Here is a 230,686-nt window from a genome sequence, read left to right as displayed (position 1 = left end):
GAAGTACAGGCTGGGCGGCGCGCCCTGCCACTGCACCGACACCCTCATGCTCGTCCACCTCTCGGCCGACAAACAGCGCGCCAGCGTCGTCAGCCTCCCGCGCGACAGCTACGCCGAGCTCCCCGCGCACACCGACGGGACCACCGGCAAGCAGCACTCGGCACACCCGGTGAAGCTCAACGCGGCCTACGCCGAGGGCGGGCCGCACCTCACCGTGCGGACGGTCGAGGAGATGACCGGGGTCAAGATCGACCACTACCTGGAGGTCGACTTCACCAGCTTCATGAAGACCGTCGACACCCTGGGCGGCGTGGAGGTCTGCACCGCCAAGCCCCTCAAGGACGCGTACACCGGGCTGGACCTGACCGCCGGCACCCACCGTCTGGACGGCGGCCGGGCGCTGCAGTACGTGCGCTCCCGGCACCTGGACGGCGCCGCCGACCTGGGCCGGATGCAGCGCCAGCAGAAGTTCATGGCCGCGCTGATCAAGCAGACGACCAGCAGCGGTGTGCTGATGAACCCGGTGAAATTCCAGCAGGTCGCCTCGTCGATGCTCGAATCGGTACGCGCCGACAAGGGCTTCGGGACGGAACAGATGCTGCAGCTCGGCAAGGCCATGCGCGGCTTCACCCCGGCCTCGTCCGAATTCGCCTCGGTCCCCCTCCAGGAGAAGGGGTACCAGGTCAAGGGCATCGGCTCCACCGTGAGGTGGGACGCGCAGAAGTCGAAGAAGCTGTTCCGGGCCCTGCGTGAGGACCGGCCGCTCGCGCCTCAGCTGCCGAAGCAGCCCAGGGCGACGGTCGTCGATGTCGCCCCGGAGCAGATCCGGGTGCAGGTCTACAACGGCACGCGCAAGGACGGGCTCGGCCAGGACGTCGACGCGGCCCTGCGCGGCACCGGCTTCAACACCACCCGGGCACCGCTGGGCGGCAGCACCAGCGATCTGGCGCGGACCATCGTCAGTTACGACCCGCGGTGGGACCGGTCGGCCAAGTCCCTGGCCACCGCCCTGCCCGGATGCGAGCTGAGGGCGGTGAACGGGCAGGGCGGGACCATGAAGGTCATCGCCGGTTCGGACTTCACGAAGGTGCACCGGGTCAAGGCCGAGGACCCCCAGCGAGGCGAGTTCGGCACGGTCACGGGCGACCAGGTGGTCTGTCCGTGACCGGCGGCCGAGTGGCCTGTCCGTGACGGTCCTGCCCGTCGGGAGCACCTGAGGTCGGCCCTCGCGGTGCCGGGTGCCCCGGTCACCGCGCGGGTCCGGCGCCGGGCGGCCGCCGGGCCCTCGGCGTCCGCACACGACCGTCCCAGGAGAAGGACGGAACGCGGGCGTCCTCAGTCGTCGATGCCCTCGGCGGCGCGCTGCTCCCGCAGCTCCATGATCGCGCGCCTCCTGGCGAGACGGTGCGTACGCCGGATCTGCGCCTCCTGGTAGCGCCGTTTGTCCCGCTCCGTCTCCGGCACCACCGGAGGCACCGGCCGCGGCTTGCCGTCCTCGTCGACCGCGGCGAACACCAGGTACGCGCTGCCGACCTGCTGGGCCGGGGTGGACTCGTTCCACCGCTCGGCCATGACCCGGACGCCGACCTCCATGGAGGAGCGCCCCGTCCAGTTCACCTGGGCGCGGACATGAACAAGGTCACCCACCCGGACCGGCTCCAGGAACACCATCTCGTCCATGGACGCCGTCACCGCCGGACCCCCGGAGTGCCGGCCGGCGACCGCACCGGCCGCGTCGTCGACCAGTTTCATGATCACGCCACCGTGCACCGTGCCCAGGAGATTGGTGTCACTGCCGGTCATGATGTGGCTGAGGGTGGTCCGGGAGGCCGCGGTCGGCTTGGCCGGAACCGCACCCTCCGATGGCTGGGGCTGATCTGTCATGCCGTCCACCTTATGCGGGGGCTTGCACCCGGTTGCATTGCATCAGCTTGGCAACAGCCGTGACCCGATCCCACGTACACCCTGTAAGAGCCACAGGTCGAGGCGGCACACTTGTCCGCATGAACGATTGGCCCGAAGGACGTAACGGCGGACCCGGCGATGGCTACGGGCGGGGCAGTGGCAGCCCGCAGCCCGAGGGCGCCCGCGCCATGCCGCACGTCCGGCGGCGCCCCGCGCCTCCGCAGTCCCCGCCCCGCATCCCGCCGCAGCAGGGGCAGGGGTACGACGACGGCCCCGGCTACGACAGCGGCTACAACACGGGCCAGGTCTACGGCGGCGGTCACGGTGCCGGCGGCCACGGCGGGGGTCACGGCGGCGGTGGCGGCTACGGCGGCGACAGTGGTTACGTCCAGCCCCGCCCCGCCCCGAACTGGGGCCGGCGCATCAAGGTCGGCGTGCTCACGCTCGTCGTCGTGGTCCTCGCCGTCTCCGTCGGCACGTACTTCTGGGCCGACGGCAAGCTCAAGCGCGACGTCGACCTCTCCAAGGTCATCGACCGCCCCTCCGAGGGCGACGGCACGAACTACCTGATCGTGGGCTCCGACAGCCGCGAGGGCCTGACCGCCGAGGACAAGAAGAAGCTCCACACCGGCTCCGCGGAGGGCAAGCGGACCGACTCGATGATGATCCTCCACGACGGTTCCAACGGGCCGACGCTGATCTCCCTGCCCCGCGACTCCAACGTCGAGATCCCCAGCTTCGTGGGATCGGAGTCCGGTAAGACCTTCAAGGGCACCGGCCGCCAGGTCAAGCTGAACGCCGCCTACGCGGAGGACGGCCCGGAGCTGCTGGTCCGCACGGTCGAGTTCAACACCGGGCTGCGCATCGACCACTACGTCGAGATCGGCTTCGGCGGCTTCGCCAAGATCGTGGACGCGATCGACGGCGTCGAGCTGGACATCCCCAAGGCCTTCAAGGACAAGAACTCCGGCGCCGACTTCCAGGCCGGCAAGCAGACGCTGAACGGCGAGCAGTCCCTCGCCTTCGTCCGCACCCGGTACGCCTTCGCGGGCAGTGACCTGGACCGCACGAAGAACCAGCAGAAGTTCCTCGCGGCCCTGGCCTCCCAGACGGCGACGCCGTCCACGATCCTCAACCCGTTCAAGCTGTACCCGACGATGGGCGCGGGCCTGGACACCCTGGTCGTGGACAAGGACATGTCGCTCTGGTCGCTCGGCAAGATGTTCTTCGCGATGAAGGGCGTCACGGGCGGCGAGGGCACGTCGATGAACATGCCGATCTCGGGCAGCGTGGGCGGCAACCTGGTGTGGGACAAGGCCAAGGTCAAGCAGCTCGTGGAGCAGCTGAAGAACGACGAGAAGGTCACGGTCAAGGGCAACTGACCGGCGGTGCCCAGAAGATCCGGGCGGTTATCCGTCCGGATCTTTCTGTTCCCGGCCTGCCCGGCCTTCCTGTCCTCTCTGCCTTCCCGGCTCGAGGCCGCGGTCAGATCGCGCACGGCTCCGGGCGGCGCGTCCGAGGCCCAGAACAGGCGGCTGGCTGGATCCGGTAGAGCAACTCTTAACAGCTCAAGCAGACGCATGACCCAACTTCACCGTACCAAATAACGTACACTTGTGGTACTGTTTTGAGTACTCTCTTGGAGAGGGCTGGCGACATGCGCGGGAGGAACCCATGACCATCAACGCGAGCGAAGCACGGAAAGACTTCTTCGGCCTGATCCGCCGCGTCACCGAAGACCACGCGCCTGAGCGCGTCACATCGAAGGCGGGCACCGTCGTAATCATGTCCGAGGAGGACTACAACGCCTGGGAGGAGACGATGTACCTGATGCGCTCCCCCCGCAACGCCGCCCGCCTCATGCGCTCCATCGAGCAGATGGACGCCGGACGCGGCACCGTGCGAGACCTGATCGACACGGAGGACGCGTGAAGACGTCGTTCTCGGACGACGGGTGGGAGGACTACACCCACTGGGCCGACACCGACCGCAAGACGCTCCGCAGGGTCAATGACCTCATCAAGGAGATCAAACGGACCCCCTTCGAGGGAAGGGGCAAGCCCGAGCCGCTGAAAGGGAACCTGTCCGGCTGGTGGTCCCGCCGCATCACGCATGAACACCGACTGGTCTACCGCGTCACCGACTCCGACGGCCTGGAGATCATCCAGGCGCGCGACCACTACTGACCGGCCTGGGCAGGAAGAAGCTCAGCAAGCCCACCACCAGGAACATCCGGGGGCCTCCCTCCGAGTGGCGCATGGCCGGCTTCCCGCTCGCCCCCAGCACTTCGTCCGCCCGGTCCCGGAACTCCGGCCGGGGGATGCGCCGCCCTCCCTCCACCTTGTAGACCAGGTCCTGGCCGTTCCGATCGCCGCCCCGAACTCGCCGGCCCGCATCCCGCCACGCCCTGGTCTGGCGGCCTACCGCAGCGACCACCGCCACCCCCGACTCGTCGTCGGGGTCGACGCCCCAGCCGGGCTCGTCCGCCGCACCGTGCACACCCTGCTGAGCGCGGGACAATCACCTTCGCGCGACCGACACCAAGGGTGAGCGTGACCACGGGCACCGGGTCGCGGAACACCCGCGGCCCGGTGCTCCACGACTTCACGGCCTCCGGATCTATCCTGATCTCATCCACCACCACACATCACGTTGATGTGACGGCGCGTCGGTCCGAGCGGAGCGGCTGGTTTCACAACGTCGTTTCCGGGCCACACGCACAGGTCAGGCCACGCCGAGCGGCTCGATCGGCCTGCCGAACGGGTCGTAAGATACATGGCGGACGATGGCCGAAATGCTGGTGTGGCCGTCCCCTCAAGCACGTTGACCCTCTGGTTCCGCAGGGTGGCCGTGTTCTCCGGTCCCCGGCCGGCGTCATCGCTCACCAGCCGGGTTCTCCTGCCGCTTCTGATCCTGGAAGGACCCCATGACGGCCACCTCTGACGACCCGACGGCCGCAACGGACGATTCGCAGCCGGCGCGGTCTGCCGACGCAACCCCGCTTCCTCGCCGGACGAGAAGAACGACCGCAATCGCCGAGGCCGCTGCCGGCACCAGCGCGTCATCCACGCCCCTCCCCGGGGGAGAGTCGGTGACGGGGCGCGCCAAGCCCACCGTCACTGTCACCGAGGAGCCCGGTGGCACCTCCGTGGAACCCGTTTCCGCGTACGCGGACGGCTTCGCGGCGGGTACAGCCTTCGCGCTGGGCGCGGCGACCGCGCCGAACGACGGCACGCCCGCGGCGACCGACGCGCAGGACACAGCCTTCGGCACCCGCCCACGGCGGCCCCGCAAGCGACTGCTGCTGACCGGCACCATTCTTGTGGTCGGCATACTCGCTTGCATACCCTTCCTCGTCCCCGGGGCGAAGGACGACCAGGGCGCGGACTCCACCCCGATCCACAGCACTGCCTTGAGTGGTGAGGGCGACGGAGCCTACGCGGGAACAGCGAGCCCGTCGAACGTCTCATCACCCTCTGCCGGAAGCACTCCGAAGCAGTCGCCCACAAGCAGTTCGCAGGACGGTAGCCCCTCTCCGGAGAAGTCCGGAAAGAAGAACGATCCCAAGGATCAGGAGACATCGAAGCATCCCGCGTCGACAGCCTCGCTGCCCGTCAAAGCCCCGGGTGAGAGCGTTGCGGGTGAGGCCGTGGTGGGTATGGCGATCCGAAGCCACGACTCCGGCCGCTGCATCGACGCCGGAACTTCGCCCGGCACCCCCCTGCAGATCTGGGACTGCAGAGGGACTGCCCAGCAGGCCTGGCAGCTCAAGTCGGACGGAAGCGTTCGGTCCATGGGTATGTGCATGGAAGTGGCCGGCGGCTCACAGAGCGACGGTGCGGCCATCCGACTGGCTGACTGCAACGGCAGCGGTGCACAACGGTTCCGGCTCAACTCCGCGCACGATTTGGTCAATATCCCGGCCGACTCATGCGTGGATGTCAAGGACGCGGTGGAGGACAATGGCACCCAGCTCCAACTGTGGTCCTGCAACGGTGCGGACAATCAGAAGTGGAGCAGCGGCTGACAGCGATCCGGACCCTCGCACCGCACTGCGAGCACCGCCTCGTCGCCGTTCACGGTACGCAGGCGCGGGCACGCCTGCCGATGTGCGCCGAGATCACCCGAAGCGAACATTCCGGCCCTGCCCGGCATTTCATGCAGCGCCTGTCAATCTCCCCGTGACGCCCGTCCCGCCCATTTCCCCGAACCGGACTCGGCCCCGCACCGGGACCGTCGCCACCGGGTCGCGGAAACCCGCGACCCGGTGAGCCGCGCGATAATCTGCTGGGCACGGCCGGGCCGCCATCGCAACGATGTTGACGCCGGAGCCGACGACCCGACGGAGGCATCAGAGGTCGCCTGATCCGCGTACGACAACAGCCCCCGGCGTCGCGCCGGGGGCTGTGTTGTTTGTGCAGGTCAGCGGCTATTTTCGGCCCTGCATTTGCCCAGGATTCCCCGCCTGACGCCCAGTAACGGCCCCGATCGGGCCGCAACAGGCAGAGAGCCGAGGGTGCCTCTCCGGCAAAAAAACTCCGCTAGGGAAGGTTCCTTGCCATGACGATCCGCTGAACCTGATTCGTGCCCTCATAAATTTGCGTGATCTTGGCGTCGCGCATCATGCGCTCGACCGGGTAGTCGCGGGTGTAGCCGTAGCCGCCGAGCAGCTGGACGGCGTCGGTGGTGACCTCCATCGCGACGTCGGAGGCGAAGCACTTGGCGGCGGCCCCGAAGAAGGTCAGGTCGCCGTCGAGGCGTTCGGACTTGGCGGCCGCGGCGTAGGTGAGCTGGCGTGCGGCCTCCAGCTTCATCGCCATGTCGGCGAGCATGAACTGGATGCCCTGGAAGTCGGCGATCGGCTTGCCGAACTGCTTGCGCTCCTGGACGTAGCCCTTGGCGTAGTCGAGGGCGCCCTGGGCGATGCCGAGGGCCTGCGCCGCGATCGTGATGCGGGTGTGGTCAAGGGTCTTCATCGCGGTGGCGAATCCGGTGCCCTCCTCGCCGATCATGCGGTCGGCGGGGATGCGGACGTTGTCGAGGTAGACCTCGCGCGTCGGGGAGCCCTTGATGCCGAGCTTCTTCTCCGGGGCGCCGAAGGAGACGCCCTCGTCGGACTTCTCGACGACGAACGCCGAGATGCCCTTGGAGCGCTTCGTCGGGTCGGTGACGGCCATCACCGTGTAGTACTCGGACTCACCCGCGTTGGTGATCCAGCGCTTCACGCCGTTGAGGATCCAGAAGTCGCCGTCGCGCACGGCCTTGGTCTTCATGCCGGCGGCGTCGGAGCCCGCGTCCGGCTCGGACAGGGCGTACGAGAACATCGCGTCCCCCTTCGCCAGCGGGCCGAGGTACTTCTTCTTGAGCGCCTCGGAGCCGGAGAGGATCACCGGGAGCGAACCCAGCTTGTTCACGGCCGGGATCAGGGAGGAGGACGCGCAGACGCGGGCGACCTCCTCGATCACGATGACCGTGGCGAGCGCGTCGGCGCCCGCACCGCCGTACTCCTCCGGGACGTGGACCGCGTGCAGGTCGGACGCGACCAGGGCGTCCAGTGCCTCCCTGGGGAAGCGCCCCTCCTCGTCCACCTCGGCGGCGAACGGGCCGATCTTCGCCTCGGCGAGCGAACGGATCGTCTCGCGGAGCATGTCGTGCTCCTCGGCCGGACGGTACAGGTCGAAGTCGGTCGAACCCGCCAAGACGTTCACTCCCCAAGGATGCTAACTACCGTTAAGTAACCCGATTTTAGTGGCCCTGCCCGGCGGAGGCATACGGGCGGGACACGTGAGCTTGCCGACAACCCGGGAGGCCCTCTCGGAACGGCCCTGCACGGGCCCCGGATATGCTCGGTCCGCACGTCTGTCCGCATCGTTCAGGAGCACCCATGGCCCTCAGGATCACCGTGATCGGCACCGGCTACCTCGGCGCCACCCATGCCGCGGCCATGGCGGAACTGGGCTTCGAAGTCCTCGGGCTCGACGTCGTCCCCGAGAAGATCGAGATGCTCTCGGCGGGCAGGGTGCCGATGTACGAACCGGGGCTCGAGGAGATCCTGCAGAAGCACGTCGCGGGTATCGAGGGCTCGACCGGACGGCTGAGGTTCACCACCTCCTGGGAGGAGATCGGCGCCTTCGGCGATGTCCACTTCGTCTGTGTGAACACCCCGCAGAAGCACGGTGAGTACGCCTGCGACATGAGCTACGTGGACAGCGCCTTCGAATCGCTCGCCCCGCAGCTGACCCGCCCCGCCCTGGTCGTCGGCAAGTCCACCGTGCCGGTGGGCTCCGCCGCCCGGCTGGCGGGACGGCTGGCCGAACTGGCCCCGGTGGGCACCGACGCCGAGCTGGCCTGGAACCCCGAGTTCCTTCGCGAGGGCTTCGCCGTCAAGGACACGCTGCACCCGGACCGGGTCGTCGTCGGTGTGCAGAGCGAGCGGGCCGAGAAGCTGCTGCGCGAGGTGTACGCGGTTCCCGTCGCGGAGGGCTCACCCTTCGTGGTGACGGACTTCCCGACCGCCGAGCTGGTGAAGACCTCGGCCAACTCCTTCCTGGCGACCAAGATCTCGTTCATCAACGCCATGGCAGAGGTCTGCGAGGCCGCCGACGGTGACGTGGTGAAGCTCGCCGAGGCCATCGGCCACGACGAGCGGATCGGGAAGAAGTTCCTGCGGGCCGGCATCGGATTCGGCGGGGGCTGCCTGCCCAAGGACATCCGCGCCTTCATGGCCCGCGCCGGCGAGCTGGGCGCGGACCAGGCGCTGACCTTCCTGCGGGAGGTCGACTCCATCAACATGCGCCGCCGCGGTCACATGGTCGAGCTGGCCCGCGAAGCCGTGGGCGGCGGGTCGTTCCTCGGGACCCGGGTCGCGGTGCTGGGCGCCACGTTCAAGCCGGACTCCGACGACGTACGCGACTCGCCGGCTCTCAACGTCGCCGGGCAGATCCACCTGCAGGGCGGCCAGGTCACCGTCTTCGACCCGAAGGGCATGGACAACGCCCGCCGGCTCTTCCCGACGCTGGGCTACGCCGACACGGCGCTGGACGCGGTGCGCGGCGCGGACGTGGTGCTGCACCTGACGGAGTGGCGCGAGTTCCGGGAGCTGGACGCGGTGGCGCTGGGCGAGGCCGCCGGACGGCGGATCATCCTGGACGGCCGCAACGCGCTGGACCCGTCCGTGTGGCGCGACGCCGGATGGACCTACCGGGCGATGGGACGCCCGAAGGCATGAGACGCGGGAGGGGGCGGCCTGCGCGGCCGCCCCCTCCTCGTCCACCTCGTCGCCGCGTACGGGTCAGTACGAGTGCCTCTGCCCGTCGAGCGCGTCGATCGTCGCGTGGGACGGGCCGACCCGCGCGCCGAGTTCGCCCGCGACCGTTTCCGCGTCGCGCAGCACCCGGACCGCGTTCTGCCAGGTCAGCTTGGCCACGTCCGTGTCCGACCAGCCGCGCGTGAGCAGCTCCGCGATCAGGTGCGGGTAGCCCGACACGTCCTCCAGCTCCAGCGGCAGGAAGGCCGTTCCGTCGTAGTCACCACCGATGCCGACGTGATCGATACCGGCGATCTCGCGCATGTGGTCGAGGTGGTCGGCGATCGTGGCGACGGTGGCCATGGGACGCGGGTTGACCGCTTCGAAGTCCGCGTGGATCCGCATGGCGGCCGGAGTGGTGTCCAGGTGGTGCAGGCCGTGCTCCCGCATGTTGCGGTCGGCGGCGAGGGTCCACTCCACGGCCGCCGGCAGGACGAACTTCGGCACGAAGGTCGCCATGGCCACACCACCGTTGGCCGCGAGCATCCGCAGGACGTCGTCGGGGATGTTCCTCGGGTGGTCGCAGACCGCGCGGGCGGAGGAGTGCGAGAAGATCACCGGCGCCACGGAGGTGGCGAGCGCGTCCCGCATCGTGGTGGCCGCCACGTGAGAGAGGTCGACCAGCATGCCGATGCGGTTCATCTCGCGCACGACCTCGCGGCCGAACTCCGACAGGCCGCCGACGCGCGGGGAGTCCGTCGCCGAGTCCGCCCAGTCGGTGTTGTCGTTGTGCGTGAGCGTCATGTAGCGGACGCCGAGCGTGTGCAGGGCGCGCAGGGTGCCCAGCGAGTTGTTGATGGAGTGGCCGCCCTCGGCACCCATCAGGGAGGCGATGCGGCCCTCGGCACGGGCCTTCTCCATGTCGTCGGCCGTCAGGGCCCGCCGCAGGTCGGCCGGGTAGCGCGCGAGCATCTCCGCGACGACGTCGATCTGCTCCAGCGTGGCACTGACCGCGTCGTCACCGGCCAGGCTCGGCGCGACGTAGACGGACCAGAACTGGGCGCCGACGCCGCCGGCCCGCAGCCGCGGGATGTCGGTGTGCAGGGTGCCGGTCTGGTCGGAGGCGATGTCGCGGGCGTCCAGGTCGTAGCCGACCTGCTCACGCAGGGCCCACGGCAGGTCGTTGTGACCGTCGACCACGGGGTGGTCGGCGAGCAGCAGTCGGGCGCGTTCGAGGGTGCCGGGGATGCTCATGGCCCGCCTACTTCCCGAAACCGAAGGAGTCCGCGCTCTGGGTCTTGGCCCGCAGCCGCTTGCCCTTCTCCGTCGCCTGTTCCTTGAGGTCCTGCTGGAAGTCCTTCATCCGCGCGAGCAGCTCGCCGTCGTGGGCGGCGAGGATGCGGGCGGCGAGCAGGCCCGCGTTGCGCGCACCGCCGACGGAGACCGTGGCGACGGGGACGCCCGCGGGCATCTGGACGATGGACAGCAGGCTGTCCATGCCGTCGAGGTACTTGAGCGGGACCGGCACACCGATCACGGGCAGCGGGGTGACCGAGGCGAGCATGCCGGGGAGGTGGGCCGCTCCGCCCGCCCCCGCGATGATCGCCTTGAGACCGCGGTCCGCCGCCTCCTCGCCGTACGCGATCATCTCGTGCGGCATGCGGTGGGCCGAGACGACGTCGACCTCGTAGGGGATCTGGAACTCGTCGAGGGCCTTGGCGGCCGCTTCCATCACGGGCCAGTCGGAGTCCGAGCCCATGACGATCCCGACGACGGGTCCGGAGGCGGTGGCGCTCATTCGGTGATCGTTCCTCGCAGGTAGTCGGCCGCGTGCCGGGCGCGCTCCCGCACGTCCGCCAGGTCGTCGCCATAGGTGTTGACGTGGCCGACCTTGCGGCCCGGCTTCACGTCCTTGCCGTACATGTGGATCTTGAGCTGCGGGTCGCGGGCCATGCAGTGCAGGTAGGCCTGGTACATGTCCGGGTAGTCGCCGCCGAGGACGTTGCACATGACCGTCCAGGTGGCACGCGGGCGCGGGTCACCGAGCGGGAGGTCGAGGACGGCCCGCACGTGGTTGGCGAACTGCGAGGTGACCGCGCCGTCCTGCGTCCAGTGGCCGGAGTTGTGCGGGCGCATCGCCAGTTCGTTGACGAGGATCCTGGGGGTCCCGTCCTCGTCGCGCGTCTCGAACAGCTCGACCGCGAGGTGACCCACCACGCCCAGCTCGGCGGCGATCCGGAGAGCGAGCTGCTGCGCCTCGCCGGCGAGGCGCTCGTCCAGGTCCGGCGCCGGGGCGATGACGGTGTCGCAGACCCCGTCGACCTGCACGGACTCGACGACGGGGTAGGCGACGGCCTGGCCGTGCGGCGAGCGGACGATGTTGGCCGCCAGCTCCCGGACGAAGTCGACCTTCTCCTCGGCGAGGACAGGGACACCGGCCCGGAAGGGCTCGGCGGCGTCCGCCTCGGAGCGGACCACCCACACGCCCTTGCCGTCGTACCCGCCGCGGACCGTCTTCAGGATGACCGGGAAGCCGCCCACCTCTTCGGCGAACGCGGCGGCGTCGGCCGCGTCCTCGACGATGCGGTGGCGGGGGCAGGGCGCGCCGATCTCCATGAGCTTCGCACGCATCACCCCCTTGTCCTGGGCGTGCACCAGGGCGTCGGGGCCGGGGCGCACGGGGATGCCGTCCGCCTCCAGGGCCCGCAGGTGCTCGGTCGGCACGTGCTCGTGATCGAAGGTGATCACGTCACAGCCGCGCGCGAAGGCGCGCAGCGTCTCCAGGTCGCGGTAGTCGCCGACGACGACCTCGCTCACCACCTGGGCCGCAGAGTCCTGGGGGGTGTCGCTGAGAAGCTTGAACTTGAGGCCGAGGGGGATACCCGCCTCGTGGGTCATACGGGCGAGCTGACCGCCGCCGACCATGCCGACTACAGGGAACGTCACGCCTCCAGGGTATCGGGCGTGCGGGACGTCCCCTCACCCTGACCGGGGGATCCCCGCCCGGACCGTGTTCCACGTGTCTGGCGGGCTGCCTCGGCCGGGCGGGACCACGGGCTCGCGGGCATCACACGGGAGGGCTGGTTAGCATGGCCGGGTTGACGAAACCGACCGGACGGGGCTGAGCCATCACCATGAGCGAACGGGGCGCACTGCGGACCCGGCTTGAGCTGCTGGCCCGGGAGGTCGCCAAGTTCGGCGCGGTCGGCGCACTCGGGCTGGTCGTCAACATCGCCGTGTCCAACCTGATCTGGCGCACCACCGACATCCCCGTGGTGCGCGCCGGGCTGATGGGGACGATCGTCGCCATCCTCTTCAACTACGTGGGCTTCCGCTACTGGACGTACCGGGAGCGGGACAAGACGGGCCGGACCCGGGAACTGATGCTGTTCCTGTTGTTCAGTGCCGTCGGCGCGGTGATCGAGACGGGGCTGCTCTACACGGCGACGTACGGCTTCGGGTGGAACAGCCCGGTCCAGAGCAACGTCTTCAAGATCCTCGGCATCGGGATCGCCACCCTGTTCCGCTTCTGGTCCTACCGCACCTGGGTCTTCAAGGCGCTGCCCGCAGAGGAGGCCGTGCTCGACGCGGACCGGTTTCTGGAGCAGCGGCGGCCCACCGACGAGGTAGCGCCGGGGCCCGTGGCGCACTGAACCGCGCGCCGGTCGTGCGGTCGCGGCCGGGTGCGGCGGTCCGGTCAGCGCACCGGTCGCACGGTTTCCCCGCGGCTCGGCGCGACCCGGCTGAGGAAGAGGGCGAAGACCGGGGGCTGCTGCTGGAGCAGTTCGAGCCGCCCCCCGTCGGCCTCGGCGAGGTCACGGGCCACCGCGAGGCCGATCCCGGTGGAGTTGCGGCCGCTGATGGTGCGTTCGAAGATCCGCGCGCCGAGGTCGGCGGGGACACCGGGACCCTCGTCGGTCACCTCGACGACGACCTGGTTGCCGGCCACCCGTGTGCGCAGGGCGACCGTTCCGCCCCCGTGCATGAGCGAGTTCTCGATCAGCGCGGCGAGCACCTGGGCCACCGCACCGGGGGTGCCGACCGCGGTCAGTCCGTGCTTGCCCGAGCAGACGACGGCTCGGCCCGCGCTCCGGTATGCGGGGCGCCACTCCTCGATCTGCTGCTTGACGACCTCGTCGAGGTCGAAGACGACGGCGGAGCCGGTACGCGGGTCACGCGAGTTGGTCAGCAGCCGCTGCACGACGTCCGTGAGGCGCTCGACCTGGGTGAGCGCGATGTTCGCCTCCTCCTTCACCGTGTCCGGATCGTCGGTGACCGAGATCTCCTCGATCCGCATGGACAGGGCCGTCAGAGGTGTCCGGAGCTGGTGGGACGCGTCCGCGGCGAGGCGCCGCTCCGCCGTCAGCATCCGGGCGATGCGTTCCGCGGAGGAGTCGAGGACGTCGGCGACCCGGTCCAGCTCCGTCACCCCGTACCGCTTGTGCCGGGGGCGCGGGTCGCCCGAACCGAGCCGCTCGGCCGTCTCGGCGAGGTCGATGAGCGGCGAGGTCAGCCGGTTCGCCTGACGTACGGCGAGGAGCACCGCGGAGACGATGGCGAGCAGGGCCACCGCCCCGATGATCAGCAGGGTCCTGCCCACCTCGCGGGTCACGGCGGAGCGGGACTCCTCGACGGTGACCTTCTCGCCCTGCTCCCCCGTCTCGGTACTGCGGATGACGCCGCCGCTGGGCCGCTCGCCGACCTCGATCGGGGAACGGCCCGGGATCTCGACACGGGCGTACCGGCTGGGGTCCACCTGCTCGGACAGCACTCCGGGGGTGATGCGCTCGGCCCCCAGCAGACGGCTCTCGACGACGCTGATCAGCCGGAAGGCCTCGGAATCGACGCTCTCCTGCGCGCTGTTGCTGATGGTGCGGGTCTCGACGATGACGAGGGAGACGCCGAAGACGGCGATCACGACGAGTACCACGGCGAGCGTGGAGTTGATCAGTCGGCGGCGCATGACTGTCTCTGTACGTCAGCTCTTCTCGAACCGGAAGCCGACGCCCCGAACGGTGGCGATATAGCGCGGGTTGGCCGCGTCGTCGCCGAGCTTCTTGCGCAGCCAGGAGATGTGCATGTCGAGGGTCTTGGTCGACGACCACCAGGTGGTGTCCCAGACCTCACGCATCAGCTGGTCACGGGTGACGACCCGGCCGGCGTCCCTGACGAGGACCCGCAACAGGTCGAACTCCTTGGCGGTGAGCTGGAGTTCCTCGTCGCCCATCCATGCGCGGTGGGACTCGACGTCGATCCTGACACCGTGGGTGGCGGGCTGCGGGGCGGGCTCGGTGGCACCGCGGCGCAGCAGGGCACGGACCCTGGCGAGCAGCTCGGCGAGCCGGAAGGGCTTGGTGACGTAGTCGTCGGCCCCCGCGTCCAGGCCGACCACCGTGTCGACCTCGTCGGCCCGGGCGGTCAGCACCAGGATCGGTACGGCGTGACCGTCGGCCCGCAGCCGCCTCGCGACCTCCAGGCCGTCCATGCCGGGCAGCCCCAGGTCGAGGACGACCAGGTCGACGCCTCCCTGGAGTCCGGCGTCGAGTGCGGTCGGACCGTCCTCGCGGACCTCGACCTCGTAACCCTCCCGGCGCAGGGCACGGGCCAGTGGCTCCGAGATGGATGCGTCGTCCTCGGCGAGCAGTACACGGGTCATGCAGTGATGGTAGTCCGCGCGGCACCGCCGAGGTGAAGCACTCAGGAGCCCCTGCGGGTTAGTGCCACGAATCGGTCAGAGACCTTTGAATGTGGGACCTTGGTTCCATCAGAACCTGTGATCCATGTCTCAAGTCCTTTCATATCGCCGCGTGTCATGTCGTATGGTGGCTCGACGCCTGTTGCACCACTGAAGGACCCTTGAGCAGCTTTTCGTGCCAAGAGTGACTTTTGTGTACGGGCCGGTCCCCTCACCGGCCCCCCTCAGTGAATGACCTGTGGGCCGGGCCCGGAGCGCGACGACGCGCGCCGGGCGTGGATCCCGGAGCGGTCTGTCCCCCACGACTCCGCCCCCGAACTCCTCCACGGAGCGGGCGACCGGATCGGATCCCCTCGAGGCGTCAGGGGCGGGGCACGTCCGCGACGGTGCCGGCTACCCCCCACCGGGCGCGCATCGCTTTCGAGGCGGCGCGTCCCGACCAGCAAGGATCGACCATGGCGTCAAGCCTGACGAAGGCCTCGGCCAGTACGACTGGTTCGCAGAAGACCTTCTTCGGCCACCCCCGCGGCCTGGCCACTCTCTTCATGACGGAGATGTGGGAGCGTTTCAGCTACTACGGCATGCGCGCCCTCCTCCCGCTCTACCTGATCGCTCCCAACGGGCTTCACATGAACCCCGCCACGGCCACGGCGATCTACTCGGTCTACCTGTCGCTGGTGTACCTGCTCGCCATGCCCGGCGGCTGGTTCGGTGACCGTGTCTGGGGTCCCCGCAAGACCGTCGCCATCGCCGGCGGCGTCATCATGCTCGGCCACGTGACGCTGGCCCTGCCGACCCAGGGAACGTTCTTCGCCGGGCTCGGCCTGGTGGCGATCGGCTCCGGTCTGCTGAAGTCCAACATCTCCACGATGGTCGGCCACCTCTACGACGGCCCGGACGACCCGCGCCGCGACGGTGGCTTCACGATCTTCTACATGGGCATCAACATGGGTGCCTTCGCCGCACCGCTGATCATCGGCACCGTCGGCGAGGACGTGAACTGGCACCTCGGGTTCGCGCTCGCGGCCGTCGGCATGGGACTCGGCGTCGCCCAGTTCCTGCTCGGCACCCGGCACCTGGACCAGCGCAGCCTGGTCGTGCCCAAGCCGCTGTCCGCCGACGAGCGTGCCTCCACGCTGCGCAAGTCGATGATCTGGCTCGGCGTCGCGGCCGTCTTCTACATCGGCACGGTCGTCACCGGCGTCTACACGCTCAACTGGCTGCTGGTCCCGATCACCGTCGCCGGTCTCGTCATCCCGGTCGTGGTCCTGGCGCGCATCAAGCGCGACAAGGACCTCAGCGACACCGAGCAGAAGAAGATGTCCGGATACATCTGGTTCTTCGTGGCCGCCGCCATCTTCTGGATGATCTACGACCAGGGCGGTTCGACCCTCGCGATCTTCGCCGACTCCTCGGCGGAGAACTCGGTCCTGGGCTGGGGCTTCCCCGTCTCCTGGTACCAGTCGGTCAACCCGGTCCTGATCATGGCTCTGGCCCCGGTCTTCGCCGCCTTCTGGATCGCGCTGAACCGGCGGGGCAAGGAACCCAGCACCATCGTGAAGTTCAGCTCCGGTCTGGTGCTCGTCGGTGCGTCGTTCTTCCTCTTCCTGGCGCCGCTGACCATCGCGGGCGACGGCCACAAGGCCGCCGCGTTGTGGCTCGTCGCGATCTACTTCGTGCAGACGGTCGCGGAGCTGACGCTCTCCCCGGTCGGCCTCTCGGTCACCACGAAGATGGCCCCGGCCAAGTACGCCAGCCAGATGATGGGTATCTGGTTCCTGGCCGTCACCGCGGGTGACTGCACCACGGGCCTGCTGTCCATCGCGGGAGTCGACCTGAACGGCAACGGCATCGTGGCGCTCCAGGCCGCGCTGGCGGTCGTCGCCGGTGTCGCGATCTTCATGTACCGCGGCAAGGTCAAGGCCCTCATGGGCAACGTCCGCTGACACCCCCCGTCCGGACACACGACAGGGCCGCCGCACCGATCGGGTGCGGCGGCCCTGATTCGTCTGCGTGGGACGTCCGTTCGCCCGTGACGCGGGGAGGACGGCCGGGACTACGCGGGTGGTGCGGCGAGCTCCGCCCAGACGGTCTTGCCCGGGGTGTCCGGCGTGCGCGTCACGCCCCAGTCCAGGCACAGCCGCTGCACGATGAACATGCCGTGCCCGCCCGGGCGCCCGGCGCGGTGCGGCGTACGCGGCGCGGGCTGGCCCGCACCGGCGTCGACTACCTCGACCCTGAGCGCTTTGGGCGAGTGGCCGAGGCGGATCTCCTCGGGACCGCCCGCGTGCAGGCAGGCGTTCGTCACGAGCTCGGAGACGACCAGCAGGACGTCCTCGGCGGCGGCACGCCTGTCCGCGCCCGTCGCCGGCAGCCAGCCCCAGTCGTGGAGCGCCTGCCGGGCGAAGTCGCGGGCCGTGGGCACGATGCCGCTGGCGTCCCTCAGCGAGAGCGTGCGCCACTGCCGGTCGGCCGGGGCGGCAGAGGCAGTGCCCGTACCGTCCGGCTCGCGGCCGAGGCCGCCCGGCGGATGCTGCCGGGTGGTGCTCATCAGCGCTTCACCTCACCGATTCACCGTGTTGCCACGAACAGATATTGATCAGATACAGAGTGTGCGGGCTTCTTGACCCCGACGGGGTCTCTCCTGCCCTGCCGAATGGTGACAACACCCACTTCGGCTACGCCAACAGCGTGACTCGGGCGACAGCCGGGGCCACAGAGACCCGGAAGGGACATGAGGGGCGGCCGTCTCAGCTGTTCAGAGCGTCTTCGAGCGAAGCGTGCACGGTGAATACCGCTTCCGCTCCCGTGATCTCGAAGACGCGGGCCACCACGGGCTGCATTCCGGCCAGGTGGACCCCGCCGCCGGCGGCTTCGGCCTTGAGGCGCGCGCCGAGCAGCACGTTCAGTCCCGTGGAATCGCAGAAGTCGAGCCGCGTGCAGTCGACCACGAGGCGCGTGCGACCTTGCTCGATCGCGTTCTCCAGGGGCTCCCTGAGCAGATCGGCGGTGTGGTGATCGAGCTCACCCGCCGGCGTCACGACTTCGCTGCGCCCTTCGCTCCGGACCTCGACATTCAGCCGACCCCGGTTCGCGCTCCCGACCGTCCCGCGGTCCATCGCTGTCCCTCTTCGCCGTCCGTCACTACCCGCGGCACCCTGTGTGCGCGGCTTCATCGTGGCTACCCCCGACGTGCGTGGAACATTACGCGTTTCCCTCGCCACACGGTAGTCGAAGAACTCCACAAACCGGACATACGCGTGCATTTGGAGCTTGTCACTCACGGGTTGGACCGGGTAAGGGTAGAGGGACATCACCACCTGGAAACCCGATCGGCTTCGGAGGCGCCGCTTCACCGCACGAACACGTATGGGCATCGGCAGCCATATGCCGAGAACGATGGAGGAGAAGCATGTCACCCCGGCTCGACGTATCGCGTACCCGCACCGCGACGTCGGCATGTCCTCAGGGACCGACCGATTCCGACTCCGCTGCAGCGGGCGCCGTACCCGGCCCGCGCATCAGCACCACAGACACCGTCCGGACAACGGACGGCCGTGCCACCGAAGACGACCGCCCGGGCGAAGGGCTCGACGACCTCCCCGAGATCCCGCACTACGCCGGGATCGGCGCGGTCGACGCCAGGGCATTGTCCAAGACGCTCTTCGCACGGCTCGAAGCCCTCGAAGAGGGCACGCACGAGCACGCGTACGTCCGCAACACCCTCGTCGAACTCAACCTCGCGCTGGTCAAGTTCGCCGCCGCCCGGTTCCGCTCCCGCAGCGAGCCGATGGAGGACATCGTCCAGGTCGGCACGATCGGCCTGATCAAGGCGATCGACCGCTTCGAGCTCAGCCGGGGCGTGGAGTTCCCGACGTTCGCGATGCCCACCATCGTCGGCGAGATCAAGCGCTTCTTCCGCGACACCAGTTGGTCCGTGCGCGTCCCGCGCCGGCTCCAGGAACTGCGGCTCGACCTCGCCAAGGCCGGCGACGAACTGGCCCAGAAGCTGGACCGCGCGCCCACGGTCGCCGAACTCGCCGAGCGCCTCGGCATCGGCCGGGACGAGGTCGTCGAGGGCATGGCCGCGAGCAACGCGTACACCGCGAGCTCGCTGGACGCCAAGCACGACGACCACGACGACGGCAACGACGGCGCCCTCGCGGACCGCATCGGCTACGAGGACAACGGTCTCGAAGGCATCGTGTACGTCGAGTCCCTCAAGCCGCTCATCGCCTCGCTGCCGTCCCGCGACCGCACGATCCTGTCGCTGCGCTTCGTCGCCAACATGACGCAGTCCGAGATCGGTGAGGAGCTGGGCATCTCCCAGATGCACGTCTCCCGGCTGCTCTCCCGGACGCTCGTCAAGCTCAGGAAGGGCCTGACCCTCGACGAGTGACCGGTGCTCCGATCACTGCGGAACAGCCTTGCGGAAGGACCCGACCCGGTCGACGGGCGGGTCCTTCCGCATGTCCTGCCCGGCGCGCCCGCCCTCGGGGCGTGCCTGCGATCGCGGACCTGCGGGCCCGACCGGTCAGAGGACCCGCCTGCCGCTTCGCCACACCGCGTGGACCAGGGGGACCCCCGGCCGGTAGGCGAGGTGGACATGGCTCGGCGCGTCGAGGAGCACGAGGTCGGCGCGGGCACCCGGCGTGACGCGGCCGACATCGGTGCGGCGCAGCGCGGCCGCGCCTCCGGCGGTGGCGGACCACAGCGCCTCGTCGGGCGTCATCCCCATGTCGCGCACGGCGAGGGCGATGCAGAACGGCATGGACGAGGTGAAGGAGGAGCCCGGGTTGCAGTCCGTGGACAGCGCCACTGTGGCGCCCGCGCCGAGGATGCGGCGGGCGTCCGGCCAGGCGGCACGGGTCGAGAACTCCGCACCGGGCAGCAGGGTGGCGACCGTGTCGCCCTGCCCGAGCGCCTCGAGGTCGGCGTCGGTGAGGTGCGTGCAGTGGTCGGCCGACGCGGCACCGAGTTCGACCGCCAGCCGGACGCCGGGGCCGTGGCCGAGCTGGTTGGCGTGAATCCGGGCCTGCAGTCCCCTGGCCAGGCCCGCGGTGAGGATCGTGCGCGCCTGGTCCTCGTCGAAGGCGCCCCGCTCGCAGAAGACGTCGATCCATCGGGCGTGCGGGGCGCAGGCGTCCAGCATCGGGCCGGTGACCAGGTCCACGTAACCGGCATGGTCGTCGGCGTAGTCGGGGGAGACGATGTGGGCGCCGAGGTAGGTGACCTCGTCGGTGTGCCGGGCGGCGATGCGCAGGGCGCGTGCCTCGTCCTCGACGGTGAGGCCGTAACCGGACTTGGTCTCGAAGGTGGTGGTGCCCTGGCGGAGCGCCTCGGCCAGATAGCGGGCGACGTTGGCGGACAGCTCCTCGTCGGACGCTGCGCGCGTGGCGGCCACGGTGGTGCGGATGCCTCCGGCGGAGTAGGCGCGGCCGGACATACGGGCGTTGAACTCGGCGGTGCGGTCCCCGGCGAAGACCAGGTGGGAGTGCGAGTCGACGAAGCCGGGGATCACGGCCCGGCCGCCGGCGTCGACGGCGTTGTCAGTGGCAGGTGTTCTGCTGGACTCACCGGTCCACACGATGCGGTCGCCCTCGATGACGACGGCCGCGTCCTGGATCAGGCCCAGGGGGGTCCCGTCGCCGAGGGAGGGGTCGTTGGTGACCAGGTTCGCGATGTGGGTGATGGCGGTCGTCGTGCTCGTCGTCATCCGGAGGCAGCTTTCGTCGTGTTCGCCCGGCGGGGCCGCCGGGGGGTCTCGGCCGGGGCGGGTGGTCAGCCGTGCAGGGCCGCGATGGCTGAGGCGAGCGCTCCCGGCACGTCGTCGACCAAGGCGTGCCGGCCGTCCCGGACGATGTGCCGTCCCGCCACCACGGTGTGCCGTACGTCCGCTGCGGAGGCGGCGAATACGGCTGTCTCCGCGGCCAGTCGGGGCACCGGTCCCGCCGTCCTGACGGAGTCCAGCGCCACCGTGCAGAGGTCGGCGTGAGCCCCCGGTTCGAGCGCGCCCGCCTCCGGGCGGCCCAGCGCGGCGTGACCGTCCGCGGACGCCGCCCTGAGCAGGGCGGCCGCCGTCCAGTGGCCGCGCACGTGTGTGCGCAGGCGCTCGTCGAGTTCCATCGCCCTGGCCTCCTCGAACAGGTCGATCACAGCGTGGCTGTCGCTGCCCAGCGAGAGGGGGGAGCCCGCCTTCTGGAGGGCTGCGGCGGGTCCGATGCCGTCGGCGAGGTCGCGTTCGGTGGTGGGGCACATGCACGTGCCCGTCCGCGAGGCGCCGAGCAGCACGATGTCCTCGGCGGTCAGGTGCGTGTTGTGGATGCCTGTGGTCCGCGGGCCGAGGACGCCGTGGTCGGCGAGGAGCCGGGTGGGCGTCCGGCCGTGGGCCGCGAGGCAGGCGTCGTTCTCCGCCGTCTGCTCGGAGAGGTGGACGTGGAGCGGGACGCCCCGGTCCTGGGCCCACTGCGCGACGGTGGCGAGCTGCCCGGCGGGGACCGCGCGTACGGAGTGGATCGCCGCGCCGATCAGCGCGTGCTCGTCGCCCTTGAGGAGGGAGGCCCGCTCGGCCCACGCGTCGGCCGTCGTGTCGGAGAAGCGGAGCTGGTGACGGCTGGGCTTCTCACCGAATCCGGCGGCGAGATAGGCGGTGTCCAGCAGGGTGATGCGGATGCCCGCCTCGGCCGCCGCCGCGATCAGGGCCTCGCCCATCGCGTTCGGGTTGTCGTAGGGCGTGCCCCCCGGGGCGTGGTGCAGGTAGTGGAACTCGCCGACGGCGGTGACGCCGGCCAGCGCCATCTCGGCGTACGTCGCTCGCGCCAGGTCGTAATAGGTGTCGGGGGTCAGCCGGGCCGCGGCCCGGTACATCATCTCGCGCCAGGTCCAGAAGGTGCCGGAGCCCACCTGGACCGTGGAGCGCAGGGCGCGGTGGAAGGCGTGCGAGTGCGTGTTGGCCAGCCCCGGGAGGGTCAGCCCGCGCAGCACGGTGGCACCCCGCGGCGGGGTCGCGATGCCCGTACGCACACCGGCGATGCGCCCGTGGGCGACGTCCAGGAGGACGTCAGGCTCGACGTGGGTGCCGAGCCAGGCGTGCGACAGCCAGTACGTCGCGGTGACCGGTGTGCCCGTCGTCGGTTGCGTCGTCAACTGCACGCGAGGCCCTCCAGTACGTCGGCGAGTGCCCTCACCCCGGCCACGCAGTCGTCCTCCGCGGCGTGCTCGGCGGGCGAGTGCGAGACCCCGGTGGGGTTCCGTACGAACAGCATGGCGGTCGGCACGGAGGCGGACAAAATACCCGCGTCGTGTCCCGCGCCGGTTCCCAGGACGGGCACGGCGCGGCCCGGGCCCTCCGGGTCACGCGTCCCGAGGATCCGGCCGATCTCGTCGCGCAGCACGTGCTGGAACTCCACGACCGGGGTGAACGACTCGCGTACGACGTCGAGATCGATACCGGCCCGCTCGGCGTGCTCCCTCGCGGCCCGCTCGACGCCGGCGACCACGGCGTCGAGGGTCGCCTGGTCGGCGGCCCGCGAATCGAGCCAGCCCCGCACGAGGGACGGGATCGCGTTGACCCCGTTGGGCTCGACGGCGACCTTGCCGAAGGTCGCGAGACCACCGGCGAGTTCCGCCTCGCGCCGTGCCGCCAGGACGGTCTCGGCGTAGGTGAGCATCGGGTCGCGCCGGTCGGCGAGCCGCGTGGTGCCCGCGTGGTTGGCCTCGCCCCGGAAGTCGAACCGCCAACGGCCGTGCGGCCAGATGGCCGAGGCGACGCCGACCGGGTCCCCGCTCAGGTCGAGGGCGCGGCCCTGCTCCACGTGGAGCTCGACGAAAGCGCCGATGCGGGCGAGGCGTTCCGGATCGGCTCCGATGGCGTCGGGGTCGTATCCGGCGGCCTCCATGGCCTGCGGGAGGAGGACGCCGTCACCGTCGCGAAGCCGGTGCGCGTCCTCGCGGGTCAGCTGCCCTGCGGCGAGCCGGGACCCGACACAGGCGAGCCCGAAGCGGGCCCCCTCCTCGTCACCGAAGTTGGTCACGGCGAGGGGCCTGGTGAACTCCGCTCCCCTGCGGCGGAGTTCATCCAGGGCCGCGAACGCGGACACCACGCCGAGCGGCCCGTCGAAGGCACCGCCGTCGGGCACGGAGTCCAGGTGGGACCCGGTGACGACGGCATCCCCGGCGAGCGGATCGCCGAGCCATGCCCACTGGTTGCCGTTGCGGTCGGTCTCGTGGACCAGCCCGCGCGACTCCGCCTGGGCGCGGAACCATGCCCGGCATTCCAGGTCGGCGCCGGTCCAGGCGTAGCGCCGGTAGCCGCCGCTCCCGGGGTCCCGCCCGAGGGGCGCGAGGCCGCGCCACATCGCCTGGAACGACTCGGGCTCGCCGTCCCGGGGCCGCGCATCCGCCCCCGGGCCGTTCGAGGAGACCCCCGGCGCGACCGGGCCGTCGCCCACCGTCCCGGTCACCGGCGGTCGTCCTCCGTCATCGGGACCCGCACGCCCTTGTCCGAGGCGACGGACTCCGCGATGTCGTACCCGGCGTCCACGTGCCGGATGACGCCCATTCCGGGGTCGTTGGTGAGTACGCGCCGGATCTTCTCGCCCGCGAGTTGCGTGCCGTCGGCGACCGTGACCTGTCCCGCGTGGATCGAGCGGCCCATGCCGACGCCGCCCCCATGGTGCAGGGAGACCCAGGACGCGCCCGAGGCCACATTGACCATGGCGTTCAGCAGCGGCCAGTCCGCGATCGCGTCCGAGCCGTCCAGCATGGCCTCGGTCTCCCGGTAGGGGGAGGCGACCGAGCCGCAGTCCAGGTGGTCGCGTCCGATGGCGAGCGGCGCGGCGAGTTCGCCGCTCGCCACCATGTCGTTGAACCGCTCCCCGGCCTTGTCGCGTTCGCCGTAGCCGAGCCAGCAGATCCGGGCGGGCAGCCCCTGGAAGTGGACCCGCTCACCGGCCATCTTGATCCAGCGGTGCAGCGACTCGTTCTCCGGGAAGAGTTCGAGCAGCGCCTTGTCCGTCTTGTGGATGTCCGATGCCTCGCCCGACAGCGCCGCCCACCGGAAGGGGCCCTTGCCCTCGCAGAAGAGGGGCCGGATGTAGGCGGGGACGAAGCCGGGGAAGTCGAACGCCCGGGCGTATCCGGCGAGCTGGGCCTCTCCGCGGATCGAGTTGCCGTAGTCGAAGACCTCGGCCCCCGCGTCCATGAAGCCGACCATCGCCTCGACGTGCGCGGCCATCGACTCCCTGGCGCGCCGGGTGAAGTCGGCGGGCTTCTCGGCCGCGTACGAGGCCATGTCGTCGAAGTCCACGCCGACGGGCAGGTAGGCGAGCGGGTCGTGCGCACTGGTCTGGTCGGTGACGATGTCGACGGGGGCGCCCTCGGCGAGCATGCGGGGCAGCAGTTCCGCGGCGTTGCCGAGCAGGCCGATGGAGAGCGGGCGCCGCGCGTCGCGTGCCTCGACGGCCAGCTGGAGCGCGTGGTCGAGCGAATCGGCCCGGACGTCCAGGAAGCGGTGCTCGATCCGGCGCTCGATGGCGCGCGGGTCGCAGTCGATGACGAGGGCGACGCCGTCGTTCATCGTGACGGCCAGCGGCTGGGCGCCGCCCATGCCGCCGAGTCCGGCGGTCAGCGTGATGGTCCCGGCGAGCGTTCCGCCGAACCGCTTGGCGGCGACCGCGGCGAACGTCTCGTACGTGCCCTGGAGGATGCCCTGGGTCCCGATGTAGATCCAGGAGCCGGCGGTCATCTGCCCGTACATGGTGAGCCCGAGGGCCTCCAGGCGGCGGAACTCCTCCCAGTTGGCCCAGTCGCCCACCAGGTTGGAGTTGGCGATCAGGACGCGCGGCGCCCACTCGTGGGTCTGCATGACACCCACCGGCCGCCCGGACTGGACGAGCATCGTCTCGTCCTGCTTGAGGGTGCGCAGTGTGCGGACCATGGCGTCGAAGGACCGCCAGTCGCGGGCCGCCTTGCCGGTGCCGCCGTAGACGACGAGCTTGTCGGGGTGTTCGGCGACCTCGGGGTCGAGGTTGTTCTGCAGCATGCGGAGGGCGGCTTCCTGCTGCCATCCCAGGGCGCTCAGTTCCGTACCGCGCGGCGCCCGTACGGGGCGGGGTCCTGACATGGCAATGCCTCCTCGCGAATGTGACTCACCTATTCACATCCTGGACGCCTGAATAGACCTAGTCAACAAGGCGGGTGCGCACCGTGGCCGGACCGCCGCCCGGCCATGGGTCCGCCTCGATGTCCGGCCAGGACTCCCCCCTCGATCGGAATCGGTTCCGGAGGGACCGGAAAGCGGTCGACGAAGCGGTCATGTCGCACCCGGAAGAGGTCCTTCAGCCGGCGCCGGCCGACCGGATCCGCCCGGAAAGGGCAGGCCACCGGACCGTTCCGACCGAGCGCCGCGCCCCCATCTCCCCTCCTTTACACCGGCGTTCGCATGTACCGGTGGAAAATGCCAGAACACCCACCAGGAGCAAGCACGTTGCGTAGCCTCTCCATTACACCCGTACGCCGCGTCGGGAGGGGAGTCCGCGTTGCCCGGAATCGACGAGTGCCTGCTCGAAGTCATGAGGCTGCCCGGTGCCCGGGGCGCCGCAGTGGTCGACTGGACGAGCGGACTCGCGCTCGGCACCATCGGGGAGTCGCCCAACGGCGACCACGAGGCCACCGCCGCCGAGACGGCCGAGGTCGCGCGGATGGCGGCCGAACAACCGGTCTTCGCGGAGGCGGGCGCGTTCGCAGGCGCCCAGGGACCGCAGGCCTCCGCGGTCGAGGACGTCATCGTCACCACGGCGCCCGGCTACCACATCCTCCGCTTCGTCGAGACGGCCTTCGACAGCAGCGTCTTCCTCCACCTGTGGCTGGACCGCTCCGAGGGGAACCTCGCCATGGCCCGCATACGGCTGGGCGAGATAGCGGAGCGGCTGGTCCTGGCATGAGACCCACCGCCTCAGCGACGCCCGGCCTCCTGGAGCGGGCCACGCCCTCCCCCATGCTCCAGCGGCTCGCGGACGAGCGCGCGACCGGCGCGCTGATGCGCGACCGGGGCACCCTCTACCTCGCCGACGGCCAGGTGGTCCACGCCGAGAGCCCCGCCACCCCGGGCATCGACGTCCTGCTGACCACCGGCGGGGCACTCCGCACGGAGGGCTGGTGGGACGCCGTCGAGCAGGCGGGCGCCGGACAGCGGGTCGGCCGCTACCTCGTGGACAGCGGTTCGGTGCCGGGCGGCGCCCTGGAGCTGTGCCACCTGGGCGCCCTGTACGACGCCGCCTTCTTCGCCCTGGCCCCCACGAACACCCCGGCCCGCTTCCGCTACGGCGTGTCCCACTGGATAGGCCCGGTACGACCCGTACCCGTGGACGCCGTGCAGCGCGAGACGCTCCGGCGCCGGGAACTGCTCGACCGGATCTGGCCCGACGCACTCACCGACAGCGCCCCGCTGGTCCCCACGACCCACCCGGTCGACGCGCCGGTCCCCCCGCGCCAGCGGCGCGTCCTGGATCTGGTGAACGGCGAACGCACGGCCACGGACATCGCCCGGGAACTGGGCCGCTCGGCCTTCCACATCCTGGTCGACCTGCGCCGGCTCGCCGCCGCCGGGCTGGTCGAAGCGGTCCGCACGGCCGCGAACGCGCCGACAGCCGAACGGATCACGCTGCCGGAGGTCACGAACGACCCCGACGTCGCCCTGTTGCGCCGGCTCAGAGACGCATTGGAGGCCCTGTGATTCGCGCGCTCAGACAGCGTGCCGGGAGGAGACAGCTGATGGTGCCCGAGGCCGAAGTGCAGGATGTCCTCGACGAACTCCAGCGGTTACGCGCCCGGGTCCCGCTCCTGACCGGCGCACTCGCCGCCAGCACCGACGGTCTCGTCGTCGCCCAGGACACCCCGGGCATGGAGGCCGAGGGCGTCGCGGCGCTGACCGCCGCCGCACTCGGCGTATCGATCCGGATGACCGACGCCACCGGGCGCGGGGGCTTCCGCGAACTCCTGATCCGCGGCGAGTCCGGCTACATCGCCACCTACGCCGCGGGCGCCTCCGCCGTCCTCACCCTGCTGGCCGAGGACCGCATCAACGTCGGCCGCCTCCACCTGGAAGGCCGGAGGGCCGGCGCGCGCATCGGCGAGATGGTCGACGCCACGCAGGAGCGCATCGAGCGCCCCGTGCCTCCGCCACGGCCCCCGCAGTCCCGGGCCCTCCCCCGACGCCCCACCCCACCAGATGCCACGTGACACCCGAAGTACGTCAGTAACGGACCGGCCAAAGGGCCGGCCACGGAAAGGAACCAGCGCTATGGCCAACACCGAAGCGTCACTGAAGGAAGCAATGGCGTCGATCGAGGGGACCCTCGGTGTCGCCCTCGTCGACTACACCAGTGGCATGGCCCTCGGCACCCTCGGGGGTGGCAAGGACTTCAACCTGGACGTCGCCGCGGCGGGCAACACGGACGTCGTGCGGGCGAAACTGCGGACCATGGAGCACCTGGGCATCAAGGAGGAGATCGAGGACATCCTGATCACCCTGAGCGGCCAGTACCACCTGATCCGCCTGCTCAAGACCCGTGGCAGCAACGGCTTGTTCCTCTACCTCGTGCTGGACTCCAACCGCGCCAACCTCGCGATGGCCCGGCACCAGCTGAAGAAGATCGAAGCCGACCTGGAGGTCTGAGCCCCCGTGCTCAGTGGTGGGGGCGCCGCGCCCGTCCGGCGCGGCGCCCCCCACTGCCACCCCGACCGGGCCCCGCCCGGCCGGAGGGGGCCCGGTGCCGCCCCGGCGGACGCGGCTACTCGACGAACAGTCCCCGTGCCGCCGCCCGCGCGTCGAACTCCTCCAGCCGGGCCTGCGCCTCGGGCAGCCCGTCGCACATGGCCTCCAGCAGCACACGCCCCAGCAGCATCGGCGCGCACGCGGTGTCGAAAGCGAGTCCGGTGCCCACGGCGGCCGGGATGAGCAGGTCGCTGTGCGCGGCCACCGGGGCGAAGGCGGAGTCGGCGACGGTGACGACGGTCAGCCCCTGCTCCCGGGCGTACGCCAGCGCGTCCACGCCCTCGCGGGGGTGGCGCGGCAGCGCGAAACACATCAGGGCGCTCGCGCCCGCCCGCCGGGCCGCGTCGATCCGGTCGTGCAGCATGCTGCCGCCCTCGTCGAGCACCCGCACGTCCGGATGGACCTTGGCGGCGAAGTAGCCGAACCCCCGGGCCTGCGAGGACGCGGCCCGCATCCCGAGGACCAGCAGGGGCCTGGACCCGGCGAGCAGCCGGCCCGCCCGCTCGACCGGCGCGGGGTCGGCGAGCAGCTCGGACAGCTGCCGCAGATTGTCGATCTCGGCGAGGACGGCCTGCTGGTACTCGTTGAAGCGCTCCTCCGCCCCGTCCGCCCCGTCCGCCCCGGAAGGCGTGACGTCCCTCAGGTGCTTGCGCAGGGCGGGGTATCCGTCGAAGCCGAGTGCGACGGCGAAGCGGGTGACGGACGGCTGGCTGACGCCGGCCAGCTCGGCCAGCTCCACACTGGAGAGGAACGGGGCGTCGGCGGCCCGCCGCACCATGGAGTGCGCGATACGCCGCTGGGTGGGCGTGAGCCGCTGCCCCTCGAAGAGCCGCTGCAACCGCGCAGCCGGGCTGCTCCCGCTCATGCTGTCCCCTTCGGAGTTCCGCCGTGCCGGTCCGGCACCGGGGAATCCATTCAGCCAGCAAGCGCTCTGCATGTCCATATACAGGACGCGGCAGCGGACGGGTGCCCCTCGCATTGCGGGACGACCCCCGACTGCGGACCCTTGGACCATGATCCCAGCGAACACGACGGGTCCCGGCGGCGTCATCGTCCGCTACGGCGACACCGATGCCGCGCACGTGCTGAGCGTCTACGCCGACCTGCGCTGTCCGTTCTGCAAACGCATGGAGCTCGGCCTCGGCGCCGTCATGGAGCGGGCCGCCGACGAGGGCGCCTTCGCGATCGACCACCACTTCGGGACCTTCCTCGACGACTCCGCGGGAGGCAGCGGATCCCTGGAAGCGCTGGCCGCCCTGGGCGCCGCAGTGGACGAGGGACAGAAGCCGTTCATGCAGTACCTGCGTGCCCTGTACGCCGATCAGCCCAGCGAGGACGTCGACGCCTTCGCCGACCGGGACTTCCTGCTGCGGCTGGCCGGTGAGGTCGAGGCCCTGCACACCGAGGCCTTCCGCCAGAAGGTCATGGAGCACACCTACCTGCCCTGGGCGGCGCAGGTGTCGGCGGCCTTCGAGACGAGCGGCGTCACCGCCACCCCCACGGTGCTGATCGACGGCGCACCGGTCGCCGTCATCAACTCGCTGGGATACGCGGTCACCCCCGAGACGTTCCTGGCGGAGGTGACACCCCGCTGAGGCCGGTGCGCCGGAACGTCACGGCGCGCAGTGCCTCCGGCAACGGCGGGGGCAGGGCTCAGAACACGACACGCGCCGCCATCAGCACCGACCGTGCTCCGGGATCGCCCTCCACCTCCAGGGTGCCGCGCACGCGCCGCCCCGAAAGGTGCCGGGCGAGGTCGACGGCGTCGGCACGGACGACGGCCGCCGGGGCCCCGCTGCCCAGCAGGTGATTCCCTCCGGCGGGCCCGTGGAGATCGAGCTCCGCGGCGGGTCCGGTCCAGGTGAGGGCCAGGTCGAGGACCACCTGGTCCATGACCTCCCGGTCGTGCCCGCCCAGCACGGGAGCCGCCCCGGTGGCATCGCCGAGGTCCATCCGGTGCATCCAGGTGTCCCGGACCATGAGGACGCGGTAGAGGTAGTCCATCGAGTCCTCGGGCAGCGCCTTCGCCTCCGGGTACAGCACACTCGGCCGGACCCTGCGTCGTACGGCTGCGGGCAGGCGGCGCATGGCGATGATGGCCTGGGGGGCGTAGCGGGCGAGCGCGCCGATGAGTTCGCGGCCCGGGACGCCCTGCCGGTCCTCGATCTGGATCTCGTTGTGCCCGTCGAGCGGGCCGAGGGCGGGGTGGGTCCGCCGGGCCCACCGGATCCGCCGCACCGCCACCCAGGGGCGCGGAAGTTCCTCGTACTGGCCGACGGTGTGCGCGAGCATGTCCCGGACCGTCCAGCCGGCGCACGGGCTCGGCCGCCGCCAGTCCTCGTCGGACAGCTCACGGTACGTGGACAGGGTCGCCCGGAGCTCCGCCTCGTTGACCTCACGGGCCCTGGCCCCCGACGTACGCCGGATCGCGCGGGCGATCGGTGCGGTGACGGACATGGCACGCCTCCCAGGTCCCGGAGACCACGCTACGCCGACCACGCACGGCCCGCCTCGCGCACGAGCCGGAACAGGGGGGCTAACCCCACTGACCCGGGCGGGCCCGCTTCGTACGGTAGGGCGTATGGAAGCCCGTGACCCCGAGCTGAGACGAGAGCTCGACGCGACCCTGCAGGCCCGCGGTGAGCTGGGGCCGGAGTACGAGTCCGCGCTCGTCGACTCGTTCCTCGGGAAGGTCGAGCAGCGGCTCGACGAGACGCTCGACCGGCGGGTGCGGCGGCACCTCGCCGAACAGCGGACGACGGTGGCACGGAGCGGTCCGCCGCCCGCCCGGCCGGGCGGGACCTTCGGGGAGCGGTTCGGCTTCGGGGTCGTCTCGCTGGTGCTGGCCGTCCCCCTGTCCGCGATCGGCGTCGTGAACGCCGGGATCGACGGGCTCGTGGTGGCCTGGCTGGGAATCGTCGCGGTCAACGCCGTCCACGCCGCCCGCACATGGCCGTGGTTCCGGGGGGAGCGGCGGGCCGCGTCGGACTGGGACGACTGAGGGGCCCGCGGGGCGGCAGACGGCACGAGGGCCCGCCGGGTCCGCGCAGGGGTATGTCGCGGGGACCGCCGCACCCCCGGTTGCCCGGAGGGCGGGACGACGGCGGTCCCCGCGAGGGACGCGGTCCCGGGTCAGGGCCGGGTGTCGCGTCCTGGCGACGGTGGAGGTCCGGGAGCCGCTCCGTAGTCCGTGTCGCCGTATGTGGTGCCGGCGGGTTTCCCTGCCGACACCCATGACTCTGCCGGAGCCGTGTTAAGCCGGTGCTGCGCCGACGTGTCGCGCTCGTACCGTTTTCACGAACCCGGAGAAGCGGCTGTTACGGCTTCGGGGTCGCGCCCTTGGCGAGGAAGGCCAGCACGTCCTGCCTGCTCACCACGCCCTTCGGCTTGCCCTCGACGAGGACGATCGCCGCATCCGCACCGTCCGTACCGCTGAGCACGGCCATCAGGTCCTCGACCGGCTCGCCGGAGCCGACCTGGGGCAGCGGGGCCGACATGTGCTTCTCCAGCGGGTCGGACAGCGTCGCCCGCTGGGTGAACAGGGCGTCCAGCAGTTGCCGCTCCACCACGGAGCCGATGACCTCGGCGGCCATCACGTCCGGGTGACCCGCGCCGGGCTTCACGATCGGCATCTGCGAGACGCCGTACTCCCGGAGTACGTCGATGGCCTCGCCGACCGTCTCCTCCGGGTGCATGTGGACGAGCGAGGGGAGCGGCCCCTCCTTGAAGTCGAGCACCGCGCCGACCCGGGCGGACGGGCCGGCGTCCTCCAGGAAGCCGTAGTCGGCCATCCACTCGTCGTTGAAGATCTTGCTCATGTAACCGCGGCCGCTGTCCGGGAGCAGGACGACCACCACGTCGTCGGGACCGAGGCGCGCGGCCACCTCCAGTGCCGCGACGACGGCCATGCCGCAGGAACCGCCGACGAGGAGGCCCTCCTCCTTGGCGAGGCGGCGCGTCATCTGGAAGGAGTCCTTGTCCGAGACCGCGACGATCTCGTCGGTGACCGTGCGGTCGTAGGCGCTCGGCCAGAAGTCCTCGCCGACCCCCTCCACGAGGTACGGGCGCCCGGAGCCGCCGGAGTAGACCGAGCCCTCCGGGTCGGCGCCGACGACCTTCACACCGTTGTCGCTGATCTCCTTGAGATAGCGGCCCGTGCCGGAGATCGTGCCGCCGGTGCCGACGCCCGCGACGAAGTGGGTGATCCTCCCCTCCGTCTGCTCCCAGAGCTCGGGACCCGTGGTCTCGTAGTGCGAGCGCGGGTTGTTGGGGTTGGAGTACTGGTCGGGCTTCCAGGCCCCCGGCGTCTCACGGACCAGCCGGTCGGACACGTTGTAGTACGAGTCCGGGTGCTCCGGGTCGACGGCGGTGGGGCAGACGACGACCTCGGCACCGTACGCGCGCAGCACGTTGATCTTGTCCGTGGACACCTTGTCCGGGCAGACGAAGATGCACTTGTAGCCCTTCTGCTGGGCGACGATCGCGAGGCCCACACCGGTGTTGCCACTGGTGGGCTCGACGATCGTGCCGCCGGGCTTCAGCTCACCGCTCTGCTCGGCGGCCTCGATCATGCGCAGCGCGATGCGGTCCTTCACCGACCCGCCGGGGTTGAAGTACTCGACCTTGGCCAGGACCGTCGCCTGAATGCCTGCCGTCACATTGCGCAGCCTGACCAGCGGGGTGTTGCCGACAAGACTGATCATCGAATCGTGGAATTGCACCGTGTACTCCGGGATCTCCGAGATGGTCAAGCAAGACTATGCGTACGTGCGGGAGATTGGACCAGGCGATTGGGCCGGGCCCCCTGCGGGGCAGTTAGTCCTGTGTACGGCTGTGCGGCATGGAGGAGGTGGACCGGACTGTGTCAAGAGCGAGGGTGGCACGGCGGATCGCAGCGGGTGCGGCCTACGGCGGCGGGAGCGTCGGGCTGATCGGTGCGGCGACAGTGGGTCTGGTGCTGGCCGAGGTGCAACTGGCGAAACGGCGGGTGGGCGGGGGAAGCGCGCCCGTCCCGCCGAGTGCGGACGGGCGGTACGGGGTGGCGTTCGCCGGCCCCGCGGATCCGCTGCGGTTCGTCATGCTCGGCGACTCGACGGCGGCCGGGCAGGGGGTGCGCCGAGCGGGCCAGACACCTGGCGCACTGCTGGCGTCGGGACTCGCGGCGGTCGCCGAACGGCCGGTGGACCTGCGGAACGCGGCCCTTCCGGGTGCGCGGTCCGACGACCTGGAGCGTCAGGTGTCGCTCGTGCTCGCGGATCCGTCCGGTGTACCGGACGTGTGCGCGATCATGATCGGCGCGAACGACGTGACCCATCGGATGCCCGCGACACAGTCGGTGCGCTTTCTGAGCACCGCCGTACGCAGACTGCGCACGGCGGGCGCGGAAGTCGTCGTGGGAACCTGCCCCGACCTGGGCACGATCGAGCCCGTCTACCAGCCGCTGCGCTGGCTGGCCCGGCGGGTCAGCCGGCAGCTCGCGGCCGCCCAGACGATCGGCGCGGTGGAACAGGGTGGCCGGACGGTCTCACTGGGAGACCTGCTCGGTCCCGAGTTCGAGGCGAACCCCCGGGAACTCTTCGGCCCCGACAACTACCACCCCTCCGCCGAGGGCTATGCGACCGCGGCGATGGCGATGCTGCCCACCCTGTGCGCGGCGCTCGGGCTGTGGCCCGAGTCCGACCACCTCGACGGCTCGCGCCGGGAGGGCATGCTGCCGGTGGCGAAGGCGGCTTCACGGGCGGCTCGGGAGGCCGGTACCGAGGTGACGGGGGCGCGCGCGCCCTGGGCCCTCCTCAAGCACCGCAGGCGCCGACGCCTCCCCGCACACACCGAGCCGGTGCCGCACGAGGGTGCGGGCAAGGCGTCCGACGCCCTCGGGAAGTGGATGCCGGGGCACGGATCCGGTGCCACGTGGCGCCGGGCCTGAACGCGCGCCCCTGAGGTGTACGGAGACCGGGGCCGGTGCCGGTGTCGCGAACAGCGGCACCGGCGCGGTCGCCGGCCCGCCCTGAGCCCTGCGGCTGCTGACCGGCCGGGAACCTTGCGAGCGACTGAGCGGTTGCTTAGAAAAGAGGCCCGCATCACATCGCCTGTCGGGTGACCTCAGCTATACGTCCGGGTAACTTCCAAGGCAGCCCAGCCTTTCCTGCCTTCCAGCCCTCATGGAGCCGCGTGATGCCCGAAGCCGTGATCGTCTCTGCTGCCCGTTCGCCCATCGGCCGGGCCTTCAAGGGGTCCCTGAAGGATCTGCGCGCGGACGACCTGACCGCGACCATCATCCAGACCGCGCTGGCCAAGGTCCCGGAGCTGGACCCGAGGGACATCGACGACCTGATGCTCGGCTGCGGCCTCCCCGGCGGCGAGCAGGGCAACAACCTGGGCCGCATCATCGCCGTACAGATGGGGATGGACCACCTCCCCGGCTGTACGGTCACCCGCTACTGCTCCTCCTCGCTGCAGACGAGCCGGATGGCGCTGCACGCCATCAAGGCAGGCGAGGGCGACGTCTTCATCTCCGCCGGTGTCGAGATGGTGTCCCGCTTCGTGAAGGGCAACTCGGACAGCCTCCCGGACACGCACAACCCGCTGTTCGCCGACGCCGAGGCCCGCACGGCGGCCCGTGCAGAGGAGTCGGGTGCGAGCTGGACCGACCCGCGCGAGGAGGGCCTGGTCCCGGACGCGTACATCTCGATGGGGCAGACCGCCGAGAACCTGGCCAGGACCAAGGGCGTCACCCGCCAGGACATGGACGAGTTCGGCGTGCGGTCGCAGAACCTCGCCGAAGAAGCCATCAAGAACGGCTTCTGGGAGCGCGAGATCACCCCCGTGACGACGCCGGACGGCACGGTCGTCTCCAAGGACGACGGCCCGCGCGCCGGGGTGTCCCTGGAGGGCGTACAGGGCCTCAAGCCGGTGTTCCGTCCCGACGGTCTCGTCACCGCGGGGAACTGCTGCCCCCTCAACGACGGCGCCGCCGCCCTCGTGATCATGTCCGACACCAAGGCGCGCGAGCTGGGCCTGACCCCGCTGGCCCGCATCGTCTCGACCGGCGTCTCGGGCCTGTCCCCCGAGATCATGGGCTACGGCCCGGTCGAGGCCAGCAAGCAGGCACTCAAGCGCGCCGGCCTGACCATCGACGACATCGACCTGGCCGAGATCAACGAGGCGTTCGCGGCCCAGGTCATCCCGTCCTACCGGGACCTCGGCCTGCCGCTGGACAAGGTCAACGTCAACGGCGGCGCGATCGCGGTGGGCCACCCCTTCGGCATGACCGGCGCCCGGATCACGGGCACGCTGATCAACAGCCTGCAGTTCCACGACAAGCAGTTGGGCCTGGAGACGATGTGCGTGGGCGGCGGCCAGGGCATGGCCATGGTCATCGAGCGGCTGAGCTGAGGCGTAGCGGAGGGTCGGGGTCGCCCGAGGTACGAGGGCGGCACCTGCCCGCAGCGCAGGCGAAGCTTCAGCGCGACCACGCACACCGAGCGGCTGAGCTGAGGCGTAGCGCGGGAAACGGGGCCCCGTCGCGGGCCCTGTGTCCCGCGTCGAGGTACTCCTGAACCGGGGCGAGCCCCGATCGTGACCGAATCTCCCCCAGGATGTGATCTGCGTCCCGGGGGAGAGTCGTTTACCCAGGTCACACCAGCCACAGACCTAAGCCTCGGGCCCAAAGACCTGTCCATTTCGTGACGTAATGCACTGACAGCAGGCACAGGTGCAGGACAAGCTGATGTAGGAAGTCGGGGGTGTCGATTGAAACCGGGAGTATGTCAGTGAGCGCCATGCCGTTTGCCCTGTTGCTGACCACCGCCGCTGCCACGGCCGTCGGCGCCGCCGCTCTGCACGCTGCTCACGGGCTGCGCAAGCAGGTGACGGCCCTGCGCACCGAGCTCGCGGAGGGGCGGGCACTCCACGCCTCCCTGCCCGGGCAGCAGGACCGCAGCAGCGGCACACCCGCCGAGGAGATACGCACCGCCGTCGCGGAGGCGCTCGCCGAGGAGCGGGAGCGTGAGCTCGCCGAGGCCCGCGCCTTCTGGGCCGCACAGGAGGCCCGCGACGCGGCCGACGCCCCCTCTCTGCTGGGCGGGCTCGGCGACGACGTCCCGTTCTTCATGCCGCGGCAGACCGACTTCGTGGGCCTGGAGGCGATGGACCTCGACGCCGACGACGCCTTGGACGAGCTGGCGGGGCTGGCCGGTCTCACCGACCTGCCCGAGACCGCCGGTGTCGCCGAGTACGCGGAGTTCGCCGAGGACTCACCCGAGCTGGCCGCGGCCCGTCGCCGCCACCCCTCGCACCCGGATTTCGTGCCCGTCCAGGCACCCGTCGTAACCGACCATGAGCGTACCGTGAACCGTCTGGAGCGGCTCGCCGATACCGGCACGGAGCTCACCGACGTGCGGCCCGGCCCCCTCGGGACCCTCGACGTGTACGTCTTCGCCGACGGCACGACGCTGTGCATGACCCCCGGCCACCGGGAGACCGCGGAACGGCTCGCCGACTCACTGCGTTCCGGTGAGCAGCCGGTGCTGCTCGGCGGTTCCGGCGTCTCCGGCGCCTACGCGCTGACCTTCTCGTGCGGCGAGGAGAACGTCTACATCCTGGCCGACCGCGTCATCGCCTCGTTCTAGCGGGGCCCGGGTGAGAAGGCCCGCACCGACGCCTCCTCGACACGGCTCACGGCCTCGTCCAGCTCCTGGGACGGGGCCGTTTCCAGTGCCACCGCCAGATCCCGGCCGGCGACCGCGAGCTGGTCCCCCACGGCGAATATCCCGGCGTCGGGCATGACCCGGGCCTCCAGGTCCGGCGCCTCGGTGCGTTGCGCCCACGTGGACAGCTCCCTGGCCGTGGCCAGGGCTTCTGCGGCCACACCCTGCTGCAGCCGGCTCTGCGGAGTGCTCCGCAGACGGTCGGCGAAGCGGTCCACGGCAGTGATCAGAGGAGTCGTATCGAGCACGCCGTGACCCTACGCGCCCCCACCGGATGGTTGCCAACACGGCGTCGCTCGGGCACGGTGTCGGGCAAGGACCAGCTACGCGCACTGCGTCGGAGGCGCCGATGTCTCAAGTCTTCTCCGAAGAAACCCACCGCAACCTGCTCTCCCGGATCCCTCGCTGCACCGGTCGTGACATCGCCGACTGGCTCCGCACCGTCGAAGAAGGGCCCTCCCTGGTCCGCTTCGAGGAGAAGGTCAGCTGGCTGCGGAGCGAACACGACCTCACGTACGGCCACGCCAAGGCGATCATCCATGAGTACGACCTGAGACGAGCGGCCAGGAACCTCCGCTGAGCTCCCGCACCTCCCCGTGACGACGGACGGCCCGCAGGCATGTCGCCTGCGGGCCGTCCGTCGTCGCGCGCCTACGGGTCAGTCGTTCCCGTTGAGGATGGAGAGCAGGCGCAGCATCTCCAGATAGATCCACACCAGGGTCAGCGTGAGGCCGAAGGCCGCCAGCCAGGACTCCTCGCGCGGTGCGCCGTAGGCGATGCCGTCCTCGACCTGCTTGAAGTCGAGGGCCAGGAAGCACGCACCGAGGATGATGCCGACGACGCCGAAGAGGATGCCGAGGCCGCCGCTGCGGAAGCCCAGGCCGTCACCGCCGCCGAACACGCTGAACAGCAGGTTGACCACCAGCAGGAGCACGAAGCCCATGGCCGCGGCCATCACGAAGCCGTAGAAGCGGCGGGTGACCCGGATCCAGCGCATCTTGTAGGCGATCAGGACGCCGGCGAAGACACACATGGTGCCGATCACCGCCTGGATCACCGTGCCGGGGCTGATGTAGGTGCTGACCGCGCTGGAGATCACTCCGAGGAAGACACCCTCGAAGGCCGCGTAGGCCAGGATCAGCGCCGGGGACGCCTTGCGCTTGAAGGACTGGATCATCGCGAAGACGAACGCCACCAGGGCGGCGCCGATCGCGATGCCGTACGACTTGCCGAGATTGGCCTCGTCGACGGGCAGCAGGGCCCAGGAGAGCGCGGCGGTGAGCACGACCGTGCCCAGCGACATCGCGGTGCGGGTGACGACGTCGTCGATCGTCATCACGCCGGGGCTCGGCGGCGCCTGCGGCGTGCCGAGCTGGGCGTCCTGCTGGGCGTAGGGGTTCGTGGCGTACGGATTGGCGGCCGTGCCCTGCGCATACGGGTTGGCACCCGCTGCGGGGGCCCCGGCCTGCGGTGCCGCGTTGAAGCCCGCGTAACCGTTGTCGCGGCTGAAGCCCCGTCGCGAGAAGACCGGGTTGCTGCTCCTCATCTCACTCCTCCATGGCCACCCTGCGTGGCCTTCCCACAAGAGTAATGGGTAGGCAAAACAAAGGCCCTAGTGCCAGAGGAGGATCTTTCAAGAAAGTTTAGGAGTGAAGTATCACGCGGTCACCCGGGTCCCGCCGGCTATGCCGTGGTGCCCGGAGCCGGACTCGAACCGGCACGCCCCCGAGGAGGCAGCGAGGTTTAAGCTCGCCGTGTCTGCATTCCACCACCCGGGCGTGGGTGCGCGGCTTCGCGTTGGCACAAGACCCTAGCCGGGGGTGTCCCTCGAACAGCGGAACATCCGCTCGATGTTGTCTTATTTTATTGATCGTTTGAGGGTCCGTCAGACACCGTTCACCGCATCAGTACACGCCTGGACCGGGCGAGCGGCGCGAACCCCCGCCAAACGGGAATGACGGAAACTCGCCGCACTCGTACGGCCCACGCGCCACGGGCCCGCGCCACCGTTCGCCAGGGCCCGCCACCTCACCCCCGCGCGACGCCCGCGACGCACCGCACAACCGGCGGCCGCGCCAGCGTTTCCGGTCCCCCCGACACCGCACCACGTCGTGGATCCTGTCGCTCCCGTCGGGCAGCGGAGTGACGAGCCCGTCGCCCCCTCGGCCGCCGGGACCGGCCGGCCGGGGACGAGCGGCAGGACCGGGAGCACGGGCCACGTCCTCCCCGTGACACGGTGAGCGAGACCCGGTCCGTCACCCTGCGTGACCGAGATGACCGAGGGGCCGGCCCCTGTCGAGGGCGCTGCGGCCCACCCCCTTCCGCGCCGGCGACCCCCTCTCCCCGCCGTGAGGGCGACGCCGGTCAGGGTCCGTCTCCTACCTCAGGAGTACGCCGCCGGACGGCGGATGCGACTCAAGAGGGCCCCGGGAACGGGCACGGGGACTGACGACCCGGCCCGATCCGGCGGTGAGGATGGGGAGGTCCCCCGCGAACAATCAAGCCGCTCGAACATGGAGTACCCCTGTGACCACCACCAGCGTTCACCGCACCACCGCGGTAGCCGCCCGCGCCACGGAGCTGTCGAAGGTCTACGGCGAGGGTGAGACCCAGGTGGTCGCCCTGGACCGAGTGACCGTGGACTTCCCGCAGGGCGAGTTCACGGCGATCATGGGCCCCTCGGGTTCGGGGAAGTCGACGCTGATGCACTGCGTGGCCGGCCTCGACAGCTTCAGCAGCGGATCCGTGCGCATCGGCGAGACCGAGCTCGGCACCCTGAAGGACAAGCAGCTCACCCAGCTGCGCCGGGACAAGATCGGCTTCATCTTCCAGGCGTTCAACCTGCTGCCCACGCTGACCGCGCTGGAGAACATCACCCTCCCGATGGACATCGCGGGCCGTAAGCCCGACGCGGTCTGGCTTCAGAAGGTCATCGACATGGTGGGCCTCTCCGACCGGCTCAAGCACCGCCCCACGGAGCTCTCCGGCGGTCAGCAGCAGCGCGTCGCGGTGGCCCGCGCCCTGGCCTCCCAGCCGGAGATCATCTTCGGTGACGAGCCGACCGGCAACCTCGACTCCCGCTCCGGCGCCGAGGTGCTCGGCTTCCTGCGCAACTCGGTGCGCGAACTCGGCCAGACCGTCGTGATGGTGACCCACGACCCGGTCGCCGCCTCCTACGCGGACCGGGTGGTCTTCCTCGCGGACGGCGCCGTCGTCGACCAGATGCTGAGCCCCACGGCCGACGGCGTCCTCGACCGGATGAAGGCGTTCGACGCGAAGGGCCGGACCAGCTGAGGCGGGCGGCAGCCGCCACCCGGCCGCCGCTCCCCCGCCCCGACCCCCTTCCGGCACCCATCCCAGGACACCCAGACATGTTCCGTACCGCCCTGCGCAATGTGCTCGCGCACAAGGCCAGGCTGCTGATGACCGTGCTCGCCGTCATGCTCGGCGTAGCCTTCGTCTCCGGCACCCTCGTCTTCACCGACACCCTCGGCAACGCCTTCCGCAAGCAGTCGGCCAAGAGTTACGACGACGTCGCCGTCGCGATCTCCACCTACGCCGACGGGCGCGACGACGACACCCCCGGCATCGACGGCGCGACCCTGGAGAAGATCCGGTCGCTGGACGGCGTCGCCTCCGCGACCGGGCGGGTCTCCGGCTTCGCCGGCGTCGCCGACCCGGACGGCAAGCTCATCGGCAACGGCTGGTCCAACACCGGCGCCAACTTCTCCCCCGCCAAGAACGGCAAGGACGGCGCGTACACCTTCACCGACGGCGCGGGCCCGGTGAAGAACGGCCAGATCGCACTGGACGAGGAGACCGCGAACAAGGGCGCGTACCGCGTCGGCGACCCCGTGCGGGTGGCCACGAACGGCCCCGTGAAGCAGTACACCCTCTCCGGTGTCTTCACGACCGAGGACGGCGCGGTCAACGCGGGCGGCAGCCTGGTGCTGTTCGACACCACGACGGCCCAGACGCTCTACCTCAAGCCCGGCGTCTTCAAGGACGCCACCGTGACCGCCGCCGCCGGCAGCTCGGACAAGGCGATCCTGGACGCGATCGAGCCGCTGCTCCCCAAGGACGCGACCGCGCAGACCGGCCAGGCCCTCGCCGACGAGCAGGCCCAGCAGATCGAGGAAGGGCTCGCCGGCCTCAACGCCATGCTGCTGGCCTTCGCGGGCATCGCACTGTTCGTCGGCGTCTTCCTCATCGCCAACACCTTCACCATGCTGGTCGCCCAGCGGACCCGTGAACTCGCCCTGATGCGTGCCATCGGCGCCTCCCGCCGCCAGATCAAGCGCTCAGTGCTGATCGAGGCGGCCGTCGTCGGCACCCTCGCCTCCGTCATCGGATTCGTCCTCGGCATCGGGCTCGCCACCGGGCTGCGCTCCGCGACGAGCCTCATCGGAGGCAAGATCCCGGCCGGTCCGCTCATCATCTCGCCCGTCGCGGTCGGTGCCGCCTTCGGCGTCGGCATCCTGATCACCGTGCTGGCGGCCTGGCTGCCCGCCCGCCGGGCCGCGAAGATCGCCCCCGTCGCGGCGATGAGCAGTGTGCACGCCGTCGCCACCACGAAGTCGCTGATCGTACGGAACTCGATCGGCGCGTTCATCGCCCTGATCGGTGCGGCCGGGATCGTCGGCGGCGCCGCAACCGGCGGCGAGGACGGCCGCTATCTCGTCGCGGCCGGTGCCTTCCTGGCCCTCATCGGCATCATCGTGCTGATCCCGCTCCTCTCGCGCCCGGCCGTCGCCGCCGTACGGCCCCTGCTGAAGAAGCTGTTCGGCGTGTCCGGGAAGCTGGCCGCGCAGAACGCGGTCCGCAACCCCCGCCGTACCGGGGCCACCGCCTCCGCGCTCGCCATCGGCCTGACTCTGGTCACCGGCATCTCGGTGCTCGGCGTCACGCTCGGCCAGGCGATCGACAAGATGACGACGGACAACATCAGGGCCGACTACATGGTCTCCATGGCCAGTGGTGACTCGCTCGACGAGTCTGCGCTCACGGCCCTGTCGAAGGCGGACGGCGTCACCGCCCTCTCGCCGCAGCAGTCGGTGTACTTCCGGATCGACGGGGAGTTCCACTCCGCATCGGGCGTCACCCCGGGTGATGTGGAGAAGGTCTTCTCGCTGAAGACGGTGTCCGGTTCGCTGAGCTCGCTGAAGGACGGCGAGGTCGCGGTCGGGTCGAAGACCGCCAGGTCGAACGGGTGGAAGACCGGCGACACCCTGCCGGTGACCTTCGACGACGAGAAGAAGGGCACCGTCAAGGTCGGCGCCCTCTACGAGGAGAACGAGTTCCTCTCGCCCTTCGTGGTCCCGAAGGCGTTCGCCGACGAGCACAGCTCCGCCTCCCGCCCCGACATCCGCGAGATCTGGATCAAGACGGACGGCGGCGCGAGCAAGGCCAACGAGCAGGCCGTCGTGAACGCGCTCGGCGACAACCCGGCGATGAGCGTCATGGACCAGCAGGACATCCGTGACACCTTCGGTGGTTTCGTGAACACCGCGCTGAACATCATGTACGGGCTGCTCGCCATGGCGCTGCTGATCGCGGTCCTCGGGGTCGTCAACACCCTCGCGATGTCGGTCTTCGAGCGGCAGCAGGAGATCGGAATGCTCCGCGCCATCGGCCTCGACCGGGGACGCGTGAAGCGGATGATCCGCCTGGAGGCCGTCGTCATCTCGGTCTTCGGCGCGGTGATCGGCGTCGGACTCGGCGTCTTCCTCGGCTGGGCCATCGGCCGAACCCTGTCCGAGGAGATCCCGGGCTACGCCCTGGTCGTCCCGTGGGACCGCATCGCCCTCTTCCTGGTGCTCGCCGGGCTCGTGGGTGTGCTGGCCTCCCTGTGGCCGGCCCGGAGCGGCGCGAAGCTCAACATGCTGACGGCGATCAAGACGGAGTAGGCGGGACGTGAGGAGGGCCGGTACCCGCAGCTGCGGGTACCGGCCCTCCTCACGTCGCGGGGTCAGCCGTTGGCGGACGCCGTCCAGTCGCGGGCCCGCAGCGGCATGGCGGCCCCGCCGCCCTCCCGCGGACGTACCGCGAGGATCTGGTTGACGCCGATCTTGTTGCGCTCGAAGGACAGTGCGGAAGCGGCCATGTAGAGGCGCCACACCCTGGCCCGCCCGGGCGAGGTGACACGGACGGCCTCCTTCCAGTGCTTCTCCAGATTGGCCACCCACTGGCGCAGGGTCAGTGCGTAGTGCTCACGGATCGCCTCGACGTCACGGGCCTCGAAGCCGGCCTGCTCCAGGGTGTCGACCGTGCGGCCCACCGGGGCGAGTTCGCCGTCGGGGAAGACGTAGGCGTCGATGAACTCGTCGATGTGGTACGCCGACTCGTCCTTCTCCGGGCGGCGGGCGATCTGGTGGTTGAGCAGCCGGCCGCCGGGCTTGAGGAGTCCGTAGAGGTCGTCGGCGTACTCCCGGAACCGGACCGAGCCCACATGCTCGGCCATGCCGATCGAGGAGATGGCGTCGTACGGGCCGTCCCTGACGTCCCGGTAGTCCTGGACCCGGATCTCGATCAGGTCGGCGAGGCCCTCCTCCGCGATGCGCTTGCGGGCGAAGGCGGCCTGCTCGGTGGAGAGCGTCACGCCCGTGACCCGGGCGCCGTACTCGCGGGCGGCGTGAATGGCCATCGATCCCCAGCCGCAGCCGACGTCGAGGAGCCGGTCGCCCTCTTTCAGGGCCAGCTTGCGGCAGACGAGGTCGAGCTTGTCGCGCTGGGCCTCCTCCAGCGAGGCGCCGTCCTGCCAGTAGGCGCAGGAGTACACCATGGAGGGGCCGAGGACCATCGCGTAGAAGTCGTTGCCCACGTCGTAGTGGTGGCTGATGGCCTCCTTGTCGCGGCGTCTGGTGTGCAGCGCGCCGGCGCGGCGGCGGACCTCCTCCGCGGGCGGGGGCGGCGGCGGCCAGGGGCCGGCCAGTTGGACGAGTCCCCGCGCGAAGGCCCGCACCCTGGCGTCCCGGACGGGGTGGACACTGTCCTTCGCGTCCGCCCCGCGCTCCCAGAGCAGTGCGGCCACGGCGCCCAGGACGGCGTACAGGTCACCGTCGACGTCGATCTCGCCGGCCACCCAGGCGCGGGCCAGGCCCAGTTCGCCCGGCTTCCAGAGAAGCCTGCGCAGGGCGCGGCGGTGGCGCAGGACGAGTACGGGCGCCCCCGGCGGCCCGGATTCGCTGCCGTCCCAGGCCCGGATCCGGACGGGCAGGGGTTCTCCCAGCAACTCTTCGGCGAGAGCGGTCAGCCGCGACGCGGCATCGGCCATGGCGCACACCTCCGTGGTGGTGTTTCCGAACGTGCCTAAATTCGCATATACGCACCCGAACCGGGCCGCGACACCTCGGGGCCGCGGCGAGGTACACCGGCGTCAACGCCGTGCGGCCCCCACGCCATCCCTCCCCCGTACAACGGAACGGCAAAATACCTGCATCCGCCATCTACTTGGCGGTGTCCAGGCACGCCGAAGGGGCCGTCCGCACCACGGATGGCGGACGGCCCCTTCGGTTTCGTGCAGGCGTCAGGAGGCCTTGGCCTTCTCGCCCTCCGACTTGCTCTTCTCGCCGTCGGCCTTGGCGGCGACGGGCGCGGGGCTCGGCTTGGCGGCCTCGTAGAACTCCTCGCGGGGAGTCTCCATGGCGCCGAGCGAGACGACCTCGCGCTTCAGGAACATCGCCAGCGTCCAGTCGGCGAAGATCCGGATCTTGCGGTTCCAGGTCGGCATGGCCATGCCGTGGTAGCCGCGGTGCATGTACCAGGCGAGACGGCCCTTGACCTTGATCTTCACCTTGCCCATGACGATCATCGCGACGCCCTTGTGCAGGCCGAGTCCGGCGACCGCACCCTTGTTGGCGTGGCTGTACTCCTTCTGCGGGAAGCCCCGCATGCCGGAGATGACGTTGTCACCGAGGACCTTCGCCTGACGCAGCGCGTGCTGGGCGTTCGGCGGGCACCAGGCGTTCGGGTTGCCGGCGCGGCGGCCGACCATGTCCGGCACCTGGGCGTTGTCGCCCGCGGCCCAGATGTAGTCGGTGCCCTGCACCTGGAGCTTCTCGGAGGTGTCCACGTGACCACGCGGGCCGAGCGGCAGGCCGAAACGGGCCAGCGCCGGGTTCGGCTTCACGCCGGCCGTCCACACGATCGTGCTGGAGTCGACCTCGAGGCCGTTCTTCAGGACGACGTGACCGTCGACGCAGGAGTCCATCGAGGTCGAGAGGTAGACCTCGACACCGCGGCTCTCCAGGTGCTCCTTGCCGTACGCGCCCAGCTTCGGGCCGACCTCGGGAAGGATCTTGTCGGCGGCGTCGACCAGGATGAAGCGCATGTCCTCGCGCTTCACGCTGGAGTAGTACTTCGCCGCGTCCCGGGCCATGTCCTCGACCTCGCCGATGGTCTCCGCACCGGCGAAGCCACCGCCCACGAAGACGAACGTCAGCGCCTTGCGGCGGACGTCCTCGTCGGTCGTCGAGTCGGCCTTGTCCAGCTGCTCGAGGACGTGGTTGCGCAGCCCGATGGACTCCTCGATGCCCTTCATGCCGATGCCCTGCTCGGCGAGGCCGGGGATCGGGAAGGTACGGGAGACCGCGCCCATCGCGATGACCAGGTAGTCGAAGGGCAGCTCGTAGGCCTCGCCGACGAGCGGCGCGACCGTGGCGACCTTGCGGTCCTGATCGATGGTCGTGACTCGGCCGGTGAGGACCTCGGCCTTGGGCAGCACGCGTCGCAGCGGGACGACGACATGCCGAGGCGAGATGCTGCCGGCAGCAGCTTCGGGGAGGAAGGGCTGGTACGTCATGTACGAGCGAGGGTCGACGACCGTGACGGTCGCCTCTCCATACCGCATCTTCTTCAGAATGCGACGAGCTGCGTACAGGCCTACGTACCCACCGCCTACAACGAGGATCCTGGGACGCTCCGTGGTGCTCATGCCATCGAGTATCCACCCCCCTCGGGAGGCATGCTCGTGAGCCCCTTCACAAGGTATGCGCGACCCTCTGCTACACTTCGCCGCCCACGTGACCCAGGTCATGGTCCGCCGGGGGAACCAGGGGATCCGGGCGAACGTTGTTCACCGCTTGTGAGCTGGCCTTGAGCCGCCGGGTACGAGCGGACACCTGCCCCGGACACACCCCGGCCACACCCTCGCAACACCCCCGCCCCGCGCGCCGGCGCCCCTCGGAGCGGCCCGTACGGCCCCCCGGACGAAGAACTTCGCCCAGTGGAGCCGAATTCCTTGTGAAGAAGTTCACGAACTTCGTCGTGGCGCTGCGCGAAAGGCCTCTCCGGACGGGTCCGGGGAGGCCTTTCGCAGGCTCAAAGGTGCAGGCGGGAATGCGCATGAGCAGCATCTCACCGCGCCCGCGGCGGCTCTGTCATCACGCCGCCGACCAGGCGATCCCGTCCAGGATGTCGTGTTCGCTGACGACGACCTCGGTGGCACCGCTGCGTTCCATCACCGCGAGCAGCGCGAGCGCACCCGAGGCGATCACGTCGACCCGGCCGGGATGCATCGCGGGGATGGCCGCGCGCTCCTCGTGCGTCGAGGCGAGCAGCCGCGCCGTGATCTCCCGGACCTGCCGGGCCGAGACACGGGAGTGGTGGATGGCCCCGGAGTCGTACTCCTCCAGACCGAGCGCGATCGCCGCCACCGTGGTCACCGTCCCGGCCAGGCCCACGAGCGTCGCGGCCGAGGCGATCGGCACCGTCTCCTCGACCAGGTCCAGGGCGGCATCCAGGTCCGCCCGGATCGCGGCGACGCGGTCCGGCGTGGGCGGGTCCACGACGGCCCCGTCCACGACGAGATGACGCTCGGTCATACGCACGCAGCCGATGTCCACGGACCGGGCCGCATGAACGTCGTCGTCACCGACCACGAACTCCGTGGAGCCGCCGCCGATGTCCACCACGAGGTACGGCTTCTCCAGGTGGTCGCTGCCCGTCAGTTCCTTCGTGGCGCCGTCGAAGGAGAGCTGCGCCTCCTGGTCACCGCTGATGACCTCGGGCTCGATGCCCAGGATGTCCAGGACGCCCCGGACGAACGTGTCGCTGTTCTCCGCGTCGCGGGACGCGGACGTGGCGACGAAACGGGTGCGCTCGGCGCCGAGTTCCTTGATCACGGCCGCGTACTCACGGCACGCGTCGAAGGTGCGCTCCAGGGCTTCGGGAGCCAGCCGCCCGGTGCGGTCGACGCCCTGCCCGAGGCGGACGATCCGCATGCGCCGGTCGAGCTCGGTGAACTGCCCGGTGGACGGCTCCACATCGGCGACGAGCAGACGGATGGAGTTGGTACCGCAGTCGATGGCGGCAACGCGGGTCATGGGGCTCCTGTGGTTGGACGGATACCGCGCGGGGTCACGACGCGTCGGTGTCGCCGCACGGCGTGACGCAGGGGCCCTTCGCCCACCACTCCGGCAGCATCGCGATCGCCTCGTCGCCCAGCGGGTTGACCCCGGGGCCGGCCGCCAGCGAGTGGCCGACCAGGACGTGCAGGCACTTCACGCGGTCCGGCATGCCGCCCGCGCTCGGGAAACCCTCCAGGACCTCGATGGCGTCACGCCGGGCGAGGTAGTCCTCGTGGGCCGCGCGGTAGGCGGCGGCCAGCTCGGGGTCCTCCGCCAGGCGCGCGGTCATCTCCTTCATGACCCCGTTGGCCTCCAGCGTGCCGATCGCGGAGGCGGCACGCGGGCACGACAGGTAGTACGTCGTCGGGAACGGCGTGCCGTCCTCCAGACGGGGCTGGGTCTCGACCACGTCCGGGTTGCCGCAGGGGCAGCGGTGCGCGATGGCGCGCAGCCCGCGCGGCGGGCGGCCGAGCTGGAGCTCGAACGCGGCGATGTCCGCAGGGGTGGGCGTGGTGGATTCGGTCTGCGGAGGGGGCGTGTCCATGCCTGCCTTGAATGTCATCGGTCGGTCTGTATGTGTCGGCGCGGGAGCGGGGCACGGTGTGTGCACCCGGACCAGAGCCGCTGCGGGGGCGGGGTCATTCGCGGTCGGCGCTGTCGACGCCGTCCCAGAGGTTGGAGTGCCAGGGCCGCCCGGTCGCCCCCGGATCACCGCGGCGCACCTCGGCCGTGTCGGGGTCGATCACCGTGAAGGCGGTCTCCCCCGGCACCACGTAGTGGAGGTGCTCGCGGGCCAGACGGCGGATGTACGCGTCGTCCTTGAGCCGCGCCTTCTCGTCGCGCAGCTCCTCGGTCCGCTGGCGCGCCTCCCTCGACAGCCTCTCCTGATCGGCGATCTGGTCGCGCTGGGAGATGTACTGCCGCATGGGGTACGCCAGGGCAACCACCAAGGAGCAGACGATCAGCGCCAGGAACGCCGCCCGCCCGGTGAGCCTGGAGCGGCGGGCCTGGCGGCGGTTCTGGGACCGGTAGACGCGGGCCGCCGTCTGCTCACCGAGCAGTCGCAGCCTGGTCGCGGTGGAGAACCGGTCGCGGTCCTTCCCGGCCATGTCTCACGCCTCCCCGTTACGCACGTACGTCCCCGCACACGGTACGGGACCGGATGCGGGGACGGACGGAGGCTGGTGCTCCGGACTCGGGCCGTCAGCTCTCGAAGCGGAACCGCGGGAACGCCGAACGGCCCGCGTACACCGCGGCGTCGTCGAGGATCTCCTCGATGCGCAGCAGCTGGTTGTACTTGGCGACACGGTCCGAGCGGGCCGGGGCGCCGGTCTTGATCTGGCCGCAGTTCACCGCGACCGCGAGGTCGGCGATGGTGACGTCCTCGGTCTCACCGGATCGGTGGGACATCATGCACTTGAAACCGTTGCGCTGGGCGAGCTCGACGGCGTCCAGGGTCTCGGTCAGCGAACCGATCTGGTTGACCTTGACGAGCAGGGCGTTGGCCGAGCCCTCCTCGATGCCGCGGGCGAGGCGCTCCGGGTTGGTCACGAACAGGTCGTCGCCGACGATCTGCACCTTGGAGCCCAGCTTGTCGGTGATGACCTTCCAGCCGGCCCAGTCGTCCTCGTACAGCGGGTCCTCGATGGAGACCAGCGGGTACGCGGAGACGAGCTCCTCGTAGTACTCGGTCATCTCGGCGGCCGAGCGGGACTTGCCCTCGAACTCGTAGACGCCGTCCTTGTAGAACTCGGACGCGGCGACGTCGAGCGCGAGCGCGATGTCGCGGCCCGGGACGTAACCGGCCTCCTTGACGGCCTCGAGGATGAGGTCGAGGGCGGCGCGGTTGGACTCGAGGTTGGGGGCGAAGCCGCCCTCGTCGCCGAGACCGGTGGAGAGGCCCTTGGTCTTCAGGACCTTCTTCAGCGTGTGGTAGATCTCCGCGCCCCAGCGAAGGGCCTCGGAGAAGGACTCGGCGCCGATCGGCGCGATCATGAACTCCTGGATGTCCACGTTGGAGTCGGCGTGGGAGCCGCCGTTCAGGATGTTCATCATCGGAACGGGCAGCAGGTGCGCGTTCGGGCCGCCGAGGTAGCGGAACAGCGGGAGGTCGGAGGCCTCGGACGCGGCGTGCGCCACGGCCAGCGAGACACCGAGGATGGCGTTGGCGCCGAGGGAGCCCTTGTTCTCGGTGGCGTCCAGGTCGAACATCGCCTGGTCGATGAGGCGCTGCTCGGTGGCGTCGTAACCGACGAGCTCCGGGCCGATCTGCTCGATCACGGCGAGGACGGCCTTCTCGACGCCCTTGCCCTGGTAGCGGTTGGGGTCGCCGTCGCGAAGCTCAATGGCCTCGAACGCACCGGTGGAGGCGCCGGACGGAACAGCAGCACGTCCCGTGCTGCCGTCGTCGAGGCCAACCTCGACCTCGACCGTGGGGTTGCCCCGGGAGTCGAGGATTTCCCTGGCTACGACGACGTCGATGGACGGCACGAGGCATCTCCTTCTGGGATATGACACTGGATGTGCAGGGTCACTGTGGCCTTGCGCCACGAGCCTAACCGGCTCGGCCCGCTCCGTCGGCCGTCCGCCCGTCCCCTGGGACGAAAAAGGACCCAAGGGCCTTCATTACGGGCAAAGCTCCAGATATTTACTGGCCAGTAACTACAACACTTGAACGCTTGCCCCCACAGGAGCCCCTCACGGGCCTCACCGTGGAGCCCCCTGGAACCCCCGGGCACGACCCCGGCCCGGCGCACAGGGGGGTGGGCGCGCCGGGCCGGGCCGTCGGGGCGGAGGAGGGCCCCGTACCGCTCGCGACTACTTCAGGTGGAGCTGCTGGCCCGGGAAGATCAGGTCGGCCTTGTCGACGATGTCGTCGTTCAGCTTGAACAGCTTCTGCCAGCCACCCTTGACCTTCTTCGCCTCGGCGATCTTGCTGAGGGTGTCGCCGGCCTTCACCTTGTACTCGCCGTCGCCCTTCTCGACCTTCTGGCCGGTCGGGGTGGTGACGGTCTCCTTGGGAGCCGTGCGCTTCTCGCTGCGCGAAGCGGGCTGCTCGGCCGTGCGCTCCGGCTGCGCCTTCGTCTCGGCCTTCGGCGCGGCGCCGGTGTCCACACCCGGGTCCACACCGTCGTTGGTCAGGCCGCCGGCACCGGCGCAGGCCCAGGCGCCCGGGCCCTGCAGGTCGAGGAGCTTCTCGGCGACGGCGATCTGCTGCCCCTTGGTGGCCAGGTCGGCGCGGGCCGCGTACTGCGTGCCACCGGCGGCCGCCCAGCTGGAGGCCGAGAACTGCAGGCCGCCGTAGTAGCCGTTGCCGGTGTTGATGGACCAGTTGCCACCGGACTCGCACTGGGCGACGGCGTCCCAGGTGTCGACGGAGGCAGCGGAAGCACCGGTCGCGCCCATCAGGGGGACGGCGATGGCCGCGCCGGTGACGCCCGCCAGGGTGGCGATGCGGACGGCCTTGGACGGGCTGCGGTGCTTGCCCTTGCTGGAAAGCAGCATGGTTCTCCTCACCGACGCCTACGAGGTGAGCTGTCGGGTTCGGGCCTGTGAGTTGCCCGGCCGACCGCACTCGCGGACGACTTCACCCCCAGCCGGTCCTCAGCCGTCTTCCGACGGCCGGGTTCCGGCACTTACCTGGGTCCCCCGCTCCTGCCTACGGCGCTTTACGCGTCGTTCCCCCCGACCGACGGCAGGATTCGGCGTGACGGTCGAAGGTGCCCGCGGTGCGAGCGGCTCCGACCGTAAACACACACAACCCCTACATTCAAAAATGGGCATAACGGTCAATCAGCGCCTTACCGAGCAGCGAGGGTGGCCGTTCGCGCAGGTCGGAGCGGATATGGACAGACCGGGCGTACATGACACGCCAGTTGAAGCAAAGAGACCCATGTCTCACTTACACATAAGTGGACATAGGCCTCTGAACTACCCCTGATTTCGGGGTGTTTTCGCGCTTTTGATCAGTTGGCGGCCGGGGTCTCCGCCTGCGTCCCGCTCGCGTCCGCGCCGAGGCCGAGACCGAGGTCCAGACTCTGGCCGGGAAGGATCAGGTCGGGGTCGGAGCCGAGCTCGTCCTTGTTGGCCTCGTAGAGCGCGGGCCAGCCACCGGGGAGTTCCTCCGTGTCGGCGATCGCCCAGAGGTTGTCGCCCTCCTGGACGGTGTAGGTCCCCTCCGCACCCTGACGCCCTTCGGACGCGCCCCGCGAGGCGTGCCTGCCCGATTCGCGCCCCTCGACCGCTCCGGACCCGGTGCCCGCCTCGGGAGCGGGCGTGCCGCGATGCTTCCCGGCCTTCACCCCGTCACCCTTCGAGGCTCCTGACGTCTCGGACGCCTCGGGGGACGGCGTGGCGGAAGGCGCAGTGCCGGACTTGTCCGCCTTGTTTCCCTTGTCGGCCTTGGCGTCGGACGCGCCCTTGCCCGCCTTGCCCTTCGCGCCCGCGTCGTCCGACTCCTCCGCGGAGGGGGTCGCGGACGGGGTCGCGGTGTCCGTCGGCTCGGCGGACGGCTCGTCGCCCGGGTCGATACCCGGCAGCGCCCCGTCGAGCGCCAGCCCGGAGATCACCGCACAGCTGGGCCACGCCTGGGGACCCTTGTCGTCCAGGACCTTCTCGGCGATGGCGATCTGCTGCGAGCGGCTCGCGAGGTCGGCGCGGGACGCGTACGCCGTGCCGCCGTAAGCGGACCAGGTGGCCTCGGAGAACTGCAGTCCCCCGTAGTAGCCGTTGCCGAGGTCGGCGCTCCATATGCCGCCGCTCTCGCACTCGGCGACGCGGTCCCACGTCGAGGCGTCTGCGGCCTGCGCGCCACCGGCACCGAGGAGCGGGATGGCAATCGCCGATCCTGTGACGCCTGCGGCGACGACGATGGCGGGTGCCTGACGAGGGCGACGGTGTCTGCCGTTCGCGGAGCCCATGGGATTGCCTTCCGTGTGACTGACATGTGACGGGTGAGTCGAACGGTGAACCTAGCTCTACTCGAACGTGTGTCACAAGTCGATGCAGCGGAGATCACGTGAAAGTCACAGAGTTGACAGAATGTCACCTTCCGCCGGTGTATGGCCGGGACCGAACTCCACGGGAAGCGTGCGCAGTCCACGCATGATGAGGCCTCCGCGCCACCGCACATCGGCATGATCGACGGCAAGCCGCAGGTCAGGGAGCCGTTTCAACAGGGTCGCCAGGGCGACCTGCCCTTCCAGGCGGGCCAGCGGCGCCCCCAGACAGTAGTGGATGCCGTGACCGTAACCGAGGTGCTGGTTGTCACTCCGAGCGAGATCCAGGGTGTCCGCATGCTGGAATCGCTCGGGGTCGCGGTCGGCCGCCGCGAGCACCACGAGGACGGGGTCCCCCGCCCCGATGACCTGCCCTCCCAGCGTCACGGGTTCGGTGGCGTAGCGCCATGTGGCGAGCTCCACCGGCCCGTCGTAGCGCAGCAGCTCCTCGATGCCCGTGGCGAGCAGCTCGGTCTCTCCCGCCGCCAGCGAGCGCTCCAGGCGCTCGCGCTGCGAGGGGTTGCGCAGCAGCGCGTAGAGCCCGTTGCCGATCAGGTTGACGGTCGTCTCGAAGCCGGCGAACAGCAGGATGAAGGCCATCGCCGCGGCCTCGTTCTCGGTGAGGTGCTCACCGTGGTCACTGGCCCTGATCAGGCCGGAGATGAGATCGTCGCCGGGATTCTCCCGTTTGCGGTGGATGAGTTCGGCGAGGTAACCGCGCATCTTCTTGACCGACCTGGCCACCCCGCCCCGCGGGCCGCCGCCGTGGCGGATCATCATCCCCGCCCAGTCCCGGAAGTCGTCCTGGTCCTCCCGAGGCACCCCCAGCAGGTCGCAGATCGCGTAGATGGGCAGCGGGAAGGCGAAGTCGTGGATGAGGTCCGCCTTCCCCTCCTCGATGAACGAATCGATGAGGCTGTCCGTCAGTTCCTGCACCCGCGGCGCGAACTCGGCGACCCGGCGCGGGGTGAACGCCTTGGACACGAGCCGGCGCAGCCGGGTGTGGTCCGGCGGATCGATGTTCAGCAGATGCGTCATCAGCTCAGCCTTGCGCTCACCCGGGATGCCCGTCTTCCCCTTGGCGTTCGCCGGCCCGGCGTGGTGGGCCGGGTTCTTGGAGAGCCGGGTGTCCGCGAGTGCCTGTCTGGCATCCGCGTACCGGGTGACCAGCCATGCCTCCACCCCACTGGGCAGCGCCGTGCGGTGCACCGGGCTGTTCTCGCGCAGCCAGGCGTAGGCGGGGTAGGGGTCGGTGGCGAACTCCCAGGTGAAGAGTTCGGGTCCGGCCGCGGGTCCGGAGGGGGTTGCGGAGGAGGAGGGGGTTGCGGGGCCGTCGTTCACTGCTGGAGGCCGTCCGTCGCGCCGTCGAGCCCTTCGGCTGCCCTGATGGCGTCACGGTAGGCGCGCGCGGCGGCGCGCAGGGCGGCCTCCGGGTCGACGCCGTCCTGTTCGGCCCGCACGGCGAGGGCGAGCAGCTGGTAACCGATCCCGTCGCCCTCGGGGACCGCGGTTCCGAGACCCGCCGCACGGACCCTGCTTCCGAGTTTGGCGGCGAGCGCCAGACCGGGCTGGCCGAGCGGCACTCCGTCGGTGACCGAGGCACGCTGCTTCTCGATCGCCTTCGTACGCAGCCAGTGCGCGTGGACGTCCTCCGGGGTCTCGGCGGTCTCGTCGCCGAACACGTGCGGATGGCGGTGGATCAGCTTCTCGACGATCGTCGCCGCGACGTCGTCGATACCGAAGGGCTCCTCCGGGTCCTCCTCGGCGATGCGCGCGTGGAAGACGACCTGGAGCAGTACGTCGCCGAGCTCCTCGCGCAGCTCCTCGCGGTCGCCGTCCTCGATGGCCTCGACCAGCTCGTACGCCTCCTCGATGGCGTACTTCGCCAGGCCCCCGTGGGTCTTCTGCGAGGTCCACGGGCATTCGAGCCGGATCCGGTCCATCACCTGGACCAGGTCCAGGAGCCGGGCGCCGGGCAGGTCGTACGAACCGGGCAGCAGCTCCAGGTCCGGCATCTGCACCCGGCCGGACCCGCCCAGCCGGGCCAGTCCGTCGGTGAGCGCCTGATCACCCTCGCCGCCGACCATCACCACGACGGTCCGGCCGCCCGCGCAGTCGTCCACCAGTTCCCCGGCCGACGGCGAGGCGTGCTCGGCCGCGACTCCCGCCTCCCGCAGGTACGGCAGCTGCGGGTGGTCCCGCTCGGGGCACAGCACCTTGTCGGCAGCGCGCAGCGTCTGCCAGGCGGGCCAGGACAGCAGACCGGGGGCGACCCGGTGGCTGGCGGTGAGCAGGACGATACGGCCGGGGTCTTCAGCGTTCACCCGTCGAACCTACCCCCGGCCGGGAGCCACCCTCCGTCCGGATCAGGCGCGAGACCTGCCTGACCAGGAGGAGACGTCCTCGGCGTCAGGCGCCTGCCTCGGGCTCCTGGCCCTGGAAGGTGGTGACCTGCTTGATCCACGCGGTCTTGTACGTGCTGAGTTGGACCTTTTTGTCGTCCCAGCTGCCGTAGCGCGGGTTGACGTCGATGTGCAGTGCCTTCGACGCCTCGGTGAGCGCCTCGCTCACGGCCTGCTGGCCGGCCGGCGTCTGCAGATCGGCGCCGAGCGCGCGGGCCAGCTTCGGGAGCTGGACCTCCTTGCGCAGGTCGTCCTCGATCTGGCCGGGGGCGACCCAGCGCTGCTCCAGCATCACCGTACGCAGGCCCTTGTCCCCGCCGGACTGCGCTGCCGCCGCCGCGTGGATCTGCTGGATCTCCTTGCGGCTGACGGTGACCCCGGCGTCCTTCGCGGCCCGGTCCAGGACCCGCCCGAAGATGAGACCGTGCAGCTTGGCCCGGTTCAACTGCCCCGTCTTCTTGACCAGTTCCCCGGACTGCCCGGCGCTCTGCTGCGCCGTGCGTACGTCGGCCGCCTGTGCCTGGACGGTCGCCACGTCGATCCGGTCGCCGCCCACGACGGCAGCGGCACCCGGATGGGCCTCGCTGCCGCAGGCGGTCAGAAGCGGTCCCGCGAGGAGCGTGGCGGCGGAAAGGACGAGCGCGGTACGACGGCGGCGGTGCAAAGGAGCCTCCCGGGGAGAGTTTGTGCATCAGTGCACAAAGCCTTGCGGTGATCGATGTTAGGCAGTGGACGTGATTCGGGCCACTGCTTCGACCAACGATTTCCGGACCGGTCAGTGTGGGGTCCAGAACGAAAACCCGCCCGGATCGCCCCTTCGGAAGGCCGTGCGTCTCAGAACGACCCGCGTACGTCCTGATGGTGGGTGAGTTGCCGGCGGAGCTCCGTGGGCAGCGGGTGGTGCGGGCCGTAGGCACGCTCCGTGTCGTACAGGAGAGCCTGCAGCTGGGCACGGCCCGCCGAATGGTCCCCCACGCCGAGCAGCAGATGACCGATGCGCTGCCGGATGTCGAACGCCCTCCCCGGACCGGTGGAGTCGGCGTAGCCGCTCTCGTAGTACGGAAGGAGGGCCCTGTACTCGGCGAGCGCCGCGGCGGCCTCGCCCAGCTGCTCCAGGCACTGCGCCGCGTCGTAACGGAACTGCAGCGTCCCCGCGTCGCCCGGCCCGGCCTCCGCCGTGCGGTCGTCGGCGAGGCGGCGCAGCTCGGGCAGGGCGCGGCGGTACTGCCCGTCGTCCATCAGGGTTGCGGCGTACTGCTTGCGCAGGATCCGCACGACCGGGGAGTGCTCACCGTGTTCCGCCGCGGCGGCGGGCAGGATGCCGCCGAGGATGTCGACGGCCTGGGTGATCCGGCCCTCGCCGAGGAGCCGCTTCACGTCGTCGACGGCCTGCGCGACGTTCGGCCGTGACGGCGGCTCGAAGGACGCGGCGGGCGCCTGCTGCGCCGGCACGGGCGCCGGGGCCGGGGTCACCGCGCGGTCGGGCCAGGGCGCGTGCGGACGGAGGAACGGGCGGGTCGGGTCGAGCGGCCCCGAGGGCGCACCGCCGGCGGGCAGCAGCGGCCGCAAGGACTCGTAGACCTCCTGGGCGGAGGCGGGGCGGTGCTGCGGGTCCTTGGCGAGCAACCGCAGGACGAGGGCCTCCAGCGCCTCGGGGACCTCGGGCCTGAGCCGGCGGACCGGGAGTGGTGGCTCGTAGAGATGGCGGTGCAGCACCCCGAGGGCGGTGGACCCGGCGAACGGCACGTCACCGCTGAGGAGTTCGTGCAGGAGGGCCCCGAGGGCGTACAGGTCGGTGTACGGGCCGACGGCTCCGCCCATCGCCTGCTCGGGAGCCATGTAGGCCGGGGAACCGATCGGTGAACCCGTGTGCGTGAGGCGCGTGGTGTCGGTGTCCATGACGGAGGCGATGCCGAGGTCGAGCACCGTGAGGGTGCCGTCCGGCTTGATCATCGCGTTCCGCGGCTTCAGGTCGCGGTGCACGATCGGAACCGCGTGCACGGCCGAGAGCACCGCGCAGAGCTGGGCCGCCACCGCGACCGCCCAGGTCCACGGATAGGGGTCGTGCTCGGCGAGATGGTCGGCGAGGTCGGCGCCCTCGACGTACTGCATGACGAGGTAGAGGTCGTCGCCGTCACCCCCCGCGTCGTGGACGGTGACGAGGCCCGGATGGTCGACCTGCGCGGTGACCCGGCACTCGCGGACGAACCTGCGCCGCAGGTCGTCGGCGGCCTCGCTGCCGGAGGGACCCGCGACCCGGTCGGGGCGCAGCAGTTTCACCGCGACCCTTCGGTCGAGACGCTGGTCGTACGCCGTCCAGACCTGGCCCATGCCGCCCTGGCCGAGAATGGTCGCCAGCTCGTAACGGCCTGCGATGACACGGCCGTTCATCTGCTGTCACCCTCCTTGCGGAGGTAGTCGCTCAGCTCGTCGAGCTCGGCCCGCACCTGTTCCAGGCGCTGGGGGGAGGCGGGCGGCGGTGTGGGCCCGGACCGGGGTGCCGGAGTGGGCCGAGGTGTCGGGGCGGGCGTACGTACGGAGTCGGCCGGGGGCGGCGGGTAGCCGTACCCGGGGGCGGGCCTCGCGGGTGGGACGGCGGGGGCCTGCGGCGCACCATGAGCCGCGTACGGCGACGGGCCGGGGCTTGCGTGCTGGGGGCCGTAGTGCCGGATCTCCGCGTACAGGTAGTAGGTGATCGTGCCGATCACCGTGCAGAGCAGCCAGCCGAGGAACACGAGCGCCTGCGCGTCCGTCAGCTCCTCCTCGTTGTCGGGCGTGGAGACGATGTACGCGAACATGCCCGCGTTGAGCGCGATGACCACCGCCATCAGCGTCCAGTCCAGCCCCTTGCGGGTGACGGTGGCCAGCCGCAGCAGCGATGCCCAGGACAGGAACCCGCAGCTCATGAGCGTGAGTGCCACGAAGAGCACGCGCAGCGCGGTCAGCGTCGCCGAGGACGGCCGCCGCTTCGGTAGCTGCGGCGGCGGATAGCCGTAGCCGTGCATGTGCTGCTCCCAGGAGGGCGTATGCGGACGTGTGCAGTGAGCGTATACACCGACACGGACAACCGGTCCTGGGTTGTGCACAACCGTTGTGCTTCAGGTCACTTCGGGGCCACCGTGCCGTCCGTGAGCCCGTCGTACATCCCCTGCACCAGCTGCCCGCCGAGCCGCCCCGCCGCGCGCAGCGCGTCCTCGAACACGGCCAGGGCACTGAACTGTTCGCCGTACCTCCGCTGTTCGTCCAGCGGAAGGCGCGGTACCTGGAGGCGGCGTGCGTCGAGACGCGTCGCCGTGGAGGCGTAGCTGCTGGCCTGCCGGTTGTTGGCGGTCCCGCGCAGGAAGCCGGCGAGGAACCAGGGGTCCAGGGCGGCCGGATCGGGGCGCAGCAGCTGGAGGTTGCGGCCGAGCGCGGCCCCCGCCGTGGCGTCGTCGACGACCCTGGCCACCGCGCCGCCGCCGAGCACGGGCACCACCACATCGCCCGCCTCCAGCAGCAGCGGCTCGTCCTGCGGAGAGCCGGCGGGAGCCGTGGGCGTCCCGCTGGGGGCCGTGCCGGCGAGGACGTCGTGCTCGGTGAGGACCGCCAGCGGGCCGGTCGCCGCACCGGTGCCCGTACGCAGCTGCAGGGCGCCGGCGCGGGCCAGTTCACCGACCGTGGTGTGGGGCCGCCTGACGGCCTCGCCGGGCACGGCGGGTGCCGGAGCGAGCCGGGAGGCCAGCTTCAGGGTGTCCTGCAGCCGCTCCCCCACGGCGGCCAGTTCCGCCGCACCACCGCCGGACGCCACGGGCGGGAGGTGACGGGCGGGGGTCAGGTCCACGTCGTCGTCGAGCAGTTCGATGACGGGGACGGCACGGCTCGCCCCCGGACGCTCCTCGAAGGGCTCCCGGCGGCCGGCCGTGTCGAAGGGTGTCCATGCGTCGAGGACCGTGGCACGCAGTGCGGGCCAGTCGAGCCGGTCGCGGCCCGGCGCGGCGCCGGCCGTCTCGGGGCCGGCGGTGTCCACGACCAGCAGTTCGGGCGTGGGCCGCGACTCGGCACCCGGCTTCCGGAGCACCCAGAGGTGGAGGGGGATGCCGTACGGGGGCGCGGCGCCGGCCGGGAGGGCGATGACGGCGCGCAGGGCTCCGCGGCGCAGCAGGTCGGCGCGGATGCGGCGGCCCGAGCGGCGGGACGCCGAGGTGGGGGGCATCAGCAGCACGGCGGTACCGCCCTCGCGGAGACGGGCGAGTGCGTGCTGGACCCAGGCGAGTTCCGACTCGGTGCGGGCCGGAAAGCCGTACTCCCAGCGCGGATCGTAGGCGAGCTCGTCGTGACCCCAGTTGCGCTCGTTGAACGGGGGGTGGCAGAGCACCGCGTCCACCGTCAGCCGAGCGAACGCGTCCGTACGCAGGGTGTCGCCGGTCCGCACCTCGATGGCGGGCTCGTCGGCCCCGCTCGTCGACGCCTGCAGTGCGAGCCGGAGCGCGGTGAGCGCCGCGAGGTCGGCGTCCGCCTCCTGCGCGTACAGAGCCGTGGGCCTGCCGACCGCGCGCAGCAGGGCGCCGGTTCCGGCAGCGGGGTCGAGGACCGTGCGCGGGACCCGCTTCCCTCCGTGCCCCCCGTGGGGCTTGGCCGCTTCGGCGAGGGAGGCCATCAGATCGGCGAGACCCGGAGGTGTGAGCGTGTACTGACGCGGGTTGGCATCGAGCTGACGGCCGAACAGGAAGTCGAACGCCGGCCGGACGCCGGTCTCCGCGGCGAGTTCGGCGACGCCGCGCAGGAGCGGGACGGACGGCAGGAGCGCGGAAGCCGTGGGGGTGGGGACGACGCGTCCCGGCCCGAAACGGTCGGCCAGCACCCGGTCCAGGGCGTCGGGGAGCACTGCCGCCATACGGGCGTCCGAGACCGCGGTGATCTCCAGCCATGCGGTGGGCCTGTCCCGGACCAGGATGAGGGCACTGCCGGCGTGGACGAGAGCGGTGACGGCGCCACCGGGATGCCCGGCCATCTGCTGCCAGACCCTTTCGCGCAGCGGGACCTGGGCGAGTTTGCCCTGGTCCCGTAGCCACTGCTCGACCTGATGAAGGGCGAAGGAAGGGCTCGCCTCGGTGCCGCCCACAGGCTTCGGGAAGTCGTCGTGGCGGCGGCGCCAGTTGCTGACGGCGGCGCGGCCCACACCCGCGAGCCGGGCGATTCCGGCTGCGGTCACCTCTGTCGAGCTCTCCGGCACTGGCCTGTCTCCCGTTCCACGCACGTCGGTGTCGCCCGCTGTGGGGGTGAGCATACCGATCACACCCACACCCCGGTTCACGCACGCGACTACGCGAAACGACGAAATGCATGTTGACCCGGTTCACAGGCTCTGCTCTTATTGACCCACCGCACAACGGAGCGGCGCATCGCGCCGCTCACATCCCCGTCATTCGCCGAAGGGCACACCCATGTCTCAGTACACGCAGTCGCCTCAGCCCCAGCAGCCGTACGCCCCCACCCAGGTTCCCGGCACGCAGCCCGCCCGTAACGGGCTCGGTGTCGCCGCCCTCGTCCTCGGCATCATCGGGACGGTCTCCGGGCTGGTGCCGCTGCTCTTCTGGCTGGCGGGCATCCTCGGAGTCATCGCCCTGATCCTGGGCCTGGCGGCACGGGGCCGCGCCAAGCGCGGGGAGGCGACCAACAAGGGCGTGGCCACGTTCGGCGCGGTGCTCGGCCTGGTCTCGCTCATCCTGTCGGTGGTCGGAGCCGTCCTGACGTTCAAGGCCGTGGACGACGTGGTGAAGGACATCAACAAGGAGGTGTCGGGGAGTGCGGCCTCCGCGAAGCCGGGGGCGGCGGGCGGCACGGAGAAGGACAGCGCCGACGACAAGGCCGTGAGCCTGGACGAAGCGGACACGGCCGTGTACGACGACGGCCTGGAGGTCACGGTCGGACCCGCGAACGCCTACACACCGGACGAGTTCGCGGCCGGGCACACCAAGGGCAACAGCGCGTACAAGGTGACCGTCGTCATGGAGAACAAGAGCAAGGAGAAGCTCGACGCGAGCCTGGCCACCGTGGACGCCCGCGCCGGCAAGGACGGCGTGAACGCCGAGCAGATCTTCGACGGCAAGGTCGGTGAGGGCTTCAGCGGAACGGTCCTCCCGGGCAAGAAGATCACCGCACAGTTCGCCTTCGACGCACCGGCGGACGCGAAGAACCTGACCGTCGAGGTCAGCCCGGGCCTCGAATGGGACGCGGACCAGTGGGACCTGAAGCTCTGACACCTCGCGCACCACGGACGCACGAAGCAGTCGGGCGCCCGGGACGCGGGCGCCTCTCCGGCGAGGACACGATGTCCCTTCCTCGCGGGCCCAGGCCCTGTTCACGTCCGGTGGCGAACCCAGACGTTCGGTTCGACGTACACCGCGTAGCCGTGCCGGACCGAGCACAGCACCGGCACCAGGGCTCCCGGTACGTCCACGGGGCCCTCGGTGTCGAACGGCAGCCCCGTCCAGGCGCGCCACCGGTCGAGCGGGGCGCTCACGGTCATCGACGTCGGCGCCACCGACTCGATGACCCCGCCCGCCCGCACATGGACCCGCAGCCAGGGGTCCACCGGCAGGCCGTCCCCGGCGCGGGTCAGCCGGGCGTACTCCTCCATCGGCGCCGCCGGATCCGTGTGCTTCGCGCTCGGCCGCACGGGGGCCACGACCTCGCGGAAGCCGAGCCGCCGGGCGTTCTCCCGCATCGCGGCCAGCATCTGCCCGGACACGCCCCGCCCCTGCAGCCCCGAGGCCACCGCCACCTCGATCGCGCCGACCGTGTCCGGCGTGCGCCCGTGCCTCAGGTCGGAGAACGCCCACAGCAGCACCTGGTCCCAGCCGCTCGCGGGCAGGGAGCCCCGCCCCGGGACGCCGAGAGCGAAGGGCACGCTGTAGGCACGGGCGGCCACCGCCCCGTCCGGGCCGGTGGCGACCAGTACGTACTCGGGGAAATCGACGGCCAGGCGCGGGAAGTTCGCCCAGCCCACCAGGTCCTCCAGCACGAAGAGCGGCCAGGTGTCGGGCATCTCGTCGATCGCGCCCGCCAGCTCGGGCCGCTCGGCGAGCGAGGTGATCTTCAGGTCCATGGGCGTCACGGTAGGGGCGGGGCACCGGCCGGCCAAGCGGATTACCCGGGCATGACCCGGCACCCGGCTCGGGAGCCGGCCCGTGGCCGAGGCCCCGAACCGGCTCAGACGTAGCTGTTGACGATGAGCACCGCGGTGGGCGCGAGCGTCAGCAGCACCCCCGCAGGCCAGTACACGAGCGGGTCGAGCGCCGCCCTCCGCCGCACGGGGCTGTTGGCGAGCCACCAGATGATCGCGAAGGCCGCGACCACCGGCACGACGATGACCAGCCAGAGCGCCATGCCGTCGTTCTCCGTCGGCTCCCGCGACGCCCATCCGGCCGCCGCGAAGGGGCCGTTCGCCAGGACGTACCACACCAGCCACACGGGCACGATCCCCGGCACTCCCAGGCCCAGGTTGAGCCCCACGGCCGTCAGCCGCCATCGCCACACGGGACGCGGTACCCCCACACCGGACTCCGGGTCCGCCGCACGGAGACGGCTCAACGCGCCGGGGCGTCCGTCGGGTTGCCGCCCGCGAGCAGCTTCTCCTTGGGGCAGGTCCGCAGCACGTCCGTCATGGCGTCCTGCTCCGCCTGCGTCACCCACAGCCCGTACTTCTTCTTCACCGAGACCTGCCCCGCGACGTACGCGCAGCGGTAGTCCTTGTTCGGGGGCAGCCAGGTCGCGGTGTCCCCGTCGCCCTTGCGGCGGTTGGTGGAGGAGTCGGCCGCCACGAGGTTCAGCGGGTCGTTGGCGAATGCCCGCCGTTTGCCGTCGCTCCACTTCTGGGCGCCCTTCTGCCAGGCGTCGGACAGGGCGACGAGGTGGTCTATGTCCACCTTGCTGCGGCCCCGCTGGAACGTGATGCGGGTCCCGGTGTACGGGTCCGGGTCGAGGACCCCGCTGAGCACCTTGCAGCCGTCGGCGTCCCGGGAGACGTCGTCGAGCTGGTCCGCGAGGATGTCGTCACGGGTGCCGCAGCCGTTGCGGTCGGTGTCAGCCCAGGCGGACCCGAACTCGTCGCGGTCATAACCGGTCTTCGGGGCCCGGCCCTTGACCGTGAGGCCTTCGGCCGCCTGCAGCGCGCTGCCACCGGGGGCCGGTGCCGCTTCGGACCGCACGGGGTCGGGCAGTTCGTCGAGGGAGTCGCACCCGGTCAGGACCAGAGAGCCCGTCAGGGCCACGGTCACGAGGGCGAGGAGGCGGTTTCGGGGGCTCACTGCGTCAGATGGCTTCACAGCGAACCAGGTTAGGCGCCGGGCCGGAATCGCGGCACGGGGCGGGGGCCGGGAACCCCCCGGGGGGGGTCGGGCGGCGCGGTCGCCCACGGGCAGCGGGCGGGCCACGGCCGGCTCACTCACACCTTTCCGATCCCCAGCGTCGTCTCGGACGGCAGCAGGCCGGAGCCGAGCACCTCCACCCACACCGGCCCCAGCAGCTCCACGAGCCGCTCCCGCTCCTCCGGTTCGAGGGCTTCCCAGGGCTGCGCCGCGCTCTCGTCCGTACGGCGCTCGATCTCCGCGCGCAGCGCGCGGCCCTCGACGGTCGCCGTGCCGTCCGCCTCCAGCAGTCCCCGTGCGGCCAGACGTCCGCGGGCCGCGGCCCATTCCGCGGCGCTCCACCCCCGGCTCGCGAACACCTGGGGCGGGGCGGCGCCGACGGCCGCGAAGGAGACCAGCGACTCCACCGGATCGAGCCCCGCCGCGACGAGCGCCGCCACGTGACCGTCGCCCCGGTGCTCCCGCAGGATCGTCGCCGCGTGCCAGAGCACCAGGTGCGGCTCCCGCGGCCACGGCAGGGCGGCGGCCGCCGCCGCGAGGGGGCGGCCGGTCATGTCCGCCGCCCTGGCCACCCGGCGGGCGAGCGCCGCCGCCCCGGCGAACCCGGGGCCGTCCACGCGCTCCCCGAACAGCGCCCGGTAGGCACGGTCGACGGCCCTCTCCCTGGCCGCGAGCACCGCGTCCGGGGTGGCGACGGACCAGCCGGCCGGCACGTACGCGCCGATCATCCGGGGGCTGAAGCTGTGGAAGGTGTCCGCCACCCGCTCGGCGCCCGCCGCTCCGAGCGGTGCGGCGCGCCACGCGAAGTAGGACGGCCACCGCTCGTCCGTCGCGTACCCCAGCGCGGCGGCCTCCTCGAAGGCCTCCGGCGCGTAGTAGACGACGGCGTGCAGGGGCTCCAGCAAGTGCCACATCTGACGCACACGGCCCGCTTCGTCGGACATCTCCCGGCCTCCCGCTCCCCGATTTATCTTGTCATTGACTAGATGGTCAGGATGCGCCTCCCCCCTAGAACTTGTCAATGACTACATTCCGCGTACGGTACGTCCCATGACCAGTGAACGCGCCTACCACCACGGCGACCTGCGGCGGACCCTGCTCGCCACGGCTCTCGACGCCATCGGCCAGGACGGCCCCGACGCCCTGTCCCTGCGCGACCTGGCCCGCCGTGCGGGCGTCTCGCACGCCGCACCGGCCCACCACTTCAAGGACCGGACCGGCCTGCTCACCGCCGTCGCCGCCGAGGGCTACGCCCTGTTCGCCGACGCCCTGGCCGGCGCCCAGGACCTGCGGGAGCGCGGGGTCGCGTACGTGCGCTTCGCCGCGGAGCACCCCGCGCACTTCCAGGTCATGTTCCGCCCCGAGCTCCACCGCGCCGACGACCCCGCCCTGCTCGCCGCCAAGGCCCGTGCCACCGACGAGCTGCGCGCGGGGGTCGGCGAACTGCCCGACGCCGCCCATGGCGAGGACGCCCGGCTCGCGGGCATCGCCGCCTGGTCCCTCGCCCACGGCTTCGCCACGCTGCTGCTGACGGGCAACCTGGACGGACCGGTCGGCGGACGGGACCCCGAGGACGTGTTCCGGTCCGTCGCCGGATTCCTCTTCGACCGCCCCGCACTCCCGGGGGCGTCGTGAGACCTCCGCCCATCCGCGAACCTGCCGTCGGCGGCGCCGGTCCACGGCCCTGCGACGGCGCCCCCTCCGGAACTCGCGGACGGCGGCCCCGGTCCGAGCCGCCCGCCGTGGCCAAGCCGTACGAGTCCTAGCCGGGGAAACCGTCCCTCAGGATCCGGCGGGCGAGCAGACGGCGCGCGTCGGCGAGCTCTTCGGAGATCCGCTGCTCCCGCTCGTCGTCCACAACGACAGCCGCAGGCAGGGGCGTGAGCGAGAGGAGCCGTTCCCGCCGCAGGTGGGTGGGCGGGTGCGTGGCGTCGACGCAGTGCCCCCTGATGGCACTGACCCGGCGGCTCCGCTCGTACTCGTGCTCCGGGACCGACGCCGCGTCCGCGGCCAGCAGCGTCCACAGCCGCTCCGCCCGCTCCTCGGCCCCGCCGGCACCGCGGCGGGCGGCGCGCGGATCGTTGGATTCACGCTGGAGCGTGACGACCGCCGAGTCCAGGACGAGGAGCCGGTCCATGAGCTCCGCGGCCGCCACCGACGATCCGGCCTCCGCCGCGAACGAGTCCGCGAGATACTCCGCACGCCGACTGGAACGCATGGTCAGCTTGTCCAGCGTCCTCAACACGGCGACGATCAGTGCACGCGGCACGAGACAGAGCAGGTTGACCACCATCTCGAGCGGAGACGGGTTCTCCTTCGGCTCGGTGTACTCCCACCAGGTGACCAGTGAGCGGTAGGCGGTCGCAGGGATGATCCCTCGGCGGGTGTCACCGTTGCCGTAGTGACCCAGTTCGTGGCCGAGCAGGGCGATCCGCTGCTGCGGCGTGAGGACTTCCCAGAGCGGAAGCCCCAGTCTCAGCAGACGACGTCCCCGTACCCCGCAGCTCATCACACTCGCGTTCACGTCCGTGTCGACCGCGATCACGTCCACGCCGCGCGTACCGGCCACCCTGGCGATCTCGTCGATCAGCCCGAACAGCACGGGTGCGTCGTCACGCCGCAGCAGGGGCCCCTCCTCGGGCAGGCGCGGCAGTCGCGGCCTCAGGTTCCATGCCACGAACAGCAGGATCAGGCCGAGGAGCACGCCGAAGCCGCCCCATCCCGCCACGACGCACCAGACTCCGAGGGCGGCCAGGGCCACCGTCACGCCGTGCACCGCACACGCGATGGCGTAGGCCAGGACGACGGACAGGTCCCCTGCCCGGCGCCCGGCGCCGTCCCCGCTCACCCGGGCATGCAACTGTTCACCGTGCCGGTGGGCCGTGGCGCGCCTCATCCGCTCCAGCAGGCCGTCGTTCCGGTCCTGCGCCGCGTCGCCCACCGGGTCCACGTTCCAGTCGCAGGCACTGCACCAGGTGGTGAACCGGGAGTCCGTCCGGATCTCCGTGCCGCACTGCGGGCACGGCTGCACCTTCTCCTTCTCGGCGACCTGCATCGCGTGTCTCCCCTGCCCCCGGCCCCTCCCCAGAGGCCTCACCCGTATGACAGCGCAAAGTTGATCACGCGCGTCGGCCTGCGTAAAGCCCGGCCTCCCGCCTCGTCGCGGGTGCGGTCAGGACGGCAAGCCGTACGCCGGCCACCGACCCATCGCCCCGGAGCGCCCGACGGTCCGGGGGTCTTCGTGCGCCACGTGGCCCCGCGAACGACGCGGGCCCGGCCCGCACCTAGTACTCCAGCCCTACGACCCCAGGATCGTCGTGAGGAACTCCCCGGTCCACGAGAGGAGTTCGCGCCCCACCACCGGCTTGCCGCCGATCCGGCCCGCCGTCGGGCGCGGGACGAGGATCTGGCGTGTGGCCGGCTTGAAGATCGTCTTCGGGTGGAGCCGCTTCAGCCGCAGCTCCTGCGACTCACGCAGTTCCACCGGAGCGAAGCGGATGTTCGGCCCCTGGAGCACGATCTCGCCCACCCCGCAGGCCCGGGCGAGCATCCGCAGGCCCGCCACCAGCAGAAGGTTCTCCACCGGTTCCGGCAGCTTGCCGTACCGGTCGGTGAGCTCCTCGCGCACCGCGCGGATGTCCTCCTCCGAGTTCGCGGAGGCGATCGAGCGGTACGCCTGGAGGCGCAGCCGCTCCCCCGGGGCGTAGTCGTGGGGGATGTGCGCGTCCACCGGCAGCTCGATCTTGACCTCCAGCGGCGGCTCCTCCTCGACCCCGCCGTCCACGGCGGCCCGGTAGTCGGCCACCGCCTCGCCGACCATCCGGATGTACAGGTCGAAGCCGACCCCCGCGATGTGCCCGGACTGCTCGCCGCCCAGGAGGTTTCCGGCGCCCCGGATCTCCAGGTCCTTCATCGCCACGTACATCCCCGCGCCCATCTCGGTGTGCTGGGCGATCGTCGCCAGCCGCTCGTGCGCGGTCTCCGTCAGCGGCTTCTCCGGCGGATACAGGAAGTACGAGTAGCCGCGGTCCCGTCCACGGCCGACACGGCCGCGCAGCTGATGCAGCTGGGACAGGCCGAAGTTGTCGCCGCGCTCCACGATCAGGGTGTTGGCGTTGGAGATGTCGATGCCGGACTCGACGATCGTCGTGGAGACGAGCACGTCGAACCGCTTCTCCCAGAAGTCGACGACGACCTGCTCCAGCTGGCTCTCGCCCATCTGCCCGTGCGCCGTCGCGATCCGCGCCTCGGGCACGATCTCGCGCAGCCGGGCCGCGGCCCGGTCGATGGACTCGACCCGGTTGTGGATGTAGAACACCTGGCCCTCACGCAGGAGTTCACGCCGCACGGCCGCGCCGATCTGCTTCTCCTCGTACGGCCCGACGAACGTGAGGACGGGGTGCCGCTCCTCCGGGGGCGTCGTGATCGTCGACATCTCGCGGATGCCCGTGACGGCCATCTCGAGCGTGCGGGGAATGGGTGTCGCCGACATGGTGAGCACGTCCACGTTGGCCCGCAGCTTCTTCAGCTGCTCCTTGTGCTCGACGCCGAAGCGCTGCTCCTCGTCGACGATGACCAGGCCCAGGTCCTTGAACTTCGTCTCGGACGAGAACAGCCGGTGCGTGCCGATGACCAGGTCCACGGACCCGTCCTTCAGCCCCTCCAGCGTCGCCTTCGACTCGGTGTCCGACTGGAAGCGGCTCAGCGCCCGCACGTTGACGGGGAACTGTGCGTACCGCTCGGTGAACGTGCCGAAGTGCTGCTGGACCAGGAGCGTCGTCGGCACGAGCACGGCGACCTGCTTGCCGTCCTGGACCGCCTTGAAGGCCGCCCGCACCGCGATCTCCGTCTTGCCGTAACCGACGTCGCCGCAGATCAGCCGGTCCATCGGGACGGACTTCTCCATGTCCTCCTTGACCTCGGCGATCGTGGACAGCTGGTCGGGCGTCTCGGCGTACGGGAAGGCGTCCTCCAGCTCGCGCTGCCACGGGGTGTCCGGGCCGAACGCGTGACCGGGGGCCGCCATGCGCGCCGAGTACAGCTTGATCAGGTCGGCGGCGATCTCCTTGACGGCCTTCTTGGCGCGCTGCTTCGTCTTGGTCCAGTCGGCGCCGCCGAGCCGGTGCAGGGTGGGCGCCTCCCCGCCGACGTACTTGGTGACCTGCTCCAGCTGGTCGGTCGGGATGTACAGCCGGTCGCCGGGCTGGCCACGCTTGGCGGGGGCGTACTCGACAAGGAGGTACTCGCGGGTCGCGCCCTGCACGGTGCGCTGCACCATCTCGATGTAGCGGCCCACACCGTGCTGCTCGTGCACGATGTAGTCGCCCGTCTGCAGGGTCAGCGGGTCGACGGACTTCCGGCGCCGGGCCGGCATCCGCCCCAGGTCCTTGGTGGCCGTACGCTGCCCGGTCAGGTCCGTCTCCGTCAGCACGGCCAGCTTCAGCCCCGGGTCGACGAAACCGTGGTCGATGGCACCGCACGAGACGTGGACGAGCGAGGGCTCGATCCCGGTCAGATTCGCGTCGAGCCGGGCCGCGATGCCCTCCCCGCCAAGGACCTCGACCGTGCGGGAGGCGGGGCCCTGCCCCTCGGTGACGTACACCGTGCGCCACCCTTCGGCCAGCCACCCCTTGGTGTCCGCGAGCGCCCGGGCGGTGTCGCCGCGGTACGCCTCCGGGGCGTGCATCCCGAGCTTCAGGGTGTCCCCGTCCAGCTCCTCGTCGGCGGCGAAGGGGGACGTGGACCACCACATCATGCCCAGCTCACGGGCCCGGTCCCGGACGTCCGCGATACCCCGCAGCGAGGCGGCCCCGACATCGATCGGGGCCTTGCCGCCGCCCGCCGTGGCCGCCCAGGACGCCTGGAGGAACTCCTGGCTGGTCGCGACGAGGTCCGCCGCCCTGGTCCGTACCCGCTCCGGGTCGCAGACCAGCGTCATCGCGCCCTTCGGCAGGACGTCGATCAGCAGCTCCATCTCGTCGACGAGGACCGGGGCCAGCGACTCCATGCCCTCGACCGCGATCCCCTCGGCGATCTTCCCCAGCAGCTCGCCCAGCTCGGGGTGCGCCTCGGCAAGGGCCGCGGCCCGCTCGCGTACGTCGTCGGTGAGCAGCAGCTCACGACAGGGCGGGGCCCACAGGCCGTGCTCGGCGACCTCCAGGGATCGCTGGTCGGCGATCTTGAAGTAGCGGATCTCCTCGACGTCGTCGCCCCAGAACTCCACCCGCAGGGGGTGCTCCTCGGTCGGCGGGAAGACGTCCAGGATGCCGCCGCGCACCGCGAACTCGCCACGCTTCTCCACCAGCTCGACCCGGGAGTACGCCGCCGCCGCGAGGGCCTCCACGACCTCACCCAGATCCGCGCTCCCCCCGCTGCGCAGCGCCACGGGCTCCAGGTCACCCAGGCCCTTGACCTGCGGCTGGAGCACGGAGCGGACCGGTGCGACGATCACCTTGACCGGGCCGGTCTCGGGGTCGTCGGCCCGGGGGTGTGCCAGCCGGCGCAGCACGGCGAGGCGGCGGCCCACGGTGTCGGAGCGGGGCGACAGCCGCTCGTGGGGCAGGGTCTCCCAGGAGGGGAACTCCGCCACGGTGTCGGGGGGCAGCAGCGTCCTCAGCGCGGCGGCCAGGTCCTCGGCCTCGCGGCCGGTCGCGGTGACGGCGAGTACGGTCCGGCCGGCCTCGCGCGCCAGTGCGGCCACGGCGAAGGGGCGTGCGGCGGGCGGGCCGACCAGGTCGACGTGGGCCCGGTGACCGTCGGAGGCGGCCTTCACCGCTTCGGAGAGCGCCGGGTCGGTGACGACGACGTCCAGCAGACCGTGCAGGCTCATGAAGGTTCCGTCCGGTGTGGCGAGTGAGCAACGCGAGAGGCCCGACACGTGGCACGGGCCGGGGTCCTCCAGCGTACGACGCCGGTGTGTCACTCGCGCGGGGGAACGCCGTTGTCCGGTCGGTGGCAGCGGGGCTAGCCTTAGTCCAGCACTAGTCCACTTCTGGCCCGAGCGAGGCGGTCATGGAAGCAGCCCGGCAGTACAACGTGCACGAGGCCAAGACGCACTTCTCCCGGATACTGCAACAGGTCGAGACCGGCGAGGAGGTCATCATCAGCCGGGCGGGCGAGCCCATCGCGAAGGTCGTGCCCCTCCATCCGAAAGTACGGCGGACCGGTCGCGGCTCCCTCCGGGGACGGATTCATATCCCCGATGACTTCGACGATCTTCCGGACGACATCGCCGAAGCGTTCGGGATGCGCTGATGCGCCTTCTGCTCGACACTCATGTCGCCCTGTGGTGGCTCGACGACTCCACCGAACTCTCCGACGAGATCAAGGACCTGATCGACACGGAACCCGCCGTGTACCTCAGTGCCGCGACTCCGTGGGAGATCGCCATCAAGCAGTCCGCCGGAAAACTCGCAGGACCCGATGATCTCGCGGAGCGAGTGCGGGACTGTCAGCTGACAAGCCTCGCGATCACCGCAGGGCACGGCGTCAAGGCAGGCCGCCTCCCCCCGCTCCATCGCGACCCCTTCGACCGCATCCTCGTCGCCCAGGCCCAGACCGAGGGACTGACGGTCGTCACCCGCGACAAGTGGATCCCTCAGTACGACGTGCCCGTCATGCACGCCTGACCGGTCGTGCCCGCCCGGCCGCGGCTCCGCACCCGGACGCGCACCGGCCCCGGGACGTCTGGAGGGACGTCCCGGGGCCGGTGCGGTCAGCCTGCGGCGGGCTGGGTCACCCGTCCGTGGCGATCGCGTTCAGGACGTTCATCCGGCCGGCCCGGAAGGCCGGGACCAGGGCGGCGAACAGTCCGACGAAGGCCGAGGCGACGAACACCGTGAGGATCGTCGGCCACGGGATCTCCAGGACCCCGAGCCCTTCGAGGGCCAGCAGCTTCTGGGCCGAGGTGCCCCAGCCCATGCCCAGGCCGAGTCCGAGCAGGGCGCCGAAGAGGGCGATGACCACGGACTCCAGCCGGATCATCCGGCGCAGCTGACGGCGGGAGAGGCCGATCGCCCGCATCAGGCCGATCTCACGGGTCCGCTCGACGACCGACAGGGCCAGGGTGTTCACGACACCCAGCACCGCCACGATGATCGCCAGGGCGAGCAGGCCGTACACGATGTTCAGCAGCTGGCCGATCTGGTCCTTCAGGTCCTCCTTGAAGTCGGCCTGGTTCTGCACCTTGTACTGGGGGTAGGGGGCGAGCGCGCTCTTGAGCGCGGCGTACGCCTCCTTCTCCTTTCCGTCCTCCGCCGAGGCGAACATGATCATGTTCGTGGGCATGCTGTCGGCGGAGACGTAACGCTCGGCGGTCGTGACGTTGATGTACATCGCGCCCTTGTCGACGTTCGTCTCGTCCGAGGTGATCGCGGCGACCTTCAGCTTCGCGGTCTCGCCGGCCTTGAACGCGACCGTGATCTCGTCCCCGGCCTTGATCCTGTGCAGGGCCGCGTAGTCCGAGCCGACCGACATCGAGTCCGCGCCGTACGCCTTGGCGAGGTCGCCGGCCACGGTCTTGCGCCGCAGGTCCTGCGGGTACGTCGGGTCGGCCGCGGTGACGTCCTCGTCGACGGTCGAGCCGTCGGGGTTGGTGAGCTTCGCGGCCAGGACCTTGTAGTCGGTGACGTGCGCGATGCCCGGCACCTTCTCCATCGCCTCCGCGGCCTGCGGCACGATCAGCTGGCCGGTGTTCGACTGGACGATGAAGTCCGTGCCGACCGACTTGTCCAGCTCGTCGGTGGCCGAGGCGACCATGGAGGAGCCGACGACCGAGAGGCAGGCCACCAGGGCGAGGCCGATCATCAGGGCGGCGCCCGTCGCTCCCGTACGGCGGGGGTTGCGCAGCGCGTTGCGCTCCGCGAGCCGGCCGACCGGACCGAACAGCCGCAGGACGACGGCACCGAGCACCCGCACGATCCCACCGGCGAGCAGGGGGCCGATCACGATGAACCCGATGAGGGTGAGGACCACGCCCAGGCCGAGGTAGAGCGAGCCCTCGGTCGCGTCGTCCACCCAGGTCGTCGCCCAGAGGCCCGCGGCGCCCGCCCCGGTGAGGACGAGCCCCAGACCGGCCCGGACCCAGCCGGACTTGGCGTCCGCCGGGGTCCCGGCGTCGCGCAGCGCGGCCATCGGGGACACCTTGCCGGCGCGGCGGGCCGGGATGTACGCGGCGAGGACGGTGACGACGATGCCGAGCACGAGCCCGATCACCGGTGTCGTCCAGGCGATGGTGAGGTCCCTGGTGGACAGCTCCATGCCCATGGCGCCCATGAGCTTCATCAGCCCGACGGCGAGGCCGATGCCCGCCCCGACGCCCAGGACCGATCCGACGATGCCCAGGAGCACCGCCTCGATGAGCACGGACCGGTTGACCTGCTTGCGGCTTGAGCCGATGGCCCTCATCAGGCCGATCTCGCGGGTGCGCTGGGCGACCAGCATCGAGAAGGTGTTGACGATCAGGAAGATGCCGACGAGGAACGCGATCCCGGCGAACCCGAGCATCGCGTACTTCATGACGTCCAGGAACGAGCCCATGGAGTCCTTGTTGTCCGCCGCGCTCTCCTTCTGGGTCCGCAGCTTGTACGCCCCCGGGTCACCCAGGACCGCGCCGACGTTCCGCTTCAACTGCGTGTCGCTCACGCCGGGTTCTGCGGTGACCGCGATGTGCGTGAAGACGCCGGCGGCACCCAGGAGCTTCTGCTGGGCCGTGGCCGTGTCGAGGTAGACGACGGCCGCACCGGGGTTGGTCACGGTGAACGAGGCGATACCGGTGACCTTCGCCCGGATGTCCCCGGTGACGGCGATGGTGCGCACCTCGTCACCGATCTTCAGGTGGTGCTTCTCGGCCGTGTCCGCGTCGATCATCGCCTCGGTGGGGCCGCGCGGGGCGTGGCCGGAGGTGATCTCCATGGACCGCAGGTCGTTCTCGGTCCAGTTGCCCGCGATGGTCGGGGCGCCGGTGTCCGAACCGAGGTTCTTGTCGTGGCTGTCGACGAGCGTGACGGCCATGCTCGTGACGGCGCCCTCGGCCTTCTTCACACCGTCGGCGCCGGCGACCTCGGCCACGACGGACTCCGGCAGCGCCGCGGGCTTGCCGTTCTCCGGGATGTCGTCGGCGCCGCCGGCCGCCTTGGGGCTGACCGTCACATCGGCGGAGGTCGCGGCGAAGAGCTTGTCGAAGGTGGTGTTCATGGTGTCCGTGAAGACGAGCGTGCCGCACACGAACGCCACGGACAGCAGGACCGCGACGGCGGACAGCGCCATCCGGCCCTTGTGCGCCAGGAAGTTGCGCATCGAGGTCTTCCACACGGTCATGACGTCCGCCCGCGCGCGTCGAAGTCCTTCATGCGGTCAAGGACCTGCTCGGCCGTGGGGTTCTGCATCTCGTCGACGATCGACCCGTCGGCGAGATACAGCACCCGGTCCGCGTAGGACGCGGCCACCGGGTCGTGGGTGACCATGACGATGGTCTGGCCCAGCTCGTCCACGGACTTGCGCAGGAACGACAGCACCTCGGCGCCGGCCCGCGAGTCGAGGTTCCCGGTCGGCTCGTCGCCGAAGATGATCTCGGGCCGGGCCGCGAGCGCCCTGGCGACCGCGACGCGCTGCTGCTGACCGCCGGAGAGCTGGGTGGGCCGGTGCTTCAACCGGTCGGCCAGGCCGACGGTCTCCACGACCTGCCGCAGCCAGGCGGCGTCGGGCTTGCGGCCGGCGATGTCCATCGGCAGCGTGATGTTCTCGATCGCGTTGAGCGTCGGGAGCAGGTTGAACGCCTGGAAGATGAATCCGATCCGGTCCCGGCGCAGCTGGGTGAGCTTCTTGTCCTTGAGGCCGGTGATCTCGGTGTCGGCCAGGTGGATCTGACCGGAGGTCACCGTGTCCAGGCCCGCGAGGCAGTGCATCAGGGTCGACTTGCCCGACCCGGACGGGCCCATGATCGCGGTGAACTGCCCGCGGGCGATGTCCACGTCGACGTGGTCAAGGGCCACCACCCTGGTCTCCCCCGCCCCGTACGCCTTGACGACCTGCCGCGCCCGCGCAGCGACGGCCGTACGCCCTCCGGTGTCCCCGTGCCTGGGAATGGTCACAGCCGTTGTCACGGTTTCTCTCCTATGTCGGTCAATGCCTGGACGTCTCGGTGTACGTGTCGAGTCTCGTATGCGGAGGGCCTCATGCGCCCTGGTGCCCGGCGCAGTCTTCGCATGGGGGTTTTCCCCACCCCTCCCCCTGCGGCGGGCCACATCAGCGACGTAGGAACACGGTAAGGAACGGGGCCCGTGCCTCTCGTCCTCCGGCGGGAGGAACGATCCCTGGGCCGGAGTACGGAGCTCCCCCTAGGGGTCCGGGCCCTGCGGACGAGACCCGGGTAGGGGTCTCACCCCTCGGCCGGCGTCTGCCTTTCTCGCTCCGCCGGTGGGACAGTGACCCCCAGGAGATAGATGCATAGGGAAGGGACCCCGGTGGGCGGCACGGAGAGCGTCGGCGGCACGGACAGCCCGGAAGCGGTACGCGGCACGGCTCCCCGGGGAGCGGTGCCGGACACCGACCGGGCCCGCCGGCCGGTCGCCGCGGCACTGATGCTGGGCATGGGTCTCGCCGCCATCGACGGCACCATCGTCGCCACCGCCGTCCCGCAGATCGTCGGTGACCTCGGGGGCTTCTCCGTCTTCTCCTGGCTCTTCTCCGGCTACCTGCTGACGGTGACCGTCACCCTGCCGGTGTACGGGAAACTCTCCGACACCTTCGGCCGCAAGCCCGTCCTGATCGCCGGCATCATCCTGTTCCTCGCCGGTTCCCTGCTCTGCGCCGCGGCGTGGAACATGGCGGCCCTGATCGCCTTCCGCGTCGTCCAGGGCCTCGGCGGCGGCGCCCTCCAGGGCACGGTGCAGACCATCGCCGCGGACCTGTACCCGCTGAAGGAACGCCCGAAGATCCAGGCGAAGCTGTCCACGGTCTGGGCCACGTCCGCCGTGGCGGGACCGGCGGCCGGCGGACTGCTCGCCGCCTACGCCGACTGGCGCTGGATCTTCCTGATCAACCTGCCGGTCGGCGCCGTCGCCCTCTGGCTGGTGGTCCGTCACCTCCACGAACCGGCTCGGCCGCGCCCGGCCACCCGTCCCCGCGTCGACTGGGCGGGCGCGCTCGCCGTCTTCGCCACCGGCGCGCTCCTGCTGACCGCCCTCGTCCAGGGAGGGGTCGCCTGGCCGTGGCTCTCGGCACCCGAGCTGGGACTGCTGGCGGGGAGCGCCGCACTGGCCGCCCTGACCGTCGCCATCGAGCGGCGCGCCGCCGAACCGGTCATCCCCGGCTGGGTCTGGCGGCGCCGCACCATCGCGTCGGTGAACCTCGCCCTCGGCGCGATGGGGCTGCTGATGGTCGCGCCGACGGTCTTCCTGCCGACGTACGCCCAGTCCGTCCTCGGGCTCGGCCCGATCGCCGCGGGGTTCGTCCTGTCCGTGATGACCCTGAGCTGGCCCGTCTCCGCCGCCCTGTCCGACCGGGTCTACAACCGCGTCGGCTTCCGCCGCACCGCGATCATCGGCATGTCCGGCGCCCTGCTGGTCCTCCTCTGCTTCCCGCTGCTCCCCTACCCCGGCTCGGCCTGGCAGCCCGCCCTGCTGATGCTGCTGCTCGGGGCGACGCTCGGCCTGTTCCAGCTCCCCCTGATCGTCGGGGTCCAGTCGACGGTCGGGTGGACGGAGCGCGGGACGACGACGGCGTCCGTGCTCTTCTGCCGGCAGGTCGGCCAGAGCGTGGGCGCCGCCCTCTTCGGCGCCGTCGCGAACGGGGTGCTCGCCTCCCGGCTGTCCGACGCCCCCGTTCCGGGCCTGCCCGGCGACCTGGACGCCGTCTCGCACGCCCTGGAGGACCCGGCCGCGCTCTCCGCCGCCGCGACGGACTACCTGCGCAGGGCCGTCGACACCGCCGTCGACCACGTGTTCACCGGCGCCGCGGTCGCCGCGGCCCTCGCCCTGCTCGTGCTCGTCGTCGTGGCTCCGCGCCGATTCCCCGTGCTGGACGAGCACGAGAGCGCTCCCCCGGCGCCCAAGGACTAGACAACTGGCGAGTTACCTACGGTAGTTCGCCCGTAGCCCTCCCCCTCCACGATACCCGCGAGTAACGTACGCGCTCCCGACAGCGCACCCGCGCCCCTGCCTTGCAGCCCGTTCCCGGGCCCGAGCCATGCAAGGAGCACCGCCTTGCCGTACGACTCGCAGCCGCCCCCGTACCCGCCCCGGCAGCCCCCACGCCCCCACCACCCCCCGCCGCCCCGGCAACCACCGCGACCCCACCGGCCCCCGCCCCCGCCCTACCCCGGCGACTACCTGCTGCCCTGGCAGAGCTCACCGCCCCCGCGGCCACCCCGGCGCCGCCCACCCGCCCCGCGCCGGGCATCCGCCCCCGGCCACCACAGCGACCTCCGCCGGCTCCGCACCGCCTACCGCCTGCTGCGCCGCGTCTCGACCCTCACCGCGCTCGGCTACTTCACCCTGTTCCTGCTCCTCTCCGGCTACGCCCCCGCTCTCATGACCCGCCCCGTGGGCGACAGCGGACTCACCACCGGCCTGCTCCTCGGCCTGTGCCAGCTCCCCGTGGCCCTCGCCGCCATCGCCGTGTACGAGTGGACGGCCCGGCGCACCGTCGACCCGCTCTGCGCCGGACTGCGCGACCGGGCCGCCCGCGGCGGCACGGACACCTGGCCGGCCACGGACCGCAGGACGGGAGCGGGCCGGTGAACGGGTTCGACGAGTCCGCCCAGACGATGTCCCTGACCGCGTTCATCGCCGTCGCCAGCGTCACCCTGCTGCTCTGCGTCATGACCGGGCCCGACCGCGACGACCTCGACGAGTACTACACCGGCTACCGCTCGCTCGGCCCCCTGCGCAACGGCCTCGCCGTCGCCGGCGACTACCTCTCCGCCGCCACGGTCCTCGGCACCACCGGAGTCATCGCCCTCACCGGCCACGACGGCCTCGTCCTCGCCCTCAGCACGGCGCTCTCCCTCGTCCTGCTGATGTTCTTGCTGGCCGAACCCCTGCGCAACGCGGGCCGGTTCACCATGGGGGACATGCTCACCCGCCGGGCCCCCGGCCGGGCCGCCCGCATCGCCTCCTGCACGGTCACCCTCACCGCCCTGCTGCCGCTGATGGTCGTCCAGCTCGCCGGAAGCGGGAACCTGCTCTCCTTCATCCTCGGCTTCGACAGCTCCGGATTCCGCACCGGATCCATCATCACCCTCGGCGTCGTCATGACCGGCTACGCGGCCATCGGCGGGATGAAGGGCACCGCCCTCATCCAGATCGTCAAGACCGTCGTCCTGCTCGGCGCCGGGCTCCTCGTCTCCCTCCTCGTCCTCGACCGCTTCGACTGGGACACCGGCGCACTCCTGCGCGCCGCGGAGACCGGCAGCGGCGCGGGCACCGCCTATCTGCACGCGGGACTGCAGTTCGGCGGCAACGAGCTCGACATGATCAGCTCCGAACTGACCGTCGTCCTCGGCGCCGCCTGCCTGCCGCACATCACCATGCGGATGACCGGGGTCCGCGACGCCCGCGCCGTCCGCCGCTCCATGTCCTGGGCGGTCGGCGTCGTCGTGGGCCTCTGCCTGCTGCTCACCGTCATCGGCGTCGGCGCCGCCGCCCTCGTCGGCCACGACCGCATCACCGCCGCGGGCGCCCAGGGAAACAGCGCGATCCTCCAGGTGTCGGGAGCCGTCGCGGGCGGCGGCGAGGTCGGCGCGCTCGTCGTCACGACCATGACCACGGCCATCTTCCTCACCCTGCTGGCCTCCGTCGCCGGAATGATCCTGGCCTGCGCCAACTCCCTCGCCCACGACCTGTTCCACCACGGACTGCGCGCCCGCACCCCCATGGACACCCGCACCGAACTGGTCACCGCACGGGGCTCGGCCGTCGTCGTCGGCACCCTCGCCGTCACCCTCGCCGTCCTCGCCCGCCACTGGAACGTCCAGGCCCTGGTGACCCTCTCCTTCTGCATCGGCGCGTCCGCCATCGCCCCGGCCCTCGTCTACAGCATGTTCTGGCGCCGCTACACCCGCACCGGCCTGCTCTGGACCCTCCTCGGCGGCACCGCGTGCGTCCTCGTCCTCATCACCGGCACCGACCTGGTCTCCGGGTCCCCCGGATCCGTGTTCCCCCACGGCGACTTCAACTGGTTCCCGCTGACCACGACCGGCCTGGTCTCCATCCCCTTCGGCTTCCTCGCCGGCTGGCTCGGCAGCGTACGGGGCCGCAACGACGACAACGCCGCACAGCGCCGCCGGTACGAAGCGGTCGAGCCCTGGATCCTGGCCGGAGCCCCGCCCGCCGGGCGCCGGTGAAGGCCCGGTCCGGCCCGCCCGGCGTCAGTCCCCCGCCGGGCCCGCCGTCACGCGCCCCGTCAGCGCCGCCAGCGAATTCCGCACGTGCGTCATGTGCGCCTGCAACTCCTCGCGGCTCTCCAGGTGTTCCCGCAGGACCCGGTCCGTCTCCCGCCCCACCCGCTCCTCGGCCGCCCGCGCCTCGGACAGCAGCTCCGCGGCCCGCGCCTCCGCGTCCTCCTGGCGGTGCCGGGCCTCCTCCTCCGCCTCCGCCGACCGCCTCCGCCCCAGCGCGAGCAGCGCCTCCCCGCGAGCCGCTAGCTCGGCCTCACGCTCCGCCGCCGCGGCCTCCGCGGCGGCCGTCTCCGCGTCCGCCGCCTTGCCCCGCTCGGCGTGCTCCTGCTCCTGGTGCGCCAGCACACCGGCCGTGCGGCGACGCGTCTCCGCCATCTCCGCGTCCGCCGTCCCGCGCACCTCACCGGCCTCCCGGCGCGCCTCCTCCACCAGCGACTCGGCGCGGCCCCGCGCCGTGGCCAGCTCCTCCTCCGCGCCGGCGTCCGCCGCCGCCCGCAGCTCAGCGGAACGTTCCCGCGCCGCCTCACGGGCCACCCGGCCCGCCTCGTCCGCCGCGTCCCGCAGCGCCTGCGCCTCCTCCAGCGCCGCACCCCGGGCCGCCTCCGCCTCGGCCTCCGCCAGGGCCAGGATCCGCTGCGCCCGCTCCCCCAGCGACACGTACGTCTGCGGGGCCAGCGCGGCCACCACCTCGGCCAGCCGCGCCGACTCGGCGGCCAGCTCCTCCGCCAGTCCGGTCAGCCGCGAGATCCGGTCCAGGGCCGCGTCCCGCTCCGCCGACAGCGAGGCCACCGCCCGGTCCACCTGCTCAGGGCTGTAGCCACGCCCCCGTACGCCGACAAAACCGTGCGCGGACACCGGTCCACCACTCATCCCTGAAGCCCTCTTCCCGCTCTCCGACTCCCCGACCATGAAGCAATACGTCAAGGATGCGGTAATTGGCCCGGAAGTCGGAATCGATCAGCTGCATTCAGGACGGAAGCGGCCGACATCACAAAGCGCACACGAAAGGCGCCCGTCCCCGAAAGGGACCGGACGCCTCACGCGCACAACAGACCAGAACCGATCAGATCACAGCAGGCCGTCCCACATCTGCTCCAGCAGAACCGACCACCAGTTCTCCGGCGACGCCAGCGCCGCCGGATCCAGCGCCACCAACTGCGCCTGGAAATCGACCGTCCAGCGGCCCGCCTGCTCCGGATTCAAGCCGAACCGCAGCCGCCACATCCGCCCCAGCAACGCCATCGACCGCACGAACTCCGGCAGCCCCGTGTTCACGAACTGCGGCGGCACCGGCTGACCCCCCGGGCCCGCCTCCACCGGAACGGCCACGATGTTCGCCGTCCCGTACTGCACACAGATCGCCCGGCCGAAGTCCGAACCCATCACCAGATACGAACCCGCGTCCGACGCCACCGGCACCTGCCGCTGCGCCGCGAGCTCCGCCAGCGTCGGCACCACCGGATGCCCCGGCTGCGCCCAGAAGAACGGCCCGAAGTCGGCGGGCAGCCCCGCCCAGACCAGCGTCCGCGCCACGACCTCCGGCACCCCCTGACGGGACACCGCACGCTGGTCGAACCGGAGCACACCCGGCCCGAACGCCCCGTGCAGCTCCTCCGCCAGCGCCTCCGGCGGCAACGCCGCGGCCGGCGGCACCTGCGGCAGCGGCGCCCGCACCGGAGCAGGCCGCGCGGGCCCGTCCGCCACCTGGTGCAACTCACCCTGATGCGTCAGCAGATGCTGCATCCCCTGCTGCCGGCTCGCATGATCGGTGCCGTAGGGAGCCACACTCGTGATCCGCACCTGCGGCCACGTCTCACGGATCATCCGCGCGCAGTAACCACCCGGCAGCTCACACGACTCCAGCTCCGTGTGCAGCTCGATGACCTGCTGCGGCGGCACGTTCATCCCCCGCAGCTCGTGCAGCATCCGCCACTCCGGATGCGGGGTGCCCGGCTCCGAACGCCGGATCAGCTGCTGCTCGCTGCCGTCCGCCGCGCGGAACCTCAGAACGGCCTGGTAGCCCGGGCCGACCGTCGGCCGGCCCGGCGGCTGCTGCGGATAGCCGTACGCCCCGGGCGGCGGCGGGGTGTGCGGACCCGGCACACCCGGAGGACCCGCCATCCCGGGAGGACCGGGAGGACCGGGAGGACCCGGAGGACCCGGAGGACCGGGAGGCTGCGGCCCGCCCGGGCCCGCCAGCATCGTCGCGGCATGGTGCACCCCGCCACCCGGAGGCGGCGTGGAACCCGGAGGCGGCCCGGGAGGCCCCGGAGGCGTGACGCCCGGCTGCGGAGCACCGGGCGGGCCGGGAGGCCCCGGCGGACGCGGCGCGTTCGGGCCACCGGTGCCCGCGTCGGCGAACATCGTCGCGGCATGGTGCACCCCACCACCCGCGGGCGGCGTGGAACCGGGAGGCCCCGGAGGAGCAGGCGGCTGCGGCGCACCCGGAGGCGGCGTCGCACCGGGCGGACCGAGCTGCGAGACCAACTGCGTCGGTACGTAACCGCCCGCAGGCCCACCCGGCGCACCCGGCCCCGGCGGCGGAACGGCACCCGGCCGCACCCCGGGCGTGCCCGGCGCCCCGGGGGGCGGCGGAGTCGTCGGCCCCGCACCCCGCGCGCCCCTCGGAGGTACCACGGCCTTGCTCGTCGCGGCGTCCGCGATGTCCCCCGCGCCCGGCGGCGGAACAGCCGGAGCCGCGGGAGCACCGGGCCCGGCCGGCCCCGGCGGCGGAGCCTGCGGATCCAGCCCCGGGACCACAGCGGTCGCCGGCAGCCCGCTGCCACCGGACATCAGCGCCGTCGGCGCCTCCGCGGAGACGACCGGAGGCGGGGCCCCGTCGTCGTCCGAACCCGACAGCGGCGGCGCGAACACCGTCGCGGGCAACGGCACACCGGCCCCGCCGGCATGCGCGTTCGTGTCCGTACCCGCCCACGGAGTACCCCCGGCCGGCACACCGTCCGAAGCCGTCGGCTCGTGGTCCTCCTCACCAACGGCAGCAGGCCACGCGGCCCCGCTCCCCGCGGCACCCGCAGTTCCGGGCCCAGGGACCGCGGAAGGAGCGGAAGGATCGGCGGCAGCGGGAGCAGCCGGCGAAGACTCCTCCGCACCCGCCCGCCGGTCCGGAATCCCCAGCTTGTCCGCCGCCTCCTGAAGCCACTCGGGCGGACTCAGCAGGAACGACGTCTGATTCAGATCGATGCGCTGCGGCGGCTCCGGAACATCCCGCGCCCCGGCCGAGACCCCGTACTCCTCCTCGTACCGCCGTATCACCTCGCCCACCGGCAGACCCGGCCACAGCGTCGCCTCACCACTGTCCCGGGCGATCACCAGCCGCTGACGGCCCCCGTCCGACACCGGACCCTCGGCCCGGTCCTCGGCCCACACCACGAAACCCAGCTCGAACTCACGGACCCGGACCTCACGGTGCTGATACGCGGGCACATCACCGTTGACCCACTCATCCGCACGCTCCTGCGCCTGCGCGAACGTCACCACCGTGCTCACCCCTCCACCGGGACGGCCCGCGCGAAGCCGCCGTCCACCATCAGGTTCGCCACCGTCTCCAACTCCGGCGGACTGCCCGCGAGACGCTGGAGGAAGGCATCGAAGTCCTCACCGCACGGCAGCAGAAGCCGGTCCACCCGCTCCTGCACACCCCAGCCGTCCTGATCCCGCGCATCGTCGTACGGGCAGAACCACACGGACCCCACCCCGGTGCCACGCACCTTCAAAGCCAGAATGCCGCCCTGGACGAAACCCACACCCAGGAATTCCTTCGTGAAGTGGTCCCGCAGACACTTGTTCACGTACACCAGGTCGTTCACGGCCGCCTCCTCGCGCACCGTGAAGAACGGCTGGTCCACCAGAAGACCCAGCTCCGCGTCCAGCGCCACGCCCACCGGGGCCGACCCGCCGGCCGCCTTCAGGAACGACCGGTACGCACCGGGAAGCCGGTAGCCCAGATCCTCCTCGACCCCCAGGATCTGCTGCTCGCCCACCGCCACCGACCCCTTGGGAAGCCGGAAATGAGCGGGCCGCGTCTCCTGCAGCGGCCGCGTACCCCGACGGTCCTGGTCCACGGAAGCCGTCGCCAGACCGCCGTGATGACGCAGCAGCGCCTTCACCTCGATCGGCACCAGCTCCATCCGCCGGCCACCCGCCACGTGATGCCACGTCCAGCCGTGCGGCGTCGCCACCGCCGGAATGGTCTCCCACAACTCGTGACCGCTCGCCGCCGACGCCGCGTTCGCCGACACGTAATCCGTCAGCCGCAGCTCGTCGACCCCGAACCCCGGAGGCGGATCCGCGATCTCCGCGGCCGCACGCGCATACGGCGAAAGCACCGGATAGCCGTCCCCGTCCACACGGACACCCCTCGGGTGACGGGACGCCCGGACAGGATCCGGGAAATGAACGACCTGCCCCGCATAAGCCGCGTTCGGTGGCGCGGCTTGCTGCCCGAGCCGACCTGTCGTCATGGCGGTTGCCCCCTGCTGCGTCCGGTGTTCCGCACAGCCTATGCCGTGACGCAACAAGGGCTCCCGCCCCCGCACCCCCACTCACCGAACGTCACCACGGCGTGACGGACACACGACAACACAGCCACCGAGCCACGACACGCAGACACGTTTCCCCGCCCCAGCTTCCCCACCACCCTGCACATTTGGCAGGCTGTCCCCCGCAACTCGGGGGATTGCACGGGAGGGACACGATCGTCATGCACACAGCACAACCAGTCACATCCGGAGATCCGCGACTCAGTTGGAGCACCACCGAGCCCAGCCGCGCACCCCGACTCCAGCACCGCCGCGACGGCATCCTGCCCGCGGTGGCCGCAGCCCTGTCCGTACGCGGAGAGACCCTCACCTGCACCGCGGGCAAGGGCGACCAGCCACCGGCCCTCCACGCACTCGTACAGGACTTCCTCGACACCCTCACCAGCAACCAGCGCGAACGCTTCACCGGACGCTGCCCCGAAGCCATACTCCTGTCACGGCAACTCAACGCCGCCGACGAGAACCGCTCCAAAAGAGCCCAACGCAAACCCCTCACCAACGGCGAAGCCCGCCGCGCACTCAAACACGCCCGGCTCACCGCCCGCCACATCCGCGAGGACGGCGACCCCCTCCACGGCAGCTACGCACCCCCCTGCCGCTCCTGCACGGCGATGCTCGCCCACTTCGGTGTGCGCCCCGTCGACCTCGCCGGCACGGGCACGGCGACCACGGCCGAGAAGGGCTGAACACACCACCATGCACGACCGCACAGGACTGCCCGCCCAACAGCACCACACCCCCGCCACCCGCTTCTCACTCAACGTCGACACAGCACTCCGCAACGCAGGATGGGCACCCGGACGCTGGGACATCCGGCAGGCCGAGGAATGGGCCGACGCCCTCCGCTCCCACGCCTCCCCCGCAGGCCACCAACACGCCGTCTTCCCCGCAGCCGTCGAAGCCTGGGCAGAATTCGGCGGCCTCCGCATCACCGCGATCGCCCCCGGCCGGCAGATCGCCACCACCGCCGTGGCCATCGACCCGCTCAACGGACTCCACCTCGCCCGCACCCTCAGCGACCTCGGCCGCGCACTGCAGACCGAAGTCGCACCCCTCGGCGAAGAAGGCGACGGCCAGGCCGTCCTCGCCATCGACAGCGAAGGACGCGTCTACTCCATCGACCACACCGGCGACTGGTACCTCGGCTCCGACATCGACCGGGCCCTGGAAGCCCTCATGACCGGCGCACAGCCCACCCGCCTCACCTCCGGCTGAGCACCCGGCACCTCACCCCGGCCCGGACACCCCGCAACCGGCCGCCGGACCCCCGGACCCGCCCCCGCACAACCGCCTCACGCCACGCCGGCGTCCGGCAGCACCGCCGACACCCGGAAACCACCCGCATCCGTCGGCCCCGACACGAACACACCCCCCAGCCCGAGCACACGCTCCCGCATCCCCACCAGACCGTTGCCCCCGCTCGGCAGCCCCGCATCCGCCGCCGCCCCGTCCGACGGACCGTTCTCCACCTGCATCGCCACCTCCGCACCCCGATGCGCGAGCCGCACCCACGCCCTCGACCCCGCCGCATGCTTGTGCACGTTCGTCAGCGCCTCCTGCACCACCCGGTACGCCGTCTGCTCCACCTCCGGCGCATACGGACGCAACTCCCCCTCCACCGACAGCTCCACCGTCATCCCCGCCTCACGGGACTGCGCCACCAGCGCCTCCACCTCGCACAGCCGCGGCCCCTCCTCCACCACCGCAGCCGCGGCAGCCGCCGCCGCCCGCCCGACGGAAGCCAGCGGCACGATTCCCACCGGCGGCGCGACCAGCGCGTCACCGCTCCGCAGCACCCCGAGCATCTCCCGCAACTCGGTCAGCGCCTGCCGGCCCATGTCACCGACCAGCGCCGCGTTCCGCACCGCCTTCGCCGGATCCTTCGGAGCCACCGCCTGCAACGCCGCCGCGTGCACCACCATCAGGCTCACCCGGTGGGCCACGACGTCATGCATCTCGCGGGCGATCCGCGTCCGCTCCTCCGTACGCGCCCACTCCGCCCGCTCCTCGGCCCGGTCCGCCAGCAGCGACAGTTCCCGCTCCAACGAGTCCGCGCGCTCCCGCAAGCTCTCCATCAGCCTGCGCCTGGCCCCGATGTACAGACCGAAGAGCACCGCCGGCGCCGTCAGCCCCAGCGACATGAAGAGGGACACGACCGGGACGTACCAGACCCCCGGCCCGAAGTCCGCGTCGGCGTCCACCGTCTGCCGCAGTCGCACGTACGACACGATGAAGGTGCCGACCAGCGTCATCCCCGTCAGCACGACGGTGATCCTGCGCGGCACGTCGGAGGCCGCCAGCGTGTAGAGGCCGACGATCGCCATCAGGAAGCCCATCTCGGCGGGCGTCGTCGCGATCGACACCAGCACCACCGCGATCGGCCACCGCCTGCGCAGCACGAGCACCGACCCGGCCAGCAGGCCGAACAACACCCCGAACGGCACCGGCAGCCCGGTGTCCCCGGCGAACGACACCCCCTCCAGCGCGCACTCCAGCGCCGAGACCAGCGCGAGTCCCACGTCCAGGGCGACGCTCCGCCGCCGCCCCCACCACCAGTAGCCGCGGGTGGTCGGGCCCGCCGCTCCCAGGTCTGCCCCCGTTACGGTCATGGCATCCAGCGTACGGGCGGCCGCATCTCATTTTCCGGAGACTCCGTGAGCACGGAAAGTCACTGGTCGTACCGCTAAAACAGGCACATCCCACGATCCGGTGAACTGGGGCCCCTTCCATGCCGGACGTCCGCATTCCGGACCACTCTGTTCGTATGACACATGCCAAAGGCAAGTACGCGGACTTCGAGGGACTCCGCGAGAAGGCGGTCGCCCTGCGGCGCGAGGGACTGAGCGTGCGGCAGATCAGGGACCGACTGAAGGTCTTCAACAACGACATCCTTCATCGCCTCCTGGAGGGCGAGCCAGCACCAACTTGGACGAAACGCCCGCGCGCGAAGGACGACTTGCACACCAAGGCAAGAGAGCTACGCCTGCGAGGACTGACGTACGACCAGATCCAGATGGAGTTGGGCTGCTCAAAGAGCTCGATCTCACTCTGGGTTCGAGACCTCCCGACCCCGGAGCCGCGCTACACAGAAGCGGAGCGCCTCGCGCGCATGAACGCCGGGCTGGCCGATCTACGCGCCAACCGGGACGCAGAACGCAAGGAGACCAAGCGGACAGCACGAGACGCCGTGGGGAGGCTTTCGGACAGAGAACTGTTCATCGCGGGGGTTGCCCTCTACTGGGCCGAGGGCACCAAGGACAAGTCGTACAGCAGGCGCGAACGCATCGAACTGATCAATAGCGATCCCGACGTGATCAACTTGTTTCTCCACTGGCTCAACCTGCTCGGCGTCTCCCGCGACCGCATGCGCTTCCGGGTGAGCATCCACGAATCGGCAGACGTCGCAGGGGCCGAGGCTTTTTGGGCCGACCTGACAGGCGCACCCGCCTCAGCATTCGGGAAGACGACTCTCAAGAAGCACAACCCGAAGACCGTGCGCAAAAACACCGGCAACACCTATCGAGGATGCCTAGCCGTCTACGTGTCCCAGAGCGCCGAGCTTTACCGTCGCGCGGAAGGCGCTTGGTACGGCATAGTATTGGGTGCCGATCGAGCGGAATGAGGAAATGTCCGCTTTGTTCCCCCATGGTGTAATTGGCAGCACAGTAGCTTTTGGTGCTATTTGTCCGGGTTCGAGTCCTGGTGGGGGAGCTGCACTCGCGGGCCCCGACCTCACGGTCGGGGCCCGCGCTCGTTTCGGGCATATACGCCCCCGGTATCCTGCGGGTGTCCACCACCCGAAGCCGAAGGGCACATCCGTGAGCGCCAACAGCCTGGCCGTCGTCGTCCTCGCAGCGGGTGAGGGAACCCGCATGAAGTCGAAGACCCCCAAGGTCCTGCACGAGATCTCCGGACGCTCCCTCGTCGGACACGTCGTGGCCGCCGCCGGCCGCCTGAACCCCGAACACCTCGTCGTGGTCGTCGGCCATGGCGGCGAGCAGGTCACCGCGCACCTCTCCGCAGGCGGGACCCCGGTGCGCACCGCCCACCAGGCCGAGCAGAACGGCACCGGCCACGCGGTCCGCATGGGGCTCGAAGAACTCGGCGGCACCGTCGACGGCACCGTGATCGTCCTGTGCGGGGACACCCCGCTGCTCTCGGGCGAGACGCTGTCCGTGCTGGCCGCCACGCATGCCGCCGACGCCAACGCGGTCACCGTGCTGACCGCCGAGGTCCCGGACTCGACCGGTTACGGCCGGATCATCCGCGACGCGGCGACCGGGGCGGTCACGGAGATCGTCGAGCACAAGGACGCGACCGACGCGCAGCGTGCGATCCGGGAGATCAACTCCGGGGTCTTCGCGTTCGACGGCCGTCTGCTGACCGAGGCGCTGGGCAAGGTGCGCACGGACAACAGCCAGGGCGAGGAGTACCTCACCGATGTGCTGTCGATCCTGCGGGAGGCGGGTCATCGGGTGGGGGCCTCGGTCACGGGTGACCACCGGGAGATCCTGGGCATCAACAACCGGCTCCAGCTGGCCGAGGCGCGGCGGCTGCTCAACGAGCGCCTGCTGGAGCGCGCGATGCTGGCGGGTGTGACGGTCGTGGAGCCGGCGTCGACGCTGATCGACGCGACGGTGACGTACGAGCGGGATGCGATCGTGCATCCGGGTACGCAGCTGCTGGGGACGACGCACCTGGCGGAGGATGCCGAGGTGGGTCCGAACTCGCGGCTGAAGGACACGGTCGTGCACGCGGGCGCGCGGGTGGACAACACGGTGGCGGACGGGGCCGAGGTGGGTCCGGGTGCGACGGTGGGTCCGTTCGCGTATCTGCGGCCGGGTACGCGCATGGGTGCGAACTCCAAGGCGGGTACGTACGTCGAGATGAAGAACGCGACGATCGGTGAGGGCACGAAGGTGCCGCACCTGAGTTACGTCGGTGACGCGACGATCGGTGACCACACCAACATCGGTGCGGCGAGCGTGTTCGTGAACTACGACGGGGTGGCGAAGCACCACACCACGATCGGGTCCCACTGCCGGACCGGGTCGGACAATATGTTTGTGGCGCCCGTCACGGTCGGGGACGGCGTTTACACGGCGGCGGGTTCGGTCATCACCAAGGACGTGCCGTCCGGCTCGCTGGCCGTCGCCCGGGGCCAGCAGCGGAATATCGAGGGCTGGGTCGCCCGGAAGCGTCCCGGGAGCGCGGCGGCCAGGGCGGCTCAGGCGGCAGTGTCGGAGTCCGACGGCGAAAGCTGACCGGAAACAGGTGCACCTACGCCTGGCGTACCGTGATAGATGCTCACCCATTTCGGCTGGCTCGTCGCACATCGGGACACATGCGCGCTGTGCCAGATACACGTCTGAGGAGACTGTGCTGTGACCGGGATCAAGACGACCGGCGAGAAGAAGCTGATGCTCTTCTCCGGCCGCGCCCACCCCGAGCTGGCCGAGGAGGTCGCACATCAACTGGGTGTCGGTCTCGTGCCGACGAAGGCCTTCGATTTCGCCAACGGTGAGATCTACGTGCGTTTCCAGGAGTCGGCCCGTGGTGCCGACTGCTTCCTGATCCAGAGCCACACGGCTCCGATCAACAAGTGGATCATGGAGCAGCTGATCATGCTGGACGCGCTGAAGCGTGCGTCCGCCCGGTCGGTGACGGTGATCGTGCCGTTCTACGGGTATGCCCGTCAGGACAAGAAGCACCGGGGCCGTGAGCCGATCTCGGCGCGCATGGTCGCGGACCTGATGAAGACGGCGGGTGCGGACCGTATCCTCACCGTCGATCTGCACACGGACCAGATCCAGGGCTTCTTCGACGGTCCGGTGGACCACCTGTTCGCGCTGCCGATCCTGGCGGACTACGTGGGTGCGAAGGTGGACCGGTCGAAGCTGACGATCGTGTCGCCGGACGCCGGACGTGTGCGGGTCGCGGACCGCTGGTGCGACCGGCTGGACGCGCCGCTGGCGATCGTGCACAAGCGCCGCGACAAGGACGTGCCGAACCAGGTAAGCGTCCACGAGGTCGTGGGCAACGTCGAAGGCCGGGTGTGTGTGCTGGTCGACGACATGATCGACACCGGTGGCACGATCTGCGCGGCGGCCGACGCGCTGTTCGCGCACGGTGCGGAGGACGTCATAGTGACGGCGACGCACGGTGTGCTGTCGGGGCCCGCCGCGGACCGTCTGAAGAACTCGAAGGTCAGCGAGTTCGTGTTCACCGACACGCTGCCGACGCCGGGTGAGCTGGAGATCGACAAGATCACTGTGCTGTCGATCGCGCCGACGATCGCGCGTGCGGTGCGTGAGGTGTTCGAGGACGGTTCGGTGACGAGCCTCTTCGAGGAGAACGAGTGACCGCCTTCGGGTGACCACTTGATCCACTTTGGGTACGGCCTCCCGGCCGGGTAGACTCTTGGAGTTGCTCGGCGAGGGAGGCCGTACTCGTGTTCTCGGACATGGGCCGGTGGTCCGTTATCGACGCGCTCTTCGTAGCAGGCCTGTCGTGGGCCGGGTGACCATCGGTTTCTTTCGTCACCTACGAGGAGTGCAGCATGGCTGAGATCAAGCTCGACGCAACGGTCCGTACGGAGTTCGGCAAGGGCGCTGCCCGTCGTACCCGCCGCGCCAACCTGGTTCCCGGGGTCGTCTACGGCCACGGTGCGGAGCCGGTTCACATCAACCTGCCGGGCCACGAGCTGCTTCTCGCGCTGCGTACCGCCAACGTCCTGATCGGTCTGGAGATCGACGGCAAGGACGCCCTGGTGATCCCGAAGGCCGTGCAGCGCAACGCCATCAAGGGCAACATCGAGCACGTCGACCTGCTGACCGTGAAGCGCGGCGAGAAGGTCAACGTCGAGATCGCGGTGCACACCGACGGCGAGCTCGCCCCGGGCGCCAACCTGCTCGAGTTCGTGCAGAACACGCTCCTCGTCGAGGCCGAGGCCACCCACATCCCCGAGTCGGTCACGGTCTCCGTGGCGGGCCTGGACGCCGGTGACTCGATCCTCGCGAAGGACATCCCGCTCCCCAAGGGTTCGGTGCTCGCGGGCGACGAGGACGCGGTCGTCCTCCAGGTCGTCGCGGCGCAGGCCGAGGAGCCGGCTGCCGAAGGCGCCGAGGAAGCGGCTGCCGAGGCCTGAGCCTCGCCCCACCTGCTTGACTGACGGGGTGGCGGTTCCCTTCCGGGGGTGCCGCCGCCCCGTTTCCCTGTACCGAAGCCGTATGGACCGGCATGTACGTGCCGCGAGGAGAGCGAGCTGTGATGTCCGATCCCACCGACCCGTGGCTGATCGTGGGCCTCGGCAACCCCGGCCCCGACTATGCGGCGAATCGGCACAACGTCGGTTTCATGGTGGCTGATCTGCTGGCGGAGCGGATCGGCGGGAAGTTCAAGCGGGCGCAGAAGGCGCAGGCGCAGGTGCTGGAGGGGCGGATCGGTCCGCCCGGGCCGGCGAGCCGGCGGGTGGTGCTGGCGAAGCCGATGTCGTACATGAATCTGTCGGGTGGGCCGGTGACGGCGTTGCGTGATTTCTACAAGGTGCCGTTGGATCACGTGGTGGCGGTGCATGACGAGCTGGACGTCGATTTCGGGGTGCTGCGGCTGAAGCTCGGTGGTGGGGACAACGGGCACAACGGGCTGAAGTCGATGACGAAGTCGATGGGTGCGGACTATCACCGGGTGCGGTTCGGGATCGGCAGGCCGCCGGGCCGGATGCAGGTGGCGGACTTCGTGCTGAAGGACTTCTCGTCGGCGGAGCGCAAGGAGCTCGCGTTCCTGGTGGACCGGTCGGCGGATGCGGTGGAGTCGTTGCTGGCGGAGGGGCTGGAGCGGGCTCAGTCCGCGTACAACTCCTGACATTCGTGGTGCTACCCGGTTCTTTTCCGGCCGCAGGTTGACCTTGGGCTGGGCTCTGCCCAAGGATCTGCCTCCATGAAGCGGAAGTCCTCCCCCCGGGTGCTGGCCCATGGCCGTTCGTTCGCCGCGGGCTGTGTCGTCCTGTTGCTGCTGGTCGCGGGCGTGTGGTCGTCGTGGAACAGCGCGCACCACATCGTGCTGGCCAAGGGCCGTGAGCACGGGACGGTGGTGGTGACGGGGTGCGGTGAGGACGCGTGCACGGGGTCGTTCTCGCCGGACGCGGATTCGCGGCGGCGTGGTGGGGTGACGATCGAGAAGTCGGTCGCGGTGCGCAAGGGCGACCGTTTTCCCGTGGTGGTGAAGCCGGGTTCGGATGCCGTCGTGCGGACGGGTGTGCCCGGCTTTCTGCATGCCTGGGTGCCGTTCGGCGGCGCGTTGTTGCTGTCGGCCCTGTTGATCGGTGGCGGTCTGCGGATGACGCGGACGGCCTGGGTCACGGGGATCGCGGGTGCGGCCCTGTTGACGGCGACGTTCGTCGCCCTCTGAGGGGCCGCACCCGCTCGGTCTCCGGGTTCGGGGTCAGCCGGTGTTGCGCAGGCCGGCGGCGACGCCGTTGACGGTGAGCAGCAGGGCGCGGGAGAGCAGCGGGTCGGCTTCCTCGCCGCGTGCGGCTGCCTGGCGCTGGCGGGCGAGGAGCGACACCTGGAGGTAGGAGATCGGGTCCAGGTAGGCGTCGCGGATGGCGAAGGTCTGCTGGAGCACCGGGCTGGTGCCGAGGAGTTCCTTGCCGCCGGTGACCTTGAGGACTTCGCTGACGGTGAGTTCATGCTCGGCCTGGATGACGTCGAAGACGTGCTTGAGCTCGTCGGGCACGAGGGTGTCGACGTAGTGCCGGGCGATGCGCAGGTCGGTCTTGGCGAGGGTCATCTCGACGTTGGAGAGGAAGTTCTGGAAGAAGTGCCACTGTTCGTGCATTTCGTCCAGGACGGTGTCGAGGCCGCTTTCTCGCAGTGCCTTGAGGCCGGAGCCGACGCCGAACCAGCCGGGGACGATCTGCCGTGACTGGGTCCAGCCGAAGACCCACGGGATGGCGCGCAGGCCGTCGAGCGAGACGCCCGAGCCGGGGCGGCGGGAGGGCCGCGAGCCCAGGTGCAGGTCGGCGAGCTGGTCCACCGGGGTGGAGGCGAGGAAGTAGGCGGGCAGGTCCGGGTCCTCGACGAGCTTGCGGTAGGCGTCGTGGGCGGCGTCGGAGACGGTGTCCATGGCCGCGTCCCAGCGGGCGAGGGCCTCGTCGGACTGGCGGGGTGCGGTGTGGAGCGCGGAGGCCTGGAGGGTGGCCGCGACGGTCAGTTCCAGGTTCTCGCGGGCGAGCGCGGGGATGAGGTACTTGTCGGAGATGACCTCGCCCTGCTCGGTCACCTTGATCTCGCCCTCCAGCGTGCCCCAGGGCTGCGCGAGGATCGCGTCGTGGGAGGGGCCGCCGCCGCGGCCGACGGTGCCGCCGCGCCCGTGGAAGAGGCGCAGGCGTACGCCGTAGCGGTGGGCGACGTCGCGGAGCCGGCGCTGGGCGCGGTGGATCTCCCACTGGGAGGTGGTGATGCCGCCGAACTTGGAGGAGTCGGAGTAGCCGAGCATGACCTCCTGGACGTCGCCGCGGAGTGAGACGAGCCGGCGGTAGGAGGGGTCGGCGAGCATCTCGTCGAGGATGACGTCGGCGGCCTTGAGTTCGTCGGTGGTCTCCAGGAGCGGCACGATGCCGATCTTGGCCCAGCCGCTGTGGAGGTCGATGAGGCCGGCCTCACGGGCGAGGACGGCGGCGGCGAAGACGTCGTCGGCGCCCTGGCACATCGAGATGATGTAGGACTCGATGACCTCGGGGCCGAAGCGCTCGAAGGCGTGGCTGATGGTGTGGAAGACGCCGAGGGTCTTCTCGCCCGCGGCGTCCAGCGGGGCCGGGGTCGGAGCGAGGGGGCGGCGGGAGCGGAGTTCCTTGGCGAGGAGCTTCTGCCGGTAGTCGCGGGGCATGTCGGCGTAGCGCCAGGATTCCTCACCGAGCCGGTCGAAGAGCTGGCCGAGGGCGTGGTGGTGGGCGTCGGCGTGTTCGCGTACGTCCATGGTGGCGAGCTGGAGTCCGAAGGCGGACAGCGTGCGGATGGTGCGGTCCATGCGGCCGTCGGCGAAGAGTCCGCCGCGGTGTTCGCGCAGGGAGGTCTGGATGAGCACGAGGTCGGCGATGAGTTCGGAGGTGCCGAGGTAGTCGCAGCCGGGGCGGTGGGGGGTGCCGTTGGCGAGGCGCTCGCGGGTGTTGACGAGCTTCTGGCGGATGCAGGTGGCCTTGAGGCGGTAGGGCTCCTCGGCGTTCAGCCGCTTGTAGCGGGGGCTGATCTCGGGGAGGAGTTCCAGGTCGGTCTGGAGGGAGGTGAGGAGCTCGTCGGTGGCCCCGGTGTAGCGGATGGAGTTGGAGAGGAGTCCGCGCAGGTAGTCGACCAGTTCGAGGGCATCGGTGATGCCGTGCTCGTGCTGGAGGATGAGGATGTCCCAGGTGACGGCGGGCGTCACGTTGGGGTTGCCGTCGCGGTCGCCGCCGATCCAGGTGCCGAAGGTGAGGGGGCGGGTGCCGGCGGGGAGTTCGACGCCGACGCGTTCCAGTTCGGCGGCGAGGTCCTCCAGGACGTCCCCGACGGCGTTGGCGTGGAGTTCGTCGAGGTAGTAGATGGCGTTGCGGGCCTCGTCGGCGGGCTCGGGCCGGACGACGCGGAGCTCGTCGGTCTGCCAGATGAGGTCGATGTTCTCGGCGAGGCGGAGGTCGTGGCGCCGGCGGTCGGCCTCGATGACCGGGGTCTCCAGGAGCTCCGCGATGCGGCGGAGCTTGTTGAGCACGGAGCGGCGGGCGGCTTCGGTGGGGTGTGCGGTGAAGACGGGCCGCACGTTGAGGTTCTTGACCGTCTGGCGCAGGTGCTCGGGGTCGGCGTCCTTGAGGCGGTCAGCGGTGCGGGCGAGGAGCCCGCCCTCGGCGGCCCGGCGGTCGCGCATCTCGTGGGCGCGGTGGACCTGCTCGGTGACGTTGGCGAGGTGGAAGTAGGTGGAGAAGGCGCGCACGAGCTGTGCGGCGGTCTCCAGGTCCGTGTCGCCGAGAAGCTCGGCCGCGGCCTCGCCGTCGGTGCGGGTCAGGGCGCGGACGCGCTCGACGAGGTCGAGGAGCTCCTGGCCTTCCTGGCGTACGAGGGTTTCGCCCAGCAGGTCTCCGAGGCGGCGGATGTCCGCGCGCAGCTCGGTGTTCGCGGCAGGGGTCTGGTCGGCACTGCTCACAGTGTGCGGCTCCTTGCAGTGGTTGAGCACGTCTGTCAGGGGGTCCGGGGCGCTCGTGGTGCTGACGGCTCGCCCCGGGTATGCAGAGTGCGGACCGCGCTGTCCGACGCACCCAGGATAGGTGTCCGGGGGTTCGGTGTGCCCGCTGCCCTGCGGGGTGGTCCCGATCGGGGGTACACGAGAGCGGGGGGCCCTGTCGCACAAGGGTTGCCATGGCGGCGCTCTCGTGTCGCGGGCCTCTTCGCTGCCATACTTACGTTGCCGTAGGTTACGGAAGCGTAGCCCGCTCATTCCGTCATATTTCCTCACCCCACGGGGGACTCCCCAATGCCCACCAGCCCGGATGTGATCGACGACGGCCTGCCGACGGCGGCAGGCGACACCGCAACCCCCTCCGCCACGCTCGGCGGCGACAAGAAGCGTTCGGTCGAGCAGATCGCGCTGCTCCTGTTCATCGTGGTGCCGTTCGCCGCTCTGGTCGCGGCGGTGCCGCTGGCCTGGGGGCGCGGCGTCAGCTGGCTCGACCTCGGTCTGCTGGTCGCCATGTACTACTGGGGCTGCCACGGTGTGACGATCGGTTTCCACCGCTACTTCACGCACGGATCGTTCAAGGCGAAGCGTCCGCTCGTCATCGTGATGGCCGTCGCCGGTTCGATGGCGGTGGAGGGCCCGCTCGTGCGCTGGGTGGCCGACCACCGCAAGCACCACCGGTTCTCCGACGCCGAGGGCGACCCGCACTCGCCGTGGAGGTTCGGCGAGAACCTGCCCGCGCTGATGAAGGGCCTGTGGTGGGCCCACATCGGCTGGATGTTCAACGAGGAGCAGACCCCGCAGCAGAAGTACGCCCCCGACCTCGTCCGGGACCCGGCGCTCCGCGCGATCTCGCGTCACTTCCTGAGCTTCACGATCCTGTCGCTGGCGATCCCGCCGCTGGTGGGCGGCCTGGTCACGATGTCGTGGTGGGGTGCGTTCACGGCGTTCTTCTGGGGTTCGCTGGTCCGCGTCGCGCTCCTGCACCACGTGACGTGGTCGATCAACTCGATCTGCCACGCGGTCGGCAAGCGGCCGTTCAAGTCCCGCGACAGGTCGGGGAACGTGTGGTGGCTGGCCGTCCTGTCGTGCGGTGAGTCGTGGCACAACCTGCACCACGCGGACCCGACGAGCGCGCGTCACGGGGTGCTGCGCGGCCAGATCGACTCCAGTGCGCGGCTGATCCGCTGGTTCGAGCAGCTGGGCTGGGCGCGGGACGTACGGTGGCCGGACGCCTCACGTATCGCCTCCCGACGCAAGTCCGCGGCCGCCGACCCGGCATGATTGACGACGTGGCGACCGACTCAAGCACCAGTGGCGAGAAGAGCATGCCTGCCCCTACCCGGCGGACCCGCAGGGTCCGGATGACGGGGAAGGAGCGCCGCGAGCAACTTCTGGACATCGGCCGCACCCTGTTCGCCGACAAGGGCTTCGAGGGCACTTCGGTGGAGGAGATCGCGGCGCGCGCCGGGGTCTCCAAGCCGGTGGTGTACGAGCACTTCGGCGGCAAGGAGGGCTTGTATGCCGTCGTGGTCGACCGTGAGATGCGCCAGTTGCTGGACCTGGTGACGGGGGCGCTCACGGCCGGTCATCCGCGTGAGCTGCTGGAGCAGGCGGCGTTCGCGCTGCTCGACTACATCGAGAAGTACACGGACGGTTTCCGGATCCTGGTCCGCGACTCCCCGGTCGCGCAGTCCACGGGCACGTTCGCGTCGCTGATCAGTGACATCGCCACGCAGGTCGAGGACATCCTGGGTCTGGAGTTCAAGGCCCGGGGCTTCGACCCGAAGCTGGCGCCGCTGTACGCGCAGGCCCTGGTCGGGATGGTGGCGCTGACCGGCCAGTGGTGGCTGGACGTGCGGAAGCCGAAGAAGGCCGAGGTCGCGGCTCATCTGGTGAACCTGGCGTGGCACGGGCTGGAGAACCTGGAGTCGAAGCCGCGGCTGATCGGGCACCGGAAGAACTGAGCCGCCTCCGCGTGCGTGCGATCACTCGTTGTGATGACCACGTCGCGGAGCGGACCTTACTGTGGTGGTTGCAGGACCAGAATCCCGTCCATGGGAGGAACCATGACCGCCGAGCCGATCACCGGGTGCAGCAGCCGCTGGCCGGTGCCGCCCCAGGACGGATACACGGTGGACGATCTGTTCACCTTGCCCGATCTCCCGCCGCACACGGAATTGCTCGACGGGAGCCTGGTTTTTGTGAGTCCGCAGCGAGATTTCCACAGCACGATGATCGACCTCCTGACGACCGGCCTCCGTCACAGCGCTCCGCCGGAGATGAAGGCGCGCCGCGAGATGACCGTCGTCCTCGACCGGCGCAACGCCCCCGAGCCGGATGTCTGTGTCGTGCGGGCCGAGGCGGTCACCGGGCGGGAGCTGACCCGTTTCGAGGCGGCGGACGTGCTCCTCGCCGTCGAGGTGGTCTCGCCCGACTCCGAGGCCCGCGACCGTGACACCAAGCCACAGAAGTACGCCGCGGCCGGCATCCCGAACTTCTGGCTGGTCGACACGGCCGGGAGCGACCGGCATCCGGTGGTGCGGGTCTATGAGCTGGACCCCGTGAACAAGGCGTACGCCCTGACCGGAATCCATCACGACCGGCTCAAGACGGGTGTTCCGTTCTCGGTCGACCTCGACATCTCGGCGGAGGCCCTGGACGCGCTGTGACGTCCTGCCGGGTCACTCACCCGGCGGTGCGGACGACGGCGAAGATCCGGCGGAACGGGAAGACCGTCCCGTGCGGGCCCGTCGGGTAGGCGGTGCGCAGCAGGTCGCGGTACTCGGCGAGGAAGGCGTCCCGGGCCCCGGGGTCGTCGGCGAGGGCGTCGAGGACGGGGCGCAGGCCGGTGCCCTTGACCCAGTCGAGGACGGGGTCCTCCCCCTGGAGGAGGTGCAGGTAGGTGGTCTCCCAGACATCGACGGTGCGGTCTGGTGCGGCGAGGTGGCCCAGGTAGTCCGTGGGGGTGAGTACGGCGTCGGCGTGGCGCAGGAGGCCGCCGAGGCGGTCGGCCCAGCGGGGGGATCCGGCGAGCTCGCGCATGAGGGTGTGACTGGGGGCGTCGAAGTTGCCGGGGACCTGGAAGGCGAGGGTGCCGCCGGCGGTGAGGGCGCCGAGCCAGAGGGGGAAGCGGGCGGTGTGGCCGGGAACCCACTGGAGCAGGGCGTTGGAGACGATGAGGTCGTACGTCCCGTCGGGTGTCCAGGTGGCGGCGTCGGCCTCGGCGAAGTCGAGGAGGGGGCCGGTGTGGGCGCGGGCGCGTTCGAGCATCCGGGGCGAGCTGTCGTAGCCCGTGACGCGGGCGCCGGGCCAGCGTTCGGCGAGGAGTGCGGTGACGTTGCCGGCACCGCATCCGAGGTCGGCGATGCGGGGGGCCGTCTCGTGCGGCAGGGGTCCGATCCGGGCCAGGAGATCGTGGAAGGGGCGGGTGCGGTGGTCCGCGTGCCGGAGATACTGCCGCGGGTCCCAGGTCGGCGAGGTCATGGTGCCAGGATCACAAGCTCAATCTCTTGATGTCAAGACACTTGAATTCAAGAGACTTCACGTCGAGGGACCCTCTACACTGATCGACATGGAGGACGAGGTCGACCGGCTGGTCGCTGCATGGCGCCGCGAGCGCCCGGACCTCGACGTGGAACCGCTCGAGGTGCTGAGCCGCGTCTCACGCCTGGCCCGTCACCTGGACCGGGCCCGCAGGATCGCCTTCGCCGAGCACCAGCTGGAGCCCTGGGAATTCGACGTCCTGACGTCCCTTCGCCGCGCGGGGGCCCCGTACCAGCTCTCCCCCGGCCAGCTCCTCACCCAGACCCTGGTCACGTCGGGCACGATGACGAACCGCATCGACCGGCTGACCAAGAAGAACCTCGTGGAGCGACTGCCGGACCCGAGCGACCGCCGCGGCGTGCTCGTCCGGCTCACCGACCGGGGCCGCGACAAGGCGGACCAGTCGCTGGCCGGGCTGCTCGACCAGGAGCGGGCGATCCTGGGCGAGCTCTCCCGTCAGCAGCGGTCCGAACTGGCCGGACTACTGCGCCAGTTGACCGCCCCGTTCGACAACATCCCCGGTTAGGGCGGCCGGGCCGACCCCGGCCCGTCGCGCCAGCGCCACCGCGGCGAGCGTCGAGTGCACCCCGAGCTTCCCCAGCACGTTCTGCATGTGCGTGCGCACCGTGTGCGGGGAAAGGAAGAGCCGCTCCGCCACGGCCTTGCGGCCCAGGCCGGCCACCATGCAGCGCAGCACCTCGCGCTCGCGCGGTGTCAGTGACTCCACCAGTTGTTCGGACTCGGTCCGGTGCTTGCGCGCCGCGGTGAGCTCCCGCAGGACACCGGTCAGCAGCGCGGCCGGCAGATGCGTCTCGTCCCGCAGGACGCCGCGTATGACCGTCAGCAGACGCTGCAGGGAGCAGTCCTTGGCGACCCAGCCGGAGGCGCCCGCCTGCAGTGCCGCCGCGGCACGGCGCGGGTCGTCCTTCTCCGCGAGCACCACCGTGCGGATGTGCGGATGAGTCGAGCGGACCCCGCCGACCAGCGATATGCCGTCACCGCCGCCACTGCCTCCGTCGCCCTCGGCGCGCGGAGCGGGGATCGTCCGGACGCCGCCCGGGCCGAGTATGCCCAGCTCCGCGTCGACCAGCATCACGTCGTAACGGCGGCCCTCGGCGGCCGCGCGTTCCAGACAGCGCAGCGCGGCGGGACCGCTGCCCGCCGCCGACACGTCGACGTCCGGTTCGGCCGCGAGCGCCGCGGCGAGGGACTCGGCAAAGATGCGGTGGTCGTCGACCACCAGAACCCGGATACGCGCCACAGACACCCCCATGCTGTGTGAGCTCCTGGGGCGCCCCCGTCCATGGCCGGCCCCGACGGGGACGGACCGCTTCGGATGCGGCGCCCGGAGCACTCCGGTGACCGCCGGCACACGGCCGCCGCCGTGTGCCGGCCGCCACCCGCCCCGGGCGTCGCATCCGACCGTCTCGTCCCCTGAAACGACACCGGCCCCCACCGGTGCTGAGCATCAGCGTACGGGGGCCGGTGGGCGGCGGTAGGAGATTCGCGGAACTGATCGCTCAAGGTGTTTAGGGTGTGATTCATGTTCCGTCTTGAGACAGAAGTAGACAAGGAACGTCGCATTCTGCTGGGCCGTCGGCTGCACGACGACAACTGGGACGGTTCACCGGAGCTGCGCGCCCTGCACACGACCTCCGCCGAACACGAAGTGCCCCTGGAGGTCTGGCTCCTGGACGAGGAGGGAGCCCTGGCCGGCGGACTGAGCGGACGGACCTGGGCCTACTGGCTCCACGTGGACCTGCTCTGGGTGGACGGCCGCCACCGCGGCCTCGGCCTCGGCTCGCAGTTGCTCGCCGAGGCGGAACGCCTCGCTCACGACGACCGGGCGTGCACCCGCTCCCGGCTGGAGACCTGGGACTTCCAGGCCCCCGCGTTCTACCGGAAACAGGGGTACGAGGTGGTCGGGGAGATCCCCGACTACCCGCCCGGCGTCGCTGAGTTCATCCTGGTCAAACAGTTGGAGCGACCCGCCGTCCCCCCGCGGAAGGCACGGCGGGGAAGATTCCCGGGGTGGCGTAGGCGGCCGAGGTGAAGGCCTCCGACACCGCCTTGGCGACGGTGTCCGCCATCGCCTCCTCCACCAGCACGATCGCGGAGCCGCCGAAGCCTCCCCCGGTCATCCGGGCCCCGAGCGCGCCGGCCGCGTTCGCCGAGGAGACGACGAGGTCCAGCTCCGGGCAGGAGACCCTCAGGTCGTCGCGGAGCGAGACGTGGCCCGCGTTGAGCACCGGTCCCGCCGCGCGCACGTCCCCGGCGTCGAGCAGCGCGATGACCTGCTCCACCCGGTGGTTGTCGCTGACGACGTGGCGGACGTAGCGCACGACCGACTCGTCCTCGCCGGCTGCCAGGGTGGCGAGCGCCTCGTCCAGGTCCTCGTGGGGAAGGTCGCGCAGGGTGTCGATGCCGAGGGCCCTGGCACCCGCCTCACAGCCGGCCCGGCGTTCCGCGTACGCCCCGTCGCCGAGGGCGTGCTTGACGCGGGTGTCGACGACCAGCAGCTGAAGCCCGTGCGCGGCCAGGTCGAAGGGGACCTGGCGCATGCTGAGGTCGCGGGTGTCGAGGTACAGCGCGTGGCCCTCGGTGCAGCAGGCCGAGGCCATCTGGTCCATGACGCCGCAGGGCACGCCGACGAAGTCGTTCTCGGCGCGCTGGCCGAGAACCGCGATCTCCTGTGCGCTCAGACCGAGTTCGAACAGGTCGTTGAGGGCGAGGGCCGTGACGACCTCCAGGGCGGCGGAGGAGGACAGGCCAGCGCCGACGGGGACGGTGGAGGTGAGCTGGATGTCCGCGCCGGTGACCTGGTGTCCGGCCTCGCGCAGCGCCCAGACCACACCGGCCGGGTAGGCGGCCCAGCCGTGGCCGGAGTGCGGGGCGAGTTCCTCGACATGCAGGGAGACGACTCCGCCCGGTACGTCGGTGGAGTGCAGGCGCAGTCGTCCGTCGGTGCGGCGGGCCACCGCGGCGCGGGCGTGGTGCGGGAGGGCGAGCGGCATGACGAAGCCGCCGTTGAAGTCGGTGTACTCACCGATCAGGTTCACTCGTCCGGGTGCCGCCCAGACCCCTTCGGGCGCTGTCCCGTACAGCTCGGTGAAGGAGGTGGTCAGCTCGGCGTTGTCGGTCATGGTGCGGTGGGCTCCTCTCGGCGGGCGAACGTCCACGCGTCGGCGACGATGGCGGCCAGGTCGGGGCGCGACGGCTGCCAGCCGAGCCGCTCCCTGGCCGTGGCGGCGGAGGCGACCAGGACGGCCGGGTCGCCTGCGCGCCGGGGCGCGGGGGTCTCGGGGACCGGGTGACCGGTGACCTTGCGGACGGTCTCGACCACTTCGCGTACGGAGAAGCCGTTGCCGTTGCCGAGGTTGCAGATGAGGTGTTCGCCCGCGGTGGCCGCGCCCAGGGCCAGCAGGTGGGCCTCGGCGAGGTCGGCGACGTGGATGTAGTCGCGTACGCAGGTGCCGTCGGGGGTCGGGTAGTCGTCGCCGTACACGGAGATCGACTCGCGCTGCCCCAGGGCGACCTGGAGGACCAGCGGGATGAGGTGCGACTCCGGTTCGTGGCGCTCGCCGCAACTTCCGTAGGCGCCGGCGACGTTGAAGTACCGGAGGGAGACGGCGGCCAGTCCGTGGGCCCGCGCCTCACCGCTGATCATGTGGTCGACGGCGAGCTTGGAGGCGCCGTAGGGGTTGGTGGGGGCGGTCGGATCGGTCTCCGTGATGGGGCTGGAGACGGGCTCGCCGTAGGTCGCGGCGGTGGACGAGAAGACGAGCGTCCGCACGCCCGCGTCGCGCATGGCGGCGAGCAGGGCGGTGGTCCCGCCGACGTTGTTGACCCAGTACTTCTCGGGGTCGACGACGGACTCGCCGACCTGGGAGAACGCGGCGAAGTGCAGGACACCGTCGTAGGAGGCGTCCAGCCACTTGGCGGCGTCCTGGATGCGGCCTTCGATGAACTCGGCGCCCTGGGGTACGCCCTCCCGGAAGCCGGTCGACAGGTCGTCGAGGACGGTGACGGCGTGTCCCGCCTCCAGCAGGTGTGCCGTCACGACACTGCCTACGTATCCCGCGCCGCCGGTCACCAGGTACTTCTTGCCGGTGTTGCTCACTCGCTCGCTACCTCTCGCAGTCGCTGGGCCGCGGCCTCCGGCGGCACGTCGTTGATGAACACGTTCATGCCGGACTCCGAGCCCGCGAGGAACTTCAGTTTGCCGGAGGTCCGCCGGATGGTGAAAAGTTCGAGATGCAGCGCGAACTCCGCACGGCCGGGGGCCCGGAAGGGCGCCTGGTGCCATGCCGAGATGTACGGCGTCGGCGGCTCCCCGGGCCCGAAGATCCGGTCGAACCGCCTCAAGAGTTCCAGATAGACCTGTGGGAACTCCGTGCGCGCCGCGTCGTCGAGTTCCCGCAGGTCCGGGACGCGGCGGCGCGGGTGGAGGTGGACCTCGTAGGGCCAGTGCGCGGCGTACGGCACGAAGGCGACCCAGTGCTCGGCCTCCAGGACGACACGGTCCCCGTCGGCCAGCTCCCGTGCGACGACGTCGTCGAAGAGGTTGCGGCCGGTCTCGGCGCGGTGGCTCTCCATCGAGCGCAGCATCAGCTCGGTGCGCGGGGTGACGAAGGGGTAGCCGTAGATCTGGCCGTGCGGGTGACCGAGGGTCACGCCGATCTCGGCACCCCGGTTCTCGAAGCAGAAGACCTGGGCGACCTGGGGGAGCTCGGCGAGGTCGGCGGTCCGGTCGGTCCAGGCTTCGAGGACCAGGGCCACCTGATCCTCGGTGAGGCCGGCGAAGGACACGTCGTGGTCGGAGGTGAAGCAGACGACCTCGCACCGGCCGGAGTCCCCGGCGAGGGAGGGGAAGCGGTTCTCGAAGACGGCGACGTCGTAGTCGGTGTCGGGGATCTCGCTGTGGCGGCCGTCGCGCGAGGGGCAGAGCGGGCACTCGTCCGCAGGCGGGTGGTAGGTGCGCCCCTGCCGGTGCGACGCGATGGCCACCGAGTCACCGAGCAGCGGATCGCGGCGGATCTCCGAGCCCCCGTCAGACGCGGACATGGCGTCCAGCGGCCGCGGGTCGACGGCGTCGCGGACGACGTCGTCCGCGGAGTCGTAGTAGATCAGCTCACGGCCGTCGGCGAGGGTCGTAACCGTCTTCTTCACCAGGCTCCTCCATGTAACGCCCTCTAAACAGAACCGCACATAACAAATCACAAGTAAACATGCCGCGTCAATGTCTCCAGAACCTGTGAACCAGCCAGGTTCACGTGGGGCCCAAGTGGGACATTTCAACTCTTTCGATCACGATCAAACAAAGAACGGCAACCGAACTGTTCATTTTCTGAACACAAAGGCGTAGGTTCCGACGGGTTCAGTTCGCGCAACGAAGCGAGTACCCCCCCATGCACTATCTGGCCGAAGGGCTCCGGCTCCCCACGAACGGGCTCGATTACACAATCCTGGCGATCTACTTCGTCGTAGTGCTCGGCATCGGCTTCGCCGCCCGGGCCAGCGTGAAGACGAGCCTCGACTTCTTCCTGTCCGGAAGGTCACTGCCCGCCTGGGTGACCGGCCTGGCGTTCGTCGCGGCGAACCTCGGCGCCACCGAGATCCTCGGCATGGCGGCGACCGGCGCGCAGTACGGCGTCGCGGTCGTCCACTGGTACTGGATCGGCGCCATCCCCGCCATGGTCTTCCTCGGCCTGGTGATGATGCCCTTCTACTACCGGTCGAAGGTCCGCTCCGTACCGGAGTTCCTGCTGCACCGCTTCGACAAGTCGGCGCACCTGCTGAGCTCCATACTCTTCGCCTTCTCGGCGATCCTGATCGCGGGCGTGAACCTCTACGCCCTCTCGATCGTCGTGGAGGCGCTCCTGGGCTGGCCGCAGTGGGTGGCGATCGTCGTCGCCGGCCTCTTCGTCCTCGTCTACATCACCATCGGCGGCCTCTCCTCGGCGATCTACAACGAGGTGCTGCAGTTCTTCGTCATCCTCGCCGCGCTGATCCCGCTGACCCTGCTCGGCCTCAAGCGCGTCGGCGGCTGGGACGGGCTGAGCGGCTCCCTGGAGAAGCAGCACGGTGCGGACTTCATGACCGCCTGGGGCGGCACCGGCATCGGTGACGCCAACCCGCTGGGCGCCAACTGGCTGACGATCATCCTCGGCCTGGGCTTCGTCCTCTCCTTCGGCTACTGGACCACCAACTTCGCCGAGGTACAGCGCGCGCTGTCCGCGAAGAACCTCTCGGCCGCCCAGCGCACCCCGCTGATCGCCGCCTTCCCGAAGATCTTCATCGTCTTCGTCGTGATGATCCCGGGCCTGGTCGCGGCCGTCCTGGTGCCCAAGATCGGGACACCCGGCTCCGACCTCACCTACAACGACGCCATCCCGCTGCTCATGCAGGAGCTCCTGCCCAACGGTGTGCTCGGCATCGCGGTGACCGGTCTGCTGGCCGCGTTCATGGCAGGCATGGCGGCCAACGTGTCGTCGTTCAACACGGTGTTCACCACGGACATCTGGCAGCGGTACGTCAAGAAGGACCAGCCGGACGCGTACTACCTGCGCTTCGGGCGGCTGATCACCGCGGTGGGTGTGCTGGCCTCGATCGGCACCGCGTTCATCGCCGCCAGCTTCTCCAACATCATGACGTACCTGCAGACGCTGTTCTCGTTCTTCAACGTCCCGCTCTTCGTCGTCTTCATCATCGGCATGTTCTGGAAGCGCGCCTCGATGAAGTCCGGCGTCTGGGGCCTGCTGGCGGGCACCACGGCCGCGATGGTCAACTACTTCGTCATCTACAAGCAGGGCATCATCGACATCCCGTCCGATCAGGGCGCCAACTTCGTCTCCGCGATCGTCGGATTCGTCGCCGGCGCGGTCGTCATGGTCGCCGTCACCCTCTTCACCGCGCCCAAGCCCGAGGCCGAACTGGCCGGACTGGTCTACGGAACGGAGTCCCCGGACCCCGACGAGGCTCCCGAGGCGGGCGACGACGCCTGGTACCGCAAGCCCGCCCTGCTCGGCTGGGGCGCCATCGTCCTCGCCACCCTGTGCTACCTGCCCTACTCGCTCTGATCGGAGGCACTCACCATGTCCGACGCACACGAAGCACACAAGGAAGTCTCCGAGCTGGAGCGCACGTCCGCGACCGCGGCCCGGCTCTTCGACATCCGGCGGATCATCGGCGGTCTCTTCGTGATCTACGGAGTGATCGTCACCATCGCCGGCATCAGCCCGTCGGAGGCCGACCTGAAGAAGGCCGAGGGCGTCCACATCAACCTCTGGACCGGCCTGGCCATGCTGGCGCTCGGCCTGTTCTTCCTCATCTGGATGAAGCTGCGCCCGGCCCAGGTGCCGGACGGGACCCCCGGTACGCCGGAGAGCTGACCGTCGGGCCGCAGACCCGGCCCGCACCGCGCAGGGGCCGGACCGTCACGCGATCACGCGAGGCCGTCCGGCCCCTGCGGCGTTCCCGTCGCCCGGTCCAGCAGCCCCGTCCGGGCCGCGAGCGCCGCGGCCTCCAGGCGGGACCCGACACCCAGCTTCATCAGCACCCGCTGCACATGGGTGCGCGCGGTGCTCGGCGCGATCCCCATCCCGGCCGCGATCAGCCGCGTGTCCTCGCCCTCGGCGACCCGCACCAGCACCTCGATCTCGCGCGGGGTGAGCATCCGCAGCAGCCGCTGGCCCTCGTCGTCCGGCTGGACCGCGGGGTGGAGCAACTCGGCGAACGCACCGCGCAGCAGCTGCGGGGCGACCGCGGCCTCCCCCGCACGGGCCTTGATCATCGCGCGTTCCACGCCCTCTATGCGCTCGTCGTGGCGGACGTATCCGGCGGCCCCGGCGGCGAAGGCCGCCGCGATGCCGCGCGGACTCGGCACCGGGCCGAGCACCACCACGGCCACCTGCGGGCGTTCCCGCCCGATGCGGACGATCGGGTCGAACGCACCGGGTTCGGCGGGCGCCGCCGTGCCGAACAGGCAGACCTCGGGCGCCCTGCTGACGACCAGTTCGGCGGCTCCGGCAGTCGGCGCGGCCGCCGCGAGCACCCGGTGCCCGCGCAGTTTCAAGGCGGAGGCGAGTGCCTCGGCCAGCAGACGGTGGTCATCGACCACCATGAGCCGAACGCCCATCGAGTTCTGCCCCCATGTGTACAGCGCGTACCGCTGTGTAGCCCTTGAACGGGCCCCCCGACCCTCTGACCCGGCAAGTTACACGCTTGTTCGACGCCGCGCCCCCTCTACCGGGCAGAAGCCCCCCAGAATGCCGAATTCTGAGTCATTCAGGGCTACTTGCCGGTCGGAAATCGATCGGCCCTGCCGGTCGGATGATCAACCGGCAGGGCCGTCACCGCTCACCCGCGTGGGTCAGACGGTGCTGAAGGACACGACGAGGTACTGCTTGTCGTCCGCCGCGCTCACGCTCTTGCTGGGCTCGCTGATCATCTTCTCGGAGATGAACAGCCGGCCCTTCTCGTAGATGAACTCGGAGTAGCCGCTGGAGAAGCTGGTCTCCGCGTCACGCGCCGCCTCGTCGTCCGGGTTGACCATCAGCACCGTCTCCTTGAAGGTCGAGCCGTCGATGGAGACGATCCGGCCGCCCTTGTCGTACGGGGGCTTCTTGTACGCGATGACGTTCGAACCGTCCATGCGCAGCGGAGTCAGCGTGTAGCGGTCGCCCGCGTCCGCCTTGCCGCCGACGAGCTTGCCGGTGGTGAGGTCGAAGGCGACGATCTCGTTCGTGTCGCCGTACTCCCCGCCGCCCTCGTGCTCCTCGGTCGGCACGTAGAGCCTGTTGTTGCCTACGGCCAGCGAGTGGCACGTCTCGACCTCGGTGGAACCGCACTCGGCGGCGTACCTGTCGGCGTCGGCGGAGATCCGGACGATGAGCTTGCCGGTGGCCGCGTCGATGGAGAAGAAGTCCGAGATGCCGCTGCCGTCACCGGCGGTGTCGCCGACGTCGGCCGCGACGACGAGCGGCTTCGTGGAGACGATGCTCGCGTACTCCACGCCGGCCGGCATGTTGTACGAGGAGAGCGGGGCGCCGGTGGTCGGGTTCAGGGCCTGGATGGTCAGCTGCGATTCGTCGTAGCCGCCGCACCTGCGGACGACGGCGAGGGCCTCCCCGCCGGCGTATCCCCTGTCGGAGCAGTTGTTCGCGTCGGTCTTCGGCTTCCAGAGCTCGGCACCGTCGGCGAGGTTGAACGCGGCGCCGCCGCTGGTGCCGCCGGCCGCCACCGTCGAACCGCTCAGGGTGACCTCGTTGAAGCGGATGGGTGCGTCACCGCTGGAGTCGGCGGTGACGGACTTGTTCCACATCAGCTTTCCGCCGGCCAGGTCGAGCGCGCCGATCTGGTTGCACGACGGGTACTTGTCCGCGGCGCTGGGCTTGCCCTCCTCGAAGGCGATCGCCGTCCTGAAGTCCTTGCTCATGTGCCGGGAGGCGGCGCAGACCTGCCCGGGAAGCGGGATCGACCAGAGCTTGGTGCCCTTGGCCAGGTCGTAGCCGACGACCTCGTAGACCCCGGTCTTCACGTACACCTTGTCGGTGACCCAGGACCCGTCGACGACCGTGGTGTCGGTGACCTTGGGGTGCGGGAGCTGGAAGCCGATCTTGGACTTGGTGTCCGAGGGGGCCTTCTCCGCACCGCCGGCCAGGCCGTCGCCGCCCTTGCCCTCGCCGCCGTCGGGACCCGCCGAGGCGAGGTCGTCCTTCTTGCCGCCCTCGTCGCCGTCGCTGGAGGCGTAGATGACCCCGCCGCCGACGATCAGCACCATGGCGACGACGGCCGCGACGATGATCTGCATCCGGATGGTGAACTTCTTGCCGCCGCCCTGCTGCGGAGCCGCGTACTGCGGGTGCATCGGCGCGGTCGGGTATCCGTACCCCTGCTGCGGGGGCGTGCCGGGCGGTCCCTGCGGGAAGCCGTAACCGGGCTGCGTCGGCGGCTGCCCGGGGGGCGGTGCCTGCGGGTAGCCGTACGCGGGGTTCTGCGGCGGCTGCGGTGCGCCGAAGCCGCCGGCGGGCGGCGGCGGGGGGCTGCCGTAGCCACCGGCCGGCGGGGCCGGCGGCGTGGGCGGCGCGGGCGGGGGCTGCTTGGCGAAGGGGTCGGAGGGCGGCGTGGTGGGCCCGCCGACGCCGCCGGGAGGCGGGTCCTGCGGGGTGCCGAACCCGCCCTGGGGCGGGTCGTCGGAAGGCTGGGGCGGCTGGGTCATGGCGTACGTACCTCAGGGGAGTCCGTGGGGAAGGTGCTGCGGTTGCCGGCGTCGGCCGTCACTTGCCGAAGGCCATCATGGTCGTCTGCTCCTTCTCCTCCTCGTCGTTGCTCGCGCTGACGCGGTCACTGACGACGAACGAGCGGCCGCCCGCGTAGACGACCTTCGACGTGAAGAAGTTCTCGATCCGGGTGGTCGAGTCCGGGTGCTGGAGCACGACCTTCGGCGCGCCGCCGGTGGGCGCGATCGTCGCGATCGCGCCGCCCTTGTCATAGGAGGGCTCCAGGTAGACCAGCACGTTGCCGCCCTCGATGCGCAGCGGCTTCATGGTCCGCTCCGCGGGCGCTGCGGCCTTCCACTTGGGCTTGCCGGTGTTGAGGTCGAACGCGACGACCTTGTTGGTGCGGCCGGTGCCGCTCCTGTCGTCCTCGGTCATCATGTAGAAGCTGTTGGCGTCGGCGGCGAGGCCGGAGCACCCTTCGAGCTGCTGACCGAAGATCGCGAAGTCGTGGCCGCAGTCGACGGAGAACTTGTCCTCCTTGTCGCCGACCAGCTGGGAGCGGAGCGTTCCGTTCTCCTTCAGCGCGAGGATGGACCACTTCTTCTCCTCCCGCTGGGTCAGCGAGACGACGAGCGGGCTCACCGAGTACACCTTGTCGACCTCCCAGCCCCGCTTGGGCTGGTAGGTCCACTTGGGCTTCCCGGTGGCAGGGTCGACCTCCTGGATCTGCTGCTGCGGGTTGTCCACGTCGGAGGTGCGGCAGGCGGACGCGGCGATCAGCTTGGGGCCGCCGGCGAACGCGAACGGCTGGCAGTTGCCCGAGGGCCTGCCGAACAGCTGCGAACCGTCGCTCACCCGGTAGCCGTTGGAGTTGCTGGTGCGGCCGACGGTGACCGTGTCACCGCTGATCGCCAGACCGATGTCGGACATCAGGTCCCAGGTGCCGTTCTTCTTGACGGACTTCTTCCAGCCGGCCTTGCCCGTGTTGAGGTCGATCATCTGGAGCTCGGAGCAGTCGGCCTTGTCCGTGGTGCCGTTCTTCACCCCGATGACGATCTTGCCGTCGGCGGTGGCCGTCGCGGGAGCCGCGCACATGTCGGCGGGGAGCGGGAGGGTCCACTTCTCCTTGCCGTCGGCCACCGAGTAGCCGACGACCGAGCGGTACATGCCCTTGACGAGGGTGTCCCCCACGATCCACGGGCCGTACACGTCCGCGCCGTTGCGCGGCAGGTCTATGCCGTTCGTGGTGAGCCAGAGGACCTTGGCCTCGCCCGGCTTGCGCCCGGCATTGAGGTCGTCGTTCGCCTCCCGGCCGTCCCCCTTGCCGTCGCCCTGGTCGACGCTCGGCGATGCGCTCGGGCCGACCGGGGAGTCGCTGGGCCCGGCGACGGGCTTCTTCGCCTCCTCGTCGCCGCTCGTGGCGAGGAAGACCCCGCCGGCGACGACGAGCAGCACGGCCAGCGCCGCACCGATGATCACCGCGGTCCTGCCCTTGGAGGGGCCGCCGCCGGAGGGGCCGGGGGCGGGCGCACCGGGGTACTGCTGCGGGTAGCCGTACCCACCGGGCGGCTGCTGACCGTACGGGCCGGGCTGCTGCGCGTACGGTCCGGCCGGCGCGCCGTAGGGGCCTGGCTGCTGTGCGTACGGGCCCGGGGCCTGGCCGGGGGGCTGCGGGTAGCCGTACCCGGGCTGCGCACCCGGTCCCTGCGGGTAGCCGTAGCCCGGCTGCCCGGCCGGGGGCGTCTGCGGCGCGGCGGCCGGGGGCTGCGCCCCCGGCGGGGCGGGAGGCATCGGCGGCGTGGCCGTGGGGGGTGATTGCGGCTGGGGCGGCTGAGGAGTGTCCCGCGGCTTCTGCGGAGCCCCGAAGTCTTCCGGCGGCGGTTGCTGGCTGGGCGGCTGCGTCATCAGCGCGTCCCCCTTCGTGCGGTCCGGTGCCCGGTTCGTTCTCCCCCGCGATTCCGCTGGGCTGAATTCCCCTCGGAAAGGAGCGAATCGGGCATGGATCCCGCGGCGTCACGACAGTCGAGCGGGGCTTCTTTGTACCACCCGGTCTATATCGAACAGCGGAACGGCCCAGCCCCGTTCCCAAGGGAGAACCAGCCTGTGATGCCGCCGTTACGCGCGCCCGCACGGACGGTCGGCGCCTGCTCTGCTGACGAAAGCTCAACTTCACCCGGTGCCCGCATACTTCACTGAACCACCGCAGGCCACTCTGCTGCAATGTCGCCGTACGTGCCACTATCGCCCGTATTCGGAGCGGGCGTTCATCCGCCGAAGACCAGCAGGGCCGTCGCCGCCTTCTCCTCATCGTCCTCGTCCAGGCTGATCCGCTGCGGAAGCAGGAAGGAACGGCCGTCCCGGTAGGCGACCTTGGGCACGAAGAGCGAACTCTCCGTCTCGGCGGCCGAGGCCGGGTGCCTCAGCAGCGACGCGTACGCCCCGCCGGACGGCTCCAGTGTGCCGATCGCCCCGCTCGTGCGGTACACGGCCCCGACATGGACCAGGACCTTGCCGCCCTCCACGCGCAAGGGCATCATGACCTGCCCGGCCGGAGCGGCGGCCTTCCACAGCGGCCTGCCACCGGCCAGGTCGAACGCGACCACCTTGTTCGTCAGTTCCTTCTTCGCCCCACCGGGCAGGGGGAGAGTGGCGAGGTAGAACCTGCTCGCGTCCGCCGCGGCTCCCGCGCAGCCGTCCAGGTTGCCGCCGAGGTCCACGGACTCCTCGCCGCAGCGGACGGCGTAGTCCTCGCCGTCGCCCACCATCCGGGAGCGGTAGGTGCCGTTGTCGTTCAGGACCAGGACGGCCCACTTCTCCGGCTGCTTGATCGAGACGACCACCGGGCTCGTGGAGTAGACGTGCGCGACGGCCCAGCCCGGCTTCAGGTCGTACGTCCACTTCGGCACCCCGGTCCGCGGGTCGACCTCCTGCACCTGCTGGCGCACGGGGTCGTCGGGCTGCGCCTGGCAGCTGACGGCCGCAAGCATTCTGGCTCCGCCGGTGAACGCGTACGGCTGGCACACACCCGTTTCCCGCTTGCCGAACAAAGCGCTGCCGTCGCTCACCCGGTAGGCGTCCGAGGCGGTGTTGCGCCCGAAGGTCACCGTGTCGCCGCTGACGGACATGGCGACATGGGACAGACCGTCCTGCAGCCCGGACCTGTCGACGGTCTTCTTCCAGCCTGCCCTGCCCGTGCGGAGGTCGATCATCTGGAGGACGGAGCATTCCGCCTCGGACTCCGAGACGTTGTCCTCGATGGCGACGACGATCTTCCCGTCGGCCGTGGGAAGGGTGGGTGAGGCGCACAGGTCGGTGGGCAGCCGGAGGCTCCACCGCTCGGCGCCGTCGGCCACCCCGTAACCGGACACCTTGCGGTACATGCCCTTGGCGACGATGTCGCCGGCGAACCACGGACCGTGCGTCTCCTCCCCGTACTCCGGGAGGTCGACCCCGTTCTCGCGGAGCCAGGCGACCTCGGCCTCGCCCGGCTCGCGCCCGGCGTTGAGCTCGTCGGCGGTGGGGCCGGACGCCCCCTCGCCGTCGTCATGGGCCGTCGGTGAGGAGCTCGGTCCGGCCGTGGTCCCGCCGCGCCCGGTGACGGGCTTCTCCTCCGCGCCACCGTCGCCGGCCGCCAGCCGGATCCCGCCCCCGGCCAGCAGCAGTACGGCGAGCACGGCGCCGACCACCACACCGGTCCTGCCCTTGAACGGACCACCGCCCCGGGGACCGCCCGGTCCAGGGGCCGGACCCGTCGGCGGCTGCGGCGGGTAGCCGTAGCCGTACCCCTGCTGCGGCGCGTACGGACCGGGCTGCGGCGCGTACGGACCGGGCTGCGGCGCGTACGGACCGGGCTGCGGCATGTACGGACCGGGCTGCGGCATGTACGGACCGGGCTGCGGCTGGGGATACCCGTAGCCGGGCTGCTGTTGCGGGGAGGTCCCCTGCTCAGGGTCGTACGGAGCCCCGAAGCCTCCCTGTGGCGCGTGCCCGCCGGGCGGCTGGGTCATCGACACGTCCCCCTTCGTGCGATCGGATCCGGTGCCTGGACCGGGCCGGGTTTCTTTGTACCACCCGCGCACCGCCCGCCCTCAGGCACCGGCGATCACACCGCAGGGATCACGCGTCCTCGGCCAGCTCCAGCCAGCGCATCTCCAACACATCACGTTCCGCCACGAGTTCGCGCAGCTCGGCGTCGAGCTCGGCGACCTTCCCGAAGTCCGTGGCGTTGTCGGCGATCTGCGCGTGCAGCGACGTCTCCTTCGTCGACATCTTCTCGAGCTGCCGCTCGACCTTATGCAGTTCCTTCTTCGCGGCGCGCGCGGCCTGCGGCGAGACGGTCTCGGCCGGCGCCGCCTTCGGCGCCGCGAACCCGGCGGCGGAGGCGGGGGTGGCCGTCTCCTCCATGCGCTGCCTGCGCTCGAGGTACTCATCGATGCCGCGCGGCAGCATCCGCAGCGCCCGGTCCCCGAGAAGGGCCATCACCTTGTCCGTGGTCCGCTCGATGAAGAAGCGGTCGTGGGAGATCACGATCATCGACCCGGGCCAGCCGTCGAGGAGGTCCTCCAGCTGGGTCAGGGTCTCGATGTCCAGGTCGTTGGTGGGCTCGTCGAGGAAGAGCACGTTGGGCTCGTCCATCAGCAGCCGCAGGATCTGCAGCCGCCGCCGCTCGCCACCGGAGAGGTCACCGACCGGTGTCCACTGCTTCTCCTTGGCGAAGCCGAACTGCTCGCAGAGCTGCCCGGCCGTCATCTCGCGGCCCTTGCCGAGGTCGACGCGGTCGCGCACCTGCTGGACGGCTTCGAGCACCCGCAGCTTCGGGTCGAGCTCCGCGACCTCCTGGGAGAGGTAGGCGAGCTTGACCGTCTTGCCGACGACGATCTTCCCCTCGGCGGGCTGCACGTCGCCCTGGCTGCGGGACGCCTCGGCGAGCGCCCTGAGCAGGGAGGTCTTACCCGCGCCGTTGACGCCGACCAGGCCGACGCGGTCGCCGGGACCGAGCTGCCAGGTGAGATGGGTGAGCAGCGTCTTGGGTCCGGCCTGGACGGTCACGTCCTCCAGGTCGAAGACGGTCTTGCCGAGCCGGGCGTTGGCGAACTTCATCAGCTCGCTGGTGTCGCGCGGGGGCGGCACGTCGGCGATCAGCTCGTTGGCGGCCTCGATGCGGTAGCGCGGCTTGGAGGTGCGTGCGGGGGCACCGCGCCGCAGCCAGGCCAGCTCCTTGCGCATCAGGTTCTGCCGCTTGGACTCCTCGGTCGCGGCGATGCGCTCCCGCTCGGCCCGCGCGAACACGTAGTCGCTGTATCCGCCCTCGTACTCGTGGACGGAACCCCGCTGGACGTCCCACATGCGGGTGCAGACCTGGTCCAGGAACCACCGGTCGTGGGTGACGCAGACGAGCGCGGAGCGCCGGGCCCGCAGGTGTCCGGCCAGCCAGGAGATGCCCTCGACGTCGAGGTGGTTGGTGGGCTCGTCGAGGACGATCAGGTCCGGCTCGCCGATCAGCAGCTTGGCCAGCGCGATCCGGCGGCGCTCGCCACCGGAGAGCGGGGCGATGACGGTGTCGAGGCCGTGCTCGAAGCCGGGGAGCGCGAGGCCGCCGAACAGGCCGGTCAGCACGTCCCGGATCTTGGCGCTGCCCGCCCACTCGTGGTCGGCGAGGTCTCCGATCACCTCGTGCCGGATGGTGGCCTTCGGGTCCAGCGAGTCGTGCTGGGTGAGGACACCGAGGCGCAGCCCGCCGTTGTGGGTGACCCGGCCGCTGTCCGCGTCCTCGAGCCTGGCGAGCATCCGGATGAGCGTCGTCTTGCCGTCGCCGTTGCGGCCGACGACGCCGATCCGGTCGCCCTCTGACACCCCGAGGGATACACCGTCGAGCAGGGCACGGGTGCCGTACACCTTGCTGACCTGCTCGACATTGACCAGATTGACGGCCATTTCACTCCTGCCTCGGGGATCCCTGCGTCGGGGACCGCTCGACGTCCCAGAGTAGTCGCCGCGAGAGGTGCGATAGCGTGCGGCGATCGATCATGGGGCGTAACCCCAGGTCGGAGCGGTGCGGAACATCTCTGGGGTGGGGACTTCATGATGCGCGACACGATGCGGACCTGGATACCGGCGGTCCTGGCGGCGGCGGTGCTGGCCGGCTGTTCCTCGCCGTCCGGCGGGGGTACGGACGCGGACCCCGGTGCCGTGAAGAACGGGGACAGCGCGCCTGCGAAGGCTGCCGAGAGTGCACCCGCGAAGAAGGGCGGCTCCCTGGGCGCCGCGGGCACCGCATGCGAGCTCCCGGTCACCTTCGACGTGGCGGCGGACTGGAAACCACAGGCGGTGGACGTGGAGCCCGGCTCCGACCTGGCGGCCCTCGGGCAGCAGGGCTCGGCCACGATGGTCTGCGAGATCGACGCCAAGCCGGCCGGGAACATCGGCTACCTCCGGGTCTGGCAGGGCGAGGGCCCCTCCACCGCCCCCCGCGCGGCGCTGGAGGACTTCGTGGCCGGCGACGAGAACGCGACCAGGGCCTCCTACAAGGAGACCGAGGCCGGCTCGGTGCCCGCCGTGGAAGTCACCTACACGGTCGAGGCCGAGCTGCTGGACGAGCGGAAGACGGAGCGGGCCTTCGCGGTCGCCACCCCGAAGGGCCCGGTCGTGGTGCACCTGGGCGGGCTGGACTCCACGGAACACAAGGAGATGCTCCCGGCGTACGAGCTGGCGAAGAGCACGCTGAAGGTGGACTGACACCGACACGACGACCTTGCGAGGCGTACGGTATTCGCCGAGACGCTCAACGCGGTCGTCGACGACCGCGAGGAGGTGATCGTCACGCGCGCCGGCCACGACCCGGTGGTGATAGTCGCACTCGACGAATACGAGTCCCTCAAGGAAACGGCGTACCTGCTGCGAAGTCCTGAGAACGCCCGTCGTCTGCTGGCTTCGATAGACCGCCTGGAATCCGGTGGAGGCACCGTACGGGAGCTGGCGGAGTGAAGTTCGTCTGGGATGAAGCGGCTTGGGAGGACTACGTCTGGTGGCAGGCACAGGTCCGGAAGATCCTCAGACGGATCAACTGCCTGCTCCAGGACGTCGCCCGCAACGGCAACGAAGGCATCGGCAAGCCCGAACCCCTGAAACACGGCTTCCAGGGGTTCTGGTCCCGCCGCATCACCGCGGAGCACCGCCTGATCTACAAGGTGGTCGACGACGAGGTCCGTATCGCCGCCTGCCGCTATCGCTACGGCTCCTGACGCGGCCCGGGCCCGCCCGGACGTCACCGCCCGGCGCGCTCGACCAGCAGCCAGCCGCCGAGAGCCATGGCGACGGCGGCCGGGGCGCTGATGTGCACGGCGATCAGCAGTGCGGTGCGGCCCTCCAGCAGACCCGCGTACCCGACCATCGACAGGCCCAGCACACCGAGCAGGGCGAGGGTCACTCCGAGCGCGGAGAGCGCCCCCGCGCCGCCCGCGCCGCGGGAGGGCACGGCGGGCGCCGGGCGCTCGAACGTCCGGAAGACCGAGACCAGGAGTGCGGTGAGCGCGACGGCGGCGCATATCCGCACCGGCGCCTGCGCCCACCAGGCCCCGGTGGCCGGATCGGGCAGCGGAACCCCTAGGGCGAGCATCGCGCCGTACACCCCGAGCATCGCGGTGAGATGCCACAGGAACGCGGTCATCGCGACTCCGTTGGCGGCCACGACGGTGGCCCGGACGCGGGGCCTGGCGACCAGCCGGGCTCCGCGCGCCCGCAGCAGCTCGACCGCCCCGACCAGCCAGAGGCCGTGGCAGAGCAGGGCGAGGGTGGGCGGCGCCATGTTGCTGATCTTCTCGCCGGGCATGCCGACCATGGACAGCGGATACGGCCCGAGGGCCACGAGCGCCACGGCCGCGGTGAGTCCCGCGCCGGCGAGGAGCGCGGGCCGGGCGATCCGCCCGTCGGCCCGCAGGAAACCGAGCTGGTGCACCGCGAGCCAGACGAAGGCGAAGTTGAGGAACTCGACGTACGGGACACCGGCGGCGAAGCGCAGCACGTCGACGGCCACGGCGGCCGAGGCCAGTGCGGCGAACGCCCCCCAGCCGTAACGGTCGTGCAGTCCCAGCAGCGCCGGGGTGAAGGCGACCATGGCCAGGTAGACCCCGATGAACCAGAGCGGCTGGGTCACCAGCCGGAGCGTCACCCCGGTCAGCCCGCCGCCGGAGCCGAGGAGTTGGAGTACGAGCGCGGCGGCACCCCACACCAGGACGAACACCATGGTGGGCCGCAGCAGGCGTTGCAGGCGGGCCCGCAGGAAGGCGGCGTACACCGGGTCCGTGGAACCCTCCGGCCGCCTGCGCAGCAGCGACCGGTAGGACAGCGCGTGCGAGAAGCCGCCGACGAAGAAGAACACCGGCATGATCTGCAGCAGCCAGGTGAGCGGTTGGAGGCCGGGCACGACGGCGAGGAGGTTGTCGACCCCGCCGGTGGTGACGGCCGCCATCAGCCAGTGGCCGAGGACGACGGTGCCGAGCGAGACGACGCGCAGCAGGTCGATGTAGCGGTCCCGGGTGACGGGCGTGGCCCCGGCCAGTTCACGAACACTTGATCCCATGGGAGTACGGTCGCGCCGAGCGGTGGGCTCCCGGGAGCGCGGCCGTACTCAATTCCCGTCTGAGTACCGGGTGTCAGGCGGCGATCCCGACGACCGTGGCTCCCGGAGCGGGCGACAGCGCCACCCGGGCACTGCGGCACGTGCCCGACGCCAGCAGTGCGTCGGCCACCTTGTGCGCCGACTCCTCGTCCGCGACGAGGAACGCCGTGGTCGGGCCGGAGCCCGAGACCAGGGCGGCCAGGGCGCCCGCCTCGGTACCGGCGGCAAGGGTGTCCGCCAGCGAGGGGCGCAGGGAGAGCGCCGCGGCCTGGAGGTCGTTGCCGAGGGCGTCCGCCAGCGCGGTGGCGTCACCCGAGCGCAGGGCGTCGAGCAGCGCGGCCGACGCGGCCGGTTCGGGCACGCCGGTGCCCGCGGTGAGGCGGTCGAACTCGCCGTACACGGCCGGGGTGGAGAGCCCCCCGTCGGCGACGGCGAAGACCCAGTGGAAGGTGCCGCCGACCTCGACGGGGGTCAGCCGTTCGCCCCGGCCGACCCCGAGTGCCGCACCGCCGATCAGGCTGAACGGCACGTCGCTGCCCAGTTCGGCGCAGATCTCCAGGAGCTCCTCCCGGGACGCGCCGGTGGACCACAGGGCGTCGCAGGCGAGCAGCGCGGCGGCGCCGTCGGCGCTGCCGCCGGCCATGCCGCCCGCGACGGGGATGTCCTTGGCGATGTGGATGTGCACGTCGGGGGCGATGCCACGCCGGGCCGCCAGGGCGATCGCGGCGCGTGCCGCGAGGTTCGTGGCGTCGAGCGGTACCTGCGCGGCGTCCGGCCCGGAACAGGTGATCCGCAGCGCGTCGGCCGGGGTGACGGTGACCTCGTCGTACAGGCCGACGGCGAGGAAGACGTTCGCCAGGTCGTGGAAGCCGTCGGGCCTGGGGGCGCCGACGGCGAGCTGGGCGTTGACCTTGGCGGCCACGCGGACGGTGACGCTCACTCGCTGCTCCCGGAGGTCCCGGCGTCCGGCCGGCCGGTGCCCGAAGGCTTCGCACCCGAAGGGTTCGCACCCGACGGCTTGTTCTCGGCGATGGCGGCGAACTCCTCGACGGTGAGCATCTCGCCCCGGGCCTGCGGCGAGATGCCCGCCGCGACCAGGGCCTCCTCGGCCCCGGGGGCGGAGCCCGCCCAGCCGGCGAGGGCGGCGCGCAGTGTCTTGCGGCGCTGGGCGAAGGCCGCGTCCACCACGGCGAACACCTCGGCCCTGCTCGCGGTGGTCCGGACGGGCTCGGCGCGGCGCACCAGGGACACCAGCCCGGAGTCGACGTTCGGCGCGGGCCAGAACACCGTGCGGCCGATCGACCCGGCGCGCTTGACGTCGGCGTACCAGTTGGCCTTCACCGACGGCACACCGTAGACCTTGTTGCCCGGCCGGGCGGCCAGCCGGTCCGCGACCTCGGCCTGCACCATCACGAGCGTCCGCTCGATGGTGGGGAAGCGCTCCAGCATCGTGAGCAGCACCGGCACGGCGACGTTGTAGGGCAGGTTCGCGACGAGTGCGGTCGGCGCCGGGCCGGGCAGTTCCGTCACGAGCATCGCGTCGGAGTGGACCAGGTCGAAGCGGCCGGCCCGCTCCGGCAGGCGCGCGGCGACGGTGGCCGGCAGGGCACCCGCGAGCACGTCGTCGATCTCCACGGCGACGACCCGGTCGGCCGCCTCCAGGAGGGCCAGGGTCAGCGAACCCAGGCCGGGCCCGACCTCGACCACCACGTCGTCGGGCCGCACCTCGGCGGTCCGTACGATCCTGCGGACCGTGTTGGCGTCGATGACGAAGTTCTGGCCGCGCTGCTTCGTGGGGCGTACGCCCAGCGCTGCGGCCAGCTCGCGGATGTCTGCGGGGCCCAGGAGGGCGTCGGGCTCTGTGGTGCTCACCCGTTAAGCCTACGGCCGCCGTGGGGCCCGGGGACCGCCACCCGGCCCGGGCCCGCGCGCCTCCCGCCGGACGACGACCTCGTCGCCGTCGTCCAGTCCGGTGCCCGGCGCCGGGGCGACGACGTCACGGGTGCCGACGACGACGCCCTCGGAGTCGAGGAGTTCCCCGACGTCGTCGGCGAAGGTGTGCAGGGTGCGCGACGTCCCGTCGACACTGACCCGGACGGCCTTGTCCTGGGCGAGGAACGCGGCGGTGCCGCCGGCCAGGACCACGACGACGAGGGCCCGCGGGACGAGCCGCCGCAGGCTCTCCGGGGCGCCTCGCCCGGCGGCCCGGTGCCCGCCGCCCCGGCGTGGGGCGGGTTCTTCCCGCGCGGCTGCCGGGCGGGGCACCAGCGGCGTGTCCAGCATCGTCGGATCGTGCACCGGCGAGCGGGCCGGCCACAGGGCGGCGACGATCGTCCGCTCCTCGTGGAAGGCACGCGACGGGAGCGAGCGGGGCGGCGCGGGGGCGGGGACCCGGGGCGGGGCCTGCACCGTACGCCGACTGCCGCGCGGTGCGCGGTGACTGCCCTGCGAATGGCCCACGACGCTCCAGAAGCTCCGGCCTGCCGACCCCGTTGCGCGGGCACGATAACCGAGGAGAGGTCACCCTCCAAAGTCGTACGATTACCCAACGTGTCCACGTTCGGAGATCAGGTGCCGCCCGGTGTGCCCGGGACCGCGCGCAGTGGGCGGCCCGTCCGCGGTCAGAAGTCGAACGCCCGCGCGGTGTTGTCGTAGACGGCGGCGGCCAGGGTGTCCTCGTCGGTGCCCCGCACCTCGGCCATCGCGCGCAGCGTGACCGGAATGAGGTACGGCGCGTTGGGCCGGCCGCGGTACGGGGCGGGGGTGAGGAACGGCGCGTCGGTCTCGACGAGCACCAGCTCGGCCGGGGCGACGGCCAGCGCGTCCCGCAACGGCTGCGCGTTCTTGAAGGTCACGTTGCCGGCGAACGACATGAAGTAGCCGGCCGCCGCGCAGATCCGGGCCATCTCGGCGTCCCCGGAGTAGCAGTGGAAGACGGTCCGCTCCGGTGCACCCGCGTCCGCGAGGATGCGCAGCACGTCCGCGTGGGCCTCCCGGTCGTGGATGACCAGGGCCTTGCCGTGCCGCTTCGCGATCTCGATGTGCGCCCGGAAGGACTCCTCCTGGGCGGCCATGCCCTCGGGGCCCGTACGGAAGTAGTCCAGGCCGGTCTCGCCGACGGCGCGGACGTGTCCGAGTGCGGCCAGCGCGTCGATCTCGGCGAGCGCCTCGTCGAGTGCCGCCTTCCCGCCGGGCTCCCGCGCGCCCTGGCGGGACGATCCCTCGGGGTCCCCGTGCACGATGCGGGGCGCCTCGTTGGGGTGCAGGGCGACCGAGGCGTGGACGGACGGGTGGACGGCGGCGGTCTCGGCGGCCCATTGCGAGCCCTTCACGTCACAGCCCACCTGGACGACCGCGGTGACGTTGACCGCCGCGGCGCGGGCCAGGCCCTCCTCGACGGTTCCGTCCTGCATGTCCAGATGGGTGTGCGAATCGGCGACCGGAACCCTGAGGGGTTCGGGGAGCGGCGGGGCTTCGGTACGGCTCATGCCCCCGACTCTACGAGGGCACGGGCCGTCCCTCTCACCGGCGGTGGAAGGGGCGCAGCAGGTCGGACAGGTGCCAGTGGTGCGCATCGGGCCCGGGGGCCCGCACGGCCGCGACGGCCATCTCCTCGTCGGCCTCCCCGCCACCGGTCTTGCGCGGACGCGGCGCCTGCTGGGCCCGGAGCAGCTGCTGGACCGAGGAGACCCGGCCGGCGCGCATGATCCGGACCACGTGGCCGCCGCAGTTGGCGCAGGCGGGAGTGGACAGCGGCGACGGCACGCGCTCCCCGTCCGCCTTGTAGACCACGAAGGCGTTGCCCGAGCCGTCGACGTGGTGCTCTATCTCGTAGGCCTGCTCCCAGCCGTGCCCGCACCTCATGCAGGCGAACGCGTACGCCTCGTGCACGGTGGTTGCTGCGATCTCACTCATGCCTGCTCCCTTGTCAGCGGAGAAGCACTCCGGACAAGCACTCCGGATGGTGCGTTCCACCCTCAAGTGGACGCCTCCACCGGCGGCAGCGCACCAGGTCTGCCGAGTGTTGGAACGGTTTTGGCCGATCCATGGACAAAGGGCCCGGAACGCGGCTCGGGCTTTACATTCAGGCTAGTCCCTTGCCCTCCGCCTGGCCGGTCCGAGCCGCGTTCTTTGCCGCGACCACCGCATCGAACACCTCGCGCTTGGGCAGCCCTGCCTCGGCGGCGACCGCCGCGATGGCCTCCTTGCGCCGCTCCCCCGCCTCCTCGCGCACCTGCACCCTGCGCACCAGCTCGGCGGCGTCCAGTCCCTCGTTCCCCGAGTCCGTCGCGCCCTCGACGACGACGGTGATCTCACCGCGCACACCGTCGGCCGCCCAGACCGCCAGATCGCCCAGGGAGCCGCGCTTCACTTCCTCGTACGTCTTGGTCAGCTCGCGGCACACGGCCGCCCTGCGCTCCGCGCCGAACACCTCGGCCATCGCGGCCAGGGTGTCGTCCAGCCGGTGCGGAGCCTCGAAGAAGACCATCGTGCGGCGCTCGTCCGCGACCTCGCGCAGCTTCCCGAGCCGCTCCCCCGCCTTGCGCGGCAGGAAGCCCTCGAAGCAGAAGCGGTCCACGGGCAGGGCCGACAGCGCGAGGGCGGTCAGCACCGCCGACGGGCCCGGGACGGCGGTGACCTTGATGTCCCGCTCCACGGCGGCGGCCACGAGCCGGTAACCGGGGTCGGAGACGGACGGCATGCCCGCGTCGGTGACCAGCAGGACGCGCGCGCCGCCGGCCAGCGCCTCGACGAGTTCCGGCGTACGCGCCGACTCGTTGCCCTCGAAGTAGGAGACGACACGCCCCGTCGTGTGGATGCCCAGCGCCTGGGTGAGCCGGCGCAGCCGCCGGGTGTCCTCGGCGGCCACGACGTCGGCCGTCTCCAGCTCGGCGGCGAGCCGTGGCGGGGCGTCCGCCACGTCGCCGATGGGGGTCCCTGCGAGTACGAGCGTTCCAGTCGATCCAGTCACATCGGCCATCCTCCCAGCACGGGCGGCACCACTCGCACAGAAGCGTTCCCTACGATGGCGCGGTGACGAGTACTGCGCCCGAAGCCCAGCAGGGCAACGACGCCGGGGATCACACCGGCGACCAGCCGCCTTCCTGGCAGCAGCGGCTGCGCCGCTTCGGCCATTCCCCACGGCCGGAGACAGGTCTGCGCGAGCGCCTGGTCCCGCCGTACACCCGCCCGGGCGGCCAGTTCTGGAGCGTCCTCGCGGTGCCCCCGGCCCTGGCCGACCGCCTGGTGCGCTGGTCCGCCTGGGGCGGTCCGCTGCTGGTGGCGCTGGTCGCCGGCGTGCTGCGGTTCTGGAACCTGGGCAGCCCCAAGGCGGTGATATTCGACGAGACGTACTACGCCAAGGACGCCTGGGCTCTCGTCAACCAGGGATACGAGGGCGCCTGGCCCAAGGACATCGACAAGAAGATCCTCGCGGACCCGTCCTCGGTCGGCGTCCCGGTGGACCCGGGCTACGTCGTCCATCCCCCGGTCGGCAAGTGGATCATCGGGATCGGCGAGCAGATCTTCGGGTTCACCCCGTTCGGCTGGCGCTTCATGGTGGCGCTGCTCGGCACCCTCTCGGTCCTGATGCTGTGCCGCATCGGCCGGCGCCTGTTCCGGTCGACGTTCCTCGGCTGTCTCGCGGGCACGCTGCTGGCCGTGGACGGGCTGCACTTCGTGATGAGCCGGACCGCGCTGCTCGACCTGGTGCTGATGTTCTTCGTGCTGGCCGCCTTCGGCTGCCTCCTCGTCGACCGGGACTGGTCCCGCAGCAGGCTGGCCGCCGCGCTCCCGGTGGACGACGACGGACTCCTGCGTCCGGACGCCCACGTTGCCGAAACGCTCCGCCTCGGCTGGCGGCCGTGGCGGCTCGCGGCCGGGCTGATGCTCGGCCTGGCCTTCGCCACGAAGTGGAACGGGCTGTACATCCTGGCCGCCTTCGCGGTGATGGCGGTGCTCTGGGACGTCGGCGCCCGGCGGACCGCGGGCGCCGTACAGCCGTACCGGGCCGTGCTCCTCAGGGACCTGCTCCCGGCGTTCGTCTCCACGGTGCCGGTCGCGATCGGCACGTACGTCCTGTCGTGGACCGGCTGGATCGTCACGGACAAGGGGTACTACCGCAACTGGGCTGCCACCCAGGGCAGGGGCGGCAGCTGGACCTGGCTGCCGGACTGGCTGCGCAGCCTGTGGCACTACGAGTACCAGGTCTACGAGTTCCACATCGGCCTGACGTCAGGCCACACCTACCAGTCCAACCCGTGGAGCTGGCTCGTGCTGGGCCGCCCCGTCTCGTACTTCTACGAGGAGCAGACGGGCTGCACCGCCTCCGCGACCGGCAAGTGCGCCCGCGAGGTCCTGGCACTGGGCACCCCGCTCCTGTGGTGGACGGCGTGCGTGGCGCTGCTGTACGTCCTGTGGCGCTGGTTCTTCCGCCGCGACTGGCGGGCGGGCGCCATCGCGTGCGGTGTGGCGGCGGGCTGGCTGCCCTGGCTCCACTACCAGGAGCGGACGATCTTCCTCTTCTACGCGGTGGTGTTCGTCCCGTTCCTGTGCCTCGCGGTCACGATGATGATCGGCGCCCTGCTGGGCCCGGCAGCCGGCACCGGCACCAGGCACCGCATGGGCCTCACCAAGGCGGACCCCACGGGAGAACACAGACGCACACTGGGCGCGATCGCGGCGGGCGTGCTGGTGCTGCTGATCATCTGGAACTTCGTCTACTTCTGGCCGATCTACACGGGCACGTCGATCCCGGACACGTCCTGGCGCGACCGCATGTGGCTGGACACCTGGGTGTAGCGGGGAAAACCAGCGGGAGGGCTCGGCGGTGCGCCGGGCCCTCCCGGTGTGTCCGCAGCAGTCGCCCCCCACCGGGCCCGATCCTCGATTCCTGACCCGGCCGCGGACGGACTCCCCGGGAAAGCGCTCTCACGCGACGCGTCGCGGTCCTGTAACAACCGCCTCAGACTTCCCCCTTGTCACGTAGGGTGCCAACGACAGCTATCTTGAACGCGTTCAAGAGAGGCTCCTGGGGAGGGGACCACACCATGCGCAGTGGAGCGAAAGTCGCCGTGATCGGCGGGGTGTTCGTGCTCGTGAGCGGAGGGCTCGGCTACGGCGCGTACAGCGTGGTACTGGGCGGCGGAGGCACTGGGACCGCGTCCGCGTCGTCCGAGGTGAAGACCGGGCCCCCGGGCAGGGAGGAGATAGAGACGACCGCGAAGGACTTCCTCGCGGCGTGGGCGTCCGGCGACGGGGCCGCCGCCTCGCTGCTCACGAACAACGAGGCCGCCTCCGAGCCGCTGCTGACCGGCTTCGCCGAGGACGCCCACGTCACGAAGGCGGTCATCACTCCCGGCCCGGCCGTCGGCGCGAAGGTGCCGTACACCGTGAAGGCGACGGTGTCCTACGACGGGAAGACCAAGCCCTGGTCGTACGCCTCCGAGCTGACCGTGGTGCGGGGCCTGACCACCGGCAAGGCACTCGTCGACTGGAAGCCCACGGTGATCCACCCGCAGCTCACCGAGGGCGCGACCCTGAGGACGGGCGAGTCGGCGACCGCGGCGATCGAGGCGGTGGACCACAACGGCAAGGTGCTGGACAAGGAGACCTACCCGTCGCTCGGGCCGATCCTGGACAGCCTGCGCGAGAAGTACGGCGACAGCACCGGCGGTTCCCCGGGCATCGAGACCTGGATCGAGCCCGAGGGCGGGTCAGCGGCGAACACCACGCTCCTGACGCTCGCCAAGGGGAAGCCGGGCAAGCTGCAGACCACGCTCGACGCCGACGCCCAGGCCGCGGCCGAGAAGGCGGTCAAGAAGTTCAATCAGGCCTCCGTGGTGGCCGTGAGGCCCTCCACGGGCTCGATCCGCGCGGTTGCCAACAACCCGGCCACCGGCTTCAACGCCGCGATGCAGGGCACCCAGGCACCCGGTTCGACGCTGAAGATAGTGACCGCCGCGATGCTCCTGGAGAAGGGGCTCGTCTCGGCGAACCGGCCGACGGAGTGCCCCAAGGAGGTGATGTACCAGGGGCGTACGTTCCACAACCTGGACTACTTCGAGCTTCCCGCCTCCACCAGTTTCACCACCAGCTTCGCCCGTTCCTGCAACACGGCCTTCATCAAGCTGATCGACGACACCAAGGACGACTCCGCCCTCCCCAAGGAGGCGCGGGACGTCTTCGGGATCGGGCTGGACTGGAAGACCGGCATCGCCTCCTTCGACGGCAGGGTGCCCGACGAGACCGGTGGTGAGGCGGCGTATCAGTACATCGGCCAGGGCACCGTCCAGATGAACGCGCTCAACATCGCGTCCATCACCGCCACCGCCCGCACCGGCACCTTCCACCAGCCGGTGATCGTCCCGCAGTCCCTGGACGACCGTCAGATCGCCACCGCGCCCCGCTCGCTGTCGCAGAACGCCACACGGCAGCTGAACGACATGATGCGGGCCACCGCCTCCTGGGGCACCGGCAAGACCGCCATGGCCTCGGTGGGCGGCGACAAGGGCGCCAAGACGGGCTCCGCGGAGGTCGACGGCCAGGGGACGTCCAACAGCTGGTTCACCGGCTTCAGCAACGACCTCGCCGCCGCCGCGGTCGTCCAGTCCGGCGGCCACGGCGGAGACGCCGCCGGCCCGGTCGTGGCCTCGGTGCTGCGCGCGGGGTCGTAGCCCGGGACAGCGCACGACGGTGGACGGGGTCGCTCGTGGGCCCGGGTGACGCTCTGCACAGCCACCGGAAGCGCTGTGGTGTACACGCGCTCCCGTTCAGTAGCGTGCGCGTCATGAGCACCCCCGACGCGACCCCGGCCACCGCTTCGACCCCCGCCCACCCCCTGTTCGCCGAAGCCCTGCGGGACCTGGGCCTCGATGTCGAGGTCCGCCGATTCCCCGAAGCCACGCGCACCGCGGCCGAGGCCGCCGACGCCGTGGGCTGTGAGCTCAGCCAGATCGTCAAGTCCCTGATCTTCGAGGCGGACGGCGTTCCCGTTCTGGTGCTGATGGACGGTTCCTCACGGGTGGACGTGGAGCTCGTACGGGCCGAGCTGGGGGCCGGAAAGGTCGAGCGGGCCCGTGCCGCCCTCGTCCGGGAGACCACCGGGTACGCGATCGGCGGCGTACCGCCCTTCGGCCACCGCACGAAGACCCGCGTACTGGCCGACCGGGGGCTGCTCGGCCATCCGGCGGTGTGGGCCGCCGCGGGCAACCCGCACACCGTCTTCCGGCTCGATCCCGCCACCCTGGTCGAACTGGCGGGCGGCTCCCTGGTGGACGTGCGCGAGCGGACCGCATGACCCCGCTGGTGGCGGCGGCGGTGCTGGCCGCCGCGATCACGCACGCGAGCTGGAACGCCATCGCCCATGCCATACGCGACCAGTTGCTCTCCTTCACCCTCATCTCCGGCGGCGGCGCGCTGATCGGGGCCGTGCTGGTCTGCTTCGCCCCGCTGCCCGCAGCCGGCGCCTGGCCGTACCTGCTGGTCTCCGCGTGCCTGCACGTGGCCTACATGCTGCTGCTGATGCGCTCGTTCACCCTGGGCGACTTCGGCCAGATGTACCCGATCGCCCGGGGCACGGCCCCGCTGGTCGTGACGGTGCTCGCGGCCGTGTTCGTCGGCGAGCGTCCCGACGGCTGGGCGACGGCGGGCGTGGCAGTGGCCTCCGCGGGGCTCGTCGGGCTGGCACTGTGGGGGATCCGCGGCTCCGGCAGCCGCCCCCACCGGCCCGCGGTCCTGGCGGCCCTGGCGACCGGTCTGGCCATCGCGGGGTACACGACGGTCGACGGGGTCGGAGTACGCGCCTCGGGGACACCGATCGGCTACATCGGCTGGCTCATGATCGCCGAGGGCGTGGCCATCCCGGTGTACGCCGCTCTGCGCCGGCGGGGCGAACTCCTGCCGAGCCTGCGGCCGTTCGTAGCGCGCGGACTGCTGGGCGCGGCGCTCTCGGTCGCCGCGTACGGGCTCGTCCTGTGGGCGCAGACGAAGGCACCGCTCGCCCCGATCGCCGCGCTCCGCGAATCCTCGATCATCGTGGGTGCCGCGATAGGGGCACTGTTCTTCAAGGAGAAGTTCGGCGGCCCCCGGATCGCGGCGGCCGGACTGATGGTGGTCGGCATCGGGCTGATGCTCCACACGAGTTGACCTGGAACCTCCTCATGGATGGCCGGTGCCGAGCCTTCGTCACACGGACACGGCGGCGGAGGCGGCCAGTTCCACGACCACCTCCTCGTCCTCCACGGCACCCGTCGGCAGGAAGCCGAGCGAGGTCCAGAGCGCCGCCGCACCCGTGTTGGCCGGGGCGTACGACAGCCGGATCACCTCGCAGCCGTCCCGGCCCGCCAGCCACGCGGCGAGCGTGCGGGCTGCTGCGCGCCCGGCCCCCGCGCCCTGCTCGGGGCCGTCGATCAGCACGCCTCCGATCCAGTACGAACCGTCCTCGTCCCGCGCCCACATGACGTGGCCGAGCGGGAGTTCACCGGCGTACACCGCGAAGGAGTGCCAGGTGTCCTCGCGTGACGTGAGGAGCAGGTAGCGGGCGGCGAGGGCGGGGGCGAAGGCGCGCTGGGTGTCGAGCGGCGCGACGTCGGCGACCGCGCGCCAGTTGTCGTCGGTCACCTCGCGCAGGGTGACGCCCCGTCCGGTCCGGTCGGTGAAGCCGTGGTCGATCATCCCGGGAGGGTAGGACGCCGGCCGCCACGCCGCCAGCGGTTTACTCCTCGCCCGTCATGGCCTTGCGGAAGCCCGTGTTGACGCCGAGGAGGCCGCCGTCGACCCGCAGCGTCGTGCCGGTGATCCACGCCGCGTCCCCGGAGGCGAGGAAGGCGACGGCGGACGCGATGTCGTCCGGTTCGCCGATCCGTCCGAGCGGGTAGAGCGCGGCGGCCCTCTTCAGCTCGGCGTCCCGGCCCGCCCAGGCGTCGGTGCGGATCGTGCCCGGCGCGACGAGGTTGACGCGGACGCCCCGCGGTCCCGCGTGGCCCGCGAGCGTACGGGTCAGGCTCGCCAGACCCGCCTTGGCGGCGCTGTAGGCGTGGCCGCCGAAGTCCTGCTCGCCGTTGACGGAGCCGATGGTGACGATCGCCCCGCGGCCCGACGCGACCAGGTGCGGCAGCGCGGCACGGGAGCAGCGGTAGGGGCCGCTGAGGGTGATGTCCAGGGTGTGCTCCCACGACGCGTCGTCCTCGTCCTCGAAGAGCGCGGCGTCGTCGTGGTTGGCGTAGGCGTTGTTGACCAGGACGTCGAGCCGGCCGAAGACGGCGACCGTGTGCGCGACGGCCGCCTCGACCGCCGCGCGGTCGCCGACGTCGCAGGCCAGGGATTCGGCGGTGCCGCCCGCCTCGCGTATCCCGTCCGCCGTGCGTTCGGCGCGGCCGGCGTCCAGGTCGGTGACGAGGACGGCCGCGCCCTCCGAGGCCAGCCGGCGCGCGGAGGCGGCTCCGATGCCCTGTCCCGCGCCGGTGAGGAGAGCCGCGTACCCATGGAAGCGTGGAGGTGTCATAGCGCCGACCGTACTGCCCTGACCAGGGCCTGGGCACGGGGGTCGGCGGTGACTCCCTTCTGCAGACCGTTCGTCACATATCCCAGGGCGATGCCCGATCCGGGATCGGCGAAGCCGAGTGAGCCGCCGCGTCCGGGGTGGCCGAACGATCCGGGGCCCAGGAGCGGTGCGGCCGGCCCGTGGAGCATGTAGCCGAGTCCGAAGCGGGTACTGACGACCAGCACACGGTCCGGTCCGGCCGACTCCTCGGTGCGGGCCAGGGTGAGGGTGGCCGGGGCGAACAGGCGCTGACCGTCGACCTCACCGATCATCGCGGCGTAGCAGCGGGCGAGGCCGCGCGCGGTGGCGACGCCGTTGGAGGCGGGGAGTTCGGCCGCGCGGTAGGCGGGGTCGTTCTCGTCGGGGAAGGGGTCGATCGCCCCGAAGGCGCGGCGGGTGAGCGAGGAGGGGTCGGCGTAGGCGTCGACGACGGAGCGCTTGGGGCGCACGCGCAGGGTTCCGCCGCCTTCCGCCGGAGGGGCTTCGACGGGCCCGATCCGCCCGATCCGGTGTGCCTCGTCCGCCGGGAGTCCGAACCAGAAGTCGAGGCCGAGCGGGCGGGCGATCTCCTCGGCGACCCAGCGTCCGATGGTGCGCCCGGTGACTCTGCGGACCAGTTCGGCGACGAGCCAGCTGAAGGTCTGGGCGTGGTAGCCGTGGTCGGCACCCGGCTCCCAGAAGGGTTTCTGGGCGGCGACGGCCCGCGGCCCGGACGCCTGGTCGGCCGCTTGTGCGGGCGTCAGCGTCCCGTCGAGTGCGGCGAGCCCGGCCCGGTGGGCGAGGAGGTGGCGCACGAGGACGCGCTCCTTGCCGTTCGCCTTGAACTCGGGCCAGTAGGTGCCGACGGGAGCGTCCAGGTCCACCTGTCCGCGCTGGTGCAGCATCAGCGGCACGGCGGCGGCGATGCCCTTGCCTGCCGAGCGCACGATCTGGACAGTGTCCACGGCCCAGGGTTCCGTGCCGTCCACATCCCTCGTGCCGGCCCACAGGTCCACGACCTTGCGGCCGTGGCGGTAGACGGCGACGGCCGCTCCCCGTTCCCCGCGCTGTTCGAAGTTACGGACGAAAGCGTCCCGTACCGCCTCGAATCCCGGCGCCACCGTGCCCCGTACGTCCACGCCTGCTCCCGCGCTCCCGCTCATCCCCCCATGGTGCATCCCGCCGCAGGTGAAGTGGGGGGCGGGTCACCGTCTGTTCACGGATGCGGAACGGACACGGAACGCGGGTCGAAGCCGAAGGGCAGCTCCAGCCGGTGCCGCCGCATGAGCGCGTCGTCGCACAGCAGGTCCTGCGTACGGTCGTCGGCGGTGATCACCCCGTCGCTGAGGATCACGGCCCGGGGGCAGAGCTCGAGGGCGTACGGCAGGTCGTGGGTGACCATGAGGACGGTGACGTCCAGGGAGCGCAGGATGTCGGCGAGTTCACGGCGGGAGGCCGGGTCAAGGTTGGAGGACGGCTCGTCCAGGACGAGGATCTCCGGCTCCATCGCCAGCACGGTGGCGACCGCGACCCGGCGGCGCTGGCCGAAGGAGAGGTGGTGCGGCGGCCGTGCCGCGAACTCCTCCATGCCGACCCGCTTCAGGGCGGTCATGACCCGGTCCTCGAGCTCGGGGCCGCGCAGCCCGGCCGCTGCCGGACCGAAGGCGACGTCCTCGCGGACCGTCGGCATGAAGAGCTGGTCGTCGGGGTCCTGGAAGACGACGCCGACGCGGCGCCTGATCTCCGCCAGGTTCCTCTTCTCCACGGGCATCCCGGCGACCCGGACGCTGCCGGCGCCCGCGTCGAGGATGCCGTTGAGGTGGAGGACGAGCGTGGTCTTGCCCGCGCCGTTGGGGCCGAGCAGCGCGACGCGCTCGCCGCGGGCGACGGTCAGGTCGACGCCGAACAGGGCCTGGTGGCCGTCCGGGTAGGCGTAGGCGAGGCCCGTGACCTCGAGGGACGGAGCGGGGGTGGTGGTGGGGCTCATACGGTCCATCCCAGCAGACACACGACGAGGGCGAGCAGGGGGAGTGCCGCTGCGTGCGCCCACTGGGTACGGGAGGCGGTCACCTCGTCGATGACCGGCATGCTTCCGGTGTAGCCGCGGCTGACCATCGCGAGGTGGACGCGCTCGCCACGCTCGTAGGACCTGATGAACAGGGCGCCCGCCGTCTTGGCGAGGACACCCCAGTGCCGTATCCCGCGCGCCTCGAAACCGCGGGAGCGCCGGGCGATCGACATCCGGCGCAGCTCGTCGGTGATGACGTCGCCGTACCGGATCATGAAGGACGCGATCTGGACGAGCATCGGCGGCAGCCGCAGTCGCTGGAGGCCGAGCAACAGGGAGCGCAGCTCGGTGGTGGAGGCCAGGATCACCGAGGCGGCGACGCCCAGGGTGCCCTTCGCGAGCACGTTCCAGGCGCCCCAGAGTCCGGGGACGCTGACGGAGACGCCGAGCAGTTCGGTCTGTTCGCCGGGGACGACGAACGGCATGAGCAGTGCGAACGCCACGAACGGCACCTCGATGACCAGCCTCCGCAGCAGGAAGCCGGCGGGGATCCGGGCCACCGCGGCGACGGCGGCGAGCAGCGCCGCGTACAGCGCGAAGGCCCAGACCGCCTCGCGCGGCGTGGAGACGACGACCACGACGAAGCAGACGACCGCGGCGAGCTTGCAGTGCGGGGGAAGACCGTGCACGGGCGAGTGCCCGTGCCGGTAGAGCTTGTGCGCGTGTCCGGCTCCCATGTCAGACCGACTCGGCGGTGCGGGGCACGGGTGCGTCGGGTGTACGGCTGCGGCGCACCGCCCAGAACACGCCGCTGCCGACGGCGACGGTGACGCCCACGCCGATCACTCCGGCGAGGCCTCCGGAGATCCGGGCGTTGCCGATGTCCTTGACGCCGTAGTCGGCGAGCGGGGAGCCGGCGGCGTCGTGCTCCTGGACCTTCCGGTCGATGCCCTTGTCGGCGGCGACCTTCTCCAGGCCGTCGGGGCTGGCGGACGCGTAGAAGGAGACGAAGCCGGCGAGGAGGAGCGCGGCGACCAGCCCGGTGGCCCAGACCTTGCGCGTCGACCGGGCGGCGACGGGGGTGGGCGCGGGCGCGGCGGCCGGGGCGTCGACGAGTTCGCCGCCGACCCGGAGCTTGAGCGGGGCGGCGAGGCCGCGGGCCCCGTGCACCAGGTCGGGGCGGACCGCGAGCACGGCGCCGACGGTCAGCGCGGTGATCACCGCCTCGCCGATGCCGATCAGGACGTGGACGCCGACCATCGCCGTCAGGACCTTGCCCACGGGCACGTCGGTGGTGCCGCCGATCGCGTAGATCAGTGTGAAGACGGCGGCTGCGGCGGGCACCGAGACCAGCGCGGCGACGAAGGAGGCGGTGGTCGTCGAGCGCCGGGTGCGGGGAAGCGCGCGGGTCAGCCCCCGGAACAGCGCGTAGGCGACGACGGTGGTGACGACACCCATCACCGTGATGTTCACGCCGAGCGCGGTGAGTCCGCCGTCGGCGAAGAGCACGCCCTGCATGAGCAGGACGACCGCGATGCAGAGCACTCCTGTGTAGGGGCCGACCAGGATCGCGGCGAGCGCTCCGCCCAGGAGGTGCCCGCTGGTACCGGCGGCCACCGGGAAGTTCAGCATCTGCACGGCGAAGATGAACGCGGCGACGAGTCCGGCCAGCGGGGCCGTGCGTTCCCCCCCGAGTTCACGGCGGGCGCCGCGGAGACTGACGGCGACCGCACCCGCGGCGACGATGCCTGCGACGGCGGAGACGGGTGCGTTGATGAATCCGTCGGGTACATGCATGGAGTGGCTCCGCTTCGGGCGTGACATCGGGCGGGGTCGGGAACCGCTCAATGATAGGGCCCTGTTGCGAAGACTTCGCAAGAGCGCAGAGGTGACAACTAATCCACCCCCTCAACATGCCCAAATGGGAAAATATGGGACATTGGGGGGAGAGATCTTCACACAGGAGGAGCCGGCCCATGTCCCTCGTGATCCAACAACACATACGTGCCCGGCTCATCACCGACGGCCCCGACCCCCGGCTCGTCCCGGTCGAGCTGCGGTACGACTCCGAGGAACCGAAGACCGTCCAGGTGCGCCTCCCCGGCGGAGTCGACTGGACCTTCGGCATCGACCTCCTGGAGCGCGGGCTGCGCTCCCCCGTCACCCGCGGGGACATCCGCATCTGGCCGTGCGGCCGGGCCCAGCTGGTCCTGGAGCTGCACTCGGCCGACGGCGTCGCCGTCTTCCAGCTCGACAACGCCCCGCTGATCCGCTTCCTTGCCCGGACCCGCACCCGCACCGGGACGCGCAAGCCGGCGGCCGCTCCGTCCGCCACCCGCGCCCGCGCCTGAACATGTCCGCTCACGGCAGAGAGCCCCCCGTGCCGCGTGCACGGGGGCTCTCTGTCGCTCCGGTCCCCCGTCCCCACAGGTAACCGGCGCACCGGGGCCGCGTTCCGCTCGGACACGGACCCCGGGGTCCGTCAGGCCGGTCCACTCGTCAGACGCGGACCAGCTCCCGCTCCCCGCCGCCCTCGGACGGGCCGCCGGTGAGGTCCTTGCGCAGGCCCTCACCCTCCACGTCGACGTTGGGCAGGATCCGGTCCAGCCAGCGCGGCAGCCACCACGCGCGCCTGCCGAGCAGGGCGAGCACCGCGGGCACGATGGCCATGCGGACCACGAAGGCGTCGAAGAAGACGGCGATGGCGAGCGAGAAACCGATCATCTTGATCATCGACTCGCTGGAGCCGATGAAACCGGCGAAGACCGCCATCATGATCACCGCTGCGGCGGTGACGACCCGGGCCCCGTGACGGAAGCCCGTCACGATCGCCTGGCCGGGCGACTCGCCGTGGACGTACGCCTCACGCATGCGCGTGACCAGGAAGACCTCGTAGTCCATCGCGAGACCGAAGACCACGCCGACCATGAAGATCGGCATCATGCTCATGATCGGACCGGTCTGCTCGACACCGAGGAGAGAGCCCAACCAGCCCCACTGGAAGACCGCGACGACCGCTCCCAGCGCCGCCACGACCGAGAGCAGGAAGCCCAGAGCCGCCTTCAGCGGAACCAGCAGCGAGCGGAAGACCACCATGAGGAGCAGGAAGGCCAGTCCGACGACGAGCGCCAGGTAGGGCAGCAGGGCGGCGTTCATCTTCTCGGAGAAGTCGATGTTCATCGCCGTGGCTCCGGTGACCAGTACCTCGGCACCCGTGTCGTCCTTGATCTCACCGCCCGCGTCACGGATGGCGTGGACGAGGTCCTCGGTCTCGGTGGAACTCGGCCGGTCCTTCGGGATGACCGTGATGGTCGCGGCGTCACCGGCCTTGTTGAAGGTGGCCGGAGTGACGGCGGCGACGTGACCGATTCCTTCGATCTCCTGGGAGACCCGGTCGACGGCGGTCCTGCCGTCCGAGGCGCCCTTCGTGTCCACGACGACCAGCAGCGGACCGTTGAAGCCCGGGCCGAAGCCGTCGGACAGCATGTCGTACGCCTGGCGCTGCGTGGTGCTCTTCGGCTGCGAACCGTCGTCCGGCAGGCCCATCTCCAGCGAGGTGGCCGGTACGGCGACGGCACCGAGGCCGATGACGCCGACCAGCAGCACCCACACCGGCCGGCGCAGCACGAACCGCGCCCAGCGGGTGCCCATGTTGGGCTTGGCCTCGGGCCTGTTCTCCGCCTCGGCGGCCTTGCGCGCCCTGCGTCCCATGACCCGCTTGCCCGCGAAGCCCAGCAGCGCCGGGACGAGCGTCAGGGCGATGAGTACGGCGATGGCCACGGTGCCGGCTGCGGCGAAGCCCATCTTCGACAGCATCGGGATGTTGACGACGGCCAGGCCGACCAGCGCGATGACGACCGTCAGACCGGCGAAGACCACAGCGGAACCCGCCGTGCCCACGGCCCGCCCGGCGGCCTCCTCCCGCTCCCGCCCCTCGGCCAGTTCGGCGCGGTAGCGGGAGACGATGAAGAGCGCGTAGTCGATGCCGACCGCGAGGCCGATCATCATGGCGAGCGTGGAGGTGGTGGAGCCCAGGTCGAGCAGGTTGGCCAGGGCGGTGATCAGCGAGACGCCGATCCCCACGCCGATGAGCGCGGTGAGCAGCGGCAGCCCGGCGGCGATCAGCGACCCGAAGGTGATCACCAGCACCACCGCGGCGATGGCGACGCCGATGATCTCGGTGGCGCCGGTCTCCGGCATCACCTGGAGGGCGTCACCGCCGATCTCCACGGTCATTCCGCTGTGCTGCGCGGCCTCGCCCGCGTCCTCGAGCGCGTCCCGGGTCCCGTCGGTCAGCTCCATCGAGCTGACCTTGTAGGACACGGAGATGTAGGCGGTGGAACCGTCCTGGCTCACGGCCTTGGCCGCGAAGGGGTCGGCGACCGAGGCGATCTGGTCCGAACCGGACTTCAGCTCGCCGACGATGTCCTTGATCTCGGCCTTGTTGGCCGACGCGGTCACCTTCTCGCCCTCGGGGGCCTTGAAGACGACGCGGGCTGTCGCACCGTCGGCACTACCGCCGGGGAAACGTTTCTCCAACAGGTCGAAGGCCCGCTGGGCCTCCGTGCCGGGGATCGAGAAGGAGCTGGAGGTGGCGGTCGACGCGGAGGCGGCACCGAAACCGGCCAGCGCCAGCAGCGCCACCCAGACCAGTGCGACGTAGCGGCGTCGCCGGAAGGCGAGCCGTCCCAGTTTGTAAAGGTATGTGGCCACGGAGGGTGTACTCCCGGTCGGGTCGTTGAGTGGAAAAGGGCGTGAGGAACCAGCCCGACGACGAGAGCGGCGTGTCAGGTGGGGCGGTCGGGGAGAGGGCCGTACGGGAGGAGCGGGGACGTCAGACGCCGAGGGCGGGGAACACCACGGATTCGACGTAATCGGTAAGGAACGCCTGGTCGACGGGCTGGTGGTCGACCAGCTCCCGAGCAGCGAGCGCGCCGATCATCATGTGGGGCACGTAGGGAAGCGCCGGATTGTCCGCACGCACTTCCCCTCTGTCCACGGCTCGCTGGAGCAGCGTCCCGAGGCCGGTCATCTCCGGCTCGATCAGCAGTTCCCGCAGCGCCTGGAACAGATCGGGGTTGTTGTGGATGGCATGGCTCAGACCCCGCAGCAGTGCGGAGTTCTTCTCCATCTGGCAGTCGTCCGTGCGCGTCATCACGGCGAGGAAGTCGCCGCGCAGCGATCCGGTGTCCACATCGGCGAGGTGCACCGGCTTGTCGTTGCGGAGCGCTTTGACGACCAGCTCGGGCTTGCTCCCCCACTGGCGGTAGAGGGTGGCCTTGCTGGAACGGGTGCGGGAGGCGATGGCGTCCATGGTCAGGGCTTCGTAGCCGACCTCGCCGAGCAGGTCGAGCACAGCGGTGTACAGCTCGCTCTCGCGTTCCGGCGTGAGCCTGCTGCCTGCCATGTGCCGGCCTCCTCCCTTGTGTGCCTGCTGGATCGTACGTCAGCCGATGATCAATCTGACGAACGAAACTGTTTCGTACACCTTCAAGGTACTCCCCCCTCCTAGCGAAACGAAACAGTTTCGCTTGTGTGCTGCACCACAAGTTGCCGCGGGCCCCTCACGCGGAAAGCATTGGAGGGTGAGTGACGATGCCGCGTATCTCCGCTTCCCGCACCTCCACGAGGACTTGCTCTGCTTCGCGGCGGAGGACGACCTGTGGGTCGCCCCTCTGGCCCCGGAGGGGCAGAGACCCGGCCGGGCGTGGCGGCTGACCGTCGACCGGACGAGGGTCAGCCATCCCCGCTTCTCCCCCGACGGGGGCCGTATCGCCTACACGACCTGGCGCACGCTCGATCCGGAGATCCATCTCGTACCCGTCGGCGGCGGACCCGCCCGCAGACTCACCTACTGGGGTTCGACCGACGCCCGTGTCTGCGGCTGGAGCCCGGACCCGGGGGACGATTCCTGCCAGATCCTCGCGGTGTCCTCGCACGGCCAGCCGTTCTCGTACTTCTCGTGGGCCTACAGCGTCCCCACCGACGGCAGCCCCGGCGGCAAACTCCCCTGGGGGCCGGTCTCCGACATCGCGGTCGCCGACGTGGACGGCGAGCGGCGCACCCTGCTGCTCACCGGCAAGCCCCCGCACGAGCCCGCGGCCTGGAAGCGGTACCGGGGCGGCGCGACGGGCCGGCTGTGGCTGCACGGCGAGCGGCTGCTGCCCGGCATCGGCGGGCACCTGGAAGCGCCCATGTTCGTCGGGCGCCGCATCGCGTTCCTCTCCGACCACGAGGGCGTGGGCAACCTGTACTCCTGCCTGATGGACGGCACCGGCCTGCGCCGGCACACCGACCACGACGCCTTCTACGCCCGGCACGCCTCCAGCGACGGCCGTCGCGTCGTCTACCAGTGCGCGGGTGATCTGTGGCTCGTCGACGACCTGGAGTCGCCGGACGCGAGACCGCGCAAGCTGGAGGTCAGGCTCGGCGGGCCGCGGACCGGGCGGCGCCCCTACCAGGTGCCCGCGGCCGCCCACGTCGACGCACTGTCCGTGGACGAGACGGGCCGGGCGAGCGCGGTCTCGGTGCGCGGCAGCCTGTACTGGCTCACCCACCGCGACGGCCCGGCCCGCACCATCACCGACACCCCGGGGGTACGGGCCCGGCTGCCCGAGATGCTCGGCAGCAGCGGCCAGGTCGCCTACGTCACGGACGCCGAGGGCGACGACGCCGTCGAGATCGCCTCGCTCCCCAGAGCCAGCGGCGACCGCCCGCCCCGGCGGCTCGCCGCCGGACGCCTGGGCAGGGTCCTGGAGCTCATCTCGGACCCGGAGGGCGAGCGGCTGGCCATCGCCTCGAACGACGGCAGACTCCTCCTGCTGGACACTGCGGACGACTCCATGGACCCGGCCGAACCGGAGGAACGACCACGCCTGCGGCTGGCCGAAGGGCCCGTGAAGATCGCGACGGCCGGGGACCCCGAGGAAGGCGGGACGGCCGAGCAGGCCGGGGAGAGCGGGGCGGCAGAGGACGTCGCGGCCCCGGTGACGGCCGAGGAAGCCGAGGGCGCCCTCACCGAACTCATCCGGTCCGTCAACGGGCCGGTGCGGGACCTGGCGTTCTCCCCTGACGGCAACTGGCTGACCTGGTCGCACCCCGGCGTCGGCCGCTCGCTCCGGCAGATCAAACTGGCGCGGATCACCGGCCCCGGAGCTCCGGTGATAGTGGACGTCACCAACGGCCGCTTCGAGGACGAGAACCCGGTCTTCACCGGCGACGGCCGGTATCTCGCCTTCCTCTCGTGGCGCGGGTTCGACCCGGTGTACGACGTCCACACCGGTGACCTCTCCTTCCCTCTGGGCTGCCGCCCCTACCTGGTCCCGCTGTCGTCGGCCACCCCCTCGCCCTTCGCGCTGCTGCCCGACGGCCGGCCCGCGGCCGGCGGCCTTGACCCGGTGGACGTCCCCGAGGGCGCGGTCGAGGGGCCGACCGTCACGGTGGAGTTCGAGGGCCTGGAGAGCCGGGTGACCCCGTTCCCCGTCGCCGCGTCGAAGTACTCGGCGCTGGAGCCCGTGAGCGGCGGCGGTCTCGTCTGGCTGCGATGGCCGATCTCCGGCGCCCTGGGCGAGACCTTCGCCAACCCGTCCGACATGTCGGGCCGCCCGACGCTGGAGCACTTCAACATCGCCAAGGCCCGCAGGACCGAACTCGTGGGCCACCTCGACTGGTTCGCGATCAGCGGTGACGCGTCACGGCTCGTCGTCATGGACGACGGCGAGCTGCGGGCCGTGCCGTCCAACGAGCCCGGGGACAACGACTCGACGGTCTTCATCGACCTGCGCCGCATCCTGCACGAGGTGGACCCGGGGGCGGAGTGGCGGCAGGCCTACGGCGAGGCGGGGCGGCTCACCCGGGCCTACTTCTGGGAACCGGACATGTGCGGCATCGACTGGGACGGCGTACTGGACCAGTACCGCCCCTTGCTCGAACGGGTGGCCTCCCCCGACGAGTTCGCCGATCTGCTGCGCGAGGTCCTGGGTGAGCTGGGCACCTCGCACGCGTATGTCTCGCCGGCCCGCCGCAACGAGGGCCCCCCGCACTACCAGCGGGCGATCGGCCTGCTGGGCGCCAACCTCGGGTGCCGGGACGGCGACTGGACCGTGCTGCGGATCCTGCCCGGCGACTCGTCCGACTCCAAGGCGCGTTCACCGCTCGCCGGTACGGGCATCCGGGAGGGTTTCGTCCTCACCCATGTCGACGGCAGGCCCGTCGACCCCGTCGCCGGCCCGTACCCGCTCCTGACAGCGGCGGGCGGCACCACCGTGGAACTGACGTTCCGCCCGCCGGGCGGCGAGTGCGGCGGGCGTCCGCGCCGCATCGCGATCGTCCCGCTCGTCGACGAACGACCCCTGCGCTACCAGGACTGGGTGGCCAAGCGGCGTGAGGTCGTACGGGACCTGAGTCACGGCAAGTGCGGATACCTGCACATCCCCGACCTGGGCGGATCGGGCTGGGCCCAGTTCAACCGGGACCTCCGGCTGGAGGTCTCGCGCCCCGCCCTGATCGTGGACGTGCGGGGCAACGCGGGCGGCAACATCAGCGAGCTGGTCCTGGAGAAGCTCACCCGCACGATCCTCGGCTGGGACCTGACCCGCAACGCCCAGGCGGTGTCGTACGCGTCCAACGCCCCCCGGGGCCCGATCGTGGCCCTCGCCGACGAGGCGACGTCCTCCGACGGGGACATGATCACGGCCGCGTTCCGCCTGCTGAAGCTGGGGCCGGTGGTCGGTCAGCGCACCTGGGGCGGCGTGGTCGGCATGACCGGACGCCACCGGCTCGGCGACGGCACGGTGATCACGGTGCCCATGAACGCGGCCTGGTTCGACACCTACGGCTGGTCCGTCGAGAACTACGGCGTCGAGCCCGACCTGGAGGCCCTGCGCACCCCGCTGGACTGGGCAGAGGGGCGGCACGCGGTGCTGGACGACGCGGTCAGGGTGGCCCTGGACCTGCTGGCCGCGCACCCGGCGGCCACCCCGCCCACCTACGGGTCCGTCCCGGACCTGCGCCGGCCGCCGCTCCCCCCGAGGTGAGGCGGGCCGGCCACCCGGCCGTGGAACCCGGAGGCCGCCCCGGGGTTCCACGGCCGTCCGAACACCCCCCGTACGCACGAGAAGGGGTGCACCCGGCACCCGGGTGCACCCCAACCAACCGCAGACGCTCAGTGGCGTCGGCCGTCAGCGCTCAGAACGCTCACGCGCCTGGTCCGCCGCATCCTGCGCCCGGTCCCGGGCGCCGGGCCGACGGCCCTGCGCCTGGTCCGCGGCGCGGCCCGGGGCGTTGGACGAGCGCTCGCGCGCCTCGTCACGCTTGCCGCCGCCGGCCTTCGCCTGCTTGGCCTGGTCGGCGAGCTCCTGGGCCTTGTCCTTGAACTGGTCTGCGATGCCCATGCTGTTCACTCCTATGTGGGTGCGTGGGGTTGACCCCGGTGGGGCCTCGCTCAGACTTACACACCCGGACATTCATCGCATTTCGATCATCATCGCCGGGCTCGGGCCTGCCGATCGGCCTCTCCGCCGGCCCCGACGAGCCCCTTGCCCACACCGTCGAGCCGGGACCCGAACCGCTTCATCTCACGCTGCCCGACCGTCCCTATGAGCGCCGGGAGGTAGCCGCGGACCGACTGCATGCCGCGCAGCCACCACTGGGCGTACACGTGCGCGGAGCGCCGCTCGATCCCGGCGACGATCCGGTCGACGGCGGGTCCCAGCGGATACGTGCGGTTCGTGGGCCACGGCAGCCGCTGCCTCAACTCCCGCATGACGTCGTCCTCGTCGGCACCGCGCACCATGTCCGTGTCGGTCCAGGACAGGTAACCGACCCCGACCTTCACACCTCGGTGACCGACCTCGCCGCGCAGGCAGTGCGCGAACGCCTCCACACCCGACTTGGACGCGCAGTACGCGCTCATCATCGGCGCCGGGGTGATCGCGGCCAGCGACGCTATCTGCAGGAAGTATCCGCGGCTCTCCATGAGCACGGGCAGGAACGCCCGCGCCGTCACCGCACCCCCTATGAGGTTCACCTCCACCACCCGGCGCCACGCCTCCGGGTCCGAGTCGACGAGCGGCCCGCCGGTGGCGACGCCCGCGTTGGCGACGACGACGTCGATCTTGCCGAAGCGCTCCTTGACCTCGGCGGCGACCTGGCTCATCGCCACGTGGTCGGTGACGTCCGCGAACCAGTGCCCGCTCTCCGAGTGCAGCCGCTCCGAGACCTTCTTCAGCTCGTCCGGCTCCAGGCCGACCAGCGCCAGCGTGGCACCCCGCGCGGAGAGTTTGCGGGCCAGCAGCTCGCCCACCCCTCGCGCCGCGCCGGTGACGACGACGACCTGTCCTTCGAGACTCCGCCTGCCGCTCATGCGACCTCCTCCTCGCTCACGGCTGTCGCCGTGCTGCCCGCACCTTCCACAGTGACGTACGTGGCCACCAGCTCGCGGAGCTTCGCCGTGACCGCCTCGGGCGCCTCCATCGGTGTCATGTGCCCCATGCCCGTCAGCACCGTGAGCCCGAGGCTGTGCGGCAGGGCCACCTCGATGGCCCGCGCGTGCACGGGCGGCGTCAGCCGGTCGTCGGCACCCGCGATCACGGCGGTCGGCAGCAGCAACTCCCGCACTCCGGCTTCGAGATCGAGCTCCGCGAGCACGTGGCCCCAGGCGACCCGCGCCGCACGCGGACACGCATGCACGATCCTGGCACAGGCATCCACGCGTTCAGGGGCCGAACCGCGCCCCATCGTGGCGTACTTGAGGATCGCCTTCGATACGCCGGTGACCGGTCCGAGCGGGGCGCGTGCACCGAGCACCGCCGCGGTGATGCGGGTGCGGAGCGCTCCGGCCCGTATCGGCAGCACCAGCGACTCCGCGGTCAGCCGCGAGCTCCCGGTGCTGCACAGGAGGACGGCCGCTCCGTGCTCCCGGACGGCCGGCCGGCCGCCGGCCGCCATCAGTGTCATCCCGCCCATGGAGTGGCCGCCGAGTACCGCCTTCTGCCCGGGGGCGAGCGTGGCCCCCAGTACCGCCTCCAGGTCGTCGGCCAGCGCGTGCGTGCTGTAGCCGCCGGCTCCGGGCTCGGGCGTACGGCCGTGTCCCCGCTGGTCGTAGACGACGACGCGGTGGTCCGCCGACAGGTCGCGCACCTGCGCGTCCCAGAAGCGGGTGTTGCACGTCCAGCCGTGCGCCAGGACCACGGCGGGGGTGCCGTCGGGGCCGTGCAGCTCGACGTTGATCCGCGCGCCGTCGGCGGAGACGACGGTCAGTTCGCGCACCGGTACGGGCGGAGCCTCAGCCCGGGTCCTCGTCGTCCTCGTCCTCGTCCTCGTCCGGCTCATCGTGCTGCCTCCTCGGTCACGGCGTGCGCCGCGGAGTGGGTGAGTGGTGTGCGGACGACCTCGTACTCACCGAGGTCCACCGAGCGCGTCGCCCGGCGGAATTCGGCCGTGGTGCCCGGCCAGACCGTGGTGTTGCGGCCCGTGGAGTCCAGGTACCAACTGGTGCAGCCGCCGGTGTTCCAGACGGTGCGCTTCATCCGGTCCTGGACCCGGCGGTTCCACGCCCCGACGGCGGAGGAGCGCGCGTCGAGGGCCGCGCGCCCGCCCAGGACGTCCAGCTGGCGGAGGTAGTCGGCCATGTAGTTCAGCTGGGACTCGATCATGAGGATCATGGAGGAGTTCCCGAGGCCCGTGTTCGGGCCGATGATCGTCATCCAGTTGGGGAAGCCGGCCGCGGTCGCGCCGCGCAGTGCCTGCATCCCGTCCTTCCAGGCTTCGGTGAGCGTGATGCCGTCGGCCCCGATGACGCGCTCGGCGATCGGCATGTCCGTCACGTGGAACCCGGTACCGAGGATGATCACGTCGGCCTCGGTCTCCGTGCCGTCCGCGGCCACCACGGTGGAGCCCCGGACCTCGGTGAGACCGGAGGCGACGACGTCGACGTTCGGCTGTGCGAGCGCCGGGTAGTAGGCGCTGGAGAGCAGGATGCGCTTGCAGCCGATCCGGTACGACGGGGTCAGCTTGGCCCGCAGGGCCGGGTCCTTGATCGCGCGGGCCATGTTGGCCTTGGCTATCGACTCGACGAGACCCAGCTGGTCGGGGTGCTTGGTGAAGGCGCCCACCTGCAGCTCCCGGATGCCCCAGAGCAGTCCGCGGCGGGCGGTGCCCGTGAAGGGGAGTGTGCGGTGCAGCCACTTCTCGGGAGCGCTGATGGCGCGGTCCATGCGCGGCATGACCCAGGGCGGTGTCCGCTGGAAGAGGGTGAGCCGGCCGGCCTTGGGCTGGATCTCCGGGACGATCTGGATGGCCGAGGCTCCGGTGCCGATCACGGCGACGCGTTTGCCGCTCAGGTCGTAGTCGTGGTCCCACCGCGCCGAGTGGAAGACCTTGCCGGGGAACTCCGCGAGCCCGGGGATGTCCGGCAGCTTCGGGTCGGAGAGCGGGCCGGTGGCGGAGACGACGACGTCGGCGGTGACGGTGGAGCCGTCGGCGCTCTCGATCGTCCAGTGCAGTTCGTCGTTGTCCCAGCGCATGACCGTGACGTCACGGTTGAGCCGGATGTGCGGGCGCAGTCCGAAGGTGTCGGCCACGTGCTCCAGGTAGGCACGGATGTGCTCCTGCCCGGAGAAGGTGCGCGGCCAGTCGGGGTTCGGCGCGAAGGAGAAGGAGTACAGGTGGGACGGTACGTCGCAGGCGCAGCCCGGGTAGCTGTTGTCGCGCCAGGTACCGCCGACGGAGCCGGCCCGCTCGAGGACCAGGAAGTCGGTGATGCCCTCGCGGCGGAGCCGGACCGCGGCCCCGAGGCCCCCGAATCCGGATCCGATCACCGCCACTCGTACGTGCTCGTGCTGGGCCATGCTGCCGCCTCCCCGCGGTACGTGACACGACTCTGCCAGCAATCACTGGCACTGTTGGGAGGGTAGAGCAGCCGCGTACTGATGGGTAGGGGTCGGGGCAAGGAAAGTTACCGGCGGTACAACATAGGGTGCGGGTGTGGCTGAAGGACGCGAGCACCGCGAGTACCGCATGGAGGAGCTGGCCCGTGAGGCCGGCATCACCGTGCGCACCCTGCGCTTCTACCGGGAGCGTGGCCTGATCCAGCCGCCCCGCCGCGAGGGCCGTATCGCCTGGTACGACGACCACCACCTGGCCCGGCTGCGCACGATCACCGGCCTGCTGGAGCGTGGCCACACCCTCAACGGCATCGCCGACCTGGCCGCCACCTTCGACAGCGGCCGGGACGTCGCCGAGGTGCTGGGCCTGGGCGAACCGACCGAGGAGACCCCGGTCCGGCTCACCCCCGAGCAGCTCGCCGACTACTTCCTGGACCAGGCCACGGCGGAGAACCTCGCCGGGGCCCTGGAGCTGGGCTACCTGGCCACCGACGGCGACGAGATCGTGCACATCAGCCGCCGCCTGCTGGAGGCCTCCGCGGAACTCGTCCGGGCCGGGGTCCCGCTCTCCGCCGTACTCTCCTCGGGCCGCCTGGTCCGCGAGCACGCCGACGCCCTGGCCGACCTGTTCGTCCGCGTACTGCGCACCCACACCGCGCACTCCGAGCCGGACCAGCTGCGCACACTGGCCCAGGCGGTGGTGGACGCCGAGCTCTCGATGGCCCTGGACCGCCGCCTGCGCGACGACGACTGAGGAGCGCGGGCGGGCATCGGCGCCACCCTCGGATTGCTACCGCTCGTAGGTGACGGTCACGGGCGCGTGGTCGCTCCACCGCTCGCCGTGCGTGGCGGCGCGCTCCACCCAGGCCTTGACCGCGCGGCCGGCGAGGCCCGGGGTGACCACCTGGTAGTCGATCCGCCAGCCCGCGTCGTTGTCGAAGGCCCGGCCGCGGTAGGACCACCACGAGTACGGCCCCTCCTCGTCCGGGTGCTGGGCGCGGACCACGTCCACGTACCCCGCCTCGTCGAACACCCGGGTCAGCCACTCCCGCTCCTCGGGGAGGAAGCCGGAGCTCTTCCTGTTGGCCTTCCAGTTCTTAAGGTCGGCCTCGCGGTGGGCGATGTTCCAGTCGCCGCACACGACCACCTCGCGCCCCCCGGCGGCCGCGCGCTCCCGGAGCCCCTGCAGGTAGGGCAGGAACGCGGCCATGAAGCGCTCCTTCTCCTCCTGCTTCTCCGTGCCGACCTCGCCGGACGGCAGGTACAGGCTCGCGACCGTCACACCCGGGACGTCCACCTCGACGTAGCGTCCGCTCGCGTCGAACTCCTCCGCGCCCGGCACACCGAATCCGCCGAAGCCGGTCTGCACACGCTCGGGCGCGTGCCGCGTCAGCACCGAGACGCCCGCGCGCCCCTTGGCGGCGGCCGGGGCGTGCACGACGTGCCAGCCCTCCGGCTCACGCACCTCTTCGGGCAGCTGATGCGCCTCCGCCCGGACTTCCTGGAGGCAGACCACATCGGCCTCGGTCTGCGCCAGCCACTCGACGAAACCCTTCTTGGCGGCGGCACGGAGCCCGTTGACATTCACGGAGGTAACAGTCAGCATCCGGATACAGTACCTACATTCCCTAGTGCATAGCTGTACTATGACTCGCATGCTTATCCAGCCTCGGCCGTACGACCACCCGGACGCCGTCAAACTCAACGACCAGGTGCAGCTCGAATACGCCGCACGCTACGGCGACGGGGGCGACGCCACCCCCCTCGAAGCCACCATGTTCGACCCGCCGCGCGGGCTGTACCTGGTCGCCTACGACGAGCAGAGCCGCCCCGTGGCCACCGGCGGCTGGCGCAGCCAGGACCGGAACGCCGAGGGCTACTCGGACGGCGACGCCGAGATCAAGCGGATGTTCGTGATCCCCGAGGGCCGCGGCCGGGGGCTGGCCCGTCGCATCCTCGCCGCGCTGGAAGCCGACGCACGGGCCGCCGGCCGCACACGCATGGTCCTGGAGACCGGCGACCAGCAGCCCGAGGCCATCGCGCTGTACACGTCGAGCGGCTACACGCCCTGCGCCAAGTTCGGCCACTACCGCACGTACGACAGCAGCATCTGCATGGCCAAGCCCCTCACCGGCCCCACTCAGACGGCCTGAGGCACCTGCGCCACACCCACGTAGAACCCGCTCCGCTCGTACACCGGGGCGGGTCCCTCCCGGTACCACTCGGGCGCCGTGACCAGGCCCGGCTCCACGAGGTCCAGCCCCTCGAAGAACGACTCGACCTCCTCGCGCGTACGCATCCTGAGCGCGATGGCGCCCTTCCTGTACGCGGACTCGGTCTCCCGCTTCAGCTCCGGGTGCTGATCGGCCGTGCCGTGCGAGAGCACCAGGAAGCTCCCCGGCGGCAGCGCACCGGTCAGCGTGCGGGTGATGCCGTACGGATCGTGGTCGTCGGGCAGGAAGTGCATCAGCGCGATCAGGGACAACGCGACCGGCCGCCCGAAGTCCAGGAACTTCGCGGCGCGTTCGAGAATGGCCTCGGGCTCACGCACATCCGCGTGGATGTAGTCCGTCGCGCCCTCGGGAGTGCTCACCAGAAGCGCCTCCGCGTGACGCAGCACGATCGGGTCGTTGTCCGCGTAGACCACGCGGGACCCCGGCGCGACGGCCTGCACGATCTGGTGGAGGTTCGGCGCGGTGGGGATGCCGGTACCGATGTCCAGGAACTGGTCGACGCCCTGCCCCGCCAGCCAGGCGGACGCCCGGTGCATGAACGCCCGGTTCCGCCCCGCGTTGGCCCGCGCCTCGGCGGGCAGCTTCTCCCCGACCGCCTGATCGACCGGGTAGTTGTCCTTCCCGCCCAGCAACCAGTCGTAGACGCGCGCCGGATGGGGCTTGCTGGTGTCGATGCGGGAGCTGGGTATACCGGCTGTCACAGGACGCTCCTCCGTACGGAACCACGAACAGGCATCCCCGCGCCTGAGCTGCGCAACCCTCAACAGCGGTCACCAGAAGGGCGGGTGAACGAGGACGTCCCAGGTTACCGGTCGGTCGCCCCGGCGGAAGCCGCACCTCGGCCCCGCCGTCGCCCGCCCCGCACGTCCGCACGTCCGCACCCGCCAGGAGTTCCGGACACCGCCTCGAACAGGCCCCGGAACGAACAGTCGTGGGGTGGGGTGTTCACGATCAGGTCTGACCAGCGGTGGGCGAGCCGTTTTGAAGATCGTTCCCCAGATGGATGGAGATCGTTTCCCAGGTCCGTGCTGACCTGCCTGGTTGTCGGTGGCGGCTGCGATCATCCGCTCATGAGTGTGAATCCCGTGGATCAGTCCTGGCAGCGGATCGAGACCTGGCTGGCCGAACACGCACCGCGTACCTTCGATTCTCTGCGACCGCCCGCCTCAGCGGACGCCATCTCCGCGGCTGCGGACGAGTTGAGAATGAAGTTCCCCGCTGACCTGGTCGAGTCCCTACGCCGCCACGACGGCGTCTCACCGGGGCACGGTCTCTTCCAGTTCCCTGGAGGGGATCTGCCGTCGGGTATTGATGCCATTCTGCGGCGCGGTCGGATGGACCAGCGGCTGTGGAACAGGGCCGGCGAGGATCATCCGGATGAAACGTACTGGCATCCGGAGTTCCTGATGTTCGCGGACAGCAATCCGCCGGATGGCCTGGTCCTCGACTGCCGGGAGGGTGCCACTTTCGGCGCAGTGGGAACGCACGTCAAGGGGGGAGGGACGAGCTTCGGGCGTTGGCCTTCGCTGGCAGCCTTCCTGCATGAGCTCGCGGGCGGCCTCGAGCACGGGCTTGCGATGGGGTGGTGGCGGAAGTTCGTGCCAGTCGTCTGGCAGGAGACCCTGCTCTGGGAGGAAGAACCTCAGCCACTACCCGTCCCCCGGTCGCTGCGGGAGGTTGCGGCAACTGTCTCCGCACCCGCCGCACCTGAAGTGGCCCATGACCCTTTCCCCGTAGTCGCGGAGGAGGGATGGGCGGGAGAATATGCCTCGTTCTGCCTCAGTTTCGTGCGGGGCCTGGAGGAGTCGGAACTCCTGCGCCGTTTCGGAGCGCTGGCCGGCACCCACCGCCCCCGCTCACGCGGACAGGCACAGGAAGACGCCCGGCGATGGACGACCGGCCTCCTCCCGGTGGTCCGGGCCGGGCGCTGTGGTCAGTGGGCATTCGGAATCGAGGAAGGGCACCGGGGGGAGGGCAACCGGAGCGAGGTTCTGCGTCGTCTGTCCCGAGGTACTCAAGCGGTATCCCTGTCGTTCTCCGGGTCCACCACGATGTCCTACTACGAGGACGGGAAACTCGTCACGGTCTATGACACAAGGCGCTCCTACCAGCAGCCCGGTGAAGGGGATCCGTTCGACATCTTTCCCGAGTTGCCCGCACACGGCCCGGCCGCGGGCCGGCTCCTGCCAGACGGACGGACCTCGCTGGGCAGGCTGGAGCTGCCGACGGAGCGGACGCGTCTGCTCCAGCGTGCAACTCTCGGGGAAGTTTGCAGAGTTGTCTCCGACCACTTCGGAATCGACCTGCCGCCGGGCGCCCTGACCGGCGAGTTGGCCAGTGCCCAGGTGTTACCGGTGCTGCCAGGAGTGGACGGGCGATACCGTCCGCCGACCGAACTCGCCGAGCACATCACCACGGCCTCCGAGGCACGCTTGCGCACCGTGCTGGCAACACAAATGTGCAGTCTGGCCGCCGAGACCGGCCTCGATACCTACCCGGAGGTCATCGAAGCTCTTCATCGAGCGGGACAGGACGAGCGCCAAGGTGTGGACGACGACTCACCACTTGGCATACGGCTGCGCACAGTCTTCGCGGACGCGGCGGCAGCATGGAGCCTGCCCCGGGACGACGGCGGTCATCTTCTGATCGACCACAGCGAGAGGGAGGCCTGGCAGCACCGCGCCAACGCGGCGGGCGCGTTGGTCGACGCACTCTCCCTGCCGGCTCGCGAGGTCATCGGCAGCGTCCTCCACCAGCGCCGGAACCCCGACTGGCGGGCGGAATTCATGGACCAGCTCGGCGAGGCCCTGCACGAACACCGCGGTGCGCCACGTCACGAACGTCATGCCCGAACGCAGACGGCGCATGCCCGGAAGCGAAGTTCGACGCAATAGCGGAAGCCCGATGCGTACAGCGCCCGTCTCAGCGCCATCTCCGGAGCGGTGTTCCGACTCCTCTGGCCGTTCCGACGCGGACCGCCGCGCTTCCCGGCGGCCCGGCAGGCTGACTTTCACACAAGCAGGAGCTCAAACGACAAGATCCCGGTCAGACGGTGACCGTCTGACCGGGATCTCGTGAACCGTTCCGGGGTGAACCGTGAACGGCCTTGCGGTGGGGTGTTCACGGGTGGGTCTGAGCTGGAAGAACGGGGACGTTCCACGGAGGCTTCCCAGGGCGGAGAAGATCATTTCCCAGCTGGTTGCAGATCGCATGCAAGCACCCACCGCCCCGCTGGATCGGGAGCAAGCCGCGAGTAGCAAGCTTCGTGAACGTGAGAGCCCTACGCGTTGCAAGTCAGACCGAGGCAACGCATCAACCCGTGGGAGCACGCCGCCCTGCTGCGGGCTCGCCGCTGAGATCCGCTCGCCATGCCAGGAGACGTTCGCCTATGGCGCTGGGACCAAAGATGCGCGCATGAGGAGTCAGAGCTGACAGTGACGGCGAGGGTGAGCTGCCGGCTGAGTCGGGGCAACGTCGCCGCCAAGTTGGCCACGCCGCGGCCGAGGCGAAGACTTGTTGCTGGGTGGGTTCGGACACAAGCCCCCTTGTACACCGCGAGGCGTCCAGGCCCGGCTGGCTGGCGAGAGTTGCCCGCAGCAGAACCCCGTAGGTATGGGGCCGACGCAAAGCCGGACAGTGACCGACTGGCCACTTCTGTTCGTTGCTGTAGGAAAGCACACCGTGACAATATTCGACGAGTGTTCGACAACGGGGATGACGCCGATGGCATGGCAGGGCCGCCCGTCCAGCGTTCAAAGATCTCTGACTTGGCCGTCTGGCCTGCGTCCGAGGTGCAGCCGTCACCGCGTGCAGCGTCGAGCGCGGCCGCTGCCAGGACGCCGGAGGTAGACCCGACCACGGCAGCGCGCCGGGAGTTTGCTGTGTTGCTGGGTGAGTTCCGGCGTACGGCGGTGTTGGTGCCGCTGGATGAGGCCGGGGATCTGTGGTCTGCGGAGCAGAACGGCGTGCGCTGGATTTGCGCCTTCTCGGACGAGGAGGCGTTGGCCCGTTTCGCGCTTGCTCGTGGTGAGGCCGGGCGGGAGTGGGCGTATCAGACCGTGCTGGGTGCGCGGTTGCTGGATGTGATGGTGCCGTTGCTGCCGGGGCCGGCTGGGGTGGCGCTGGATGCTGGCAGTGTGGGCGGGGGGATGTTGTTCCCGCCGGTGGCCGGCATCGTGCCGGACTCGGCCGCGGTGGATCTCGGGAGGATGCAGTGAGCGGGGACAACGCGGATCTTCAGGTGCCGCCGGAGGCGCTGGCCGAGATCGCGAAGGGGATCGACCTGGCGCATGCGGAGCTGAAGGATCTCGGTTTCATCGGCCAGGCTTCGACGGGCCGGGGGTTTTCGGATCTGGCCTTGTCGGGGCTGGAGCTGGGGCATGGCGGGCTGGCGTCGGAGTTCGAGACGTTCTGCAACCGCTGGGAGTGGGGTGTGCGGGCCCTGACGCAGAAGGGGAACGGCTTCGCCCTCGGCGTCGGCCTGTCGGCGGGTTCGTATGCGGAGCAGGAGCAGTACATCAAGGACTCGTTCAAGATCGGTGTGAATTCCCTGAACGGGAATCCTCATGCGTCCGAGGACGAGGTCAAGGCGATGAGCTGGGACACGATCAGCACCCAGTCCGCGTACGACAACCCGGACTACAGCCGCGAGTCATGGGGCGCCGCCCAGGACGAGGTGAACCAGGGCTGGAAGAACACCGCCTACGACGTGGAGGACGCCGCCCTCGACTCCATGAAGCGCAACGGGCTGATGGACCCGGAGGTGCGGGCGGCGGCGGATGAACAGCTGAAGGAGCGGCTCGATCCGTCGCAGGAGACGATTCGTCAGGCTGAGCAGCCGCGGTGGGGGGAGAGTCGCTGATGGCGGACTGGGGGAAGTGGGGCGACGCCCTTTACGACGGCGCCGGTGATCTCGTCGACAAGGGCAAGGAGATCGTCGGCACCGGGATCGACAAGGGTAGCGATGTGCTCGGCTCGGGTCTGGAGAAGGTCGGTGCCGACGAGTGGGCCGACAAAGTCGAGGACTGGGGTGATGAGACCGCGTCTTCGCTGGGTGCGGACGTCGGGGAGCAGCAGCTTGGTCAGAGTGAGGAAGCGAATGAGCTGATCCACGGCCGGCCGGAGAAGATCAGTGCGGCGGTGAAGAACCTCCGGGACTTCCGACACGCGTTCGATCTCGTCGGCGGCGGGATGAGGAAGCTCGATTCCGGTCATTGGAAGGGTGAGGCTGCCGACGCCTTCCGCGCCAAGTTTCAGACCCTTCCGACTGACTGGCTGCGCGCGGCCGATGCGTTCGAGGATGCGGCCACGGCGTTGGAGACGTACGCCGGGACGGTCACCAGCGCGCAGGCCAAGGCCGGTGAGGCGATCGCCCTCTACAAGGAGGGCAAGCAGGACTACGAAACTGCTGCTGCCGTCTTCAAGGAGAAGGCTCAGGCGTACAACGCGGTCCGCAACACCGACCACCCCCTCCCGCACCCGGGTGCGTTCACCGACCCGGGCGCGGCCAAGCGCCGGCACGCGCAGGAGATCCTCCAGCGCGCCAGGCAGACGCGCAACGAGGCGGCCGAAGCGGCCAAGGGCGCGATCACGGCCGCGATGGCACACGCTCCGAAGGAGCCCACCGGCCTGGACCGGGCCAAGCAGGAACTCCTCGACTACGGGGTCGGCCAGGGCATCGAGCTGGCGCACTTCGGTGGTGGTGTCGTCAAGGGCACGGCAGGGCTGCTGAACTTCGTCCGTTCGGTCAATCCGACCGATCCGTACAACCTGACGCACCCGGCCGAGTACTACAAGGGTGTCAACATGACGCTCGCCGGCCTCGTCTCCAGCGCCGCCAACCCGGACCGGACACTCAAGAACGCCTGGGACGCGGCCAAGGGAGACCCCTCCGAGTTCATCGGCCGACTCGTGCCCGAACTGGTCGGTACCAAGGGCGGTGGCCTGCTCAAGGGCGGTCTGCGGGCCGGAATGAAGGACCTGCTCGAACGTCCCAAGGGCAAGAACCGGCAAGGGCACGAGAAGAACCCCGAGTCCAACGCCAAGAAGTGCAGCGAGGTCAAGTGCGCCGGAGACCCCGTCGACGTCGCGACCGGGCGCATGCTGCTCCCGCAGACGGACATCGTGCTGCCTGGATCACTGCCCCTGGTCTTCGAGCGCGTCTTCGACTCCTCGCACCGCGCCGGCCGCTGGTTCGGCACCGGCTGGTCGAGCACGGTCGACCAGCGCCTGGAGATCGACGCGCAAGGCGTGGTCTTCAGCTGCGGCGAGGGCAGCCTGCTCGCCTACCCGCATCCCGCGCCTGGCGCCCCCGTCATGCCCACGCACGGCCGGCGCTGGCCCCTGGACCGGGTGGCCGACGGCTACACCCTCACCGACCCGGAAACCGGCCAGGTCCGGCACTTCGCCGACCAGCCCACCGGAGACTTGGCGCTCCTGGTCCAGATCGACGACCGCAACGGCCGCTGGATCGCCTTCGAGCACGACGAGACGGGTGCTCCGACCTCGATCGTGCACCACGGCGGCTACCACCTGAAACTCACCACCAGCGAAGGCCGAGTCACCGCCCTGCACCTGGCAGGCGCCGCCCCCGACGGCACCGACCAGGAGATCCTCCGCTACGGCTACACCGACGGCCATCTCACCACGGTCACCAACTCATCCGGGAAACCCCTGCGCTTCGACTGCGACGAGCTGGGCCGCATCACCGCATGGACGGACACCAACAACAGCCGGTACGAGTACGTCTACGACGAACACGACCGCTGCGTATACCAGAGCGGCACCAACGGCCACCTCGAAGCCCACTTCACCTGGGACGACACCGACCCCGACACCGGCCTGCGCATGACGTCCGTCACCGACGGTCTCGGTCACACGAAGCGCTTCGTGATCAACGAACGCTCCCAGGTCGTGGCGGAGATCGACGCGCTCGGCGCGGTCACCCGCTTCGGATACGACCGATACCACCGCCTGTTGTCCCACATCGACCCGCTCGGCCACATCACCCGCTTCACACATGACGACCATGGGCGACTGACCGAGGTGGAGCGACCGGACGGACGCCGGTCATACGCCGAATACAACGAACTGGGACTCCCCGCACGCGTCGTCGGCACCGACGGCAACGTCACCCGACAGACCTACGACGCACGCGGCAACCGCACTTCGATCACGGAGCCCACCGGCGCCACCATCGCGTTCTCGTACGACGAGGTGGGCCACCTCGTCTCCATTACCAACACCTTCGGGCACACTTCGATCCTCACGCCCGACAAGGCCGGGCTTCCGGTCGCAGTCACCGACCCTTTCGGCGCGGCCACTCGCTACAAGCGGGATACCTTCGGCCGCCCAGTCTCGATCAGCGACGCTCGGGGTGCCGTCACTCATTTCGAATGGACTGTCGAAGGCAAACTCGCCTGTCGCACCGAGGCAGATGCAAGCCGGGAGTCGTGGACCTACGACGGTGAGGGAAACTGCCTCACCCATATCAATGCCGTCGGCGCGACCGTCAGCTTCAAGTACACAGACTTCGACCTACTGCTGGCACGCACAGAGCCGGACGGCGCCCGGTACGAATTCACGCACGACAGCAACCTCCGGCTCACCCGGGTCACCAACCCTCAACGCCTGACCTGGGACTACAGATACGATCCTGCCGGACAGCTGATATCCGAGACGGACTTCGACAACCGGACGCTCCGCTATGAGCGCGATGCTGCAGGTCGGCTCGCTGCACGCACCAACGCCGCAGGCCAAACAACGCGCTATGAACGGGACATGCTCTGCCGCGTCGTCCGCAAGAACGCTGCTGGCAACACCACGACCTTCGTGTACGACTTCTCCGACCACCTCGCGGAAGCAGTCAACGAGGATGCAACCGTCACGCTCCTTCGGGACAGGTACGGCCGACTTGTCTCCGAGACGGTCAACGGCCGCACCATGTCGTATACCTACGACGCCCTCGGCCGTCGTACCGGCCGCACCACCCCCACCGGCGCGGTCAGCACCTGGACCGACGACGCCGCCGGCCGCACCTCCCTCACCACATCCGGCCGCACCATCGCCTTCGAGCATGACGCCGTCGGCCAGGAAACTGCCCGCCACATCGGCGACACTGTCGCCCTCACCAACCGGTACGACCCGCTTGGCCGCCTCGCCAGCCAGCAGATCACCGGCACCACGGGCGGCAGCATCCAGCGCCGCGACTACACCTACAGTGCCGACGGCAACCTGACCACGCTCACCGACCAGTTCACCGGCACCCGCGCCTTCGACCTCGACCCCGCCGGACGCGTCACCGCCGTCCACGCCGCAGGCTGGACAGAGCGCTACGCCTACGACGCAGCCGGCAACCAGACCCACGCCACCTGGCCGCAAGGTCACCCTGGGAAGGAAGCCACAGGCCCCCGTGAGTACAAGGGCACCCGCCTGACCCGGGCCGGTTCCCTCCGCTACTCCCATGATGCGGACGGCCGGATCATCCAGCGCCGCAAGACCCACCTGTCGGGCAAGACGGAGGTGTGGCGCTACACGTGGGACGTCGAGGACCGGCTCACCGCAGTGACGACACCCGACGGAACGCGATGGCGGTACGAGTACGACGCGTCAGGCCGACGTATAGCCAAGCTGCGCCTGTCGGCGGACGGCACGACGGTCGTCGAGCGCAGCGACTTCACCTGGGACGGGCCGACACTGTGCGAGCAGACCACGGTCTCGGACGAGTCGCCTCATCCAGTCACCCTCACTTGGGATTACGACGGCCTGCGACCGGTAGCCCAGACGGAACGCATCATGGCGGCGGTGCCGCAGGAGGCGGGGGATGGTCGACACAGCGCTCAGGCAGACCCCTTGGGCAACCTACGCACCCTGGTGCAAGCGGGCGGTGCAGTTGATGCGGCGGCAGCAGTCGGTGTGCCGAACGGTGTACACGCAGCCCAGCACGAGATCGACTCTCGCTTCTTCGCCATTGTCACCGACCTCGTCGGTGCGCCCTGCGAACTCGTCGACGAGCAGGGCGGGATCGCCTGGCGCAGCCGCCGGACCCTGTGGGGTACCACCACATGGGCATCTGGCAGCACCGCGTACACGCCACTGCGCTTCCCCGGCCAGTACTACGACCCTGAGACAGGGCTGCACTACAACTACTTCCGGCACTACGATCCGGAGACAGCCCGATACCTCACCCCGGACCCGCTCGGCCTCGTCCCGGCGCCGAACCCGTCGACGTATGTGCTGAATCCGTACACCTGGACCGACCCGCTCGGCCTGTCACCGTGCCCTCCACATCTGTTCCGCGGAACCACCACAGGTTTCGATGGCAGCCCCGGTGTGCAGCGGCACGGCATCACACCGACCTCGTCCGACCCCGGCGTCGCCAGCGTGTTCGCGACGCAGGCCGAGCGGTTCGGCGACGCCATCGTCGAGATCTATCCGCGGGGCGCGCTGGACGGGGTCCCGGTCCACCAGGGGTACATCGCGCGGGAGGCCGAATGGCCGGTCGAGCTGAGCCCGGCGGAACTGTCGTCCCGCGCATCCGCGCAGGTGCCATCGGCGGTAGCCCGGGAGATCCTCTCCGAGATGGGCATCCACGTACCACGCAAGATCGGCAACGGGGACATCGATCCGCTCCTTGAATATGATGTTCCTAAGCTCACCCCCGAGCAGATCGCGCACTTCGTCGAGGAGGCACACCGACGTGCTGGATAACGTGCCAGAGAAGGCGGCACTAAGCATCGAGTCCATCGAGTCCGTGACGCCGGGCGTTACCGGCGCGGCGGACGACGTGGCCGTGTGTGTGGTCCGCTGCGTTGAGGGGACGGCACGGCTGGGCATGGAATTCCAGCACCCGGCTTCCGCAGCCGGCCCGGGCACGGCCACGCCAGGGTTCTTGCTGACCGCCATTGAGTGGTACGGCAAGCAGGTCGAGCAACTGGACACCGTTCACTCCGGCAAGGTCACGCTCACAGGAACCGGAGTGGAGACGCTGGCCAAGCGTGATGTCCTGAACTCGGCACCCCGGCACTGAATTACCCCGTCGGGCTGGCCGTCGAAGACCTCACCCCTCCTGAGGGCTGACGGGGCGGTCACGGCCCGCCGACGGGCGTTGCGGACACTGCCCACGCCAATCCAGACGGGGCGGACCATTCCCCCCGCCCCATCCGAGCCTTCGGGCTCACCGTGGCCCCAGAGAACGTGCTTTCCGTGGCGAGCGACGGCGTTCAGGACGATCCCCTCGACGACGCGGTCTCGGCCCTCGCCGAAAAGGGCCGCGACGTGCACCGCCACGGGCGGCTCACGCCGCAGGACGTTTCAGCAACCCCGCACTCGTGGCCCTGGAAGCGATCGGCGCCGCCGAGGAGGAATGCCATCACCAGGGCGCGATCACAAAAGTCGGTCGGCTCTTCTGCCCCCTCACACCACGCCGCTTGCTCGACCTGTACTCGCAGATCCGCAGCGCCAAGAACGAGCGTGAACGCATCCCGCTTCGAGAGCGGCTGCAGGAGATCGAGGCGTACGCACTCACCCGTAAGGACACACTCGACGATCGCGGAACCGAGCGGTTCGCCTGCCCCATCACCAAGCTCAACTGCCCTTGGGCAAAGGAGCGTGAAGGTCGCGGCGCACCACCGAAGAAGGGGCCCGTACCGGTCGTCATCAACCTCGACGCCCACAGGGAGCGCACCGCGCACCCCGCAAGCCGGCCCACCGTGGAGCCCCCAACCCTGCCGCTCGCCGAACGCCCCAAATGTTGCCGCCAGTCCTCCGTCACCGTGCAGGCGCACGTCATGCCCCGCACGCGCCAGGAGCTGCCCTGGCAGACGCCCTCCTGGGCCCTGGCCTACCAGACGTTGCGTGCTCACATCGAAGGCGGCAACGGACGGCTGAAGTCCGTCGACTCCGCCCTGCACGCCCGCGAGAGGCGTCAGCCTCGTGGTCGCGTCGCCCAGACCCTCCTGTCCGCGATCACCGTCATGGTCCACAACATCAAGGAACTCGAGCAGTACCTGGCCGCGAGCAAGCAGAGCGCGATCACAGGCCTCGACCTTGAGCCGAACGACGTACTTCTCCCCTACCCGACGATCAGCTTGACGGTCCCGCCCCGCTCCCAGGCGCTGAGCCGTAGCCCCTGAGCGGGCACGTTCCGGGTAATTGAAGATCGACACGTCGCGAGACCGCAGGAGCCTGCCTCCACGCCTGCGGTCCCCGCGGCATGTCCGCATCCCGACCCCCGGTCCGTTCCGACGCGGACCGCCGCGCTTCCCAGCGGCCCGGCAGGCTGACTTTCACACAAGCTGGAGCTCAAACGACGAGATCCCGGTCAGACGGTGACCGTCTGACCGGGATCTCGTGAACCGTTCCGGGGTGAACCCGTGAACGGCCCTGCGGTGGACCTGTGGGGATTTGAACCCCAGACCCCCTCGATGCGAACGAGGTGCGCTACCAGACTGCGCCACAGGCCCTTGCAACGAGTGAAACTCTAGCACCCCGGACGGGGTGCTCGGAAATCCGTATCCCGGCAGGTCACCGAGTCGGACGCCCGAGCCGTCACTCGTTGGCGGCGCGGGGCCGGTCGCCGTCGTCGTACTGGTCGAAGAGCGGCGTGCGGCCCCGGTCCCGCGTGCGGCGGGGCTGGCCGGGCCGGCGGCGCGGGCGCGCCTCGGCGTCGGGCTCCGAGGCATCCGGGCGGGTGGGCTCGGCCGGGCTGGAACGGGCTGCGCTCCAGGTCTCCGGGTCGCCGACCTCCACCCCGCCCGTGGCGCGCGGGGCGACGGGGGCGGTGACGTAGGTGGGCAGCGGGACCGGCACGGGCTCCCAGCTGTCGCCCTGGGCGGGGCCGCGCTCGCGCTGCTGGTCGACCCACTCGGCGTGGTCCGTCTGCTCGACGAGGGCGCGGCGGCCCGCCTCCTGCGGGGAGACGGTGGGAGCGGGCGCGGACGCTTCGGGCTCCTCGTCCGGCTCGGCGGGAGCCGACGCCGCGGGCTGGTGCCTGCGGGGGCGGTTCTCGCGGAGCCGTTGCGCGGCGACCTCGGCACGGCGCCGGTCCATGGTGAAGACGAACCGCCGGCGCTCCTGGGCCCGCAGATGCACGATGTACGTGCTCAGCAGCACGGCCGGCACTGCGGGCGCCCACAGGAAGCGGAGCCCGCCCACGGCGGCGACGACCGCGCCGAGCGTGAAGGCCATGAAGAGCATCGTGGTCGTGCGCCGTCGGCGCGCAAGGACCTGCGAGCGCTGACGCCGCTCCCGCTCCGATTCCGCGCCGGAGGGGCGCCGCCGCCGGACCTGTGCCGGCGGCCGGTCCTGCTCGCGTTCGGGTGCCGGGTCGCGCAACCGGGCTTCCGTATGTGCCGGGGGCGCGGAAAAGGCCCGGACGTCGACGGACTCCATACGGTCCGTGACGGCATCCGGGTCCACGCCGCCAGGCGCCTCCTCGGCCCCGCGTTCCCGCAGCTCCCTGGCGTAACGGCGCTCCATGGCCGCGCGTCCGGACAGCAACCGGATGGCGGTGCTGAAGCGCTCCGTGGGACGGGCTTCATTGAGCTCGTCCTGCCTGCGGAGCCACATCGGTACCAAGTAGGCGGCCCATGCCCCGACGATGACTGCGTAGATGAGGCCGCTGCTGCTCACGTCTCACACCGTAGAGGGGTTTGCACGGCAGCATCCGCCAATTGGCCCGGTGTGTCGCACGATCAGGCTCATATGACGGACTTTTTTTGCGATTCTTCGGACCGACAGTCGACGGAAGTTGGGTCGATAACCGTCAGACACCGATCAAATTCGAACACCTATTTCATTTACCCGGTGCGTGCGGCGTATCCCCGGGCGGTTGCGGTGCACTCGCCCGCACCCTGCGCCAACGCCGCAGCAGCCCGTCGGGCACCTCCTCGGCGGTGAGGGCGAAGATCAGGTGGTCCCGCCACGCACCGTCGATGTGGAGATAGCGCGGCCGCAGTCCTTCCGAGCGGAATCCGAGTTTCTCCACGACTCGTCTGCTGGGCGTGTTCTCGGGCCGAATGCACACCTCGATGCGGTGGAGTCCGACCGTGCGGAAACAGTGGTCGACGGCGAGGGCCACAGCCGTGGGCATGACCCCGCGGCCCGCCACGTTCCGGTCCACCCAGTAACCGACGTGGCCCGAGCACATCGAGCCCCACGTGATACCCGCCACCGTCAACTGCCCCACGAGGCGGCCCTCGTACTCGATCGCGAAGGGCAGCATCCGGCCGGCGTTCGCCTCGGCGCGCAGGTGGCGGATCATCTGACGGTAGGTGGGGCGCTGCGCCACCGGACCGCCGGGGGCGGGGGGCGGGACGGTCGCCTCCCAAGGGCGCAGCCAGTCGCGGTTGCGCCGGTTCACCTCGCGCCAGATGCTCTGGTCGCGCAGTTTTATCGGCCGGAGGGTGACGGCGCCGTCGGTCAGGATCACCGGCCAGGTCCGGACGTTCAGCTCGTGCTCCCGGGTCGGGGGTGATCGCCGCCGCGCAGTTGGTCGACGGCGTGCACCAGAAGCCTCCCCAGCACGGCGATCCCGTCGCGTACACCTCCGGTCGAGCCCGGCAGGTTCACGATCAGGGTGCCGTCCACGATGCCCGCGAGACCCCGGGACAGCGCGGCGGTCGGCACCTTCTCCCGGCCCTCCGCGCGGATGGCCTCGGCGATGCCGGGGACCTCCCGGCCGACGACGGCGCGGGTGGCCTCGGGAGTGCGGTCCGTGGGCGAGATACCGGTCCCGCCGGTGGTCACGATCACGTCGTAGCCCGCGGCCACGCCGGCGCGCAGTGCTGCCTCGACGGGGTCCCCGTCGGGAACGACCTGCGGACCGTCGACGGCGAATCCCAGACCGGTCAGCCCGTCGGCGACGAGAGGGCCGCCCTTGTCCGCGTAGACACCGGCGGACGCGCGGTTGGAGGCGGTCACGACGAGCGCGCGGTAGGTGCGGGTGTCCGCGCCGCTGCCGGGCGCGGTCATGCGTCCGTCCCCTCCGGTACGGGGCGCCGGTAGTCCCCGGACTTGCCGCCCGACTTCGCCTCGACCCGGACGTCCGTGATCACCGCGCTCTTGTCGACCGCCTTGATCATGTCGATCACGGTGAGCGCGGCGACCGACACGGCGGTCAGGGCCTCCATCTCGACGCCCGTACGGTCCGTCGTCTTCACGGTCGCGAGGATCTCCACCGCGTCGTCGGCGACGGTGAGGTCGACCTTGACGCCGGAGACCGCGAGCGGGTGGCACAGCGGGATCAGGTCGGGGGTGCGCTTCGCACCCATGATCCCGGCGATCCGTGCGGTGGCGAGCGCGTCGCCCTTGGGGACGCCCTCGCCCCTGAGGAGCTCGACGACACGGGGGGACACGAGGACCCGGCCGCTCGCGCGGGCGACGCGTGCGGTCACGTCCTTCTCCGACACGTCGACCATGCGGGCCGCGCCCGCCTCGTCGATGTGCGTCAGGCTGTTCTGCGTACTCAACTCACTCCGCCTAGCGGTAGGGCGCCGGTTGCCCGCCCGTCCCGCGCGATGCCGCGGGGCGGGCGTCCGGGGGGCTTTCCCCGGTAAGGCACAGCGCCAGATACCGTACCGCCACCGCGACGATGTCAGCGGAGGAGGATCACCTCGGTCTCCGTGCCGGGCTCGGCGGAGGTGACGTCCTCGGGCAGCACGATCAGCGCGTCCGCCTGCGCCAGGGCAGCGATCAGATGCGATCCGGCCCCTCCGACCGGAGTGACGGTGCCCGCCTGCGCGTCGTAGGTCCCGCGCAGGAACTGCCGCTTGCCGGCCGGTGAGGAGAGCGGCCCGTCGACGCTGAGCACGGCCCGGACCTTCGGCCGGTGTACGTCCTCGAGACCCATCAGCGTCAGGATCGCCGGGCGGACGAAGAGCTCGAAGGAGACGTACGAGGAGACCGGGTTCCCGGGCAGCGCCAGCAGCGGCGTGTGGTCGGGGCCGATCGATCCGAACCCCTGGGGCTTGCCCGGCTGCATGGCGAGCTTGCGGAAGTCGATGCCACCGCCGGCCTCGTCCTCGTCGCCCACCGAGGCCAGGGCCTCCTTGACGACGTCGTACGCTCCGACGCTCACGCCCCCCGTGGTGACGACGATGTCGGCGCGGATCAGCTGGTCCTCGATCGTGGCCCGCAGCGTCTCCGCGTCATCGGCGACCGCGGGGACGCGATAGGCGATGGCGCCCGCTTCCCGGGCCGCCGCCGTCAGCGCGAAGCTGTTGGAGTCGTAGATGCGACCGCCGGTCAACTCCTCGCCCGGCTGTGCCAGCTCACTGCCGGTGGAGAGCACGACGACCCGCGGGCGCGGCCGCACGCGCACCGTCGAGCGGCCGATCGCGGCGAGCAGCCCGATCTGCGGCGGCCCGACGACCGAACCCGCGCGCAGCGCCAGGTCACCCGGGCGCACGTCGCTGCCCTTGGCGCGCACGTGGGCCCGCGGCTTGACGGGCCGGTGGATCCGGACCTCGCCGCTCGCACCCTCGGGTGCGTCGCTGTGGGCGCGCATGGTTTCGGCCGGGCCGCCCCCGGTGCCGCCGTCGGTCCACTCCACCGGGACGACCGCCTCGGCACCGGCCGGCAGCGGGGCGCCGGTCATGATGCGCGCGGCCTCACCGGGACCGACGGACCGGCCGTCGGCCAGTCCCCCGTCGCCGGCGGCGACGTCACCGATGACCGTGAGGACGGCCGGGAACTCCTGGCTGGCACCCTCCACGTCGGAGATCCGGACGGCGTACCCGTCCATCGAGCTGTTGTCGAAGGGCGGCAGGGACACCTCCACCACGACGTCCTCGACCAGGACACAGCCCTGGGCCTCGGGCAGTTGCAGCTCGATGGGTTCGAGCGGCCTCACGGCGGCGAGGATGTCGTCCAGGTGATCGTCCACCGACCAGATCGTGCTGCTCAAGCTGTTACAACTCCTCGGTGACGTAACTGCGCAGCCAGGACCGGAAGTCCGGGCCCAGGTCCTCACGTTCGCACGCGAGTCTGACAATGGCACGCAGATAGTCGCCGCGGTCGCCGGTGTCATAGCGACGGCCCTTGAAGACGACGCCGTGCACGGGGCCGCCGACCTTCTCGTCCTCGGCCAGCAGCTGGAGCGCGTCGGTGAGCTGGATCTCGCCGCCGCGGCCCGGCTCGGTGTGGCGCAGTATGCCGAAGATCGCGGGATCCAGGACATAGCGGCCGATGACGGCGAGGTTGCTGGGCGCCTCGGCGGGGTCGGGCTTCTCGACCAGTCCCGTGACGCGCACGACGTCGCCGTCGGTGGTGCCCTCGGTGGCCGCGCAGCCGTACATGTGGATCTGTGACGGCTCGACCTCCATCAGCGCCACGACGCTGCCCCCCTCACGCTCCTGGACCTCGACCATCCGGGCGAGCAGCGGGTCGCGCGGGTCGATGAGGTCGTCACCGAGGAGGACGGCGAAGGGCTGGTCGCCGACGTGCGGTGCGGCACAGAGCACGGCGTGGCCGAGGCCGCGGGGGTCGCCCTGGCGGACGTAGTGCATGGTCGCCAGGTCGCTGGACTCCTGAACCCGGGAGAGGCGTTCGGCGTCGCCCTTGCGGGTCAGTGCGGACTCGAGCTCGTAGTTCCGGTCGAAGTGGTCCTCGAGGGGACGCTTGTTGCGACCGGTGATCATCAGCACGTCGGAGAGGCCCGCTGCGACGGCCTCCTCGACGACATACTGGATGGCGGGCTTGTCGACGACAGGCAGCATCTCCTTGGGAGTGGCCTTGGTGGCCGGCAGGAACCGGGTGCCGAGACCTGCAGCTGGAATGACAGCTTTGCTGATCCTGGGGTGCGACTGAGTCATGCGAAGCACTTTAACCGGTGTGTATGGGCGGAAGATGAGCATCCGGTTAACTTCGCCCTCATACATACACATTAACGAGCTATGTGAGCATCTGTTGAACCATGACATGTCCCGAAAGGCGCTGCTGCGGCGTGAACTGCTCGCCGCGCGCAGGCTGCTCACCCCCGAAGACGTGAAGAACACCGCTTCGGTTCTCGCCTCGACGGCTGCGGTTCTTCCCGAACTCGCCGGAGCCCGGACGGTGGCGGCCTACGTGTCCGTCGGGCGGGAGCCGGGGACCCACGTACTCCTGGACCTGTTGCGCGCCCGCGGCGTACGCGTCCTGCTGCCGGTCCTCATGGCGGACAACGACCTGGACTGGGGCGTCTTCGAGGGTGCGGACCGCCTCGTCCCCGCCGGCCGGGGGCTGCTGGAACCGGACGGCCCGCGGCTCGGGCCCGGGGCGGTCCTCGAAGCGGACGCGGTCCTGCTGCCCGGCCTCGCGGTCGACGGGCGCGGGATGCGGCTGGGGCGCGGCGGAGGCAGCTACGACCGGGTGCTGGCCAGGCTGTCGGCCGCCGGGGCGCATCCCGCCCTGGTGGTCCTTCTCTACGACGACGAGGTGGTCGCGCGGGTTCCCGAGGAACCGCACGACCACCCCGTGGACGCCGTGGTCACGCCGGCCGGAGCGCGGCGGTTCCCACCCGAGGGCAGACCCTAGGGTTTCTTGAGCGTCAGGGTGTCGACGGTCGAGCCGTCAACGCCGCCCTTCGTGTAGGACCAGTCGAGCAGTTCCCCGTCGGCCCACTTGTCGGTCTGGTCGGTGTAGTGGGAGCTGAAGGCGTGACCGGAGGCGCCGGTCAGGTTGATCCAGCGGGACTTGTCCCAGTCCCCCACGTTGACGACCATCCGCATCGACGGCACCCAGATGACGCCGTAGCCGCCCGCCGCGTTCCAGCCGGAGGCGTTGACCGCCGCCTCGCCGCCGCCGAGGTCCCAGGGGCCGCGGTTGAGGGCCCGCTGCAGAAGGCCGGGGCCCTCCTTGCCGAGCGTCTGGTTGCGCAGCGTGAGCTGGTGCAGCCGGCCCCAGCTCCAGGTGCCGACGTCCTTGCCGAGTTCGGCGGTCAGCTCCCAGCGGGCGTCCTTCATGGCGCGGGCGAAGAGCTCGTCACGGTTGTCGATCGCCTGCTCGCGCCCCTTGGCCGGGACCTTCCACCAGTCGTTGTCCTGGTCGTCCATGATGCTCTCGACGACCTCGTACCAGCGGTCGCCACCGTCGGGCTGCGCCGCGTCCGGGGCGCGCTGCCCGCATTCCCGTACGAGCTTGCCCTCGTCGTCGACCGGTCCGGAGCCCGCGACCGGCTCGACGTAGATGCAGTCGCCCTTGGCCCGCATCTCCTTGGGCAGCTTGTTGCCGAAGGCCAGCTTGAGGATGTTGCGCCAGACGCCGTTGAAGTACGCGGCCGGCGCGGAGTCGGACTCCTGGGTGTAGTCCCAGCCCTCCAGCAGCTTCTGCGTCTCACGGACGCTCTCGTCGGAGATCTGGATCTTCAGCAGCTCGGGCACGAGCTCCGCGGCGATGGCGCTGTGGTTGTCCATCTGCAGCTGCTGCATGTCGTCGGTCGAGATCTTCTCGCCGCCCTTGATCTTCGACCCGATGAGGTCGTTGATCCGCTGGCTGCGTACGCCGTAGCCCCAGTCCTTGGTGAGCAGGTGGGGGTACGTGTCCTCGTCGATGACGGCCTGGTTGGCGGTGACGATGTAGCCGCGCTTCGGGTTGTACTCGTACGGCAGCTCGTCGAAGGGGATCGGCTCCTTCTCCCAGCCGTAGTCCGACTTCCAGCCGGGGCTGGGGTGCGTGCCGTCGTCGCCTTTGAGACGGACCGGGATCTTGCCGGGCGACTGGTAGCCGATGTTGCCCTTGGTGTCCGCGTAGATGAGGTTCTGCGACGGCACCTCGAAGTGGGCGGCCGCCTTGCGGAAGCTCGAGAAGTCCTTGGCGCGGTTGATCTCGAAGACCGCGTCCATGGAGTGGCCGGGTTCCAGTGCCGTCCACTTCAGCGCGACCGCGTACCCGTCACCGCGGTCGGGTGCGGAGTTGCCGACGGGGGCCTTCTTGCCGACCTTCTTCAGCTCGTTGCTGCGGTCGGAGAGGAGGGGGCCGTTGTTGGTCTCGCGGACGGTGATCTTCCGGCTCTTGCCGCCGGCGACCTTGATGGTCTCCTCGCGGGTGTCGAAGGGCTTGGTCTTGCCGTCGTACTGGTAGCCCTCGGCGGAGACCTTCTCCAGGAAGAGGTCGGTGACGTCGGCACCGAGGTTCGTGAAGCCCCAGGCGATGTCCTGGTTGTGGCCGATGATCACACCGGGCATCCCGGAGAACGTGTAGCCGGCCGTGTCGTACTTGCAGGTCTCCGAGACCTGCCGGCAGTGCAGCCCCATCTGGTACCAGAGCGAGGGCAGCTGCGGCGCCAGGTGCGGGTCGTTGGCCAGCAGGGGCTTCCCGGTCGTCGTGTGTGCGCCCGAGACGACCCAGGAGTTCGACCCGATGCCGTTGCCGTTCGGACCGAGCAGCGCCGGGATCTCGTCCAGGGTGTCGGAGAGCGCGGAGAGCTGTGTGTTCACACCCGCGGTCGCGCCCTGCACGGTCTGGGACCCGATGCTGTCCGACGGCTCGGCCTGCGGATCGAACTTGCCCGTGACCGGGTCGATCGCACCCTGGTCGACGATCGGCTTGTTCTTCTTGTACGGGTAGTCCGGGTAGAGGTCCTTGATCTCCTTGTCGCTGAGCCTGCTGGTCATCAGCGAACGGTCGATCTCGTCCTGCATGTTGCCGCGCAGGTCCCAGGCCATCGCCTTCAGCCAGGCGACCGAGTCGACCGGGGTCCACTCGGTGGGCTTGTAGTCGTTGGTCAGCCCGAGCGCGGCGTACTCGACGGAGAGGTCCTTGCCGTCCTTGCCCGCCAGGTACGCGTTCACCCCGTCCGCGTAGGCCTGGAGGTTCTTCTTCGTGTCCTCGTCCAGGACCGTGTCGTACTCCTCCTGCGCGACCTTGCGCCAGCCCAGCGTGCGCAGGAAGGAGTCGGTCTCGACCTGCCCGGCGCCGAACATCTCGGAGAGCCGCCCCGAGGTCATGTGGCGGCGTACGTCCATCTCCCAGAAGCGGTCCTGGGCCTGGACGAAGCCCTGGGCGCGGAAGAGGTCGCTGTCGGTGTCCGCGTAGATCTGCGGGATCCCGTAGTCGTCGCGCTTGACGTCGACGTCACCGGAAAGACCCTTGAGCTCGATCGATCCGGTGGTCTGCGGGTAGGAGGCCCGGACCGTGGAGACGGACCAGAACGCGCCGTAACCGACACCCGCGACGAGCGCCAGCACCAGGACGATCACGAGCAGGCGGGCGCGTCGCCCCTTCTTCTTCCCGCCCGCCGACTTCACATCGACAGGCTGGGGAGGCGCGGTGGTGTTGGCGGGCATCGCTGTCCTTCGAGGGGCAGGGTGGTCCTGGGCGTGCTGGAGCAACCATAGGCGCCCCGCAGAAGCCACTCGGACGCGGTATGGGGATGCATCCATTTGCGCACCGCTTCGCACGGACACTCGAAGGCGTCAAGAAAGCGTTAAAGATTAGGTAAGGTAACGAAGTAGTGGCCGCCGGAGGCCGATCCGGAAGGCGCACGCAGGGAAGGAACGGACCCTGACTGTCCACGCGCTCAATGAACTTCTGCTCGTCTGCTCGGTCGTCCTGCTGGTCGCCGTCGCGGCCGTACGCATCTCGTCCCGCAGCGGGCTCCCGAGCCTGCTCCTGTACCTCGGCATCGGTATCGCCATGGGTCAGGACGGCTTCTTCGACGTCAAGTTCGACAACGCCGAGCTGACCCAGGTGATCGGCTACGCCGCCCTGGTCGTCATCCTGGCCGAGGGCGGTCTTGGCACGAAGTGGAAAGAAGTGAAACCCGCACTGCCGGCCGCGGCCGTGCTGTCGACGGTCGGCGTGGGCATCAGCGTGGGCGTCACCGCGAGCGCGGCGCACTACCTCGTCGGCCTCGACTGGCGGCAGGCGCTGATCATCGGCGCCGTCGTCTCCTCCACCGACGCGGCGGCCGTCTTCTCCGTGCTGCGCAGGGTCCCGCTCCCCTCACGGATCACCGGCGTCCTGGAGGCCGAATCCGGCTTCAACGACGCCCCCGTGGTCATCCTGGTGGTGGCGTTCTCGACCGCCGGCCCGGTGGATCACTGGTACGTGCTGGTCGGCGAGATAGCCCTGGAGCTGGCGATCGGCGCGGCCATCGGCCTCGGGGTCGGCTGGCTCGGCTCCCTCGGGCTGCGCCATGTGGCGCTCCCCGCCTCCGGCCTCTACCCGATCGCCGTGATGGCCATCGCGGTGTCCGCGTACGCGGCCGGGGCCATGGCCCACGGCAGTGGGTTCCTGGCCGTCTACCTGGCCGCGATGGTCCTCGGCAACTCCAAGCTCCCGCACTGGCCGGCCACCCGCGGGTTCGCGGACGGGCTCGGCTGGATCGCCCAGATCGGCATGTTCGTCCTGCTCGGTCTGCTGGTCACCCCGCACGACCTCCTCGACGACTTCTGGCCCGCGGTGGTCGTCGGACTGGTCCTGACGGCGGTGGCCAGACCGCTGTCCGTCTTCATCAGCCTGGCGCCCTTCCGGCTGCCACGCCGCGAGAAGGCGCTGATGTCCTGGGCCGGGCTGCGCGGAGCCGTTCCCATCATCCTGGCGACCATTCCCATGGTGTCCGGGATCGAGGGCAGCACCCGGGTCTTCAACATCGTCTTCGTGCTCGTCATCGTCTACACGCTCATCCAGGGTCCGACCCTGCCGTGGCTGGCGAAGGCCCTGAAGATCTCCGAGGACCCCTCCGAGACTGCGGACCTGGGCATCGAGTCCGCCCCGCTGGAGCGGCTGCGCGGCCATCTGCTGTCGGTCGCGGTGCCCGGCAGGTCCAAGATGCACGGCGTGGAGGTGGCGGAGCTCCGGCTGCCCGCCGGGTCGGCGGTCACCCTCGTCGTACGGGACGAGAAAAGCTTCGTGCCCGCGCCTTCGACCGTACTGCGCCGGGGCGACGAACTCCTCGTGGTCGCCACCGACCCGGTACGCGACGCCACGGAGGCACGGCTGCGCGCGGTGGGCGAGGGCGGCAAGCTGGCCGGCTGGCTGGGGACGGACGGCGTCGTCCGCCGCACCAGCGGCTCGGGGGACGTGCCGCACATCGCGAAACTGGCCAAGAGGCTCGGCAGGAGCGGTGACGACCGGCGGGGTGAGCGGGCGGGCGACCGACGGTCCCACCGCTGATCGGAGGCCGGCTCCTCACATCCGTACGCAATCGCAGGTCCACCGGCACGGAAACCTGTAAGATGAAGGACCGGATCTTATGATCCACACGATTCGAACTTGATCGACCAACTCTGCCTGATGCAGAGCTGGCGCGACCGTATGGCGGTCGTGGCGCCTTCGCCTCTGGAGCGAGCGCCCGGCATCTACCGCAGCCCGCGCGAAGAGGACAGCTCTCGGCAGCCCCCGTGAGCCCTCGCACCCAGGTGCGGGGGCCTTCCCCGGGAGCACGGCCACCAGGCGGCAGAAAGGCATGGACCGTGGCGTCCACGGTCTCCGACCGCCCCGGATACGGGCAGTTGCTGCGCACCCCGCGTGCGTGGACCTTCCTCCTCCCGGGCTTCGCCGCCCGGCAGCCCTTCGCGATGCTGACCATCGGCATCGTCCTCCTGGTTCAGCACACCACCGGCTCGTACGGCAGTGCGGGCGCGGTGGCCGCCGTGTCCGGCGTCGCGATGGCCCTGTTCGCTCCGCAGAGCGGCCGGCTGGCCGACCGCTTCGGCCAGCGCATCGTGCTCCTGCCCGGCGTCGTGGTGCACGCCGCCTCCGTCGGCGTACTCACCGCACTCGCCCTGGCGGACGCACCACTGTGGGCGCTGTTCCTGGCCGCCGTACCCACCGGGGCGTCCATCCCGCAGGTCGGGCCCATGGTGCGGGCCCGCTGGGCCGCACTGCTGGGCGCCGCCCCGGGGCGTCCCGCCTCGCCCCTGATGGCGACGGCCGCCGCCTTCGAGTCGGTGACGGACGAGTTCACCTTCGTCATCGGCCCCGTCCTCGCGACGGCGCTGTGCACGGGCGTGCACCCGTCGGCCGGACTGATCGCGGAGGCGGCGCTGACGCTGTTCGGCGGCATCCTGTTCGCCGCGCAGCGATCCACCCAGCCCGAACCCAGGGACACCGCGTCGGCGGCGGAACCGCACCGCTCGGCACTCTCCGTGCCCGGCGTGCGCGTCCTCGCGATCAGCTTCCTCGGCATCGGAGCCGTGTTCGGCGGCATGCAGGTCTCCCTGACGGCGTTCTCCGAGGAGATCGGCCGCCCGGGCGTGAACGGGCTGCTGTACGGAGTCTTCGCGGCCGGCAACATGCTGGCCGGCATCGCCTGCGGGGCGATCGCCTGGAAAAGCAGCCCCCGCCGCCGGCTGATCGTCGGTTACGTGGCTCTGACACTGACCGCGTCCGGCCTCTGGGCCGTGCACTCGGCTCCCCTGCTGGCGGGCCTCGGACTGATCGTCGGACTGTGCATAGCCCCGGCCCTGATCAGCGGGTACACGCTCGTCGAGGCGCTGGTCCCGGCATCGGCCAGGACCGAGGCCTTCACCTGGCTCACCGGTGCCGTGGCGCTCGGCCAGGCGGCCGCCGTCACCGTGGCCGGGCGGCTCGCCGACGCCCACGGCGCGAGCACGGGTTTCCTGGTCCCGCTGGCCGGCACCGCGCTGGCCCTGGCGACCCTGCTGGCCCTGCGGACGCGGCTGACACCGCGGTCCCCGGGACGCACGGTGGCGCGTGGGATCGGTCACCGCGAGCCGGTCACGGTGGACTGATCGCTCGGAATACGTCAGTATGGAACGTCGTTAGCACTCACTGAGTGAGAGTGCCAGGAGGAGCAAGTGCCGACCTATCAGTACCAGTGCACCGAATGCGGCGAAGGCCTCGAGGCGGTGCAGAAGTTCACCGATGATGCCCTGACCGTGTGCCCGAACTGCGAAGGACGCCTGAAGAAGGTGTTCTCGGCGGTCGGCATCGTCTTCAAGGGTTCCGGTTTCTACCGGAACGACAGCCGCGGCTCCTCGTCGAGCAGCACGCCGTCCACGTCGACGGCCAAGGCGACCGGGTCGACCGGGTCGACGAGTGGATCGTCCTCGACGGCGACGTCCGGCTCGGAATCGAAGCCGGCCGCTTCGGCGTCGTCCTCGGCATCCTCCTCGGCTTCGTCGTCCTCGTCGTCGAGCGGTACGTCGGCGGCCTGAGGCCACGCGCGTACACCACACGTTTCACAGGGACCCCTCCGATCGACTCGGCGGGGTCCCTGTCGTGCGTGCCCCGTTAGTGTGACCGCATGGTCAACGCAGACACGGCTACAGCGGACATCGGCGTCATCGGCGGCTCGGGGCTCTACTCCTTCCTCGAGAACGTGACCGAGGTCCAGGTCGACACCCCGTACGGAAAGCCGAGCGACTCCCTCTTCCTGGGCGAGATCGCGGGCCGCCGGGTGGCGTTCCTCCCGCGCCACGGCCGCGGCCACCACATGCCGCCGCACCGCATCAACTACCGGGCCAACCTCTGGGCCCTGCGCTCCGTAGGGGTGCGCCAGGTGCTCGGCCCCTGCGCCGTCGGCGGTCTGGCCCCGGAGTACGGACCGGGCACCCTGCTCGTACCGGACCAGCTGGTCGACCGCACCAAGACCCGCACACAGACCTTCTACGACGGCGAGACCCGGGCCGACGGGGTCCAGCCGAACGTCGTGCACCTCGGTTTCGCCGACCCGTACTGCCCGGCGGGACGCAAGGCCGCCCTTGCCGCGGCACGCGGGCGCGACTGGGAACCGGTGGACGGCGGCACGCTCGTCGTGGTCGAGGGGCCCCGCTTCTCGACCCGGGCCGAGTCGCGCTGGCATGCGGCGATGGGCTGGTCCGTCGTCGGCATGACGGGGCACCCGGAAGCCGTGCTCGCCCGCGAACTGGGCCTCTGCTACACGACGACGACGCTGGTCACGGACCTCGACGCGGGCGCCGAGGCCGGTGAGGGCGTCAGCCACGCGGAGGTGCTGAAGGTGTTCGCGGCCAACGTGGACCGGCTGCGCACGGTGCTCTACGACGCGGTGGCGGCACTCCCGGCGACCGAGGACCGCGACTGCGTCTGCGTGCACGCACTGGACGGGCTCGACACGGGCATCCCGCTGCCTTAGCGAGGGGCCGGTGCGGGCGCGGCGGGGGCACGGTACGGGCCCGGCACTGCGTGGCTTGGCACCGTACGGGCCCGGCACTTCCGCAGGCTCGCTCAACCGCAGGCCGTATGACGCCGAGCGGCCACGCGGCAGCCTGACGCCTCACGCCAACTCGTGCGGGTGGCCACGTTTTCCACATGGCGCGGGATGTCCACAGGGCCGAGCGGGAAATCCACCGGCGGTGGATCGTGAGGGGAGTCGGGCGGGAACACCGCCGGGCTCCCCTCACGGTTGTCCGCGTGGGCCCCGTCACGGAGGTCGCGCGGACTTCCCTCACGTCAGGTGGTGTTGGCCATGTTCCCGTCCGTCCCCGATACACGTCCCCCACTTCCCGCCCCCTGCGGGATCCCGCCCTTCGCGCCGCTGCGCGTGCGCGGCGGCGGCAGGAGACGTGTCCGGCGGGCGTTGCGTGCCAGGCGCAGGGCGCTCGCGGTGGGTTTCGCACTGGCTTCGGCCGTCCTCGCCGCGTCGGAAGTGAGCGGGGACAAGGGAGCTGCGGCGACCGCCGGGGCCCCTCAGCGAGAACCGGAGCGACGACAGGCCGTTCGGCTCGTGTCCGCTCCGGTGCGGATCGCCGACGCGGCGACCGTCGGACTGCTGCGGCCGGGGGACCGCGTCGACGTCATCGCGGCGGTCGGCGGCGACGCGGAGGCGAAGGTGGTGGCCCGCGATGTGCGCGTGGCACAGGTGCCGCACAAAGCAGCCGCCGGGTGGCCGTCGCCCCAGGAAGCGGAGAACGTGCCGGGTGGGGACGGCGGCGCCTTGGTGGTCCTGTCCGTGGGAAGGGACACCGCGAGGACCTTGGCCGGCGCGGGGGCCGTGGGCCGGCTCGCGGTGGCGGTGACCCATGCCGGATAGCGGCGGCAGCACGCCGGTTCAAGTCGGACGTGCCCGACAGGACGGTCCATGCGTGGAGGAAGGCCCACCTGTGAGCGAGAGGAAGCCGTCCCGACGGCGTGGCAGGCCGTACTCAGATGTGGTGAGGCGGCTTCTCGTCGAGGAAACGCGCGAGATCGGCGGCGCTGTCACCGGCCGGAGCCCGCTCGCCCCACCCCCGGTCCGTGTCGTCCGAGGACTGCCGGTCCAGCGGATCGTCGAAGTTCAGAGCCGGCGGCTTGGGCCGGGGCTCCCGCGGCGGCTGTTCCTGCGACTGCTGCGGCTTCGCTTCTCGCGATCCGGAGGTGGGGGCGGTACTCATAGGTCCAGGGTACGGCGGACGCCCGGCGGTCCTTCGGGTCGAGCAGCCACAGCCTCAGGACGACGAGGAACGACACGCACAGGAATCCCGCGCCCCACCAGGTCGTGCCGATGCCGCCCTCCGTCCATATCCGCCCGAACCCATCCATACGCTCACGACCGCCGACAGCCGGCCCACGACGACACCCAGGGCCGGGACCAGCCGGGCCGTCAGCTTCGCCGAGCGCTCGGGTTCCTGCTCCGATGCCACGCGCCCCTCCCCTGACACGCCCCCTCCCCTGACACGCCCCTCCGCCCCACAGGCCGCCGCCTGTACGTTCGCCGATGGACGGACCGGCAAGCACCGCCGCACCCCACGAGGAGTTCCGATGACCGACGAACTGCCCGCTCCCGGCCCGCTGGACGCCCTGACGGACGTGGCCGGCATCCGTGTCGGTCACGCCCGGGTGCCGGGCGGGCGTGCGCTGAGCGGAACCACCGTCGTCCTGGCCCCGCAGGGCGGGGCCGTGGCAGCGGTGGACGTGCGCGGCGGCGGACCCGGCACCCGGGAGACGGACGCCCTCGATCCCCGCAACCTCGTCCAGCGGGTCGACGCGATCGTCCTCACGGGAGGCAGCGCCTACGGACTCGACGCGGCGTCCGGCGTGATGGCCTGGCTGGAGGAGCAGGGGCGCGGCGTCCGCGTCGGAGCCGACCCCGCGCAGGTGGTGCCGGTGGTACCCGCCGCCTGCCTCTTCGATCTCGGCCGGGGCGGTGACTGGCGGGCCCGCCCCGACGCCTCGACCGGACGGGCCGCAGTGGAGGCGGCGGCATCGTCCGAGCCGGGCGCACCCGTGCCAGAGGGCTCGGTGGGTGCGGGGACGGGCGCCGTCGCCGGACGGCTGAAGGGCGGCGTGGGCACGGCGAGCCTGCGCCTCGCCTGCGGCGCCACGGTCGCCGCGCTGGCCGTGGTCAACGCGGCGGGCTCCGTGCTCGATCCGCGGACCGGTGTGCTCTACGGCGAGTACGGCACCGGAGAGCCGCCCGCGTACCCGGACCCGGCGGTACACGCGGCAGCGGAACGCCGGCTGGCGGAGGTCCAGGAGGCGCGGCGCGACAGCGCGCAGGGGGACCTTCCGTTCAACACCACGATCGCCGTGGTCGCCACCGACGCCGCCCTCACCCGGGCACAGGCGCAGAAGCTCGCGGGCGTGGCGCACGACGGCCTCGCGCGCGCCGTCCGGCCCGTCCATCTGCTCACCGACGGGGACACGGTCTTCGCCCTGGCCACCGGTCGGGTACCGCTGCCGCCGGAGCCCGTGGCGGCCCTCAACGAGATGCTGGCGGCGGCCGCCGACGTCTTGGCCCGCGCCATCGTCAAGGCCGTCCGGGCGGCCCGGGGTGCCGACGGCCCCGGGGGCACCTTCCCCTCCCACCGCGAGCTCTACGGACCGTCGTGAGGGGTGTGGGAACTTTCTGCGTGCACGGTACGTTTTTTGCGAACCCCGGTCACGATGTCAGACCCAGGGACTACGTTATGCACGCATCGGGTAACACGCGGCGACGGCCTGGAGAGAGCACCTTGAGCGATCCGTACGAGACAACCGAGCAGCACCTCGAGCGACTCCTGCGATGCGCCCTCAACTCCTTCGATCTGTCCGACACCACGGTCGACCGGCTCGGCACGGCCCTGGCGCACAGCAGTTCCCTCTACTCCTCCCATCACAGTGCCGCTCTGCACCACGAGACCTACCGGCACACCTACCTCCTCTCCGACGGCACCGCGCTCACCCTGTGGGAGCTGGTGCACGGCGGCGGCAGGGGCACCCCAGAGACCTCGGTCCGGCACGAGCTGTACGACGACGAGGGCGACGCCCGCGTCGCCGCCGCGCGGCTGGCGGGCAGCTTCTGGGATTCCGCCTCGGCGCCGGGCGACGACAGCCTGCGGGAGGATCTCGAGGTTCTCACCCTGCTGATGAGCGTCCCCCCGGCCCCCGTGCCCCGGATGTACGCCCAGGACGACTCGGCGGACCACGCCCGTCGCGTCCTTCGCCGCGCGGAGAACGGCGACCGGCCGGGCCCCGCGACCGCCGGGCGGCTGCGGGCCGCCTTCGCCCACCACATCACCCAGATCTTCGGCCGCCAGTTCCACGTCGACGGACGGGACGCGGGCTTCACTCTCTACGAGCACGCCTTCCTGCTCCTGGACGGCACCGAGACGAGCCTGTGGGAGGTCGAGCACACGGCCACACCCGACGGCCGCCACATGTGCGAGGTGTACGACGACGAACAGTCCGCGCGCCGGGCCATGGAGAACCGCACCCGGATCTGCTGAGCCGGCGTGCAGCGCGGACGGGTTGTCCCGCCGCCCTGCACCCGCACACTGCCCGACAGTCCGCACGGCGTCCCGCAGGTTGTCCGACAGTCCGGAAGGCGGGCCTGGGGGCGCGGCATCCTGGGCGCATGACGGACACCCCAGCACGCCTGCTGACCTTGCTGTCCCTCCTTCAGACGCCGAGGGAGTGGCCGGGCAGGGAGCTGGCCGAGCGGCTGCAGGTCAGCCCGCGCACCATCCGCCGCGACATCGAACGGCTACGCGGCCTGGGCTATCCCGTCGAGGCGTCGCGCGGATCGGTCGGCGGCTACCGCCTGGTGGCCGGTGCCGCCATGCCTCCGCTCCTGCTGGACGACGAGGAGGCGGTCGCCATCGCGGTGGGCCTGCGAGCCGGGACCGGGCATGCGATCGAGGGCATCGAGGAGGCTTCCGTACGGGCACTGGCCAAGCTGGAACAGGTCCTGCCGTCACGGCTGCGCCACCGGGTCTCCTCCCTGCAGAACGCCACGATGCCGCTCACCCTGGGCGACGGCGCGACCATCGATCCGCGGATGCTCACCACGATCGCGTCGGCGGTCACCGGGCGGGAGAAGCTGCGCTTCGCCTATCGGGCGGGGGACTCCACCGAGTCCAGGCGGCAGGTCGAGCCGTACAGGCTGGTGAGCACGGACCGGCGCTGGTATCTCATCGCGTACGACATCGACCGTGAGGACTGGCGTGCGTTCCGGGTGGACCGGGTGAGCGAGCCGTTCGCCACCGGAGCCCGCTTCCCCGCCCGGGAACTGCCCAGCGGGAGCGGGGACGCCGCGGAGTTCCTCACCCGCTCGATGTCCCGGACCCGGCCGGAGCAGCACATCGACGTGACGTTCCGGGCTTCCGCGGAGGTCGTGCGGGCGCGGCTGCCCGCGGGGCTCGACGAGCCGGAGCCCTCGGGCGAGCACCGCTGCCGCCTGCGCGTGGTCTGCTCGGACTCCCTGGAGTGGGTGGCGCTGCGGCTCGCCCTGCTGGAGTGCGAGTTCGAGGCGCACGGGCCGCCTGAACTGGTGGAGCACCTCGGCGCCCTGGGGGCCCGCCTGGTCCGGCGGCATCCTGCGGCGCGGTCGCACGGCCGACATGAGGTCGTGGAGTGGACATGGATGAGCCCCGGCGCCGGGGGGGGTGGGCGCCGGGACTCAGCTCATGGGACCGGAAGGGAGACCGGTCGTCGGGCCGGTGCGAACCGGCTTGATGGGGAGATTACGGGTTATCGGCTCACGCCGCAGCGTCAAAGCCCGTGTCGTGAGCCATTCGCTTCAATTCGAGTAGTGCGTGCTTCTCGATCTGGCGGATCCGCTCTCGTGTCAGGCCGTGCTGCTTGCCCACCTCGGTGAGGGTCCGCTCCCGGCCGTCCTCGATTCCGTAACGCATCCGGATGATCGAAGCGGTGCGGTTGTCGAGCTTGCCGATCAGTTCCTCGAGCTCCTCGCTGCGCAGCAGCGTCATCACGGACTGCTCGGGCGAGACGGCGGAGGTGTCCTCCAGCAGGTCACCGAACTGCGTGTCCCCGTCGTCGTCCACGGACATGTTCAGGCTGACCGGGTCGCGCGCCCAGTCCAGGACGTTGCTGACCCGCTCGGCCTTGGTGTCCAGCTCGGCCGCGATCTCCGTGTGGTCCGGGTCGCGCCCGTGCTCACGGTTGAACTCGCGCTGCACGCGCCGGATCCGGCCGAGCTCCTCCACGAGGTGCACGGGGAGGCGGATGGTGCGGGACTGATCGGCGATGGACCGGGTGATGGCCTGCCGGATCCACCAGGTGGCGTACGTGGAGAACTTGAAGCCCTTGGCGTAGTCGAACTTCTCGACCGCGCGCACCAGGCCGGCGTTCCCTTCCTGGATGAGGTCGAGGAGGGGCAGACCCGCCCTCGGGTAGCGCCGGGCCACGGCAACGACGAGCCGGAGGTTGGACCGGATGAATATGTCCTTGGCGCGCTCGCTCTCGGCGACCAGCGCCGCCAGCTCCTCACGCGTCGCTCCGCCGGCTTCGCTCTCCACCTCGCCGTCGAGGATCTGCTGGGCGAAGACGCCCGCCTCGATCGTCTGGGAGAGCTCGACCTCCTTGGCGGCGTCGAGCAGAGGTGTGCGTGCGATCTCGTCCAGGTACATGCCGACCAGGTCGCGATCGGCGATCTCCCCGCCCACGGCGCGAACACTGCTTGCCCGGTCGGTCCCGCCGGTGCTGGCGGACGAACGACGAGCGACGGCACGGGTTGCCATGCGAGCTCCCTTACTGAGTAGGTCGCGACACCCTTTCGGGTGCCCTGCATCCGATGGAAACAACGACTGGAATCCGGACAGAATTCCCACCGGGACCATTCATTTTTGAGATCATGCAGTACCCTGTCCGCCCCCACGGGAGGACACATGGTGCGGATACCCGCAGAAGTGCTGGTCAGACCTGGCGTCGAGGCCGACCTGGCGCCCCTTACGGACATCTACAACCATTACGTCCGCGAGACGGCGCTCACATTCGACACGGCGCCCTTCACCCCCGAGGAGCGACTGCCCTGGATGCGTTCCCACCCGGAAGACGGCCCCCACCGGCTCCTGGTTGCCCAGGACCCCCGTACCGGTGACAACGCCCGCCGGATCCTCGGTTATGCCACCAGCAGCCCGTACCGGCCGAAGGCCGCCTACGGCACCTCCGTCGAGGTGAGCGTCTACTGCGCGCCCGGCACGACCGGCCGCGGCATCGGCACCCTTCTCTACACGGCCCTGTTCGAGGCCTTGGCGCACGAGGACCTGAATCGCGCCTATGCCGCGATCGCGCAGCCCAACGAGGCGTCGGTCAGGCTGCACGACGCCTTCGGCTTCCGCCATGTCGGCACGTACACCGAAGTGGGCCGGAAGTTCGGGCGCTACTGGGACGTCTCCTGGTACGAGAAGCCGCTGCTCAGCCGAACTGCACCGAGCGCTTCGCCAGTCCCATCCAGAAGCCGTCGATGACACTGCGCCCCTGATCGAGCTCGTCCTCGGCGGCCCCGAGCGTGACGAACAGCGGAGCGAAGTGCTCGGTGCGCGGGTGGGCCAGCTTTCCGGCCGGCGACTTGTGCTCGAAGTCGAGCAGGGCGTCCACGTCCCGTGCCCGGAGCGCCCGGTCGCCCCAGTCGTCGAACTCCGCGGACCAGCCGGGAGTGCCGCCACCCTGGTGCCGCAGGGCGGCCAGGTTGTGCGTGAAGAAGCCGCTCCCGACGATGAGCACGCCTTCGTCGCGCAGGGGGGCGAGCTTCCTGCCGATGTCCATCAGCTTCCGCGGGTCGAGCGTCGGCATGGAGATCTGGAGCACGGGGACACCGGCGTCCGGGAACATCTCGACCAGGGGGACGTACGCCCCGTGGTCGAGGCCGCGGTCGGGGATGTCCTGGACGGTCGTCCCCGCGGCGCGCAGCAGTTTGCGGACGTCCTCCGCGAGCTTCGGGGCGCCCGGCGCGGCGTACCGGACCCGGTAGTAGTGCTCGGGGAATCCCCAGAAGTCGTGGACCAGCGGCACGGTCTCGGTTGCGCCGATGGCGAGCGGGGCCTCCTCCCAGTGCGCGGAGACCATCAGGACGGCCATGAGGCGGGGCAGCCCGGCCGACCAGGCCGCGAGCTCACCGGGCCACACGGGGTCGTCGGCGAGCGGCGGGGCCCCGTGCGAGAGGTAGAGGGCGGGCATCCGGTCCGCGGCGACTGTCATGGCGCTCCCATTCCTCTGCCGGCCGGGGTATGTGTGTTCTCTACAGCCACCGGGGACAGGTACCCGCGACCGGCGCCGGGGGTTCGGCGGATCGACTCATCGGATCAGTATCTTGAATCTTCAAATTCCTGCGCCCCCAGACCTTAGTCCCATTTAGTTAAACTTTCAAGAAAAGGTCGTACAGTGGAGTCCATGACCACGGCACCCAGCGGCGAGCCCCACTGGCTCACCGACGAAGAACAGGGCGTGTGGCGCGCCTTCCTCCATGCCACCACGCTCATGGAGGACCACCTCGACCGCCAGTTGCAGCGGGACGCCGGGATGCCACACATCTACTACGGGCTGCTCGTCCAGCTCTCCCAGGCGCCCCGGCGGCGCATGCGCATGACCGAGCTGGCGAAGGACGCCAAGATCACCCGCTCCCGGCTGTCGCACGCGGTAGCGCGGCTGGAGAAGAACGGCTGGGTCCGCCGCGAGGACTGCCCCTCGGACAAGCGCGGCCAGAACGCCGTCCTCACCGACGAGGGCCACGCGATGCTCGCGCGTTCGGCGCCGGGGCACGTCGACGCCGTACGCCAGGCGATGTTCGCCCGCCTCACCCCGGAGCAGGTGAAGAGCCTCGGCGAGATCATGCAGGTCGTCGCCACCGGTCTGCAGCCCGAGGGCACGAACGCGGATCTGCCCTGGCTCCGCTGAGCGGAACCAGGGCAGATCCGGGGCCGTGACAGCCGCGGGGCATCAGACCCCGCGGCCCTGAACCGGGGTCAGTGTGCGACGACCGGGATCATGAACTCGTCGTCGACGCCGTCCGCGTTCTCGCCGGAGCCGGCCTTCCCGGTACCCGGGCGCCCCGTGTTGATCAGCACCGCCGCGATCACCGAGGCGACGACGAGGATGCCCACCGCCCACCAGATCGCGCTCGCGAAACCGGCGACCGTCGCCTGGAGCTGCAGCAGCTTCGGGTTCGTGGCACCCGCGACGTGATCGGCGACGTACGCGCTGGTGGCACCGGCCGCGATCGTGTTGAGCAGCGCGGTGCCGATGGCACCGCCGACCTGCTGCGAGGTGTTCACCATCGCGGAGGCCACACCGGCGTCGCGCGGCTCGATGCCGTGCGTGGCGAGCGACATGGCCGGCATGAAGGCCGAACCCATGCCCAGGCCGAGCAGCAGCTCCGCCGGCAGGATGACGCCCGCGTACGAGGTGCCGATGTCCAGCTGGGTCAGCAGCAGCATGCCGATGGCGGCAACCAGGAATCCGGGGGCCATCAGCAGCCTCGGCGGGACCCTCGTCATCAGACGCGCGCCGATCTGCGTGGACCCGGTGATCATGCCCGCGATCATCGGCAGGAAGGCGAAGCCGGTCTTGACCGGGCTGTAGCCCTTGACCAGCTGCAGGTAGTAGGTGAGGAAGAGGAACAGCCCGAACATCGCGATGATGGCGAGCCCCAGCGAGAGGTAGACGCCTCCGCGGTTACGGTCCGTCACGACGCGCAGCGGCAGCAGCGGCGACTTCACGCGTGCCTCGGTGAACACGAAGGCGGACAGCAGCACACCGGCCGCGACGAACATGCCGATGGTCAGCGAGTCCGACCAGCCGGCCGACTCGGCGCGGGTGAAGCCGTACACCAGCGAGACGAGGCCCAGCGTGGAGAGGACCACACCGGGGATGTCGAGCGCCGAACGGTTACGGCTGCCCGAGGGCTCACGGATGACCAGGTAGGCACCCGCGGCAGCGGCGATCGCGAACGGGATGTTGACGAAGAAGGTCCAGCGCCAGTTGAGGTACTCGGTCAGGAAGCCGCCGAGGATCAGGCCGACCGCGCCACCGCCACCGGCGATGGCTCCGTAGATACCGAAGGCCTTGGCCCGCTCCTTGGCGTCGGTGAACATCACCGCGAGCAGGGAGAGGGCGGACGGCGCGAGCAGCGCGCCGAACAGACCCTGAAGGGCACGCGAACCGAACAGCATGCCCTCACCCTGGGCCACACCGCCCAGCGCGGAAGCCGCGGCGAAGCCGACCAGGCCCACCACGAACGTGCGCTTACGGCCCCAGAGGTCGGCTATGCGTCCGCCGAAGAGCAGGAGCCCGCCGAACGCGAGCGCGTACGCGGTGATGACCCACTGCTTGTTGCCGTCGGAAATGCCCAGGTCCACCTGGGCGGAGGGCAGCGCGATGTTCACGATGGTCGAGTCGAGCACGACCATCAGCTGGGCGAGGGCGATGAAGGCCAGCGCTTTCCAGCGATTGGGATCGGGCAGGGTGTCGAGTGTTTTCGACATGGATGTGGCCGCCTAAGGACGCGAAGGGTCGTGAAGTCGTGAAGTGTGATGCCGGCGACGGGACCGCTCACGGGTCGCTTGCGTAGCCGGAAAAAGGCGAGGGGCGCCGACGGCCCGACCTGGCGGTCGGGGCACGGCCCTCTTCATAGGGGTGGTGTCGCCCTCTGCGGGCGCGCGGAGTGGTGTCGGCCTCTGTGGGCGCTTCGTCTGTGCGTTGTCCGGTGCGCGGGCGTCAGCGCCCGCTGCGCAGGTCCTCCAAGGTGGCCGCCGTTCCGGGCAGCTCGGACCGGGCCGGGAGCTCCAGCCCGTCCAGGAAGATCTGCAGATGGCGATGGGCGAACCGGTCGATACCCGGGCAGGCGATGCCGGGCAGTGGCCGGGTGAGCTGGGAGAGGGCGACGAGTACGTCACCGACGGCGATGTCGGTGCGCAGCCTCCCTGCGGTCATGGCGCGCTCCACGAGCCCTTCGACGGCCTTCTCGAGGCGGCGACGCTCGGCGAGCAGGTCCGGGTGTTCGTGGTCGAAGGCACCCGTCAGCATCGGGCACAGGGCGCCGATCCGCTCCTCCGCCGCGTCGTGCACGAAACGGCTGAGCGCTGCGAACGAGTCGGGCTCGGCCGCGGCGGCCTCCTCCGCACGATCGGTCGTGCGGGAGGTGACGGCGAGTACGACCTCGTGGATCAGGGCGACGCGGTCGGGGAAGTTGCGGTAGAGCGTGGCGTTTCCGACACCCGCACGCCGTGCGACATCGTCGAGCGGCACGTGCGGCCCGAACTCGACGAACATCTCACGGGCAGCCGCGACGATCCGCTCCCTGTTGCGCAGTGCGTCGGCCCGCGGGCGGGACGTACGGCGGCCTACGGCGAAGGCAGCGGGTTCGACAGCGGTCTTCACGACGGCGGCCCTTCTTCCGGTATGTGGCGATCCCCGGAACGCAACCGGGGAACGATCCCCCGCTTTGCGGGGACACAGGTTCAAACGGGGAATGGGTCCCCGGTTATTTCCCGCTCTTTCGTGACCCGCGCCACACCCCTCAGGAAGTTGAGTCTGCGACGAAAACCCCTCCATCGGCGCACTCAGCGAGCGGTACCCCACGACCCGGAAGAGGCTGAGCGCCAGAGCGCAGCCAGGGCCGGCCGGCTGCCGCGGACCCGAAGGCGACGCCCATGCAGCAGTCCCGCCACCGGATACGCGCCTGGCGCCGGCCTCTCGCGCTCGCCGGAGCGACGGCGCTGGTGATCGCGACGATGGCATCGGCCAGCTCCACCCTCCCCATCGCCAGCCGCGCCTCCGCGGGGCCGGTGGCCGCGCCGCGGGGCCCCGGTCTGGCACCGTGCCGAATATCCACGACCATGGGCGTACAGATGTCGGAGGGCATACCGACACCGGCAGGCTACGCACGTTCCACGGGCCGGATCAAAGCCCTGAACCTGATGATCGACTTCCCCGACGCGCAGGCGACGGAGCCCGCCGCGGACCGGCTGGCCGAGTTCTTCCCCCAGACCAGCGAATGGTTCAGCACCAGCTCCTACGGCCGCCTGACCTACCTCCCCGAAGCACCCGTGACCGACTGGCTGCGGATGCCGCTGCCGTTCGCCGAATACGGCATCGAGCGGGGATCACCCTACGAACCGGGATACCGCGAACTCGTCAAGGACCTCGTGAGTGTCGCCGACCCGAAGGTCAACTTCTCGGCGTACAACCTGGTCAACATACTGGTCACCCCGAACGCCGGTCCCTCGGCCCTGGACACCGTCCTGTCGGTGACCTTCTCCGGCAACGACGACGCGCCCTTCGCCGACGGAGTCCCGCTCGCCAACACGTCCTTCGTGTACAGCCGCCAGGACGACGGTTCGGGGTCGTACCCGGAGACCGGCTACCGGGTCCTGCCCCATGAGAACGGCCATGTCTTCGGGCTGCCCGACCTCTACACGATGGAGGGCGGGGGCTCCGTGGGGCACTGGGACATCATGTCCGAGGACTGGGGTGCCAACAACGACCTGCTGGGCTGGCACAAGTGGAAACTCGGCTGGCTGGACAACGACCAGGTCAGCTGCGCCTCCATGTCGGGAACCAGTGAGCACACACTCGGACCGCTGGCCACGGCGGGCGGCCCCAAACTTGCCTTCGTACCGCTGACCGCGCAGTCCGGTTGGGCGGTGGAGGTGAGGACCCCGGAAGGCAACGACGAGGCGGTCTGCCGGCCCGGCGTACTCATCTACAAGGTGAGTTCCGACGTGGACACCGGCCAGGGCCCCGTGTCGGTCGCCGACAGCACCGAGGACAGCGGCGGCTGCACCCGACGCCCCAACGTGCACGCCGAGCTCTCCGACGCCCCGTTCGAACCGGGCGAGACGTTCACCGACCGGGCCAACAACATAAGGATCTCCGTGGTCGCGAAGGACGGGGACGGGAACTACCGGATACGGATCACCCGGCCCTGAACACTCGCGGTCTGCGCACCAAGGGTGCGGGGCCCAGGACGCTCACGCTTTCACGCGCGGGCGCTCTTCCCTCAGGCTTGCTCCTCGCCCACTCCGCCCAGAGCGCGCAGCTCGCGCAGCCGGCGCTTGAGGATCTTGCCCGTCGCGTTCCGGGGCAGCGGCTCCCGCGACACCAGCACACGGGCAGGCACCTTGAACGGGGCCAGGCTCCGGCCCACGTGCGCCCGCAGGGCGTCCGCCGTCACCGCGGCGCCGGGCCGCGGCCTGACGACCGCCACCACCTCCTCACCCAGCACCGGATGCGGTACCCCGAGCACCGCCGCGTCCTCGACGTCGGGGTGATCGTGCAGGACGGCCTCGACCTCCACGCAGTAGACGTTCTCCCCGCCCCTGACGACCATGTCCGTGATGCGGTCGACGACGGCCACCAGCCCTCCGCGTACGACAGCGAGATCACCGGTACGGAACCAGCCGCCGGAGAACGCCCCGGCCGTCGCCGCCTCGTCGCGCCAGTATCCGCGGACGAGTGACTGGCCCCGAAGCCACAGTTCCCCGGCCGCACCGTCGGCGACCGGCTCCCCCGCAGGGCCCGCGATCCGCACCTCGGTGACCGGTGTGGGGGTGCCGACACAGTCGGGATGCGCGCGATAAAGGGCGCCGAAGTTGGCCAGCACACCACCGCTGGTCTCGGTCAGGCCGTACCCGTTGCGCGGCTCGATCCGCTCGCCGTACCGCGCCGTCAGCCGGGCGACCAGATCGGGCGGCGCCGCGGCCCCGCCGGTGTTCAGCCCTTTCAGGCTGTCCAGGCCGTCACCCGCGTCCTCGGCCGCCGCGAGCAGCTGGAGCGCGGTGGCCGGGACCCCCGCGAAGTGCGTGACCTCGTGCCTGCGGATCAGCCGCAGGGCCTCGTCGGCGTCCCACTTCGGCATCAGCACGAGCGTGCCTCCCGCCGCCATCGCCGAATAGAGGCTGGTGAACGCGGCGACGTGGAAGAAGGGAAAGGACATCAGCGTCACCGGCGCGGGCCCCTGGCCCGGGACGACTCCCCGGGCGAGCGCGGAGACCGCCGCCTGGTACCGCGGGTTGAGAGCGGCACCGGCCTGCGCGAGGTGGGTGGCCACGGCACCCTTGGGACGGCCGGTGGTGCCGGAGGTGTAGATGATCGTGGCATCGTCCTCGGGCCGGATCTCCACCTCGGGAGGCGCCTCCATCGGATCGGGCTCCGGCAGATCCGCGTACCGCTCGGCTCCCGCGGGCAGTGCACCGCCCGCGGCGTCGTCATGGAAGACGACGACATGCGCCCCGGCCTTCGTGCCCCAGGCGGCCACCTTCGGCAGCTGCTCCCCGTCGACGAGCAGGACGCGCGGCTCACAGTCGTCGAGGGCGTAGGCGTACTCGGCCGCGGTCCACCACGCGTTGAGCGGTACGGCGACGAGACCCGCCAACTGCACCGCCCAGAAAGCCACCTGCCACTCGGGGTGATTGCGCATGGCCACCACGGCACGGTCACCAGGGCGCAGCCCGTACGCCTCGGTGAACCGCCGCGCCAGCGCGGAGGCGGCGGCGAAGAACTCACCGTACGACCAAGCCCGTTCACCCGAGAGCAGGAACGGCTGATCGCCGAACGCCCAGGTGGCCTCCACGAACTCCCTCAGCGTGCGGGGCCCGTTGGCGTAGACGAGAGGCCCGTGCTCGGCACGGACCACGGCGAAAGGAGCCCCGCGAGCGGTCAGGGAACCCTCGATACGGGCGCGGGCACGGGCGTGGGCTGCGGGATCGTCGGCGGGAGCGGGAGCAAGGGGACGGCTCGGATCGGTGTGCGGCACGTATGGCCTCTCCACGGCAGGCTCAGCGACCCGGCGACGCTATGACCCGCGCCTGGCGGGCGTCAACCGGAACCTGCGCCGAGCGCACCCCGGGGCCCGCTCGTCACTCACCCCACAGCCGGGTTTCCACCCCATGGCGCGCGGGAGGGGAACCCCAGGTGAGGACCTCGCCCCACCCGCTACACTGACGGCGATGACTCGTCCTCGCGGACCGGGTCATCGAACGCCTTCGTAGCTCAGGGGATAGAGCACCGCTCTCCTAAAGCGGGTGTCGCAGGTTCGAATCCTGCCGGGGGCACAGCATGAAGGGCCAGTTCAGAGGCTTGATCCTCTCGAACTGGCCCTTTCGCATGATCATGAAACCGAGACATACCAGCGACCCCGCCAAGCCCGTTTCGCCAGTCGACTCCTGGTGACCCATTCACACTCTGCTTGACCGCCGCCGAGAGCTGTTACAGGTTTCTCTACTTCATCAAGGCACCCGGCGGCGCTCCGCTCCGCCGGGCGCGCTTCCCGGCGGCGGCTGCGCCCGCGCTCCTGCCTCCGGCCCGCTCGACGCTGCCGCCGCCGACGCGCGCCCGCAGTGGAAAGGCCCGGAGGGCATGAGACGCGAACCAAGCCCGCGGCATCAAGACACGCCTCCGGCGGGGGCGCTCAGACTCCGGGATGGGACGGGCACCGTTCGCGGGTGCCGGCCAGAGCGTGGCGAGCGTCGTGGGGCTCCCATCCCGACCACCTCCGACCCAGGCAGAGCCGAGCAGTCGCGGCCCAGGGCATCAAGGTCGTTCGTACAGTGGCGCGCTCCACCTTGACGCCCTGAATCAGACCCTGATGGTCAGCTTCATCACTGGACTATGCGACGTTGACAGTTGGTTGGGAAGACCTTCGCACAAGAGTGGCGCAGCTCCATTCGCCGCTCTGACTGGAGTCGCAACGGTGATGGTCGCGCGCCTTTGCTTGCGGATCGCGGTACAGCAGCGGCGTACCGCAACCACAGCAGCCGAGCCCGTACGCCACCGTCTCTCCGGACCCTCGTAACGGCCGGTATGACCGCCGCTGACCGATCCGGCTAGAGCTACGGATCAGGTGGTACCCCCGAGAGGAGGTGGTGCGCGGTCGGCTCTGGCAGGTCATCCGCTGGCCATCGACAAAGCCCGGCCGTCGGTTAGGTCCCGGCGATTCTCCGGACCGCCCCCAGACAGGCCGGGGATGCAACCATTCCTTTCAGAGCTGGAACCCCCGGAAGCCGACCGCGCGCTTGAGACTCTAAGGGCGTGCACTGACAACGCCCTTGTGCGTGGTTGGCCGTCGATGGGTGAGTGTCTAACTGCGTGACAACGCCGACGGACAGCGGTGGACGAGCGCGAACGTCTGCGCAGACGAGAGACGCACCAGTCCAAGGCAGACTCCCCACGCAAGTTGCTTCGGGGCGAAGAGCTCGCTCCGCTAAGGTGCACCGCATGACCGACGACGCCCCGGCTTGTCCTGATTGCGGCCGGCCCCTGGAGTCCGGCGGTCTCGTGTTGTCCAGGCGAGACGACGACCGGAGGGCCTGCCGCTCTCTGTGGCGATGCGCTGATAGGCACACTTGGTGGCGGTGGGCGGATCGGCCGAAGGAACCGTTGGAAGTCTGCCCAGCTCCGCAGATGTTCCGCTGACATCCAACCTGACATCAACGAGGCCGGATGGCGGCATACAACAGCAGTCTTGGATGACCCGTCGGATCGGCCGACGAAGGCACCACGACGAGGGTAGATCGAACTCCTGAAGCGGGTGTCGCAGGTTCGAATCCTGCCGGGGGCACAGCATGAAGGGCCAGTTCAGAGGCTTGCTCCTCTCGAACTGGCCCCTTTCGCCTCATCAGGTCTGTGCCAAGCACGTGCCACCACGTCTCGACGTCTCCCTGCTGCTTGCGGCTCATCGCGGTGACGCATGCGCGTCATCAGTTCGCCGCACGCCTCTCCGGGAGCGGTGGCACCGTTACCTCGCGTTCGGCCTCGCCACCTCCCTCGGCTGGGACACCGGGCGATCGGTCACCGACTTCGCCTCGCCTGCGAGCCCTGTCGACCGGCCAGGTGGTACACGGGATGACCGAGTTCTTGCCCGGCGATGCGTGATGCGTGATCGCGGCAGGGACGGCGAAGGCCCAGGCCGCCGGGATCCGAGGTGGTCGGAGTCCGGTGGCCACGGCCTTCCCATGCACGGGTCCGCCGTCAGCGCACGTCGATGAAGTCGCCCGCCGCCGTGGCCGGCGGGGTCGACGCGGTGCCGGCGAAGGAATAGCGCCAATACCCGTCGACCGACGCCTTCACCGTGGTCTTGAGGTTTCCTACGCCGTCCGTGTTCACCGTCTTCACCGTCGTATAGGCCGTCGTCCCGTTCTTGCGGAACTGGAGCCGGACCGGCTGGGTGGCGTAGCCGTGGTAGCCGCCCGTTTCCCAGTTGATGCGTGAGAGTTTGCCGGTGATGGTGATCGTCTTGCCCTTCGCGACAGGCTCTGGCCCGGCGTTGGCGGTCAGCGCCGAGTCGCGCTGGACGTTCACCGATGCGGCGGTGTGCAGGTCGGTGAGACTTGTGCCGTCCGTCGACTCCGCCCAGGCCGCGAGTTTCCAGGTACCGGCCAGCGCGTTGAGACCGAGGGTCCAGCGGGGAGCGATGTAGGCGAAGTGGGTCTCGCACGAGGAGGTGGTTGTGCTGACCTTGGTGCAGGTTGCCGGCCAGGTGCCGTAGAGCACCCCGTCCGGGGCGTCGTACGAGCCGTGGTAGAGGTACATGTCGCCGCTTGCGATGCCCGCCGGATCCGTGGCGGTGAAAGTCGCCTTGAAGTCCTGGAGCGGCTGGTCGGTCAACTCGACCGCCCTGCCGCCGTTGACAACGACCTTTGAGATCCGGGTGGATCCGACGGTCTCGTCGCCCTGGGTGCCCGGCCCCGCGAAGGCGCGGTCGATGGTGCGGCGCAGGCTGTTGCCCTGGTCATCGATGGCGGTGATGCGCAGCGAGACGTGGGCCGCGGTGGGGGGCACCGTGAGGGACGCTGTCCCGCCGGTGTGCGGCAGTGAGGTCCATACCGCGCCGCCGTCGATGGAGTAATCGATGCCGGTGACGGTTGCTGCCGCCGAGGGCGCGCGGGTGCTGGCGGTGGCGGTGACGGTGACGGGGGTGGCGTTGGCGGCACGGTTCGAGGCGTTGAGCCCGGTGAGCTTCACCTGGGTGTCGACCAGTGGCAGTGCGGTCGTCGAGGACGTGGTCCCGGATGTGAACGTCCATTCATTGCGCACCATCGTGGACAGCTTCCGGTACGGCACGCGATTACGGATCGTCTGTTCGAGGGCGTACGTCTTGGTGCCGGAGGGGAGCTGGGCCGACAGGGGCTGGTTGACCGTCGCCGCAGTGGTCTCCGCGTAGGTCGCGCCGTCGCCCGTCAGCCGGTAGGAGGCCGCAGAGCGGCTGTCGGCGCCGTAGTGCCCGGCGGCGTCGCCGAGCCTTCCGGGTTCGTACAACCTGACGGTGTTTCCCCGCCGCTCTGAGGCTGTGCCCTCGGTCCGGACCGGTTGCAGCGGCGCCGCTCCGACGGTCTCCGAGGGTGCGGTTCCGGCGGCCAGGGTGCGGGTCGGCAGCTGCAGGTAGTAGTCGCCGGTTCCGTACGACAGGAGCCTGCTGTAGGAGATGCCGGGCGTGACGTATTCGGTGACGGAACCGGCCACGGGCACGGCCGAGTCCATGTAGACGCCGGTCCACTCCCCGAAGTCCGGAACGGTCTGCAGTCGGGCGGTGGTCCGGGTGCCCGGAGCATTCACATGGGTGACCGTCTTCGCGAGCGAGGTCTGCTTCACCGATGCGTACGGAGCGGCGGGCACCGTGTTCTGGAAGGCGTGCGTGAGGTCGTACCGGAAGGGGCTCGGCGTGCTCGCGGTGCTGCCCTTGCGGCTGAGCACGTCATGGATCCGCAATGCCGTGCCGGTCTGTGTGAACGGGGTGACGTAGACCTTGTCCGCACCCGATCCGGCGAATCCGGCGAGCTGGTTCCCGGGTACGGAGATCCAGACGGCGGCGGACTCTCGGGCGGCACTCGGGTCGTCGACCTTGATGCCGGTCTCCTTCGCCGCGCGCTCGTCGAAGGAGACGGTCGTGGCGGCCGTGCCGATCTTGAAGGAGCGGGTCAGGAGGTAGGAAGGCCGCTGCCAGTCGCTGTGCAGTGCCACGGAGAAGTAGTCGCCCGGCGGAAGCTTGACGGTGGCGGACGAGCCGATGGCGTCGCTGTCGACGGGGTACGACGTCCAGGTCTTGCTGTTCCAGACGTAGAAGAGCTTGGACATCACGTCGGCGTTGGTGATGTTCAGCTTCACCGAATAGACAGCCGTTGCGGTGGGCATGGCCGCCTTTGCGGCCGGGATGGGCACCTGGGTGGGCTCCACCGGCCTCGGTATTGCGGTCGGCCGCACTTCGAGAGCGCCGTCCGTCGAACCGAAGGCATAGGTGTGGGTGTCCGCCGCTCCGCTGTCCGTGATGCGCACATCACCGCCGACGAGGCTGAGACGTGCGCCGTCGCCGAGAACGGTGCCCCGCGCCGTGTCCGCGACGGCCCCCTGCACGGATGGCACTCGAGCCGTCGACACGGGTTCCGCGTCCGAGGCGGTGGCCGACCCCGGAGCCAGCAGGATTCCCCCCACCACCGCGGTGCACAGGCCCGCACCGATCGATCTTCGTATGCTCCACTTACCGGTCCCGGACATCAGTCCGCCCTCCCCATGGTTCCTTGTCCAACACTCCGCACGGTCCGGAGTGTTGATCCTCAAGAGAATAAACGTTCGTTCCCCCAGTGACTCCGGGGCGCCATGGGCTGCGCCTTGCCGGGGGTTCGCCGAGGCCGAACAGTGGCGCACGCTGCGGCAGTTCGTGCGCGAGGCCGATGCTGCCACTGCTGGTGGTTCACACCGAGACACCCGGCCATCGGCCGCATCGACTTTCTACGCCCGCCCGGCTCCCCTGACGAGCTTCCGCTGTGCGCATCAACAGCAGCGGACCTGTGCCACGGCCTTGCGGAAGTCGCCGGTCGCGAGTGCCGTGACCGGGATCGTGAAGTACAGCGTTCCGGCGTCCCCCCAACCCCATCCGAGTTCGGTGTCCTCGGCAGGCTGGAGCAGATGGACTGAGGGATGGTCGGCGTCGCGGGGCGAGACCGTGAGCGTGTACGCGGTGTCCGGCCGGCCAAAGGTGCAGTGACTGCCCTCGGACTCAAGATAGCGGAGGCCGAACGGAGGTTGAGATGGGAGATCTCGACGGCGGGCCCCTTGCCCGCGGATGAACCCTGGCATCCACGACTGACGTCGTCGACGCCGGACGGGGGCGTCCACAAGGTCGCGGATCCCCATCCTCAACGCCCGTCCGCAGCGGAGCGCCCTCTACCTCAGCAGACCGACGAGCCGTTCACGGACGTCGTCCTTGCCAGCCTCGGGGTCCGGCACGAGTTTCTCCCGGTCGCCGGGGTCGCGGACAAGGAAGTGCAGCCGTCCGCCGTTGCGGGCCAGGACCAGATCCCTGCTGCTGCCGGCGGTCTCGGCCGAGCCCTGCGCCGTGTAGTCGGTGACGGTGATCAGCGCGGAGCGCTGGGCGGCGGTGAGTAGGGCCTCGGTGTCCACCGGTTCTCCACGGTCCGCCGCCGAGCCGCGCGGCAGCCACTCGGTGAGTGCGTCCAGGGCCTCGTCGAGCTTGTACAGCCCCATCTGGTGGACGCCGAGTGCGTCGATGCGGACCATGAGACAGATCCGCTCGGGTTGGGGCAGGAGCAGGATCCTCCACGGCTCACCCGGACCCGACCCGGTCGTACGGGCGTCGAGCACCTTGCGGGCCCTTTGCTGGAACGCCACGGCGATCCCCAGGTCTCCCTGCACCTGCACCTGCTCGCCCGTCTCACCCGCCAGCAGCAGCTGCCGAGCGGCCAGCGAGCGGACGGCCTCGGCGATCACGTCGTCCGACGGCCTGGTCTCCAGGAAGTCCACGATCGCGTCCACGGCGGTCAGCTCCGCCACGGTGTACGCGCCCAGCAGCACCGGTCCCGTGTCGACCAGGTTCACCACCGCCGACACCAGCCCCGAAGGGGCGGACGCCGCGCGCGCGTCCGGCTGCGTCTCAGAGGCGGCAGCGTCGTGCCGATCGTCGTCGCTCATGACGGTCCTCCGGGCTGCAACAGGTCCACCACGGGCGCCACGCGACTCTCACGGAGCACCGCGGCACAGCTCGGTGACAGGGTCTCGGTCACCCACACGTCAGAGTTACCGAAAAGCCCGCGGCCCGCCCTGCCTGCCAGCGACTGCCCGAGCTCGCCGGCCAGGTCCTCCCGGTCCGGCGGTGGGAACCGGGACGCCAGGTCCGCGGAGACGGCAGTGACGTCGTCGGCCTCCTCGATCCGGCGCAGTGCCTGCGTCAGCATCCTCGCGACCGGAGGAGTCAGGGCCGTCGGCACGGCGAGGACCGGCGCCAGGTACAGCGGGCGCCGTTCGGTCATCCGGGACAGTCCCCAGGGCCCGACGTTGCTGCGCGTGACGCGGTAGACGACGTAGTCCACGAGGTGGCGGAGGTCGCTCACACTCGGCAGCTTCCTCCCGCCGAAAGCGGCCGGTGTCTTCTCCAACTGCACCCAGGTGCCCTGGGCGGTGCGCCCGTGCAGCTTCTCCCGCACCACGTCCCCGCGCATCCCGATGTCGGGATACAGCGCCTTGTCGATGTCACGGTGGTGGCTGGACAGGCGCTCGTGACTGACCTCGGCGAACCGCCAGTCCTCGTACAGCCGCGGTTCGTCCACCAGCACGTGTCCACCGCACAGGACGTCGTGCAACTGAGGTACCTGCAGCCCGTGGCGCTCCAGATCCGAAAGGATCGCGGCTTCCTCGGGGCTGAGGCGGCGCGCGGCCGCGACCAGGCCTTTTCGGTAGATCCCGGCCCGCGCCGTGATCTCGATCATGAGCCGGACACGGGTGCGTACCCGCTCCGCCCGACGGTCACTCGCGCTGGCCGGAACAGCCCTGCCGGGCCGTCTCGGGTGGGTGACCGATGCCAGTGCGTGCTTTCGCTCCACCTCGCCAGTACAGCACGGCAGGCTTGGGGCCGCACCAGACCAGAACCATGGCCGAGGCGCCGGGCGGCGCCCGGGCGTACGTCCGGCACCGCGTGCCTCTGGACGTGCCCACCGGTTCAGTACGCGCGCACCGCGTGACCGTGCGTCGCGTCGGTGTCGCGCCCGGCCGCAAGCTCAGATGGTCCTCAAGGTTTTCGGTTCGGGGTTCCACCTGCGGCGGTGGGGTGCCATGGTCATCTCCACCGCGGAAGGCGACCTGCGCCACGCGGGCTACAGCCGTCCGACAGCCAAGGAGACGCACGTGCTCGGAACGATGGGCCCCGCAATGATGATCGCCATTGCCGTCACCTTCATCGCCTTCACGGTTGTCACCCTGGTCACCGCCAGGTGGATCAGCGCGCGGATGCGGTGAGCCGCCGGTACGCCGGGATCCGGCGGCATTCAGCCGCACCACGCCGGACCTGCTGAAGGCAGCCGGCGTTAGTCATGGGATGACCTGCGGTTTTCTACTGATCGACGGAAAGACCCGCAGCTCTGGGGAGGGGGTTCCATGGACAGGAAACGCACAGTGGTCATGGCTGCGGCGACGGCGCTGCTCGCTGCCGTGCCCGCCAGTCCGGTGGTGCGGGACAGGGCCGAGGCGATGGGGCGGTCGTCGCTCGAGCGAGCCGCTCAGCGGGTTTTCCAGCACGACGCCGACCTGCCCACCGCGGCGTGGCGGAGCGAAACCCCGCCCGTGGGCAAGGTGTGGGACCGAGCCGATGCCGACGCTGTCATCACCCGAGTCGAGATGCGGGACGGCCGGGCCGAGGTGGAGGTCGACGAGACTACGACGCCCTATGCCACCGATCCGTCCGGCAGGACTCGCGAGTGGACCCCTCCTTGGGTCGCCACTCATGTCTTCCTCCTCGAACCCTCGGGAGACGGCTGGCGGCTTGCCCAGGACCTGACCGATGCCGAGTTCGACGACGACGCGGACCTGTCCTGAGGCGTAAGGGCAACGCTGCCACCGCACCCCGAGCCGGGGCCGGACCGGGGGCGAGGACAGCGCCCGAGGCTGAGGACCGGCCCCCGGACCGCCGGGCCGGGCGATCGAGTGGTGGGGTCGTGCTGAGAGGGGGCGTGGATCCGGCGCGCCCCGGTCACCACCTGTCCTCCGTTCCTCCCCCGTCCGTCAGGATCTCGCCGATCACATGCCGTGCCGTGGACGCCATCACCGGGTTCGACGTCCGGTAGTACGAGAGTTCCATGAGCGCGACCGAGAGCGCCCAGCCCCGGCCCCGTGCCCACGCCGCCGCGTCCACCGCCGCCCCCGCCTCACCCTCGGCCGCCGCCCCCGTCACGGCCGCTGCCGCTGTCGATGTCTCCGTGCGGAAGGTCCGTCGCGGTCCGGGCGGCAGCAGGCACCAGGCCGCGATCAGGTCCACCGCCGGGTCGGCCAGGCCCATGCAGCCGAAGTCGATGACCGCGCTGAGCCGGCCGTCGGCGACCAGGACGTTGCCGGGCTGCAGATCGCCGTGGACCCACACCGCCGGGCCCCGCGGTCCGGGCGCGCGCAGGGCCTGGGCCCAGATGCCGGCCGCCGCGGCGGTGTCGATCACCCCGTCCAGTGTCTGCAGGGCGTCACGGGTGGCCGCGTCCCGGGCGGCCAGCGGTTCGCTGCGGTAGGCCGGCGGGGCGTCCGTGGGGTCGGCCGCGCGCAGGGCTCGCACGAACTTCGCCAGTTCCCGCGCGAGTTCGACGCCGCCGGAGCCCGCCGCCGGGTTCGTGCCGTCGAGCCAGCGGCATACCGACCAGGACCACGGGTACCCCTCGCCCGGCACACCGAGGCCCAGGGGCGCGGGTACGGCGTGAGGGAGGTGCGGGGCGAGACGGGGCAGCCAGCGGTGCTCGGTGGCCACGTCCTGCGAGCCGCCCTCGATACGGGGCAGCCGCACCGCCATGTCCGGGCCCAGCCGGTAGATCGCGTTGACCGTCCCGTGGGAGGTGACCGGCTCGACGGCCAGGTCCGCCCAGGCGGGGAACTGTGCTGCCAGCAGGCGTCGTACGAGCGCCGTGTCGGTCTTCGTCTCCTTGGCGTGCATCCGGCCGATGCAAGCCGCCCCGGCATGGCCGCGTCAAGCGGGATACGGCGTCAGCGGCAGGACGCCTTGATCTGCGCCGCCGCGTGGTGCGCGCCGACCAGTGCCTCGTCGCCCCAGTCACGGCCCCGGTCGAGCATCTGCACCGCGAAGGTGTCGCCCTTGACGGGGTAGCTCCGTACGTCGACGGCGCTGCCCCGGTGTTCCGGCTGGCGCACGGCGAAGCCCGTGTAGGCCGAGTCCGCGTCGTGCGGATCGGAGAGCACCCGGTACACGGTGGGGTTGCCCGCCACGTCGCGGTCTCGGACGCTGCGTGGCACGAAGACCGTCAGCGCGCACTCGCGGAAGCCGTCGCCGAGGTGCCAGGCCCAGACCGCGCTGCTCCCCCGGTCCTCGGTCGGGTTTCCGGACATCGGGACGGCGCTGAACCGGCCGTCGCAGGTGGTCCCCTCGAAGCCGCCGGACTCGACGGTGTACCACCCCGCGTCGCCGTTCTCGAACCGCCCGCGCTCCGCGTAGTCACCCGATGTGCAGCCGGGCCCCGCCCATTCGGAGAAGCGGTAGTCGCCCGGCTCCGCGGACGGCACCGGGCTCCCCGCCGTCGGATCGGCGGGCGGCCCGCCGTCCCCGGAGACGGGGGGAGCATCGGTGTCGCCGGGTCCGATGCGGGTGGGGGCCCCGCCCGCACCGATGGGTGCGGGTACGGCGCCGGCCCGGCCCGTCGCCTCGGGACGTCCGGGCCCGTCCCCCGCGGCGAGCAGCGACACAGCGGTGGCCAGGCTGCCCGCGGCCATCACGACTCCCGCCGCCAGCAGGGCCTTTCGGCGCCTGGTGAGCAGGGAGACCCTGCCCATCACCGTCTCCCGCGCGATCCAGGAACTGCTCTCACGGGGCGAGCGGGCCACGGACCCGCACTCCGGGCAGACCATGCCCGGCAGCGGGCCGACGCGTTCGCCGCCGCAATGTTGGCACTTCATGGCAGCACACCTTGCCAGTGCGGCGCCCCCGGAGCGAGGGTTCCCGCACTATTTGCAGGCGTTGGCCTTCGTCAGCGCAGTTCTTCCGGGCACGGCGTGCCCGGCTGCAGCTGGTAGGGCGCCGCAAGGCGGTAGACACCGGGACGTGGTGCGAGGAGTTCGGTCCACTCGTCGCCGTCCCCGTCCTCGTCGACCTTGATCAGGCAGCCGTGGTCGTTGACGAAGTCCTTGGGCGCGTCCCCGTCTTCGGCGGACCGCTTCTTGGATGCCTCGGTCTCCTGCGGCCGCTCCACGCTCTTCCCCTTGTCGTCGACGACGGCGAGCCAGCGGGAGTACGGGATGCGGATCAGGACCCGGCCGGCGGACTGCACCCGGATCGTCAGCTCGTCGTCGCCGGCGCGCTCCACCGTCGCCGGCGGATCGGCGAGCGGCACCGGGTCCAGGACCCGGAACAGCTTCCAGTTGGCGTCGCTCCAGACCGCCTTCAGGTACGGCTGGCCCTCCTCGACGAGCCCCGCCTCCTGCTCCGCGCCACTGTCCGGATCCCCCGTCGGCAGCACCACGTAGTGGACGGCCCAGCGGTCGAGCCACTCGCGGTAGTTCACGGCGTCGAGGGTGTCGTCGTAGAAGAGCGGGTTGCGCTTCATGTCGGCCTGCCGGTTCCAGCCCCGGGCCAGATTCACGTACGGCGCGAGCGCGGAGGCCTCCCGGTGGCTGCTGGCGGGGACCACCTCGACGCGGCCCCGCTCCGCGCCGGCCTTCTGGAGCTGGTGGACCAGCGGCGCCAGTTCACGGTTCCAGGAGGCGGTGGGGGCGGTGCGGAGGATGTCGTCGACGCCCTTGAAGCCGATCCAGAAGTTCAGACCCACGAAGACGATCAGCAGCGCGTACCAGTGCCGGCTGTGGCGGGTCGTGTACGGCAGCGCCGCGAGCAGGACGACACCGGCGAACAGCATCGCCATGCGCGACACGTTCGAGCCGATCTGGGAGTCGACCACGTAGGTCAGCAGGGTCCCGACGCCGTACACCGCGGCGGCCGTGCGCACGGTGTGCCAGTCCCGGGGCACCAGGAGGAACACCAGGACGGAGAAGACGAACGGCAGGGACAGGGTCCCGAGCGACATCGGCTGCGTACCCGAGAAGGGGAACAGCCACGCGGACAGGACGACGACCACCACGGGGGGCAGGCCGATCGCGTACGCCCCGGGGCGTCGTTTGTTCAGGAAGAGCGCCGCGGCGACCACGCCGAGGAAGAGCCCGGCGACCGGGCTGCCCGCTGTGGCCAGTGCGGCGAGCGGGGCTGCCACCACCGCCTTCGCCCAGCGCCGGTACCGCCACCGGTGGGGCCAGCAGAAGACGGCGGCGACCGCCCCGAGCGCGAACATCATGCCGAGCCCGAACGTCACCCGCCCGGACAGGGCGTTGCACAGGTAGGCGAAGACCCCGGCGAGCGCACAGGCGAGCGGGTTACGGACGGCGGGCACCCGCACCAGGATCAGCGCGGTGAGCGCCGACGACACCGTGCCGACGACCATCATCGTCGTGCGCACGCCGAGCACCGACATCAGGTACGGCGACACCACGCTGTACGAGACGGGGTGCATACCCCCGTACCAGGCGAGGTTGTACGCGGTTCCGGGGTGGCGGCCGACGAACTCGGCCCAGGCGTCCTGGGCGGCGATGTCCCCGCCGCTGTTCGCGAAGAAGAGGAACCAGAGCAGGTGCACGGCCGCGGCGACGACGGTCGTGGTCAGGACCGGGTGGCGCCGTAGCCGGCTCCGGGTCGACGTGTGCGGCCCGTCACCGCCCCCGGCGGCCTGGGCCGGGATCCGGACGGTCAGGCGTTCGACGGGCGGGCCGTGGTCAGCTCTCGTCGGCTCAGCGGTGGTCACTGCGACTCTCCCCGTCCTTGCCCGGGCCTGCCGAACCGTCGATCACTGCATGGGCCTCATACGTACTCGGGGAGACGCGTCCCGGCGCCACTCCGTTGCCTTCGGGACGCTAGCACGCGGCTTTTTCCCCGCGCTGCCCCCTCGTCGGGCGGCCTCCGCCCGGCGGTGCGGGGCGGAGGCCGTCCGGACGGGTCAGGTGATGCGGGTGAGCTTGTCGTTGAAGCCCGGTTCCGTCATCCCGTCCTGCAGGGCGACGGGCGCCGTGACCTTGCCCGTGCCGGTGCCGACCGTCACCTGTCCGACGACCGTGCCGGCTTTCGCCGCCTGCTTCAGCGGCTCGTCACCGGCGCTCAGGTCGAGCTTCACCTCGAGGCCGCCCCAGCCGACCGCCTTCAGGTCCTTGGTGGCGACCACGGGGGTGCGGACCCCGAAGCCGTTGTCGACGTAGCCGACGACCTGGCCCTTCTTCACGACGGTGGCGGAGTCGACGCCCTTCTGTGCGGTCTGGATCAGTTCGAGGCTGTTGTGTATGGCCCGCTGCAGTTTCGCGTCCAGGGTGCCGTCCAGGTCCGCGCCCATCACGGCGCCGATGATCCGGCGCGTCTTGCCGTCGACGACCGTCTCGGCGGTCCAGACGAGGTTGCCGCCCGCAGGGGTCGACGAGCCGGTCTTGATGCCGCTCACGCCGGGTTCCAGCAGGATGTTGTTGTTGTTGTAGATCGTCTTGCCGATGCCCGGGATGTCGGCCTGGGGCATGTTGACGATGTCGCGGAATACGTCGTTCCGCGTGACCGCCCTGGCGAGCTTGAGCTGGTCGGCCGGGGTCGACCGGGTGGTGGACTCGAGACCGCTCGGGTCGGTGTAGACCGAGTTCGTCATCCCGAGGTCCTTCGCCGCCGCGTTCATCTTCTCGACGAACGCCTTCTCGGTTGTGGCGTCCCAGCGGGCGAGCAGCCGTGCCACGTTGTTCCCGGAGGGGATCATCAGCAGCTGGAGCATCTGGCGCTCCGTGTACTTCTGTCCCTCCTTGATGGGGGCCGTCGACTCGTCGGGCCGGTTGGCCTCTTCGCCCGCCTTCGCGTCCACCTCGATCCGCTCACCGTTCTGCTTGCCGGTGATGGGGTGCCCCTGGAGGATCACGTACGCCGTCATGATCTTGGCGACGCTCGCGATCGGCGCGGACTCCTCCTTGCCGTACGAACCGATGGTGCCGACGCCCTCGACCTCGACGGCGCCCTGGCCCTCCTCCGGCCACGGCATGTCCAGCTTGTCGCCCCCGAAGGTGAAGGTCGGGTCCGCGGACAGTGTCAGGGCCGGGTCGGGAAGCGGGCGTACCGCCTGCGCGATCGCAAAGATGATCAGCGCGAGCAGGAGCAGCGGCGTCCAGATCTTGACCCGGCGCACCGCCGTGCGGACAGGGGTCTCCACGGGCGGCGGTGTGTTCGTCAGCTCCGCCAGCAGGTCGAGCGGCGGCTTGGGCGGCATGGGCTGCTGCCTGGTCCGCTCGGCCTCGGTCAGCGCGGGCCTGGTGCCGGCCGGGGCCGCGGCCCCCGCCGAGATGTCCGGTGTGACCGTGGGACCGACCACCGGAGGTGCGGGGCGTACGTCGTCGGAGCGCAGCGGTACGAACCTGCTGGTCCGCTCCGCGGGGGTCTCCGGGGTCCTGGAGGGCTTGGGCGTCCCGGGCCTCCCGGTGGCCGCGGGGCTGCCGGGGGCGGACTTGCTCCCGGTCTCCTTCTTCTTCGACGGCAGCTTCAGCGCGGTCGTGGGCTGGTCGACCCGGTCGACGCGCGGCGCCTTGAAGACGGCGGTCGGATGATCGATTCCTCGCTCGTCATCCGCGGAATCGGCCTTCTCGACCTTCTCCGGGTTCTCGGTCGCCTCCGCCTTCTCTGCCTTCTCGGCTTCGTCCGACTTCTCGGCCTTGTCGGCCTTCTCCGGCTTCTCGGCCGGGGAGGACTCTTCCCTGCTCTTCGGGACACGGGGGGCGTCGTCGGATGCGGTGACGGCGGCCGAGGTGTCGGCGACGGCGGGTTCGGAGGCCGTCGCGTCGTCGGCGGCCTCGTCGTCGGTCTTCTCGGCCTCGACGTCTGCTTCGCCTTCAGCCTCGGGCTCGTCTTCGGCCTCAGGCTCAGCTGCGGCCGGGGCTGCGGCGGTCCCGGAGTCACCGTCGGCGGGACCATCCCCATCTGCGGCTTCGTCGTCACCCGAGACCCACGCCGCGACGGCGGCGCGCAGCCGGGCGTCGGTCGGGGCCGGACCGTCAGCTTCGGCTTCGACATCGGGCTCCGAAGCGGCGGCCTCGGTCTTCACCTCGGACTCGTCGTCGGACGTGCCGGACGACGGGCCGGACGGATCCGCAGCATCAGCCGCGTCCGGCTCCACGGCGGACTCCTCCGTGCCGGACTCCTGCGCGTCCGTACGCGCCGTGGGCGGCTCGGCAGCCCCTTCGGCCCCCTCCTCCGCCTCGGCGGCCTCCTCGGCCTCCGTGCGGCCCTCAGGGGCCTCCCCGGAGCCCTTCGAAGCCGTGGGCGACTCCCCGGGCTCCGCGTCACCTTCGGACAGGGACCCCGCGGGAGCGGAACCTACGGCCGAGACGTCTTCCGACGGGCCGGCGTCCGCGGAGCGCGGGACGCGGAAGACCGCGGTCCTGGTGTCCGTCTCGCCGTCCGCCCCTGCGCCTGCCGTGCCGCCCCGGGTGCCGCCGCCCGCCGCGGCGACCGGTTCACGGAACACGGCGAGACGCGGATCGCGCTCCTCAGTCGTCCCCGACGACTTCCGCTGCTCCGACTTGTCGGGGGACTCGCCCGCCACCGGATTACCTCCTTGATGCGCCGCGGGGTCATGCCCGCACTGTCCGAACCATCTACCAGTGTCCTGTGTGAACCCTTGACCGAACCGCTAGACGAGAACGACATACCTAACGGTTCCCTCACAAAGCACCCAGGCACCCTCGACAGACCAATGTGAGAGGGGTCACCCTGTCATTCATCCACGCGGGGAGGCATGGATGGGCAGGAGCCGCAGAACAATTCCGGAGGAGCTTCTGCTGCTCGCTCTGGACCCGACCACGGGTACCACAGCGCAGCCGCAGTCGCTCGACCTCGGCCTGGCCGGGGCACAGCTAGTGGAGCTGGCTCTGGCAGGACGGATAGCCCCTGACGGGGATCGTATAGCCGTGGTGATGCCACGGCCGACAGGAGATCCGACTCTGGACTCCGCACTGGAGCTGCTGCGCCGTCGTGGCAGTCCGGTTCGGGCGGTCCACTGGATCGGCGGGCCCCGGCTGGGACTTCGCCAGATCTACCTCGCTCATCTGGAGCGGTGCGGCATGGTGCATGCCGTGGCGGGCCAGATGTGCGGAGTGCTGCCGACGACTCGCTACCAGGCGACGGACACGGCGATCAGCCGCGACATCAGAACACGGCTGGACAGTGCGATCCGTACCGGTGTACCGCCGGACCCGCGGACCGCGGCGCTCGCCGCACTGGCCCACGCGGTCGGACTCGGCAAGCATCTGTACCCCGGGAACGAGGGGCGCTCGTCGCGCTCCCGGCTCCGGGACCTGATCAGGCACGACCCGATGGGCGGCCTCGTGGCGCATGCCGTGATGGACGTCCAGAACGGTGCGGCCGTCCAGCCGCGCCGTAACCAGCAGACGGCGGGCGTGCCGTTGCAGCCGCAAGCGCAGGCAAGTCGCGGCAGCATGGCGCACACCTCCGTGCACTGAACCGCGCGCACCCCTCGCGCGGAGAACCGAACACCGCCGTACCGACGTCCCCCATGACCCGGTCCGGGAGCCGCACCACGCGCGGGGCAGCCGGATCCACCGGCTGCCCCGCGCGCTTTGGTGTCACCATTTCCCAGCGCGCCCGGGTGCGCGGGTGGCAATCTGCTGAGCAGTAGATACGCACAGCTAGAACAGCTGCATAGCCGGAGGTGCCGTTTCCGTGCCCACCAACGTCAATCCCACCGTCAGGCGACGCCGGTTGGGCCAGGAGTTGCGCCGTCTGCGCGAGATCAAGGGCATGACGGCCGAGGAGGTGGCGGAGCGGCTGCTGGTCTCCCAGTCGAAGATCAGCCGTCTGGAGAACGGCCGCCGTTCCATCAGCCAGCGTGACGTCCGCGATCTGTGCGGGGTGTACGAGGTCGAGGACCACCGCGTCGTCGACTCACTGATGCAGATGGCCAAGGACTCGCGGCAGCAGGGCTGGTGGCACGCGTTCGGCGACATCCCCTACAGCGTGTACATCGGGCTGGAGACGGACGCCGAGTCCCTCCGGGTGTACGAGCCCCAGGTCGTCCCGGGGCTGCTCCAGACCCGGGGTTACGCGGAAGCGCTGATCACCGGGGCCCTGCCCGAGGCCCCGCCGGCCGACATCGAGAAGCGGGTCAACGTCCGCGCCCGCCGCCAGGACCGCGTCAACGCCCCCGAACACCCGCTGCGCCTATGGGCCGTCATCGACGAGTCCGCCCTGCGCCGGCAGGTCGGCGGCAAGCAGGTGATGATCGAGCAGCTGGAGCACCTCATCGAGCAGTCGCAACTGCCGCACGTGACCGTGCAGGTCCTGCCCTTCGACATGGGTGCGCACCCGGGCATCAGCGGGCAGTACGCCATCCTGGAATTCCCGGACGCCGCGGACTCCAGCGTCGTGTACATCGAAGGGGTCACCAGCGACCTCTACCTGGAGAAGGCGAACGACGTACAGCGCTACAGCGTCATGTACGAACACTTGCGGGCACAGGCGCTGAATGTGGATCAGACCCGCCAATTCATCGGCGACATCGTGAAGGACTACACGCGCTGATTCAGCCGCGCCGGCCACCGGAAAGCGCTGCGCACCCACGGAGACGGTACATCCCCGATACCACCTGATGTGCGTGAAATGCTGTGATGTAAGCGAGGTGGGGGCGGGACGATACACCGCCACCACCTCGCAGCGGAACCCCCGCATGGAATATGCCATCCGGTCGAGTGAACGGCCCCACCACCGGACGATGTTGGCGAGTAGCGTCGATCACGCCAACAGGAACGAAGTTGGTGCCCTCCCACATCAACTCTCTGAACCGGAGTGAACATGGCTATTCTTCAGGGTGCTACGGAAAACTGGACGAAGTCGTCGTACTCCGGCGGTAACGGAGCCTGCGTCGAGGTGAAGTCACCTGTCACCCGTGCCATCGCCGTGCGTGACTCGAAGGCCCCCGAGGGCCCTTCGCTCAGCTTCGTGTCCGGGGCCTGGAACACCTTCGTCCGTGATGTCGCTTCGGGTTCGATCAACGCCTGATCGGCCTTCCGCCACGCGCGCGCCGCGTCCAGGTCCTCACCCACGCGCCGCGCCCGGTCCTCGCGCGCGGCCCTCAGGAGCCCTCTCGACCGGCTTCGCCGTCCTGGCCGAGGGGACCTCGCCCGCCACAGGACCCGGCGCCGCCGCCGACGCACCTCACTCGCAGGGTCGTCGGTGGTGGGCGCCCGACAGGCGTCAACAGCGCCCGGGCGTCACGTGGTTCAGCTCTTCCCTCTTCTCCGGCCGCACGGGACCCGCATCCCGTGCGGCCGTTCTGCGTTCTCGGGCATTCCTGCATGGCGTGGGTCTCTGCACAGCCTGACGAAGTGCCCGCTCATCGTGTGGCCGTGGTCACGTTCACGACAACGCCCCACAAGGTCAAGAACGAGTAAAATCGTTCGACTTGCTGATCCGCGTTCACATCCCTGATCGAGGAGACCTTGACCGAGGACCCGGACAGGCGGTTCAATCCCCGAAGTCCCCGTTCCCGCACGGGGCCACCGCTGAACGGCCGTACTGACGAAGTGCGTTCCCGTTCACAAGGCGGACCCCTGGAGGGGGCACATGAACAGTCTCGACTGGGCCGTGCTCATCGGATACTTCGGTGTGATGGTCGCGATCGGACTCTGGTCGCACAAGCGCGTGGACAACGTCAGCGACTTCTTCACGGCCGGCGGCAAGATGCCGTGGTGGCTCTCGGGCATCTCGCACCACATGTCCGGCTACAGCGCGGTGATGTTCACCGGCTACGCCGGAATCGCCTACCAGTACGGCGTCACGTCGTTCGTGACGTGGTCCCTGCCGATCGCGATCGGTATCGGCATCGGGGCGAAGCTCTTCGCACCCCGGCTCAACCGGCTGCGCTCCCGGCTGCACGTCGCCTCACCGCTCGAATACCTGAAGAACCGCTACAACATCCCGACCCAGCAGGCCCTGGCCTGGTCGGGTCTGCTGCTGAAGATCGTGGACGTCGGCGCCAAGTGGGCCGCCATCGCGACCCTGCTGTCCGTCTTCACCGGCATCAGCCTCACCCAGGGCATCTTCATCACGGGTGCCATCACCGCCGTGTACTGCACAGTCGGCGGACTGTGGGCCGACGCCCTCACCGAGCTGGGGCAGTTCGTCATCCAGCTCTTCGCCGGTCTGACCATGCTGGTCATCGCGATGAGCAAGCTGGGCGGCTTCAGCTCCCTGTGGACCGTGTGGGACAAACTGCCCGAGGGGCACACCGACCCGACGGCGGGTCCGTACACCGTGACCTTCCTGCTGGCGTATCTCTTCATCAAGACCTTCGAGTACAACGGCGGCATGTGGAACCAGGCCCAGCGCTACATGGCCACGGACTCCGCACGTTCCGCGACCCGCTCCGCCCGCCTCTCGGCCGTGCTGTGGCTGGTCTGGCCGACGGTGCTCTTCTTCCCGATGTGGGTCGCCCCGCTGCTCGTCGAGGCCAAGAAGCCGGACGCGTCGGACAGTTACGCCCTGATGACCGAGCAGCTGCTGCCGCACGGGCTGCTCGGCCTCGTCGTCGTCGGCTTCTTCTCGCACACGATGGCCATGTGCTCCTCCGACGCCAACGCCATCTCCGCCGTCTTCACCCGGGACATCGCACCGGTCCTCTCCAAGGCCGCCCGGACCTGGAGCAACCGCAGTGGTCTGCTCGCCGCCCGGCTGTCCACGCTCGCCTTCCTCGGCTTGTCCATGGCCCTGGCGACCCAGATCAACTCGCCGACGTTCAAGGACATCATCACGGTCGTCATCAAGTGGGTGGCCGGCCTGATGGGCCCCATCGCGATCCCGTTCATGCTCGGCCTGCTGCGCGGGTTCCGCCGGTCCGGCCCGACGGCGGCGCTCACCAGCTGGGCGGCGGGGCTGCTCGCCTTCTTCTTCACCAACTACAACCTCGACGGTTCGGTGAAGACGGACGTCGCGCTGCAGTACCAGGTGGCGCTGCCGCTGGCCATCTCGCTGGTGCTCTACATCGTCATCGGGTTCATCAAGCCCGAGGACACCCCGGAGCGCGACGCCCTCATCGAGATGATCAACACGGACGACGGTGGCCCGGCCGGTACCGCCGCCACCGCAGGCGTCCCCACGCAGAAGACGGGCCCGGAGGGAACCGGCGTTCCCGAGGGCGCGAGGGACTGACAGGTTCTCGTGACGCGGGGGGACAGGGACGGCGGGCGGGCGCGGCGGCGTCCGTCCGCCTCTGCCCTCCCGGGGATGCCCTGCCCGTCTCAGTCCCGCGGGTAGCGGGCCACCCAGCCCGGGGCGACCGCGGTGGGGCTGTGCAGGGCGGGCCCCTGCGTCATCTCCATGGCGAAGTCGTCGGAGAGTTCCAGGAGGGTGGAACGCCCCTCCAGCTCCGCCAGCCAGGCGGGTGGCAGCGCAGTCTCGCCGTGCAGCGCCCCCAGGAGCGCCCCGCAGACGGAGCCGGTGGCCGCCGACGGCCCGGAGTGGTTCACGGCGAGCCGCAGACCGTGCCGCACGTCCTCGCCGACCAGCGCGCAGTACAGCGCGACCGCGAGGACCTCTTCCGCCGAGTCGGTGTCACCGAGCGCCTCTATGAGCGCGGGTCCGGGAATTCCCTGCCGTACGGAGCCGAGTGCCTGGCGGAGCGCGTCGGTCACCTGCTCGTTGCCCGGCCGCTCGGCGAGCAGCGCGAGCGTGTGCTGCACGGAGCCGTCCAGGGTCTCCCCGCGGGCGAGCCCGTGCACGAGCAGGGCGAGGGCTCCGGCGGCGAGCTGGGCGGTGGCGTGGCCGTGGGTCTGGGCGGCGCACTCGACGGCGAGCTGGAGGACGAGCTGGGGCTCCCAGCCGACGAGCAGCCCGAACGGGGCGGACCGGGTGAGCGCGGCCGAGTCGCGTGCGGACGGGTTCTTGGGCACGGCCAGGGTGCCCATGGTGGTGTCCCCGAAGCCGATGAGGCATTCGCGGGTGGGGGCGCGGCGGGTGTAGAGCCACTCCTCCCTGGCCAGCCAGCCGTTGTCCTTGCGGCGCTCGTCGGGACCCCAGGCGCTCTGCGTGGCCGCCCAGCGCAGATGGGCGCGGAACACGTCGGTGGGCGGGTGCCAGGCGCCGGTGTCCCGGCGGACCTGTGCCCTGATGAGCCCGTCGACGGTGAAGAGGGTCAGCTGGGTGACGGCGGTGACGGCACCCCGCCGTCCGTGCACGGGGACGAAGTCCACGATCCCGTCGACCCCGTGGGCGGCGCGGATCTCCTCCAGGGTGAGCCGGGCGACACCCGCCCCTATGGCGTCTCCGACGGCACCGCCGAGCAGGGCGCCGCGCACCCGGCTGCGAAAGTCCTGTTGTTCGGCACGGCCCCAGACAGCTGTGGTCCCAGTGCTCACCGCGCCCCTTCCTCAACGAATACCGGCGTGCGACCGCGCAAGCACTGTAATCGAACGGAATGGGGTGTCTCAGGGGTCGAACGGAATGTACTCAGTAACTCCTCAGATCCCCTTTGAAAGGCATTCCTCAGAGTTTTCCGGATGTCCTCCCTTCTCTGCAGTGCGCGACGCGCAGCACGTCCCGCAATGATTCGGCGGTCCGCGTCAGGGCGAAGCGCACCGCCGCCTCCCCCGCGGCCGTGTCCGCGAGAACGGCCTCCGCGCCGCCGAGGACCGCTTCCGCGCAGGAGAGGAGTTCCGCCTCGACCTCGTCGGCCGCCGAGCTCATCGAGGAACCGGCAGCGGTCACGCGCTACCGGCTGTCCTACGATCGCCTCCGGGACCGGGCGCTACCCCCGCCGGAGTCCATCGGGTTCATCAGGGGCGTCCTGGAGGAGCAGACATCATGAGCCGTATCCCCGACCTCTCCACCACGGCCTGGCGCAAGTCCAGCTACAGCGACGGTGGAGCCAACAACTGCCTCGAAGTCGCGGACGGCTTCCCGGGGCTCGTGCCCGTCCGCGACAGCAAGGCACCCACCGGACCCGCCCTCCTCGTGAGCGCCCCCGCCTGGGCGGACTTCGTCACCTTCGTCGCCGGGCGCTGAGCCGGGCAGCCGACGGGGACGGCCGCCGGCGCCCCTCCCCGTCCGGTGGGTGGCGCGGACGGGGAGAGAGACAGGCTGTCAGCCCGGCAGGACGGGCAGTAGTTCCGGCAGGTGTCCGTCCGACGCGGCGGCGGCCTCGACGCGCTCCTGGGGCACCTCGCCGTACAGCGTCGTACGCGGCTTCGCCGGGCGGCCGGCGAGATCGGCGATGGCCACGAGGTCCTGGACCGACCGGTACGAGCCGTAACTGGAGCCCGCCATACGGGAGATGGTCTCCTCCATCAGGGTCCCGCCGAGATCGTTCGCACCCGAGCGCAGCATCTCGGCCGCACCCTCCGCTCCCAGCTTCACCCAGCTGGTCTGGATGTTGGTGATGTGCGGGTGGAGCAGAAGCCGGGCCATCGCCGTCACAGCGCGGTTGTCCCGGCCGGTGGGGCCCGGACGGGCGATACCGGCGAGGTACACCGGGGCGTTGGTGTGGATGAAGGGCAGGGTGACGAACTCGGTGAAGCCGCCGGTCTCCTGCTGGAGCCGGGCCAGCGTCCGGAAGTGGCCGAGCCAGTGGCGGGGCTGGTCGACATGGCCGTACATCATCGTGGACGAGGAGCGCAGGCCCGTCTCGTGCGCGGTCCTGATGACCTCCAGCCAGGTGGCGGTGGGCAGCTTTCCCTTGGTGAGGACCCAGCGGACCTCGTCGTCGAGGATCTCGGCTGCCGTACCGGGGATCGAGTCGAGCCCGGCCTCCTTGGCCGAGGTCAGCCAGTCGCGGATCGACAGGCCGGTGCGGGTCGCGCCGTTGACGACCTCCATCGGCGAGAAGGCGTGGACGTGCATCCCGGGTACGCGTTCCTTCACTGCGCGCGCGATGTCGAAGTACGCCGTGCCGGGCAGGTCCGGGTGGATGCCGCCCTGCATGCAGACCTCGACCGCGCCGACGTCCCAGGCCTGCGCGGCACGGTCGGCGACCTGGTCGAGCGAGAGGGTGTAGGCGTCGGCGTCCGTACGCCGCTGGGCGAACGCGCAGAAGCGGCAGCCGGTGTAGCAGACGTTGGTGAAGTTGATGTTCCTGGTGACGACGTAGGTGACGTCGTCACCGACCACGTCGCGGCGCAGGGTGTCCGCGATCCGGCACAGCTCGTCCAGGGCCGGCCCGTCCGCGTGGAGCAGGGCGAGCGCCTGGTCGTCGGTGAGCCTCGTGGGGTCGTCGGCGGCCTGGCTCAGAGCCTGGCGTACGTCGGCGTCGATGCGGGACGGGACCATGCCGGGTGCCGCGGCCTCGCGCAGGGCCTCCCAGTCGCCGTAGACCTCGTCGAAGTCGTCGCGCCGGTCGCCGGTGCGTCCGTCGGTGTCGATGGTGCGGTGCAGGTCGGTGCGTCCCGAGGCGTTGAAGCCCTCGTCGGGCTCCTGCCAGGGCAGCCCCACCGGGATCGCGCCCTCCTTGGCCAGCCCGGTCTCCGGGTCGGCGAGCGCCCGCACGTGCGGGAGGAGGCGCGGGTCGAGCCACGGCTCACCGCGCTGGATGAACTCGGGGTAGATGGTGAGGCGCTCCCGCAGCGTGAAACCGGACTCGGCGGTGCGGGACGCGAGTTCGTCGATGTGCGGCCACGGGCGCTCGGGGTTGACGTGGTCCGGTGTCAGCGGCGAGACGCCGCCCCAGTCGTCGATGCCCGCCCCGATCAGCAGGGCGTACTCGGCGTCCACGAGGTTCGGCGGGGCCTGGATGCGGGCGGAGGGGCCGAGGATGTGGCGGGCGACGGCGACGGCCGCGGCCAGCTCCTCCAGTTCGGCGTCCGGCATCCCGCGCATCGCGGTGTCCGGCTTGGCTCGGAAGTTCTGGACGATGACCTCCTGGACGCCGTGGTAGGCCCGGGCGGTCTTGCGCAGTTCGAAGAGGGAGTCGGCTCGCTCCTCGTAGGACTCGCCGATCCCGATCAGGATGCCCGTGGTGAACGGCACGTTGGACCGGCCGGCGTCCTGGAGGACCCTCAGCCGGACCGCCGGCTCCTTGTCCGGGGAGCCGTAGTGGGGGCCGCCCTTCTCGGACCACAGCCGGGTCGCCGTCGTTTCCAGCATCATGCCCATGGACGGGGCGACCGGCTTCAGCCGCTGCAGGTCCGTCCACGTCATCACCCCCGGGTTCAGGTGCGGCAGCAGGCCCGTCTCCTCCAGCACCCGGATGGCCATGGCCCGCACGTACGCCAGGGTGTCGTCGTACCCCTCCGCCTCCAGCCACTCACGCGCCTCGGGCCAGCGGTCCTCCGGCCGGTCCCCGAGCGTGAACAGCGCCTCCTTGCAGCCCATTTCGGCACCCTTGCGGGCGATGTCGAGGACCTCGTCGGGGGAGAGGAACATGCCGTGGCCCGCCTTGCGGAGCTTGCCGGGCACGGTCACGAAGGTGCAGTAGTGGCACGTGTCCCGGCAGAGCCGGGTCAACGGGATGAAGACCTTGCGGGAATAGGTGATCACTCCGGGACGGCCCGCGGCCTCCAGCCCGGCGTCGCGCACCCGGGCGGCGGACGCGGCGAGATCGGTGAGGTCCTCCCCCCGCGCCTGCAACAGGACGGCGGCCTCCGCCACGTCGAGGGCGACACCGTCGCGGGCCCGCCTCAGGGCGCGCCGCATGGCGTTGGTCGTGGGGCGCTGGGGATCGGTCATGGACCGAGCATACGAGCGCGGCACTCGGTCAGGACCAGGGCCTCTGCCGGGTGGAAGCACCCGGCCACTGCTGGCGCCTTGGACGTTATGTCCGACTTGACCCGTAGGCTCGGAGGGGTGATGGAAACGATCGTCTTCGACATCGGAGAGACCCTCGTCCGCGACGACCGCCACTGGGCCTCGTGGGCCAACTGGCTCGGGGTCCCGCCGCACACCGTCAGCGCCCTGGTGGGTGCGGCGGTCGTACAGGGCCGCGACTGCACCGACGCGCTGCGCATCCTGCGCCCCGACATGGACGTCGAAGAGGCGGCCCACGCGCGTACGGCGGCCGGGCGCGGCGAGCACCTGGACGAGACCGACCTCTACCCCGACGTCCGCCCGGCGCTCGCCGAACTGCGCGCTGCCGGTCTGCGGGTGGTGATCGCGGGGGACAGATCGGTCCGGGCCGGACAGCTGCTGCGGGCCCTGGACCTGCCGGCCGACCTGGTCGTCACGTCGGAGGAGTGGGGCGTGGACAAACCGGACCGGGAGTTCTTCTCCCGCGTGCTTGAGGTGTCGGGCGCCGCGCCGGACGCCACCTTGTACGTCGGCGACCACCCGGCCGACGACCTGTTCCCCGCGAAGTCCTCGGGGCTGCGTACGGCACACATCCGCCGCGGCCCCTACGGCCACTGGTGGGCGGACCACCCGGACGTCCTGGACACGGCGGACTGGCGCGTCGACTCCCTGACCGAACTCCCCGCCCTGGTGGGCGCCCAGGAACGGCGAAAGCACCTGGTCCTGGCCCCGCGCCCCGAGGAACCGGAGGCCTGAGCAGGCGCAGGCGCCGGGCCCCCGGAGTCCGGGAGCCCGGCGCCTGTGGGCCCGTGCGTCAGCGGGCCACCGTGGCGGTCGACCTGCTGACGGCCGAACCGCTGCTGTGACCGGTGCGGCGCGCGGTCACCTTCACCGTCATCTTCTTGCCCTTCTGGGCGGCCTTGAGGGTCAGCGAGGACTTGGTCGCCCCCGCGACGGCCTTGCCGTTCGCATACCACTGGTAGGCGTACGAGGTGGGTGCCGGCGTCCACGTGCCGTGAGCCGCCTTGAGGACCCGGCCCACCTTGGCGGTGCCCGAGACCGTCGGCGCCTTGGTGGCCTTGGGGGCCGTCCCCGCGCCCACTGTGAGCGCCGCGGGGGTCAGACCCGCGTCCGCGTGCCCGGTGCGCCGTGCCGTGACGGTCACGGTGAGCTTTTTGCCCAGCAGCGAGGGGGGCACGGTGTAGGCCGCTGCGGTCGCGCCCGCGATCGCCTTCCCCTCGGCCTTCCACTGGTAGGCGTACGAGGTCGCCGCCGGGGACCAGACGCCGGGAGAGACCGTCAGCTTGGAGCCGACCTTCGCACTCCCGGTGACCTTCGGGGCGGTGGTGGCCTTCGGCGCCGTACCCTGCGCGACGGTGACCGCGGCGGAGGTGCTCGCCACTGCCGCACCGTCGGCCGCACCGGCGGTGACGGTCACGGTGACCTTCCTGCCCAGCAGCGACGCCGGCAGGGTGTAACCCTGCCCCGTCGCCCCGGCCACGGCCTTGCCGTCGGCGTACCACTGGTAGGCGTAGGAGACGGGGTTCACCGACCAGGTTCCCGTGCCGGCCGCCAGGGTGCCGCCGATCTTCGCGGTCCCGCTGATCACCGGGGGCGTGCGGTTCAGCAGCGGGGCCTCGGTCACGGTGAAGGAGCCCTTGCCGTACTCCCACGCGTTGTGCGTGACGACGCTGAGGCTCCAGGTGCCGACGGCCACGCCGGTCAGGTCGAGTTCGGCCGTCAGCGTTCTGCGATCGGCCGACACCGAGGTGGTGGTCGCCTTGACGGTCCTGCCGGACATGTAGATGCGCACGATGTCGTCCGCGTGCAGAGCGGTGCCGGACACCTGCAGGGTGACCTTGGTGCCGGTCGCCCCGGTCGTGGGCGTCACCGCGCCGACGGTGACCGTCTCCGTCCCGCAGCGGATGGCCGAGCAGACCGCTTCGGCCTTGTACGAGGTCTGCGAGGCGGTCTCGGGAAGGGACAGCACGAGGATGCTCGACGTGTCCTGAGCGCCGTACGGCTCACTGACGGAGCACTTGTACCCGTCAGGGATGGAGCGATAGCAGTTGTTCGCGCGGCTCGCTCCGTAGAGCGCCGGCACCGCGGTCGCGGTAGCCCCGGTGGTGTCGCTGATCTTCATGTCGAAGTGGTCGTTGTACGCGGTGGGCAGTGCCGCGCACACCGCGCTGTGGGACTCGTCCAGCGTGCCGGTGACGGGGCCGTAGCCGTAACTGATGTTGGGTACCTTCACGCACTCGTCGGCCGGGCCGCTCGCGGTGGCGATGCGCAGGGCGTCGAAGCGGTAGGCAGGGGCGGCCTTCAGCCCCGTCCGCACGGTGAGCAGCACCTGGTAGCTGGTGGAGCCGGTGACCGCGCAGGCGGCGTTCTTGTTGCAGAGCGCCACGCCGTCCGCCCCGTAGGCGACGACGTTGGCGGTGCCCAGAGCGTCGCGGACGTCGAGGTGCAGGACGTCCTTCACGTCCGCCGTGGTGACCTTCCGGCAGACCAGTGCGCCCGGGGCGCCGAGCAGGCCGCCCGTGGAGGGGCCCCCGACCTCGGCGGCCCGGGTCTCGGAGCAGCCCTGTGCGGTGGCTGTGACGTCCCGTCGGGTCAGCGTGTAGTCGGCGGCGGTGTCACGGCCGGTGAAGAGCACCGTGTGGGTGACTCCCGGGGCCATGGCACAGGTCGTCCAGGAGGAGAGAGTGGAGTACACGGAGCAGACCTGCTTGCCGTGGTCGTCCAGGACGGAGACCTGGGCGGGGGAGGCCGTGCCCGGCCCCGCTTCGAGTTGGAGGTTCTCGTTCGCGCTGTGGGCACCGGCCGGGATGGTCAGGCAGTGCGAGAACACGCCGTTGCCGGTGGAGAGACGGGCGGCCGGGCTCGTCGCGGTGAAGTCCCCCGCCGGGAGGACGGGGCAGCCGCTCGCCGCGTCCGTGCGGTGCAGCGCCAGCGTGTACGCGCCGGTGACGGTGTCCTCGTCGTCGCTGGAGACCAGCAGTCGGAAGGGCGCCCCGCCCGTGAGCGCGCAGGTGCCGCCCGACAGGGCGCTCGCGTCGCACCGTTGCACACCGTCGGCGTCCACGACGGTCAGGTCCGGTCGCGGCGCGGGCCCGCCGCTGGGCTTGAGAGCGGCCATGGCGGCACCCTCGGGAAGCGGCAGCGAGAGGCAGTCGACCTCCCCGCCGGCCTCGAACACACCGTTGTACAGGCCGAGTTCGACCCGCACGCATCCGGCGGTGGAGGAGCGGTCGATGATCAGGGTCGGCTTGTCGGTGAACACGGTGTAGTCACCGGCGGCGGGCAGGGTGCACCCCGACCAGGTCGTGCAGACGGTCTTCCCGTCCCGATCGTAGACACCGAGTACGCTACGGACACCCGAGCCGACCGCGTAGACGTCGTAGCGCCCGGCGGCGGGGGCCGAGAAGACCTTGCAGCCGGAGGACGGGCTCACGGTGGTCGGAGCCGAGCCGTAGGCGTTCAGCGGTACCCGCGCGCAGCCGGCCGGGTCGGAGAGCCTGCGGACGGTCAGGGTGTACTCGGCGGGGAATCCGCGCTCCGCGTAGCTGACCTGGGACAGGACGCGGTAGGGGCCGTCACCGGGCAGGACGCAGCCTTCGCTGCCGTCCTCGTTGAAGTGCGGGCATATCCGGGCACCGGTCTCGTCGGTGATCCAGGACGTGCTCGATCCGTACGCGGTGGTCGAGATCTTGGTCGTGATGCGTTCGCCGGGTCGCGCCGTGAAGGGCTGGCACTGGACGGCGGTGGGCCCGGTGGCCGACCCCGTGAGCGGTGCGCCGTCCCAGCCCGTGCCGGTCTCGGCCAGGCACCCTTCGTCCGAGGCGAGCGGGACGAGGGCGACCGTCGGCCTGCTCGGGTCGGGCCAGGCGTTGCGCAGGCGGAGCGTGTACGCGCCCTCGCGGTCCAGGTGGCACCAGCCGGCGCCCCACTCCGGGTCGTAGCAGTCGACCTGGTCGTCACCGTCGGACACGGAGGGCTGGACGTTCTCGGCGCCGGAGCCGGTGACGAGGAGGCGGTGCAGGCCGGGCCGGTCCACCGTCACGGTGTAACAGACCGTTTCCTCGGCCGGGATGTCCGTCGTCCCCTCCGGGCTCGCGGACTCGCCGAACGACGAGAGCGGGAGCACGGTGGAGCAGTCCTCGGCGGCCCGGGCGGCAGCCGCGCCGGCGGTGGACGCCAGAGCCGGTGTCGACGGAAGGAGCGATGACAGGATCACCGCGAGGACGAGCAGCAAGGTGGTACAGACCGCGGATCTCGCGGCCTTCCACAAGGATCGAGGCATTCCGTTCCCCCCGGAGCGGTGAGGTGCGTGGCGAGGACCCGCGAACGGCCCCGCACGACCGGTGGGTTCGAAGGCACGCCGCCATCATGTGTGTAGGACATGTAATGAGCGCACGCGATGATCGCACACATGCTCCACGCCCCGACACGCGGTTTCCGCAGGCCGGGTACGCGCCCGCCGCCCCGGCACACGTCCGCCCGGTGCGGCACCGGGCGGGCGGACGACCCCACGGGTCGGACGGGCGGGGCTACTTCCCCAGGACCGCCTTCATCACGTTGCGGGCGATCGGGGCGCCGAGGCGGCCACCGGAGATGTCGGAGCGGGAGATGTCCATGGCCGTCGGGTCGATGAAGACCGCGACCGCGACGGCGCGGCCGTCGGGGTTCTTGCCGTACGACACGAACCAGCCGTACGGCACCTCCTTGGTCACGTCGTTACCGCGCTGCGCCGTACCCGTCTTGCCGCCCACCGTCACACCGTCGATCAGGGCACGCTGGGCGCTGCCCTCCTTGGCGGTGAACTCCATCATCTCCTGGACCTTCTTGGCCGTTTCCTCGGAGACCGCCTGGCTCATCAGCTTCGGCTCGTGCTGCTCCAGGACGGACAGGTCCGGCCCCTCCAGCTTGTCGACGATGTAGGGCTGCATCAGCTTGCCGTTGTTGGCGAGGGCCGCCGTCACCATCGCCATCTGCATCGGGGTGCTCGTGAGGCTGCCCTGCCCCATGCCGGTGAGCGCCGTGCCGGGCTTGTCGAGCTCCTCCGGGTAGAGGCTCTTGGTGGCGAGCATGTCGCCGAACTCCTCCGAGTAGACATCCTCGTTGAAGCCGAACTTCTGCGCCGTCTCCCGCATCTTGTCGTCGCCGAGTTTGGACGCCATGTCGAGGAAGACGTTGTTGCAGGAGTACTGCATGGCCGTCTTCAGCGAGGCCTTGTTGCAGACGGCGTCACCGGCCTCGCTGCCGATCTTGTTCGTGGAGAGGGGCAGCGGATACGGGGAGACGGCGTCGGTCCTGGCGTCGACGTCGGTGACGACGCCGTGCTCCAGGGCGGCCGTGGCGGTGAGGATCTTGAAGGTGGAGCCGGGCGGGAAGGTCTCGCGCAGCGGGCGGTTCGCCAGCGGCTTGCTCTTGGCGTCCACGAGCGCCTGGAACCTGTCGCCCTCCTTGAAGGAGTTGCCGGCGAAGACCGAGGGGTCGTACGAGGGCGTCGAGACCAGGGCCAGCACCTTGCCGGTGGCCGGGTCGAGCGCGACGACCGCGCCACGGGCGTCCAGGTCCGTCAGCCCCTTGTAGGCCGCCTCCTGCGCCTTGGGGTCGATCGTCGTGATGACGTCTCCGCCGCGCCGGGGCTCACCGGTGAGGATGTCCTTGGCGTGCCGGAAGGCGAACCGCTCGTCCTGGCCGCTGAGGATGCTGTCGTACGTCTTTTCCAGGAGTGACATGCCCTGGGCCTGGGACGCGTAGCCGGTGACGGGGGCGTACATCGGGCCGTTCTTGAAGGTGCGCTGGTACTTGAAGTCGGTACCCGTGACCTCCTTCGACCCGGTGATCGCCTTGCCGCCCACGATGATGTCGCCCCGCGGTGTCGCGAACTGGGTGATCTTCACCCTGCGGTTGAGCTCGTGTCCGGCCAGCTCCTCGCTCTTGGCGAACTGGAGCCAGTTGGTCCGGATCAGCAGAGCCAGCATCAGGATTCCGCAGAAGATGGCTATGTGGCGCAAGGGTCTGTTCATCGAGCTCCCGCTCCCCGGCAGCCGGGCACACGCGCGCAGGCCGCTCCATCGATGTCCGTGAGTGAAAGATGCGATTCCGGCGCCCGTGGTTGCACTCCGGGTGGCGCTCCACGCCGCCGGTCACCGCTACAGGTGCGCCGCATAGGCGTCCAGCGCCCGCAGGACCTCGGCCTCACCCGCCGGAGGCAGCTGCAGGACGACCTCCTCGACGCCGAGGTCCGCGTAGTACGCCAGCTTGCCGGGGGTCGGCACGACGGCGTACGGCACCACCTGGAGGTGCTTCGGGTCACGGCCCGCGTCCTCCCACGCCGTGCGCAGCGCGGGAATCGACTCGGCCAGACCGCGCCCGCCGATCGGCAGCCAGCCGTCCGCGTCCCGGGCGATCTGCGCGAAGAGCCTGGGTCCCGCCGCCCCGCCGATCAGGGTGCGGGGGCCGTTCACGGGCCCGCGCCGCCGCTGCACCGGCTTCGGGTAGGCGTGACTCGCCCGGACGGACCCGAACTCCCCGTCGTACGCCGTGGGTTCATCGGACCACAGGGCTCGCATCAGGGCCAGCCGGTCACTGCCGAGCGCGCGCCGCGTCGACCACTCCACGCCGTGGTCCGCCGCCTCCTCCACGTTCCAGCCGAAGCCGACGCCGAGCGTGAAGCGGCCACCCGAGAGGTGGTCGAGCGTGGCGGCCTGCTTCGCCAGGTCGATGGGGTCGTGCTGCGCGACCAGCGTGATGCCGGTACCGAGGGCCAGCCGCTCGGTGACGGCCGCCGCCTGTCCCAGCGCGACGAAGGGGTCGAGGGTGCGCCCGTATTCGGCCGGCAGCTCGCCACCGGCGGGATAGGGCGTGTCCCGGCTCACCGGGATGTGGGTGTGTTCGGGCAGGTACAGCCCGGCGAATCCCCGCTGCTCCAGCTCACGCGCGAGCCGGACCGGCGTGATCGTCTCGTCGGTGAGGAAGATTGTTGTGGCGATCCGCATGCGAGGCACCTCCGTCGTCGTCCGTGACGGCTCCAAGGTATGCGGTACGGCGCCCTGTTGAGTCCACTCTGAAAGGATCTTGGCCCGGTTTCGCACACAACTCCCCGCTCAGGGACACCCGGAGGGAGATGCGCACCCCATCAGCGCGGCCGCACGCTCGTGATCCGCGGTCCCGCCGCCGCGACGTTCAGGCTCGAATTCGCCCTCCACGACGGGCCCGCGAGCGACTGGGCACGGGCGGCCGAACCGGGTGACACCGTCGACGCCGCTCCAGGGCACCCCCTTCTCCCTGCCCTGACCCGGGCCGCGTCCGCCCGCAAGGAGCTGTGATCGCCCAAGGAACGGGTGCGCGCGCGGAGTTACTGGCGGTCCGGCTGAGCGTTCAGTCGCTCACCACGAGCGCGGGGGTCTCCTTCGTCAGCACCTCGCCGCGGAAGAAGGCGGGCGCGCGGCGCCGCATCGCCTCCATCAGCACCAGGCCGAGGAGCAGCAGCCCGACGCCGATGACGAAGACGGAGCCGACGCCGAGGACCGAGGAACCCGAGCCGTAGGCCGGGTCCCACATGTCGTACAGGGTCTTGCCGAAGACGGCCGTGAGGAGGACGCCGCCGACGACGGGGAACAGCCCCTTGAAGACGAGATCACGTGCGGACCGGGTGAGTTCGGCGCGGAAGTACCAGGCGCAGGCGAACGCCGTCAGGGCGTAGTAGAAGCAGATCATCAGGCCGAGCGCGTAGATGGTGTCGATCAGGACGTGCTCGCTGACCAGGGTCATCACCGTGTAGAACACACCGGTCGCGATGCCGGCGACCACGGTGGCCCGCCCCGGGGTCCTGAAGCGCGGGTGGACCTTCGCGTACGGGGCGGGGAGCGCCTCGTACGACGCCATCGCCAGGACCGTGCGCGCCACCGGGATGAACGTCGTCTGCAGGCTCGCGGCGGCCGAGGCGAGCACCGCCAGGAAGAGCAGGATGCCGAGGCCGGGGCCCATGACGGGGCCCGCGAGGGCGGCGAACACGTTGTCGGACGTTCCGGGGTTCGCCAGGCCGAGCCCGGTGTCCCCGGCCCCCACCACCATCTGCGCGGCGATGCCGGTGGCCAGGTAGGACCCGACCAGGACGACCATCGCGACGAGGGCGGCGCGGCCGGGTGTCCTGTCGCTGCCGATGGTCTCCTCGTTCGTCGTGAGACAGGTGTCCCAGCCCCAGAACATGAAGATCGAGAGGGACAGCCCCGCCGTGAAGGCGGCGAACGACTGGACGGCGAACGGGTTCAGCCAGGACCAGGAGAAGTCCGGCGACGTGGCGGCGAAGTCGCCGCTGCCCGCCTTCCGCACGGCCATGACGACGAACAGCGCGAGGACGACGAGTTGCAGGGCGACGAGGGTGTACTGGATGCCCTTGGTCGCCGTCATGCCCCGGTAGCTGATCGCCGTCGCCACGGCGATCAGGAGCAGGCAGGTCAGGATGTGCACCGGCTTGCTGTCGTCGAGGGCGGCGACCGGGTCGCTGCCGGAGATCTGACCGGCCAGCAGCCAGAAGTACGAGGTCGCGACGCCCGCGAGGTTCGACAGGACGATGATCGTCGCGATGACCAGGCCCCATCCGCACATCCACCCCAGGCGCGGCCCGAACGCCTTGACCGTCCAGGTGAACGAGGTGCCGCAGTCCGGCACGGCCTTGTTCAGCTCGCGGTACGCGAAGGCCACCAGCAGCATCGGGAGGAACCCGGCCAGGAACACGGCGGGCATGTGCACGCCGACCTCGCCGGCGGTGGAGCCGAGCGTGGAGGTGAGGCAGTACACCGGGGCGACGGTGGAGATGCCGAGGACGGCGCTGCCCATCAGCCCGACGGAGTCCCCGCCGAGGCCCTTCTCGCGTACACCGCCGTCGGCAGGGGCGGTTCTCCGTACCGTGTCTCCGGCCTGTGGCCGCGCGTCCAGCTGAGTCATGGGGAGGACGTTATGCGCTGCGATATCCATATCCGGAGGGTGAGACTCCAGCGTCTCGCCCTTGCGTTATCGCGCCACTCTCGGCCTATTGGCCGCTTTATCGTAGGCATTTTCCAAATTCGGCCTTGGAATGTTTGCCCGAATGACCGACCGACGAGTATGCGGGAACCGCACCTCCGCCCGCTTTGTCCTGGTTCCAATTTTTCCGGTGCCTGGCGGGCCGGGCATGGACGGCGGCCCCGGCCGCCGTCAATGCGCGGTCGCTCCTCCGCGCGGTACTGCACCTCGGTCACGTACGGCGGTAGAGCTCTTCGATCTCCGCGTCGAAGTCCCGTGCGATCGCGTCCCTCTTCAGCTTCAGCGAGGGTGTGAGATGACCGCTCTCCTCGGTGAACTCCCCGGGCAGGACGGTGAACTTACGGATCGACTCCGGCCGCGAGACCAGCCGGTTGGCCTCGTCGACCGCCCGCTGCAGTGCCGTGCGCAGCTCCTCGTCCTGGACCAGCTCACGCAGGGGGATCCCCTCCTTCTTCCGCATCCGGCGCCAGTGGGCGAGACCGTCCGGCTCCAGGGTGATCAGGGCGCTGACGAACGGGCGGTTGTCGCCGACCACCATGCACTGGCCGACCAGCGGATGGGCGCGCAGCCAGTCCTCCAGCGGGGCGGGGGTGACGTTCTTGCCGCCCGACGTGATGATGATGTCCTTCTTGCGGCCGGTGATCGTGAGGTAGCCGTCCTCGTCCAGGGCACCGAGGTCACCGGTCGGGAACCACGTGTCCTCCGTGTACGGGACGGCCCTGCCACGCTCGGTGTCCCAGTAGCCCCCGAAGACCTGGCCGCCCCTGAGCAGGACCTCGCCGTCGTCCGCGATCCGCACGGCGGTGCCCGGCAGGGGCCAGCCCACCGTGCCGAGACGAGGCCTGAGCGGCGGGGTGACCGTGGCCGCCGCCGTCGTCTCGGTCAGGCCGTAGCCCTCGAAGATCTGGATGCCGGCCCCCGCGTAGAACGCCGCGAGCCGGCGCCCCAGCGGGGAGCCGCCGCAGATCGCGTACCGGACGTGACCGCCCAGGGCCGCGCGGATGCGGCGGTAGACCAGCGGATCGTAGAGGGCGCGGGCGGCGCGCAGCCCGAGGCCGGGGCCGGGGCCCGTGCCGTGTTCGGCGGCCTCGACGGCCTCTCCGTAGCGCCGCGCGATGCGGGCGGCGCGGTCGAAGGACGAGGCACGGCCCATCCTCTCCGCCGTCGCGCGGCCGGTGTTGAAGACCTTCTCCAGGACGTAGGGGATGGCCAGCAGGAACGACGGCTTGAATCCGGCGAGGTCGGCGAGCAGGTCCTCGGTCGAGAGGGAGGGCGCGTGCCCGAGCCGGACCCGCGCGCGCAGACAGCCGATCGCCACCATCCGCCCGAAGACATGGGACAGGGGCAGGAACAGCAGGGTCGAGGCGGGGTACTTCGAGACCGACCTGAAGACCGGGTGGAGCAGCTCGATGGCGTTGTCGACCTCGGCGAAGAAGTTCGCGTGGGTCAGGACGCAGCCCTTGGGCCTTCCCGTCGTGCCGGACGTGTAGATCAGTGTGGCGGGGCTCTGCGGGTCCAGGGCGGCGCGCCGGGCGGTGACGACCGCGTCGGGGACGTCCTTGCCGAGCGCCTTCAGCCGGCCGATGGCCCCCGTGTCGAACTGCCACAGGTGGGTGAGGTCGCCCAGCTGCTGGCGCTCCTGGCTGACCAGCCGCCCCTGTTCCTTCGTCTCGACGGCGCAGGCGACGGCTCCGGAGTCCTGGAGGATCCAGCGCGTCTGGAAGGCGGACGAGGTGGGGTAGACGGGCACGGTGACCAGCCCGGCCGCCCAGGACGCGAAGTCGAGCAGCGTCCACTCGTAGGTCGTACGGGCCATGATCGCGACCCGGTCACCGCTCTGGAGGCCCTCGGCGATCAGGCCCTTCGCGACGGCCCGGACCTCCGCCGCGAACTCCCCGGCGGTCACGTCCTGCCAGCTGCCGTCCCCCTGCTTGCGGCTGAGGACGGGCTCCGCCGGGGCCTCGCGTGCGTTGTCGAAGGGGATCTCGGCGAGCGAGCCGCTCCGCACCGTCGGCGCGAACAGCGGCACGGACACTTCGCGTACGGTGCCGTCGGCCGCCCTGACCTTGGTCGGCTCGACCAGGACGGGCTCGGCGGGCGTGGCGGTTGTGGGGGCGGGCGTGGACACGAGCGGCTCCTCGACATGGTGGTTCGGCGCCGGGCCCCGTCCCTGGGGCAGGCGCCGAGCGGCTGCTGGATGCGCGGGGGTCGTTCACGTGTGGAAGGGCGGCGGGTCGTTCACGATGCGGGCCGGCTCGCGGCCCGGGACGGGTGAATGGGCCGTGCCTCGGTCCGGGACGGGGCAGAGGGCCGCCTCGGCGGCCCCGGGCCGGGCGGCAGGGACAGGGTTCGCGTGTCGTTCAGGGGCGCTCCAGGATGGCGGTGACCCCCTGACCTCCGGCGGCGCAGACCGAGATCAGCCCCCTGCCGGGCGCGTCGCGCTCCGCGAGGAGCTTGGCGAGGGTCGCCACGATCCGGGCACCGGTCGCGGCGAAGGGGTGCCCGGTGGCGAGGGACGACCCGGCCACGTTCAACCGGTCCCGGTCGACGGGCGCCAGCCCTTGCTCCTCCCATGAGGCGAGGGTCGCGAGGACCTGGGAGGCGAACGCCTCGTGGACCTCGACGAGGTCGAAGTCGCCCATCGTCAGCCCGGCCCGCTCCAGCACGCGCGGTACGGCATAGGCGGGTGCCATCAGGAGCCCGTCCTCGCCGTGCACGTAGTCCACGGCCGCCGTCTCGTACAGCGACAGGTAGGCCAGTGGTTCCAGGCCGCGCGCCCTGGCCCACTCCTCGCTGGCCAGGAGCACGGTGGCGGCGCCGTCGGTGAGCGGAGTGGAATTGCCCGCGGTCATCGTCGCGTCGGGGTGACCGGCGCCGAACACCGGTTTCAGAGTGGCGAATTTCTCCACCGTGGACCCCGGGCGCAGGTTCTGGTCACGGTCCAGGCCCAGGTAGGGCACGACGAGGTCGTCCAGGAAGCCGCGCTCGTACGCGGCGGCGAGCCGCTGGTGGCTGGTGGCCGCCAGCAGGTCCTGGTCCTCGCGGGGCACACCCCACTTCCGGGCGGTGACGGCCGCGTGCTCACCCATCGAAAGGCCGGTACGCGGCTCGGCGTTGCGCGGGATGTCCGGGACGAGATGACTCGGGCGTACGGCGGCCAGGGCCCTGAGCCGGGCGCCCGCGGACTTCGCACGCCGGGCGTCCAGCAGGATGCGGCGCAGCCGGTCGTTGACCCCGAGCGGCGCGTCGCTGGTGGTGTCCGCACCTCCGGCGACCGCCGAGTCGACCGCACCGAGAGCGATCTTGTTGGCGGCGGCGATGACGGCCTGCAGCCCGGTGCCGCACGCCTGTTGGATGTCGTACGCCGGTGTGCGGGGGTCCAGCGCGCTGCCCAGGACGGTCTCGCGGGCCAGGTTGAAGTCACGGCTGTGCTTGAGCACCGCGCCGGCGACGAACTCGCCGACCCGCTGCCCCCGGAGGCCGAACCGGTCGACGAGTCCGTCCAGTGCGGCAGTCAGCATCTGCTGGTTGGACGCGTGCGCGTAGGGGCCGTCGGAGCGGGCGAACGGGATGCGGGTACCGCCGACGACCGCGACCCTGCGCGGCTGGGGAAGCGCGAGGGGAATCAACTCGACCAACTCATCTCGACCTACTCCTGACCCTTGAGTAACCTTACTCAACAGTAAATCTACGACCGAGCAGGAGTCTGGACAATGGCCGACCGCTATCTGCACTTCACCGGTACAGCAACCGGCCGCTTCCTGACCCGCAGGACCGGGCTGCCCGCGCCGGCGGCGCTGCGCCGCTGGTCCGTCGAAACCCCTGCCCTGGAAGGGCCGTTGCTGCACCTCACCGCCGGCGAATCCGCCTGGCCGGGGCAGCTCGTCCCGGTGCTGGCCACGACCGGGCTGAAGGTCACCGAAAGCGCCGAACGGCCGGCCGGCATCGTCCTGGACGCGACCGGGGTCACCACGGCCGCCGGGCTGGCCGACGTGCACGCGGCTCTCCACCCCGTCGTACGGTCGCTCGCCGGAAACGGCCGTGTCGTCGTGCTCGGTTCCACGCCCTCCCCCGACGACCACCACCAGGCTGCCGCCCAGCAGGCGCTCGAAGGGTTCGTGCGCTCGCTCGGCAAGGAGATCGGCAGGGGCTCCACCGCACAGCTGGTCAGGCTCGCCCCGGGAGCCACCGCCGCGTCGGCCGGGTCCACGCTGCGCTTCCTGCTGTCCCCCCGCTCCGCGTACATCAGCGGCCAGGTCGTCCAGCTCACCGCCGACGCCCCCGGCGAGGACGCCGACCGGGCGGCACCCCTGTCGGGCCGCACCGCCCTGGTCACCGGTGCCGCCCGCGGCATCGGGGCGGCCGTCGCGTCCGCTCTCGCCAGGGACGGCGCGAAGGTGATCTGCCTGGACGTGCCCCAGGCGCGGGAGGAGCTGGTCCGCACCGCCGACCGGCTCGGGGCGACCGCCCTGCCGCTGGACATCACCGCACCCGACGCCGCCGAACGGATCGCCACGGCCGCTCCCGGCGGCCTGGACGTCCTCGTCCACAACGCGGGCATCACGCGCGACCGACGGCTCGCCAACATGGCGGCCGACCGCTGGGCCTCCGTCATCGACGTGAACCTGGACAGCGTTTTGCGCACCACGGACGCCCTGCTGAAGTCGGGCACCGTGAACCGCGGCGGCCGGATCGTCGCCACCGCCTCCATCGCCGGGATCGCCGGGAACAACGGCCAGACGAACTACGCGGCCGGCAAGGCGGGGATCATCGGCATGGTCCGGTCCCTGGCCCCGCGCGCGGCCGTCGAGCACGGCGTCACCGTCAACGCCGTCGCGCCCGGGTTCATCGAGACGAAGATGACGGCCGCGGTGCCGCTCTTCATCCGGGAGGCGGGACGCAGGATGAACTCCCTCTCACAGGGCGGCCTTCCGGTCGACGTCGCGGAGACGGTCGCGTGGTTCGCCCAGCCCGGGTCAGGCGCCGTCAACGGTCAGGTCGTACGCGTCTGCGGCCAGAGCCTGCTGGGGGCCTGACCGATGAGCAGCCTCGGCCTCTCCCTGGTGCGCGGAGCCGTCACCTCGCCGTTCAAGCGGGCCGGGCGGCCCGGCGCCGCACTGCCCGCCCGACGCGAGGTGCTCGCGCCGTCCCGTATCGCCCCCGGGCCTCTCGCCGCGTACAGCAGGGTCTGCGGCTTCGCCGAGTCGGGCGTACTGCCGCTCACCTATCCTCACGTCCTCGGCTTCCCGTCGGCGATGCGGGTCATGACCGGCCGCGGCTTCCCGCTCCCGGTACTCGGCCTGGTGCACACCTGGATCGAGATCACCGGGCACCGGGTGCTCCAGCCGCACGACACCCTCGAACTCACCGTGTACGCGGCCGCCCTGACGCCTCATCGGCGGGGCACCGAGGTCACCATGGTGACGGAGGCCCGACTCGACGGCGCCCTCGTCTGGGAATCCCGCAGCGGGTACCTGTCCCGGCACGCGACCGGGAGGCCGGGCGCTCCCGAGCAGCCGTCGCCCTCCGGCGGCACCTCCCCGGCTCCTCGCGGACCCGCGGCCGGCGCCGGACTGCCCGCCGTGGCCGAGTGGCATCTGCCCACCGGCCTGGGACGGCGGTACGGCGCCGCGTCCGGCGACCGGAACCCCATCCACCTCCACCCGGTGACGGCACGGCTGTTCGGCTTCCCCCGGCACATCGCGCACGGCATGTGGACCGTCGCCCGCTGCCTGGCCCAGGAGAGCGGAGGCGGGGTCGGGGATCCCGGCCGCATACGCTCCGTCCGGGCCGACTTCAGGGCCCCCGTGCTGCTGCCCGCCACCGTCACCTACGCCGCGGCCGGGCGGGACTTCGAGGTGTGCGACGGCAGCCGCGTCCACCTCACCGGGCACGTGACCAGGGCGGACTGAGGCCGGGCCGGGCCCGGCTCCCCCGCCGGACCGGGCCCCTCAGTCGGTCCTGGACTGCCAGCCGCGCCCGTGCATGAGGTTCTCCAGGCCGGCCCACGAGAAGTTCATCAGGGTCGACGCGGCCTCCTTGGCCGAGACCCCGGGCGTGACGTTGGCCCACCCCGCGAGCGCTTCGGCGGCACCCACCAGTGCCTGCGCGAGCCCCGCCACGTCCCGGTCGGGCAGGGCCGGATCATGGTGGGCCTCGCGCGCCGCCGCCCCGATCAGACCCGTCACGAACGCAACGATCTCCTTGCGCAGCGCCCCGACCTCGCTGACGAACGGCTCCCCGTGCGAGCTCGCCTGCTGGTGCAGCACCGCCCAGCCGTCGGGGTTCTCCGCGGTGTGCGTGAAGAACGCCCTCAGCCCCGCCCACAGCTGCCGGTCCGCCGGAAGACCCGGCTCGACCGCCGCCGTCACGGCCTCCACCAGCGCCTTCGACTCGCGCCGGATGCACGCGGTGAAGAGCTCCTCCTTGGAATTGAGGTAAAGGTAGACCAACGGCTTGGAGACCCCGGCCAGTTCGGCGATCTCGTCCATCGAGGCGGCGCGGTATCCACGCTGCCCGAAGGTCTGCACGGCCGCGTCCATCATCTGCTGCTCACGCACCGCGCGCGGCATCCGTTTGCTCTTCACTGCACTCACGTCAGACATCCCCTCCGCCCCCACTGCGCTACTCCTCGGCAAGACTACGGCGCCGGGCGGGCGCACACCGTGCCCCGCGGATCCGATCCGGCCCCCGTGGCCGATTGCCCGTGTGCGGCCGCACACGCGCGGGAGCGCCCCCGGCCTCGTAGGGCCGGGGGCGCTCCCGGTGCGTGCGGTACGGGTCGTGCCTAGGCCGCGACGGGAACCCCCGCGGGCCTGGCGTCCTCGACCTCGGCCTCGTCGACCGGGGAGGCCGATGCCGAGTTGTACGCGTCGTGGTCCAGGATCTTCTCGCGGGCCGAGACGATGACCGGAACCAGCGCCTGTCCCGCCACGTTCGTGGCGGTGCGCATCATGTCCAGGATCGGGTCGATGGCGAGCAACAGGCCCACGCCCTCCAGCGGGAGGCCCAGCGTCGACAGCGTCAGGGTCAGCATCACCGTGGCGCCGGTGAGACCGGCGGTGGCCGCCGAGCCGATCACCGAGACGAACGCGATCAGGATGTAGTCGCCGATCCCGAGCTGGACGTCGAAGATCTGCGCGATGAAGATCGCCGCCAGCGCCGGGTAGATCGCCGCGCAGCCGTCCATCTTGGTCGTGGCGCCGAAGGGGACGGCGAAGGAGGCGTACTCCTTCGGGACGCCGAGGCGCTCGGTGACCTTCTGGGTGACCGGCATGGTGCCGACCGACGAGCGGGAGACGAAGGCCAGCTGGATCGCGGGCCAGGCGCCCTTGAAGAACTGCAGGGGGCTGACCTTCGCGACCGTGGCGAGGAGCAGCGGGTAGACGCCGAACATCACCAGGGCGCAGCCGATGTAGACATCGGCGGTGAAGGTCGCGTACTTGCCGATGAGGTCCCAGCCGTACGTGGCGATCGCGTAGCCGATGAGGCCGACGGTGCCGAGCGGGGCGAGACGGATGACCCACCACAGGGCCTTCTGGAGGAGCTCCAGGACCGACTCGCTGATGGCGAGGATCGGCTTGGCCTTCTCGCCGAGCTGGAGGGCAGCGATACCGGCGACGACCGCCATGAAGACGATCTGGAGGACGTTCAGCTCGGTGAACGGCGTGATGATGTCCGTCGGGATGATGCCGGTCAGGAAGTCCAGCCAGGAGCCCGCGTGTTCGGGCTCCTTGGCGCTGCGCATGTCGAGGTTCGCGCCCGCGCCGGGGTCGGTGATCAGGCCGATCGCGAGGCCGATGGCGACCGCGATCAGCGAGGTGATCATGAACCACAGGAGCGTACGGGTGGCCAGCCTCGCGGCGTTGTTGACCTTCCGCAGGTTGGTGATGGACACCAGGATCGCGAAGAAGACGAGCGGCGCGACGGCCAGTTTCAGCAGCTGGACGAAGATGCCGCCGACCTTGTCGAGCGTGGTGACGAGCCAGTTGATGTCCTGGCTGCGGGCGAGCCATCCGAGCAGGACACCGAGGACCAGACCGGCGACGATCTGGACCCAGAAGGGGACGCTGGGTATGCGGAAGCCGGAACCGGACGGCTTGCCGGCCTCGGTCTCGGCGGTGGGTGCGGTATTCGCGGACACGGGCACACTCCAGATGTGACGCGACGGGGCGTACGGGGGACGGACGTACGGGCGTGCGGTCGAGCAGGGGGACGGGGGTGCGGCGCCCGCGTCAGAGGCGGCGCCGCTGCATGATGCCGGTTCAGACGTTGCGGCGACAGACCGCGGACATACAGCGGCAGAGGTCGACGTGCAGGCGCACCACGAGCGGGACGCCCAGGGCGTGGTGGGTGCGCACGGCAGTCATCATGCCGGACACGTTAACACTGCAACTTTGAGAACCTCAAAGGTACGCTTCTTGATCATTTAACTCGCGCAGAGGTCCGGACACGCCGAAGCCCCGGTCCGGGAGCGGCTGCTCCGGTCCGGGGCTTCGTCCGTACGGGTTCGCGGTGTGAGGAACCTTACGCGACGCTTACCTGGCGACCGAGTCCTCGCGGGAGCGGTTCGCCTCGAGCCGCGCCTTGGTGCGGTCGACCGTCGAGACGAGCTGCTCGGACATCTCGTCGCGCTGCTTGCGCAGCAGGATGTAACTGAGGGGCGCGGAGAGCACCACACCGAGGAGCAGGACCCAGACGACGTTGGAGCCGCCGACGCCCGAGGGCAGCACACCGAAGTGGACAGCGACGCCCGCGACGAAGAAGCAGCCCACGAAGATCAGCAGGCGCATCGCGGTGTACCGGACGGTTGCACTCGGCTTGGCAGCGGACACGGCAGGCCTTCTCTCTTCGTACGACTTCCGCGGTCGCGCGGTCCATGGTTCTGCCCGACCAGTGAAGCATGCCCCGAATTCGATCAGTTCACAGGGTTGCCCGGCGCGTTCGGCGGCTCCCGCCGAACGGGGGCCCACCCGCCGCGGGGCGCGCACCCCTACCGGAACAGCGGGAGCAGCATGATGATGTCGTCGCGGAAGTCGTCCTCGGATATCCGGATCGCGTCCGGGATCCGGCCCACCTCCTTGTATCCGCAGGAGGCGTAGAAGCGGTCGGCCCCGGTGCCGCCGCGGCAGGTGAGCCGCACCGCGCGGATGCCGTCGATCGCGCGGGCCGCGTCGGCCGCCGCAGCCATCAGCTCGCGCCCGAAGCCCTTGCCCTGGTGCCGGGGATGCACCATCACCGTGTAGACACCGATCCAGTGCTGCATCAGCCGGTGGGTGTTGTGGGTGAGGAAGGCGGTGGCGGCCACGGCGCCGTCCTCGTCCCGTCCGACGACGAGGTGGGTGCGCCCCTCGGCGATGCCGGCCAGGTGCTTGACCAGCTCCGGCCGGACCGCGTCGGCGGTGACGGGCGGCACGAAGCCGACGGCTCCGCCGGCGTTCGTGACGTCGACCCAGAGCGCGGTGATGTCGTCCCGCAGGCTCCGGTCGAACGCGGGATTCACTGCAAACGTAAGCGCCATAAGGGCAGATTAACCATTACGGACTGGAGCTTCAACCGGCGTCCACCCCGCGAGAAAGCCCCGGCCGGGGACGGCGGACCGGGGCTTTCGGTGCGGCGGGACACACAGGACGCCCGCGAGGGGCGCGCGGCGTCAGACGCGCATGGGCTGCGGGGTCTCGCGCCGGTCGGCGTCCGGTCCCGGGTACTCGCGCAGGATCTCGTACCGCGTGTTGCGCTCCACGGGGCGGAAGCCCGCGTCACGGATCAGGTCCAGCAGGTCCTCACGGCCGAGCTTGTTCGGCGTGCCGTAGTCGTCCGCGTCGTGCGTGATCTTGTACTCGACGACCGAGCCGTCCATGTCGTCGGCGCCGTGCTGGAGCGCGAGCTGCGCGGTCTGCACGCCGTGCATCACCCAGAACACCTTGACGTGCGGGACGTTGTCGAAGAGCAGCCGCGAGACCGCGAAGGTCTTCAGCGCCTCGGCGCCGGTCGCCATCGACGTCCGCGCCTGGAGGGTGTTGCGGACCTTGCCGTCCTTCATGTCGACGAAGTCGTGCTGGTAGCGCAGCGGGATGAAGACCTGGAAGCCGCCGGTCTCGTCCTGCATCTCCCGCAGCCGCAGCACGTGGTCGACGCGGTGACGGGGCTCCTCGATGTGCCCGTACAGCATCGTCGCCGGGGTCTTGAGCCCCTTCTCGTGCGCGAGGCGGTGGATGCGCGACCAGTCCTCCCAGTGGGTGTTGTGGTCGACGATGTGCTGGCGGACCTCCCAGTCGAAGATCTCCGCGCCGCCGCCGGTCAGGGACTCCAGACCGGCCTCGATCAGCTCGTCGAGGATCTCGGAGGCCGAGAGCCCGGAGATCGTCTCGAAGTGGTGGATCTCCGTCGCCGTGAACGCCTTCAGCGCCACCTCGGGCAGCGCCTCCTTGAGCGCGCTGAGCGAGCGGGGGTAGTAGCGCCACGGCAGGGTGGGGTGCAGCCCGTTGACAATGTGCAGCTCGGTGAGGTTCTCGCCCTGCATCGCCTTCGCGAGCCGGACGGCCTCCTCGATGCGCATCGTGTACGCGTCCTTCTCACCCGGCTTGCGCTGGAACGAGCAGTACGCGCAGGACGCGGTGCACACGTTCGTCATGTTGAGGTGACGGTTGACGTTGAAGTGGACGACGTCGCCGTTCTTCCTCGTGCGCACCTCGTGCGCCAGCCCGCCGAGCCATGCGAGGTCGTCGGACTCGTAGAGCGCGATCCCGTCCTCGCGGGTCAGCCGCTCGCCGGCCCGGACCTTCTCCTCCAGCTCGCGCTTGAGTCCCGCGTCCACTTGGGCGCCTCCATATGTCAGTGCGTTACCGATCCGGCAGCCAACCGTACTCCCCCACGTTTCGGGCGGAAGCACCCCCGCCCCCGCGTCAGTCCTCGTCGGGGAGCTCGCCTACCCGGTTCTCCCACTTGGTGGAGAGCACGACGGTCGTACGGGTCCTGGAGACGCCCCTCGTGCCGCTCAGCCTGCGGATCGTCTTCTCCAGTCCGTCCACGTCGCCGACCCGCACCTTGAGCATGAACGAGTCGTCGCCCGCGATGAACCAGCAGTCCTCGATCTCGGCGAGGTCCTTCAGCCGGTGCGCGACGTCCTCGTGGTCGGCGGCGTCGGAGAGCGAGATCCCGATCAGCGCGGTGACCCCCAGCCCGAGCGACGCGGAGTCGACGGTCGCCCGGTAACCGGTGATGACACCGGCGGTTTCCAGCCGGTTGATGCGGTCGGTGACGCTGGGCCCGGAGAGCCCGACGAGCCGCCCCAGCTCGGCATACGAGGCCCTGCCGTTCTCTCTGAGGGCCTGGATGAGCTGCCTGTCCACCGCGTCCATATGACTGAAACCTTCCATTGTTCAGCAGTACCGCGAGCTTACGTGTAGAATCTAAGGCACAACAGGGGTTACGGCCTGCAAATCTCTCCCGTAGCCCGAGAAGCGCTTACGAATCTTCAGGAGTGATCTTCACCGTGTACACGATCGAGATGGCCTACGCCCGGATGCGCGAGCTGCAGGACCTGGCCAACCGCTCGCGTGCCCACCAGCCCGCCGCCGCCCACCGCGTCGACCGGACCCGCACCCGGCGGGTCGGGAGGAAGCAGCGCTGACCCCACCGGATCAGCCCCGGGAGCCACCACCGAGCTCCCCCTCCCACCGGCGGTAGAGCTGGTGCGGCACCCCCGCCGCGTCCAGCACCCGCCCGGCGACGAAGTCCACCAGGTCCTGGATGTGCGTCGCCCCCGCGTAGAAACCCGGAGAGGCGGGCAGCACCACGGCGCCCGCCTCGTCCAGCGCGACCATCTGCTTCAGCGTCGAACCGCTCAGCGGCGTCTCGCGCACCGCCACGACCAGCTTCCGCCGCTCCTTGAGCGTCACGCTCGCGGCCCGCTGCAGCAGGTCCTTCGAGAGCCCCAGGGCCACACCGGCCACACACGCGGTCGACGCCGGCACGATGAGCATCCCCTTCGCCGGGTACGACCCGGACGAGGGCCCGGCCGCCAGATCGCCGGCCGCCCAGTGGCGCACGCCCCCGACGTCGGGCCGGAAGGTGTCCGGCTTCCCGTCCGCCCCCCGCGCCAGCCAGGTCCGCAGGTCGTCCTGCCAGTGCGCGTCGCGGAAGGCGATCCCCGTCTCGTCCAGAAGCGTCAGCCGGGAGGACCGGCTGACCACCAGGTCGACGCTCTCACCCGCGTCCAGCAGTCCGCGCAGCACCGAGGCCGCGAAGGGTGTGCCGGACGCTCCCGACACCCCGACAATCCAAGGCCTGCGCTGCTGTTGAGTCACTGAAGTCCCGGCTGTCACACCGCCGAGCCTATCCGGCACCGGGCCTCCCGTCCGGGTCAGGTCGACGCGGGACGCACCGCGGCCGCCGACCAGGAACCGGGCCGGGGTCCTCGTACGTTGCAGCGACAGGAGCAAAAGCCGTGGACAGGGGGTGACCATGACGACCACACGCACGAGCGCCACCGCACGGGCCGTCGCGGCCGGGGCGGTCATGCTCGCCTGGGTCGCGCTGCTGTGGGTGCTGGAAGGCATCGACGTCGCGACGGGCAACTCCCTCGACACCCACGGCGTCAGTCCCCGCGAGCCCGCCGAGCTGGCCGACATCGTGCCGGCCGCCTTCCTGCACAGCGGCTGGGAACACGTGGCGTCCAACAGCCTCCCGCTGCTGGTCCTCGGCTTCATCGCCGCGCTCGGCGGCATAGCCCGGTTTGCCGCCGTGGTCCTCGTCGTGGTCGTGACGAGCGGCCTCGGCGTGTGGCTCACCGCGCCACCGAACACGGTCACCCTCGGAGCGTCCGGCGTGGTCTTCGGGCTGTTCGGCTATCTGCTGGTCCGCGGCTTCGTCGACCGCCGCCCACTGGACATCGTGGTCGGCGTGGTCATCGCCGCGGTCTACGGCTCGCTGCTCTGGGGCGTGCTGCCGACCGACTCCGGCATCAGCTGGCAGGGCCACCTCTTCGGGCTGGTGGGCGGGGTGGCGGCGGCGTTCCTCCTTCGCCGCCCCCGCCGGCCGCGGGGCCCGGACTACGTCACGGTGTGAGGCCGCGCGCCAGCAGATCGAGCAGCGCACAGGCGAACAGCGCGATCCCGATGAAGCCGTTGACCGAGAAGAAGGCCCGGTTGAGCCTCGACAGGTCGTGCGGCCGCACGACCCGGTGCTCGTACACGAAGGCCACGGCCACGATCAGCATGCCGATCCAGTAGAAGATCTCCGCGTCGGTCGCCAGTCCGAACCACACCAGCAGGCCGGTCGTGACCGCATGGCAGACCCGCGCGCCCCACAGGGCCGCCGGGATACCGAAACGGGCCGGGAAGGAGAGCACCCCGTGGGCCCGGTCGGCCTGCACGTCCTGACAGGCGAAGATCAGGTCGAAGCCGCCGATCCAGATCCCGACGGCCAGCCCCAGGATCACCGCGTCCCACGACCAGCTCCCGGTCACCGCCAGCCAGGCACCGATCGGGCCGATCGCCTGGGCGAGGCCGAGGATCGCGTGCGGGAAGTTCGTGAACCGCTTGCCGTACGGGTAGACCACCATCGGCACGACCGCGACCGGCGCCAGCACCAGACAGAGGGGGTTCAGCAGAGCGGCGGCGCCGAGGAAGACGACGAGCGCCACGAGCGCCCCGGTCCACGCCGACCTGACCGACACCGCCCCGGTGACCAGCTCCCGGCCGGCGGTGCGCGGGTTACGCGCGTCGATCTCGCGGTCGATGATCCGGTTGGCCGCCATCGCGAAGGTCCGCAGCCCGACCATCGCGACGGTCACGAGCAGCAGCGTGCCCCAGTGGATGCTCTCGTCCAGCTGGAACATCGCGGTCAGCGCGGCGATGTACGCGAAGGGCAGCGCGAACACCGAGTGCTCGATCATCACCAGCCGCAGGAACGCGCGGGGCTTGCTGCGCGGCTGCGGTACAGCGCCGGCCGAGGCTGAGGCTGAGGCGCTCACAGGCCGTACTCCTTCCAGCGGCGGTCGACCTTCGCCGCCGTCTCCGGGTCGGACTCGACCATCTCCGGCCAGCCCCCGTCCCGCGTGTACCCCTCCTCGGGCAGTTTGCGCGTCGCGTCGATGCCCGCCTTGCCACCCCAGAACTGCTGGTAGGAGGCGTGGTCCAGATGGTCGACCGGGCCTTCGGTGACCG

At 70.7% G+C, this 230,686-nt stretch carries 199 protein-coding genes, 4 tRNA genes, 4 pseudogenes and 1 riboswitch (2 of these 208 cut by a window edge); of the genes and pseudogenes, 89 read left to right on the top strand and 118 right to left on the bottom strand.

Features of this window, described 5'->3' with window-relative positions:
* Positions 1-1,165, top strand: the 3' portion of a protein-coding gene (locus tag OG206_RS19770) for an LCP family protein (RefSeq protein ID WP_442805871.1). Its footprint begins 383 nt before the window's first position; 1,165 of the gene's 1,548 nt are visible here — the last part of the coding sequence; its start codon lies beyond the left edge, outside the window; the stop codon is at positions 1,163-1,165.
* A 170-nt stretch (positions 1,166-1,335) separates the two neighbouring features.
* Here OG206_RS19770 and OG206_RS19765 read toward each other — a convergent pair whose 3' ends face one another.
* Positions 1,336-1,884 (bottom strand): acyl-CoA thioesterase, encoded by a 549-nt coding sequence (locus tag OG206_RS19765; protein WP_327117886.1) that lies wholly within the window; start codon positions 1,882-1,884, stop codon positions 1,336-1,338.
* Between the two features lie 119 nt (positions 1,885-2,003).
* Here OG206_RS19765 and OG206_RS19760 point away from each other — a divergent pair, with 119 nt between their 5' ends.
* The 3 genes from OG206_RS19760 to OG206_RS19750 all read left to right on the top strand — a co-directional run bounded on the left by OG206_RS19760 (position 2,004) and on the right by OG206_RS19750 (position 4,091).
* A complete protein-coding gene (locus OG206_RS19760) occupies positions 2,004-3,287 on the top strand; it encodes an LCP family protein (RefSeq protein ID WP_327117884.1) in 1,284 nt (427 codons plus the stop codon).
* Between the two features lie 292 nt (positions 3,288-3,579).
* Positions 3,580-3,837: a type II toxin-antitoxin system Phd/YefM family antitoxin gene (locus OG206_RS19755; RefSeq protein ID WP_032763654.1), complete on the top strand. Its 258-nt coding sequence runs from the start codon at positions 3,580-3,582 to the stop codon at positions 3,835-3,837.
* Entirely contained in the window at positions 3,834-4,091 is a 258-nt protein-coding gene (locus OG206_RS19750) for a Txe/YoeB family addiction module toxin (RefSeq protein ID WP_327117880.1), read from the top strand. The genes OG206_RS19755 and OG206_RS19750 overlap by 4 nt, the downstream gene beginning before the upstream one ends.
* Before the next feature lie 73 nt (positions 4,092-4,164).
* Here OG206_RS19750 and OG206_RS19745 read toward each other — a convergent pair.
* A pseudogene (locus OG206_RS19745) lies at positions 4,165-4,425 on the bottom strand (transcriptional regulator); the annotation flags it as partial.
* 571 nt (positions 4,426-4,996) lie between these two features.
* Between OG206_RS19745 and OG206_RS19740 the strand changes: the two are divergent.
* Entirely contained in the window at positions 4,997-5,932 is a 936-nt protein-coding gene (locus OG206_RS19740; RefSeq protein WP_327117878.1) for an RICIN domain-containing protein, read from the top strand.
* Positions 5,933-6,446: 514 nt separating this feature from the next.
* Here OG206_RS19740 and OG206_RS19735 read toward each other — a convergent pair.
* Complete coding sequence (locus tag OG206_RS19735; RefSeq protein ID WP_327122336.1) at positions 6,447-7,604, bottom strand: acyl-CoA dehydrogenase; 1,158 nt, start codon at positions 7,602-7,604, stop codon at positions 6,447-6,449.
* 185 nt (positions 7,605-7,789) lie between these two features.
* Between OG206_RS19735 and OG206_RS19730 the strand changes: the two genes are divergently transcribed.
* A complete protein-coding gene (locus OG206_RS19730; protein WP_327117876.1) occupies positions 7,790-9,133 on the top strand; it encodes a UDP-glucose dehydrogenase family protein in 1,344 nt (447 codons plus the stop codon).
* Between the two features lie 63 nt (positions 9,134-9,196).
* Here OG206_RS19730 and OG206_RS19725 read toward each other — a convergent pair whose 3' ends face one another.
* The 3 genes from OG206_RS19725 to OG206_RS19715 are packed head-to-tail and all read right to left on the bottom strand — an operon-like array spanning position 9,197 to position 12,097.
* Positions 9,197-10,405 carry a dipeptidase gene (locus OG206_RS19725; RefSeq protein ID WP_327117874.1) on the bottom strand — a complete coding sequence of 403 codons (1,209 nt, stop codon included), beginning with the start codon at positions 10,403-10,405 and terminating at the stop codon, positions 9,197-9,199.
* A 7-nt stretch (positions 10,406-10,412) separates the two neighbouring features.
* Complete coding sequence (purE, locus tag OG206_RS19720; protein ID WP_327117872.1) at positions 10,413-10,949, bottom strand: 5-(carboxyamino)imidazole ribonucleotide mutase; 537 nt, start codon at positions 10,947-10,949, stop codon at positions 10,413-10,415.
* Positions 10,946-12,097 carry a 5-(carboxyamino)imidazole ribonucleotide synthase gene (locus OG206_RS19715; RefSeq protein WP_327117870.1) on the bottom strand — a complete coding sequence of 384 codons (1,152 nt, stop codon included), beginning with the start codon at positions 12,095-12,097 and terminating at the stop codon, positions 10,946-10,948. The genes purE and OG206_RS19715 overlap by 4 nt, the downstream gene beginning before the upstream one ends.
* A 188-nt stretch (positions 12,098-12,285) precedes the next feature.
* Between OG206_RS19715 and OG206_RS19710 the strand changes: the two genes are divergently transcribed.
* The gene (locus OG206_RS19710; RefSeq protein WP_327117868.1) at positions 12,286-12,804 is read left to right on the top strand and encodes a GtrA family protein; all 519 of its coding nucleotides are present in this window, start codon (positions 12,286-12,288) and stop codon (positions 12,802-12,804) included.
* A 44-nt stretch (positions 12,805-12,848) separates the two neighbouring features.
* Here the strand turns inward: OG206_RS19710 and OG206_RS19705 are convergent, their stop codons facing one another.
* Positions 12,849-14,114 carry an ATP-binding protein gene (locus OG206_RS19705; RefSeq protein WP_327117866.1) on the bottom strand — a complete coding sequence of 422 codons (1,266 nt, stop codon included), beginning with the start codon at positions 14,112-14,114 and terminating at the stop codon, positions 12,849-12,851.
* A 15-nt stretch (positions 14,115-14,129) separates the two neighbouring features.
* Positions 14,130-14,807, bottom strand: a complete 678-nt coding sequence (locus tag OG206_RS19700) for a response regulator transcription factor (RefSeq protein WP_031098784.1) — start codon at positions 14,805-14,807, stop codon at positions 14,130-14,132.
* Positions 14,808-15,301: 494 nt separating this feature from the next.
* Here OG206_RS19700 and OG206_RS19695 point away from each other — a divergent pair, with 494 nt between their 5' ends.
* Positions 15,302-16,792 carry an oligopeptide:H+ symporter gene (locus tag OG206_RS19695; protein ID WP_327117859.1) on the top strand — a complete coding sequence of 497 codons (1,491 nt, stop codon included), beginning with the start codon at positions 15,302-15,304 and terminating at the stop codon, positions 16,790-16,792.
* Between the two features lie 110 nt (positions 16,793-16,902).
* Here OG206_RS19695 and OG206_RS19690 read toward each other — a convergent pair whose 3' ends face one another.
* Both OG206_RS19690 and OG206_RS19685 read right to left on the bottom strand, forming a co-directional pair.
* The gene (locus tag OG206_RS19690) at positions 16,903-17,397 is read right to left on the bottom strand and encodes an ATP-binding protein (protein ID WP_327117857.1); all 495 of its coding nucleotides are present in this window, start codon (positions 17,395-17,397) and stop codon (positions 16,903-16,905) included.
* A 199-nt stretch (positions 17,398-17,596) separates the two neighbouring features.
* Positions 17,597-17,965: an STAS domain-containing protein gene (locus tag OG206_RS19685; RefSeq protein ID WP_327117855.1), complete on the bottom strand. Its 369-nt coding sequence runs from the start codon at positions 17,963-17,965 to the stop codon at positions 17,597-17,599.
* Between the two features lie 293 nt (positions 17,966-18,258).
* Between OG206_RS19685 and OG206_RS19680 the strand changes: the two genes are divergently transcribed.
* Entirely contained in the window at positions 18,259-19,245 is a 987-nt protein-coding gene (locus OG206_RS19680) for an RNA polymerase sigma factor SigF (RefSeq protein ID WP_327117853.1), read from the top strand.
* A gap of 135 nt (positions 19,246-19,380) precedes the next feature.
* Here the strand turns inward: OG206_RS19680 and hutI are convergent, their stop codons facing one another.
* The 4 genes from hutI to hutU all read right to left on the bottom strand — a co-directional run bounded on the left by hutI (position 19,381) and on the right by hutU (position 24,969).
* Positions 19,381-20,562: an imidazolonepropionase gene (gene hutI / locus OG206_RS19675; RefSeq protein ID WP_327117851.1), complete on the bottom strand. Its 1,182-nt coding sequence runs from the start codon at positions 20,560-20,562 to the stop codon at positions 19,381-19,383.
* Positions 20,563-20,627: 65 nt separating this feature from the next.
* Positions 20,628-21,998, bottom strand: a complete 1,371-nt coding sequence (locus OG206_RS19670; RefSeq protein WP_327117849.1) for a formimidoylglutamate deiminase — start codon at positions 21,996-21,998, stop codon at positions 20,628-20,630.
* On the bottom strand, positions 21,989-23,203 hold the full coding sequence (locus OG206_RS19665) for an allantoate amidohydrolase (protein ID WP_327122335.1): 1,215 nt from the start codon (positions 23,201-23,203) through the stop codon (positions 21,989-21,991). The genes OG206_RS19670 and OG206_RS19665 overlap by 10 nt, the downstream gene beginning before the upstream one ends.
* Before the next feature lie 101 nt (positions 23,204-23,304).
* A complete protein-coding gene (gene hutU / locus OG206_RS19660; RefSeq protein WP_327117847.1) occupies positions 23,305-24,969 on the bottom strand; it encodes a urocanate hydratase in 1,665 nt (554 codons plus the stop codon).
* A 415-nt stretch (positions 24,970-25,384) separates the two neighbouring features.
* Here hutU and OG206_RS19655 point away from each other — a divergent pair, with 415 nt between their 5' ends.
* The 4 genes from OG206_RS19655 (at position 25,385) to OG206_RS19640 (ending at position 27,522) form a co-directional block, all read left to right on the top strand.
* Complete coding sequence (locus OG206_RS19655; protein ID WP_327117845.1) at positions 25,385-25,789, top strand: hypothetical protein; 405 nt, start codon at positions 25,385-25,387, stop codon at positions 25,787-25,789.
* Complete coding sequence (locus tag OG206_RS19650; RefSeq protein WP_327117843.1) at positions 25,786-26,580, top strand: helix-turn-helix domain-containing protein; 795 nt, start codon at positions 25,786-25,788, stop codon at positions 26,578-26,580. Before OG206_RS19655 ends, OG206_RS19650 begins: the two co-directional genes overlap by 4 nt.
* A gap of 38 nt (positions 26,581-26,618) precedes the next feature.
* Positions 26,619-27,086: a roadblock/LC7 domain-containing protein gene (locus OG206_RS19645; RefSeq protein ID WP_327117841.1), complete on the top strand. Its 468-nt coding sequence runs from the start codon at positions 26,619-26,621 to the stop codon at positions 27,084-27,086.
* A 61-nt stretch (positions 27,087-27,147) separates the two neighbouring features.
* The gene (locus tag OG206_RS19640) at positions 27,148-27,522 is read left to right on the top strand and encodes a hypothetical protein (RefSeq protein WP_327117839.1); all 375 of its coding nucleotides are present in this window, start codon (positions 27,148-27,150) and stop codon (positions 27,520-27,522) included.
* Between the two features lie 115 nt (positions 27,523-27,637).
* Here the strand turns inward: OG206_RS19640 and OG206_RS19635 are convergent, their stop codons facing one another.
* Positions 27,638-28,486, bottom strand: a complete 849-nt coding sequence (locus OG206_RS19635) for a MurR/RpiR family transcriptional regulator (protein WP_327117837.1) — start codon at positions 28,484-28,486, stop codon at positions 27,638-27,640.
* Positions 28,487-28,634: 148 nt separating this feature from the next.
* On the opposite strand from OG206_RS19635, the gene OG206_RS19630 reads away from it, so the two are divergent.
* The gene (locus OG206_RS19630; protein ID WP_327117835.1) at positions 28,635-29,216 is read left to right on the top strand and encodes a thioredoxin domain-containing protein; all 582 of its coding nucleotides are present in this window, start codon (positions 28,635-28,637) and stop codon (positions 29,214-29,216) included.
* 58 nt (positions 29,217-29,274) lie between these two features.
* Here OG206_RS19630 and OG206_RS19625 read toward each other — a convergent pair whose 3' ends face one another.
* Positions 29,275-30,078, bottom strand: a complete 804-nt coding sequence (locus tag OG206_RS19625) for a maleylpyruvate isomerase family mycothiol-dependent enzyme (RefSeq protein WP_327117833.1) — start codon at positions 30,076-30,078, stop codon at positions 29,275-29,277.
* A 124-nt stretch (positions 30,079-30,202) separates the two neighbouring features.
* Between OG206_RS19625 and OG206_RS19620 the strand changes: the two genes are divergently transcribed.
* Positions 30,203-30,622, top strand: coding sequence for a hypothetical protein (locus OG206_RS19620; protein ID WP_327117831.1), 420 nt, complete (start codon positions 30,203-30,205; stop codon positions 30,620-30,622).
* Between the two features lie 316 nt (positions 30,623-30,938).
* Here the strand turns inward: OG206_RS19620 and OG206_RS19615 are convergent, their stop codons facing one another.
* Entirely contained in the window at positions 30,939-32,342 is a 1,404-nt protein-coding gene (locus OG206_RS19615; RefSeq protein ID WP_327122334.1) for a cystathionine beta-synthase, read from the bottom strand.
* Positions 32,343-32,497: 155 nt separating this feature from the next.
* Between OG206_RS19615 and OG206_RS19610 the strand changes: the two genes are divergently transcribed.
* The 3 genes from OG206_RS19610 to OG206_RS19600 all read left to right on the top strand — a co-directional run bounded on the left by OG206_RS19610 (position 32,498) and on the right by OG206_RS19600 (position 36,251).
* On the top strand, positions 32,498-33,547 hold the full coding sequence (locus OG206_RS19610) for an SGNH/GDSL hydrolase family protein (protein WP_327117829.1): 1,050 nt from the start codon (positions 32,498-32,500) through the stop codon (positions 33,545-33,547).
* A gap of 248 nt (positions 33,548-33,795) precedes the next feature.
* On the top strand, positions 33,796-35,016 hold the full coding sequence (locus tag OG206_RS19605; protein WP_327117827.1) for an acetyl-CoA C-acetyltransferase: 1,221 nt from the start codon (positions 33,796-33,798) through the stop codon (positions 35,014-35,016).
* 386 nt (positions 35,017-35,402) lie between these two features.
* Positions 35,403-36,251, top strand: coding sequence for a hypothetical protein (locus OG206_RS19600; protein ID WP_327117825.1), 849 nt, complete (start codon positions 35,403-35,405; stop codon positions 36,249-36,251).
* Here the strand turns inward: OG206_RS19600 and OG206_RS19595 are convergent.
* On the bottom strand, positions 36,248-36,577 hold the full coding sequence (locus OG206_RS19595) for a hypothetical protein (RefSeq protein ID WP_327117823.1): 330 nt from the start codon (positions 36,575-36,577) through the stop codon (positions 36,248-36,250). The genes OG206_RS19600 and OG206_RS19595 overlap by 4 nt on opposite strands.
* 101 nt (positions 36,578-36,678) lie before the next feature.
* On the opposite strand from OG206_RS19595, the gene OG206_RS19590 reads away from it, so the two are divergent.
* Positions 36,679-36,909, top strand: a complete 231-nt coding sequence (locus OG206_RS19590; protein WP_327117821.1) for a DUF4287 domain-containing protein — start codon at positions 36,679-36,681, stop codon at positions 36,907-36,909.
* 78 nt (positions 36,910-36,987) lie between these two features.
* Here OG206_RS19590 and OG206_RS19585 read toward each other — a convergent pair whose 3' ends face one another.
* Complete coding sequence (locus OG206_RS19585; protein ID WP_327117819.1) at positions 36,988-37,875, bottom strand: Bax inhibitor-1/YccA family protein; 888 nt, start codon at positions 37,873-37,875, stop codon at positions 36,988-36,990.
* Between the two features lie 145 nt (positions 37,876-38,020).
* A tRNA-Leu gene (locus OG206_RS19580) sits at positions 38,021-38,107 on the bottom strand.
* Positions 38,108-38,855: 748 nt separating this feature from the next.
* Here OG206_RS19580 and OG206_RS19575 point away from each other — a divergent pair.
* Together OG206_RS19575 and OG206_RS19570 are read left to right on the top strand one after the other, a co-directional pair.
* On the top strand, positions 38,856-39,623 hold the full coding sequence (locus tag OG206_RS19575) for an ABC transporter ATP-binding protein (protein WP_327117817.1): 768 nt from the start codon (positions 38,856-38,858) through the stop codon (positions 39,621-39,623).
* A gap of 77 nt (positions 39,624-39,700) precedes the next feature.
* Entirely contained in the window at positions 39,701-42,235 is a 2,535-nt protein-coding gene (locus OG206_RS19570; protein WP_327117815.1) for an ABC transporter permease, read from the top strand.
* Positions 42,236-42,297: 62 nt separating this feature from the next.
* On the opposite strand, the gene OG206_RS19565 is transcribed toward OG206_RS19570, so the two are convergent.
* The 14 genes from OG206_RS19565 to OG206_RS19500 form a co-directional block, all read right to left on the bottom strand.
* Entirely contained in the window at positions 42,298-43,602 is a 1,305-nt protein-coding gene (locus OG206_RS19565; protein ID WP_327117813.1) for a cyclopropane-fatty-acyl-phospholipid synthase family protein, read from the bottom strand.
* 252 nt (positions 43,603-43,854) lie between these two features.
* Entirely contained in the window at positions 43,855-45,261 is a 1,407-nt protein-coding gene (locus tag OG206_RS19560; RefSeq protein WP_327117811.1) for an NAD(P)/FAD-dependent oxidoreductase, read from the bottom strand.
* Positions 45,262-45,709: 448 nt separating this feature from the next.
* Positions 45,710-46,651, bottom strand: a complete 942-nt coding sequence (locus tag OG206_RS19555) for a Ppx/GppA phosphatase family protein (protein WP_327117810.1) — start codon at positions 46,649-46,651, stop codon at positions 45,710-45,712.
* A gap of 34 nt (positions 46,652-46,685) precedes the next feature.
* A complete protein-coding gene (locus tag OG206_RS19550) occupies positions 46,686-47,219 on the bottom strand; it encodes a DUF501 domain-containing protein (RefSeq protein ID WP_327122333.1) in 534 nt (177 codons plus the stop codon).
* A 94-nt stretch (positions 47,220-47,313) separates the two neighbouring features.
* Positions 47,314-47,784: an FtsB family cell division protein gene (locus OG206_RS19545; protein ID WP_327117808.1), complete on the bottom strand. Its 471-nt coding sequence runs from the start codon at positions 47,782-47,784 to the stop codon at positions 47,314-47,316.
* A 94-nt stretch (positions 47,785-47,878) separates the two neighbouring features.
* The gene (gene eno, locus OG206_RS19540; protein WP_327117806.1) at positions 47,879-49,165 is read right to left on the bottom strand and encodes a phosphopyruvate hydratase; all 1,287 of its coding nucleotides are present in this window, start codon (positions 49,163-49,165) and stop codon (positions 47,879-47,881) included.
* Between the two features lie 327 nt (positions 49,166-49,492).
* Complete coding sequence (locus tag OG206_RS19535; protein WP_327117804.1) at positions 49,493-50,179, bottom strand: transglycosylase family protein; 687 nt, start codon at positions 50,177-50,179, stop codon at positions 49,493-49,495.
* A riboswitch (cyclic di-AMP (ydaO/yuaA leader) is annotated at positions 50,180-50,351 on the bottom strand.
* A 289-nt stretch (positions 50,352-50,640) separates the two neighbouring features.
* The gene (locus OG206_RS19530; RefSeq protein ID WP_327117802.1) at positions 50,641-51,594 is read right to left on the bottom strand and encodes a transglycosylase family protein; all 954 of its coding nucleotides are present in this window, start codon (positions 51,592-51,594) and stop codon (positions 50,641-50,643) included.
* Between the two features lie 105 nt (positions 51,595-51,699).
* A complete protein-coding gene (locus tag OG206_RS19525) occupies positions 51,700-53,013 on the bottom strand; it encodes a cytochrome P450 family protein (protein WP_327117800.1) in 1,314 nt (437 codons plus the stop codon).
* Positions 53,010-53,996 (bottom strand): nucleoside triphosphate pyrophosphohydrolase, encoded by a 987-nt coding sequence (locus OG206_RS19520; RefSeq protein WP_327117798.1) that lies wholly within the window; start codon positions 53,994-53,996, stop codon positions 53,010-53,012. The genes OG206_RS19525 and OG206_RS19520 overlap by 4 nt, the downstream gene beginning before the upstream one ends.
* Before the next feature lie 85 nt (positions 53,997-54,081).
* Positions 54,082-54,738 carry a SurA N-terminal domain-containing protein gene (locus tag OG206_RS19515; protein ID WP_327117796.1) on the bottom strand — a complete coding sequence of 219 codons (657 nt, stop codon included), beginning with the start codon at positions 54,736-54,738 and terminating at the stop codon, positions 54,082-54,084.
* A 170-nt stretch (positions 54,739-54,908) separates the two neighbouring features.
* Entirely contained in the window at positions 54,909-56,465 is a 1,557-nt protein-coding gene (locus OG206_RS19510) for a serine/threonine-protein kinase (RefSeq protein WP_327117794.1), read from the bottom strand.
* On the bottom strand, positions 56,462-57,079 hold the full coding sequence (locus OG206_RS19505) for a hypothetical protein (RefSeq protein WP_327117792.1): 618 nt from the start codon (positions 57,077-57,079) through the stop codon (positions 56,462-56,464). The genes OG206_RS19510 and OG206_RS19505 overlap by 4 nt, the downstream gene beginning before the upstream one ends.
* Positions 57,080-57,177: 98 nt before the next feature.
* On the bottom strand, positions 57,178-59,286 hold the full coding sequence (locus OG206_RS19500; RefSeq protein WP_327117790.1) for an N-6 DNA methylase: 2,109 nt from the start codon (positions 59,284-59,286) through the stop codon (positions 57,178-57,180).
* 211 nt (positions 59,287-59,497) lie between these two features.
* Between OG206_RS19500 and OG206_RS19495 the strand changes: the two genes are divergently transcribed.
* The gene (locus OG206_RS19495; RefSeq protein ID WP_327117788.1) at positions 59,498-60,313 is read left to right on the top strand and encodes a DUF4190 domain-containing protein; all 816 of its coding nucleotides are present in this window, start codon (positions 59,498-59,500) and stop codon (positions 60,311-60,313) included.
* A 101-nt stretch (positions 60,314-60,414) separates the two neighbouring features.
* Here the strand turns inward: OG206_RS19495 and OG206_RS19490 are convergent, their stop codons facing one another.
* The 4 genes from OG206_RS19490 to OG206_RS19475 all read right to left on the bottom strand — a co-directional run bounded on the left by OG206_RS19490 (position 60,415) and on the right by OG206_RS19475 (position 63,366).
* Entirely contained in the window at positions 60,415-61,161 is a 747-nt protein-coding gene (locus tag OG206_RS19490; protein ID WP_327117786.1) for an N-acetyltransferase, read from the bottom strand.
* Positions 61,162-61,265: 104 nt separating this feature from the next.
* Positions 61,266-61,646, bottom strand: a complete 381-nt coding sequence (locus tag OG206_RS19485; protein ID WP_327117784.1) for a hypothetical protein — start codon at positions 61,644-61,646, stop codon at positions 61,266-61,268.
* Positions 61,643-62,380 carry an HNH endonuclease family protein gene (locus tag OG206_RS19480; RefSeq protein ID WP_442805870.1) on the bottom strand — a complete coding sequence of 246 codons (738 nt, stop codon included), beginning with the start codon at positions 62,378-62,380 and terminating at the stop codon, positions 61,643-61,645. Before OG206_RS19480 ends, OG206_RS19485 begins: the two co-directional genes overlap by 4 nt.
* A gap of 119 nt (positions 62,381-62,499) precedes the next feature.
* The gene (locus OG206_RS19475) at positions 62,500-63,366 is read right to left on the bottom strand and encodes an SCO6745 family protein (RefSeq protein WP_327117782.1); all 867 of its coding nucleotides are present in this window, start codon (positions 63,364-63,366) and stop codon (positions 62,500-62,502) included.
* A gap of 106 nt (positions 63,367-63,472) precedes the next feature.
* Between OG206_RS19475 and OG206_RS19470 the strand changes: the two genes are divergently transcribed.
* A complete protein-coding gene (locus tag OG206_RS19470; protein ID WP_327117780.1) occupies positions 63,473-64,057 on the top strand; it encodes a TetR/AcrR family transcriptional regulator in 585 nt (194 codons plus the stop codon).
* Between the two features lie 127 nt (positions 64,058-64,184).
* Here OG206_RS19470 and OG206_RS19465 read toward each other — a convergent pair whose 3' ends face one another.
* Positions 64,185-65,477, bottom strand: a complete 1,293-nt coding sequence (locus OG206_RS19465; RefSeq protein WP_327117779.1) for a M48 family metallopeptidase — start codon at positions 65,475-65,477, stop codon at positions 64,185-64,187.
* Positions 65,478-65,720: 243 nt separating this feature from the next.
* Positions 65,721-69,251 (bottom strand): transcription-repair coupling factor, encoded by a 3,531-nt coding sequence (mfd, locus tag OG206_RS19460; RefSeq protein ID WP_327117777.1) that lies wholly within the window; start codon positions 69,249-69,251, stop codon positions 65,721-65,723.
* Between the two features lie 182 nt (positions 69,252-69,433).
* On the opposite strand from mfd, the gene OG206_RS19455 reads away from it, so the two are divergent.
* Both OG206_RS19455 and OG206_RS19450 read left to right on the top strand, forming a co-directional pair.
* The gene (locus tag OG206_RS19455) at positions 69,434-69,676 is read left to right on the top strand and encodes a type II toxin-antitoxin system Phd/YefM family antitoxin (protein WP_327117775.1); all 243 of its coding nucleotides are present in this window, start codon (positions 69,434-69,436) and stop codon (positions 69,674-69,676) included.
* Entirely contained in the window at positions 69,676-70,050 is a 375-nt protein-coding gene (locus OG206_RS19450; protein WP_327117773.1) for a type II toxin-antitoxin system VapC family toxin, read from the top strand. The genes OG206_RS19455 and OG206_RS19450 overlap by 1 nt, the downstream gene beginning before the upstream one ends.
* A 106-nt stretch (positions 70,051-70,156) precedes the next feature.
* Here the strand turns inward: OG206_RS19450 and OG206_RS19445 are convergent, their stop codons facing one another.
* Positions 70,157-72,739 (bottom strand): ABC transporter permease, encoded by a 2,583-nt coding sequence (locus OG206_RS19445; protein ID WP_327117771.1) that lies wholly within the window; start codon positions 72,737-72,739, stop codon positions 70,157-70,159.
* Positions 72,736-73,524 (bottom strand): ABC transporter ATP-binding protein, encoded by a 789-nt coding sequence (locus OG206_RS19440; RefSeq protein ID WP_327117769.1) that lies wholly within the window; start codon positions 73,522-73,524, stop codon positions 72,736-72,738. The genes OG206_RS19445 and OG206_RS19440 overlap by 4 nt, the downstream gene beginning before the upstream one ends.
* A 339-nt stretch (positions 73,525-73,863) precedes the next feature.
* On the opposite strand from OG206_RS19440, the gene OG206_RS19435 reads away from it, so the two are divergent.
* From OG206_RS19435 to OG206_RS19425, 3 genes are all read left to right on the top strand, one after another.
* The gene (locus OG206_RS19435) at positions 73,864-75,480 is read left to right on the top strand and encodes an MFS transporter (protein ID WP_327117767.1); all 1,617 of its coding nucleotides are present in this window, start codon (positions 73,864-73,866) and stop codon (positions 75,478-75,480) included.
* Between the two features lie 144 nt (positions 75,481-75,624).
* A complete protein-coding gene (locus OG206_RS19430; protein ID WP_327117765.1) occupies positions 75,625-76,161 on the top strand; it encodes a DUF485 domain-containing protein in 537 nt (178 codons plus the stop codon).
* 26 nt (positions 76,162-76,187) lie between these two features.
* Positions 76,188-77,765 (top strand): sodium/solute symporter, encoded by a 1,578-nt coding sequence (locus OG206_RS19425; protein ID WP_327122331.1) that lies wholly within the window; start codon positions 76,188-76,190, stop codon positions 77,763-77,765.
* Between the two features lie 24 nt (positions 77,766-77,789).
* Here the strand turns inward: OG206_RS19425 and OG206_RS19420 are convergent, their stop codons facing one another.
* From OG206_RS19420 to OG206_RS19410, 3 genes are all read right to left on the bottom strand, one after another.
* Positions 77,790-78,689, bottom strand: a complete 900-nt coding sequence (locus tag OG206_RS19420; RefSeq protein WP_327117763.1) for a cellulose-binding protein — start codon at positions 78,687-78,689, stop codon at positions 77,790-77,792.
* Between the two features lie 198 nt (positions 78,690-78,887).
* Complete coding sequence (locus tag OG206_RS19415; protein ID WP_442805952.1) at positions 78,888-81,317, bottom strand: SUKH-4 family immunity protein; 2,430 nt, start codon at positions 81,315-81,317, stop codon at positions 78,888-78,890.
* Between the two features lie 5 nt (positions 81,318-81,322).
* Entirely contained in the window at positions 81,323-82,300 is a 978-nt protein-coding gene (locus OG206_RS19410; protein WP_327117759.1) for an SMI1/KNR4 family protein, read from the bottom strand.
* 239 nt (positions 82,301-82,539) lie between these two features.
* Here OG206_RS19410 and OG206_RS19405 point away from each other — a divergent pair, with 239 nt between their 5' ends.
* Together OG206_RS19405 and OG206_RS19400 are read left to right on the top strand one after the other, a co-directional pair.
* Positions 82,540-83,064: a YwqJ-related putative deaminase gene (locus OG206_RS19405; RefSeq protein WP_327117757.1), complete on the top strand. Its 525-nt coding sequence runs from the start codon at positions 82,540-82,542 to the stop codon at positions 83,062-83,064.
* 10 nt (positions 83,065-83,074) lie between these two features.
* Positions 83,075-83,593, top strand: coding sequence for an SUKH-3 domain-containing protein (locus OG206_RS19400; protein WP_327117755.1), 519 nt, complete (start codon positions 83,075-83,077; stop codon positions 83,591-83,593).
* A gap of 77 nt (positions 83,594-83,670) precedes the next feature.
* Here the strand turns inward: OG206_RS19400 and OG206_RS19395 are convergent, their stop codons facing one another.
* Positions 83,671-84,987, bottom strand: a complete 1,317-nt coding sequence (locus OG206_RS19395; protein ID WP_327117753.1) for a sensor histidine kinase — start codon at positions 84,985-84,987, stop codon at positions 83,671-83,673.
* Positions 84,988-85,142: 155 nt separating this feature from the next.
* On the opposite strand from OG206_RS19395, the gene OG206_RS19390 reads away from it, so the two are divergent.
* From OG206_RS19390 to OG206_RS19360, 7 genes are all read left to right on the top strand, one after another.
* Positions 85,143-86,000, top strand: a complete 858-nt coding sequence (locus tag OG206_RS19390) for a hypothetical protein (protein ID WP_327117751.1) — start codon at positions 85,143-85,145, stop codon at positions 85,998-86,000.
* A gap of 17 nt (positions 86,001-86,017) precedes the next feature.
* Positions 86,018-86,089: transfer RNA gene (locus OG206_RS19385), tRNA-Gln, on the top strand.
* A gap of 107 nt (positions 86,090-86,196) precedes the next feature.
* Positions 86,197-87,642 carry a bifunctional UDP-N-acetylglucosamine diphosphorylase/glucosamine-1-phosphate N-acetyltransferase GlmU gene (glmU, locus tag OG206_RS19380; protein WP_327117749.1) on the top strand — a complete coding sequence of 482 codons (1,446 nt, stop codon included), beginning with the start codon at positions 86,197-86,199 and terminating at the stop codon, positions 87,640-87,642.
* A gap of 120 nt (positions 87,643-87,762) precedes the next feature.
* On the top strand, positions 87,763-88,740 hold the full coding sequence (locus tag OG206_RS19375) for a ribose-phosphate diphosphokinase (protein WP_327117747.1): 978 nt from the start codon (positions 87,763-87,765) through the stop codon (positions 88,738-88,740).
* Positions 88,741-88,937: 197 nt separating this feature from the next.
* The gene (locus tag OG206_RS19370) at positions 88,938-89,525 is read left to right on the top strand and encodes a 50S ribosomal protein L25/general stress protein Ctc (protein WP_327117745.1); all 588 of its coding nucleotides are present in this window, start codon (positions 88,938-88,940) and stop codon (positions 89,523-89,525) included.
* A 122-nt stretch (positions 89,526-89,647) separates the two neighbouring features.
* Positions 89,648-90,241, top strand: a complete 594-nt coding sequence (gene pth / locus OG206_RS19365; protein ID WP_327117743.1) for an aminoacyl-tRNA hydrolase — start codon at positions 89,648-89,650, stop codon at positions 90,239-90,241.
* A gap of 75 nt (positions 90,242-90,316) precedes the next feature.
* Positions 90,317-90,787, top strand: a complete 471-nt coding sequence (locus tag OG206_RS19360) for a hypothetical protein (RefSeq protein ID WP_327117741.1) — start codon at positions 90,317-90,319, stop codon at positions 90,785-90,787.
* A gap of 33 nt (positions 90,788-90,820) precedes the next feature.
* Here the strand turns inward: OG206_RS19360 and ppc are convergent, their stop codons facing one another.
* On the bottom strand, positions 90,821-93,550 hold the full coding sequence (gene ppc, locus OG206_RS19355) for a phosphoenolpyruvate carboxylase (RefSeq protein ID WP_327117739.1): 2,730 nt from the start codon (positions 93,548-93,550) through the stop codon (positions 90,821-90,823).
* 327 nt (positions 93,551-93,877) lie between these two features.
* On the opposite strand from ppc, the gene OG206_RS19350 reads away from it, so the two are divergent.
* The 3 genes from OG206_RS19350 (at position 93,878) to OG206_RS19340 (ending at position 96,252) form a co-directional block, all read left to right on the top strand.
* Positions 93,878-94,864, top strand: a complete 987-nt coding sequence (locus OG206_RS19350; RefSeq protein WP_327117737.1) for an acyl-CoA desaturase — start codon at positions 93,878-93,880, stop codon at positions 94,862-94,864.
* Complete coding sequence (locus OG206_RS19345; protein WP_327117735.1) at positions 94,861-95,547, top strand: TetR/AcrR family transcriptional regulator; 687 nt, start codon at positions 94,861-94,863, stop codon at positions 95,545-95,547. Before OG206_RS19350 ends, OG206_RS19345 begins: the two co-directional genes overlap by 4 nt.
* Positions 95,548-95,649: 102 nt before the next feature.
* On the top strand, positions 95,650-96,252 hold the full coding sequence (locus tag OG206_RS19340) for a Uma2 family endonuclease (RefSeq protein ID WP_327122330.1): 603 nt from the start codon (positions 95,650-95,652) through the stop codon (positions 96,250-96,252).
* A 16-nt stretch (positions 96,253-96,268) separates the two neighbouring features.
* Here the strand turns inward: OG206_RS19340 and OG206_RS19335 are convergent, their stop codons facing one another.
* The gene (locus tag OG206_RS19335; protein ID WP_327117733.1) at positions 96,269-97,066 is read right to left on the bottom strand and encodes a trans-aconitate 2-methyltransferase; all 798 of its coding nucleotides are present in this window, start codon (positions 97,064-97,066) and stop codon (positions 96,269-96,271) included.
* Between the two features lie 88 nt (positions 97,067-97,154).
* Here OG206_RS19335 and OG206_RS19330 point away from each other — a divergent pair, with 88 nt between their 5' ends.
* Positions 97,155-97,652, top strand: coding sequence for a MarR family winged helix-turn-helix transcriptional regulator (locus OG206_RS19330; RefSeq protein ID WP_327117731.1), 498 nt, complete (start codon positions 97,155-97,157; stop codon positions 97,650-97,652).
* On the opposite strand, the gene OG206_RS19325 is transcribed toward OG206_RS19330, so the two are convergent.
* Positions 97,608-98,399 carry a response regulator transcription factor gene (locus tag OG206_RS19325; RefSeq protein WP_327117729.1) on the bottom strand — a complete coding sequence of 264 codons (792 nt, stop codon included), beginning with the start codon at positions 98,397-98,399 and terminating at the stop codon, positions 97,608-97,610. The two genes, OG206_RS19330 and OG206_RS19325, sit on opposite strands and share 45 nt — an antisense overlap.
* A gap of 270 nt (positions 98,400-98,669) precedes the next feature.
* Between OG206_RS19325 and OG206_RS19320 the strand changes: the two are divergent.
* Positions 98,670-99,107 (top strand): annotated as a pseudogene (locus tag OG206_RS19320) (GNAT family N-acetyltransferase); the annotation flags it as partial.
* Here OG206_RS19320 and galK read toward each other — a convergent pair.
* From galK to galT, 3 genes are read right to left on the bottom strand one after another with little or no spacing between them, the layout of a single operon-like run.
* Positions 99,097-100,269, bottom strand: coding sequence for a galactokinase (gene galK / locus OG206_RS19315; protein ID WP_327117725.1), 1,173 nt, complete (start codon positions 100,267-100,269; stop codon positions 99,097-99,099). The pseudogene OG206_RS19320 and the gene galK overlap by 11 nt on opposite strands.
* Positions 100,266-101,246 (bottom strand): UDP-glucose 4-epimerase GalE, encoded by a 981-nt coding sequence (gene galE, locus OG206_RS19310; protein WP_327117724.1) that lies wholly within the window; start codon positions 101,244-101,246, stop codon positions 100,266-100,268. The genes galK and galE overlap by 4 nt, the downstream gene beginning before the upstream one ends.
* A complete protein-coding gene (galT, locus tag OG206_RS19305) occupies positions 101,243-102,295 on the bottom strand; it encodes a galactose-1-phosphate uridylyltransferase (protein WP_327117722.1) in 1,053 nt (350 codons plus the stop codon). Before galT ends, galE begins: the two co-directional genes overlap by 4 nt.
* Before the next feature lie 239 nt (positions 102,296-102,534).
* Here galT and OG206_RS19300 point away from each other — a divergent pair, with 239 nt between their 5' ends.
* The gene (locus tag OG206_RS19300) at positions 102,535-104,205 is read left to right on the top strand and encodes a sodium:solute symporter family protein (protein ID WP_327117720.1); all 1,671 of its coding nucleotides are present in this window, start codon (positions 102,535-102,537) and stop codon (positions 104,203-104,205) included.
* A 15-nt stretch (positions 104,206-104,220) separates the two neighbouring features.
* Entirely contained in the window at positions 104,221-104,517 is a 297-nt protein-coding gene (locus OG206_RS19295; RefSeq protein WP_327117718.1) for a hypothetical protein, read from the top strand.
* Between the two features lie 53 nt (positions 104,518-104,570).
* Here OG206_RS19295 and OG206_RS19290 read toward each other — a convergent pair whose 3' ends face one another.
* The 5 genes from OG206_RS19290 to OG206_RS19270 all read right to left on the bottom strand — a co-directional run bounded on the left by OG206_RS19290 (position 104,571) and on the right by OG206_RS19270 (position 113,280).
* Positions 104,571-105,263, bottom strand: a complete 693-nt coding sequence (locus OG206_RS19290; protein ID WP_327117716.1) for a helix-turn-helix transcriptional regulator — start codon at positions 105,261-105,263, stop codon at positions 104,571-104,573.
* 234 nt (positions 105,264-105,497) lie between these two features.
* Positions 105,498-107,345: an outer membrane protein assembly factor BamB family protein gene (locus tag OG206_RS19285; protein WP_327117714.1), complete on the bottom strand. Its 1,848-nt coding sequence runs from the start codon at positions 107,343-107,345 to the stop codon at positions 105,498-105,500.
* Positions 107,346-107,403: 58 nt separating this feature from the next.
* Positions 107,404-109,251 carry an outer membrane protein assembly factor BamB family protein gene (locus OG206_RS19280; protein WP_327117712.1) on the bottom strand — a complete coding sequence of 616 codons (1,848 nt, stop codon included), beginning with the start codon at positions 109,249-109,251 and terminating at the stop codon, positions 107,404-107,406.
* A gap of 359 nt (positions 109,252-109,610) precedes the next feature.
* Positions 109,611-111,353: an outer membrane protein assembly factor BamB family protein gene (locus OG206_RS19275; protein ID WP_327117710.1), complete on the bottom strand. Its 1,743-nt coding sequence runs from the start codon at positions 111,351-111,353 to the stop codon at positions 109,611-109,613.
* Positions 111,354-111,462: 109 nt separating this feature from the next.
* Positions 111,463-113,280 carry an ABC-F family ATP-binding cassette domain-containing protein gene (locus tag OG206_RS19270; protein WP_327117708.1) on the bottom strand — a complete coding sequence of 606 codons (1,818 nt, stop codon included), beginning with the start codon at positions 113,278-113,280 and terminating at the stop codon, positions 111,463-111,465.
* Positions 113,281-113,427: 147 nt separating this feature from the next.
* Here OG206_RS19270 and OG206_RS19265 point away from each other — a divergent pair, with 147 nt between their 5' ends.
* From OG206_RS19265 to OG206_RS19255, 3 genes and pseudogenes are all read left to right on the top strand, one after another.
* Complete coding sequence (locus tag OG206_RS19265) at positions 113,428-114,081, top strand: lipoprotein (protein ID WP_327117706.1); 654 nt, start codon at positions 113,428-113,430, stop codon at positions 114,079-114,081.
* Positions 114,082-114,105: 24 nt separating this feature from the next.
* Positions 114,106-114,330 (top strand): annotated as a pseudogene (locus OG206_RS19260) (type II toxin-antitoxin system Phd/YefM family antitoxin); the annotation flags it as partial.
* Positions 114,327-114,587, top strand: coding sequence for a Txe/YoeB family addiction module toxin (locus OG206_RS19255; RefSeq protein ID WP_327117704.1), 261 nt, complete (start codon positions 114,327-114,329; stop codon positions 114,585-114,587). The pseudogene OG206_RS19260 and the gene OG206_RS19255, both read left to right, overlap by 4 nt.
* 23 nt (positions 114,588-114,610) lie before the next feature.
* Here the strand turns inward: OG206_RS19255 and OG206_RS19250 are convergent, their stop codons facing one another.
* The 7 genes from OG206_RS19250 to rsmI form a co-directional block, all read right to left on the bottom strand.
* Positions 114,611-115,924, bottom strand: coding sequence for an acyltransferase family protein (locus OG206_RS19250; RefSeq protein WP_327117702.1), 1,314 nt, complete (start codon positions 115,922-115,924; stop codon positions 114,611-114,613).
* A gap of 73 nt (positions 115,925-115,997) precedes the next feature.
* The gene (locus tag OG206_RS19245; protein ID WP_327117700.1) at positions 115,998-116,903 is read right to left on the bottom strand and encodes a 4-(cytidine 5'-diphospho)-2-C-methyl-D-erythritol kinase; all 906 of its coding nucleotides are present in this window, start codon (positions 116,901-116,903) and stop codon (positions 115,998-116,000) included.
* On the bottom strand, positions 116,900-117,835 hold the full coding sequence (gene rsmA, locus OG206_RS19240; protein WP_327117698.1) for a 16S rRNA (adenine(1518)-N(6)/adenine(1519)-N(6))-dimethyltransferase RsmA: 936 nt from the start codon (positions 117,833-117,835) through the stop codon (positions 116,900-116,902). The genes OG206_RS19245 and rsmA overlap by 4 nt, the downstream gene beginning before the upstream one ends.
* Before the next feature lie 9 nt (positions 117,836-117,844).
* The gene (locus tag OG206_RS19235; protein WP_442805869.1) at positions 117,845-118,423 is read right to left on the bottom strand and encodes a ubiquitin-like domain-containing protein; all 579 of its coding nucleotides are present in this window, start codon (positions 118,421-118,423) and stop codon (positions 117,845-117,847) included.
* Positions 118,424-118,584: 161 nt separating this feature from the next.
* A complete protein-coding gene (locus OG206_RS19230; protein ID WP_327117696.1) occupies positions 118,585-119,451 on the bottom strand; it encodes a TatD family hydrolase in 867 nt (288 codons plus the stop codon).
* A gap of 34 nt (positions 119,452-119,485) precedes the next feature.
* Complete coding sequence (locus OG206_RS19225; protein ID WP_327117694.1) at positions 119,486-119,878, bottom strand: hypothetical protein; 393 nt, start codon at positions 119,876-119,878, stop codon at positions 119,486-119,488.
* Between the two features lie 169 nt (positions 119,879-120,047).
* Positions 120,048-120,944: a 16S rRNA (cytidine(1402)-2'-O)-methyltransferase gene (gene rsmI / locus OG206_RS19220; protein ID WP_327117692.1), complete on the bottom strand. Its 897-nt coding sequence runs from the start codon at positions 120,942-120,944 to the stop codon at positions 120,048-120,050.
* A gap of 53 nt (positions 120,945-120,997) precedes the next feature.
* On the opposite strand from rsmI, the gene OG206_RS19215 reads away from it, so the two are divergent.
* The 4 genes from OG206_RS19215 to OG206_RS19200 all read left to right on the top strand — a co-directional run bounded on the left by OG206_RS19215 (position 120,998) and on the right by OG206_RS19200 (position 126,109).
* Positions 120,998-122,764, top strand: coding sequence for a dolichyl-phosphate-mannose--protein mannosyltransferase (locus OG206_RS19215; RefSeq protein WP_327117689.1), 1,767 nt, complete (start codon positions 120,998-121,000; stop codon positions 122,762-122,764).
* Positions 122,765-123,012: 248 nt separating this feature from the next.
* Positions 123,013-124,638, top strand: coding sequence for a penicillin-binding transpeptidase domain-containing protein (locus OG206_RS19210; RefSeq protein WP_327117687.1), 1,626 nt, complete (start codon positions 123,013-123,015; stop codon positions 124,636-124,638).
* 113 nt (positions 124,639-124,751) lie between these two features.
* The gene (locus tag OG206_RS19205; RefSeq protein ID WP_327117685.1) at positions 124,752-125,261 is read left to right on the top strand and encodes a YbaK/EbsC family protein; all 510 of its coding nucleotides are present in this window, start codon (positions 124,752-124,754) and stop codon (positions 125,259-125,261) included.
* The gene (locus tag OG206_RS19200; RefSeq protein WP_327117683.1) at positions 125,258-126,109 is read left to right on the top strand and encodes a DMT family transporter; all 852 of its coding nucleotides are present in this window, start codon (positions 125,258-125,260) and stop codon (positions 126,107-126,109) included. The genes OG206_RS19205 and OG206_RS19200 overlap by 4 nt, the downstream gene beginning before the upstream one ends.
* Before the next feature lie 39 nt (positions 126,110-126,148).
* Here OG206_RS19200 and OG206_RS19195 read toward each other — a convergent pair whose 3' ends face one another.
* The 6 genes from OG206_RS19195 to OG206_RS19170 all read right to left on the bottom strand — a co-directional run bounded on the left by OG206_RS19195 (position 126,149) and on the right by OG206_RS19170 (position 131,289).
* The gene (locus OG206_RS19195; RefSeq protein WP_327117681.1) at positions 126,149-126,637 is read right to left on the bottom strand and encodes a GNAT family N-acetyltransferase; all 489 of its coding nucleotides are present in this window, start codon (positions 126,635-126,637) and stop codon (positions 126,149-126,151) included.
* 40 nt (positions 126,638-126,677) lie between these two features.
* Positions 126,678-127,466, bottom strand: coding sequence for an SDR family NAD(P)-dependent oxidoreductase (locus OG206_RS19190; protein WP_327117679.1), 789 nt, complete (start codon positions 127,464-127,466; stop codon positions 126,678-126,680).
* Complete coding sequence (locus OG206_RS19185) at positions 127,463-128,623, bottom strand: serine hydrolase domain-containing protein (protein WP_327122329.1); 1,161 nt, start codon at positions 128,621-128,623, stop codon at positions 127,463-127,465. Before OG206_RS19185 ends, OG206_RS19190 begins: the two co-directional genes overlap by 4 nt.
* A 77-nt stretch (positions 128,624-128,700) precedes the next feature.
* A complete protein-coding gene (locus tag OG206_RS19180; RefSeq protein WP_442805868.1) occupies positions 128,701-129,471 on the bottom strand; it encodes an energy-coupling factor ABC transporter ATP-binding protein in 771 nt (256 codons plus the stop codon).
* Positions 129,468-130,229 carry a cobalt ECF transporter T component CbiQ gene (gene cbiQ / locus OG206_RS19175; RefSeq protein WP_327117674.1) on the bottom strand — a complete coding sequence of 254 codons (762 nt, stop codon included), beginning with the start codon at positions 130,227-130,229 and terminating at the stop codon, positions 129,468-129,470. Before cbiQ ends, OG206_RS19180 begins: the two co-directional genes overlap by 4 nt.
* Before the next feature lies 1 nt (position 130,230).
* The gene (locus tag OG206_RS19170) at positions 130,231-131,289 is read right to left on the bottom strand and encodes an energy-coupling factor ABC transporter permease (RefSeq protein ID WP_327117672.1); all 1,059 of its coding nucleotides are present in this window, start codon (positions 131,287-131,289) and stop codon (positions 130,231-130,233) included.
* Between the two features lie 179 nt (positions 131,290-131,468).
* On the opposite strand from OG206_RS19170, the gene OG206_RS19165 reads away from it, so the two are divergent.
* A complete protein-coding gene (locus tag OG206_RS19165; protein ID WP_327117670.1) occupies positions 131,469-131,843 on the top strand; it encodes an SsgA family sporulation/cell division regulator in 375 nt (124 codons plus the stop codon).
* A gap of 148 nt (positions 131,844-131,991) precedes the next feature.
* Here the strand turns inward: OG206_RS19165 and OG206_RS19160 are convergent, their stop codons facing one another.
* On the bottom strand, positions 131,992-134,205 hold the full coding sequence (locus tag OG206_RS19160) for an MMPL family transporter (protein ID WP_327117668.1): 2,214 nt from the start codon (positions 134,203-134,205) through the stop codon (positions 131,992-131,994).
* A 121-nt stretch (positions 134,206-134,326) separates the two neighbouring features.
* Complete coding sequence (locus OG206_RS19155; protein ID WP_327117666.1) at positions 134,327-134,899, bottom strand: TetR/AcrR family transcriptional regulator; 573 nt, start codon at positions 134,897-134,899, stop codon at positions 134,327-134,329.
* Positions 134,900-135,077: 178 nt separating this feature from the next.
* On the opposite strand from OG206_RS19155, the gene OG206_RS19150 reads away from it, so the two are divergent.
* A complete protein-coding gene (locus tag OG206_RS19150; RefSeq protein ID WP_327117664.1) occupies positions 135,078-138,527 on the top strand; it encodes a S41 family peptidase in 3,450 nt (1,149 codons plus the stop codon).
* Between the two features lie 144 nt (positions 138,528-138,671).
* Here OG206_RS19150 and OG206_RS19145 read toward each other — a convergent pair whose 3' ends face one another.
* The 4 genes from OG206_RS19145 to OG206_RS19130 all read right to left on the bottom strand — a co-directional run bounded on the left by OG206_RS19145 (position 138,672) and on the right by OG206_RS19130 (position 142,340).
* Positions 138,672-138,884, bottom strand: coding sequence for a hypothetical protein (locus tag OG206_RS19145; protein ID WP_327117663.1), 213 nt, complete (start codon positions 138,882-138,884; stop codon positions 138,672-138,674).
* A gap of 89 nt (positions 138,885-138,973) precedes the next feature.
* Entirely contained in the window at positions 138,974-139,855 is an 882-nt protein-coding gene (locus tag OG206_RS19140) for an SDR family oxidoreductase (protein WP_327117661.1), read from the bottom strand.
* On the bottom strand, positions 139,852-140,823 hold the full coding sequence (locus tag OG206_RS19135; RefSeq protein WP_327117659.1) for an alpha/beta fold hydrolase: 972 nt from the start codon (positions 140,821-140,823) through the stop codon (positions 139,852-139,854). Before OG206_RS19135 ends, OG206_RS19140 begins: the two co-directional genes overlap by 4 nt.
* Positions 140,820-142,340 carry a flavin-containing monooxygenase gene (locus OG206_RS19130; RefSeq protein ID WP_327117657.1) on the bottom strand — a complete coding sequence of 507 codons (1,521 nt, stop codon included), beginning with the start codon at positions 142,338-142,340 and terminating at the stop codon, positions 140,820-140,822. The genes OG206_RS19135 and OG206_RS19130 overlap by 4 nt, the downstream gene beginning before the upstream one ends.
* Positions 142,341-142,509: 169 nt before the next feature.
* Here OG206_RS19130 and OG206_RS19125 point away from each other — a divergent pair, with 169 nt between their 5' ends.
* On the top strand, positions 142,510-143,130 hold the full coding sequence (locus OG206_RS19125) for a MerR family transcriptional regulator (RefSeq protein WP_327122328.1): 621 nt from the start codon (positions 142,510-142,512) through the stop codon (positions 143,128-143,130).
* A gap of 36 nt (positions 143,131-143,166) precedes the next feature.
* Here the strand turns inward: OG206_RS19125 and OG206_RS19120 are convergent, their stop codons facing one another.
* Complete coding sequence (locus OG206_RS19120) at positions 143,167-143,982, bottom strand: exodeoxyribonuclease III (RefSeq protein ID WP_327117655.1); 816 nt, start codon at positions 143,980-143,982, stop codon at positions 143,167-143,169.
* Positions 143,983-144,031: 49 nt separating this feature from the next.
* Here OG206_RS19120 and OG206_RS19115 point away from each other — a divergent pair, with 49 nt between their 5' ends.
* Positions 144,032-144,529 carry a GNAT family N-acetyltransferase gene (locus OG206_RS19115; protein WP_327117653.1) on the top strand — a complete coding sequence of 166 codons (498 nt, stop codon included), beginning with the start codon at positions 144,032-144,034 and terminating at the stop codon, positions 144,527-144,529.
* Here OG206_RS19115 and OG206_RS19110 read toward each other — a convergent pair.
* Entirely contained in the window at positions 144,517-145,311 is a 795-nt protein-coding gene (locus OG206_RS19110; protein WP_327117652.1) for an SAM-dependent methyltransferase, read from the bottom strand. The two genes, OG206_RS19115 and OG206_RS19110, sit on opposite strands and share 13 nt — an antisense overlap.
* A gap of 324 nt (positions 145,312-145,635) precedes the next feature.
* Here OG206_RS19110 and OG206_RS19105 point away from each other — a divergent pair, with 324 nt between their 5' ends.
* From OG206_RS19105 to OG206_RS19080, 6 genes are all read left to right on the top strand, one after another.
* The gene (locus tag OG206_RS19105; RefSeq protein WP_327117650.1) at positions 145,636-147,504 is read left to right on the top strand and encodes an SMI1/KNR4 family protein; all 1,869 of its coding nucleotides are present in this window, start codon (positions 145,636-145,638) and stop codon (positions 147,502-147,504) included.
* A gap of 834 nt (positions 147,505-148,338) precedes the next feature.
* Entirely contained in the window at positions 148,339-148,827 is a 489-nt protein-coding gene (locus tag OG206_RS19100) for an SseB family protein (RefSeq protein ID WP_442805951.1), read from the top strand.
* Positions 148,824-149,471 (top strand): hypothetical protein, encoded by a 648-nt coding sequence (locus OG206_RS19095; RefSeq protein ID WP_327117646.1) that lies wholly within the window; start codon positions 148,824-148,826, stop codon positions 149,469-149,471. The genes OG206_RS19100 and OG206_RS19095 overlap by 4 nt, the downstream gene beginning before the upstream one ends.
* Positions 149,471-154,318, top strand: coding sequence for a putative T7SS-secreted protein (locus OG206_RS19090; RefSeq protein WP_327117644.1), 4,848 nt, complete (start codon positions 149,471-149,473; stop codon positions 154,316-154,318). Before OG206_RS19095 ends, OG206_RS19090 begins: the two co-directional genes overlap by 1 nt.
* Positions 154,308-154,637: a hypothetical protein gene (locus OG206_RS19085; protein WP_327117642.1), complete on the top strand. Its 330-nt coding sequence runs from the start codon at positions 154,308-154,310 to the stop codon at positions 154,635-154,637. Before OG206_RS19090 ends, OG206_RS19085 begins: the two co-directional genes overlap by 11 nt.
* Before the next feature lie 301 nt (positions 154,638-154,938).
* A complete protein-coding gene (locus OG206_RS19080) occupies positions 154,939-155,742 on the top strand; it encodes a hypothetical protein (RefSeq protein ID WP_327117640.1) in 804 nt (267 codons plus the stop codon).
* A gap of 256 nt (positions 155,743-155,998) precedes the next feature.
* Here the strand turns inward: OG206_RS19080 and OG206_RS19075 are convergent.
* From OG206_RS19075 to galU, 7 genes are all read right to left on the bottom strand, one after another.
* Positions 155,999-156,072 (bottom strand) — tRNA-Ala (locus OG206_RS19075).
* 85 nt (positions 156,073-156,157) lie between these two features.
* Positions 156,158-157,240, bottom strand: a complete 1,083-nt coding sequence (sepX, locus tag OG206_RS19070) for a divisome protein SepX/GlpR (protein ID WP_327117638.1) — start codon at positions 157,238-157,240, stop codon at positions 156,158-156,160.
* A 163-nt stretch (positions 157,241-157,403) separates the two neighbouring features.
* Positions 157,404-158,039: a GNAT family N-acetyltransferase gene (locus tag OG206_RS19065; RefSeq protein WP_327117636.1), complete on the bottom strand. Its 636-nt coding sequence runs from the start codon at positions 158,037-158,039 to the stop codon at positions 157,404-157,406.
* Between the two features lie 17 nt (positions 158,040-158,056).
* Entirely contained in the window at positions 158,057-158,581 is a 525-nt protein-coding gene (locus OG206_RS19060) for a MogA/MoaB family molybdenum cofactor biosynthesis protein (protein ID WP_327117634.1), read from the bottom strand.
* Positions 158,578-159,078, bottom strand: a complete 501-nt coding sequence (gene moaC / locus OG206_RS19055; protein WP_327117632.1) for a cyclic pyranopterin monophosphate synthase MoaC — start codon at positions 159,076-159,078, stop codon at positions 158,578-158,580. Before moaC ends, OG206_RS19060 begins: the two co-directional genes overlap by 4 nt.
* Positions 159,079-159,203: 125 nt before the next feature.
* The gene (gene glp, locus OG206_RS19050; RefSeq protein WP_327117630.1) at positions 159,204-160,514 is read right to left on the bottom strand and encodes a molybdotransferase-like divisome protein Glp; all 1,311 of its coding nucleotides are present in this window, start codon (positions 160,512-160,514) and stop codon (positions 159,204-159,206) included.
* Between the two features lie 4 nt (positions 160,515-160,518).
* A complete protein-coding gene (galU, locus tag OG206_RS19045) occupies positions 160,519-161,421 on the bottom strand; it encodes a UTP--glucose-1-phosphate uridylyltransferase GalU (protein WP_327117628.1) in 903 nt (300 codons plus the stop codon).
* Between the two features lie 106 nt (positions 161,422-161,527).
* On the opposite strand from galU, the gene OG206_RS19040 reads away from it, so the two are divergent.
* Positions 161,528-162,121 (top strand): 5-formyltetrahydrofolate cyclo-ligase, encoded by a 594-nt coding sequence (locus OG206_RS19040; protein ID WP_327117626.1) that lies wholly within the window; start codon positions 161,528-161,530, stop codon positions 162,119-162,121.
* On the opposite strand, the gene OG206_RS19035 is transcribed toward OG206_RS19040, so the two are convergent.
* The gene (locus tag OG206_RS19035; RefSeq protein WP_327117625.1) at positions 162,118-164,871 is read right to left on the bottom strand and encodes a penicillin acylase family protein; all 2,754 of its coding nucleotides are present in this window, start codon (positions 164,869-164,871) and stop codon (positions 162,118-162,120) included. The genes OG206_RS19040 and OG206_RS19035 overlap by 4 nt on opposite strands.
* Before the next feature lie 244 nt (positions 164,872-165,115).
* On the opposite strand from OG206_RS19035, the gene OG206_RS19030 reads away from it, so the two are divergent.
* The 6 genes from OG206_RS19030 (at position 165,116) to OG206_RS19005 (ending at position 170,543) form a co-directional block, all read left to right on the top strand.
* On the top strand, positions 165,116-166,702 hold the full coding sequence (locus OG206_RS19030; RefSeq protein WP_327122327.1) for a potassium/proton antiporter: 1,587 nt from the start codon (positions 165,116-165,118) through the stop codon (positions 166,700-166,702).
* Between the two features lie 99 nt (positions 166,703-166,801).
* Complete coding sequence (locus OG206_RS19025) at positions 166,802-166,933, top strand: hypothetical protein (RefSeq protein ID WP_327117623.1); 132 nt, start codon at positions 166,802-166,804, stop codon at positions 166,931-166,933.
* A gap of 68 nt (positions 166,934-167,001) precedes the next feature.
* Positions 167,002-168,282 carry an MFS transporter gene (locus OG206_RS19020; RefSeq protein ID WP_327117621.1) on the top strand — a complete coding sequence of 427 codons (1,281 nt, stop codon included), beginning with the start codon at positions 167,002-167,004 and terminating at the stop codon, positions 168,280-168,282.
* Positions 168,283-168,348: 66 nt separating this feature from the next.
* The gene (locus OG206_RS19015; RefSeq protein ID WP_327117619.1) at positions 168,349-168,708 is read left to right on the top strand and encodes an FmdB family zinc ribbon protein; all 360 of its coding nucleotides are present in this window, start codon (positions 168,349-168,351) and stop codon (positions 168,706-168,708) included.
* 89 nt (positions 168,709-168,797) lie between these two features.
* Positions 168,798-169,646, top strand: a complete 849-nt coding sequence (locus tag OG206_RS19010) for an S-methyl-5'-thioadenosine phosphorylase (protein ID WP_327117617.1) — start codon at positions 168,798-168,800, stop codon at positions 169,644-169,646.
* A gap of 333 nt (positions 169,647-169,979) precedes the next feature.
* The gene (locus OG206_RS19005) at positions 169,980-170,543 is read left to right on the top strand and encodes an RcpC/CpaB family pilus assembly protein (protein ID WP_442805867.1); all 564 of its coding nucleotides are present in this window, start codon (positions 169,980-169,982) and stop codon (positions 170,541-170,543) included.
* 112 nt (positions 170,544-170,655) lie between these two features.
* Here the strand turns inward: OG206_RS19005 and OG206_RS19000 are convergent, their stop codons facing one another.
* Complete coding sequence (locus OG206_RS19000; protein ID WP_327117613.1) at positions 170,656-170,883, bottom strand: hypothetical protein; 228 nt, start codon at positions 170,881-170,883, stop codon at positions 170,656-170,658.
* A gap of 367 nt (positions 170,884-171,250) precedes the next feature.
* On the opposite strand from OG206_RS19000, the gene OG206_RS18990 reads away from it, so the two are divergent.
* From OG206_RS18990 to OG206_RS18980, 3 genes are all read left to right on the top strand, one after another.
* The gene (locus OG206_RS18990) at positions 171,251-172,321 is read left to right on the top strand and encodes a P1 family peptidase (protein WP_327117611.1); all 1,071 of its coding nucleotides are present in this window, start codon (positions 171,251-171,253) and stop codon (positions 172,319-172,321) included.
* A gap of 122 nt (positions 172,322-172,443) precedes the next feature.
* On the top strand, positions 172,444-173,196 hold the full coding sequence (locus tag OG206_RS18985; RefSeq protein ID WP_327117609.1) for a DUF6227 family protein: 753 nt from the start codon (positions 172,444-172,446) through the stop codon (positions 173,194-173,196).
* Between the two features lie 128 nt (positions 173,197-173,324).
* Complete coding sequence (locus OG206_RS18980; protein WP_327117606.1) at positions 173,325-174,566, top strand: helix-turn-helix transcriptional regulator; 1,242 nt, start codon at positions 173,325-173,327, stop codon at positions 174,564-174,566.
* Here the strand turns inward: OG206_RS18980 and OG206_RS18975 are convergent.
* The gene (locus tag OG206_RS18975) at positions 174,448-175,449 is read right to left on the bottom strand and encodes a sigma-70 family RNA polymerase sigma factor (protein ID WP_327117604.1); all 1,002 of its coding nucleotides are present in this window, start codon (positions 175,447-175,449) and stop codon (positions 174,448-174,450) included. The genes OG206_RS18980 and OG206_RS18975 overlap by 119 nt on opposite strands.
* Before the next feature lie 147 nt (positions 175,450-175,596).
* Here OG206_RS18975 and OG206_RS18970 point away from each other — a divergent pair, with 147 nt between their 5' ends.
* Positions 175,597-176,178, top strand: a complete 582-nt coding sequence (locus OG206_RS18970; RefSeq protein ID WP_442805866.1) for a GNAT family N-acetyltransferase — start codon at positions 175,597-175,599, stop codon at positions 176,176-176,178.
* Here OG206_RS18970 and OG206_RS18965 read toward each other — a convergent pair.
* A complete protein-coding gene (locus OG206_RS18965) occupies positions 176,126-176,908 on the bottom strand; it encodes a dioxygenase family protein (protein ID WP_327117602.1) in 783 nt (260 codons plus the stop codon). The two genes, OG206_RS18970 and OG206_RS18965, sit on opposite strands and share 53 nt — an antisense overlap.
* Positions 176,909-177,091: 183 nt before the next feature.
* Here OG206_RS18965 and OG206_RS18960 point away from each other — a divergent pair, with 183 nt between their 5' ends.
* A complete protein-coding gene (locus OG206_RS18960) occupies positions 177,092-177,604 on the top strand; it encodes a MarR family winged helix-turn-helix transcriptional regulator (RefSeq protein WP_327117600.1) in 513 nt (170 codons plus the stop codon).
* Positions 177,605-177,672: 68 nt separating this feature from the next.
* Here the strand turns inward: OG206_RS18960 and OG206_RS18955 are convergent, their stop codons facing one another.
* Positions 177,673-179,190, bottom strand: a complete 1,518-nt coding sequence (locus OG206_RS18955) for an MFS transporter (protein ID WP_327117598.1) — start codon at positions 179,188-179,190, stop codon at positions 177,673-177,675.
* Positions 179,191-179,422: 232 nt separating this feature from the next.
* Positions 179,423-180,085: a TetR/AcrR family transcriptional regulator gene (locus tag OG206_RS18950; RefSeq protein ID WP_327117596.1), complete on the bottom strand. Its 663-nt coding sequence runs from the start codon at positions 180,083-180,085 to the stop codon at positions 179,423-179,425.
* 272 nt (positions 180,086-180,357) lie between these two features.
* Here OG206_RS18950 and OG206_RS18945 point away from each other — a divergent pair, with 272 nt between their 5' ends.
* Complete coding sequence (locus tag OG206_RS18945) at positions 180,358-181,635, top strand: M6 family metalloprotease domain-containing protein (protein WP_327117594.1); 1,278 nt, start codon at positions 180,358-180,360, stop codon at positions 181,633-181,635.
* A 71-nt stretch (positions 181,636-181,706) separates the two neighbouring features.
* Here the strand turns inward: OG206_RS18945 and OG206_RS18940 are convergent, their stop codons facing one another.
* Positions 181,707-183,461, bottom strand: coding sequence for a class I adenylate-forming enzyme family protein (locus OG206_RS18940; protein ID WP_327117592.1), 1,755 nt, complete (start codon positions 183,459-183,461; stop codon positions 181,707-181,709).
* A 225-nt stretch (positions 183,462-183,686) separates the two neighbouring features.
* Here OG206_RS18940 and OG206_RS18935 point away from each other — a divergent pair.
* Positions 183,687-183,759: transfer RNA gene (locus OG206_RS18935), tRNA-Arg, on the top strand.
* Between the two features lie 1,915 nt (positions 183,760-185,674).
* Here OG206_RS18935 and OG206_RS18930 read toward each other — a convergent pair.
* The 4 genes from OG206_RS18930 to OG206_RS18915 form a co-directional block, all read right to left on the bottom strand.
* Positions 185,675-188,053, bottom strand: a complete 2,379-nt coding sequence (locus tag OG206_RS18930) for a hypothetical protein (protein ID WP_327117590.1) — start codon at positions 188,051-188,053, stop codon at positions 185,675-185,677.
* A 417-nt stretch (positions 188,054-188,470) separates the two neighbouring features.
* Positions 188,471-188,776, bottom strand: a complete 306-nt coding sequence (locus OG206_RS18925; RefSeq protein ID WP_327117588.1) for a DUF1963 domain-containing protein — start codon at positions 188,774-188,776, stop codon at positions 188,471-188,473.
* 87 nt (positions 188,777-188,863) lie between these two features.
* Positions 188,864-189,628 (bottom strand): hypothetical protein, encoded by a 765-nt coding sequence (locus OG206_RS18920; protein ID WP_327117586.1) that lies wholly within the window; start codon positions 189,626-189,628, stop codon positions 188,864-188,866.
* On the bottom strand, positions 189,625-190,422 hold the full coding sequence (locus OG206_RS18915) for a hypothetical protein (protein WP_327117584.1): 798 nt from the start codon (positions 190,420-190,422) through the stop codon (positions 189,625-189,627). The genes OG206_RS18920 and OG206_RS18915 overlap by 4 nt, the downstream gene beginning before the upstream one ends.
* Before the next feature lie 292 nt (positions 190,423-190,714).
* Here OG206_RS18915 and OG206_RS18910 point away from each other — a divergent pair, with 292 nt between their 5' ends.
* Positions 190,715-190,948: a hypothetical protein gene (locus OG206_RS18910; protein WP_327117582.1), complete on the top strand. Its 234-nt coding sequence runs from the start codon at positions 190,715-190,717 to the stop codon at positions 190,946-190,948.
* 138 nt (positions 190,949-191,086) lie between these two features.
* Positions 191,087-191,524, top strand: a complete 438-nt coding sequence (locus tag OG206_RS18905) for a hypothetical protein (RefSeq protein WP_327117580.1) — start codon at positions 191,087-191,089, stop codon at positions 191,522-191,524.
* A 154-nt stretch (positions 191,525-191,678) separates the two neighbouring features.
* On the opposite strand, the gene OG206_RS18900 is transcribed toward OG206_RS18905, so the two are convergent.
* The 4 genes from OG206_RS18900 to OG206_RS18885 all read right to left on the bottom strand — a co-directional run bounded on the left by OG206_RS18900 (position 191,679) and on the right by OG206_RS18885 (position 198,300).
* Complete coding sequence (locus OG206_RS18900; RefSeq protein WP_327117578.1) at positions 191,679-192,620, bottom strand: aminoglycoside phosphotransferase family protein; 942 nt, start codon at positions 192,618-192,620, stop codon at positions 191,679-191,681.
* Positions 192,621-192,670: 50 nt separating this feature from the next.
* Positions 192,671-193,594: an adhesin gene (locus OG206_RS18895; RefSeq protein WP_327117576.1), complete on the bottom strand. Its 924-nt coding sequence runs from the start codon at positions 193,592-193,594 to the stop codon at positions 192,671-192,673.
* A 71-nt stretch (positions 193,595-193,665) separates the two neighbouring features.
* Positions 193,666-195,486 (bottom strand): MFS transporter, encoded by a 1,821-nt coding sequence (locus OG206_RS18890; protein ID WP_327117574.1) that lies wholly within the window; start codon positions 195,484-195,486, stop codon positions 193,666-193,668.
* 192 nt (positions 195,487-195,678) lie between these two features.
* On the bottom strand, positions 195,679-198,300 hold the full coding sequence (locus tag OG206_RS18885) for a D-alanyl-D-alanine carboxypeptidase (RefSeq protein WP_327117572.1): 2,622 nt from the start codon (positions 198,298-198,300) through the stop codon (positions 195,679-195,681).
* 196 nt (positions 198,301-198,496) lie between these two features.
* Here OG206_RS18885 and OG206_RS18880 point away from each other — a divergent pair, with 196 nt between their 5' ends.
* From OG206_RS18880 to OG206_RS18865, 4 genes are all read left to right on the top strand, one after another.
* A complete protein-coding gene (locus OG206_RS18880) occupies positions 198,497-199,216 on the top strand; it encodes a GOLPH3/VPS74 family protein (protein ID WP_327117570.1) in 720 nt (239 codons plus the stop codon).
* Positions 199,217-199,436: 220 nt separating this feature from the next.
* The gene (locus OG206_RS18875) at positions 199,437-200,294 is read left to right on the top strand and encodes a helix-turn-helix domain-containing protein (protein WP_327117568.1); all 858 of its coding nucleotides are present in this window, start codon (positions 199,437-199,439) and stop codon (positions 200,292-200,294) included.
* A gap of 270 nt (positions 200,295-200,564) precedes the next feature.
* Positions 200,565-200,771 (top strand): DUF397 domain-containing protein, encoded by a 207-nt coding sequence (locus OG206_RS18870; RefSeq protein WP_327117566.1) that lies wholly within the window; start codon positions 200,565-200,567, stop codon positions 200,769-200,771.
* Positions 200,772-201,335: 564 nt separating this feature from the next.
* Positions 201,336-202,919 (top strand): sodium:solute symporter family protein, encoded by a 1,584-nt coding sequence (locus tag OG206_RS18865; RefSeq protein ID WP_327117564.1) that lies wholly within the window; start codon positions 201,336-201,338, stop codon positions 202,917-202,919.
* A gap of 89 nt (positions 202,920-203,008) precedes the next feature.
* Here OG206_RS18865 and OG206_RS18860 read toward each other — a convergent pair whose 3' ends face one another.
* The gene (locus OG206_RS18860) at positions 203,009-204,124 is read right to left on the bottom strand and encodes an ADP-ribosylglycohydrolase family protein (RefSeq protein ID WP_327117562.1); all 1,116 of its coding nucleotides are present in this window, start codon (positions 204,122-204,124) and stop codon (positions 203,009-203,011) included.
* A gap of 127 nt (positions 204,125-204,251) precedes the next feature.
* A complete protein-coding gene (locus OG206_RS18855; RefSeq protein WP_327117560.1) occupies positions 204,252-204,452 on the bottom strand; it encodes a hypothetical protein in 201 nt (66 codons plus the stop codon).
* On the opposite strand from OG206_RS18855, the gene OG206_RS18850 reads away from it, so the two are divergent.
* Positions 204,364-204,573: a Scr1 family TA system antitoxin-like transcriptional regulator gene (locus tag OG206_RS18850; RefSeq protein WP_327117558.1), complete on the top strand. Its 210-nt coding sequence runs from the start codon at positions 204,364-204,366 to the stop codon at positions 204,571-204,573. The genes OG206_RS18855 and OG206_RS18850 overlap by 89 nt on opposite strands.
* Complete coding sequence (locus OG206_RS18845) at positions 204,570-204,770, top strand: DUF397 domain-containing protein (protein ID WP_327117555.1); 201 nt, start codon at positions 204,570-204,572, stop codon at positions 204,768-204,770. Before OG206_RS18850 ends, OG206_RS18845 begins: the two co-directional genes overlap by 4 nt.
* A gap of 78 nt (positions 204,771-204,848) precedes the next feature.
* Here the strand turns inward: OG206_RS18845 and OG206_RS18840 are convergent, their stop codons facing one another.
* Positions 204,849-207,425 carry a bifunctional FO biosynthesis protein CofGH gene (locus OG206_RS18840; protein WP_327117553.1) on the bottom strand — a complete coding sequence of 859 codons (2,577 nt, stop codon included), beginning with the start codon at positions 207,423-207,425 and terminating at the stop codon, positions 204,849-204,851.
* 120 nt (positions 207,426-207,545) lie between these two features.
* Here OG206_RS18840 and OG206_RS18835 point away from each other — a divergent pair, with 120 nt between their 5' ends.
* Positions 207,546-208,238, top strand: a complete 693-nt coding sequence (locus tag OG206_RS18835; protein WP_327122325.1) for an HAD family hydrolase — start codon at positions 207,546-207,548, stop codon at positions 208,236-208,238.
* Positions 208,239-208,296: 58 nt separating this feature from the next.
* Here the strand turns inward: OG206_RS18835 and OG206_RS18830 are convergent, their stop codons facing one another.
* From OG206_RS18830 to OG206_RS18820, 3 genes are all read right to left on the bottom strand, one after another.
* A complete protein-coding gene (locus OG206_RS18830) occupies positions 208,297-211,785 on the bottom strand; it encodes a hypothetical protein (protein WP_327117552.1) in 3,489 nt (1,162 codons plus the stop codon).
* A gap of 247 nt (positions 211,786-212,032) precedes the next feature.
* Positions 212,033-213,517 carry a peptidoglycan D,D-transpeptidase FtsI family protein gene (locus OG206_RS18825; RefSeq protein WP_327117550.1) on the bottom strand — a complete coding sequence of 495 codons (1,485 nt, stop codon included), beginning with the start codon at positions 213,515-213,517 and terminating at the stop codon, positions 212,033-212,035.
* A gap of 126 nt (positions 213,518-213,643) precedes the next feature.
* A complete protein-coding gene (locus tag OG206_RS18820; RefSeq protein ID WP_327117548.1) occupies positions 213,644-214,489 on the bottom strand; it encodes an LLM class F420-dependent oxidoreductase in 846 nt (281 codons plus the stop codon).
* A 135-nt stretch (positions 214,490-214,624) separates the two neighbouring features.
* Between OG206_RS18820 and OG206_RS18815 the strand changes: the two are divergent.
* Positions 214,625-214,784, top strand: a pseudogene (locus OG206_RS18815) (siderophore-interacting protein); the annotation flags it as partial.
* Positions 214,785-214,871: 87 nt separating this feature from the next.
* On the opposite strand, the gene OG206_RS18810 reads toward OG206_RS18815, so the two are convergent.
* The 3 genes from OG206_RS18810 to OG206_RS18800 all read right to left on the bottom strand — a co-directional run bounded on the left by OG206_RS18810 (position 214,872) and on the right by OG206_RS18800 (position 220,156).
* On the bottom strand, positions 214,872-216,440 hold the full coding sequence (locus tag OG206_RS18810) for an APC family permease (protein ID WP_327117546.1): 1,569 nt from the start codon (positions 216,438-216,440) through the stop codon (positions 214,872-214,874).
* Between the two features lie 289 nt (positions 216,441-216,729).
* Positions 216,730-218,646: an AMP-dependent synthetase/ligase gene (locus OG206_RS18805; RefSeq protein WP_442805865.1), complete on the bottom strand. Its 1,917-nt coding sequence runs from the start codon at positions 218,644-218,646 to the stop codon at positions 216,730-216,732.
* Between the two features lie 232 nt (positions 218,647-218,878).
* Complete coding sequence (locus tag OG206_RS18800; protein WP_327117544.1) at positions 218,879-220,156, bottom strand: acetyl-CoA C-acetyltransferase; 1,278 nt, start codon at positions 220,154-220,156, stop codon at positions 218,879-218,881.
* Between the two features lie 75 nt (positions 220,157-220,231).
* Here OG206_RS18800 and OG206_RS18795 point away from each other — a divergent pair, with 75 nt between their 5' ends.
* Together OG206_RS18795 and OG206_RS18790 are read left to right on the top strand one after the other, a co-directional pair.
* Positions 220,232-221,554 (top strand): 3-oxoacyl-ACP reductase, encoded by a 1,323-nt coding sequence (locus OG206_RS18795; protein ID WP_327117543.1) that lies wholly within the window; start codon positions 220,232-220,234, stop codon positions 221,552-221,554.
* A 3-nt stretch (positions 221,555-221,557) separates the two neighbouring features.
* Entirely contained in the window at positions 221,558-222,430 is an 873-nt protein-coding gene (locus OG206_RS18790) for a MaoC/PaaZ C-terminal domain-containing protein (RefSeq protein ID WP_327117541.1), read from the top strand.
* A gap of 39 nt (positions 222,431-222,469) precedes the next feature.
* On the opposite strand, the gene OG206_RS18785 is transcribed toward OG206_RS18790, so the two are convergent.
* The 6 genes from OG206_RS18785 to OG206_RS18760 form a co-directional block, all read right to left on the bottom strand.
* On the bottom strand, positions 222,470-223,090 hold the full coding sequence (locus OG206_RS18785) for a TetR/AcrR family transcriptional regulator (RefSeq protein WP_327122323.1): 621 nt from the start codon (positions 223,088-223,090) through the stop codon (positions 222,470-222,472).
* A 215-nt stretch (positions 223,091-223,305) separates the two neighbouring features.
* Entirely contained in the window at positions 223,306-224,661 is a 1,356-nt protein-coding gene (locus OG206_RS18780; protein ID WP_327117539.1) for a dicarboxylate/amino acid:cation symporter, read from the bottom strand.
* A 394-nt stretch (positions 224,662-225,055) separates the two neighbouring features.
* On the bottom strand, positions 225,056-225,352 hold the full coding sequence (locus OG206_RS18775) for a DUF4229 domain-containing protein (protein WP_327117537.1): 297 nt from the start codon (positions 225,350-225,352) through the stop codon (positions 225,056-225,058).
* 158 nt (positions 225,353-225,510) lie between these two features.
* A complete protein-coding gene (locus OG206_RS18770; protein ID WP_327117535.1) occupies positions 225,511-226,038 on the bottom strand; it encodes a GNAT family N-acetyltransferase in 528 nt (175 codons plus the stop codon).
* Between the two features lie 132 nt (positions 226,039-226,170).
* Positions 226,171-227,334 carry an aminofutalosine synthase MqnE gene (gene mqnE / locus OG206_RS18765; RefSeq protein ID WP_267075106.1) on the bottom strand — a complete coding sequence of 388 codons (1,164 nt, stop codon included), beginning with the start codon at positions 227,332-227,334 and terminating at the stop codon, positions 226,171-226,173.
* Between the two features lie 88 nt (positions 227,335-227,422).
* Complete coding sequence (locus tag OG206_RS18760; RefSeq protein WP_327117530.1) at positions 227,423-227,878, bottom strand: Lrp/AsnC family transcriptional regulator; 456 nt, start codon at positions 227,876-227,878, stop codon at positions 227,423-227,425.
* A gap of 122 nt (positions 227,879-228,000) precedes the next feature.
* Between OG206_RS18760 and OG206_RS18755 the strand changes: the two genes are divergently transcribed.
* Positions 228,001-228,150 carry a hypothetical protein gene (locus tag OG206_RS18755; RefSeq protein WP_327122471.1) on the top strand — a complete coding sequence of 50 codons (150 nt, stop codon included), beginning with the start codon at positions 228,001-228,003 and terminating at the stop codon, positions 228,148-228,150.
* Positions 228,151-228,160: 10 nt separating this feature from the next.
* Here the strand turns inward: OG206_RS18755 and OG206_RS18750 are convergent, their stop codons facing one another.
* Complete coding sequence (locus OG206_RS18750; RefSeq protein WP_327122322.1) at positions 228,161-228,826, bottom strand: UbiX family flavin prenyltransferase; 666 nt, start codon at positions 228,824-228,826, stop codon at positions 228,161-228,163.
* 157 nt (positions 228,827-228,983) lie between these two features.
* On the opposite strand from OG206_RS18750, the gene OG206_RS18745 reads away from it, so the two are divergent.
* Entirely contained in the window at positions 228,984-229,586 is a 603-nt protein-coding gene (locus OG206_RS18745) for a rhomboid family intramembrane serine protease (protein WP_327117528.1), read from the top strand.
* Here the strand turns inward: OG206_RS18745 and mqnP are convergent.
* Both mqnP and OG206_RS18735 read right to left on the bottom strand, forming a co-directional pair.
* Positions 229,576-230,493 (bottom strand): menaquinone biosynthesis prenyltransferase MqnP, encoded by a 918-nt coding sequence (gene mqnP, locus OG206_RS18740; RefSeq protein WP_327117526.1) that lies wholly within the window; start codon positions 230,491-230,493, stop codon positions 229,576-229,578. The two genes, OG206_RS18745 and mqnP, sit on opposite strands and share 11 nt — an antisense overlap.
* Positions 230,490-230,686 carry the final stretch of a menaquinone biosynthesis decarboxylase gene (locus OG206_RS18735; protein ID WP_327117524.1) on the bottom strand. 1,261 nt of this gene lie beyond the right edge of the window, so only the last 197 of its 1,458 coding nucleotides appear in the window; the start codon falls outside the window, past its right edge — the gene reads right to left on this strand; its stop codon occupies positions 230,490-230,492. Before OG206_RS18735 ends, mqnP begins: the two co-directional genes overlap by 4 nt.

Source organism: Streptomyces sp. NBC_01341, from assembly GCF_035946055.1.
Taxonomy (GTDB): Bacteria; Actinomycetota; Actinomycetes; order Streptomycetales; family Streptomycetaceae; genus Streptomyces.
This window is presented reverse-complemented; position numbering and strand designations above follow the sequence as displayed.

Bases quoted from the DNA above. Each gene is read 5' to 3' on its own strand.
- OG206_RS19765 (WP_327117886.1), bottom strand. From the start codon at position 1,884: ATGACAGATCAGCCCCAGCCATCGGAGGGTGCGGTTCCGGCCAAGCCG.
- OG206_RS19760 (WP_327117884.1), top strand. From the start codon at position 2,004: ATGAACGATTGGCCCGAAGGACGTAACGGCGGACCCGGCGATGGCTAC.
- OG206_RS19755 (WP_032763654.1), top strand. From the start codon at position 3,580: ATGACCATCAACGCGAGCGAAGCACGGAAAGACTTCTTCGGCCTGATC.
- OG206_RS19730 (WP_327117876.1), top strand. From the start codon at position 7,790: ATGGCCCTCAGGATCACCGTGATCGGCACCGGCTACCTCGGCGCCACC.
- OG206_RS19725 (WP_327117874.1), bottom strand. From the start codon at position 10,405: ATGAGCATCCCCGGCACCCTCGAACGCGCCCGACTGCTGCTCGCCGAC.
- purE (WP_327117872.1), bottom strand. From the start codon at position 10,949: ATGAGCGCCACCGCCTCCGGACCCGTCGTCGGGATCGTCATGGGCTCG.
- OG206_RS19710 (WP_327117868.1), top strand. From the start codon at position 12,286: ATGAGCGAACGGGGCGCACTGCGGACCCGGCTTGAGCTGCTGGCCCGG.
- OG206_RS19705 (WP_327117866.1), bottom strand. From the start codon at position 14,114: ATGCGCCGCCGACTGATCAACTCCACGCTCGCCGTGGTACTCGTCGTG.
- OG206_RS19700 (WP_031098784.1), bottom strand. From the start codon at position 14,807: ATGACCCGTGTACTGCTCGCCGAGGACGACGCATCCATCTCGGAGCCA.
- OG206_RS19695 (WP_327117859.1), top strand. From the start codon at position 15,302: ATGGCGTCAAGCCTGACGAAGGCCTCGGCCAGTACGACTGGTTCGCAG.
- OG206_RS19690 (WP_327117857.1), bottom strand. From the start codon at position 17,397: ATGAGCACCACCCGGCAGCATCCGCCGGGCGGCCTCGGCCGCGAGCCG.
- OG206_RS19685 (WP_327117855.1), bottom strand. From the start codon at position 17,965: ATGGACCGCGGGACGGTCGGGAGCGCGAACCGGGGTCGGCTGAATGTC.
- OG206_RS19680 (WP_327117853.1), top strand. From the start codon at position 18,259: ATGTCACCCCGGCTCGACGTATCGCGTACCCGCACCGCGACGTCGGCA.
- hutI (WP_327117851.1), bottom strand. From the start codon at position 20,562: ATGACGACGAGCACGACGACCGCCATCACCCACATCGCGAACCTGGTC.
- OG206_RS19665 (WP_327122335.1), bottom strand. From the start codon at position 23,203: ATGTGGCGCGGCCTCGCGCCCCTCGGGCGGGACCCCGGGAGCGGCGGC.
- hutU (WP_327117847.1), bottom strand. From the start codon at position 24,969: ATGTCAGGACCCCGCCCCGTACGGGCGCCGCGCGGTACGGAACTGAGC.
- OG206_RS19650 (WP_327117843.1), top strand. From the start codon at position 25,786: ATGAGACCCACCGCCTCAGCGACGCCCGGCCTCCTGGAGCGGGCCACG.
- OG206_RS19645 (WP_327117841.1), top strand. From the start codon at position 26,619: ATGGTGCCCGAGGCCGAAGTGCAGGATGTCCTCGACGAACTCCAGCGG.
- OG206_RS19640 (WP_327117839.1), top strand. From the start codon at position 27,148: ATGGCCAACACCGAAGCGTCACTGAAGGAAGCAATGGCGTCGATCGAG.
- OG206_RS19635 (WP_327117837.1), bottom strand. From the start codon at position 28,486: ATGAGCGGGAGCAGCCCGGCTGCGCGGTTGCAGCGGCTCTTCGAGGGG.
- OG206_RS19630 (WP_327117835.1), top strand. From the start codon at position 28,635: ATGATCCCAGCGAACACGACGGGTCCCGGCGGCGTCATCGTCCGCTAC.
- OG206_RS19625 (WP_327117833.1), bottom strand. From the start codon at position 30,078: ATGTCCGTCACCGCACCGATCGCCCGCGCGATCCGGCGTACGTCGGGG.
- OG206_RS19620 (WP_327117831.1), top strand. From the start codon at position 30,203: ATGGAAGCCCGTGACCCCGAGCTGAGACGAGAGCTCGACGCGACCCTG.
- OG206_RS19605 (WP_327117827.1), top strand. From the start codon at position 33,796: ATGCCCGAAGCCGTGATCGTCTCTGCTGCCCGTTCGCCCATCGGCCGG.
- OG206_RS19600 (WP_327117825.1), top strand. From the start codon at position 35,403: ATGCCGTTTGCCCTGTTGCTGACCACCGCCGCTGCCACGGCCGTCGGC.
- OG206_RS19590 (WP_327117821.1), top strand. From the start codon at position 36,679: ATGTCTCAAGTCTTCTCCGAAGAAACCCACCGCAACCTGCTCTCCCGG.
- OG206_RS19585 (WP_327117819.1), bottom strand. From the start codon at position 37,875: ATGAGGAGCAGCAACCCGGTCTTCTCGCGACGGGGCTTCAGCCGCGAC.
- OG206_RS19570 (WP_327117815.1), top strand. From the start codon at position 39,701: ATGTTCCGTACCGCCCTGCGCAATGTGCTCGCGCACAAGGCCAGGCTG.
- OG206_RS19565 (WP_327117813.1), bottom strand. From the start codon at position 43,602: ATGGCCGATGCCGCGTCGCGGCTGACCGCTCTCGCCGAAGAGTTGCTG.
- OG206_RS19560 (WP_327117811.1), bottom strand. From the start codon at position 45,261: ATGAGCACCACGGAGCGTCCCAGGATCCTCGTTGTAGGCGGTGGGTAC.
- OG206_RS19555 (WP_327117810.1), bottom strand. From the start codon at position 46,651: ATGACCCGCGTTGCCGCCATCGACTGCGGTACCAACTCCATCCGTCTG.
- OG206_RS19550 (WP_327122333.1), bottom strand. From the start codon at position 47,219: ATGGACACGCCCCCTCCGCAGACCGAATCCACCACGCCCACCCCTGCG.
- OG206_RS19545 (WP_327117808.1), bottom strand. From the start codon at position 47,784: ATGGCCGGGAAGGACCGCGACCGGTTCTCCACCGCGACCAGGCTGCGA.
- OG206_RS19535 (WP_327117804.1), bottom strand. From the start codon at position 50,179: ATGCTGCTTTCCAGCAAGGGCAAGCACCGCAGCCCGTCCAAGGCCGTC.
- OG206_RS19530 (WP_327117802.1), bottom strand. From the start codon at position 51,594: ATGGGCTCCGCGAACGGCAGACACCGTCGCCCTCGTCAGGCACCCGCC.
- OG206_RS19510 (WP_327117794.1), bottom strand. From the start codon at position 56,465: ATGAACGGCCGTGTCATCGCAGGCCGTTACGAGCTGGCGACCATTCTC.
- OG206_RS19505 (WP_327117792.1), bottom strand. From the start codon at position 57,079: ATGCACGGCTACGGCTATCCGCCGCCGCAGCTACCGAAGCGGCGGCCG.
- OG206_RS19495 (WP_327117788.1), top strand. From the start codon at position 59,498: ATGTCTCAGTACACGCAGTCGCCTCAGCCCCAGCAGCCGTACGCCCCC.
- OG206_RS19490 (WP_327117786.1), bottom strand. From the start codon at position 61,161: ATGGACCTGAAGATCACCTCGCTCGCCGAGCGGCCCGAGCTGGCGGGC.
- OG206_RS19475 (WP_327117782.1), bottom strand. From the start codon at position 63,366: ATGTCCGACGAAGCGGGCCGTGTGCGTCAGATGTGGCACTTGCTGGAG.
- OG206_RS19470 (WP_327117780.1), top strand. From the start codon at position 63,473: ATGACCAGTGAACGCGCCTACCACCACGGCGACCTGCGGCGGACCCTG.
- OG206_RS19465 (WP_327117779.1), bottom strand. From the start codon at position 65,477: ATGCAGGTCGCCGAGAAGGAGAAGGTGCAGCCGTGCCCGCAGTGCGGC.
- mfd (WP_327117777.1), bottom strand. From the start codon at position 69,251: ATGAGCCTGCACGGTCTGCTGGACGTCGTCGTCACCGACCCGGCGCTC.
- OG206_RS19455 (WP_327117775.1), top strand. From the start codon at position 69,434: ATGGAAGCAGCCCGGCAGTACAACGTGCACGAGGCCAAGACGCACTTC.
- OG206_RS19450 (WP_327117773.1), top strand. From the start codon at position 69,676: ATGCGCCTTCTGCTCGACACTCATGTCGCCCTGTGGTGGCTCGACGAC.
- OG206_RS19445 (WP_327117771.1), bottom strand. From the start codon at position 72,739: ATGACCGTGTGGAAGACCTCGATGCGCAACTTCCTGGCGCACAAGGGC.
- OG206_RS19435 (WP_327117767.1), top strand. From the start codon at position 73,864: ATGCATAGGGAAGGGACCCCGGTGGGCGGCACGGAGAGCGTCGGCGGC.
- OG206_RS19425 (WP_327122331.1), top strand. From the start codon at position 76,188: ATGTCCCTGACCGCGTTCATCGCCGTCGCCAGCGTCACCCTGCTGCTC.
- OG206_RS19420 (WP_327117763.1), bottom strand. From the start codon at position 78,689: ATGAGTGGTGGACCGGTGTCCGCGCACGGTTTTGTCGGCGTACGGGGG.
- OG206_RS19410 (WP_327117759.1), bottom strand. From the start codon at position 82,300: ATGACGACAGGTCGGCTCGGGCAGCAAGCCGCGCCACCGAACGCGGCT.
- OG206_RS19405 (WP_327117757.1), top strand. From the start codon at position 82,540: ATGCACACAGCACAACCAGTCACATCCGGAGATCCGCGACTCAGTTGG.
- OG206_RS19400 (WP_327117755.1), top strand. From the start codon at position 83,075: ATGCACGACCGCACAGGACTGCCCGCCCAACAGCACCACACCCCCGCC.
- OG206_RS19395 (WP_327117753.1), bottom strand. From the start codon at position 84,987: ATGACCGTAACGGGGGCAGACCTGGGAGCGGCGGGCCCGACCACCCGC.
- OG206_RS19390 (WP_327117751.1), top strand. From the start codon at position 85,143: ATGACACATGCCAAAGGCAAGTACGCGGACTTCGAGGGACTCCGCGAG.
- OG206_RS19370 (WP_327117745.1), top strand. From the start codon at position 88,938: ATGGCTGAGATCAAGCTCGACGCAACGGTCCGTACGGAGTTCGGCAAG.
- pth (WP_327117743.1), top strand. From the start codon at position 89,648: ATGTCCGATCCCACCGACCCGTGGCTGATCGTGGGCCTCGGCAACCCC.
- OG206_RS19360 (WP_327117741.1), top strand. From the start codon at position 90,317: ATGAAGCGGAAGTCCTCCCCCCGGGTGCTGGCCCATGGCCGTTCGTTC.
- OG206_RS19350 (WP_327117737.1), top strand. From the start codon at position 93,878: ATGCCCACCAGCCCGGATGTGATCGACGACGGCCTGCCGACGGCGGCA.
- OG206_RS19345 (WP_327117735.1), top strand. From the start codon at position 94,861: ATGATTGACGACGTGGCGACCGACTCAAGCACCAGTGGCGAGAAGAGC.
- OG206_RS19340 (WP_327122330.1), top strand. From the start codon at position 95,650: ATGACCGCCGAGCCGATCACCGGGTGCAGCAGCCGCTGGCCGGTGCCG.
- OG206_RS19335 (WP_327117733.1), bottom strand. From the start codon at position 97,066: ATGACCTCGCCGACCTGGGACCCGCGGCAGTATCTCCGGCACGCGGAC.
- OG206_RS19330 (WP_327117731.1), top strand. From the start codon at position 97,155: ATGGAGGACGAGGTCGACCGGCTGGTCGCTGCATGGCGCCGCGAGCGC.
- OG206_RS19325 (WP_327117729.1), bottom strand. From the start codon at position 98,399: ATGGGGGTGTCTGTGGCGCGTATCCGGGTTCTGGTGGTCGACGACCAC.
- galK (WP_327117725.1), bottom strand. From the start codon at position 100,269: ATGACCGACAACGCCGAGCTGACCACCTCCTTCACCGAGCTGTACGGG.
- OG206_RS19300 (WP_327117720.1), top strand. From the start codon at position 102,535: ATGCACTATCTGGCCGAAGGGCTCCGGCTCCCCACGAACGGGCTCGAT.
- OG206_RS19295 (WP_327117718.1), top strand. From the start codon at position 104,221: ATGTCCGACGCACACGAAGCACACAAGGAAGTCTCCGAGCTGGAGCGC.
- OG206_RS19290 (WP_327117716.1), bottom strand. From the start codon at position 105,263: ATGGGCGTTCGGCTCATGGTGGTCGATGACCACCGTCTGCTGGCCGAG.
- OG206_RS19285 (WP_327117714.1), bottom strand. From the start codon at position 107,345: ATGACCCAGCCGCCCCAGCCTTCCGACGACCCGCCCCAGGGCGGGTTC.
- OG206_RS19280 (WP_327117712.1), bottom strand. From the start codon at position 109,251: ATGACGCAGCCGCCCAGCCAGCAACCGCCGCCGGAAGACTTCGGGGCT.
- OG206_RS19275 (WP_327117710.1), bottom strand. From the start codon at position 111,353: ATGACCCAGCCGCCCGGCGGGCACGCGCCACAGGGAGGCTTCGGGGCT.
- OG206_RS19270 (WP_327117708.1), bottom strand. From the start codon at position 113,280: ATGGCCGTCAATCTGGTCAATGTCGAGCAGGTCAGCAAGGTGTACGGC.
- OG206_RS19265 (WP_327117706.1), top strand. From the start codon at position 113,428: ATGATGCGCGACACGATGCGGACCTGGATACCGGCGGTCCTGGCGGCG.
- OG206_RS19250 (WP_327117702.1), bottom strand. From the start codon at position 115,924: ATGGGATCAAGTGTTCGTGAACTGGCCGGGGCCACGCCCGTCACCCGG.
- OG206_RS19230 (WP_327117696.1), bottom strand. From the start codon at position 119,451: ATGAGCCGTACCGAAGCCCCGCCGCTCCCCGAACCCCTCAGGGTTCCG.
- OG206_RS19225 (WP_327117694.1), bottom strand. From the start codon at position 119,878: ATGAGTGAGATCGCAGCAACCACCGTGCACGAGGCGTACGCGTTCGCC.
- rsmI (WP_327117692.1), bottom strand. From the start codon at position 120,944: ATGGCCGATGTGACTGGATCGACTGGAACGCTCGTACTCGCAGGGACC.
- OG206_RS19210 (WP_327117687.1), top strand. From the start codon at position 123,013: ATGCGCAGTGGAGCGAAAGTCGCCGTGATCGGCGGGGTGTTCGTGCTC.
- OG206_RS19205 (WP_327117685.1), top strand. From the start codon at position 124,752: ATGAGCACCCCCGACGCGACCCCGGCCACCGCTTCGACCCCCGCCCAC.
- OG206_RS19200 (WP_327117683.1), top strand. From the start codon at position 125,258: ATGACCCCGCTGGTGGCGGCGGCGGTGCTGGCCGCCGCGATCACGCAC.
- OG206_RS19195 (WP_327117681.1), bottom strand. From the start codon at position 126,637: ATGATCGACCACGGCTTCACCGACCGGACCGGACGGGGCGTCACCCTG.
- OG206_RS19190 (WP_327117679.1), bottom strand. From the start codon at position 127,466: ATGACACCTCCACGCTTCCATGGGTACGCGGCTCTCCTCACCGGCGCG.
- OG206_RS19180 (WP_442805868.1), bottom strand. From the start codon at position 129,471: ATGAGCCCCACCACCACCCCCGCTCCGTCCCTCGAGGTCACGGGCCTC.
- cbiQ (WP_327117674.1), bottom strand. From the start codon at position 130,229: ATGGGAGCCGGACACGCGCACAAGCTCTACCGGCACGGGCACTCGCCC.
- OG206_RS19170 (WP_327117672.1), bottom strand. From the start codon at position 131,289: ATGCATGTACCCGACGGATTCATCAACGCACCCGTCTCCGCCGTCGCA.
- OG206_RS19165 (WP_327117670.1), top strand. From the start codon at position 131,469: ATGTCCCTCGTGATCCAACAACACATACGTGCCCGGCTCATCACCGAC.
- OG206_RS19155 (WP_327117666.1), bottom strand. From the start codon at position 134,899: ATGGCAGGCAGCAGGCTCACGCCGGAACGCGAGAGCGAGCTGTACACC.
- OG206_RS19145 (WP_327117663.1), bottom strand. From the start codon at position 138,884: ATGGGCATCGCAGACCAGTTCAAGGACAAGGCCCAGGAGCTCGCCGAC.
- OG206_RS19140 (WP_327117661.1), bottom strand. From the start codon at position 139,855: ATGAGCGGCAGGCGGAGTCTCGAAGGACAGGTCGTCGTCGTCACCGGC.
- OG206_RS19135 (WP_327117659.1), bottom strand. From the start codon at position 140,823: ATGAGCCGGACGAGGACGAGGACGAGGACGACGAGGACCCGGGCTGAG.
- OG206_RS19130 (WP_327117657.1), bottom strand. From the start codon at position 142,340: ATGGCCCAGCACGAGCACGTACGAGTGGCGGTGATCGGATCCGGATTC.
- OG206_RS19125 (WP_327122328.1), top strand. From the start codon at position 142,510: ATGGAGGAGCTGGCCCGTGAGGCCGGCATCACCGTGCGCACCCTGCGC.
- OG206_RS19120 (WP_327117655.1), bottom strand. From the start codon at position 143,982: ATGCTGACTGTTACCTCCGTGAATGTCAACGGGCTCCGTGCCGCCGCC.
- OG206_RS19115 (WP_327117653.1), top strand. From the start codon at position 144,032: ATGCTTATCCAGCCTCGGCCGTACGACCACCCGGACGCCGTCAAACTC.
- OG206_RS19100 (WP_442805951.1), top strand. From the start codon at position 148,339: ATGGCAGGGCCGCCCGTCCAGCGTTCAAAGATCTCTGACTTGGCCGTC.
- OG206_RS19090 (WP_327117644.1), top strand. From the start codon at position 149,471: ATGGCGGACTGGGGGAAGTGGGGCGACGCCCTTTACGACGGCGCCGGT.
- OG206_RS19060 (WP_327117634.1), bottom strand. From the start codon at position 158,581: ATGACCGCGCCCGGCAGCGGCGCGGACACCCGCACCTACCGCGCGCTC.
- galU (WP_327117628.1), bottom strand. From the start codon at position 161,421: ATGACTCAGTCGCACCCCAGGATCAGCAAAGCTGTCATTCCAGCTGCA.
- OG206_RS19040 (WP_327117626.1), top strand. From the start codon at position 161,528: ATGTCCCGAAAGGCGCTGCTGCGGCGTGAACTGCTCGCCGCGCGCAGG.
- OG206_RS19035 (WP_327117625.1), bottom strand. From the start codon at position 164,871: ATGCCCGCCAACACCACCGCGCCTCCCCAGCCTGTCGATGTGAAGTCG.
- OG206_RS19010 (WP_327117617.1), top strand. From the start codon at position 168,798: ATGGTCAACGCAGACACGGCTACAGCGGACATCGGCGTCATCGGCGGC.
- OG206_RS19005 (WP_442805867.1), top strand. From the start codon at position 169,980: ATGTTCCCGTCCGTCCCCGATACACGTCCCCCACTTCCCGCCCCCTGC.
- OG206_RS19000 (WP_327117613.1), bottom strand. From the start codon at position 170,883: ATGAGTACCGCCCCCACCTCCGGATCGCGAGAAGCGAAGCCGCAGCAG.
- OG206_RS18990 (WP_327117611.1), top strand. From the start codon at position 171,251: ATGACCGACGAACTGCCCGCTCCCGGCCCGCTGGACGCCCTGACGGAC.
- OG206_RS18980 (WP_327117606.1), top strand. From the start codon at position 173,325: ATGACGGACACCCCAGCACGCCTGCTGACCTTGCTGTCCCTCCTTCAG.
- OG206_RS18975 (WP_327117604.1), bottom strand. From the start codon at position 175,449: ATGGCAACCCGTGCCGTCGCTCGTCGTTCGTCCGCCAGCACCGGCGGG.
- OG206_RS18970 (WP_442805866.1), top strand. From the start codon at position 175,597: ATGGTGCGGATACCCGCAGAAGTGCTGGTCAGACCTGGCGTCGAGGCC.
- OG206_RS18965 (WP_327117602.1), bottom strand. From the start codon at position 176,908: ATGACAGTCGCCGCGGACCGGATGCCCGCCCTCTACCTCTCGCACGGG.
- OG206_RS18955 (WP_327117598.1), bottom strand. From the start codon at position 179,190: ATGTCGAAAACACTCGACACCCTGCCCGATCCCAATCGCTGGAAAGCG.
- OG206_RS18945 (WP_327117594.1), top strand. From the start codon at position 180,358: ATGCAGCAGTCCCGCCACCGGATACGCGCCTGGCGCCGGCCTCTCGCG.
- OG206_RS18925 (WP_327117588.1), bottom strand. From the start codon at position 188,776: ATGCCAGGGTTCATCCGCGGGCAAGGGGCCCGCCGTCGAGATCTCCCA.
- OG206_RS18920 (WP_327117586.1), bottom strand. From the start codon at position 189,628: ATGAGCGACGACGATCGGCACGACGCTGCCGCCTCTGAGACGCAGCCG.
- OG206_RS18915 (WP_327117584.1), bottom strand. From the start codon at position 190,422: ATGATCGAGATCACGGCGCGGGCCGGGATCTACCGAAAAGGCCTGGTC.
- OG206_RS18910 (WP_327117582.1), top strand. From the start codon at position 190,715: ATGGTCCTCAAGGTTTTCGGTTCGGGGTTCCACCTGCGGCGGTGGGGT.
- OG206_RS18905 (WP_327117580.1), top strand. From the start codon at position 191,087: ATGGACAGGAAACGCACAGTGGTCATGGCTGCGGCGACGGCGCTGCTC.
- OG206_RS18900 (WP_327117578.1), bottom strand. From the start codon at position 192,620: ATGCACGCCAAGGAGACGAAGACCGACACGGCGCTCGTACGACGCCTG.
- OG206_RS18895 (WP_327117576.1), bottom strand. From the start codon at position 193,594: ATGAAGTGCCAACATTGCGGCGGCGAACGCGTCGGCCCGCTGCCGGGC.
- OG206_RS18880 (WP_327117570.1), top strand. From the start codon at position 198,497: ATGGGCAGGAGCCGCAGAACAATTCCGGAGGAGCTTCTGCTGCTCGCT.
- OG206_RS18870 (WP_327117566.1), top strand. From the start codon at position 200,565: ATGGCTATTCTTCAGGGTGCTACGGAAAACTGGACGAAGTCGTCGTAC.
- OG206_RS18865 (WP_327117564.1), top strand. From the start codon at position 201,336: ATGAACAGTCTCGACTGGGCCGTGCTCATCGGATACTTCGGTGTGATG.
- OG206_RS18855 (WP_327117560.1), bottom strand. From the start codon at position 204,452: ATGAGCTCGGCGGCCGACGAGGTCGAGGCGGAACTCCTCTCCTGCGCG.
- OG206_RS18845 (WP_327117555.1), top strand. From the start codon at position 204,570: ATGAGCCGTATCCCCGACCTCTCCACCACGGCCTGGCGCAAGTCCAGC.
- OG206_RS18840 (WP_327117553.1), bottom strand. From the start codon at position 207,425: ATGACCGATCCCCAGCGCCCCACGACCAACGCCATGCGGCGCGCCCTG.
- OG206_RS18835 (WP_327122325.1), top strand. From the start codon at position 207,546: ATGGAAACGATCGTCTTCGACATCGGAGAGACCCTCGTCCGCGACGAC.
- OG206_RS18830 (WP_327117552.1), bottom strand. From the start codon at position 211,785: ATGCCTCGATCCTTGTGGAAGGCCGCGAGATCCGCGGTCTGTACCACC.
- OG206_RS18825 (WP_327117550.1), bottom strand. From the start codon at position 213,517: ATGAACAGACCCTTGCGCCACATAGCCATCTTCTGCGGAATCCTGATG.
- OG206_RS18820 (WP_327117548.1), bottom strand. From the start codon at position 214,489: ATGCGGATCGCCACAACAATCTTCCTCACCGACGAGACGATCACGCCG.
- OG206_RS18810 (WP_327117546.1), bottom strand. From the start codon at position 216,440: ATGACTCAGCTGGACGCGCGGCCACAGGCCGGAGACACGGTACGGAGA.
- OG206_RS18795 (WP_327117543.1), top strand. From the start codon at position 220,232: ATGGCCGACCGCTATCTGCACTTCACCGGTACAGCAACCGGCCGCTTC.
- OG206_RS18790 (WP_327117541.1), top strand. From the start codon at position 221,558: ATGAGCAGCCTCGGCCTCTCCCTGGTGCGCGGAGCCGTCACCTCGCCG.
- OG206_RS18785 (WP_327122323.1), bottom strand. From the start codon at position 223,090: ATGCCGCGCGCGGTGCGTGAGCAGCAGATGATGGACGCGGCCGTGCAG.
- OG206_RS18770 (WP_327117535.1), bottom strand. From the start codon at position 226,038: ATGGCGCTTACGTTTGCAGTGAATCCCGCGTTCGACCGGAGCCTGCGG.
- OG206_RS18760 (WP_327117530.1), bottom strand. From the start codon at position 227,878: ATGGACGCGGTGGACAGGCAGCTCATCCAGGCCCTCAGAGAGAACGGC.
- OG206_RS18745 (WP_327117528.1), top strand. From the start codon at position 228,984: ATGACGACCACACGCACGAGCGCCACCGCACGGGCCGTCGCGGCCGGG.